Origin of the sequence: Xanthomonas hortorum pv. pelargonii, from assembly GCF_024499015.1 — a bacterium.
GTDB classification, from domain to species: Bacteria; Pseudomonadota; Gammaproteobacteria; order Xanthomonadales; family Xanthomonadaceae; genus Xanthomonas; species Xanthomonas hortorum_B.
This window is the reverse complement of record NZ_CP098604.1, coordinates 2,011,494-2,242,179: the sequence shown is the minus strand read 5'-3', so window position 1 is coordinate 2,242,179 and position 230,686 is coordinate 2,011,494. Positions and strand designations below refer to the sequence as shown.

Here is a 230,686-nt window from a genome sequence, read left to right as displayed (position 1 = left end):
GCAGGATCGTAGATCAACAGGTGGGTCAGCGCGGCTTCCTCCGGATAGTCGCCGGTCAGGCCGCCGACGAAGTAGAGTTTTCCGGACGACACCACTGCCTGCGCGTGGCTCACTGCCAGCGGTGGCGGGCTGCCTTTGGACCAGCGGTGCGTTTTGGTATCGAAGATGTCCAAGGGCCGATCATCGCGCCCACCGATCAGGTACAGACGGTCGCCGATGGCGACCAGGCTGTTCTCGTGACGCGCATGCGGCTTGCCTTCGCCAGAAACATTCTTCCACTGCGCAGCAGCTTGCGTCGCCGGTACTCCAGGCGCATGCACCGCAGTCTGGGCAAACGCAGGCACGCATGCGGATGCAAGCAACAGAACAGCTACGCGGAAGGCGTTCGCTGACGGTGTCATGGAAGGTCGCTCTCTGAGTGCGAAGTGCAGTGAGTGTATCGGTATCGCGATGAGGCAGCCGGCGAGGGCCGTGCAGGACTTCTCAAGCAAAAAATGCTGGGCGCATGCCATGGCGGACTCAACAAATACGCGTGCTTGATCGCTCGGCGACGGCGACGGCGACGGCGACGGCAGGCAGAGCATGGCATGCGCTTGAAGCAACCCACGCGTCGCGCTGAAAAGGAGCGTGCCGGTGCATTCGAAAAATCAATGCAGCCAGCACGCAGCTACTGCTTTCACTGCAACACCATCGACAACAGCCACGTGCACAGGCACACATACGCAAGCAGCCCAAGACTTGCGGCCAAGGTGGTGCGCATGATCGCCGACTCCTGACCCACCAACTTGACTGCAGCGGCGGCAATGGCGATCGATTGCGGCGAGACCAGTTTCGCCATCACACCGCCCGCGGTGTTGGCCGCCACCAGCAACGCGGCAGGCACGCCGATCTGCGCTGCCGTTACCGCCTGCAGATGCGCAAACAAGGTATTGCTGTTGACCACCGAGCCGGTGATGAACACCCCCATCCAGCCGATGACCGGCGACAACAGCGGAAACACGCCTCCCGCCTGTGCCAGGGCCAGTCCGATGGACGAGGACGCGCCGGAATAATTGGTGACATAAGCCACCGCCATCACCAGCGACACGGTGGCCAGCGGCTTCCACATCTCTTTCGCCGATTGGGCCAACTCGCCCGTTGCCGAGCGCAGGTTCAAGCGCGGCGACAGCAGCACTGTGAGCACCGCCGCGATCAGAATCGCCGTGCCGGAGGCGTTGAGCCAACCCACATTCCACACCGCAGGCAATGTACGCACGCTGGCGACCAATGGCGGTACTTCCTGCACGCGTTGATCGAGCAGGCCGATGCGCAGATGCAGCACCGTGGCGCCAAGCGCGCCGTCTGCGGCAAACAGCGCCTTGAAGGCGGGCAGGCTCCACACCAGGATCGCGCCGGTGAGGATGTAGAACGGCGACCATGCCAGCAGCACCTGCTTGAGCGTCCAGCGCTGGGTGGAGCACGGTGGTGCCTGCGCTTCGCGGTAGATGCGCTTGGGGCGCCAGAACCGCATGAAGAGTGCCAGCCCGCCCATGCCGGCCAGCGGCCCGAGGATGTCCACCAGTTCCGGCCCCAGCAGATACAAGGTGAGCGTCTGCACGCCACTGAACACCACACCGACAAACAGCAGCACCGGCCAGGTCTCGCGCACGCCACGCCACCCATCGAGCATCGCCACCAGCCCCGCAGGCACGAACAATGCGCAGACCTGCACCAGCGCTATGAGCATCAGCGACATCTCATCCAGGCGCACGCCACCCTGCTGCGCGCCGACCAGCACCGGGATGCCGATCGCACCGTAGGCACCCGCCGCACCGTTGGCCAGCAGGCACAACATCGCTGCCTTGAGCGGACGGAAGCCCAGCTCCACCAGCAGCGCCGCGCAGATGGCGATCGGCACGCCAAACCCCGCAGCGCCTTCCAGGAATCCGCCGAAGCAGAACGCGATGAGCAATACCTGGATGCGTTGGTCTTCGGACACCGTGGCGATGCTGCCGCGGATCACCTCGAACTTGCCGCTGCGGATCGCCAGCTTGTACAGCCACACCGCCATCAGCACGATAAAACCGATTGGGAAGATGCCATTGGCAATGCCCAACAGCGCAGCGCCAACGATGCTCGCCATCGGCATGCCGAACACCAGCGACGACACCGCCACCGAGACCAGCACCGCCAACGCAGCGGCGGTGAGCCCCTTGAGCCGCAGCACCGTCAGCGCCAGCAGGAAGAACAGCACCGGCAAGGCAGCCAGCAAGGCCGAGAGGTTGGCGTTACCGAGCGGGTCGTAGAGTTGTTGCCACATGGTTGGGCCTGCGCGGGTGGTGAGCGAAGAAGGTGACGCTATGGTGTTGGAACAAGGTTCGCGCACGCAGTGCCTGCAGCGAAATCAGCGAGGTTGCGCAGGGTGATTTCGGAGATCTCCTGCAACGCCTCGGCAGTGAAAAACCCCTGATGCCCGGTCACCAACACATTGGGAAAGGTCATCAGACGTTGAAACACATCGTCGTCGATGATCTCGCCGGAGCGGTCCTGAAAGAACAATGCGCTTTCCTGCTCGTACACGTCGATGGCAAGGTGGCCGAGCTGGCGGGACTTGAGTGCGCGGATCACCGCATCGGTATCCACCAGCCCACCGCGTGAGGTGTTGACCAGCATCGCACCGGGCTTCATCGCGGTCAGCGCTGCGTCATCGATCAGGTGTTGCGTCGCCGGCGTCAGCGGGCAGTGCAGCGAGACGATATCCGCGCGTGCGAGCAGCGTCTCCAGTTCGACCCGCTGCCCGAGCGTCTCGAAGCCAGGCGTGGGATAGGGATCGTAGCCAAGCACGCTGCACCCCATTCCCTGAAAAATACGTGCAGTCGCCAGCCCGATCTTGCCCAGCCCGACCAGGCCCACCGTCTTGCCGTGCAAGGTGCGGCCGAGCAGGCCATTGAGCATGAAGTTGCCCTCGCGCACGCGGTTGTAGGCACGGTGCGTCTGGCGGTTGAGCGTCATGACCAGCGCCAGGGTGTGCTCGGCCACTGCCTCGGGCGAATACGCCGGCACGCGTGCGACGAAGAAATCCAGGGCCTTGGCCGCGGCGAGATCCACATTGTTGAAGCCGGCGCAGCGCAGCAGCACCGCGCGGACACCGATCGCGTGCAATTCCTGTAGCACGGGCGCATCGAGCTGATCGTTGACGAACACGCACACCACCTCGCAACCCTGCGCCAACGCTGCTGTCTGCAGATCGAGCGATGCTTCGAAGTAAACGAACTCGACTGCAGCGTTCTCACTCAGGCGCAGTTTCGCCTCTTCGAGAAATCGTTTGTCGTAAGGGCGCGTGCTGAAGACAGCCATTTTCATGCAGAGAACTCCATAGGTGCGAGAACACGGTAGCTCACCAGCCGCCACGCGTCTTGCACCGCGTTTCGCCAACCAGTGCGAACACGGTTAGCGCAAGCGGCTGCATGGAAGTCAGCCTGATACTGAGCTTCGCCTCTGCATATCGAGTTTCAACACTATGCGAATGCACATCTGCGAACCGGCTTGGTCGTGGGGTCGCGTGTGCTGTTGATCGGCGATCAACACACTGCGCTGGTCATGGAGCCGGACGCGTCCGCTTGCTCTCGCCACGGCAACGGTCGGAACAGTACTTCACCTCGTCCCACACGCGCTCCCACTTCTTGCGCCAGCGAAACGGCCGCCCGCAGTGCATGCAGGGTTTCTCCGGCAACTCGTGTTTCTTGCGCATGGCCATGCGGATTTCAGACCTGACGGAACATGGGTGGGAGCAAGGGTGAGCCAAGCATGGCATGTTGAGCGTCGTGGCGTAGCTGTCTTCGCAGCTGCGGAGGTCTCAGGCAGCTCGGATAACACGCAATGTCTCTTCTGCTGTTCGCGCCGGAGCAGGCAGTTTCCCTTCTCCCTTGCACGGGAGAAGGGGGCAAAGCGCCGCATTAGCGCGCGCGCTTAAAGCATGTCACCTTCGGCGTGGTCTTACCGCAGGAACAGCGGGCGCCACGCGGTTGATCAACAACACACCACGCCCCACCGTTACCCGCAGCGCATCGCCGACAGCAAAACCGCATTGCTCCAACCAACGCCCGGACAGCCGCAGCTTGGGCACCGCGCAGCCAACCACATCTTCGGCACGCCGCACGTTGTAGTGCTGGCGGCTCATGGTGACCTGCTCTGGGATACGGAAGTACGGTTTGCGTAAGGGCGGCGTAGGCGCAAGCGATGGATCGATCGATGTCTCATTGCTGCTAGTGGTGACGACTGCACGCTGCTTCGACGTTGTGCGCGCAACGGAGGAGCGTTTGGCGGGCGATACAGAGCTTGCACGGGCTGTTGCTTTGGGACGGGTCATATCGAACTCCTTGTGCGATAGGAAGTCCGTTACCTCGCTGCTAAACGAGGGTGGCGGACGATGCGCGGTTAGCAGACCGGTCACAAGGAACCGGCAGACCTTGCGGTCTCCGCGCACCGCCCGCCGTAAAGCGAGCACGCTTGCCCATACGATGAATCGAGCAAAAGAAAAGCGCCGACATCGTGCAATGGGCGCTGGTGCGCCTTGTGATTGCGGGCTGCTAAACCCGGCTGCGGAATGTGCCGCAGCAAAGAGATCTTGCTACTCGCCAATGGATCGAGTCAATACATGACGACACGGCTTTCAACCGATCCCTTTGATGTGGCGTATCGTTGCACCCAAAGACGACTTCGTTATCCCATACGAGAAAGCGATGACTTCCAGGGCCGAAGCACCAGACCGTACGATTCCACTGCTACCAGGCCGCTCAATCGAACGCACGGTCGCCTTCTATCGACGGCTTGGCTTTGTCGGCGACGTGCATCCGCACGATGCGGGGTACGCGATCCTGACGCGTGGCGAGGTGGAACTGCATTTCTTCGCACACCCTGACCTTGATCCTGCTGCCTGCTATGCGGGATGTTACATCCGGGTTGGCGATGTCGATGCGGTCTACGCCGCCATGCGTGCCGCGCAGCTTCCGGTGCATGGCATTCCCAGGCTCGATCCTGTTAGCGACAAGCCTTGGGGAATGCGGGATTTCGCGATTGTCGATGAGAACGGCAATCTGCTTCGGATCGGACAGGTGATTGGAGGCTGAGCCTTACGTCCACCGATTAGCCTAATTAATTTTTGTGAGGAGCGGTGGAGCTGGTTGCTTAAACTCCTCAACCAGGCTCAACCCTTCCATGATCAGGCTTCCTGAGGCAGGTAGGAGGTGACAGTAGCCTTGATCTTGTCTGCAAAGCTGTAGATGTCGTCGATCGAGCCGAGGTCGAGCTGCTCCTCTTCCTTGTCCTGATTGAAAATGCCAAGTCGAAGCTTCTGAAGGTTGTTGAAGCGAAGTCTGCAGATCGGTTTTCTGTTGTTATCATCGAGTAGTACGGCGCAATAACTTTGAGCGTCTCTCATGAAAACACGCTTGCCAGGAATCACTTCGCGCACGATGGCTCGAATGATGTGGAAGCCTTCAATTTCTTCCGGAGTAGTGACGATCAGAGGGTCTGCTAGCAGGGGCGGGGTCGCCACGGCGGATTGCTCTGCAACAACTGCCGGAGCGTGATCGCTGATTGAGATTGCTTCAGGTGCCATAGCACCTTTGAGCCGTTCATTGATCCGCTCGCTGATCAGCTGGTCGAAGGCCCGGCGCGTGATCGATGTGAACTGATCACGGATCGCGGGCGTAAAGCGTCGATTCCCGACCAAATCCGCAGAAACCAGTTTGACGAATTCTTCGGTAGGCTGATGCATCCACTCTGTCAGCCGTGTCTGAATGGCGCGCGTGTACTTCAGCTCGTTGGCAGTCGTCAGGATCGTGTCCAGATCGAACGCGGTCTTGGCAAATTTCTTTAATTCTTCGACATCGCGATCCTTGAAGTCCAAGATGTTGAACTCGAAGAACGGCTTTTCGTCCATCTTGTTCGGCTGTTCCAGGTCAGTGAAAACCGGTAGACCAAGCCGTTGGTAAGAACCCCGAAGCGGGCTGCAGTGACATGGAAGTAGCGAAAGAGTTGGCTGGCGTGATTTATGTTCAGCTCAGCACCTGCCTTCTTGCACTCGAAGAGGATGATGGGCTTGCCGTCACGAAGTATCGCGTAGTCGACTTTCTCGCCTTTCTTGATACCCACATCCGCCACGATTTCTGGCGTGACCTCAAGCGGGTCGAAGACGTTGTATCCCAGAATCTGGATCAGCGGCATCACCATCGCATTCTTGGTGGCTTCTTCCGTCTGAATCAATGCACGTGTCGTACTAATGCGCGTTGCAAGCACGCGCAGTTGATCGATGAAATCCATCCGACTTGCTCCCTTCCCCTGTTGAGGCAATTTTTACCACAGCAAACGGACTGGGGATGCTGTTCCAGCGATTTTTCTTTTGGCTGTGGATCAGCTCGTTTAATCGAATTAACGCCTAAACGTCATGATCGGAACCGCGTTTGGAAGAGCCGCTGTGTTCAATTGTTCAGAGCCATAGTGGCATCCAGGAAAGGTCGAATGATGCGCTGCTTGGCTACGTGATCAATAGCGCTCGTTGCACATCCGCTGGGCTGCCTGTGTTCAAGGTGTTGTAGGCGGCATGCAGTGTTTCCACAAAACGCGCATCGCCAGAGAGCGGAGCAAATACGGCGTCGAGAGTGAGAAACGCTGCCACGTCGTGGATGGCATCGCCGGTTGCGTCGCGCCCGATCTTGCTCAGCGACTCACTCAACGGATCGATCAAGGTCACGCCATTACGTGCCTGCCTGCGCACGAAGTGCAACCACGCCGCGAACGGCAGGCATAGCCGGTCTATGCGTCGCCCGGCAGCCAGTGCATCGCCGATGGTGGTGAGCAAGCGCACGGGAATCTTCTGCGAGCCGTCCCAGGCGATCTGGGCGAGCAGGTGGCGGATGGCGGGGTTGCGGAAGCGGGCGAGGATGGCGCCGCAGTAGTGCTGCGGGTCGAAGCCTTGCATCGGTTGCAGGGTGGGGGCGATGTCCTCGCGCATCAGGGTTTCGACAAACGCCGCCAGTTGCGGGTGATGCATGGCGTCTGCGACGGTCTCCAACTCCAGCAGGCTGCCGAGATAGGCGAGCGCGGAGTGCGGGCCGTTGAGCAGGCGCAGTTTGGCGCGTGCGTAGCCGGCGATGTCGTCGCTGAGGGTGACACCTGCGCGCTCGAAGGCGGGGCGTCCGTTGCAGAAGCGGTCTTCAATCACCCACTGGGTGTAACGCTCGCGTTGAATCGGCCAGGCGTCGTGCAGGCCGGTTTGCGATTGCACTTGCGTGCGCAGTGCGTCGTCGGTGGCGGGGGTGATGCTGTCGACCATCGAGCGCGGAAAGCTGACGTGCCGGTCGATCCAATCTGCAAGCGCGGGATCGTTTTGCTGTGCGAGCAGCAACACCGCGCGGCTTAGCAGGTTGCCGTTGTCTTGCAGGTTGTCGCAGCTGAGGACGGTGAAGGGTGCGGTGTTGTGTTGCTTGCGTCGTTGCAAGCCGGCGACGAGATAGCCGATGGCGCTACGCGGCGTCGCGGGATGTGCGATGTCGTGCGCGATGTCGGGGTGGGTGAGGTCGAGGGTGTCGCCTGCAAGGCAATAGCCCTTTTCGGTGATGGTGAGAGTGACCAGGCGCACGGCTGGGTCGGCGAGGCGTGCGAGCATCGCAGCTTGTTCGTCTGCGGCGCACAACACTTCGCGGATGGCGGCGATGATGCGCAGTTGCGGGTGTTCGTCGAGCAGGGCGAGGGTGTAGAGACCGTCTTGTGGGCGCAGGGCGTCGCGCACCGTTGGGCTGTGTAGCGAGACGGCGCTGATGGCCCAGGTGGGGTCATGCGCGAGTAGGTCGTCGATGTAGACGGCCTGGTGGGCGCGGTGGAAGGCGCCTGCGCCTAGGTGGACGATGCCGATGGTGGTGTGTTTGGGATTGTAGTTGGGAGTGAGGACGGTGGTAGGTAGATGGACGAGTGTTGCGATGGAGAGGGTTGGAGTTGGCATGGGTTTTTGTTTGAAATCGTGGGGTGCTGCACGTTCGCATGGTGGCCGTACCCTCACCCCAACCCCTCTCCCGGCGGGAGAGGGGCTTTGATTCCGCTGCTTGCGGTGGGATCAGTTTGCGGTGACGGTGAAGCGTTGTTTGCTGCGGATGTCTGCGCTGGAGGCGCCGATTTGCACTTCGTAGGCGCCTGGGTCCACCGCGTAGGCTTTGCGTTGCTCGTCGTAGATGCGCAGGGCGTCTTGCGCTTTGATGGTGAAGCGCACCTGCCGTTGTTCGCCCGGTTTCAGGGTGATGCGCTGGAAGCCGTGCAGTTCCTTGAGGGCGCGTTCGCGTTGTGGCTTCAGCGGATGCAGATACAGCTGCACCACTTCATCGCCTGCGCGTTGGCCGGTGTTTTTCAAGGTGACCGTTACGGTAAGCGTGCCATCGGCGGCGACCGTGTTGCGATCGAGGCGTAGATCAGAATAGGCAAACTGCGTGTACGACAGGCCATGGCCGAACGGGTACAGCGGCTTGCCGGCGAAGTAGCGATAGGTTCGACCGCGCATGGCGTAATCGTCGAAGGCGGGCAGGCGCTCCGCTTCTTTGTAGAAGGTGATCGGCAAGCGGCCGCCGGGACTAGCCTGGCCGAACAACACATCGCCTACCGCGCTGCCGCCGCGTTGGCCGGGGTACCAGGCCAGCAGGATGGCGGGCACGTGTTGTTGCGCCCAGTCGATCGCCAGCGCCGAGCCGGTGGTGAGGACTGCAACCACCGGCGTGCCGGTGGCCTGCAGTGCCTGCAGCAGCTCGCGTTGCGGTTTGGGCAAGCGCGTGTCGGTGCGATCACCACCGGCAAAGCCGGGATAGTTGACGTCCATCTCTTCGCCTTCCACATCGCCGGTGAGGCCGCCGACGAACACCACCACCTCCGCATTGCGGGCGGCGTCCACCGCCTCTTGCAGCGGTGGTTTGGCGCCGGGCATGCGCCAGGCCAGCCGCACGCCGGCATCGCGCGTTGCTTCAAAATATTCCACACGCAAGTCGTAGGCTTTGCCGCCTTCCAAGGCGACGCTGGCGTTGCCGCTGCGCATGCGCGGAGCCCCGCTCCATTGATCGATGAGCAGCTTGCCGTCCAAATACAGGCGCACGCCATCGTCGGCGGCCACTTGCAACTCGTAGTTGCCCGACACCGGTGGCAGCAACTGGCCATGCCAGCGCACGCTGAAGTCGTCCTTGTCGAGTGCGCGGTCGGCATGCAATTCGCCGCGGCCCACCGCATCGTCGGTGGGGGCGTTGCGGTCCCAACGGAAGGCGATGCGCGGGTCGATGCGCGTCAGTACCGGCGTGCCGGTCAATGCGCGGCCTTTGAAGTATTCACCGGTCAACCCGTTCTGCGTGGCGCCAGCGGCCGGGCGCAGATAGCGCGTGTCGATCGGTGCGGCAGCGTTGGGGTCTTCGCGCCCTTCCACCAGATCGCTGCCGCGCGCGTAGATCACTTGCGCCTGTGGTGCGGCGTCGCGGATGCCTTGCAGGATGGTGACCGGCGCGGCCGGCGTGCCGTAGTAGTTGCCCAGCAGCGACATCGGGTCGTCGGCGGTGGGGCCGATCACCGCGATGCGCTTGAGCGTGGATTTGAGCGGCAGCACGCCGTCGTTTTTCAACAGCACCAGCGATTCGCGCGCGGTGCGGCGTGCCAGTGCATCGTGCTGCGGCGATTGATTGGCTGATGCGGGAATTTGCACCCACGGCACCTTGGCCGGCGGGTCGAACATGCCTAAGCGCATGCGCGTGGTCATCAGGCGCTTGAGCGCGGTATCGATGGTGGCCTCGTCGATCAAACCGGCACGCACTGCGGCCGGCAACGCGGCATAGGTGTCGCCGCAATCCAGATCGGTGCCGTGCTTGACGCCGAGTGCGGCGGCGGCTTCGGGCGTGGGCACGATCTTGTGGTTCTGCCAGATATCGCGGATGGCAGCGCAGTCGCTGACGATGTACCCATCGAAGCCCCACTCGCGGCGCAGGATGCCTTCCAGCCGCGTGCTGGCCGAGGCGGACTCGCCATTGACGCGGTTGTAGGCGCCCATCACCGCGGCGACCTTGCCTTCCTGCACCAAGGCTTGAAATGCAGGCAGATAAGTTTCGTGCAGATCGCGCTCGCTGGGGTGCACATCGAAATGATGACGGTCGGCCTCCGGCCCGCTGTGCACGGCGAAGTGTTTGGCGGTGGCATCGAGCTTGCGATACGGGCCTTGCTGCGCCTGCAGGCCTTGCACGAAGGTCACGCCCATGCGCGCGGTCAGAAACGGATCTTCGCCATAGGTTTCCTGCCCACGGCCCCAGCGCGGGTCGCGAAAGATATTGATATTGGGCGACCAGAAGGTGAGCCCTTGATAGCGCTTGTGTTCGCCGCGTACCAGGAAGGCATGATGCTTGGCGCGTGCTTCGTCGCTGATGGCAGTGGCCACCTCGGCCATTAACGGCGTATCGAAGGTGGCCGCCAGGCCAATCGCCTGCGGAAATACAGTGGCGCCGCCGGCACGCGCCACGCCGTGCAGCGCCTCGTTCCACCAATCGTATTCGGGCACCTGCAGGCGCGGGATCGCCGGTGCGGCGTTCTGCATCTGCGCGGCTTTTTCTTCCAGCGTCATGCGCGACACCAGATCGGCAGCGCGCGCGTCGAAGGGGCGTTGCGTGTCCAGATACGGCGATGGCGTTGCGGCGTGCGCAGTGGTTGCGGCAAGTGCAGTCGCCAGCAGCACGGCGCGTGCGCGTGCACGGGGTGTGCGAGCAACGGATGGTGCGAAGTGCGAATGCATGGTCAGTCCTCCTTGGTGCGGTCCGGTTCCAGCTGGGCAAAAGGCCCGATCATGCTGCCGACGAAACCGCCGGCCTGTGCGGTGCTGAGCATGCCCGCATCATCGTTGCGGCGTAGCGATTGCCAGCCGCGCCCATCGGCATCGAAGGCGAAGCTGTAGGTGCCGCTGTCGCCGCTGATCTGCAGGCGCAACTGTGTGGTTGCCGGTATACGGGTGCGTGCGAGCGTGGTGGTTTTTACGCCATCGCGCCTGTCCACAAATACTTCCAGCGCGTCGCCATTGCGTCGCACGCCGAGTGCATACCACGCATTGGAATTCTGGAAGGCGGCAAGCACCGCGCTGACGCCGGCGTGTGTGGGCACAGCCAGCGACGTGCTCGCGGTGAAGCGCGTGTGTTGCTGGCGACGTGCCAGGAAGGCCGGTGTGGCGGTGCTGTCCAGGCCGTGTGCACTGGCACGCAGCGTCAACCAACCGGGGCGTGCGCGCAGGTTGGCCACATCCTGTTTGGGCACACGTAAATAGAGCCATTCGCGTTGCAGCGAGGTGCCGGCGAAGTCGTCGCGCCACGTGAAGTTGCCCGACAACGGCGTTTGATTGGCCGGTGTTTTCATGGCGCGCGGGCTCTGTGCGCTATATGGAATCGGCTCGCCGGCCGGCAGGATCGACGGCCAGCCATCGTGCCATTGCACCGGCAGCAAAAAGGTTTCGCGCCCGGTGTTGTAGCGCTCGCCCGCATACGGGCGGCTGGCCAGAAACACCGCCCACCATTGCCCGTCCGGTGTGTCCACCAGATCCACATGCCCGGCATTGCTGATCGGGTGCGTGCGTTCGGCCGGCAGGTCGCGTTGGGTCAGGATCGGATTGTGCGGCGAGGCGGCATACGGCCCCCACACGTTGCGGCTGCGCAACACCACCTGCGAGTGCTGCGGACCGGTGCCACCTTCGGCACACGAGAGGTAGTACCAACCGTCGCGTTGATACAGGTGCGGGCCTTCGATCCAGATCGGTTTGCTGGCCAGATCCACTCCGCCGTTGAGCAGTACCTTGCGCGGGCCGGTCGGTTGATTGCTGGCGAGGTCGAAGCGCTGCATCCAGATCGCGCGATGGCCTTCGTACAACGGAGTGCCTTCAGGCGGGCCATTGTTGAGCAGATAGGCGCTGCCATCGCTGTCAAAGAACAACGACGGGTCGATACCGTCGATGCTCGGCAGCCAGGTCAGTGGCGACCATGGGCCTGCGGGATTGCTGGCACTGGCAATGAAGTTGCCACCGCTGTCGACCGAGGTACCCACCACATAGAAGCGCCCGTCGTGATGCCGAATGCTGGCAGCGAACATGCCGCGCGAGACGCCCAGTCCGTCGTAGTTCAACTGCTCGCGGCGCTCGACCACGTTGCCGATCTGCGTCCAGTGCACAAGATCGCTGCTCTCGAACACCGGGATCGCCGGGAAATACGCAAAGGTGGAATTGACCAGGTAGTAGCGCTCGCCCACGCGCGTCACGCTCGGGTCCGGATAGAACCCGGCCAGCACCGGGTTGCGGTAATGGCCGGCCGGCAGCGGCGTGGCGAACACCGTATCGTCGCCGCGGTAGTCGAACCAGTCGAAGACGACATCGGCTTGCGCTTGCGCCTGCACATTCGCAGGCGCGGCCAAGGCAATCAGCAGTGCCGCAAGCACGGCCGGCAGCAGGCGCATCACCAGTCCCACATCGCGCCGTCTTCCAGCCGCGCAACCGGCAACTGCTTGGGCACGTAGGGATACTTCGCGGCCAGGGCTTCGTCGATCTCCACGCCATGCCCGGGTGTCTCGCCGCAATGCAATCGACCATCGCGAAACACGTAATCGTGCGGAAAGACCGCATTGGCTTCGTCGGAATGGAACATGTACTCCTGGATGCCGAAGTTGGGCACCCAGGTGTCGAAGTGCAATGCGGCGCCCATGCACACCGGCGACAGATCGGTGGCACCGTGGAAGCCGGTGCGCACCTGATGCAGCGCGGCGAAATCGGCCAGCCGCCGCACGTGGGTTATGCCGCCGGCGTGGACAATCGTGGTGCGGATGTAGTCGATCAGCTGCTGCTCGATCAGATGCTTGCAATCCCAGAGCGAATTGAACACCTCGCCCACCGCCAAGGGCGTGACCGTGTGCTGGCGGATCACTTCGAACGCGCGTTGGTTTTCTGCGGGCGTGGCGTCTTCCAGCCAGAACAATCGGTACGGCTCCAGGTCGCGGCCCAGGCGCGCGGCCTCGATCGGGGTGAGCCGGTGATGCGCATCGTGCAGCAGTTCGATCTCATCGCCGTGGTCGCTGCGCAGCTGCTCAAACAATTTTGGCACCACGCCGAGATAGCGTGGCGTGGACCACACCGTTTCGGTGGGCAGTTCGCTTTCGGCCGGCTCGTACGGTTTGCCGCCGCTGGAAATACCGTAGGTCTTCTTGATGCCGGGCACGCCGCACTGCGCGCGAATCGCGATAAAGCCGAGCTCGCGAAAGCGACCGACTTCCTCGCTGGTTTCGGCAATATCGCGGCCGTTGGCATGACCGTAGACCAAAGCGCCCTCGCGCGAGCGCCCGCCGAGCAACTGATACAGCGGCATGCCAGCCATCTTGCCCAGGATGTCCCACAGCGCCACATCCACCGCGGCGATCGCGCTCATCGTCACCGGGCCGCGGCGCCAGTACGCGCCGCGGTAGAAGAACTGCCAGATGTCTTCGATACGGCCGGCATCGCGGCCGATCAGGTTCGGCACCAGGTGTTCCTGCAGGTACGCCGCCACCGCCAGTTCGCGGCCGTTGAGCGTGGCATCGCCCAAGCCGGTGATGCCTGAGCGGGTGCGGATCTTCAAGGTGACGAAGTTGCGGCCCGGGCAGGTGACGATGACGCGCGCCTCGACGATCTCGCGATCGCGGGCCGAGCCTTGCAGCGGAGCAGGGGAGTCGGGAGTCTGTGACATCGGGGTCTCGCTCATGGGGAAGAAGCGGCAGTGATGGGGAGTTCGAACGGGCCGGCGGGCAGGCCGTTGCGGTCATACAGCGTGCACACCGGGCTGTCGGCCCAGCAGTAGCGCACGCGTGTGGCATCCAGGCCGGCAGGGATGCGCACGCCGATGGCGCGCTCGCGCAAGGTGGCGGCGGCATAGCGGCAACTGCCGGGTGCAGCACCACACACTTCGAAGCCGATCGGCGCATCGGCGCTGTAGCTCAGCAATGCGGTGTCGACGTCGTCGAAGTCGATGCGCAGTGCGTCGCCGTCACGCCGCACGCCACGCGGCACCGGGCCGGAAGGTGCAATTGCCTCGCCATACACCACATGTCGCGCCGCACGCGCCAGGCGCCGGCCCAGTTCCTGCTTGTTGGCCGGATGGATGTCGTAGCGGTCGCCGATATCGATGGCCACCGCCAGGCCTGCATGCGCATCGTTGGCAACGAAGCGGCGCTGTGCTTCCCGCAGTTGCGCCCAACCGCTTTCGACCGGCTGCGTGGGCGGCGCGCCGTAGTTGGCCAGCTGCACGATCAGCAGCGGCAACTGCGCACCAAAGCGTTGCCGCCAATCGCGTTGCCAGGCCGTGAGCAAGGCCGGGTAATGCGCGGCATCGCCACCATTGGATTCGCCCTGGTACCACAGCACGCCACGCAGGCCGAGCTGGCCGAGCGGAGCGATCATGCCGTTGCACAAGGTGGTCAGCCCGGCCGCCGACGACCACGGTGCGCGCGGTGGCGAGCCCACTTGTGGCGGCACGATGCGGTACTGCCAGGGCGCGGCCAGCGCTAGCGTGCTGCCATCGGCAAACTGCAGCGCACGCGATTGCGCATCGCCCAGCAAGCCGCCACGCCGATAGGTATTGAGCACATTGAGCACGACGCTGTTGCGCCCGGTATGCAGGCGCCCGCGCGGCACGTTGTAGCGACGCGGCTGATCGGCGCCGTAACTGCTGCCCACGCCGCGCCCGTTGACCCAGGTCTGGTCCAGCTCGTCCACCGGCCCGAGCAACAAGGTGGCGTCTTGCGCGGCCTGCGCCTCGGTCAACTCGATGCTGGTGCGATACCAGACCATGCCGTTAAAACCGACCAACTGCGGCACGCCCCAGTCGTCCCATGCACCCAGCGCGGCCGGTGCTGTTTGCCACGTGCCCGGCGCATCCGGTTGCCAGGGCTCGCCTTCGCCGTGCGCATGCCACCAGGCCTCCCACAGCGCGCCCCAATGCGGCGCGGCATCCACCGGGTCGCGTGCGTAACGTGCCAGCACATCCAGTGCCGGGCCATCGTCGCCGGCAGCACGCAATGCGTTCTCGCCGATCCAGGCCTGCAGTTGCGAGCCGCCCCACGAGGCGTTGATCAAGCCCATCGGCACATCGACAGTCTTCTGCAGCTCGCGCGCGAAGTAGTAACAGGCCGCAGAGAAGTCCTTTACCGTCTCCGGGGTGGTGAGCTGCCACGCCGCATTGCCGCCGAAGCCGCGCTGTGGCGTCGGGCTGGAGTGCGCGGGTACCTTGAACATGCGAATGCGCGGGTTGCCGGCATCGGCGATCTCGCTGCGCGAATCCAATGTGCGATGCACCTGCAATTCCATATTGGATTGGCCAGAGCACAGCCACACATCGCCGATCAGCACGTCGTTGACCTGCTGTGCCACGCCCTTATTCGTGCGTGCGCTCAAGGTGTACGGGCCGCCCGCGGCATGCGCAGGCAGGCGCGCTTGCCAATGGCCTTGCCGGTCTGCGCGCGCCTGCACTTGTTGTGCAGCCAGTTGCACGGTGATGCGCGCGCCAGGCGTTGCATCGCCCCACACGCGAATCGGCGCATCGCGCTGCAGTACCGCATGCTCCTGAAACAGCGCATGCAGCAACGGTGCGTCGGCTGCATGCGCGATGCGTGGTAGCAGCGATGCCGATAGCATGGCGATGACCACGGCCAAACCACGCGCGCTCATTTCGGATTCCCCGGCGCATACGGAAATTTCAATGCCTGGTAATACGTCAACGGATGCGCCGGTGGCGCCGTGCCGGCAGGCAACGGCCGACCGGACACGCTCTGGAAGTAGGCGATACTGGCATCGCGCCACCACTGCGCCTCGTCCTGCTGGATCGCCAGGAAGTTCGCCACCTGCTGATACCGCGGCGCATCGATCTTGCCGGCAAGGCCCTGCCAGGTGGCCCGGATGGCACGCACCTCGTCCACGCCATGGTCGTAATGCCAGACCAACTCGTCCCACAGCGGCCGCCCGGAGGCCATGCGGTGGTCCCAGGCCACATGGTGGAACCACAGCAGATCGCGCTCGGGCACGCGTTGCACATCGCCGAACATGCGCGCCACCGGCTTAGCGTATTGCGCCACCGCATTGCTGCCGCTGGCACTGCGGTCGAAGCCAATCCCGTTGCGGTCGGCGCGGTGGTAATACACCGGGTCCCAATCCGGGCGCTCGCTGCCCGCATCCCATGGTGCCGGACCGTAGTGATGGCCGCGTCCCATCAGATGATGCAGGCCGAGCGGGGTCATGTAGTCCACCACCGCCTCGCGCGAGCGTAGCATCATGTCGACCACGGGCGTCACCACGGCAGCATCGTTGGAGAACGTCATGCGTACCCATTCCTGCGCGATCGTCTGCGGCGACAGGTCCGGGTTCCAGGCCAGCCGCCCGTATGCATACCAGTTGGCCTGATCGAAGATCGACCCGCTCCAGTTGCGGTCCGCACCGATGTTGGCCACGCCGGCAATGCCGGTCAACCGCGCGCGTTGCGTGTCGTTGAAGAGCGAACCATCCACGGTCTTGGCAACGGTCGAGCCCTTGCCGCGCGCATAGGTATCGGCCTGCAGGGTTTCGGCAAACAGCGTGCCCAGGTAGGCCAGATGCGTCGAAAAGCCCAGGTATTCCTTGGTGATCTGAAACTCCGGCATCAACGCCGTCTTGCGCATCGCACCGAATAGCGGATGGAACGGCTCGCGCGGCTGGAAGTCGATCGCGCCGTTCTTGACCTGCACGATCACGTTGTCGCGAAATTTCCCATCCAGCGGCACGAACTCGCTATACGCCTGCTTGGCGCGATCGTCCGGCTGCTCGTGCGAATAGACGAACGCGCGCCACATCACCACACCGCCATGCGGCGCCAGCGCGTCGGCCAGCAGATTCGCGCCATCGGCATGGCTGCGCCCGTAATCCTGCGGGCCGGGCTGGCCTTCGGAATTGGCCTTGACCAAAAAGCCGCCAAAATCCTGAATGCGTGCGTAGATCTCGTTTGCTTTGTCGCGCCACCACCGCTGCACTTGCGGATCCAGCGGGTCGGCGGTCTTCAAACCACCGATCTCCATCGGCGCACTGAAGCGCGCGCTGAGAAATACACGAATGCCGTAGGGGCGAAACACATTTGCGAGTGCTGCTGCCTTGTCCAGATACTGCGGTGTCAGGCTCCAGGCCTTGGCATTGACGTTGTTGAGCACAGTGCCATTGATGCCCAGCGATGCATTGGCGCGCGCGTAATCGGTGTAGCGCGGGTCCAGATAGCCGGGCAGGGTCTGCCAGTTCCATAACGAGGCACCGGCATAGCCACGCTCGACCACGCCATCCAGGTTGTCCCAATGATTGAGCATGCGCAGTTGCAGCCGCGGCGACTCGCGCACATCCAGCGCGGCGAGCGATTGGCCGGTCTGCAGCAGGCGCAGGAAGTGAAACGTCCCGTACAACGCGCCGATGTCGCTGCCGCCGACGATGGCGGTGATGCGATGCCCGCCCACGCTGACACTGCGAATCAGATACCCCTCGTGGCCCAGGCGCGCGGTGTCCAGCTTCAATGCAGCGATCTGCGGCGCTGTGGCGGCACCCAACACAATCGCACCATCGCGGGTCGCGGCATCGACCGGATGCGGCGCGCTGCCAAGCAGGCCCGACAGTCCGCGCTGCAACTCGTCTCGCGCTGCGTGCAAGCTCGGCGAGTCGCCAGCGACGATCAATTCGCTCGCGCTATCACGCAACTGCGCCGCATTGGCCAGCGGTTGGTAGCGCAACCATAAATCATAGCCATCGTCGGCTTGCGCACTGGTACTAGCCAGCGCCAACCCGCACAGCAGCAACATTGCCAGCAACCACTGCCATGAGAACGCGCGGCAATCCGCGACGCGGCGACCAGTCAAATACCTGCTCATGCGGCATGCTCCATCGTCGCGAACGCACGCAGCCGTGTATCGCCGCTGTGTCTGCTTCCCGGTACCATGCCTCGCATCGTCACACATGCATGCGGCGCTTGCGTTCTCACTGCAGCATGTGTGCATCGTGTAGATTCGCCACCCACTTGAAGAGGCCACGCTTGGAGAAGGTCAGGAAATCGGTCCGCCGCACCAGCCGCGCGATCACCATCAATGAGGTGGCGGCGCTGGCGAAGGTCTCGCCGATGACGGTCTCGCGCGTGGTCAACAACAACGGCAGCGTGCGCGATGCCACCCGTGCGCGCGTGCTGCGCGCCGTGGACAAGCTCGGCTACACGCCCAACCTGGCTGCCAGTGCGCTTGCCGCCGCGCAGAGCCTGCGCATCGCATTGATCTACAGCGACCCCAGTGGCGCGTATTTGCGCGAGTTGCTGCTGGGCGTGTTGCGGGTGGCCTCGCGCACTCCCATCCAGTTGGTGATCGACTGCTGGGACGACCTGGATGCCGATGCCGAACGCCGTGCCGCACGCAAGCTCGCCAAGAGCGTGGCCGGGGTGATCCTGCCGCCGCCGCTGTGCGAATCCAAAGCCGCGGTACTGGAGCTGGTGCGCGCCAAGGTGCCGGTGGTGGCAATCGCCTCCAACCATTTCAGCCCGGATGTGGCCTGCGTGCGCATCGATGAATTCGCCGCGGCCAAGGAAATCACCGAGCATTTGATCGCGCAGGGGCATACCCGCATCGGTTACATCGCCGGGCATCCCAATCTCTCCGCTAGTGCACGCCGTTTCGAAGGATTTCAAGCGGCGCTGTCCGATGCCGGCTTGCGGCTGGATCGGCATCTGGTGCAGCCGGGCGACTACACCTACAAGTCGGGTCTGGTCGCTGCCGAAAAATTGCTGGCGCGCAAACGCCGCCCCAGCGCCATCTTCGCCAGCAACGACGATATGGCCGCCGCTGCCATCTCGGTTGCGCACCGGCGCGGGCTGGATGTGCCGCGCGATCTGTCGGTGGTCGGTTTCGACGATACTTCTGCCGCCACCGCGGTGTGGCCCGAGCTCACCACCGTGCAGCAGCCCATCGCCGCCATGGCCGACGCCGCACTGGATATCCTGTTGAAGACGATTCGTGCCAAGGAGCGTACGGCGAAGATGGTCGATCATGTGGTCGCGCACCTGCTGGTCAAGCGGGATTCGGTGGCCGCACCGGCAGCGCCGGATGCAGCAAAACAACCGTAACGCTGCACGCGGTCATGCGCGCAGGCAGTAGATGATCGCCCGCGTGTGCAGACGATCACCTGCACAGCATCAACGCGTCAGATACTGATTGATCAGGTTCTCGTAGGCTTCCTGGCGGCCGCTGAGTTGCTTTGGCGCATTGCCGGCTGCGTGCTGGGCTACATCCACCAACGTGCTGGTGCCATCGGCGAATGCCGCACCGGCGCCGCTGTCGAAGCTGGCGTAACGCTCGGCGCGCCATTGCTCCAACGGCGAGGACGTCAGCAGCGCGTTGGCCACTTCCAGACCGCGTGCGAACGCGTCCATGCCGCCGATGTGGGCCAGGAACAGATCCTGCGGATCGGACGACTCACGCCGCACCTTGGCATCGAAATTCAGCCCGCCCGGTGCCAGCCCGCCCTGACGCAGCACCACCAGCATCGCGCCGACGGTGTCGTACAGGTCGGTCGGGAACTGGTCGGTATCCCAGCCATTCTGCGGATTGCCACGGTTGGCATCGATGCTGCCAAGCAGGCCGGCATCGCTGGCAACCTGCAAGTCGTGCTCGAAACTGTGGCCCGACAGCGTAGCGTGGTTGGCTTCGATATTGAGCTTGAAATCCTGATCCAGGCCGTGCTGACGCAGGAAGCCGATCACCGTGGCGCTGTCGAAGTCGTACTGGTGCTTCATCGGCTCCATCGGCTTGGGTTCGATCAGGAAGTTGCCGGTGAACCCGATCGCACGGCCGTAATCGCGCGCCAGCGTGAGGAAGCGCGCCATATTGTCCTGCTCGCGCTTCATCTGCGTGTTGTGCAAACACGCATAACCTTCGCGGCCGCCCCAGAACACGTAGTTTTCGCCGCCCAGCTCAACGGTGGCATCGATCGCGGCCTTGACCTGCACCGCTGCACGCGCGACCACATTGAAGTCCGGGTTGGTGGACGCACCATTCATGTAACGCGGGTGCGAGAACAGATTCGCCGTACCCCACAACAGCTTGACGCCGGTGTCGGCCTGGCGCTGCTTGGCAATGCCGACCATGTGCTTGAGATTGCGCTCGTACTCACCGATGTCATCGGCATCCGGCGACAGGTCGATATCGTGGAAGCAGTAGTACGGCACGCCGAGCTTGGTGAAGAATTCGAACGCGGCATCGGCCTTGGCTTCGGCGCGATTGAGCGCGGTAGCGCCCACATCCCACGGATACGCGCGCGTGCCCGGGCCGAACGGATCGGCGCCGTTGCCGCAGAAGCTGTGCCAGTAGGCCACCGCAAAGCGCAGATGCTCGGCCATGGTCTTGTCGCCGATCTGCTTGTTGGCGTCGTAGACCTTGAAGGCCAGCGGGTTGTCAGAATCGCGGCCTTCGAAGCCGATCTTGCCGATGCCGGGGAAATATTCTCTCGCGCCGATGTAGACGATATTGCTCATACGGTCGAACTCCTGCAAATGTTAGCGCTACCAAAACCGCGACTTAAAAAAGCCGCGCCATGCAGCGAAGCCGAAGATGCCATGCCGATCCCGAGTGACGCGGTCTGCCTGACTTTACCCAGCCCGGCGCAGAAAGGCTTGCTGCGCTGCGAGATGTCCGCCGTGCAACCGGCCTTGCGGCGCACCGCGCAGCCGTGATGGGCTCGCTAGCCATGCAGCACGCCCAACGACCGCAGCACGCCCCACCCGCAAGCGACTGACTGCTCATTCAGCCGCACGCGCCCGGCGCCGGCCCGCCGCGCGCGAGGCAGCTACAATGGCCGGCTTATGACCGCTGTCCTGCCGCTGCCGCAACCCCTGGCCGACCCTGCGCCGCGCGACCCGCGCCAGCGGTTGCAGCGTGAACAGCTGCGCCTGGGTAAACGCCTGCAGCGCCAGGTGGGCCAGGCGATTGCCGATTTCGGCATGATCACCGCCGGCGACAAGATCATGGTGTGCCTGTCCGGCGGCAAGGATAGCTACACCTTGCTGGACATGCTGCTGCACCTGCAGCGCAAGGCGCCGGTGCCGTTCACCCTGGTGGCGGTCAATCTGGACCAGAAGCAGCCGGACTTCCCTGCCCACGTGTTGCCGGGCTATCTGCGCGGTCTGGACGTGCCGTTCGACATCGTGGAGCAGGACACCTATTCGGTGGTCAGCCGGGTGATTCCGGCCGGCAAAACCATGTGTTCGTTGTGCTCGCGGTTGCGGCGCGGCGCGCTGTATGCCTATGCGCAGGCGCATGGCGTGACCAAGATCGCGCTCGGCCATCATCGCGACGACATCGTGGCCACGTTCTTCATGAACCTGTTTCACCACGCCCGGCTCGCGGCAATGGCGCCCAAGCTGCGCAGCGACGATGGCCAGCATGTGGTGATCCGCCCGCTGGCCTATGTGCGTGAAGCCGACATCGCCGCCTACGCCCAGGCGCGCCAGTTCCCGATCATTCCGTGCAACCTGTGCGGCAGCCAGGAAAATTTGCAGCGCCAGCAGGTCGGCCGCATGTTGCAGCAGTGGGATCGCGAGCAGCCCGGGCGGGTCGAACAGATCGCCCGCGCGCTGGGCGATGTGCGGCCCGAGCAACTGGCCGACCGCACCCTGTTCGATTTCCTGTCGCTGGGCCGCCGCAATGACGCAGCACAGCCCGATCCCGACTCCAACGCCTGGCTCGCCGCAGGCGATATCACACACGACAGCGACTGACGCGGCTCATCCGGCCGCCGTCCGTCTTCCACCCTCCACGTTTCCTCCTCTTCGGTCTTACGCATGTTCTTTCGCAATCTCACCTTGTTTCGCTTTCCGACCACGCTGGATTTTTCCGAAATCGACACGCTGCTGCCGCAAGTGCAGCTCAAGCCGGTCGGCCCGCTGGAAATGAGCTCGCGCGGTTTCATCTCCCCGTTCGGCCGCGATGAGCAGGAAGTGCTCTCGCACCGTCTGGAAGATTTCCTCTGGCTCACCGTCGGTGGCGAGGACAAGATCCTGCCCGGCGCGGTGGTCAACGACCTGCTCGAGCGCAAGGTCGCCGAGATCGAAGAGAAGGAAGGCCGTCGCCCCGGCGGCAAGGCCCGCAAGCGCCTGAAGGACGATCTGATCCATGAGCTGTTGCCGCGCGCCTTCGTCAAGAGCTCGCGCACCGATGCCATCCTGGACCTGCAGCACGGCTACATCGCGGTCAACAGCTCCAGCCGCAAGAGCGGCGAGAATGTGATGAGCGAGATCCGCGGCGCGCTCGGCAGCTTCCCGGCGCTGCCGTTGAATGCCGAAGTCGCACCGCGCGCCATCCTCACCGGCTGGATCGCCGGCGAGCCCTTGCCCGAAGGCCTCAGCCTGGGCGAAGAGTGCGAGATGAAGGATCCGATCGAAGGCGGCGCGGTGGTCAAGTGCCAGCATCAGGAACTGCGCGGTGAGGAGATCGACAAGCACCTGGAATCCGGCAAGCAGGTCACCAAGCTGGCGTTGGTGCTGGACGACAACCTGTCGTTCGTGCTCGGCGACGATCTGGTGATCCGCAAGCTCAAGTTCCTCGACGGCGCACTGGACCAGCTCGAACACAGCGACGACGACGGCGCACGCGCCGAACTCGATGCCCGCTTCGCGCTGATGAGCGCCGAAGTGCGCCGCCTGTTCCTGTTGCTGGAAACTGCGTTGAAATTGAGCAAGGCCGAGTAACAGAAACTTCGAACAGCGGCGTCGTAGAAGTGCGATCCGACGTTTAAATCAAACGCCTGGGTGGTCGAGGGCGCGGTGCCCTCACCGCTTGCAGGACACGCCGCAAGTACGTCCCTGTAGGCTCGGTGGCGGCATCCATGCCGCCACACGGTCCCGCAATCGGTGAGGACACCGCACCAGGGAGTTAGTCGGTTGTTTTCTTAAAAGCTTGCCCGTTGCTCGGCTTGTTTTGAGAAGCTGAGCGGACGCGCCGTTATCCAAACAACGCAGGTCATGCTCTGCTTGCACCCTACACACCGACCATCTCGACTGGTCCTTGCCCGCCCACCGTCGCGGGACCTTACGCGGCATGGATGCCGCGTAAGAGCCTACATGGACGTACTTGCGGCGTGTCCCGCGATGGTGGGCGGGCAATGGCCCTGCAGCCAAGCCGCAGATCATCCGCTCCACAACCACCCCATCCACACCGTTCAATCACCTCTCAAAGTGACCGAGAGCTACAGGACGTACTTGCGGCGTGTCCCGCGTCGGTGGGCGGGCAAGCACCCTGCAGCCAAGCCCCAGATCATCCGCTCTAAAAACCGCCCCATCCACACCGTTTAACCACGGCTCAAGACAACCGAGAGCTCAAGCTTCAGCATCGTCTGGATGTTCCCAAGCCGAGCTGGTTGAAGGTGCGTTGAGCTGCGCGTTGCGCATTGCGCCAGGGATGGCGTGATGGATGCAGTGCCGCCACAGATCACGCGCGCGCCGTCATCGGATGTCTCAATCATTCCATCTCACCACCTGACACATCGCAGCGCTATCCTGTGCCCATGTTCAAGCCCGTCCGCCGCCTCATCGCGCCCACACCGCAGCTTGTCGAACGCGACTGCGTGCGTCTTGAACTGGAAGGGCGGCAAATCGAGGTGCTGCGCGTGCGCGACCCGCGTGCGCGGCGCATCAAGCTCAGCGTGGACGAACGCGGCGCCCGGCTGACGCTGCCGATCCGCGCCAGCCTGATTTCCGGCGAACGTTTTTTGCTGGCGCACCTGGAGTGGCTGAGCACGCAGCTGTCGCGCTATCAGCAGGTGGATGCCTTTCCCGCGCTGGAGCGTGGCGTGCCGGGGCTGCTGCCGTTACGCGGCGCCTTGCTGCCGCTGAGCTGGCACGACGGGCGCTATGCACGCATCGACATCACCGATGACGGCGCGCAATTCCATGTGCCCACCCGACTAGGCGATGCAGGCCTGCGCCGCACGTTGAAGGAATTTTACGAAGCCCAAGCACGTGCCGATGTCGGCCGTTGGTTACCGACTTATCTGCCCGGCTTGCCGCGCGCACCGGCACGGGTGCGGCTGAAAGTGATGTCCTCGCAGTGGGGCTCGCTCGCACCCGATGGCTCCATGGCGTTGGATCTGGCGCTGGTGCTCGGCCGCCCGTCCGCGTTCGAATACGTGCTGGTGCACGAGCTCTGCCATCTTGTGCAGGCCAATCACTCGCCCGCGTTCTGGGCCGAAGTGGAACAGCGCTTTCCCGCCTGGCGCGACGAACGCAGCTATTTCCACGAACACGGCCGCCAACTCAAGGCGCAGTTGCGGCGGTTGTTGCAGGCCGAGTGACAGGCGGTGTTTCGCACCGCCCGTCACAAACTTGATGACACCCATGCTGCGATGGCAATGCGTGTTTTCGTGCAGGCACAACCCGCACCCACTATCACTCGCGCGGCGACAACTCCGCCAAAAACCCATTGATCACCGCCGCCACCGCTTCCGGCGTTTCCATATGCACGTGGTGCGTGCCGGGCAGAAGATGCAGGCGCGCATCGCGCATCAGCGCCACGCGGTGATCGCGTAACGCATCCGGGAAGTACACCTGCGCCGGCATGGCGAAGATGGCCTGGGTCGGGCAGGCGATGGAGGCCAGCAATACGTCGATCTGCGCTTCGGTCATGCGGATCGCGGTCGGCAAGGTCAGGCGCGGGTCGCTGCACCAGCTATAGCCGCCTTCCACCGCGCGCACGCCGCGCTCCACCAGCAGGCGTGCGGCCGGTTCGGTGAGCTGGTTGGCCATCATGCGCGCGCGTACCGGCATCTCCATCGACGGGAACACCCGCAGCGGCCGCTGCGCCAGCGTGCGTGCCGAGGCCACTGCATCGCGCAGGCGCGTGGCGGTGCTTTCCACCGGCTCGGCCAGCGCGCCCAATGCCTCGATGGCGATCAAGGCCTCCACGCGTTCCGGCGCTGCGGCCGCGAGCAGGCTGGCAACGCCGCCGCCCAGCGAGTGGCCGAGCACGCTGAAGCGCTCCCAGCCCAGGTCATCGGCTACCTGCAGCAAAATCCCGATTGCACTGCTGAGCGTGTATTCGGCAGCGGTCGGCAACCACGCGCTATGGCCGTGACCCGGTAGATCGAGCAGCACCAGATCCAGATCCTGCGCGTGCAGATGCGCGCTCAACGGAAGGAAGCTGGCCGCGTTGTCGAGCCAGCCATGCAGTGCCAGCATCCGGCGCGGGCCGCGCGCGTGATTGCGCAATCCTGTGATCTGACCAATCGGCAGCTCGCACGCAAACGGCTCCAACCTCATACGCGACGTGCCAACGCGGCCAGTGCCTGCGCATGTGCCGGGCTGGCGTTGAGACACGGGATATAGCTCAGTGTGGCGTTACGCTCGGCCAGCGTTTCTGCAAAGCCCAAAGCCACTTCTTCCAGCGTTTCCAGGCAGTCGGTGGCAAAGCCTGGGCAGACCAGATCGAAGCTGCGCACGCCACCTTCGGCCAGTTTCCACAGCGTGGGTTCGGCGTAGGGCTGCAGCCAGCGCTCTGCGCCGAAGCGCGACTGGTAACCCATCTCCCATTCGTCCGCGCCCAGGCCCAGCGCGGCGACAATCGCTTGCGCGCTGCGCTCGCATTGCTGCGGGTACGGGTCGCCGGCATTGGCCACGCGTTGCGGCAGGCCGTGGAAGGAGAACATCAGCTTCTCGCTGCGCCCGTGCGCCTGCCAATGCGCACGGATCGAATCGGCGATCGCCGCCACCCAGCCGGCGTCTTCGCAATAGTCCTGGATCACCTCCACCGCGATCTCCGGCGCGCTCGGGCGCCAGGCATCGATCACGTCCTGGATCGAGGCGGTGGTGGTGGTCGAATACTGCGGATACAGCGGCAGCACCACGATGCGCTTGATGCCGCGCGCACGCAGGCCGTCCAGCGTCTTGCGCAGCGCCGGCTGCCCGTAACGCATGGCCCACTCCACGTGCCAATCGGGCATCACCTCTTTCAGACCCTCGGCCAGGCGACGCGTGTACACCGCCAGCGGCGAGCCGTCCGGCAGCCACACCTTGGCGTATTTCTCCGCCGACTTGGGCCCGCGGATCGGCAGGATCACCCCGTACAGCAGCGGCTTCCAGAACAGCGGCGGGATCGCGACCACGCGGCGGTCGCTGAGGAACTCGGCCAGGTAGCGGCGCACGGCCGGGGCGGTGGGCGACTCGGGCGTGCCGAGATTGACGACCAGCAGGGCGGTATCGGAGGTGGTATTCATGCCGAGCATTCTGGCAGAGCGCAGCAGCGCTGCCGAGGACAGCGCACCGATCGACCTGATTGACGGCCTCTTGATCGCCCGGTTGCGCTCACCACCGATTCATTGCGCCACCACTAACGTCGCGCCATTGCTATCTTTGACGGATCGTCCTTTGGAGCTTGTCATGCCCCGTTTGTCGCGCCTGGCCCTGTTGTTGTCGTTGACCTTCGCCGCCGGCCATGCCGTTGCCGGCCCAGAAGAGGACCAGCGCGCGCGTAACGCGGTTCGCGTGCTCAACGAGATCATGAAGATCCCCGAGCAGGCCATCCCGGACAAGCTGCTGGACGAGGCGCGCGCCATCGTGGTCATCCCCGACACGCTCAAGGCCGGTCTGGTGATCGGCGGCCGTCGCGGCCACGGCCTGATGTCGATGAAGAACGCCGACGGCAGCTGGTCGCAGCCGGTATTCGTCAAGCTCACCGGCGGCAGCATCGGCTTTCAGGCCGGCGTGCAGTCCTCCGACGTGGTGCTGGTGTTCCGCAACGACCGCAGCCTGGACAACATCGTCAACGGCAAGTTCACCCTCGGCGCCGATGCCGGCGTGGCCGCAGGCCCGGTCGGCCGCAATGCCGCCGCCGCCACCGACGGCCAGCTCAAGGCCGAAATCTGGTCGTGGTCGCGTGCGCGCGGCCTGTTCGCCGGCGTCGCACTGGATGGCGCGATCCTGCAGATCGACGATGCCGCCGATCTGAATGCCTACGGCGGCGGCGCCACCCCGCGCATGATCTTCGAAGGTCGCACCAACGAGCGTGCGTCCACCGACGTGATCGCCTTCCGCGATCGCCTGGAGGAAGCGACCTATACCGCGCGCGCCAATCGCGGCACCGACGGCGCCGCCGAGGGCACCGCACCCGCACCGCGTCCGCAGACTGCGCCACCGGCACAGGCCGCGAGCACCCCGCCACCGCCGGCCAACGAGGCCAGCACCGTGCCGATGCAGCCCAGCGCCACGCCGCCGCCGCAACAGGGATTCCAGCCGGTCTCGGATGGCGAAATTCGCACCGAATCGCTGGACGGCAACCGCTAAACCGCTGTCATCCCCCTGCGCGGTGCGCTGGGGTATCCTGCGTCTTCCTTCTTTTCAACAAGCGAGCAGATCATGGGCGGTTTCAGCATTTGGCACTGGCTGATCGTGCTGGTGATCGTGTTGCTGGTGTTCGGTACCAAGCGGCTCACCAGCGGTGCCAAGGATCTCGGCAGCGCGGTCAAGGAATTCAAGAAAGGCATGCACGACGACGACAAGCCGGCCGCAAAGCTTGGCGACGACGCACGCACGGCCGAGCAGGCGCGTGAGGCGCAGGCCGAGCGCGACCGCGACGCGCGTTGATCCGGAGCGGCGTCGGTGTTTGATATAGGTGTTGGCGAACTGACGCTGATCGCGATCGTCGCCCTGGTGGTGCTCGGTCCCGAGCGTTTGCCCAAGGCGGCCCGGTTTGCCGGGTTGTGGGTGCGCCGCGCGCGCATGCAATGGGATTCGGTCAAGCAGGAACTCGAACGCGAGCTGGAAGCCGAAGAACTCAAGCGCAGCCTGCAGGACGTGCAGACCTCGCTGCGCGAGGCCGAAGACCAGTTGCGCAACAAGCAGCAGCACCTGGAGCAGGGCGCCCGCGCGCTGCATGACGAGGTGGGCCGCGATATCGATATCCGCAGTAGTGCGGCACCGGTAGCGACGCCGCTGGAGCTGGCGCATGCGGATCTGTCGGCTGAGGCCAATGCCGAGTCGATCGTAGGGACGTCGGCGGCAGGAACGCCGGCAGTGGCCGCCGTCGCTGCACCAGCGGCTGCGGCACCGGTGATTGCACAGGCACAGCCAATCGCCCCGGCGCCCCATCAAACGTTGGTACCGGCCCCACATGACCCCGTGGTGCCAGCGCCGCATGCCGCACATCTCAGCAGCACCAGCGCGCAGGCGCAGTCGCCGGTCACCACCACGCCGACGGAGCCAAGGACGTTGAAGGCGCCGACCGAGCCGACCGAGCCGACCGAGCCGGGCAAGATCCAGGAGAAGCGGCCGTGAGCCTGTTCGACGACGCACAGGCCGAAAGCAGTCTGATCGAGCATCTGGTCGAGTTACGCGCGCGCCTGGTACGCGCCCTGATCGGCCTGGGCGTGGTGCTGCTGGCGCTGCTGCCGTTTTCGCGGGCGATTTATTCGTGGCTGGCCGCACCGCTGATTTCGCAGCTGCCGCTGGGGCAGACGATGATCGCGATGAATCCGGCCGGCGCGTTCTTCGCCCCGCTCAAGCTGACCTTCTTCGTGGCGGTGTTCTTCAGCGTGCCGTGGCTGCTGTATCAAGCCTGGGCGTTCGTGGCGCCGGGCCTGTACCAGCGCGAAAAGAAACTCGCCTTCCCGTTGCTGGCCTCGGCAGTGGCGCTGTTCTATATCGGCTGCGCCTTCGCGTATTTCCTGGTGCTGCCGGCGGTGTTCCACTTCCTGACCACGTTCAAGCCGGACGTGATCGCCATTACCCCGGACGCCAATTCCTATCTGGATTTCGTGCTGGCGATCTTCTTCGCCTTTGGCGCCAGCTTCGAGCTGCCGGTGGCGCTGGTGATCCTGGTGCTGCTGGGCTGGGTCACGCCCAAGCAACTGAGCGAAGGCCGCGGCTACGCCATCGTCGGCATCTTCATCCTGGCCGCAGTCCTTACCCCGCCGGACGTGGTCTCGCAGCTGATGCTCGCGATCCCGATGTGCCTGCTCTACGAACTCGGCATCGTCGCCTCACGCGCGGTCGGACCGAAAGCCGCCTAGCGCGCCCCGCGTCAGGCACCGACAGTGCCAGGCCTCTCCTTGTAGGAGCGCACTTGCGCGCGATGGAGCTTTCCCGGGAAAGCTTCATCGCGCGCAAGCGTGCTCCTACGATCCCGAGTGATCCGGTCGCAAGCACATATGCGCTTGATAGCCAAAGCACAGTGCTTGACGTGTCAGAACTGAGGGCTGTGTGTGCGAAATGGACGCCTTCTTGCACAAGGCGCCAGGCCGACGCAGGTGCTAGCTCGCACCGAAGGTGCCGCTCATCGTAGGAGCGCACCCGGGCGCGATAGAGGCTTTCCCGGGAAAGCTTCTTCGCGCACGAGTGCGCTCCTACACTTCAGGCGGCAAACACGTCCGGGCGCGACGGCGGGGCCGGCTGTGCAACGGCGCCTTCGTGCGTGAACATCTGCTTCCAGGCGGCGTAGACCGAGCCGGCGAACACCGGCATCAGCACGGCCATCAGCAGCAGCTGGGCCAGCCACATCGCCACGGTCTGCCCGGCCACCAGGCCGACGATCAGCGCCACGATCATCACGGCGAAATAGATCGCGAAGATGCTGATGAAGGCCAGCACGAAAAACACCAGCATCGCCGGCAGGTTGTGCAGGCTTGCCCGCAGGCTCTCGCGCAGCGCGTGGCCGCCGGTGCTGCGGTCGAACATCACCTGCGGCGGCATCACGAATAGCGCCAGCGTCATTGCCGCAAAGGTGGCGATGGTCAGCAGCAGCCACAGCAGGATGCGGCCGGCCGGCAGGCTGGCGGCGAGCTGCTCGATCTGCACCGGGTCAGGCTGCGCGCCGGACTGGCTGATCTGGTTGATCTTGACCATCACCTCGGACAATTGCTGCAGCCCGTTGGCGCCGATCATCACCAGCAGCAGCACGCCCAGCAGCAGGCCGGCGATCAGCTGCGGCAGCAGCGACACCAGCAGATGCGGCGCCCGGCCGTCCTGCAGGCCGTGCAGCAGATGCGACGGTTTGGCGATGCGGCCTTCGTCCACCTCGCGGATCGCCCACAGCATGCCGCCCATGAACAACGGGCCGGCCAGTACCAGCAGGAACTGCAACGCCGGGCCGAGCAGCGGCACCAGCACCGACAGCGACACCACCAGGGTGGCGGTCACGCTCCAGATCACCCCCAGCGAGCCAAGCGCCAGCGGCGCCCGCTTCAGCAGCGAGAAACCGGTCAACAGCCATTCTGCGCCGGCAGACGCCGGCACCTTGCGGATTTCGCTCATTCCCATTCCGGATCGACACGCACCGGACCATCCGGCGTGTGGCGATTATCGCTGCTTTTAGGTGTGCGCGGCGGGATGAGCGGTCACTGTTTGCAGGCCGCGTGCGTGATGCACGAAGCGGCGCAGCAGCTTGCGGGCGATCGGCGCTGCGGTGACCTCGCGGGCGACTGTGCGGGCGCAGTGGCCGTGGCGGGCGATGCACTCGGCGCGCGCCTGCACATAGCCGCGCATGTGGTGGGTGGCGAACTCCGGATGGAACTGCACGCCCCAGGTGGCCTGGCCCCAGCGGAACGCATGGCAACGGTCCTGGCGCGAATGCGCCAGCACGATGGCGCCATCGGGTGCGCGCACCACAGTTTGCATGTGCGTGGCGTGCGCTGGGAAATGCGCCGGCAGGCCGGCAAACAGGGGGTCTTGTTCGGCCGGCGGGTGCAGTTCCAGCGCGATGGTGCCGGACTCGCGCCCGGCCGGGTTGTAGTCGACCTCGCCGCCCAGCGCATGCGCCAGCAGTTGGTGCCCGTAGCAGATGCCCAGCAGCGGCTTGCCGTCATGGGCGGCGTCGCGCAGCCAGTCGGCGCTGCGTTCGCTCCACTCGGCGCGGTCGGTGACATAGGCGGCCGAGCCACTGACGATGGTGCCCGCAAAGTCGGCTGGGTCGGGCAGCGCGTCGCCATTGGCCACGTCGATGGCCACTATTTCCTGCTCGGCCAGCCCGGCCGCGACGCGGATCCAGTGCGGAAAACGGCCGTAGCGCTTCATCTCCGGCACGGGCTGCCCGGTTTCGATGATCAGGAAGGGCAAAACGGACATGCGCGAAGATCCGGACACAACAGATGCCCCCGATTGTAGGCGGCAGTGACGCGTTTTTTTCAAGCGCCACCCCAATACGCGCGCTGCGGGTCATTGCCGAATGACATGTCCTGATTCCCTCGCAGCTGGATGGAGTTGATGGTGACGGTGGTCGCCGATGGCCTTGGTACGCCTTGTATATCGGCAGAAAAGCGCACTGCTGGACCGACAGAGCGTTTGCGCCGTCGCTGTGGTCAGGTCAACGCGAGGTTCGGCAGGATTCGTGTAAAGAAAACATCGAATCGTGCCTAATCACCCGAGCACTATGCCGGACGGCTGCGGAGCCCAGCCGTCCCGGTGTGCTACATCCAGGATGTTCAATCCATGCAATGCGTTGGGGCCATGGCCCAACTCGCAGCGGGCGTCGCACACATCCTCAAGACTTCGTATCGAACCAAGTCGCTCGCGCGCGGATTGACTAATTTTTCGGGAATGAAAACCTCTAGCATCCATTCAAACGCGTCACGCACAAACTGGCCTTGCTCTGAAGAGGAACAGCCCCGGCCAGTCGGGGATCAGGCAGCAGCCAGCACCAGGGGCGCCCCTCAACCCCTTGGACGGCCGCCCAGCAAACGGCGGCGGGTAGAGTCAGATGAACCTGAGGGGGCGACGCGACACGGGCAGCCCTCTGCCGTGAATGAGCGAACCGGAGACAGCGAAGACGCAGGGGACAAGCGCTTTCGGCAACAATCGGTTACCCGCTCACACTGGCGCGATGACCCTACTAACCAGCGCGGTACCGCGCCCGAGCGGCGCCCGGACAGAGTGCTCGCTGACGTCGGCGCCTCGTCATCGCATCGTAGGCCACAACGACCAACGCATCATGGTTTGGAGGCGAGGGTAAATCTTGGACTGACCGAACAACAGTCCGACCGGACCGCAGGAAAACGACCGCGTGAAGAGCAAGAGCCATCTGGGCAGCGAAAGCGGCCAATCCATAACTTGAGGTTGACGACGGCTGACCTCCGCATGGCCGAACATCAGCTGGACTCGGCGGCAAAAAACAGCTGCAGGTGCAGCGACAGCAGCAGCGGCGACAGTTGAGTGAGCCCCACGGAATAGCTCGGAACCACAACGCTGGCCTGTGCGTGTCCATGGCATATGACAACGAGCTGGCGCATCGCATGCGTGGCGGCATGGCTTTGCCCTTCCTGGAAGGTGTCAACGCGCAAATTGACGCGCAGCGGCTCGACAAATACCTTCAGCTGATTGCCAACGCACGGCGTGCCAGGAGGGCAGATGTAAAGCCCCGCGCGCTCGATCGTTGCACCGAGCTCGCAGCGCAATATCTCTACGAGACCGGGTGGTTCGAAGGTGCATCGCTGGAGCAGCTGGCGCATGTGGGCAACAAGCTGAGCAAGTACCCGAACCAGCAGGCGTGCATGGAGGCAGTCGCGTGGATCGCCGGGCAGCTCAATCAGGCCGATGATCTAGTGGGGCTGGGTGGCTATCCGTCAGTTCTCCTCCTGAACGCCTTCTCAAAGAATATCGACAGCGGCAGGTGTGAACGCGCGGCGGCTCGTTTGGCACGTCACCTGCTGCGTGACAACCAAGCCTGGCAGTCTTTGAACCCGTGGGGAATTAGCCTGGCACTCAACACCTTCAGCAAGTGGCTCGATAACCCGTATTGCAAGGCCACGGCGCACCGGCTCGCCGAGCGTGTCGCCAGAGACGAACGCCTGCTTTATGCGATGGATGCGCAGAGCGTGGCGAATACGCTCAATGCCCTGAGCAAATGGCCCGACACGCCGGTCTGTAAGAACGCCGCCAGTGCGCTGGCCGGGCGGCTGGCCGACGAGAGCAAATTGCGCAGGGAACTCAAGCCGCAAGAAGTGACCAATGCGCTCAACGCCCTGAGCAAATGGCCCGACATGGCGGTCTGTAAGAATGCCGCCAGTGCGCTGGCCGGGCGGCTGGCCGACGAGAGCAAATTGCGCAGGGACCTCAAGCCGCAAGAAGTGGCCAATGCGCTCAACGCCCTGAGCAAATGGCCCGACACGCCGGCCTGCAAGAATGCCGCCCGTGCGCTGGCCGCACGGCTGGCCGACGAGAGTAAATTGCGCAACGAGCTCAATCCGCAAGGCGTGGCCAATGCGCTCAACGGCCTGAGCAAATGGCCCGACACGCCGGTCTGTAAGAATGCCGGCAGTGCGCTGGCCGCACGGCTGGCCGACGAGAGCAAATTGCGCGAGGACCTGGACCTCATCCGCGTGACCCTAGCACTCAATGCGCTGAGCAAATGGCCCGGCAACGCGGTCTGTGCGGACGCCGGCAGTGCGCTGGCCGCACGGCTGGCCGATGAGAGCAAATTGCGCAGGGACCTGGACCCGCAAGGCGTGGCCAATGCGCTCAACGGCCTGAGCAAATGGCCTGACACGCCGGCCTGTAAGAATGCCGCCTGTGCGCTGGCCGCATGGCTGGACGACGATTCCGCGTTGCGCAAGGACCTCAATCGGCAAGGCGTGGCCAATGTGCTCAATGCCCTGAGCAAATGGCCCGACATGGCGGTCTGTAAGAATGCCGCCAATGCGCTGGCCGGGCGGCTGGCCGACGAGAGCAAATTGCGCAAGAACCTCAAGCTGCAAGAAGTGGTCAATGCGCTCAACGCCCTGAGCAAATGGCCCGACACGCCGGCCTGTAAGAATGCCGCCCATGCGCTGGCCGCATGGCTGGCCGACGATTCCGAGTTGCGCAACGAGCTCGATTCGCAAGGCGTGGCCAATGTGCTCAATGCCCTGAGCAAATGGCCCGACATGGCGGTCTGTAACAATGCCGCCAGTGCGCTGGCCGGGCGGCTGGCCGATGAGAGCAAATTGCGCACGGACCTCAAGCCGCAAGAAGTGGCCAAGGCGCTCAACGGCCTGAGCAAATGGCCCGACACGCCCGCCTGCGAGACAGCTATCGACGTCTTGGCTGCGAGGCTGGCTGAGGACCACGATCTGCGACACCTCATGGACGCGCGACACGTGGCGATGTCGCTCAACGCGCTGAGTAGATGTCTCGGAAGACCGGCGTGTCTACCGGCAGGGGTATTGCTCGCCGAGCACGCAGGCTCGGCAGAGTTGCCATGGCAGCAGTTCGATATGCGTGAGATCGCCATGGTGGCCCACGCTACGTCCCGCATGCTGCACCTGGACGAGGAACGGTTCCAGGCCTTGGGTGGCGCCAAACTGCAGGCGATGGCTGGGTACCTGGACGTGCACCGCGAGCGTTTCGAGTCCGCTTCGGCCACACATATCGGGATGGTCTTCAAGGCTCTTTCATCGGCACGACTGCATCGCCAGATGCGTTCGCTGGCACAGCCAGCGCTGGAGCGGGTGACGGTGTTGGTGGGGGACGACGGATTACGCCAGACCGGCCTCGAGACTATCGGCAACCTATGCATGGGGCTGTTGCCGTTGATCCGCAGTCCAGAGCTGAGCCGTCTCCACCGGGGCCACGCATTGCGGGTGTTCAACACATTGCAGCCCATCATCGAGCGCAAGATTGATCTGTACCTGGGCGGCGGTGGCTCGCGGTCTTCTGCCGAGATCGAACAGCACGCAACGCGACGCCCGGCGCTAACCTTCTTCCAGGTGCTCAAGGCTTACGCGATGGTCAGCCGGCAATGGAAACCGCGCCACGTTGGAGGCTCGCGAGCTGAGCTGCGCCAGCGCCACGAAGAGCTGGTGCAGTGGGTGGACCGGACGCTTGAGCGGACGCGCGAGGCCATCGAGGCGGACCTCGGCGAGATGAGCTTGAACCTGATTGCGCAGATCGAGGCCGGCGACCAGATGTTTGACGCCCTGGACCTGCGCATGGCGAAGGACGCGCCGACGATCACGCAGGCCCATCCACCGACCCGCTTTGACCTGGATCGTGCGCGCTTGAGCATGTGCTCGGTTCCTGGTCAGCCGGTTGTACCGACCACCGGCCGTGGCAGCACGACCCATGTGGTGGTCGACCTGCAGGGCAGGGAAGTCTCGAACAACCTGACCGAATCGGACAAGCCGTACTCGCTGTTTGCGCGTCTGACCGGCCTGCCGCTGGTGGAGGTCCAGCTGCCCGTGGAGATTTCGACATTCATGCTCGCCCGGACGTTCAATTATCAAGGTGAGCCCTGGCGCTTCGACATGTTCGGCGGCAGCCGCGCCGCGCGCAGCAATTCGGGTAGCAGCAGCCTTGTGCTGTCTCCCGGATCTGAGAGGTCGTCGCTGTTGCCGGCGTTGCGCTATGCCGACACTGTCCCGGGCAGCAGCCTGATGCACCTGGCCGCCAAGCTCGCTCCGCAACGCGAGGATTGGTCGCGCATGCAGCGCTCGCTTCTGGAGATGGTCCCGAGCGACCATGTCGTGGAGGGCACCCTGCGCCTGGGAGTGTTCGATGACGTCGACGGCCCTGCACATCCGTTCAAGCCGTTGGCAGTGGATGGAAAGACCTTGGCGCTGTGCCCGAACGATGGCTGCGGCTTTCTGAAATTGGAGGTGGCCTTGCGCATCCCTGCCTTCCGCAAGCATTACGACGCTTGGCACGCAGTGCAGACGAACCAGGCCAGCCAGGAGCAGCGCGACCTGCTTGCCAAGGACAAGGGCCCTTCGCTGATGCCAGCGCAGGCGCTGCAGCACTACCCGCGCGACGAGGCGGCGCTGGAAGAGGCGCACCAGGCGATGCAGCACCAGCTCAAGACGCTCCAGCCCGAAGGGAGTGAACCACTGGCGTTGTACAGGCTTGCCATCGGCGGCGGATACCAGGGCCAGCGGGTCCGGGCGGTGCCTTCTGCCGACGACAACGTGCATCTGCCGCGGCAGCGCAGCCAGGCCTTCGACGTCGCAGGCGGCCCGTTGCTGCTCGGCAAGCCACCCTACGACAAGGAGAATCTGCTGCCGGTGCCGGAGGAACGCATCGCGACCGTGGCCAAGGGCGACACCACGGCCGAGTTCCTCTCGCAGTCCTTCGGCATCCAATACAGCTACACCGGGTTCGACGATCGCTCCGGCGTCGATCTCCAGATGCTGCACAGCAAGGGCATGCTGATCGTCGTGCCGGAGAAGAATTGGCCGGTCGATTTTGCCGACAGGGACCTGGTCTGCTCCAAGGAAGATCTGAAGACGCTGTCGCGCTGGACGAACGGCCGTGACCGCAGCGCCTTGCCGCGCGACATCCTCAGCACCGGCAGCCTGCGACTCAAGGACATTGTGGAGCCTGGGCGCCTGGGCGCACTGCCGATTGCCGAATTGCGCAAACGCAACATGGACACCGACGGGGACGACGCGTTCGTTTACGCAGGCTACCCCAAACTGGCCGCGCTGATTTCGCGTGTGATGGTTGATCGCGAGGCCAGACGCGGTCGGCAACAGTCCTTCAAGCCGCCGAAGACGGCCACGCCGGCCATCGACCCCGTCAGCGGCCACTACCAGCCCGGGCGGCTGTCGGAGATCATGTCCCTCAAGCGCGGTCAGCACATCACGTCTGCGGCCGCCACCCTGGCGGCGCGCTTCATGGCGCAACCGGACGACCTGCGCGAAGCGATAGCGCGCAACATGATGTTCGGCACCTACGACGGCATCGAGCGCGGCTTGCGCAACGGTTTGCGCCAGGTGCTCGAAGGGGAGGCCCGCGATCCTCAGGTATTGGCGGACCTCCGTGCCCAGGCGCGCGACGCGATTGAGCGCGCCCACCTGCCCGAGGCGCGCGAAGCGGCCGAGTTGCTGCACGCGCAACTGCTTGGCCTTGAGGCTGGTGCGGCCGCCAGCAGCGACGCGCCGGCTTTGCCCGAGGCCCTGGCGGAGACGTTTCCCGACCTGGCCAAGGCCTACGAGGCCGCGTCCGGCGTCGAAGCACGCATCCACGCCATCCTGGACAACTACCCGGTGTGCCGGTTGTCGCACGCGCAGTTCCCGGACGGGCAACCAGGGTTCATCCCCGGCGAGCCGGAACTGACCATGCGCAACCTTTTCACCATCGCGATCAAGGTCGGCACCGATGCACTGAAGTCTGACACCGGCACGGCGCTGTTCGGCAAGATCGTGGCGGTGTGCGAACGCTCCGAGCGGGGGTTCGACGAGCGGGTACGCATCGTGCCGTACAGCAAGGCGACCGCCCGGGCGATGCAGGAGGGGCGCTTCGATCCTGAACAGACAAAGGCACTTCTGCAACGCATGCCGTCCATGGCGGCTGGCGTCATGGAGGACGCGCTTCACGCGCTCCAGCAGGCACGCCTGATCGACCCGCCGCAGCCCCCGGCCGCGCGTCTGCGCGCCGTGCAGCCAAAGGACATTGCGTTTGAGGCGCAGGCCTTGGAGACGCGTGCGCGCCAGATGGAACCCCAGGTCACCGACATGCTGCGGCGCATTGCCGAGCGCCATGATGGACAACTGGCCGGAACGCAGCATCAACTGAAGTCGCTCGGCTCGTTGGAGGAAAAGCTCAGGCAGCGGGTGGCGTTGAAAACGCAGACGCTGCAAGAAGCGGCGGCCGGCGTCAATGATGCGCTGCGCTACAGCATGGTCCTAAAACCGCAGGGCTTTACCGCCGGCCTGCGCGCTGTGCTGGCCGCACTGGACGATGAAGGCCATGTACGCGTCAAGCTGAACAATCAATTCACCCAGTACCGGTCACCCTTCAAGGCCATCAATGTCACGCTGCGCAGCCCTGAAGGGGCGCTCTGGGAGATCCAGTTCCACACGCCGAAGACCTTTGATCTCAAGGAGCAATTCCACGATCTCTACAAGCGCGCACATGCGTTGGCGCTTGGCGGCGCCTCGCGGGCCGAGCAGCGCAAGCTGCAGGCGCCTGCGATAGAGGAATTCAATCGCGTGGCGTTGCCGCCGGGGTGCGAGGAGATCTACGACTGGCAGGAAGAGACCGTCCCGGCTTTGGCAAGCACAACTACGACGCTCGACTCCAAGCAGAATCCCGCAAGTGCAAACGCCTCGCCTGCAGACACCGTGTTCGACATCGCCGCAGGCAAGCAAGAGGCGCTGACGCCGGTGTTCAGCAAGCTGGCCGACGACTTGGGCCTGCTGCTTTGGGGGAACGTGCGCTACGACGCTGCAGCCGACCGGATCGAGCAGGAGCAACACGCGCCGTTCCAGAAATCGGTCGCATCGATCAAGGACAAGATTCGGCGCCATAGGCGAGCCGGCATGACGGGTGCACAGGCCGGTCAGAGCGTGGGCGATGCGCTGCGTTATGCGCTTGAGTTGCCTTCCGAAGATTTCGTGGCGAAGGTACTGGCTGCAAATGACGCGCTGCATCGGCACGGGATGACGTGCGTGACGCTGAAAAACTACTTTGTCTCAGGAGAAGGTACCTACAGGGGCATCAATGCCCGCTTTGCCGATGCCGAGGGCTATGCGTTTGAAGTGCAGTTTCACACTGCCGACAGCTTGAAAGCCAAGGCGCAAACGCACCTGCTGTACAAGCGGATGCAGTTGGCACAGACCAAACTTGACAGGGAGAAGCACAAACCGCAGCCCGACCCCGATAGGCAGGCAAAACTGACGCAGGAGATCGCAGACCACACAAAGGCGATGCACGAGATGACGACTAACGTGAGCAAGCCCGCTGGCGTCGAGAGTCTGGGTGATCGCGCATGAGGTCCAAGCAACCGTCCGGAAATTCGGGGAACTGCGACTCTTCAGAAGATCGAGCTGCGCGACAGACGACGTATCCACCGCAAATGCATGAGCGCCGAGTTCTGCTTGTGCTGGAACATCAGGGCGAGAAGGGCTTGCAGTGGGCGGCGAGTGAGTCGATCGCCGTCAAGGTGACCGACCGCTTGGCGTCCGAGAACGGCGTGGGAACCGGATGCGTCTCGGCGTGCATGCTCATCGACCACGCGCTGGTGGAACGCTTCACTGGATGGCGACGAGACGAGCGACTGGAGTGCCTGAGCGAAAACGCGGGATCGGCAGGGACCGGTCTGCCTGTCAGCCAGAGAATTTTTCACCAAACCCTGCCCGCCCTCAATGCCTTGCGGCGTCGAGGGTCTCCCCACGGATCATGCACGCCCGTGCCGGCCGCAAAACGCGCAAGCGGCGTGCTCATCAGGACGGAGGACTCGCTTATTCGCGCGGCGGCAGCACCGACAGCACTTCTTCAATGGTGGTCAGCCCGGCAGCGACCTTCTCCAGGCCCGTCCGCCGCAGCGTGCGCAATCCCTCGCCGCGGGCGGCGTGGCTGAAGCTGGCCAGGTCGGTGTCGGCGCGGATCAGGCTGCGCAGGCGCGGGGTGACCGGCAGCAGTTCGTACAAGCCCACGCGGCCCAGATAGCCGGTGCGGCGGCATTCCAGGCAGCCGACCGGGGCGTGCACGTTGAGCGTGTCCGGCAGCGCTTCGCCCGGCTCGCGGATCGCCGCCCAGTCGTCGTCGCTGAGCGTGTGCGGGCGCTTGCAGTGCACGCACAAGGTGCGCACCAGGCGTTGCGCCAGCACGCCGTTGAGCGTGGACGCCACCAGGTAATGCGGCACGCCCAGATCCAGCAAACGGGTGATCGCCGAGGCGGCGTCGTTGGTGTGCAACGTGGACAGCACCAGATGCCCGGTGAGCGAGGCCTGCACCGCCATCTGCGCGGTTTCCAGGTCGCGGATTTCGCCGATCATGATGATGTCCGGGTCCTGCCGCAGCAACGTGCGCACACCGCTGGCGAAATCCAGATCGATGTTCTGCTGGACCTGCATCTGGTTGAATTCCGGCGCGATCATTTCGATCGGGTCTTCCACGCTGCACACGTTCACATCCGGCGTGGCCAGGCGCTTGAGCGTGGAATACAGCGTGGTGGTCTTGCCCGAGCCGGTGGGGCCGGTGACCAGCACGATGCCGTGCGGGCGCTCGACCAGCGCGCTCCAGCCGGCGGCCTCTTCGGGGCTGAAGCCGAGTTGCTCGATGCTCTTGAACGCCGAATCCGGGTCGAAGATACGCATCACGCATTTTTCGCCGAATGCGGTGGGCATCGTGGACAGGCGCATTTCCACCTCGCGCCCGCCCGGCGAACGGGTCTTGATGCGGCCGTCCTGCGGGCGGCGGCGTTCGGCCAGGTCCATGCGGCCGAGCACCTTGATGCGGCTGACCACCGCGGTCATCACCGACGGCGGCACTTCCAGCACCTTGTGCAGCACGCCATCGATGCGAAAGCGCATGCGCCCGGCCTCGCGGCGCGGCTCCAAATGGATGTCGCTTGCCCGCTGCTCGTAGGCGTATTGCAGCAGCCAGTCGACGATATGCACGATGTGGTGGTCGTCGGCATTGACGTCGCCGGCGCGGCCCAGTTCCACCAATTGCTCGAAACTGGGCAGGCCGGCGCCCGGTTCGGCGCTGCGCACATCGCCGCGTGCGCCGCGCACCGACTGGGTGACGCCGAAGAACTCCATCGTGTAGCGATGCAGGTCCAGCGGGTTGATCAGCGCCAGCTCGATCCGACGCCGGCTCAGATGCTGCACGTCGGCCAGCCATTCCAGCGCCAGCGGTTCGCTGGTGGCGATCAGCACGCGCTCGGCGTCCAGTGCCAGCGGCAGGATGCGGTGGCGGCGTGCGTAGGCATGCGACACCACGCCGGTGACGGCGGCTACATCGATGCGGGTGGGGTCGATACGCAGATAACGCAGGCCGGTGCGGGTGGCCAGCCATTCGGTCAGCCGTTCCAGGCCGAGCTCGCCGGCCGGCGGTTGCGCAGCATGCAATTTGAGGTTGGCCAGCAGCACCAGCGGGTGCACTTCGCTGGCGTTGCGTACGCCGGCGGCGGAGAACTGCACGCGCTCGTGTTCGTGCGGTACCACCATGCCATCGGCAAGCAACGCGGCAGCGACCGGGTCGAACATCAGCCGGCCGCGCGGCAGCAGTGCCACTGCGCCTTCAGGATCGGCCGTACGCCGCTGTTCCATGCTCGATGTTCCCCTGCCGCGGTGCTCCGCGGCAAAGCGCTGCGGGTCGGCCGGTATACTAGCGCACCCCTTCCGCACGGCCCTTGCTGCATGTCCGATTCCCGGCGCGTTCCAATCACTTTTCAGGGCCTGATCCAGACCCTCAACCAGTACTGGGCCGAGCAAGGCTGCGTGCTGATCCAGCCGCTGGACCTGGAAGTGGGCGCGGGCACGTTCCATCCGGCCACCTTCCTGCGCGCGCTGGGGCCGGAGCCGTGGAATGCCGCCTACGTGCAGCCTTCGCGTCGTCCCACCGACGGCCGCTACGGCGAAAACCCCAATCGCCTGCAGCGCTACTACCAGTACCAGGTGGCGATGAAGCCCAACCCGGACAACATCCAGGATCTGTATCTGGGCTCGTTGCAGGCGCTGGGCATCGACCCGCTGGTGCACGATCTGCGCTTTGTCGAAGACAACTGGGAATCGCCGACCCTCGGCGCCTGGGGCCTGGGCTGGGAAGTCTGGCTCAATGGCATGGAAGTGACCCAGTTCACCTACTTCCAGCAGGCTGGCGGGCTCGAGTGCAAGCCGGTGTTGGGCGAGATCACCTATGGGCTGGAACGGCTGTGCATGTACCTGCAGAGCTGCGACAACGTCTACGACCTGGTGTGGACCTACGGCCCAGACGGCACCCCGGTGAGCTACGGCGATGTGTATCACCAGAACGAAGTGGAGCAGAGCGCCTACAACTTCGAGCATGCCAATGTGGAAGAGCTGTTCCACCGCTTCGATGCCTGCGAAGCCGAGGCCAAGCAGTTGATCGAAGTCGGCTTGCCGCTGCCTGCGTATGAGCAGGTGACCAAGGCCAGCCACGCGTTCAATCTGCTGGACGCGCGCCGCGCGATCAGCGTGACCGAACGCCAGCGCTACATCCTGCGCGTGCGCACATTGTCGCAAGGCGTGGCGCAGGCGTATTACGCACAACGCGAGAAGCTGGGCTTCCCCGGGGTAAAGAAGTAACCGAGCCCCTCTCCCCCGGGAGATGGGTTGGGGTGAGGGTACGAGGGCGTAGCCCTCGTGCATCCAAACTCCACAGAGCTTCGCCCGTACCCTCATCCGCCCCTTCGGGGCACCTTCTCCCGGCGGGAGAAGGGACCAGCAAGCCCCTCTCCCACCGGGAGAGGGGTTGGGGTGAGGGTACGGAGGCGTAGCCCTCGTGCACCCAAACTCCACAGAGCTTCGCCCGTATCCTCATCCGCCTCTTCGAGGCACCTTCTCCCGACGGGAGAAGGGAACACGTAAAGGTCCACGTCTTATGAGCGAACAACTTCCCCTGCTGATCGAACTGGGCACCGAAGAGCTGCCGGTCAAGGCGCTGCCGGGTCTGGCGCAGGCTTTCTTCGATGGCGTGCTGCACGGTCTGGAAAAGCGCGGCGTCGCGGTCACGCGCGGCGATGCCAAGCCGCTGTCCACACCGCGCCGTCTGGCGGTGCTGCTGCCGGGCGTGGCCACCGAGCAACCCGAACAGCGTTCCGAAGTGCTGGGCCCGTATCTCAACATCGCGCTGGATGCCGAGGGCAAGCCGACCAAGGCGCTGGCCGGGTTTGCGGCCAAGGCCGGGATCGACTGGACCGCGCTGGAGCGCACCAGCGATGCCAAGGGCGAGCGCTTCGTGCATCGCGCGGTGACGCCGGGCGCGCGCACCGCCGATTTGTTGCCGGAGATCCTGCGCGAAGCCATCGCCGCGATGCCGATCCCCAAGCCGATGCGCTGGGGCGCGCACGAATACGCGTTCGCGCGGCCGGTGCAGTGGCTGGTGTTGCTGTTCGGCGATGCGGTGATCCCGGCCGAGTTGCTGGGCGTGCGTGGCGATCGCATCACCCGCGGGCACCGCTTCATGCATCAGGGCGAAGTCTCGCTTGCCGCACCGGGCGATTACGTCGAAGCGCTGCGCGCCGCGCACGTGCTGGTGGATGCGGACGCACGCCGTGCGCGCATCGTGGAGGAAGTCGAAGCGGCCGCAAAGCAGGCCGGCGGCAGTGCGCGCATCAGCGAGGACAATCTGCAGCAGGTGGTCAACCTGGTCGAGTGGCCGTCGGCGGTGCTGTGCAGCTTCGAGCGCGATTTTCTGGCGGTGCCGCAGGAAGCGCTGATCGAAACCATGGAGATCAACCAGAAGTTCTTCCCGGTGTTGGATGCCGGCGGCAAGTTGACCGAGCAGTTCATCGGCATCGCCAATATCGTCTCGAAGGATGTGGCCGAAGTCGCCAAGGGCTACGAGCGGGTGATCCGTCCGCGTTTTGCCGATGCCAAGTTCTTCTTCGACGAAGACCTCAAGCAGGGGCTGCAGGCGATGGGGGCGGGCCTGGCCAGCGTCACGTATCAGGCCAAGCTGGGCACGGTGGCCGACAAGGTGGCGCGTGTGGCTGCGTTGGCCGAAATTATTGCTCCGCAAGTGGGTGCCGATCCGGTGCAGGCGCGTCGCGCTGCGGAATTGGCCAAGAACGATCTGCAATCGCGCATGGTCAACGAATTCCCCGAATTGCAGGGCATTGCCGGGCGGCATTACGCCAAGGCTGCTGGCGAGCCTGGCGAGATTTCGCTGGCGATTGATGAAGCGTACCAACCTCGTTTTGCCGGCGACGATATTGCGTTGTCGCCGTTGGGCAAGGTGTTGGCGATTGCCGAGCGTCTGGATACGTTGGCCGGTGGCTTTGCGGCCGGGTTGAAGCCGACCGGCAACAAGGATCCGTTTGCGTTGCGGCGTAATGCGTTGGGGTTGGCGCGGACGGTGATTGAGTCGGGGTTTGACTTATCACTACTTGATTTGATCAAGAAAGCAGTGGGTTTGGTTAGTTCCGCTTTGGCCTCGTCGCAAGCTAGTAAACAACAAACAGCGGCTGAAGCCGCCAAGACCCAAGGCGTCAATGTCGCACAGCGTCAGAGCGGCGGACTATGGGTGCCAAATGTAGAGGAGACTGCAGCAGAAATTTTTGACTTCATCCTAGACCGCCTGCGCGGCTACTACGCAGACAAAGGCGTACCTGCCACGCATTTCAATGCAGTCGCCGCATTGTTCTCGGTCGCGCCCGAGGGCGCTCCTACAGCGCTCGGCGTAGGAGCGCACCTGGGCGCGACCCACGGTTCCCTCTACGACTTCGACCGCCGCATCGATGCGATCGGCATCTTCGCCACGCTGCCCGAAGCCGAAGCGCTGGCCGCGGCCAACAAGCGCATCCGCAATGTCCTGCGCAAGGTCGAGGGCGAGATTCCCGGCGATATCGACACCAGCCTGCTGCGCGAACCCGCCGAAGAAGCGCTGGCCGAAGCAGTGGAAGCGGCCATCGGCGACACCGGCGATGCGCTGCACCGCCACGACTATGTTGCGGTGCTCGCGCGTCTGGCGCGCCTGCGCCCGCAGGTCGATGCGTTCTTCGATGGAGTAATGGTCAATGCCGAAGACGCGCAGCTGCGCGCCAATCGGCTCGCGTTGCTGAAGAAGCTCGGCGACCGCCTCGGCAGCGTCGCCGCCATCGAGCATCTGTCCAGCTGATGGCTGCGTCCGCCGGCGCGGTGCACTGGCAGACCGCCCAGGCCGCGTTGGCACGTCGCGACCTGGGTGTGGCGGCGTCTGCATTGCAGGCGCTGCTGGCAGTGGACCCCACCCACGTGTCCGCACGCGTGCTGCTGGCCGGCACCGTGCTGGCCAACGGCAGGATGCGCGAGGCGGTTGCGCAGTTACGGCTGGCCGCCAGAGACCTCGGCGACGACGTGGCGATGCGTTGCCGTGTGGCGCAAGCCTTGTTGCGCGTCGGCGAGCATCGCGCACTGCATGCGTTGCTGCGGCATCCGTCGGTGATGCAGTGCCAGGACGGGGCCACGCTGGCGCTGCTCGCGCATGTGCATCAATCGCTCGGCGAACATGTCGAAGCACTGGCGATGATGCAGCGCGCGCAGGCCTGTGGTTTCGATGGTGCTGACTTCCGTTTCTTTCTTGCGGTGCAACTGCAATTCAATAATCGCCTAGACGATGCAGCGCAGGCGTTGGATCGCGCATTGGCGCTGTCGCCAGGCTACGGCCGCGCGGCACTGACGCGTGCGCGGCTACGCCGTCAGACTGCAAGCAGCAATCATCTCGATCAGTTACGTCAGCAGCTGCAGCTCGCCAAGCCCGACAGTGAAGATCGCGCCGGGCTGGCGTTCGCGCTGTACAAGGAGCTGGAAGATCTCGGCCAGACCGATGCCGCCTGGAACGCGCTAACCCACGGCAATGCGGTGATGCACGCGCGCTTGCGCCACGATGCCGACGCAGAAGCAGCGTTGTACACGCAGTTGGGCGCATTGGCCGAACAAGGCGTGTTCGCCGCGCAGGAATCTACCAATGCACAAGGCCCGCAACCGATCTTCGTGCTCGGTTTGCCGCGCTCGGGCACCACGGTGCTGGAGCGGATGCTGGGCAATCATTCGCAGATCATGTCGGCCGGCGAATTGAACGACTTCGGCCATCAGTTGCGCTGGGGCGCCGACCAGGCTGGCCGCAGCCTGCTGGATGCGCGCCTGCTGCAGGCACTTCCCACGCTGGATTATGCGCAGATCGGCGCGCGCTACCTGGAACAGACGCAGTGGCGTGCCGGATCGGCGCGCTGGTACATCGATAAGTTGCCGACCAATGCGGTGGCGATCGGCGCGATCGCACGCGCATTGCCGGCGGCGCTGATCGTGCATCTGGTGCGCGAGCCGATGGCGGTGTGTTTTTCCAATTACCGCGCGCTGTTCGGCGACTCCTATGCCTATAGCTACGACCTGCACACGCTGGCACGTCACTATCAGGCGTATCACGCGTTGATGGCGCAATGGCGCGCTGCGTTGCCGGGCCGGGTGATCGATGTGGACTACACGCAGATGGTGCGTGATCCATCTACGGTGCTGGAACAGTTAATGACGCGCTGCGGCTTGAACATCGAGCCTGGGCAGATCGATATCACCCGCAATGCGGCCGCATCGGCCACGCTGAGCAGCGTGCAGGTGCGCGAAGGCGTGCATGGGCGCAACGTGGAAGAGTGGCGACGTTATGCCACGCAGCTGGAGCCGCTGCGGCAGACGTTGTTGCAGGCAGGCCTGATCGATGTGGGCTTGCGTTAGCGGGGCCGAACAGATCTGGAGCGCCACGCCTGAAGACCTGCGCGTGCCTTCAATCTGTTTGGCACGTCCGACGCACTCTGCCCAGGTGTGCAGCAGGCAATCCGGCTGCGACGGCGCGTGCGACGCCTTGGACGCTTTGCCTTGGGAGCGAATAGACAACTGACTGATGCGTGTTGCTTGCCCCGAACGTGCCCGGGCCAAAAACGCCAGCGGCAGCCGTTGTGGCTGCCGCTGGACGAATGCAACGCGGTGACTCAATGCGCGCCGAAGCGCCAGTTCAATTCCAGCATGTAGGAACGGCCGTAACCGGTGTAGTTGAAGATGTTGTAGTACGGGTAGCTGGTGTAGGTGCGGTCGCGCGGCGGCCGGGTGTCGGCCAGGTTGTTGACCGTCGCCGTCAGCGAGATGTCGTCGTTGACCGCGTAATCCAGCGTTGCATTGAGCGTGGTCCACGCGCCGACCTTGCGTGCGCCTTCCACCGCATAGCCATCGGTGCTTTGTTGCGCGACGAAGTTGGGCGTGCGGCCATTGCGCTGGCCGAACAGCGTGGTGGTCCATGCATCTTTCTGCCACGTTACCGAGGCATTGACGATGCTGCGGAACTCGGAGGAGAAGAACGGTTCGCTGAGCAGATCGCGCACTGGGTCTTGCGGGAACTGCTGGCTTTCGTGCTTGAGCGTCAAGTTGTACTGCGCGTCGAAGACAAACAGGCCCCAGGATTCGGTGGCGAGGTTGTAGGTCGCCTTGCTGAGCACGCCGGAGATTTCCTCGTTGGAGATATTGACCGGGTTGATGCGAATATTGCTCAAGCGGTTCGGGACCGGGGCATCGGCTGCGGTGCGATCGATGCGCGACAACGCATCCACGCAAGTGGGCGAGCTGATATCCAGGCTTCCCAGGCGGCAGGCCGATTCGGTCTGCAACAGATTGTCGGTACTCAGGTCACTGACTTTCTGGTCGATCTTGATGTTGTAGTAGTCGGCATTGACGCTGAAGCGCGCGCTGGGCGACCACACCACGCCATAGCCGAAGGACTTGGCCGTGATCGACTGCAGCTCGGGGTTGCCGGCGCGGCGCCCCTGGATGCTGGTGCCGGCGTAGGTGCAGTCGGCGATCGGCACGCCGGGTTCTTCGAGCGCGCAGCGGTAGTAGTCGTTGACACCCTGGAAGAAGCCGCTATCGCCGGCAAAGGTGAACGCCATGTCCGGTGCCTTGAACGCGGTGGCGTAGTTGCCGCGGAACAACAGCGCATCGGTCGGGCGGAATTCCAGCGCGGCCTTGTAGGTGAACTTGGAATCGCTACCACCGCCCTGGTTCTTGTAGTCGTCGAAGCGGCCAGACAGGTTGGCGGTGAGCGTGCTCAGGATCGGCACGCGCGTTTCGAACGCTGCCGCCCAGTTCTCGCGCTTGCCGCTGCCCTGGGTGCCGGTCAGCTGGTAGAAATCGCCAGCGATAACGCGTTGATCGGTCGGGTTTTCCCAGTATTGGTTGCCGGCCTGCAGCACGCCGGCCACACCCACGGCGCCGGCCGGCAGACTGAACAACTCGGTGTTGGTGAGTTGCAGATTGACGTTCTGGGTCCAGGTCCTGGACTTGGTGCGGATCTCGTCGTTGAAGCTGCGGTACTGCGCCGGCGTCAACGCGCGATAGAAGTTGGCATCGTTGGGCGAATAGATCGGGTAGCCGGAGAAGTCGCCCTGCGGCGCGCCCAGGAACTGTTCGCGGAAGAAGTCTTCGATGCGGTCGGCCAACGGCCATTGCTGGCGGCTGTCGATGCGGTACTCGGCGCGCGCGTAGTACGCATCGTAGGTCCAGTTGCTGGCGCCCAGCCCGCCCTTGATGCCGGCGGCGATGTTGTACGAATCGGCGGTCTGGCGGTCGTTGTTGAAGGTCGGGCTACCGGCTTCTTCGGGCGCGAAGATGCGCTGGTAGCCTTCCAGCTGCTGACTGTCCTGGTTGTAGAACAAGCCACCGGTGTCGGACGAGGTCTGCCAGAAGCGCGAGCCGCCGTTGACTTCCACCTTGGTGCGATTGAGCAGCAACGTTGCGTAGCCTTCGGTGTTGTCGTTGAAGGCGTAGGTCAGGTTGGCATAGCCGCTGGCGCTGCGTTCCTTGTTGAGGATGCTGGCGTAGCCGGGCTCGGTACGGCTGCTGCAGAAGTTGCCGCGATTGGCGCGGTTGTCGTATTGCACCGAGCCGTTGAACAGCGGGCCCAGTGCATCGCAGTTTGCGGCGCCCGGGTCAATGTAAGTGGTTGGCGTGTTGTGCAGTGCGATGCGCGAGCCGTAGCGCAGGGTCGGGTCCGGATTGTCGGAGGTGGAATCGAAATCGCGCCGCTGGTAACCGTAGATCGGGTCCTGATTGTTGAGCTGCAGGCCCCAGACGATATCGGCCTTGCCGAGGGTGCTGCCGCCGGTGAGCTGGAAGCGCTGGTTGTTGCCGCCACCACCGTCGTAGGTGCCCATGCGGTAATTCATCTGCACGCCGTCGATGTGCTTCTTCAGGATTATATTGACCACACCGGCAATGGCGCTGGAGCCGTAAATCGAGGACTGGTTGCCGGGCGCCACATCGATGCGTTCGACCATGCCCACCGGCACGCTGGCCAGATCGACGAAGTTGCTCTGGCCGTTGTAGAGCAATGGGTAGTCGGCCATCGGCCGGCCGTCGATCAGCACCAGGGTGAAGCCGGGGTCCAGCCCGAGCAGGCTCAGCGATTTGGCGCCGGCGGTGAAGCCGCCACTGAACTGGCCGTCCTGCACCGAGCCGGTGGCCATCGGCTGCGAACGCAGCACGTCGTAGACATCCTTGAAGCCGCGGCGCTGGATGTCCTGGGCGGTGATGGAGAACACCGGGCTGGCCGTTTCGACCTGCGACCGCGGAATCAACGAGCCTGTCACGGTGACCTTGTTCAATTCGGTCACTTCGTCCTTGTTCTGTGCGATCGCAAGCGACGGCAGGGCAAGCGACGGGAATGCAAGGGCGGCGCAGACGGCATTGACCAATAGATGACGCTTCATGAAAACCTCTCTCTCCAAAGGTGTGGAACAGGGCGCGCGGCAATCCGGGGGAGGGCCGCTTGGCATGCTGTCAACGAAACGTTAACAACACCCCGACTCTAACCAGCGCATGCGCGTCCGTATAGTCGAGATTGCTTAGATTTTTTGTCCCTTCACGCCCAGGCTGGGTATCCTTTGCCGATGCTTAAAGTCGTGTTTGCTCTCTCCCTGGTGTGCACTCTGCTCGTTCCGCTGCAAGCGGCTGCCCGCGGAACCATCGACAAGATCGAAATCAAAGGCTTGGACGGCGACGACGACGCCGAGATGATCGAGAACATCGAGGTGTCCCTGTCTCTTTATGAGGCTGTCGGCAAGGAGCAGGGCGAGTCGCGCATCGAGTATTTGCTGGCGCAGGCCGAGCGGCAGACGCGTGAGGCGTTGGAGCCTTTCGGCTATTACTCGCCGACCATCGAACTGGCCGCACCGCGTGAAGGCGACAAGGTCACGGTGGTGATCACGGTAGAGCGTGGCGAGCCGGTGCGGGTGCGGCAGTCGCATATCTCCATCACCGGCTGGGCCGAGCAGGACCGCTACCTGGGCCAGGACCTCAAGCAGTTCGAGCCGCACGAAGGCCAGGTCTTCAGCCACCCGCAATACGAAGCCAGCAAGGTGCGTATCACCCGTCGTCTGGCCGAGCGTGGTTATTTCGATGCCGACTTCACTCAACGCCGCGTTGCCGTCACCCGTGCCGAGCATGCCGCCGATATCGATTTGAACTGGGACAGCGGCCGCCGCTACGACATGGGCAAGGTGCACTTCGACTACGACTACTTCCGCGAAGGCCTGTTCGACCCGTTGGTGTACTGGGACGAAGGCAGTTACTACCACGAAGGCAAGCTGGATCGCCTGCGCGAGTCGCTGACCAAACTCGATTACTTCAGCACCATCGATATCCAGCCCAAGCCCGAAGACGCCGACGACCAGGGCCGCGTGCCGGTGGAGGTCAAGCTCACCCGCGCCAAGCGCACCGTCTACACCTCGGGCTTGAGCTACGGCAGCGAGAGCGGCGCCGGTGTGCGTGGCGGCGTGGAGCGGCGCTACGTGAATTCGCGCGGCCACAAGATGGACACGCAGCTGGACTACGCGCAGAACCGCAAGAGCCTGACCACCAGCTACCGCGTGCCGGCGTTCCGCTGGCTGGATGGCTGGTACACCGCCTCGGCGCGGCTGTACGACGAACAGACCGAGTACATCGACCTGCGCAACGTCAAACTCACCGGCAGCCGCAGCGGCCAGATCAACGAGCGCTGGAGCGCGATCGCCTCGATCAACGCCCTGCGCGAGCGCTGGCGTTTCAGCAGTGGCGACGATTTCGAAGGTGCGGTGTACGAGACTTCCACGCTGGTCTATCCGCAGTTGCAGGTGAACTACGTCAACGTCGACGACCGCCTGTTCCCGCGCAGTGGCGTGTCCGGGCAAGCGTTCATCCGCGGCGGTGCCGAAGGCGCCGGCTCGGATACCAACTTCGGCCAGGTCTACGGCCAGTTGCGCTGGTTTCTGGGTGCCGGCGACAACGGCCGGGTGATCCTGCGCGGCGAAGGCGGCACCACCTGGACCAGTGATCTGGTGGCGATGCCGCCGAGCCTGCGCTTCTTTGCCGGTGGCGCCAACAGCATCCGCGGTTATGCATTTCGCGAAGTCGGCCCACGAACGCCCAGGCCGGACGAATTCGCACTCGGTGCCAAGAACGTGGTCACCGCCAGCGCCGAGTACGAGCATTACCTCAAGGGCGGCCCGTGGGGCGGCGCGGTGTTTGTCGATAGCGGCAGCGCCTTCGACGACACGCCCGACTGGCATACCGGTATCGGCTTCGGTCTGCGCTGGCGCTCGCCGGTGGGACCGGTGCGCGTGGACATCGCGCATGGCCTGAACGACCCCGACTCGCAGTTCCAGCTCTATATCGATATCGGGGCCAACCTGTGAGCACGCCGACGCCTACCCCCGCACCGCGCCGCGCGCGTTTCTATCGCCGGCGCCGGTTCTGGGTGGGCTCGGGCTTGACCGTGCTGGGGTTGGTATTGCTGGCCCTGATCGCGGTGTACTGGTTGCTGCAGACCGTGGCCGGGCGCGATGTGCTGCTGGCCCAGGTCACCGCGCGCTTGCCGGTCGGCGCCACGTTTACCTACGGCAAGGTCGAAGGCCCGGTCGCCGGCCCGCTCACCTTGCGCGATGTCGATTTTCGTTATCAGGACATCCACTTCACCGCCGAGCGCGTGTATCTGGAACCTGATCTGCGCCCGCTGCTCGGCCGCAAGCTGCAACTGGATGCGGTGCAGGTCAGCAATGCCACCTTGAATCTGGGCAAGAGCGACGAACCGTTCACGCTGCCGAGCTGGCCCGAATCGTTGCCGCAGATCAACGTGCCGCTGGCGATCCAGGCCGACAAGATCGCGGTGGACAACTTGCGTATCACCCAGCTGCAGCAGCCGATGATCGTCTTACACAAAGTGCAGGGCGGGCTGGAAGTGGCGACCGGCGAGTTGCGCACGCGCAATCTGGTGGTCGACACCGACATGGGCGATTTCCGCCTGCACGGCGACTACGTGCCCAGCGACGATTACCGCGCTGACCTCACCGCCACTGCCGTGTTGCCGGCCGCACGTGGGCGTACGCCGGCCAGCCTGGGGTTGGTCGCACGCGGCGATCTGGACAAGATGGAAGTGGCCATCGCCGGCCGCGCGCCGGCCCCACTGCAGGCCAGCCTGGTGTTCACCGGGCGCGATGCGCCGACCTGGGCGTTCAAGGCCGTGACCGAGGCGCTGGATACCTCGCTATTGATGCCGGCCAGCAACGGGCAGTACGCCGCCCCGGCCACGCCGATCGCACTGAACCTGCAAGCCTCCGGCAAGGGCGGCGCCGCCGATCTGCAAGGCAGCGTCAAACAAGGCGAGCTGAGCGCCACGCTGCAGCCCTCGCATATCAGCCTGCTGGACCAGGTCATCACGGTCGAGCCGTTAGTGATCGACACGTTCGAAGGCCGCACGCAGTTGCGTGGTACTGCGGATTTCCGCGACACCCAGAATCCGAGTTTCCGTTTCGCGGTCAATGCCAGCGGCCTGCGCTTCACCCCGACACCGGACCCGGCCACCCCCGAGGCGCCCGCTGTGCCGGTGGAACTGGTCGACGCGCGTCTGGGTGTGGCCGGTACCTTGAAGGCGTGGGCGGCGATCGGTCGCGCCACGCTGGAACGCGACGGGCAACAGGCCGCGCTGGTGTTCGACAGCCGCGGCAACGATCAACGTGCACAGCTCAAGCAGGTGCAGGCCAAAACCCCGGGCGGCTCGCTGGATCTCACCGGCGAAGTGGGCTGGACGCCGGAGCTGCAATGGGATGTCACCGCGCAGTTGGCTAAGTTCGATCCGGGCTACTTCGCGCCGGGTTGGAACGGCAATTTGTCCGGCAAAGTCGCCTCCAAGGGTCGCCAGTTGCCGGCACCGGCCGGCGGCGTATCGCCGGGCTTCGAAGCCACTGCGGATATTCCGACCCTGACCGGCCAGCTGCGGCAACGCGCGCTGTCGGCCAACGGCAAGTTCGCCCTGCGCGGCGAACAGGGCGAGGGCGAATTGCAGCTATCGCTGGGCAATAGCCGCATCAACGCCAAGGGCAAGGTCGGCGACCAGCTCGACATCGCCGCGCAACTGCAGCCGCTGCAGCTGGACGATGTGTTGCCCGGCGCCACTGGCACGGTGCGCGGGCAATTGCAGGTCAGCGGCCGTCGCGACGCGCCAGACATCACCGCCGACATCGTCGGCAATGGCTTGCGTTGGAACGACTACAGCGCGCAGAGCATCAGCTTGCGTGGACGGTTGCCGTGGCGCGGCAGCGATGGACAACTGGCATTGCAGGGCACGGCGATCGAAGCCGGCGTGGTGCTGGACAGCGTGCGTGTGCAGGCACGTGGCGCGGTGGAAGCCTTGCGCCTGGACGCCGACATCGCCAACAGCATGGCCAGCGTCGCCTTGCAGGGCGATGTGCGCCGTAACGGCGAGCGTTGGCAGGGCCAGGTCGGCACGCTGCGGATCGCACCGGCCAAGGGCGCTGCGTGGGCGCTGCGGCAGCCGGCGCAGTTCAGCACCGACGGCGCGGCATTTACCTTGTCCGATACCTGCCTGGGCGCCGCCACCGGCGGCGCGCTGTGCGCCAGCGCCAACTGGCCGCGCGAAGGCATGGTGGTGCACGGCGATGCATTGCCGTTGTCGCTGGTGCAGCCGTGGTTGCCCAAGCAGCAAGGCCGGCAGATCTATCTGCGCGGCGAGCTCGCGCTCGATGGCAGCTTCAAGCCGCGCGGCAATGCGTGGGAAGGCTCGTTCCGCATCGCCTCGCCCGAGGGCGGTATTCGTCTGGGCGAAACCCGTTATGCGGCCGTGGCCGGCAACCCCAATCGTGGTGAGTTGCTGCGCTACGACCAATTCAGCATGCAGGCCGACTTCAATCCGCAGCAGATCCAGGCCAAGCTCGGTATCGGTTTCCAGGGCGCCGGCTTTGTCGATGCCAAGTTCAATACCGGCTGGGATGCGTATGCGCCGCTCAACGGCGAGCTGTATCTCAATATGTCGCGCCTGTACTGGCTGGAGCTGGTGGTGGCCGATGTGGTGCAGCCCAAGGGTCTGGTCGAAGGCCATGTGAGCCTGCGCGGCACCCGCGACAAACCGCTGCTCGGCGGCGATGCCACCTTGAGTAACTTCACTGCCGAATATCCATCGATGGGTTTGACCCTGAGCGAGGGCAAGGGCCGCTTCGACGCTCTGCCGGATGGCTCGGCCAAGATCACCGCATCGGCCAAGTCGGGCGAGGGCACGCTCAACATCGACGGCGGGTTGTCGTGGTTCGGTACCACCACGCCGCTGCTGCTGAATATCCGCGGCGAGAATGTGCTGGCCTACAACACCAGCGAGTTGCGCATCATCGCCAACCCGGACATGCAGTTCGGCATTACCGACAACACCATGCAGCTGCGCGGCAAGGTCACCGTGCCCGAAGCCGATATCGATCTGGAACGCCTGGATCGCGGCACTTCGGTGTCCGAAGACGTGGTGGTGCTGGACCCGGTGGATCCGGAAGCCGCACCGGCTTCGCCCTTGGATATGGACCTGGCCATCGTGCTCGGCGACAAGGTCAACATGAGCGGCTTCGGCCTGAAGGGTGGGCTGAGCGGGCAGATGCAGATCCGCGCGCGCCCGGGCCGCGAAATGACCGCCAACGGTGGGCTGGATGTACGTGGCCGTTACAAGGCCTATGGCCAGGATCTGACCATCAGCCGCGGCCAGCTGACCTGGAACAACAACATCGTCTCCGACCCGCGCGTCAGCCTGCGCGCCGAACGCAAGATCGGCGATGTCACCGCCGGCATCGACGTCAGTGGACGCGCCGAATCGCCACGTGCGGATGTATGGTCGGAACCGGCGATGTCGCAATCCGAAGCACTCTCGTATCTGGTGCTCGGCCGCGGCCTGTCCACCGCCAGCAGCGACGAAACCCAGCAGGTCAGTGCCGCCTCGGCCGCACTCTCGGCCGGCAGCAGCCTGATCGCCTCGCAGATCGGCGCCAAGCTCGGCCTGGACGAAGCTGGGGTGAGCGAATCCAGCACCGTCGGCTCAGTCGTCGGCTTCGGCAAATACCTCTCGCCGAAACTCTACGTCGGCTACGGCGTCTCGATGGTCGGCAGCGGCTCGGTCCTGACGCTGAAATACCTGCTCAGCCGCGGCTTCGACGTTGAGGCCGAATCGAGCACGGTGGAGACCAAGGGGTCTGTGAATTGGCGGCGGGAGAAGTAGCTTTCGGTCCAGAAGAGCGGGTACGGCAAGAGCGCGAAAGACAACTAATGATAACTACTGCAGATTTTATCGGGCCCTCTTCTCAAGACGAATTTGTCAGGGCCCTCGAGACTGAGGATATTATCGGCTGCGTACTTCGTCTCCATCTTCATGTTGAGGAGTTGCTGGCTGTACTGTTAAATTCGTCAATAACGACCGAAATCGCAAAGATAATCACGGTACCTCAGAACTTTTCTCACAAAGTTCAGCTCGCCACTGCATTTGGCATGCCAGTGGAGATGGGACTAGCGGCGCTTGAGTTAAATGGACTGCGAAATAAACTAGGGCATAGGCTCGGCCATCAGCTTAAACGCGAAGATGTTTCCAGATTTGCCGAAAAAGTAGATGCTGTGCGCGAGGTGCTATTTGCGAGTGTCCCCAGCGTCATGGTGAGCGCGATTGAGCTCTACAGCACAGGTAGCGGCAAGCGTCAATTTGGAGAAGGTGATCCAATTTGGGACTTCAAAATCACTGCCGGCCTTTTGTACGGATGGATGCTTCGATATCTGGCCGAAAGGGGTGTCTCATTCAAACAGCGTAATGCTTTAGGCTTGTTCAAGCCCAGGAAAAGGCCGTTGTTGCACGCCGTGATCGAGCTTTAGCGCTACTAAGTTTGCCCTTTCTTGGAGGGTGGGAGACCGGGCCGACGTGCGTCGGTTTCCGTATGTTTTACTCACTCTTTATGCCAGCACATCGGCGCGTGCCTAGCCCCTTTACGCACCCCAAGCCTACCCTGGCACTCCCGCACTGTGGTGCGTTGAGTCGAACACGATGTGTATCCTGATTTTGCAAGGTCCTCAGGCTGATCCGGTGCAGTTGGCACGGATGCAGTTGCCCGAGTGTGCTGGCCGTGCGCTGCGTACGTTGGCGTGTGCCGATGTGGATAGCTTGATCGCCGAGTTGCATGCGGCCGGTGGCGATGCGGAGGTGGAGTTGGTATTGCTGGATTCGGGCGATCTGCCGTTGTCTGAGCGCAGTTGTGCGAGGGCCTTGCGCGTTGCCGTGGATGCATTGCCTACGCCGTATATCGAGCTTCATACCGATGCCGATCAGGAACTGGAGCCTTGGTTGCATCCGCAGCACGCGCCGTTGGCGGTGGTGATCACGCCGCACGATGCGTCGCGCGCCTATGCGATGTCGTTGGGCATTGCCGCGCGCTGTCTGCCGTCCTTGCGCGCGCCGTTGCGCGTCGCCGCCTGAGGGAGACCGACATGTCGATCATGATCGTGCGTGGGCCGGAAGCAGCGATGCCGCTGGTGCGTGGTCCGCAGCCGTTGCCGCGTGCCGTGATCCGGCAATTGGTGGCGTGCGCGGGGGATGCGGGCAAGACGGTGGCGCTGCGTGCTTGCGGGTCCGAGCAGGAACTGCTGGATGCCTTGCGTGTGGCCGGGCAGGCGCGGATGGAAATCGCGTTGATCGATCCGGGCAGTTGCGTGGACAGCGTGCGCTTGCATCGCGTGCTCAGCGCGTTGCCGTATCCGTTCGTGGAGGCCCACGACGATAGCGTGGACCGGCCGGAGCGATGCCTGCCGGAAGGTTTCGTGCAACGCATTGCGACGGTACGCGGCTACTGTGCGCAGAGCTATCTGCTGGGATTGGAAATCGCGCTCGAACATCTGGGCTGCACGGAGATCCAGGGCGATGTCCACGTCGGTACCTGAGCTGCGGCAGCTGCATTATTTCGCCGACTACGAAGGCTATTGCGATGGTCGGCCGGTGCTGTGGGGGCAACTTGCCCACAGCGTGGACGTGCCTGCCGATGGCGTGCTGGATGCCGCCGGGTTGGTCTGCGCCTTGCGCCGTCGTGCAGCGGAGGCGCATGGACTGGAAGCGGGGCAGATCCGCTTATGCCAGGTCACGCGGCTGTAGTGGCGTGTTCCCGCCACACACAACGACGCCACCCGAAGGTGGCGCCGTTGTTCTGCCGTGACTAGGCGTCATTCAACGCAATTCACGTGTGTTGACGCTTACTTGGCCGCGCTGCTGTCCGGCACGAACTTGATCAGCTGGTTGCTGGTTGCAGCAGTGCCAAAGTTGAAGCGGCCGTAGCCGGCGCCCCAATACAGCGCGCCGTTCGCAATCGCCGGCGAGCTGATCACCGAGCCGGCGGCGTCGTAGTTCCACAGCGTGGCGCCGGTGTCGGTGTCGAGCGCGACCATGTTGCCGGCCATCGAACCGGCATAGAGCAGGTTCGGCGACACCGTCAGCGAGCCCTGGCCGCCGGCCGGCACGGTCGGGTTCACGCGGTTGATGCCGGGTACCTTGACCTGCCACTTGATCTTGCCGGTCGCGGCATCCAGCGCAGCCCACGAACCGCCATTGTGACGTTCGGTATTGGCCGGCCCTAGCGTGTAGCTGGCATTGGAGCTGTTGTTGATGGCCACATAGACCTGCGACTTGTACGGGTCGAACGCGGTGCCCCATTCAACGCCGCCGGTAGTGCCGCCGGGGCCGACCTGGGTCGACCACACCCTGGCGCCGGTCCTGGCGTCGAAGGCCCAGTAGATGCCGCTCTTCTGCCCGGCGCCGACCAGCTGCTGCGGCCTGCCGTCGCGCCACACGGTGAACAGCTGCACGCCGGCGCCGCCGAAGTCGTAATCGGGCCCGGTCAGGTTGGTCGCCTGGGTGTTCGGGCACAGGCCATTGGTGGGCGCCACGATGCAGGACAGATTCCATGCGTCGTAGCCCTGCGCGCGATCGGCCCAGACCAGCTTGCCGGTGTCCAGGTTCAGCGAGATCACCGAGTCGACGTAGTTGTCCGGCGCCATGCAATCGAGCTCGTCCTGCACGGTGAGTTCGCTGCCGCGATAGGAGCGCGCGTTGGACACGCAGTTCCCCACGCTGACGGGAATGTTGTAGTTGTTGCCGGTGCCGAAATACAGGCGACGGCTGATCGGATCGATCGCCACCTGGCCCCACACCGATGCGCCGGTGTAGCCCTCGGGTACGTTGTAGAACTGCCACAGCTTCTTGCCGGTGTTCAGATCCAGAGCCACCACGCTGCCGCGGAAGCTGAAGGTGTGGGTCGCGTCGAGATTGCCCCAGTCGCCGGAGGACACGGGTACGTAAATGCGGTTGCCGTAGATGACCGGCGAAGAGGTGATGCGCGCCTGCGGGTTGGCTTCGACGGTGCTCGACCACAACAGCTTGCCGGTCTTCTTGTCGATCGCCAGCACGGTGCCGGCAGCCTGGTCGCCCACGATGATGCTCTTGGCGCTGATGGCTGGCGTATTACGCGTCACAGAGTTGGCGTTGCCGGTGTAGTCGGACAGCTTGGCCTGCCAGTTCGGCTTGCCGGTCTGGGTGTCGACGCTATACAGCGTGCCGCCCCAGTCGGGGACGTAGAGCGTTCCACCTTCCACGCTCGGCGTGGCCGAGATGTCGCCGGTGGTGGTCAAGGTCCACGCCGGCTTGAGGCTCTTGGCGGTGGTGCGATTGATCTTCCACTCGCCCGGTGCGAAGCGCGAGTTGAAATAGCCGCCACCGGCACTGGTCCAGCTGCTGGGGCTTGCGAACGGGAGATCGTTGCCGAAGCTGCGCCAGACCTGGCCGGAGCGCGCGAACGCCTGGGCATCCAGGGACGACACCGGCTGTTGTGCGGTTGCGGTGCTGGGCTGGGCGAAAGCCACTGCGCTGGCAAGCAGGCAGGGAACGAGCGTCAAACTGCGAAATCGCAAGCGGCGAATAGAATTTGTCATCACGGCATGTCCATTGATGGAAGGAAGCGCTGGATCCCCCCGGATCTGCCGACTGAAGATGGCCGATTGTGGTGACCGTGCAACACAGGCGCGCCGCCGCATTCACGCAACGGTCGGGTCTGTTTGCATCTGGTGTCACCAGCTTAGAAAATTTGCGTTCATCATGTTCGGTATTCGCACAAATGGTGATGATTCATCACTATTTGCGCGTGCTGCGATAGGGAAAATGATTGGTCGCAGTGTGTGTGTGTTTCCTGCAAAACAATAGTCTGCAAAAAGTAACCAGGAAATTTTGCGCCACCTTGTGAGGTGAAGCACTGGACGAACTAAAGCCCCTCTCCTGCGGGAGAGGGGTTGGGGTGAGGGTACGGGGCGAAGCCACTCGGGAGCCTGGATTGCGAGGCTTCGCACGTACCCTCATCCGCCCCTTCGGGGCACCTTCTCCCGGAGGGAGAAGGGAATAGTCGGGCGCGGCTGCGTCACCTGGCGCGTCATGCACTTTGAGGCGAGTGCGCGGCTGTGTGCACTGCCGCAGGAGCGATCAGCGCCAGCTGCGCGATCGCATCCTGCACCACCTCCGGCACCGTGGCGTCCACATCCACCGACACCACGTCCGCTTCATCCAGCGGCAGTTCCAAGGTCTGCAATTGACTCTCCAGCAGACTGGGCGGCATGAAGTGGCCGGCGCGTGCGCTCAGGCGCGCAGCGATGACGTGCGGGGCCGCATGCAGGAACACAAAGCGCATCGGCACGCCGCTGCGGCGCAGCAATTGGCGGTGGGTACCGCGCAAACCCGAGAACGCCAACACCACCGATTCGCCGGCATGCACACAGTCGCGCAAGGTGGCAGAGAGCAACTCCACCCACGGCAAACGCATCGCATCGGTGAGCGGTTGGCCGGTGGCCATCTGCGCACGTGCGGCTACGCTGTGATAGTCGTCGGCATCCAGAAAACGGTAGCCGTAGTGCGCTGCCAGGGCCTGCGCAATGGTGGTCTTGCCGCTGCCCGAAACACCCATGACGACGATGGCCAGGGGCGAAGCGGACGCGGGTGTGTGGGTTGCGGCGGTGTCCATCACGTGAGGTTATATCTCCGGATCGATTCGGCATGTTGCTGGATTTCACGTTGGCGGCAGCCGATGCGTGGTGTAGCGTCGGCGCTCCTCGCCAGGTGAGCGGGCCGCCCAGCGTAACGGCGCGCTCGGCCGGGTTCAACGCACTCCAAGGCCAGCCGATGACGTCATCACCTGCAACGTCTCCTGCATCGGCGCGCCTGCGCTGGCGCGAAAAACTGGGCTACGGCGGCGGCGATCTGGGCCTGAATCTTTACTGGGCCAACATCTCCGCGTTCTTGCTGATTTTCTATACAGACACCATGCATCTGCCGGCGGCGGCAGTGGGCACCATGATTTTGCTGACCAAGATTGCCGATGCGATCGCCGATCCGGCGATGGGCGCATTGGCCGACCGCACACGCAGCCGCTGGGGCAAATTCCGCCCGTATCTGTTGTGGGGCGCAGTGCCGATGGCGGTGACCGGCGTGCTCGCCTACACCACGCCTGCATTGGATCAGAACGGGCGCATGTGGTGGGCCACGATCAGCTTTCTGGTGATGATGCTGGCCTATACGGTGGTGAGCATTCCGTACTCGGCGTTGTCGGGTGTGATTACCGCTGACAGCAGCCAACGCACCAGTTTGATCAGCCTGCGCTTCATTGCGGCCTTTGTCGGCACCACCTTGGTCAATTATTGCACGCTGGATCTGGTGGCCTGGTTCGGTGCCGGCAACGATGCGCTGGGATGGCAACGCACGATGATGCTGTACGGCGCGGTGGCGGTGGCCTTGTTTGTCACCGTGGCCTTGACCACGCGCGAGCGCGTGCAACCGCCGCCGCAACAACGCACGCCGGTGCGGCAGGACATCGCCGATTTGCTGCAGAACAAGCCGTGGTGCGTGCTGTTCGTGCTGTCGCTGATCATCATGATCACCATCGTGATGCGCGGCGGGGCGGGCGTGTATTACCTCAAGTACTACGTGCAGCGGCCGGAGTTGACCGGCTTGTTTCTGGGCGGGTATTCGGTGGCGTTGGCGGTGGGTGCGGGCATCACCCCGTTGCTGACCCGGCACTGGGACAAACGCCGGCTGATGACCACGCTGATGGCGGTCGTTGGCGTGTTGAGTTGCCTGATGTTTTTCATTCCCGCCGATGCGGTGTGGGCGATCTTTGCGCTGAACATGTTGATCGGTCTGGCGCTGGGGCCCAAATCGCCGCTGGCGTTTTCGATGTATGCCGACACCGCCGACTACACCGAGTGGCGCACCGGCCGCCGTGCGACCGCGATGACATTCGCGGCAGCTACGTTTTCGCAGAAGCTGGGCGGCGCATTGGCATCGGCCGGCATCGCCTGGGTGCTGGCCGGCATGGGCTATGTGGCCAACAGCGCGCAGTCTGCCGGCTCCTTGACCGGCATCGTGCTGCTACTGACGGTGATCCCAGGCGCGGTCGCGTTGCTGGCGGCCTGGACCATGCGTTTCTATCCGCTCGATGATGGCTTGTTGAGTCGCATCCAGCACGAACTGGCCGCGCGCAAGCGCGACGAACAGGAGCATCGCTGACCGTGTCTGCAACGTCCATGGCCGATTCCGAAACAACCTCCAACGCCGAAGATCTTTCCACGTTGATGGCGCCCAGCGCCGACGGCGCGCGTTATGCGCTCTACAGCCCCACCGCGATGCCGAACGCGGGCGGATTTTTGTGGAACCGACGCATGATGCTGCAGCTGACCTGCCGCGGCTACGCCACCGGGCAGTTCATGCAACCGGAGCCGGCCAAATATGCGCATGCGCCGCTGCTGGAAGCGCGCAATTTCATGATGCCCGAGCAACCGTACTACGCGCATCACCCCGGGCGCTTCTTCTACCTCAAGGACGAAGAGACCGGCGCGCTGTATTCGGTGCCGCACGAACCGGTGCGCGCGTCGCCGGAGCAGTTCGAGTTTTCTGCCGGCAAGCACGATGTGCGTTGGCGTGTGCGCCACGATGGCATCGTGGTGGAGCTGTGCGTGGCGTTGCCCACCGACGATGCGGTGGAGTTGTGGGAATGCCGCGTGCACAACGTGTCCGGGCGCACGCGCAGGCTAAGCCTATATCCGTATTTCCCCATCGGTTACATGTCGTGGATGCATCAGAGCGGCGCTTATGAGCCGGCACTGGGCGGCATCGTCTGCCGCAGCGTGGCGCCGTACCAGAAGGTGGACGATTACTTTCGCCAACGCGATTTCAAGGACTGCACCTTCCTGCTGCACGAGCAGCCCCCGGTGGCATGGGATGCGCAGCAGATGGCATTCGAAGGCGAGGGCGGTCTGCATGCGCCCTCGGCAATCCAGGCCGAGCAGCTGGGCAACAGCGACGCGCACTACGAGAACCCTGCAGCCGCGTTGCAATATCGCCTCACGCTGGACGCCGATGAAGCAAGCGTGTATCGCTTCGCATTCGGGCCGGCCAAGGACGATGCGGAAATCGCCACGCTGCGTGCGCGTTATCTGTCCGAGGCAGGCTTTGCTGCAGCCGCGCGCGAGTACGCGCAGTATCTGCAAGGCGGGCGCGGATGCGCGCAGATCGTCACGCCCGATCCGGCGTTGGACAACCTGGTCAATCACTGGCTGCCGCGGCAGGTGTTCTACCACGGCGACGTCAATCGCCTGACCACCGATCCGCAGACGCGCAACTATCTGCAGGACCACATGGGCATGGCGTATCTGCAGCCGGCCACTGCGCGCGCGGCGTTATTGCACGCGCTCTCGCAGCAGGAACCCAGTGGCGCGATGCCGGACGGCATTCTGCTGGTGGAAGGCGCCGAGCTGAAATACATCAACCAGGTGCCGCATACCGATCACTGCGTGTGGTTGCCGATTTTCCTGAGCGCGTATCTGGCCGAAACCGGCGATGCCAGCGTGCTCGATGAAGTGGTGCGCACACACGACGGACACGCGCTCAGCGTGGCCGAGCGCCTGGATGCGGCGATGCAGTGGTTGCTGGATGCACGCGATGTGCGGGGTTTGAGTTTCATCGCGCAAGGCGATTGGTGCGACCCGATGAACATGGTCGGCTGGCGCGGCAAGGGTGTGTCTGGCTGGCTCACGGTAGCCACCGCGTATGCGTTGCGGTTGTGGTCGGGCATCTGCGCCGCGCAGGGGCGCACTGCGCAGGCGGAGACATTTTCGCAGGCAGTGCAGACGGTCAACGCCGATGCCAATCGCGAATTATGGGACGGCAACTGGTACGCACGCGGCATCACCGACGATGGCGTGCGTTTCGGTATTGCCGAGGATGTAGAGGGGCGCATCTATCTCAATCCGCAGAGCTTTGCGTTACTGGCCGGCACTGCGGATACGGCGCAGCGCGAGGCGTTGCTGGACGCGGTGCGCGAACAACTGCACACGCCGTACGGGCCGATGATGCTGGCGCCGGCCTATACGCATATGCGCGACGACGTAGGCCGCTTGACGCAGAAGTGGCCGGGCGCGGCGGAAAACGGCGCGGTCTACAACCACGCGGTCGCGTTCTATCTGTACAGTCTCTACCAGATCGGCGAGGCCGATCGCGCCTGGGAGATTCTGCGCGCGATGTTGCCCGGCCCCACGCGCGAGGATGCGCTGCAACGCGGCCACCTGCCGGTGTCGTTGCCCAATTACTATCGCGGTGCCTGGCACCAGTACCCGCGTACAGCCGGGCGTTCGAGCCAGTTGTTCAATACCGGCACGGTGGCCTGGGTGTATCGCTGCGTGCTGGAAGGTTTGTTCGGCCTGGTCGGCGAGGGCGACGCACTGGCGATCCGCCCGCAGCTGCCTTCGCATTGGCCGCACGCGCAGGTGACGCGCCAGTTCCATGGCGCGCAGTTCGAGGTGGCGCTGACGCGTGAGCCGGGGTGCACGCAGGTAGAAGTGGCGGTGGATGGCGCCCCCTGCCCGGATCAGCGCGTGCACGGCATCGTCGCCGGGTGCACGTATCAGGTGCAGGTGCGCCTGCCTGGCTAGGAGCGGTCAACAAACCGCAGCTAGCGCCAGTTTTGGGGGCGTAGTGGTTTTATTAGCCGCATCATGTTGGATGCAGTCAACGCCTGGGTGGTCGAGGGCGCGGTGCCCTCACCGCCCGCGGGACACGCCGCAAGTACGTCCATGTAGGCTCGGTGGCGGCATCCATGCCGCCACACGGTCCCGCAATCGGCGAGGACACCGCACCAGAAAGGTTGCAGGTTGCTTCTTTGAAAACCGCTTGTTGATCGCGCTGCGTTGCAAAGCTGATCGGACGCACCTCAATCCAAACAACGCACGTCACGTACTGCTTGCACCCATGCACACCGACCATCTCGACTGGTCCTTGCCCGCCTACCGTCGCGGGACCTTACGCGGCATGGATGCCGCGTAAGAGCCTACATGGATGTACTTGCGGCGTGTCCCGCGACGGTAGGCGGGCAAGGGCCCTGCAGCCAAGCCGCAGATCAGCCGCCCTGCAGCCAAGCCGCAGATCAGCCGCCCTGCAGCGAAACCCCCAATCCCCAATCCCCACTGCGTAAACTCCCAGGCTCGCATTGCGCCGCCTGGGAACGCCCCTTGGTATCGAGCTGGATCCTGCTGCTGGTCTCCGTTGGCTATGCCGCGCTGTTGTTCGGCGTGGCGTGGTGGGGCGATCGCCGTCCGCTGTACCCGGAGCGGCCATGGCTGCGCCCGGCGGTCTATAGCCTGGCGCTGGCGGTGTACTGCTCGTCGTGGACCTTTTACGGTGCGGTGGGTTCGGCGGTGCGCAACGGCATCGGTTACCTGCCGATCTACCTGGGCCCGCTGCTGTTGCTGCTGTTCGGCTGGCGCATCATCGAGCGCCTGGCGCTGATCGCCCGCGCCGAAAACACCGTTTCCATCGCCGATTTCATTTCCTCGCGCTACGGCCGCTCGCGGCGGCTGGCCGCGTTGGTGGCGGTGATCGCACTGGTCGGCATCGTTCCGTATCTGGCGCTGCAGTACAAAGCGGTGGCGATGAGCCTGGAGGTGTTGACCGGGCATAGCAGTGCCGGGCGCGGCATCTTCGCCGACCCGGCCTTGTACGTGGCGCTGTTGATGGCGCTGTTTGCGACCTTGTTCGGCACCCGCCAGGTCGATGCCACCGAGCACCATCGCGGCATGATGCTGGCGATCGCGCTGGAGTCGGTGATCAAATTGATCGCCATCGTCGCGGTGGGGTTGTTCGCCTGGGTGTGGCTGAGCAACCACCATGTGCCCATCGCCGAGTCGGCGCGTACCTTGTTCGAGCACACGCCGTCGGTGGGGTTCATTTCGCAAACCTTGCTGAGCTTTCTTGCGGTGATCTGCCTGCCGCGCCAGTTCCACGTGGCGGTGGTCGAATGCAGCGATGTGGGCGACATCCGCCGCGCGCGCTGGTTGTTCGGCGCCTATCTGGTGATCATTTCGGCGATGGTCGTGCCGATCGCCTCGGCCGGCGTGGCCTTGTTCGGCAAGGGCAGCGCGGTGGCCGACGATGCGATGGTGCTGGCATTGCCGCTGAGCCAGGGCAATACCGTGCTGGCATTGGTGGCGTACGTGGGCGGGTTTTCGGCGGCTACCGGCATGGTGATCGTGGCCAGTATCGCGTTGGCCACCATGGTCAGCAACGACCTGGTGATGCCGGTGCTGCTGCGCCGCCGTGGCAGCGCCGATGCGCGCGCGGCAGTGGCCTCGCGGGTGCTGTGGATCCGTCGCGTCGCCATCCTGCTGTTGGCGCTGGTTGCCTATGGCTACCACCGCAGCGTGGCCAACGACACCACCTTGGCGGCGTACGGCCTGATGGCCTTCGCGGCGGTGGCGCAGTTCGCGCCGGGGGTGATCGGCGGGCTGTATTGGCGCGGCGCCAGCCGCAAGGGCGTGGAGACCGGCATGGTGCTGGGCTTTGCGACCTGGATCTACACGCTGCTACTGCCGGCCGCCACGCGTGCGGGCTGGTTGCAGCCGGAGTGGCTGGTGGATGGCCCGTTCGGCATCGCCTGGTTGCAGCCGCAGCAACTGTTCGGCATGCGCGGCTGGGACCCGCTGGCGCATGGCACCTTCTGGTCGCTGCTGATCAACGTCGGCGCGATGATGCTGGTGTCGGCGCGCTGGCGTCCGGGTGTGGACGAACGCTTGCGCGCGGCGCCGTTCCTGGACCCGTATGCGCAGCGTCCGGCGGTGGCCGGCGACTGGCCCGGCCATGTGCGCGTTGCCGATCTGCAGGCGCTGGCCGAGCGTGTGGTTGGCGAGCGGCATGCGCACCGCGCCTTCGTCGACCAGGCGGTGCTGCTGGAACGCGAGCTGCAACCCACCGTGGTGGCCGATCGCGCCTGGGTGCAATTCACCGAACGCCTGCTCGCCGCCTCGATCGGCGCCGCCTCCGCGCGCCTGGTGCTGACCAGCCTGTTGCGCGGCTCGGGCATGGAACTGGGCGAGGTGGTGGCGGTACTGGACGAGGCCGGCCAGGAGCTGCGCTTCAATCGCGAAATCCTCTCCACCACGCTGGAAAACATCAGCGCGGCGGTCAGCGTGGTCGACCCGGAGATGCGTCTGACCGCGTGGAATCGACGCTATCAGCAGCTGTTCGGGTATCCGGACGGCATGTTGTACGTCGGCCGCCCGGTCGCTGACCTGATCCGCTACAACGCCGAGCGCGGCGAGTTGGGCGAGGGCGATACCGAAGACCAGATCGATCGCCGCATCCGCCATCTGCGCGCCGGCTCGCCGCATGTGTTCGAGCGTACCCGCAGCGATGGCAAGGTGATCGAAATGCGCGGCCAGGCGCTGCCGGGCGGCGGCTATGTCACCAGCTACAACGACATCACCGATTACAAACGCGCCGAGCGCGCGCTGCTGGACGCCAACGAAAACCTGGAGCAACGCGTGGCCGACCGCTCGCGCGAGGCCGAGCTGGCGCAGCAATCCAAGACGCGCTTTCTGGCTGCGATCAGCCACGACGTGTTGCAGCCGCTCAATGCCGCGCGTCTGTTCGCCTCGGCCTTGCGCGAGAGCCATCAGAACAACGAAGAACAACGCCATCTGGCCGAGCGTGTGGATGCCTCGCTGCGTGCGGCCGAGGAGCTGCTCGATGGCCTGCTCGACGTCTCGCGCCTGGATGCCGGCGGCTTGCGTCCCACCGTCGAGGACTTCGACGCCAGTGCGCTGATGCACGAACTGGCCGCGCAGTACGCACCGGTGGCCTCCAGCCGCGGCCTGCAGCTGCAGGTGCATAGCCGCGCGTTGTGGGTACGCAGCGACCGCCGCCTGCTGCGCCGGGTGATGCAGAACTTCCTTGCCAATGCGCTGCGCTATACGCGGCAAGGTCGCATCGTGCTGGGCATGCGCGGGCGCGGCGACCAGGTGGAGCTGCAGGTGTGGGACACCGGCCCGGGCATCCCTGAGCACCATATGCGGCAGATCTTCGAAGAGTTCCGCCGCTATCAGCAGCCGTTCGACTGGGGCGAGCAAGGCTTGGGGCTGGGTCTGTCGATCTGCCAACGCATCTCGCGCCTGCTCGATCACGATCTGAGTGCGCGCAGCCAGGTCGGCCGCGGCAGCATGTTTTCGATCCTGTTGCCGCGTGTAGCGGCGGTGCCGCTGCCGCCCGTGGTGCCGGTGATTGCGGTGCGGCCGTTGCCCAGCGGCGATTCGCTGGCGGGCCTGCGCGTGCTGTGCGTTGACAACGACCGCGAAATTCTCGACGGCATGTGCGCACTGCTCGGCCGCTGGCAGGTGGACGTGATCACCGCCAGCACCGTGGATCAGGCGCTGGAGCGCGCGCGCGAACAACCGGACCTGATGCTGGTGGATTACCACCTGCACGACCGGCTCGATGGCCTGGACACGCTGGACGCGGTGCAGGCCGCCGCAACCGCACCGATTGCCGGCGCACTGCTTACCGCCGACGGCCGCGACGAACTCAAACAACTCGCGCGTGCGCGTGGCTATCGTTTGCTGACCAAGCCGGTGAAGCCGGCCTCGTTGCGTGCGTTCTTGAGCGCGCATCACGATGCGAAAAAGCGCTGAGCCAGCGCATCGCGTGCAGCGCCGCGATATGCAGGGTTGCACGCGGCATTGTCAAAATGCGGCATGCCTCTCGCGCGAATAGCAAGGCCATGCAGCGTAGGAGCGCGCTTGCGCGCGATGGGGCGTTATCGATCATGCTTCATCGCGCGCAAGCGCGCTCCTACGAACAGCTGCCCTGCGCTTACGCCGCGCCGCTCAGGTGTTCGTAAAGGATGACGCTGCCGACGATCACCAGAATCAAACCACCGAGAATCTCGGCGCGTTTGCCGATCAGGTTGCCGAGCACGCGGCCCAGCATGACGCCTGCGGTGACCATGCTGAAGGTGCACAGCCCGACTACCACCGCCACCACGCCGATATGCACGTCGAGAAACGCCAGGCTTACGCCAACCGCCATCGCATCGATGCTGGTGGCAAAACCGGTGGTGGCCAAGGCCAGCAATCCATGCCGTTTCGGCGTGTCGGAGGCCGCGTCTTCCGCGTCGTCCGGTTCCGTGCGCAGCCCGGCCACGATCATGTGCGTGCCCAGCGCGCCGAGCAGTACAAAGGCGATCCAGTGATCGTAGGCAGACACATAGCTGAACGCGGCGCGCCCCAGCAGCCAGCCGATCACCGGCGTGATCGCCTCAATGCAACCGAAGATCAACCCGGCGCGTAGCGCATCGCGCCACTGCGGCTTGCGCATTGCTGCGCCTTTGCCGATCGCTGCGGCAAACGCATCGGTCGACATTGCGAAACCGATCAACACAATGGAAAAAGGGGACATCGACATTCTCGGGTTGGGCACGATCGCAACGACATGCGCCCGCGCCAACCGTTGTTGTGCACGCATGCCGCTGGTCTCGCCAAACCGAAATTGGTTGCCTGCACCACGGCGCGAGGGCCGAGTATGTTGATGCAGGCGCTTCCGACGATGCAGAAGCAGGCTACTCCCCAAGGGGCGCGCAGTGTACCAACGCATGGCCGCGTTCGGTGCGCCTGCACTGCACGCGAAGGTCGGTCTGATCTTTATAGCCGTGGCTATGCGAGAGCTCTGCGGTGCAGCTGCGGCTGCGCTTAAGGCGTGCGCAGCAAGGTGCTGACGGCGTCCATTTCGACATCCCTGCCGTGTTGCAGATCTTCCGCGGTGATGGTTACCGGCACGTCGGGCAACACGCCGCTATCGGGTTGTGCGCTGGTTGGAAACTGTCCGACCAGCGGCAGGTCCACTTCGATTTGTGAGTTGGGCAAGTGCAGGAAAAAGAACGCGCTGCCATTGGTGCCGCTCAGATTGCCGCCGGTGGGCTGGCCGACCAGGGTGGCCAACCCGCTGCGCTGCACCTGCTGCGCGAACGCGAAGGTGGCCGAGCTGTTGTCCGGGCCGATCAGCACAAACACCTTGCCGTCGAAGGGCGGCGCATGCGGTGTCGTGCGGGCTTGCGCATCTGCATCGGATGCAGGGTTGAGCGTGTAAAAACGCGCGTCGTAGGCAACCGCACGCGTGCCCCAGTCGCGAAAGGACGCGTCCCAGGTCGTGACGTATGCCGCCAGTGCGTCGGGCAAGCGCCGGTAGCGCACCAGCGTGCGTATCTGCGGCGCCGCTATCTCACGTGCGGACAGATACCCAAGCAAGGCGCTGCCCACATCCAGCCCGCCCTCGTTGTCGCGCAGATCGATCACCAACGCCGGAATCTCGCGCTCGGCCAGCGTGGTGAAACTGCGTGCCAAAAATGCCTGCCAGTCCCAGTCACTGTCGTACACCGCCCAGGTCGGCATCTGCAGCACCGCCACGCCGGGTGTTGCCAGGTCCAGACGCCATGGCGGTGCTGCACTGTCGTCGCTGCGCGTGGGGATCATCGCGCGGCGTTGCGCCGCGCTGATGCCGTGGACGCGCAGCTCGCGTTCCTTCGCCGCCCCTGGCCCGCGCACACGCAGCAACGGGTCAACCGAAAGTTGCGGAAACAGCAGCGGCAGGTACACGTCGAAGGCTTCGATGCGTGCGAATCCTTGCACTTCCATCTGCGCGATACGCTTGCCGTCGTTGCTGCCGTCGTTGCTGCCGTCGGCGCGCGCCACGCTCATCAGCGCGGCCAGGATCTGCGCCGAGGCAATGCCATCGATCGCCAGCACTTCGGTGCCGGGCTCCAGCGTGGGCTGATCGGAGCCGTTGCGGCTGATGACCATCCGGCCCTGCAGCCAGCGGAAGTGGAAGGGCAACTGCCTGTCGTTGTCGAACAAGGCGTGCCGGACCGGTTCGGGTTGATTGAGGAAATTGGGAAAGCTATGGCCGCAGCGCACGCTGGCGGTCAGGCGAGAAATGGCCAGGTAGGTCTGAGCGAGCGTTGCGCCTTTCCCGAGTTCGGCGCGCAGCGCATCGAAGCGCTGCGTGATCTCCTGTTCGGTGGAGTAGCGATACAGACCCGGATGCAGCGCGACATAGGCGCTTTGCAATACATCGATATCGGCGAGCAGCGCCGGGCCTGCGAGCGGGCTGTCGCTGCGCAGCGTTGGTGGCGGCGTTGCGGCCCCGCCGGCGCACGGCAGCCAGATCGACAGCAGGATCAGCGACATAACGAGATGGCGCAGGCGCGGTGACATGGCGATTCCTTGTGTGAGAAGCCGCCAGCATGGTCAGGGGTGCCTCGGCGGACGACCCAAACACGCAATCGCTGAGCGATTTTCAAGCGATGCGACGTTGCGTGCGCCGGTAGTCGCTGGGTGTGCAGCCGGCACAGGCGCGAAACACGCGGTTGACGCTGGCCTTGGAGCCGAAGCCGACCGTCAATGCGATGTCCAGGATGTCCTGATCGCCGCCGAGCAGGCGCTGCGCTTCGGCGATGCGCAGCGTGTTGAGGAACGTGCTGAAGGTCTGCCCCAGCCCCTCGTTGAGCACGCGCGAAAGATAATTGCTGTTGGTGCCCATGCGCCGCGCCAGCTCGGGCAGGCTGAGGTCCGGCTCGCGCCACCAGCCGTGCGCGGTGACCTGCGCTGCGACCTGTTGCCCAAGCGCGTGCCAGTCCTTGTCCTGGACGGGAGCGGGCGCCGGTTCGCCCGCTCGGTCTGCTGACGCATCGCGCGGCAACACCGCGTCGCGCGCCGGGTAGTGCACCCTGGCGTGGCGCCAGCCTTCCAGACCCAGGTAGTAGATCAGTGCGGCGGTGGCCAGATAGCGCGGAAACTCATCGACGTAGGACAGCCGATGCCACAGCCGGTCGCTGGCGGTGAAGCCCAGCCGCAACAGCACCAGCAACGCGGCGGCCAGCAGAAAGCCGCGCAGCCACGGCAGCCGCAGTTCCTCGCGCGCGCCGCTGTGATGTTCCAGCCAGCGTTGATAGGCCAGATACTCGCGCCAGGCCAGCAGCAGATAGAACGCCAGCGAGGCCAGCACCAGCGCGTCCTGCAGCGGCGCGATCCAGGGCACCTGGACGGCGGCGTTCCAGGCCCATTTGCGTTGCAGCGGCCAGGTGAACAGCCAGGTGTAGTAGCCGCCCTGCAGCAGCGCCGGCAGCAGATGCAGCGCCCAGCGGCGCGGCAGGTGCTGGCGCGCCAGTTGGCGAACGTAGAGCCACAGCAGCGGCCCGATCGCCAACTCCCAGAACAACGGTGCGTAGGTCAGGTCCGGGTAGGCATCGTAGGCGCCGGCATAGCCGAGCGTGTAGGGCGTGATCAGGGCGACCACCACCAGCAGCAGTGCGGCCAGGCAGCGGTTGGCGATGCGATTGACCGGGGCCAGCAGCAACAGGCTGGCGCCAAGCACGCCATGCGCGCTGCCGAGCAGCAGGATGGTGCTCCACATCCCGAACTTGATGCTGGACCTGCGATCCCGCTTGGTCGATCGCGCCGAGTATAGGGGCGATCGGCGGCGGCCCGGGCGCAGGCGCGTTACGCGTGGCGCTCCGCTTCTGCGCGACTAGTGCAGCCCGCTGGAAATCTCGGCCGTGGCCGCACACAAGGCCTGCAACGCTGCTTGTGGGCCAACCAGCTCAGGGCGCCGTTCGATGAAGGGCACCGTGAGCGTATAGGTCGCACTGCCGCGTTGCAGGATCGGTGCGGTCAGATCGACCACGCCCACCACCGCTTCGCTGGGCTGCATGGCGTAGCCATCGCTGCGCGCCTGCGCGGCGGCAGCCAGGAACTGCGCGCGTTCGAACGGCACCTCGCTGGCATCGAGCATGTCCAGCCAGCGCGCCTGCACCTCGGGCTGCTGGAAGGCGTACAGCACCAGCCCGGAGCTGGAATGGGTCAACGGGCGGCGGTGGCCCGGGCGTACCACCAGGCCCAGATCGCTGGGCACGTCCATCTGCGCGATCACCACGATCTGGTCGCCAGACGGCGCCACCAGGTGGCAGGGCTGATAGATCGCATCGGCCAGCCGCCGCATCACCGGCAACGCCGCTTCGCTGATGCTCTGCACCTGCGGCTGTTGCATGCCGAGCATGAACAGACGATTGGTGAGCACGTAGTCGCCTTCGCCGTCGCGGGTGAGATAGCCGCGCTCCTCCAGCACCTGCAGCATGCGGAAGATCTCCCCGCGCGAGCGGCCGATGCCCTGCGAGATCGCGCCCATGCTCATCGGCTGCGCCTGGCGGGCGAGCAGCTCCAGGATGTCCAGCCCCTTGTCCAGGGCGGGCGCGCGGTACTTGGCGGGTTCGGTGCTCATCCGTTTGCGGCTCCAGGCAAGGCTGCGGCGCGCCAGGGTACAGGCATCGCGGGCAGCGGTGAGGTATGGCGCGTGCGTGCAAATATAAACAAAGATTTTATATTTGCATGGCGCTGGCGTGCGCAGTACGCTCGCCGCACAGCAACGCAAGCGCCACAGCCTTGGGAGGGGATCGGTCGCATGCATCACAGTGACATTGCCGCGTCACCGCGCGGCAACCTGGCGCGTACCGCCATGGTTCCCCTGTTGTTGATCGTCAGCCTGTTCTTTTTATGGGGCATGGCCAACAACCTCAACGACATCCTGATCAAGCAGTTCAAGAAGGCCTTCGAGCTCACCGACCTGCAGGCAGGCCTGGTCCAGAGCGCGTTCTATCTGGGCTACTTCGTGTTCGCCATGCCGGCGGCGATGTTCATGCGCCGCTACAGCTACAAGGCGGCGGTGGTGCTGGGCCTGCTGCTGTATGCGTGCGGCGCGTTCCTGTTCTATCCGGCTGCGCAGGTGCATACCTACTGGCTGTTCCTGCTGGCCTTGTTCGTGATCGCCAGCGGCCTGGCGTTTCTGGAAACCACCGCCAACCCGCTGGTGACCGTGCTCGGCCCGGCAGAGGGCGCGGCGCGGCGGCTGAATCTTGCCCAGGCGTTCAATCCATTGGGCTCGATCACCGGCGTGCTGGTCGGCCAGCACTTCATCTTCTCCGGCGTGGAGCACACCCCGGCCGAGCTGGCCGCGATGGCGCCGGCCGCGCGCGCGGCGTTCTTCGCCACCGAATCGTCTGCGGTGCAGACGCCGTATCTGGTGATCGGCGTGGTGGTGGTGCTGTGGGCGATCCTGATCGCGCTGGTGCGCTTTCCCACCGGCGATGCGGGTGTGGGCGAGGCGGCACCAAAGCGCGCGCGCTTTGGCGAGTTGTTGCGTAACCGGCTGTTCGTGTTTTCGGTGGTGGCGCAGTTCTTCTACGTGGGCGCGCAGGTCGGCATCTGGAGTTACTTGATCCGCTATCTGCAGGACGCGGTGCCGGGCACGCCGGAAAAAGCCGCAGCGACGTATCTGACCATCTCGCTGATGCTGTTCATGGCTGGCCGCTTCATCGGCACCGCGCTGTTGCGCTATCTGGCGCCGGCGAAGTTGCTGGCGAGTTTTGCCACGATCAATCTGGTCTTGTGTGCGGTGGCGATTGCGCTGCCCGGTTGGACCGGCTTGTATGCATTGGTCGCAGCCAGCGTGTTCATGTCGGTGATGTTCCCGACCATCTTTGCGCTGGGCCTGGATGGCATGCACGACGACGCACGCAAGTTGGGTTCGTCGCTGTTGGTGATGTCGATCATCGGCGGCGCGCTGCTCACGGCGGTGATGGGCGCGGTGTCTGACATGGCCGGTATCCATTGGGCGATGGTGGTGCCGGGCGCCTGCTTTGCGGTGATCCTGTTGTTCGCGTTGCGCGCGCGTCGCGCTGCGCCTGTGGTTGCAGGAGCGGGCGCATGAGTGTGCGGCGTCTGTGCTACGTGCTGGATCTGCACGACGATCCGCAACTGATCGCCGAGTACGAGCGCTGGCATCAACCGACCCAGGTGTGGCCGGAAGTGGTGGCGTCGTTGCGGCAGGCGGGGATCCTGGAGCTGGAGATCTTTCGCAGCGGCGATCGCTTGGTGATGTTGATGGAAGTTGGCGACGATTACGATCCGGCGGCCAAGGCGGCACGGGATGCGGCTGATCCACGGATTCAGGCATGGGAAGCACTGATGTGGCGGTTTCAAAAGCCGTTGCCTGGCAGTGCGCCGGGAGAGAAGTGGCGCGAAGCCGGGCGGATTTTTGCGTTGAGTGAGGCGGTTGGTGTGGGGCGGGGTTAGGGTTTCGCCCACTCTGTTTCTGCGGATATGTTGACTCCGCAGTAGGGCGTTGGTCTTGCGTCTCTTTGCCGCTGCCGCGCTGGTGCGGCGCATCGAAACAGGGTGTTTTCTTGCAGGCGCATCGTGCGTTGTGCCTGCTGCGCAGCAAAAGCGTGACAGCAGCCAGCAACGAAGAATGCCCCGCCACTGCCTGTTGCGCATGCGTGGTCCGCGTAGTTGCGCTGCGTGATGTATTGACGCTGGTGCCGCGCGGCTGGCAGGTGCTACGCACGTGCATCGCAAACGCTCCAACTAAGAGCGGCTAACAAAACCTAGCGAGCGCTCGGCTGTCAGTGAGTGCGGTGGTTTTGTCGGCCGTCTTTTGATAGATGCCGTCAGAAGCCCAGGTCAAACGCTGAGTGGTCGAGGGCGCGGTGTCCTCACCGCTCGCGGGACACGCCGTAAACCCATCCATGGGGCTCGGTGGCGGCATCCATGCCGCCACACGGTCCCGCAAGCGGCGAGGACACCGCACCAGAGAGTTTGCAGGTTGCTTTGTTTAGAGCCTGCTCGTTGCTGGGCCTTCGTTGGGAATTGGTGCGCGGTTATCAGAACAACGCACCTCATGCCCGCTTGCAACCATGCACACCGACCATCTCGACTGGTCCTTGCCCGCCCACCGTCGCGGGACCTTACGCGGCATGGATGCCGCGTAAGAGCCTACATGGACGTACTTGCAGCGTGTCCCGCGATGGTGGGCGGGCAAGGGCCCTGCAGCCAGGCAGCAGATCACGTCCGCAAGCCCCTGGCGACTGCTCGCTACGTGTTGTTAGCCACTCTAAAAAAAACGGCTTCAGTCGCGATCAGGCAATCGAGAAAGCCCATCGCGGCTGAAGCCGCTCCTACAGTGGATGCAGTTTGTTGTGCGGTGCGTTGGATTACGCTTTCGTCTCGGCCAGATCTTCGACCCAGAAGCGGCCGTCGGGGTAGCTGAACTCTGCGATGGAGGCGGGGTGCATTTCGGCGGAGAAGCCGGCGGCTTGCGGTGCCAGATAGCGGCCGTGCTGGATGCGCACCGGGTCGAGGAAATGCTGGTGCAAGTGGTCGACGAATTCGATGGCACGGTCTTCCATCTTGCCGGTGATCGCAACGAAGTCGGCCATGGCCAGATGCTGCACCAGTTCGCACAGGCCGACGCCGCCGGCGTGCGGGAAGACGCGGATGTTGAACTTGGCGGCCAGTAGCAGGATGGCGAGGTTTTCGTTGACGCCGCCCACGCGCGCGGCGTCGATCTGGATCAGGTCCACCGCACCGGCCTGCAGCAGCTGCTTGAACACCACCCGGTTCTGGGTGTGTTCGCCGGTGGAGACCGGCATCGGGGTGATGCCCTGGCGGATCGCGGCGTGGCCGAGCACGTCGTCCGGGCTGGTGGGTTCTTCGATCCAGGCGATGTCGAATTCGGCCAGCTGGCGCATCCAGTCGATCGCCGGGCCCACGTCCCAGCGCTGATTGGCGTCCACCGCCATCGCGATGTCCGGGCCGATCGCCGCACGCGCCAGGCGACAACGGCGGATATCGTCCTGCACGTTGGCACCGACCTTGAGCTTGATGGTGCGGAAGCCGTCGGCCACCGCTTCCTTGGCCAGCCGCACCAGCTTTTCGTCCGAGTAGCCGAGCCAGCCAGGCGAGGTGGTGTAGGCGGGGTAGCCCTGTTCGATCAGCGTGGCGATGCGTTGCGCGCGCTGCGGTTGTGCATCGCGCAGGATCGCCAGCGCTTCGTCGCGGGTGAGCGCGTCGGTGAGGTAGCGGAAGTCGATGGTGTCGACCAGCTGCTCCGGGCTGAGCTCGGCGATGTAACGCCACAGCGGTTTGTTCGCCGCGCGTGCGGCCAGATCCCAGGCGGCGTTGATCACCGCGCCGATCGCCATATGCATCACGCCCTTTTCCGGGCCCAGCCAGCGCAGCTGCGAATCGTTGGTGAGCAGGCGCGCGAACGCGCCCAGATCGGCGATGACGTCTTCCACGCGCAGGCCGACCACATGTTCGGCCAGTGCAGCTACGGCGGCGGTCTGCACATCGTTGCCGCGGCCGATGGTGAACACCAGGCCATAGCCGGCCAGATCATCCGGCGCATCGGTGCGCAGTACGACATAGGCGGCCGAGTAATCCGGATCCGGATTCATCGCATCCGACCCATCGAGCTCGCGCGAGGTGGGGAAGCGGACGTCGTGGGTATCGAGGGCGATGATGGTGCTCATGGAGGTCCTGGGCGATGGAAGGCGGGAATAAAACGCGCGAAATAAAACTGAAACGGGGGAACGGAAACGGAGAAGGGCGCCAGAGCCCCTCTCCCTCCGGGAGAGGGGTTGGGGTGAGGGTACGGACGCGAAGCGCCGACTATGTTGAAGCGCTGCAGGTACTCATGCGTTTGCAACGCAGATCGGCAAATCACTAAACGATTAACGACGCATCGATATCAACGCGCTACAGCGCTTAGTCATTCAACGCGCAGCCGCACCGCAGAAAAAATTACGCATGACGCATCAACACAAGCGCCGACACGTCACGTCTAACAACAACGGGTGACAGCGCGACGAATTGTTCGGATACGTCGCTACGTACCCTCACCCCAACCCCGCTCCGCGCCCCGGCCCGCGCTTGCGGCGCGGGCGCACCAACGCACGCGCGCCAGTGGCGCGCAAGCCGTGCCGTGGTGCCCCGAGGGGAGAGGGGCTTTAGGCAGCATCACGCGGATGCGCCACCACCGGCTGGCGCTGGCGGCCCAGGCCTTCGATCTCCAGTTCCATCACGTCGCCCGGCTTCAGATACACCGGCGGCTTTTGGCCCAGACCCACGCCCGGCGGAGTGCCGGTGCTGATCACATCGCCCGGCATCAGCGTCATGTAGCGGCTGATGTGGCTGACCAGTTCGGCCACGCCGAACACCATCGTGCGGGTGCTGCCGTTTTGATAGCGGTGGCCGTTGACCTCCAGCCACATCGACAGGTTCTGCGGGTCGGCGATTTCATCGCGGGTGACCAGCCACGGGCCGATCGGGCCGAAGGTGTCGGCGCTCTTGCCCTTGACCCACTGGCCGCCGTGTTCGAGCTGGAATTCGCGCTCGGACAAATCGTTGATCACCGCGTAGCCGGCCACGTGCGCCAGCGCCTCGTCCACCGAGACATCGCGCGCCACATCGCCGATCACCACGCCCAGTTCCACTTCCCAGTCGCTCTTGACCGAGCCGCGCGGGATGATCACGGTGTCGTTGGGGCCGCTCACCGCCGTGGTGGCCTTCATAAACAGGATCGGCATCTTGGGCACGTCCATGCCCGATTCGGCAGCATGGTCGGCGTAATTCAAACCGATGCAGATGAACTTGCCGATCTGCCCGACTGCAGCGCCGTAGCGCACGTCGCCTTCGACCAGCGGCAGCGTTGCGACATCCAGCGCGCGCAACTTGTCCAGACCAGCATTGGTGATGTGCTCGCCGGCCACATCGTCGATCACGCCGCTCAAATCGCGGATGCGGCCTTCGCTATCGATCAAGCCGGGACGTTCCTGGCCGGGGGCGCCAACGCGTACGAGTTTCATGCAGTCTTCCTTTGCAGGTGAGGAATGGAGCGGCTAGCAAACCTAGCGCGCGTGCATCGGGTGGGTAAGGACGGCGTGCTCAAATCAAAGCGGACGAGCGATACAGGTCGCATCTGGCACTGGCCGCGCCCACATTGCGGTGGGTAGCGCCGTGATGCGTTGCCGCGCTCAGTTGGACCAACCACCATCGATGATGTGGGTCTGGCCGGTGGTGAACGAGGACTCGTCCGAAGCCAGATACACCACCAGCTGCGCGATCTCGCGCGGGTCGCCCAGGCGGCCCATCGGCTGGCGGTCGGTGAAGCTCTTCCACACCGCTTGTTCGTCGCCGCCCAGCGCTTGCACGCGCTGGCCCAGCGACGGTGTCTTGATGGTGCCGGGGCAGATCGCGTTGCAACGCACGCCCTGCGCCACGTAATCGGCAGCGATGGCCTTGCTCAGCCCGATCACGGCGGCCTTGGTGACGCCGTAGACAAAGCGGTTCGGCACGCCCTTGATGCTGGAGGCGACCGAGGACATGTTGATGATGCTGCCGCGGCCCCGTTCGAGCATGCCCGGCAGTAACGCCTTGCAGGTGTAGTACATCGCATCGACGTTGATCGAAAACGAGCGCCGCCAGGCCGGCTCGTCGCAATCGAGAATGCTGCCCTGGTGCACGAAGCCGGCGCAGTTGAACAACACATCGAACGGGCCGTGCGCCGCGACCAGTGCGGCGATTGCCGAGGCATCGGTGACATCCAGCAACTGGGTGGTGATGGCCTCCGACTCGGCCGCCAGCGGCTGCAAGGCGGCGGCATCGATATCGGTGGCGATCACCTGCGCACCGGCGCGTGCGCAGGCCAGCGCGCTTTCGCGGCCGATGCCGGCGCCGGCGGCGGTGATCAGGCAGCGCTTGCCATGCAGGCGGTCGTTGGGAGTTGTAGAGATCGAGACAGTCATACCGAAGAGATTCCGTGGGTGGGGGCCGCCGGCCGTGGCAGACGATAGAACGTGCGTGCGTTGTCGCCGAACACCGCTGCGGCGTGCCCGTCGGCGTGTTTGGCGACCAGGTGCTGTGCGATGTCGAACCACTGCGCGTAATCGGCGCGCTGGGTCAGCACCGGCCAGTCGCTGCCCCATAGCAGGCGTTGCGCGCCGAAGCGTGCGAACAGATGCCCGACATACGGTTCCAGCGCTTCCACGCCGGCGCCGCGCGCCGCTTCGGTGAGCAGTCCGGAGAGCTTGCAGTGCATAGTGGGATGCTGCGCCAACGCGGCCATGCCGGCCGCCCAGGCAACGAATTCGCCCGCAGCGATCTGCGGCTTGCCGCCGTGATCGACGACCACGCGCAGGTCCGGATGGCGCTTCAGGCGCGTTTGCAGCGCCGGCACATGCACGCTGCGGATCAAGGCGTCGAACGCCAGATCGTGCGCGATCAATGCGTCGAAGGCGGCATCCAGGTCGGGCTGGGCCAGCCATTGCACATCGGCGATGTCCTGCACCATCGGGCGCAGGCCCTTGAGTACACCGCCACCGGCCTGCACCAGCGCGGCGATGCGCGCGGCGGCATCGGGCGCTGCGAAATCGACCCAACCGACCACGCCGGCAATACGCGCATCGGCGCGCGCCAGCTCGAACAGATAGCGGGTTTCGGCCTCGGTCGCGGCGGCCTGCACCACCACCACACGCTCGACATCGGCTGCGTCCAACGCATCGCTAATGTCATTGGGGCCGAAGTCGCGATACAGCGGCGCCAGCTCGGGCGTGAGCCAGTGGTAATCGCCACGGGCCAGCTGCCAGAAATGCAGGTGCGCGTCGATGCGGCTCATGGCGTGGGCATGTCCGCAGCGAGCAGGCCGTCATCGCGCAGGCGTTGCCACAGCGCTGGCGGAATCGGCGCATGCAGGCGCATGGCGGCCGATTGCACCTCGGCCACGGTGCGCATGCCGGCCACCACGGTGGTGACTGCCGGATGCGCCAGCGGGAATTGCAGCGCCACCGCACCGGTATCCACATCGAACGCCGCGCAGGCCGCGTATAGGCGCTGCGCGTGCTGCAAGGTGGCGGTGTCGACGGGTGCGTAGTTGTAGGTCGCGCCTGGGCCGCGTGCGTCGCTGAGCAGGCCAGAGCTATATGGGCCGGCCGACAGGATCGCCACGTTGCGCTGCTGTGCCTGATCGAGCAGCGCGCGCGCGCCATGCTGTTCCAGCAGCGTGTAGCGGCCGGCCAGCATCACGCAGTCGAGCGGGAAGCGTGGCAACACCTCCAGTGCCACCTCCTGCTCGTTGACGCCCAGCCCGATCGCCCCGCAGGCACCGGCCGCCTTCAGCGCCGCCATCGCCGGCAAGGCCTCCTCCAAGGCCTGGCGCAGCACGTTGGCGTGGTTGTCGCCGTGGGTCAGCGCGCCGATGTCGTGCAGCAGCAGCACGTCGATGTAATCGGTGCCCAGGCGCTCCAGGCTGGACGCGAACGCGCGCCGCACGCCGTCGCCGCTGTAGTCGAACGCGGCGCGGCGGCCGGCCACCGCAAAGCCGTCGCGCCCTGCAGCAGCCTGCGCATCGTCGTAAATGCAGCGGCCGACCTTGGTCGACAACGTGTAGGCATCGCGCGGCACACCGGCCAGACCGCGGCCCAGGCGCGTCTCGCTTAAGCCATAGCCGTAGTACGGCGCGCTGTCGAAATGGCGGATGCCGGCCTCGAACGCACCCGCCACTGCAGCCAGTGCGTCGCCCTCGTCGACTTCGGTGTACAGATTGCCGATCGGCGCGGCGCCAAAGCCCAGCGCCGAGAGCTGCACGTCGGTGCTGCCTAACCGCTTCCGCACAACGCTCACGCGCAACGCTCCGCAGGGTTTGCAATGGTCAGGCAGGCGCATACGGAATCTGGAAAGCAGCAGCTGGGCATCGCAACGTCCACCAGCCGGCCGGTGCCGGACTGTTCGCATATGAATATCGCAATCATAAGTGAACAGATCACGCTGCAGTGCAGCATAACGGCTGGCGTTGGTTCAGCGCGTCGTTCCTGCCCCAAAGCCTAAGTTGGCCTGGCACAACCGCGGTCTGCTGCACGCAGTGATGCTGGCAAGCAAACGGCGGGGCCCGGGGGACCCCGCCGTGAACCTAGAATTGCCAACCAAACGTAGCGAACACCGGCCGCGGCCGCCTGGCCGCTACTCAGTGGTCTTGATCGCCGCTCTTAACCGCAGCAGTAGCAGACGTTGCCTTGTCCTAAATCGCTGCCAAACTCCGGACACTCCGCCTTGCAGGCCCATGCACTACACGATTCGGTTTTCGGCTGTGCGTTATCGACTGCCATCACCTGGAATGCACCGAAACCGGTACTGGCCAGAAACGTCGCCGCCATCAACGCACTCCGCAAAGTTACCCAACGCTTCTTCATGCATTACTCCTTCACCGTTGCAAAAGCCGCTGGCGCGTCCGTGCGGCGCAATGCGGCAACCAGGTACTGCACCCGCTCCGTGGTATCGAACACGCCCAGATGGGAATGGCGCACGCGCCCTGCACCATCGATGGCCATCAGTAGCGGCACGTTGCGCGCGCGAAACAACATCAGCGCGCGACGATCGGTCAACGTGACCACCGGAAAATCGAAGCCATGCACATGCGCATAGCGCGCGGCCTGCGCCGCATCGCACTGGCACACGCCAAGTAACTGGGGCCGGCCAGGCAAATTGGCCTGTAATTGCCGCGCTGTACGCAGCACAGTGGGTGCCGAGCGCTGGCAGTACGGACACGTGGTGGTAAAAAAGAACAGCACCTGCGCCTGGCCCTGCGGCGCGCCAAGCAGATGACGTTGGCCCTGCGTATCGGTCACTTCGATGCGCGGCACGTACATGCCGTCATACGGTGTGCTGATGCGGGTCTGCAGCCGCTGTTGTTGCGCACGCAGTTGTTTGTTCTGCCATGCCAGTGCTGCGATCAATGCACACGCCACCAGCAAGCCGATCCAGAGCCAGGGAACACGTCGTGTCATGCCATCTCCGCAAAGCGTCCTGGGAGTCCGAGACTTGCCCGGGCATCAGCTGATGGTCAATGGTGATATCGACAACTGAGATGGCGCGCGGTGCACGGGTGTGGCTGCGATCACGCCAGCGCGCTTGGGCTTGCTAGAAATGCGGCTGGGTGTGTGCAGCGTTTGCGCAGCATGGGTTTAGCGTGTCGATCGTTATTGCGCTTTGCGGATGGATGTATGCGTTGTCGATGTGCGAGTCGGCGCGCACGTGCGTCACTCGGGACGACGCACGAACAGCAGGTTGAGATCGCGCATCGGCATGAAATTGGTTTGCTTGAACTGGAAGGTCAGCGGGTCGATCTTTTTCAGCGCGCCGTCAAAGCACAGGCTGAGCATGTCGCTCGCCGCTTGCTTGCGGATGGTCAGCTGAAAATCCTTGATCGGGCCGTTCCAGTTCTTGCCGGTGGTCAGCACATAGCGCAGGTTGGCCCAGCCCAGGCCGTGCTCACCTTCGCGGCGTTGCATGCTGGTTCTGGTCGCGGGCTCAATACAGGTGTCTTTCGCATACGACTCCAGCAGGAACGCGCTGCTCCGCGGCACGCCGGTGGACACGCTGGGCGCGTACGCATGCCGGATCTGCACGCTGCGCCGCGCGGGAAACAGCTGCTGCCAGACGAAATACTCGCTGAGCGTGAAGCGTGGCTGCTGGTCGGTGTCGATCCAGCGCGCGGGCAATGGCTTGCGTCCTTTTGGCACGTTGCCCGACTCAGCGAACGCGGCGATATCGCCGATGCTCCAACCGGTTGCGGCAAACGCCTTGGAGATGTCGCTGCCATCGTCCAGCAGCACGACGAGCTTGCGCGTGGTGGCGATCGGTTTGCCGTCCACCCACAGTTTGAAATCGGTCAGCTCGCTGTGGTCGGCCATGCCGAAATACATCGGCGGCATCGGGAAGGCGATCGGCACAGTCAACGCACGTTCGCTGTTGTTGGTGAACACATAGTCCACCTGCACGCGCTCCTCGCTGAGCAGCAAGGCTTCCTTGTCCATGCTGATATCGGGCTGATGCAATAGGCGGATGGTGCCGTTGTCGTCGCCGAAGCTGCTGTCGTTGGCCTGCGCACTGGTGCAGCCGAGCGCGGCCAGCACGAGGGCCAGCACGAGCGGGCTGCGCGGTTGAGAAAACGTGTGCATGGGTTCCCCGGAGACCGGCACGCACCGACGCGCCGCAGGCGCACAGCATGCCATGCGCTTGAAAGTGCTGGCAGAGTGAGTGCATGCGCAGCATCGGGTGCTGGCGTCTACCAGGGCGAGGACCTGTCACCGGGCCAGTCGCGGTGTACCGCACGCATCGCACGCTGCGATGCAGCGCACTGCGTGGCAAACGCAATGCAGTGCACGCGCATCAGCCGAAACGGGCGCCGTGGGCATAAGGTAGATTTCTCCTCCCCATGCCGAACCCGCACGTTCAATGCCTTCCCATATTTTCCTGCTGGCTGCGGCCGCATGCCTGTTGCTGCCAGTTCAAACTGCTTTCGCTGCTGCGCCCGACCACCCCGAGGGTGCGGGCGTTGTCCCTAGCTGCACTGCCGATGCCTACAGCTGCCCGCCGTGGATGCCGTCGCAGCGTGAGATGCGCACGGTCATCGCCGATTATTTCTGCGATGCCGCCGACCGTGGACTGATCCAGCCGAAGGTGAGCCGCGTCGTGCGTGCGCAGACCTCGCAGGTGACCTGCGCTGCGCTGGGTCAGGAACCGGGGTCCAATTTCGTGTGCGGAGGCGAGATGCAGTTCATCGGCCCGGACGGCCGTGTCGATTTCATCACCTTCAGCCCGACCATGCATCGCCAGGACGATGGCCGCTACGCCCTCTACGAAGGCAGCGACGAACACGACAACGAGGTGTGGCACGTGCCAGCGCCGCAAAGCACGTCAAAGGTCTGCACCGGCCGGTCTTTGCGCTGATTGCAGTCTGCGGATGCACCGAAACGTGGTGACTGATGGCCGCAGCAGTGTGCCGGCCGGGCTCAGTCTTCCTCGGGTGGCGGCAGCACGATGCCGTCGGCATCGATGGCCAGCTTGCCGGCCATCAGCACCGCCTGGGTGCGATTGGTGACGCCGAGCTTGCGCAGGATCGCGGTGACATGCGCCTTGATGGTGGCCTCGGACACACCGAAGTCGTAGGCGATCTGCTTGTTGAGGCGCCCGGCGCCGAGCATCTGCAGCACGCGAAATTGTTGCGGGGTGAGATCGCGCAGGCGCTGGCCCACTTCACGTTCTTCGCTGCAGGTGGGCGGCAGGTTCTGCGCTTCGGCCGGGATCCAGCGCTCGCCATCGAGCACCGTGGCCAACGCGCGCCCGATGGTGTCCGAGTCTGCGGATTTGGGAATGAAACCGAACGCGCCATGGTCGATCGCACGACGCATCACGGTGGGTTCCTCGCGTGCCGACACCACCACCACCGGCAACTGCGGATGCAGCGAACGCATGTGCACCAACGCACTGAACCCCTGCGCGCCCGGCATGTTGAGATCCATCAACAACAGATCGGCATCCGGTTGCGCATCGGCCAGGGTGTACAACGCATCCACCGTGTCGGCCTCGAACAACAGCACTCCCGGCATCACGCGCTGCACCGCCCCGCGCAAGGCCTCACGGAACAGGGGATGGTCGTCGGCGATCAGCAGGGTGGTCATTGAGGGGGGCCGTGAATCGTGAATCGGGAGTGGGGAATCGCAAAGGCAACAGCGAAGAGCAGCAAGGCAAGCAACGACAACAGCGGTGTGGTGACTTTGAAGATGAGAATTGGCAGCGATGAATGAATGTGTGGGTCGGGAACCCGCTTTTACGAATCCCCAATCCCACTCTCGACTCTCCACTCCTCAGGGAACCGCTCTGCCGATTCCCCATTCCCAACTCCCCATTCCCAACGCGCGTCAGCGCGTCAGTCGTTCGCTCACCAACGAATCCACCACCGACGGATCGGCCAGGGTCGAGGTATCGCCGAGTTGGTCCGGTGCGTTCTCGGCGATCTTGCGCAGGATGCGGCGCATGATCTTGCCCGAGCGGGTCTTGGGCAGGCCCGGTGCCCATTGCAGGTGATCCGGCGAGGCGATCGGGCCGATCTCCTTGCGCACCCAGGTGATCAACTCCTTGTGCAGTTCTTCGCTCGGGGTCTCGCCAGCGATCAAGGTGACATAGGCATAGATGCCCTGGCCCTTGACGTCATGCGGGAAGCCGACCACCGCCGCCTCGGCGACCTTGGGGTGCGAGACCAGTGCGCTTTCCACTTCGGCGGTGCCGATGCGGTGGCCGGATACGTTGATCACATCGTCCACGCGGCCGGTGATCCAGTAATAGCCATCGGCATCGCGGCGGCAGCCGTCACCGGTGAAGTAGCTGCCCGGATAGGTGCGGAAGTAGGTGTCGATGAAACGCTGATGATCGCCATAGACCGAGCGCATCTGGCCTGGCCACGAATCCAGCAGCACCAGATTGCCTTCGGTGGCGCCTTCCAGGATCTTGCCTTCGGCATCGACCAGCGCCGGCTGCACGCCGAAGAACGGCAGGGTGGCCGAGCCCGGCTTGAGATCGACCGCGCCGGCCAGCGGCGAGATCAGGATGCCGCCGGTTTCGGTCTGCCACCAGGTGTCCACGATCGGGCAACGGCTGTCGCCGACCACCTCGTAGTACCAGCGCCAGGCTTCCGGATTGATCGGCTCGCCAACGCTGCCGAGCAGACGCAGGCTCTTGCGCGAGGTCTTCTTCACCGGCGCTTCGCCATCGCGCATCAGTGCGCGGATCGCGGTGGGCGCGGTGTAGAAAATGCTGACCTTGTGCTTGTCGATCACATCCCAGAAGCGCGAGACGTTCGGGTAATTCGGCACGCCTTCGAACATCACCGCAGTGGCGCCGTTGGCGAGCGGGCCGTAGACGATGTAGCTGTGGCCGGTGACCCAGCCCACATCGGCGGTGCACCAGTAGATGTCGTCCTCGCGCAGGTCGAACACCACTTCATGCGTATAGCTGGCAAACAACAGATAGCCGGCGGTGGTGTGCAGCACGCCCTTGGGCTTGCCGGTGGAACCGGAGGTGTAGAGGATGAACAACGGGTCTTCCGCGTTCATGCGCTCGGGTTCGCACTCGGCCGGCTGGCCGTCGACCACATCATGGAACCAGCGATCGCGCGGTGCCTGCATCTCGACCGCACCACCGGTGTGTCGCACCACCAGCACCGTTTCTACCGTGTTGGTGCCGGGCAGTTTCAATGCGGCATCGACATTGGCCTTGAGCGGAATCTTCTTGCCGCCACGCAAGCCTTCGTCGGCGGTGATGATCAGCTTGCTCTGGCAATCGATCACGCGGTCGGCGATCGAGTTGGCGGCAAACCCGCCGAACACCACCGAGTGCACCGCACCGATGCGCGCGCAGGCGAGCATGGCCACGGCCGCATCGGGAATCATCGGCATGTATATGGTGACGCGATCGCCCTTGTTGACGCCGAGATTGCGCAGCGCATTGCCGAGCTTGCACACGCGCTCGTACAACTGGCGATAGGTGACCGGATAGGATTCGGCGTCCGGGCTGTCGGGTTCGAACAACAGCGCGGTCTTGTCGCCGCGCGTGGCCAGCTGGCGATCCAGGCAGTTGACGCTGGCATTGAGCTCGCCATCGCCGAACCAGCGAATATGGAAGTCGTCCAGCGCGTAGCTGACGTCCTTTACCTGGGTGGGTTGCTTGAACCATTCCAGCCGCTGCGCGGCCTTGCCCCAGAACTGCTCGGGGTGTTCGATCGATTCGCGGTACAGCGTTGCGTACTGCTCGCGCGTAATGCGCGCATCAGCGGCGAACGCGGGATCGACGGGATAAACATCAGCCATGGCACCCTCACTTGCGATGAACTTGTCGGAAGAGAGCGCGACAGCCGCCCTCGGTAGACAATCAGTGTGCCGTATCCATTCTGTCCCGGCGTTCAACCGGGCCTTAGACCTTGGTCTTAACCGCCAGAGCGCGTTATCCCAAATCCGTTCCCGGTTCTAGTGCGACGATCGGTCACCTTGTGGAATGCTGCGTTGCAGCTACGACCAAAGGCGAATAGGCTCGCAAGTGCGGACTGCCTCACGCTCCGCACAGCATCGCCATCAAGCGCGAGGCCTTCATTGGGGAGAGGGGTCTATGAAACACCGTACTGCACCATTGGTGCGCCATCCGTTGGCGGCTGCGTTGTTTTTGGCGAGCATTTTGCCGGGCGTTGCCTTCGCGCAAACGGCCAAGGAAAAGGCATTGGAAACGCGCATTGCCGAGCTCGAGCGTCAGGTACAACTGCTGGTCTCTGCACAGCAGCAACAGCAGGGCCAGATTGCCCAGACCCAGACGCAGGTGACCGAGGTGCGCACCTTGCAGGCGCAGACGCCGGCCGCACCTGTAGTGCCTGCCGGCAAGAAGCCGATCCAGCTGAGCAGCATCACGCCGAACGCGTTGCCGGGGACAACGTTTCGTTTTGGCGGTTTCATCAAGGCCGACTTCATGACCACCCGCACCAGCGACGGCGCATTGCCCGAAGGCGCGGTGGGGCGGTACCTGTACATCCCGACGCAGACGCCGGTCGGCGGCCAGGCCTCCAGCACCGACACCGACTTTCATGCCAAGTTCTCGCGCTTCAATCTGGGCGTGGACACCGTCACCGATAACGGCGACAAACTCACCGGCTTCATCGAACTGGATTTCTTCGGCAACGCGCTGGCCAACCAGGTCAACAATCTGTACGGCGGCACCTTGCGGCACGCCTACATGAGCTGGAATAACTGGCTGGCCGGCCAGACCTGGTCCAACTTCATCGATTCCACGATCCTGCCCGAGGCCGCCGACATCGTCGGGCCGACCGACGGTGCGCTGTTCAGCCGTCAGACCCAGATTCGCTACACCCGCGGCGCCTTCAGCGTGTCGGCAGAAAATCCCGAAACGCTGACCACGCCCTATCAAGGCGGCAACACCATCCTGGCCTCGGACCATGGCGCGATGCCGGACCTGACCGCGCGCTACAACTGGAAGGGCACCTGGGGCACGTTCGGGCTGTCGGCGATCGCGCGCCAGTACCGCACGCGCAGCGCGCTGACCAACGACACCGACTTCGGCGGCGCCATCGCCGGCGGTGGGCGCTGGATCATCAACTCCAACAACGACCTGCGCTATCAGCTCAGCTACGGCGAAGGCTTGGGGCGTTATCTGGGTCTGGGCAACGGCTCGGACGTGGAAATCGACATGGACGGCAACATCCAGACCGTCAGCACCGTGGCCGGCTGGGTGGCCTGGCGCCACGACTACAACGCCAAGCTGCGCAGCACCATCATGTATTCGCGCGTGGATTACGACCACGACATCGCCAATACCGGCGGGCTGGCGAGCAAATCGCAGCAGAGCATCCGCGCCAACGTCTTCTATTCGCCGCTGCCCAAGGTCGATGTGGGTGCAGAGCTGATGTACGGCCGCCGCGAAGCTGAAAACGGCGATTCCGGCGACATCTCGCGCCTGCAGTTCACCACCAAGTACAGCTTCTAAGATTCACCCCGCCGGTGGCCCGCCACGCATGTGGGCGGGCCGTGCCGCCCGCACTCCAGGAGACAGACCATGACCGTCTCGAATGAAGCACTGATCGCCAAGATCGATGCCAATCCGAAGTACCACGCGCTCAAACGCCAACGCAACACGCTGGGCTGGACGCTGACCGTGCTGATGTTGCTCGCCTATTACGGCTACATCGGCCTGATCGCCTTCGACAAGGAATTCCTCGCCAAACCGATCGGCGCCGGGGTGACCTCGATCGGCATTCCGATCGCGATCGGGGTGATGGTGTTCACCATCATCATCACCGCCATCTACGTGCGTCGTGCCAACAACACCTACGACCAGCTGACCGCGCAGATCCTGGAGGAAGCCCGCAAATGAGCAAGACTTCGCGCCTTCTCCTGATTCTGGCCGGCCTGCTGCCGGCAGGCCTCGCACTGGCCGCCGGCGGCGACATGGGCCAGGTCGACAAGCAACCCACCAACTGGGTGGCGATCGGCATGTTCGGCTTCTTCGTGCTGGGCACCTTGTGGATCACCAAATGGGCGGCGGCCAAGACCAAATCGGCCTCTGACTTCTACACCGCCGGCGGCGGCATCACCGGCTTCCAGAACGGCCTGGCGATCGCGGGCGACTTCATGTCGGCGGCCTCGTTCCTGGGCATTACCGCAGCGGTGATGGCCAACGGCTACGACGGCCTGATCTACGCGATCGGCTTTCTGGTCGGCTGGCCGATCCTGACCTTCCTGATGGCCGAACGGCTGCGCAACCTCGGCAAGTACACCTTTGCCGACGTGGCCGGCTATCGCTTCGCACCGACCGCGATCCGCAGCTTTGCCGCATCGGGCACGCTGGTGGTGGTGTTGTTCTATCTGATCGCACAGATGGTCGGCGCCGGTGCGTTGATCAAGTTGCTGTTCGGCCTGGACTACTGGGTGGCGGTGACGCTGGTCGGCGTGCTGATGATGGTCTACGTGCTGTTCGGCGGCATGACCGCCACCACCTGGGTGCAGATCATCAAGGCGGTGTTGCTGCTGACCGGCGTGACCTTCATGGCCGTGGCGATCATGTGGCACTTCAACTTCAGCTTCGAGGCGCTGTTTGCCGAGGGCGTGCGGGTCAAGACCGCGATTGCGGCCAACGGTGGTGCATCGCCGGAGGACGCAGCCAAAGCAGGCCTGTCGATCATGGGGCCGGGCGGCTTCGTCAAGGACCCGATCTCGGCGATCTCCTTCGGTATGGCGCTGATGTTCGGCACCGCCGGCCTGCCGCACATCCTGATGCGCTTCTTCACCGTTCCCGATGCCAAGCAGGCACGCAAGTCGGTGCTGTGGGCCACCACCTGGATCGGCTACTTCTACATCCTGATCTTCATCATCGGCTTCGGTGCGATCGCGCTGGTGCTGACCAACCCGCAGTTTGCCGATGTTGCCACCGGCACCATTCACGGCGGCAAGGGCGCGGCCAACATGGCGGCGGTGCTGGTCGGCAATGCAGTGGGCGGCAATGTGTTCATGGGCTTCATCTCGGCGGTGGCCTTCGCCACCATCCTGGCGGTGGTCGCAGGTTTGACCCTGTCCGGTGCTTCGGCGGTGTCGCATGACCTATACGCCACGGTGATCAAGAAGGGCAATCCGGCGCCGGGTTCGGAGCTGAAGGTCTCGCGCGTCACCACCCTGGTGCTGGGCGTGATCGCGGTGCTGCTGGGCATCGTGTTCGAGAAGCAGAACGTGGCCTTCATGGTGTCGCTGGCGTTCGCCATCGCCGCCTCGGCCAACTTCCCGGTGCTGATCCTGTCCTTGTTGTGGAAGAACTGCACCACGCGTGGCGCGGTGATCGGCGGCTTCCTGGGCCTGATCTCCTCGCTGGTGTTGACGGTGCTGTCGCCGTCGGTATGGGTGGATACGCTGGGCAATGCGGCTGGCTCGGCACCGTTCCCGTACACCTCGCCGGCGCTGTTCTCGATGACGATTGGCTTTGTCGGCATCTGGCTGTTCTCGATCCTGGATCGCAGCCCGCAGGCGGCCAACGAACGTTCCGCGTTCAAGGCGCAGCAGATCCGTGCTGAAACCGGTTTGGGTGCTTCCGGTGCGTCCGGTCACTGATCCACCGCATCACTGAGTGCTGTCACGCAGACGCCGGCCTTGTGCCGGCGTCTTGCGTTTTGGGTGGCGCGCGCCGCGAGGTCCCACCAACGCTGTTGCCTGGGCATGTGGGTTTACATCAGTCAGTGGATCCGACAGGTGCCGACCACGTTGGTGGCTTGTCGCCTCACGCATTGTGATGCGCGCCTGCCAGTTCAAGCATCGCTTCGCTTCGCCGCGCACCACTGCGCATGCGGCAGTGATCGCCATCTCGTAGAAATAGCTAATTCATGGTGAGCGACTAGGGCCTGTTAACACATCCGAAGCCCATCAACGACTAGGACGAAGCTGAGGAATCCAAGGAACATGACATCCAGCTTCTCGAAGCGCGAGAAAATCCGGCGGTAGCCTTTCAAGCGACGGAACAGTCTCTCCACTTCGTTACGCCGCTTGTACATCTCCCGGTTGTATTCCCAAGGCTCGACCCGATTGGATTTCGGCGGGACCACCGGCACGAAGCCAAGATCGAGCGCCAACTGGCGGGTTTCGTTGCCTTCGTAAGCACGGTCCATCAACAAATGAATCGGCCGCTCCACTGGCCCCAGGTGTTCAAGCAACGCGCGGCCTGCAGGTGCGTCATGCACGTTGCCAGGCGTCAATCCAAAGGTGATGGCTGTTCGAGCATCTGCGGCAACCATATGAATCTTGGTGTTCCATCCACCGCGAGACTTGCCGACGGCCTGCGGGCCGTTTTTTTTAATGCACCCGTGCCATCGGGATGGACCTTGACGCTGGTGGAGTCCAGCGAGACTGCTTCGATCTTGATGCGCACGATCTGGGACTTCTGCAATTGGGCGAACATCCGGTCCAGCACACCCGCCTTGGCCCAACGGTTCATGCGTGTGTAGACCGTATGCCAGTTGCCAAAGCGCTTGGGTAGGCCGCGCCATTTGCAGCCATGCTCGGCAACGTAAAGGATGGCGTTGACCACTTGCAGGTTGGTCATGCTGACATTGCCGCGCTGCGCCGGCAGGCAGTGTTCGATCAGAGAAAATTGTGCTGGCGTGATCTCCATGACCAATAGTTTAATCGCTCGGGCCATTAGTGTTAACAGGCCCTAAATTGACGAACGAGCCGAACGCTGATCACGCACGGCTTGGCCTCACCCCGGTATCGACCGGCTGGCGAGTGCGCTGCAAGCGAGTTCGCTGATTGCCTCGACCCGTCGGCTCTCGTCCATCCCTTGCCCTTGCTGCACCCAACCGGGACACAGAGACCATGCCTACCACCCTCGTTCCACATCCCCTTGCCCGTGCCTGCCGCCTGCTCGGCGCGCTGGCCGTGCTGGCGGCCATGCCGCAACTTGCTGCTGCATCGTGCGGCAATACCGCCAACAAGATGGCGGAGATCCTCAACGACAAGTTCACCGCCGATACCCTGGTGCTGGCCCACCGCGGCCTGTGGGGCAAATACTCGGGCGATCCATCGATTCCGGAAAACTCCAGCCGCGCCGTGCTCAATGCCGACGTGCAGTGCATGGATGGCGTGGAGCTGGACGTCAAGGTGACCCAGGACGGCATGCCGGTGCTGAGCCACGACTTCAATCTTGGGCGCACCACCGACGTGTACACCGTCGTAGGGGGCGGCAAGTACAACCCGAGCACCAACCTGGGCGCCAATCCGCTCGTCAGCAGCCTGTCGTTGGCCAACATCAAGCGACTGCACCTGCTCACGCCAAACCGTGGCACCGTCACCGGGTGGGAGATGTACAGCTTGGACGAGCTGTTTGCGTATTGGAAGCGCAACAACATGCAGCTGCCGCTGATCTTCGACGTTAAGACCGCCGATGGCGTGCGCGCGGTACACACCGCTGCCTTGAAGGCATTTCCTAATCATCCCGAGCAGGTCGTGGCGATGAAGGTCAACGCCACGTTGTTCCCGCACCCGGCCGCGTTTGCCGGTAACGCGAAGTATGTGCATGCCATTCCGGTCTACACCACCAACATGTTGTCGAAGATCGATGTGCCGGCCAGTCGTGTCGAATGGCAACGCTATGCCCACACGCTGGAAATCAACGTCAAGCAGGATGATGGCCTGTTGCAAGGCCAGAAGAACGCAGCGCGTGCCGAGGGCAAGCGTATCGCCATCTTCCAGGCCATTCCCGATGGCCCGGGTGCCGGCGAGTTCATCAGCAACAACGGTTCGTGCTGCTACCGATTGTCGCAACTGTATTCCTCGTATCAGGGGAAATCCGATACCGCAGACCATCGCGGCGATATCGGTTTTCTGATGTCGCAGCGGTTCGGGCTGATTACCACCGACGATCCGAAGTCGACCATGCGTACGCTGAAGATCAACGGGCGGCGCATTTCGCATTACGCACCGTAACGCCTTGACGGCATCCGGTGCGGCCGAGGTTGTCGCACCGGATGACCGGAAATAGTCAATCGCCGCTGTTTCTGAGGGAGATCTCATGTCCAAGTTGTTCAACGTTGCTGTGGGTCCTGCACGCGCGACACGCTACGTGTTGCTGCTGCTCGGTGCCTGCATGACCACGCAGGCCGCCATTGCATCGCCGACAGACGCAGATGGGAGGGAAGAGGCTGTGCCAGCAGAACATGCACGCCGCGAAAATGCGGACAGCGCCGCTTCCATCGAACGCGCGATCCTGGCCGAACGCGCAAGGAGCCAAGGCCTTGCCGATGATCCGCAAACGGCTGCCCTGCTGCGCGAGGCTGCCGACACCGTGCTCGCGCAGGCCGAGCGCGATCACCTGCTGCAGAGCGTGACGGTGTCGCAGGCCGATATCGCAAAGCGCTTTGCCGAGCGGCCGGGCGACTTCGACGAATTCCGACTCAGCCATGTCTTCATCGCTGAACAACCCGAGTCGGCGCCGCGGCGCAGTCATCCGTTGAGCCAGGCGCAGGCCCTGGAGCGTGCGCAGATGCTGCGCCGTCGCATCGAGCGTGGAGGCGATTTCGCCCGACTGGCCGCCGAGGAGTCCGACGATGGCGCCACTGCCGCCGACGGGGGACAGCTGTCGTCGATGTTCGGCCTTTACCTGGACACGCCGTTCGAGGTGCCGGTGCGTGCGCTGGCGGTGGGCGACGTGTCTGGCCCCGTGCGCGGCCCTGGCGGATATCACCTGATCCGTCTGGAGGAAAAGCACACCGCCACGCTCGACACCGTGGGCGGGATGATCGAAGCGCAGCTGCGCGAAAAACTGCGCGATCGCGCCATCGCCCAGCTGGTGCAGGAACGCTCTGCGGAGGCAGCGGCGCTGGCATCCTCGAACCAGAGCCAGCGCAGCGCCGATGCTGATGCGCAGCGGATCCGGCAGTGAGAGGGAACGGCGCGCTGTCCCGATGGCTGATCCTCGTGCCGCACGCGCTTGCCTTGTCAGCCTGTGGCACTGGATCGCCGCAGGCCTTCCAGACCGAAGCGAAGACGCAAGCCGGTGGTGCAGAGACGACGCACAGCACTGCCGCTGCCGCGTCGGGCGAGCGTGCCGCGGTGTCTTATGCGCGCGCGCAGACCTATAGCCACTGCGCCATGCTTGCCGAGGCGGCGCGGTCCGCGACGTCCGTTGGCGATGCGGACCTGGCGGCACCTGGTGCGCGCGCCGTGGTGTCGCAACGCGCACGCGACCATGCTGCCCAGCTGGCGGCTTGCCGGCACATTGGCGAAGGCGAGTACGCGCAGGTGGAACAACTGCTGCGTCAGGCCGCCGCCGGCGGCAATACCGACGCGCAGCTCGAATTGCTGGGTCGACGCGCACGCCTGCTGTTGGAGCGCCAACCCGCCGTCGCCGCAGACGGCAGGCCGCAACCGCTCTCCCCTTCCGCTCGTGCCGACGCCGAGCAAGTGCTGGCCGACCTTGAGGCGATGGCGATGCAGGGCAACCGGGCGGCGATGCCGGTGCTGGATCAGTTCGTGTCCTCGCCGCTGCTGGCGACCGCCGAGCCGCTGTACGGCGACGCCTGGCGACTGGTGTCCCAGCAGCCGTTCGGACATCCGTTGCCGGCTGCAGCGCCGTTGCGCGGTGAGGAGATGTTCGAGGAGATGGACGCCGCCACGGAGCGGCAGGTGGTGATGCTTGCACGGGAGCTGCATGCAAGCTGCTGCGCTCGCTGACGCGTCGGGCAGGCTGCCGTCACCCCAGCGGCAAGGCGACTGACGCACGGCGTGCACGGCAGGCGACGTCGCTGCCGGCGGGCACTAACGGAAGTAGCGCGCCTTCAACGGCAGCGTCGCCGCGCCGATCGCACAGGCATCGGCCGGCGCTTCGGCCGGTAGCAGTAGCGGCATCGGGCGGGCCTGGCCGCGGCGCGGCAGGTTGTCGATCTGCACGGCGGCGATCAGCCGCTGCGCCAGATCCGCGGGTAGGCGGCCGCCAAACACGATGGCTTCCGGGTCGCACACCGCGGTGATCGCCGAGACAATCAGCGACACGCCTGGCGCGCTGCGCGCGATCCAGCGCTCGATCGCCGGCCATGCCGGGTCGTAGGCGGCCAGTAACGCGCGTACGTCCGGCAGCGCGATGCCGTCTTCGGCGACGAGTTCGCGTAGTAACTCCAGTGTGGCGCGTTCGAGTTTCTGCGCCGGCAACATCCCGGCGAATTCACCGGCATTGCCACGCGCACCGCGCATGACCTGGCCGTCGATGACCAGGCCGCCGCCTAGGCCGTAGCTGAGATAGAGATAGGCAAAATCGCGGTGGCGACGGCCCACGCCCAGCATCGCTTCGCCAGCCGCCGCCACGCTGCCGTCGTTGTCCATCCACACCGGCTGTGCGCAGGCCTGCGCCAGCCAGGGCGCCAGCGCGAAATCGCCGAGCGCGCGCAGCGGTTCGGGCGGATTGATGCACCCGTTCTCACCGGTGAAAAATCCGCTCATCGCCAGCCCGATTCCCAGCCGTGGTCCAGGCGCGTGGTCCAGGCGTGCCAGCAAGGCCGCATCGCCGGCCTGCAGTTGCATCAGCACCGCATCGGCACTGCCGGCATCCAGGGCCAACTCGCTCACCGCCAGCACCTGGCCGGCAAAGTCCACCAGCGCCAGGGTCAGCGCATCGGTGGCGATGGAGATGCCCAGCGTGTGGCCATGCGCCGGGTTCAGCGACACAGCCACGCCCGGTTTGCCGCGTCCGGCGCGGGCCACGCCGCTGCCCATGTGAACCATGCCGCGCGCCTGCAGGCCTTCGATCAGGCGCACCGCGGTCTGCACGGTCAGCCCGGTGCCGCGGCTGAGGTCGGCGCGGGTGAGCACGCCGGCCAGGCGCAGGCGCTCCAGCATGTCGCGCTCATTGAGGCTCAGGCCCGGGAAGGGCGGCGAGTGCAGCGGCAAGGCAGAAGTGGCAATGGACGACATGGCGAGCGGTGTCACGGGGGAAGCTAGCTTAACTGCTGCGGCTGAAATAATTAATTCACAGTAAGTTACTAAATTGACGAGCTCTGCCATTGTCGGTCATCCCATGTCACGTTTCCGCACCCGTCTGTGTCCCCGTTTTTGCCTGTTGGCGCTTTGTGTGGGCACCAGCCTAAGTGCTTACGCCGCCGAGACCGTTCCTGCCGCGCCCGCTAGCGACACTGCCAGCGACACCGCCCCGGTGCAGCTGGATGCGGTGCAGGTTTCCGGCCAGCACCTGTCGATCCGCCAGGCCATCGGTGCCAAGCGCGAAGCGGCGGTGGTCTCCGACGGCGTGGCCGCCGACGATATCGGCTCGATCCCGGACTTCGGCCTGGGCGAGGCGCTGCAGCGCGTGCCGGGCGTGTCGATGGTGGTCAACAACGGCCGCGGCGAAGCGCAATTCATGAGCCTGCGCGGCTTCAACCCCGACTACAACAATGTGTTGATCGATGGCGTGGCGCTGCCCTCCACCGAAACCAGCCGGCGCGTGCAATCGCTGGATGTGATTCCCGCCTCGCTGGCGCAGCAGGTGGATATCTACAAGACCTTCAACGCCGACATGGACAGCAACGCCATCGGCGGCATCGCCGCGCTGCGCACGCGTAGCGCCTTCGATCACGACGGCCGCTTTGCCACCGTGCGTGCCAACGTGGCCGATTGGGAAAACCGCCGGCATCTGCAAGGCAGCACGCCGTCCGGGCAGGTGCAGGGCAGCTTTAGCGACACCTTCGGGCCGGACAACCGCTTCGGCGTGGTGCTGTCGGCCGATTACTTTCGCCGCGATTCGTCCTCGTTGAATACCGCCATCGACAGCTACAGCTATTACGCCAACGGTGTGCGGCAGAACCTCACGCCCGGCCTGGACCCGGACGGGCTGGCGATCGCGCCGGATCGTTTCCGTCCGCTCAGCTACGACAACGTGCGCCAGCGCCGCAGCGTGTTCGGCAAGCTCGAATACGACGACGGCGAAGACGTGAAACTGGCCTTCAGCGCCGGCGCGTTCGAGCACAGCAACGACGAGCAACGGCGCTCGCAATGGATCAACCGCGTTGGCAACGCCACGATCACAGACAACGATAGTGGCCGCTACGCGCAAGGCAGTGCGCAAGTGGATGCCAACCGTTTCGATCAGACCCGCACATTGCGTTACGCGCAGCTCGGCGGCAGCTTCCGGCTCAATCCGGAAGGCCATGTGGATGTACTGCTCAACCGCGCCACCGGCAAATACCAGCAGGACACCCGCGAGGATATATTCAGCGCCGCTGCTTCCTCGCGCCTGGGCTTTGGATATGCGCTCAGCGACGGTGCGCGCCCGAGCATCGCCTTGGTCGACCCGGGCTATTACGGCAACGCGGCCAACTACACCCAGCAGTATTTCCTGACCCGCGTGGAAAAAGCAGCACCGACACGACAACGTTCAAAGTGGACTACAGCCAGAACGCCGACGCCGACGCGCGCGGTTGGGGCGTTCGTACCGGCCTGCAGTACCGCGATCTGCAGCAGCGCTACAACCTGGATGAAGTCCGCCGCAATCCATCCGGCCGCGTGACTCTGGCAACGACTGGCACCGACGATGCTCGCATCTGCCCATACGCCGATTTCAGCTGCCTGTTGCTGATCGACCCGGCCAAGGTCGCCGCCTTCGCCGCCGCTTCGCCAGGCGCCTACGTGCTGGCCAACACCAATGCACGCAACAGCGCGATCAGCGACTTCCGCATCGACGAGCGCAATGGCGCCGCCTATCTCATGGGCACCTGGCATGGCGAGCGCACGCTGGCGACGTTCGGCCTGCGCAACGAATACCTGCAGCGCGAGGTGCTCAGCGCGGTGCCGCAACCGCTGAGCAGCAGCACAAACTACGTGCAGCAATCGGCCGACAGCGATCGTCGCTTCCTGCTGCCGTCGGCGAACCTGGTCTGGGACATTACGCCGGCGTTGAAACTGCGCATGGCCGGCAGCCGCACCATTGGTTTGCCCACCTACGCCGACATCGGCCAGAACAGCAGCCCGGTGGTGGATGGCACCGGCTTGACCATCAATCGCAGCATCGCCAACCCGCTGCTGCGTCCACGCCGTGCGGACAATCTGGATGTGTCGCTGGAGTGGTATCCGGACAGCGATTCGCAGCTGTCGGTGGCGCTGTTCCACAAGCGTATCGGCGATGAAATCGTGCGCCTGACCAGCACCGACACCCAGCGCGATCCCGGCGGTCTGGTCGGCAACTATCAGGTCACCACCACCCAGGCGATCAATACCGGCGATGCGCAGGTGCAGGGCATCGAATTCACTGCTATCGATACGCGCTTCGACTTCCTGCCCGGTGCGTGGTCGAACCTGGGCGCGATGTTCAACGCAACCCTGCTCGACCCGCGCACCGCCGATGTGCAGATGGCCGACGGCAGCCGCCGCGCGCTGCCCGGCCTGATGGAATCGCCCAGGCGCAGCGCCAACGCCTCCCTGCTATACGACATCGGCCCGTTCAGTGCGCGCGTGTCAGTGCCAACTACACCGGCCAACAGCTGCTGTCCGCCGCCACCGACAACCGCGTCAACGACCGCTATTACGATGCGATCACCAGCTACGACGCGCAGCTGGCGTGGAGTTTCAGCAAGCAACTGCGCCTGACCGTGCAAGGCCGCAATCTCAGCAATGCGCGGCTGACGCGGGTGATCGGTGCCGACCAACAACTGATGCGCGAGCAGCTCGACAACGGCCGTGCGTATTACCTGGGAGTGGACTATGCGTTCTGATCGACGTGGCGTAGCGGCGCTGTTGATTGCACTACTGGCAACCTTGGCCGGCAGCGCCAATGCCGACAATGGTGCAATGCCGCCGGCAGACGCGCAGTTTGTGGCCATGGAAACCCTCGTCAGCGGCGACTGCTGGGGACAATGGCCGGACGATGTGCTCGCAGCGGTGAGCCGCTGCAAACCGGCCGAGCGCAATCGCATCGCCCTGCAGGTGCCCGACGATGCCGATGGCCCGGCACGCGTCGGCATTGATGGCAAGGCATGCAGCGGCGCGCGCTGTGCCGGTCTGGTGCAGGTACTGCAAGTCGCACCCAGCCAGCGCCTGCCGCTGCGCACGCCGCCGGCACGTATCGACGCGGTGCTGGCTGCGTTGGACCAGGCCCACGCCCGCGATCGCATCAGTATCGAACCGCTGGTGCAGCCGGTGCCCGCACCCGGCGTGCCGATCACGCTGGCGCCGGGTGTGCGCTACTGGCGGCAAGCCGTGAGCGCACCGCAACCGGTGATGCTGCACATCGCCGAAATCGATCTCGCCACCCCCGGCCTGCAACTGGTCGGCACGCGCGGCGAGCGCAGCGGCGGTGGCGAATTTCTCGCCAATCCGACTACCGCGTTCGTGCGCGATGGCGAGCTGGCGTTGGCGATCAACGCCGATTACTTCCTGCCGTTCGATGGCGGGCATCTGTTCGACAAGGCATTCGTGCCGGCCACGGGGCAGGGCGTCACTGCCGAAGGTCTGTCGATCAATGAAGGCCACCTCGATTCGGCCGCCGCCACCACCGATAAACGCGTCAACGCAGCGCTGTGCATGAGCGCGCGCAATGCGGTGCGCATCGTGCGCGGCAGTTGCCCCTCCGGCACCCGCATGGGTGTCGGCGCCGGCCCGCTGCTGCTGCTCGACGGCAAGCGCCAGCCACGCGAGGCCAGCCGCGCCGAGTACTACGACGGCCCCGAACCACGCAGCGCACTGGGCCTGGATCGCGCACGCAAGACGCTGTGGATGGTGGTCGCCGACGGCCGCCAGCCCGGCTACAGCGCCGGCATGAGCCTGGATGCGCTCACCGCGGTGTTGCAGCAGCTCGGCGCCACCTCTGCCATCAATCTGGACGGCGGCGGCTCCAGCACCCTGGCTGCGCGCGTGGACGGGCGCGTGCGTACGCTCAACCGCCCCATCCACACCGGCATCCCGGGGCGCGAACGCCCGGTTGCCAACCAGCTCGGGGTGCGCATCGCCCCGCAGCCTTAAGCGACAAGCGAGCGGCGCGGTACCATTGGTGGTTTGAACCACGGTCCGCGCCATGAAGATTGCCTCCTGGAACGTCAACTCGCTCAACGTGCGCCTGCCGCATCTGCAACAGTGGTTGGGCACGTTTGCACCCGACGTGGTCGGCATCCAGGAAACCAAGCTGGAAGACCATAAATTTCCGGATGCGGCATTGGCGGCGGCCGGCTATCGCAGCGTGTTCTGCGGGCAGAAGACCTACAACGGGGTGGCGATCCTGTCGCGCTCGCCGGCGCTGGATGTGCAGATGGGCATCCCCGGCTTCGACGACGTGCAGCAGCGCGTCATCGCCGCCACCGTCGATGGCGTGCGCATCGTCAATCTGTATGTGGTCAACGGCCAGGACGTGGACACCGACAAGTACGCCTACAAGCTGCGCTGGCTCGCCGCAGTGCATGACTGGCTGGCGCAGGAACTGCAGAAGTACCCGCAGCTGGTGGTGTTGGGCGATTTCAACATCGCCCCGGATGCGCGCGATGTGCACGACCCGTCGGTGTGGAACGAGCACCACATCCTCACCTCCACCGCCGAGCGTGCGGCGCTGGAAAAACTGCTCGCGCTGGGCCTGCACGATGCGTTCCGTCTGCATCACGACGATGCCGAGCAGTTCAGCTGGTGGGATTACCGCCAGGCCGGTTTCCGTCGCAATCTTGGCCTGCGCATCGATCTGACCCTGGTGTCGGATGCGCTGCGCGCACGCGCGGTGGAATCGGGCATCGACCGCGAACCGCGCACCTGGGAGCGCCCCAGCGATCACGCACCCGCGTGGGTGCGGCTGGCAGACGTCGACGCATGAGCGAGCGCACGCTACGGCGCAGCACCTACAAGGTGGGCGAGGTCACGCTCGGGCCTGTGCATCGATTGAGTTGCCATTGCGGCGCGGTGCAGATCGATCTGGATCTACCGCATGGCCTGCTCGATCCACGCCGCTGCGATTGCTCGATGTGCCGCCGCCGCGGCGCTATCGTCGCCTCGGTCACGCTCGATGGGTTGCATGTGCTGCAGGGCGAAGACGTGCTGCGGCTGTATCAGTTCAACACGCACACGGCTGCGCATTATTTCTGCAGTGTGTGCGGCATCTATACGCACCATCGGCGGCGTTCCAATCCCAACGAATACGGCTACAACGTCGGTTGCCTGGAAGGCGTCAATCCCTATGCGTTGAACATCGCCGTGCCGGTGGAAGATGGGGTTCACCATCCGTCCGATCGCGCGCCGGCAAGCGGTTGATGTCACCGGCGGCTGAAACGACAACGCCCGGGCAAGCCCGGGCGTTGTTTCAATCACACTGCGCTTCAATCAGCGAACACGGCCACGCGTAAACAGATTGACGATCGCCAGCAGGATCACCGCACCCAGCAGTGACCAGACGAAGGTCCACAACGTGATGGCTTGATTGATGCCGCCACCGAACAGGAAACCTGCGATCAACGCACCGACGATGCCGACCACAATGTTGAGGATGATGCCCTGCTGTGCGTCGCGACGCATGATGATGCTGGCCAGCCAACCCACGATGCCGCCGACGATCAACCAGATGATGATGCCCATGTTGCCGATCTCCTTGTACGCGTGCACCGGAAGTGGTGCATGGCCGCCATTCAACGCAGCCGGGCGTGAAGTACCTGTCGAGCGCGATACCTCGCGCTGCCGAGTGTTCGGTTTGGTGGACGCAACGTGACAGCGAACGCGAGCTGGCAGCATGGCCCGGTGCAGCTGTGGCTGCGCCCGCATCGGCACGGCGAACGCGGCGAACCGCAGGCGCGGCAGTTGCTGGGCCTGGCACTGGGCATCGACCCTGAAAACGTGCCTTTGCAGCGCGATGCACGCGGGCGTCCATCGCTGCAGCCGGCCTTGCCCAACCGGGATACCGGCTGGAGCCATAGCGGCGAGTACCTGCTGGTCGGCCTGGGCGAAGGCGTGCGGCTGGGCGTGGATCTGGAGCGCATTCGCGCACGCCCACGCCTGCTGGACATCGCGCAACGCTTCTTCCATCCCGACGAAATCGCACTGTTGACTGCGCAGGAGCCGGACGCGCAACACGCGCTGTTTTTCCGCCTGTGGTGCGCCAAGGAAGCGCTACTCAAGGCCTACGGACATGGCCTGTCGTTCGGTCTGCATCGGCTTGCGTACGCACTGGCGCCGGATGGCGCGCTGCAATTGCAGTGGTGCGACCCCGAACTCGGTCAGGCCGCGCACTGGCAACTGCACGAATGGTGGGCCGCCCCGGACCGCCGCGCGGCGCTGGCGTTCTATCCGTTGGCCACCGACTGAAAGCGGCGATCGACCTGGCGGCTATGTCGCCAGCAGCAGGCATCGGCATAACCTGAGAGATGCTGCAGCGGTTCTGCGACCTCGCATGCCGCACCAGCGCGCCCCGCTGGCAAGCGCGGGCAATGCGTTTGCCTACGTCGCACCATGCCCATGCGGCAAGATTGGTTGGCGGAACTGCGCCACGCCATCCAGATCGCGCAGCGTTACCGTCAGCACGCCGGTGTGTGCGTCGATCTCCACTTCGCCAAAGAACTGAAATCCGGCCAGCGGCGACAGGTTCGGCGCAGGCGGTGCTTTTTGAAAGATCACCGTCGGGCCGAAGGTGGCATCCAGCGCATTCGGTCCGAAACTGCCGGCATTGAGCGGGCCGGCGACGAATTCCCAGAACGGCTCGAACTGCTGAAACGCCGCTTTATCGGGATGGTAGTAATGCGCCGCGCAGTAGTGCACATCGGCGGTCAGCCACACCGTGTTGCGGATGCGCGCTGCGCTGATGAAACGCAGCAGCGCGGCGATCTCCTGTTCGCGACCGCGCGGCACGCCCGGCTCGCCATTGGCGATCGCTTCCCAACGCGCGCGCCCTGCGGCGTCCTGCCCATCGGGCACCTGCAGGCCGATCGGCATGTCGGCGGCAATCACCTTCCATTGCGCGCGTGAGCCAGCCAGTTCGCGCTGCAGCCACGCCAGTTGTTGCGTGCCGAGAAATGCAGCGTCTGCGCCGGGTTGCGGCTGCAGGTTGTCGCTGTTGGCGCCGCGGTAACTGCGCATGTCCAGCACGAACACATCCAGCAGCGGGCCATAACCGATCTTGCGATAGATGCGCCCGTCGCCATCGGCACGCACGCCGCGCATCGGTGCATATTCCAGAAATGCCTGACGTGCACGGCCGGCCAGCACATCGATATCGCGCACCTGATAGCGCTCGTCCAACTGCTTGCCGGGCGACCAGTTGTTGGTGGTTTCGTGATCGTCCCACTGCCAGATCTGCGCGACCTCGGCATTGAAGCGACGGACGTTTTCATCGAGCAGGTTGTAACGGTAATTGCCGCGAAATTCGTCCAGCGTCTCGGCTACCTTGCTCTTGGCCGTGGTGGTGAGATTGCGCCAGCGCTTGCCTTCTTCGACGATCAGCTCGGCCGGGATCGGGCCGTCGGCATAGATGGTGTCGCCGCTATGCAGGAAAAAGTCCGGATTGCGTTCGCGCATCGCGCTGTAGATGCGCATGCCACCGATGTCCGGATTGATGCCGAAACCCTGGCCCACGGTGTCGCCGCTCCACACAAAGCGCACATCGCCACGCGCGTGCGGCGCACTGCGCAGATGACCGTGCACCGGCGCGCTCAACACACCGCTGTCGGCGTCTTCAAAGCGCACCCGGTAGAAAATGTCCTGGTCGCGCGGCAATGCGCCCAGGTCCACCCGCGCAGTGAAATCGTGTGCCGGCAACGCCACCGGCCCATCCACGCAACGCGCCTGCCGCAGGCTCGGGCTTGTATCCCATTCCACCCGCAGCCGCGCCGGCCGATCGCAGCGACTCCACAGCATCGCGCGGCCGTCCAGCACATCGCCGCTCTGCACCCCGTCGGTGATCATCGGCCGCCCGGAGGGCGCGGCCAGACTGCGCGTGGACCAAGCAGCAGTGGCCGGCAACAACAGGCCGGCGCCTAAACCTTGCAACACGCGGCGGCGGGCGGGATCGGAGGCGGTCATGGCATCCTCGACTATCTGGCAGCAGCGTCCAGATATAGCGCCGCCGTCTTACCGGGACGTGTCCATTGCGCTGCATGGCGCAGTAGGTCGCGTGGTGATGGATGCAGTCACTGTATTGCGCAGCACGCAGATGAAGCTCTGCGCGGCGCCGTTGGGGAATAGCGCTTCACGCCTGTGGAGACTGTCGTGGAAGGTCGGCGCAAGTGCGCTGTGGGGGATGGGTGTCGCATGAAGTTGCCACTACCCGCTGCAGCACACCGCACAGACTTACGCCTCCACCGCCCCCGTCTTGCCGTCTTCGACCACAAAGCGCTTCAACGTCGAGACCGTGGCCTGGCGGTCGCGGCGGTCGGAGATGCCTTGCAGGCGCGTTTCCATCCGGCCCGGTGTCAGCGTTACCGAGACATAGCCGCGGGTTTCGCCTTCGGCGTAGTGCACATGCGGATTGAGCGCCATGGTGGCTTGCAGCTCGGCATTGCTCTGGCCGTCGGAGGTGATGGAGGTGCCGACGAATTCGGTGGCCAGCGTCGGCGAGTCGGGATTGGCCGGATCGGCCTTCAAGTCGGTAACCCAGTACGAGTGCATGTCGCCGCCCCAGAACACCGGGTTGCGTAGCCGGGTCTTGGCGATTGCGTCGAGCATGCGGGTGCGCGTGGCCGGGTAGCCGTCCCAGCCGTCGGTCCACTGCCCGAGCACGCCGTCGCGGCCGTGCTGGTTCATCGGTGCCACCAATAGATCCTGCGCGATCACGTTCCAGCGCGCGGGCGATTGTGCGAAGGCGCCATGCAGCCAGCGCTCCTGTTCCCAGCCAAGCATGGTGCGGCGTGGGTCGGTGCGTTCGCGGCAGCTGTCGTCCACCACATGGCCGCCGCGCCAGCCGTTGGCCTGCGGGCAGGGTTGTTCGCTGCGGTACTGGCGGCCATCGAGCACGTAGAAGCGTGCCAGCTGGCCGTAGTCCAGCGATCGGTAGATGCGCATGTCGGCGCCATGCGGGCGATTGCGCGCGCGCAGCGGGAAGTGCTCGTAAAAGGCGCGATACGCGGCCGCGCGTCGGGCCAGGAAGGTGTCGACTGCAATCGACGGATCCTGCGACCAGCGATTGGCGTAATCGTTCTGCACCTCATGGTCGTCCCAGGTCGCCACGCAGGCGCTGCCGGCATGCAAGGCCTGCAGGTCGGGATCGGTACGGTACAGCGCATAGCGGTTGCGGTAGCCGGCCAAGTCCAGGCATTCGCCGCTGCCGTGCGGGCGCACGATCTTGTTCGCCGCCTCGCCGTGGTTGCTGTATTCGTAGATGTAATCGCCGAGAAAGAACACCAGGTCCGGTTGTTCGGCAGCAAGATGGCGGTAGGCGCTGAAATAGCCCAGCTCCCAGTGCGAGCAGGACACAAAGCCAAGCCGCGCCGCATCCGGCAACTGATGCGGCGCCGGCAAGGTGCGTGCGCTGCCGACGGGGCTGCGCGCGCCTAGCGCCTGGAAGCAGTACCAGTACGGGCGATCGGCGGCCAGGCCGGCGACCTCCACATGCACCGCATGGCCCCAGGCCGGGCTGGCCATGGTCTCGCCCCGGCGCACGATGCGGCGCATGCCCGGATCGCTGGCCACCTGCCAGCGCACACGCACCGGTGCGGTCAGCCCGCCGCGTCCATCCGGGTCCAGCGGGCGCGGTGCCAGCCGGGTCCAGATGACAAATCCGTCGGCCAGCGGGTCGCCTGCTGCCACGCCCAGGGTGAACGGGTCCGGGCTGCCGCTGGCACGTGCGAACGGGCTGAGCAGCCCGGCAGTCGCCAGCCCGGCGCCGGCGATGAGAATGCGCCTGCGGCTGTGATCCACCGTGGGTGTCGTGTTGTCGGAGCCGGGCAGGGGCGATGCGGAAGACGGGTCGATCAAGGACATGGGCACAAAGGCGATCTAGCGGACGCGACCATAGTGCGACGGGCGGATGTCCGTTCAATGGCAGCGGCAGTGGTGTCGCTGCTGGCGCAGGCTTGCGCGCGTCATCGACATCGTCATCGACATCGGATGGCAGATGGCGGATGGCTTGTACGGGGTGTGCCACCGCAGCGGATGCTCCCGCCTAAAGCGATGCGCATGCGCCGGTGCAGCGGCGGCTGTCATTTTTGCAGTTCCTGCGGCATCGCCAGGCCTGGACGTTTGTTCAAGGACGTCGGCTTCCTGCCCACGCGCCGCGCATTGCCACCATGCGCGTCACGCACGCACCTGCACGCCAGCCAGCTGCGATAATCGCGGGATGAACGATGCCGCACTTCCCCCGATGTAGCCGCTGCGCTGGCCAATGGCCTGCAGGCCCAATCCCTGGATGCGGCGTTTGCCGCGCCGTTGCTGCGCTATCTGACGCTGCTGGTGCGTTGGAACAAGACCTACAACCTCACCGCCGTGCGCGACCCGCGCGAGATGGTCACCCGCCATCTGCTCGATTCGCTAGCCATGCAGCCCTACATCGCCAGCGGCACCTTGGCCGACCTGGGCACCGGCCCCGGCCTGCCCGGCATCCCGCTGGCGATCACCCGCCCGCAGCTGCAGGTGACGCTGGTGGAAAGCAACGGCAAGAAGGCGCGCTTCATGCGCGAGGCGCTGCGCCACCTGGCGCTGGGCAATGCGCGCGTGGCCGAGTCGCGCGCCGAGGCGCTGGACGAGCCGGCCGCCTACGACCATCTCACCGCGCGGGCGCTGGATACGCTGGCCGGCATCATCGCCGTCGGCGGTCACCTGCTGCGCCCGGGCGGCAGCCTGCTGGCGATGAAGGGCATCTACCCGCATGAGGAGATCGCCGCACTGCCCGCCGGCTGGAGCGTAGCTGAGGTGCATCCGCTGCAGGTGCCCGGCCTGGACGGCGAGCGGCATCTGGTCGTGGTGCGCAAGACGGGCTGAAGCGGCGGCCTGCCTGCCCCGGCCGCGTGCATCGGGAGAGCTAAAAAGCCACGGCGCCTGGTCGCTTCTCCCGCCTGCAGGGGAAGGGGCCCGACGTGGCGGTGCGCGCGATCGGCCATAGCTCTCACCTAATCCCCAATCCCCACGCTGGGACTTCCGGCCCATGGCAACGAGCGCCTGCGCTGCCATCATTGCGCGTTCGATCCAGACGCAGGCCGCCCGCACGTGACATCTCCTCTCGCCGCCGCACTCTCGCTCGCCCTGCTGGGCGCAAGCTTCGCCGCCACCTCGGCGCAGGCCGCCGCACCGGCACCGGTGGCACCGCCGGCCACGCTGACCGCCGAAGCACCCGCCGACGCGCGCTTCCGCGCCATCTACGAAAAAGAGTGGGCATGGCGGCAGGCCGAGACCGGCCAGGCCGACGAAGACAGCGACACCACCGGCGACAACACGCATTTGCCCGATGTCGGCCCGGCGGCGCAGCAGGCGCGCCTGGCGGTGTGGGACGGCGTGCTCAAGCAGCTCGAAGGCGTCGACCCGAAACAACTGTCGCCCACCAACCAGGTCAACTACGCCATCTACCGTCCGCAGGTGGAAAACCTCGCCGTCGAAGTGCGCCTGCGCCTGTACGAGATGCCGTTCAATTCGGATAGCTCGTTCTGGTCCAACCTGGGCTTCATGGCGCAGCGGCCGATGAAAACCGCTGCCGAGTACCGCGCCTATATCGCGCGCCTCAACGATGTGCCGCGCTACTTCGACCAGCAGACCGCCAACATGCGCGCCGGCCTGGCACGCGGTTTCAGCGTGCCGCGCGCGGTGCTGGATGGCCGCGATGTCTCCATCGCCACCGTCGCCGAGGTCAAGGACCCCACCGAATCGAGTTTCTACGCACCGTTCAAGCAGCTGCCGGCGCAGATCCCCGCCGCCGAACAGGCGCAACTGCGCGAACAGGCCAAGGCCGCGCTGAGCACGGCGGTGCTGCCGGCCTACGCCAAGCTGCTGAGCTTCTTCCGCAACGACTACATGCCCAAGGCGCGCACCACGCTGGCGGCCGAAGCGCTGCCCGACGGCAAGGCGTTCTATCGCCAACAGATCCGCGAATACACCACGCTGGAACTGACCCCGGAGCAGATCCACAAGATTGGCTTGGACGAGGTGGCACGCATCCAGGCGCAGATGGACGCGATCATCAGGCAGGTCGGCTTCAAGGGCAGCTTTGCGCAGTTCCTGGCCTTCCTGCGTACCGATCCGCAGTTCTACACCAAGACCCCGCAGGAACTGCTGGACCGCGCCGCGTGGATCTCCAAGCGCGTGGACGGGCAGGTCGGCAAGTTCATTGGAACGCTGCCGCGCGGGCGCTTCACCATCAAGCCGGTGCCGGACGATATCGCGCCGTTCTGGACTGCCGGGCGCGGGGGCTCCACCACGTACTGGGTCAATACCTACAACCTGCCATCGCGGCCGTTGTACAACCTGCCGGCGCTGACGCTGCACGAGTCCTCGCCCGGGCATTCGCTGCAGGGCTCGCTGGCGCTGGAGCAGGGCGACCAGCCCGCGTTCCGTCGCGAAAGCTACATTTCCGCCTATGGCGAGGGCTGGGCGCTGTACACCGAAAAGCTCGGCCAGGAGATGGGCATCTACGAGACTCCGTACGAAGAGTTCGGCCGGCTCACCTATGAGATGTGGCGCGCCTGCCGGCTGGTGATCGACACCGGCGTGCACCACGACGGCTGGAGCCGCGAGCAGGCGCTGGCCTACCTGCGCGACCGCACCGCGCTGAGCGAGCATGAGGTCACCACCGAGGTGGACCGCTACATCTCCTGGCCCGGCCAGGCGCTGAGCTACAAGCTGGGCGAGATCAGCATCGTCAAGCTGCGTGCCGAGGCCGAACAGGAGCTGGGCGATCGCTTCGACATCAAGGCCTTCCACGACGCGGTGCTGAAGCAGGGCTCGGTGACCCTGCCTGTGCTGGAGCAGCAGGTGCGCGCGTTTATCGCCGAGAGCAAGGCGCGCCCGGCCGACGCCAAGCCGGCCCGCAACGCGGCGCTGTGACACCCGGGGGCATTTGGAGCGGCTGACAAGACCACCTTTAGAGCGGCTGGTTTTTGATTTGGCTGCAGGGCCCTTGCCCGCCCACCATCGCGGGACACGCTGCAAGTACGTCCTTGTAAGCTCTTACGCGGCATCCATGCCGCGTAAGGCGACGGTGGGCAGGCAAGGACCAGTCGAGATGGTCGGTGGTCATGGCTTTCAACAAAGCATCCAGCAAACTGGCTGGCGCCGTGTCCTGTTCTCAATAAAGCAATCAGCAACCTGTCTGGTAGGGACGGGTTCACGGCGTGTCCCGCGGGCGGTGAGGGCATCGCGCACTTGAGTTCTTTGCGTTTGCTGCAGGGCCCTTGCCCGCCCACCATCGTGGGACACGCTGCAAGTACGTCCCTGTAAGCTCTTACGCGGCATCCATGCCGCGTAAGGTCCCGCGACGGTGAGCGGGCAAGGACCATTCGAGTTGGTCTGTGTGCATGGCTTTAAAAAAGCCGCCGACAAACTCTCTGGTGCGGTGTCCTCGCCGCTTGCGGGACCGTGTGGCGGCATGGATGCCGCCACCGAGCCTCCAGGGATGGATTCACGGCGTGTCCCGCAAGCGGCGAGGGCACCGCGCCCTCGACTCACTAAGCTTTTGACCTGAGCTTCCGACTAAACCGTGCATGCGATTGTGTAACTACCCCGGCCCCGATACGCTGCGCCCATGTTGCTTCGCCGCGCCCGCCTGTTGCACCCGTTGCTGCGCCTGATGGCGTTGGCGGTGTTGGTCATGGGCGTGTTGGTCGCACCGGTGGCCTGCGCGCTGGGCGATGTACATGCGCTGGCGCACGACCAGATGCATCTGGAAGACACCGCGCCGCACGGCCATGACGGTGCCGACGAAGGCGATGCCGGCGAGCGCGATGGTGCCGGCCTGATGCACGCCTTGATGCACAGCGGCTACTGCCACGGCCAGAATCCGGCCGTGTTGCCGGCGCTGTCCTGGCTGCCGCTGTCCACGCATACGCAGGCCCAGCCTGTGGCCGTCTTCGCGCACTACCGCTCGCAACTGAGCGAGACCGGATTGCGTCCTCCGATCGCGGCCTGATGCATCGCCGGCAGCTGCCGGCCTGTCCATCGATCCCGATTCCGGAGACACCCTCATGTGGTTGCGACTGACGGCACTTGCCGTCTTCGCGGTCGTGCCGTGCGCCATGGCGCAGGACGTACCGCCCAAACCCGTGCTGACCCTGGACGACGCCATTGCGCGCGTCGCCCGGCAGCACCCCGATCTGCGCCTGGCCGATGGTCAGCGCGCGGTCCTCACCGCCGAAGCCGAGCGCGACGCGTTGCGCCCGCCGTTGCGTATCGGCGCCGAACTGGAAAACGTGTTCGGCACCGGCCCGACCCGCGCGCTGGACCAGGCCGAACTCACCGTCACCCTGGCCGGCGTGCTGGAACGCGGCGGCAAGCTCGACGCGCGCCGCACGCTGGCCCAGGCACGTATCGACGCGCTGGCGCCGCAGCGGGCGCTGGCACGACTGGATGTGCTGGCCGAAGTCGCCCGGCGTTATCTGGCCATCGGCATGGCCGCGCAACGGCATACGGTCGCACTGGAAACGCTTGCCCAGCGCCAGCGCACCGTCAGTGCCGCGCGCCAACGGCTGCAGGCCGGCGCCTCGCCTGAATCGGTCGTGTTGACCGCGCAGGCCTTGCAGGCGCGCGCGGAGCTGGAGCGCGACCGCGCGCAGCAGGAGCTGGTGGCGGCACGTCGCCAGCTGGCGGTGTTATGGGGTGAGCGTACGCCGGACTTCGGCGATGTCAGCGGCGACCCGCTGCAGTTGCCGGCCATTCCCGAGTTCGAGGTGTTGGCGCAGCTGCTCGATGCCACGCCCGAACTGGCGCGCTTGAACGGCGAGCAGCGCGTGCGCGAGGCGCGGGTGCGGCTGGCACGCAGCCAGGCGCGCCCGGACCTGGACTGGCAGGTGGGCGTGCGCCGGCTCGAGGGCAACGACGCCACTGCGCTGCTCGGCAGCGTCTCGCTGGCCCTGGGCAGCGCCGCGCGCGCGCAACCGGAGATCCGCGCCGCCGAGGCGGAGCTGTCGCTGCTGGACATCGAGCGGCAATCGCAGGCCTTGGTGCTGTACACCACGCTGGCCGATGCGCATGGCCGCTACCGCGCCGCACAGCTGGAAGTGACGCGGATGCGCAGCGATGTGCTGCCCGCGCTTGCGCGTGCCGATGCCGCTGCCGAGCGCGCGTATCGCGCCGGTGCCACCAGTTATCTGGACTGGGCGCAACTGCAGGCGCAGCGCAGCGATGCGCGCCAGCAGCAACTGGCTGCGGCACTGGAAGCGCAGACCGCGTTGATCGAGATTCAGCGCCTCACCGGGCAACCGTTTGTGCTTGAAAGCGCTGCGCAGGTGGGGCGATGAGCGCTACTTCTGCGGCGCGTTTTCGCGCGGCCTGCATGCGTCCGCCTGGATCTGCTGCGCCGGTATCGGTATCTGAATCGGCGTTCGCAACCGCAACCGCAACCGCAACCGCGTCCGCATCCAGCAGTCGCCAGGCGACGCTCGCGCCTACCGCGGATCCAGCGCATACCTTCTTCGTTCGTTCGCCCGACGCACTGCGCCGGCGCCCACCAGGATGTAATTCGATGACACGTTTTCTGATCGCGCCGCTGTTGCTGGCGCTGCTGCTGAGTGGCTGCGGCCGCAGCAGCGAAGAAGCACACGAGCATGCAACACCCGGTGCCGAGGGTGAAGCCGACGCACACGGCGAAGAAGCCGAAAAAGGCGCACACGGCGGGCGCCTGCTCGAACAGGGCGGCGACAGCGTGGAGCTGGCGATTGCAGAAGACGGCACGCCACCCACGTACCAAGCCTGGCTGTACCGCGACGGCAAACCATTGCCGCCCAGCGCCGGCAGTGTGGAGGTGCGTTTGACCCGGCTCGGCGGCGTCAACGAAGTGCACCAATTGCGCGCACGCGAAGACGGTAGTCTGTTGGCCGACAGCACGGTGGGCGAGCCGCATTCGTTCGATGTGGAGGTGCGCGCCACCGTGCAGGGCAAGTCGCATCGCTGGGCCTATCCCAGCTATGAAGGCCGTACCACCATCGCGGGGAAGATCGCGCAGGATGCTGGCATTCGTGTCGCAGCCGTTGGCCCCGGCAGCATCGCCGACCAGCACGAAGTGCAAGGCCTGCTGACGCCGGCAGAAGGTGCGCAGGCGCAGGCCACCGCGCGCTTTCCCGGGCCGGTGCGCAGCTTGCGCGTCAATGTCGGCGACCAGGTGCGCGCCGGTCAGGTATTGGCCACGGTGGAGAGCAATCTGAGTCTGACCACCTACGCGGTCAGCGCGCCGATCAGCGGCACCGTGTTGGCCCGCAACGCCAGCCTGGGCAGCAATGCGGGCGAAGGCCAGGTGTTGTTCGAGATCGCGGACCTGTCGAGCTTGTGGGTGGATCTGCACATCTTCGGTGCCGATGCGGGGCACATCACCGCCGGCGCACCGGTGACGGTGACGCGCATCAGCGATGGCGTGGTGGCGCAGACCACGTTGGAGCGCGTGTTGCCGGGTACCGCCACCGCGAGTCAGAGCACGGTGGCGCGCGCGGTGCTGCGCAACAGCGATGGCTTATGGCGGCCGGGCTCCGCGGTGAAGGCGCGGGTGACGGTGGCGCAGCAGCCAGCGGCGATGGTGGTGCCGGTGGGGGCATTGCAGCAGTTCCGCGACTGGGAGGTGGTGTTCGTGCGGGTTGGCGATGTGTACGAGGTGCGGCCGGTGAAACTGGGCGCGCGCGATGCGCAGCAGGTGGAGGTGGTGTCGGGTTTGGCGGCGGGTGACGCGGTGGTGGTGGAGCAGAGTTATCTGGTCAAGGCGGATATCGAGAAGTCGGGGGCGTCGCATGATCATTGATCGCTGCGTTTCCGGTTTGCTTCTTCCTCGACCGCACGCACGTGCGTGCGAACAGCTCTTCCATGCTTCAGTGACACGTTTTTTCAGTCATCGACGCGGTCGCAACGCAGGCACGCACGCACTGATCGGTGTGGCTGCGCACGCAGTTGCGCCGAGTGTGCGCGGAGGTGCGCGTCATGCTCACTAACATCATTCGGTTCGCGATCGCGCAGCGGTGGTTGATGCTGGCGTTGACGGGGGTATTGATTGCGATCGGGGCGTGGAGTTTTTCGCGGTTGCCGATCGATGCGACGCCGGATATCACCAATGTGCAGGTGCAGGTCAATACGGCCGCGCCGGGGTATTCGCCGTTGGAATCGGAGCAGCGGGTGACGTTTCCGCTGGAGACGGTGTTGGCGGGGTTGCCGGGGCTGGAGTCCACGCGCTCGTTGTCGCGCTATGGCTTGTCGCAGGTGACAGCGGTCTTCGCAGATGGCACGGATCTGTATTTTGCGCGGCAGCAGGTGGCCGAGCGGTTGCAGCAGGTCAAGTCGCAATTGCCGGCCGATCTGGAGCCGCAGCTGGGGCCGATCGCGACCGGCTTGGGCGAGATCTTCATGTACACGGTGGAAGCCAAGCCGAATGCGCGCAAGCCCGATGGCAGCGCGTGGACAGCCACCGATCTGCGCACCCTGCAGGACTGGGTGGTACGCCCGCAGTTGCGCAATGTGCCCGGCGTTACCGAGGTCAATACCATCGGCGGCTATGCGCGGCAGATCCATATCACGCCGGATCCGGCGCGCCTGGTGGCGTTGGGTTTTACGCTGGACGATGTAGCGCAGGCGGTGGAAGCCAATAACCGCAATATCGGTGCCGGCTATATCGAACGCAACGGCCAGCAGTTTCTGGTGCGGGTGCCGGGGCAGGTGGACGATATCGCGCAGATTGGCGCAATCGTGCTGGATCGGCGCGAGGGTGTGCCGATCCGGGTGCGCGATGTGGCGCAGGTCGGCGAGGGCCGCGAGTTGCGCACTGGTGCAGCCACGCAGGACGGCACCGAAGTGGTGCTCGGCACGGTCTTCATGCTGGTCGGCGCCAATAGCCGCACCGTGGCGCAAGCGGCCGCGCAGCGCCTGGAACTGGCCAACGCCAGTTTGCCGGCCGGCGTGCAGGCAGTACCGGTCTACGACCGCACCGCGTTGGTGGACCGCACCATCGTCACCGTCGCCAAGAACCTGATCGAAGGCGCCTTGCTGGTGATCGTGGTGTTGTTCCTGTTGTTGGGCAATGTGCGTGCGGCCTTGATCACCGCGGCGGTGATTCCGTTGGCGATGTTGTTCACGCTCACCGGCATGGTGCGCGGTGGCGTGTCCGGCAATCTGATGAGCCTGGGCGCGCTGGATTTCGGCTTGATCGTCGATGGCGCAGTGATCATCGTGGAGAATTGTTTGCGCCGTTTCGGCGAAGCGCAGTTGCGCTTAGGACGTGTGCTTGAGCGCGAGGAGCGTTTCGAACTCACTGCAGAAGCCACCGCAGAGGTGATCCGTCCCAGCTTGTTCGGCCTGGGCATCATCACCGCGGTGTATCTGCCGGTGTTTGCGCTCACCGGTATCGAAGGCAAGATGTTCCATCCGATGGCGATCACCGTGGTGCTGGCGCTCAGCGGTGCGATGCTGCTGTCGCTGACCTTCGTACCGGCGGCGATTGCGTTGTTGCTCGGTGGCAAGGTGGCCGAGTACGAAAACCGTGCGATGCGCTGGGCGCGTCGCGTCTATGCGCCCATGCTGGATCGCGCGCTGCGGCATGGCCGTTTGGTCGGTATTGGTGCGGTGGTGGCGGTGGCGCTGTGCGCGGTGTTGGCCACGCGCCTGGGCAGCGAGTTCATTCCGAACCTGGACGAAGGCGATATCGCGCTACATGCCTTGCGCATTCCCGGCACCAGCCTGGAACAGGCCATCACCATGCAATCCACGCTGGAAAAACGCATCAAGCAGTTTCCGGAAGTGGCGCATGTGTTCGGCAAGCTCGGCACCGCCGAAGTGGCCACCGACCCGATGCCGCCATCGGTGGCCGATACGTTCCTGATCATGCATCCGCGCGATCAGTGGCCGGATCCGCGCAAGCCCAAGGCGCAACTGGTGGCCGAGATCGAGGAGGCGGTGAAGCAGCTGCCGGGCAACAACTACGAGTTCACCCAGCCGATCCAGATGCGCATGAACGAGCTGATTTCCGGCGTGCGTGCGGATGTGGCGATCAAGGTGTACGGAGACGACCTGGACACGTTGGTCAAGCTGGGGCAGCGCGTGCAGGAGGTCGCCAGCACGGTGCCGGGCGCGGCCGACGTGAGCCTGGAGCAGGCCACCGGCTTGCCGATGCTGGCGGTGGTGCCCGATCGCGCCGCGCTGGCCGGTTATGGCCTCAATCCCGGCGTGGTGCAGGACACGGTGTCGGCGGCGGTGGGTGGGCAGGCTGCCGGGCAGTTGTTCGAAGGTGACCGCCGTTTCGACATCGTGGTGCGGCTGCCGGAAGGCCTGCGTCAGGATCCCACCGCATTGGCCGATCTGCCGATCCCGCTGCGCGGCGATGGCGAGCGCGCCGATGCGGACGAATCCAGTCGCGCGGCCGGCTGGCGTAGCGGCGAACCGACCACCGTGCCGCTGCGTGAGGTCGCGAAGATCGAAACCGTGCTGGGGCCCAACCAGATCAATCGCGAAGACGGCAAGCGCCGCATCGTGATCACTGCCAACGTGCGCGACCGTGACCTGGGCGGATTCGTCGCCGAGGTGCAGCAGCGCGTGCAGGCCGAGGTGGTGCTGCCGACCGGTTACTGGATCGGCTACGGCGGCACCTTCGAGCAATTGATCTCTGCAGGCCAGCGCCTGGCCTGGGTGGTGCCGGGCACCTTGTTGCTGATCTTCGCGCTGCTGTACTGGTCGTTCGGCTCGCTGCGCGATGCGCTGGTGGTGTTCAGCGGCGTGCCGCTGGCATTGACCGGCGGCGTGGTGGCGTTGGCACTGCGCGATCTGGCGTTGTCGATCTCCGCCGGCGTCGGCTTCATCGCGTTGTCGGGCGTGGCGGTGCTCAATGGCCTGGTGATGATCGCCTTCGTACGCAGCTTGCGGGCCGAGGGCATGTCGCTGGAGCAGGCGCTGCGCGAAGGCGCACTGAGCCGTCTGCGCCCGGTGCTGATGACGGCGTTGGTGGCCGCGCTGGGCTTCGTGCCGATGGCCTTCAACGTCGGCGCCGGTGCCGAAGTGCAGCGCCCGCTGGCCACGGTGGTGATCGGCGGCATCGTCTCGTCCACCTTGCTCACCTTGCTGGTGTTGCCGGTGCTGTATCGCTGGCTGCACCGTGAGCGCTCGGGGCGATCCGGACCGGTCTTCGTGGCAACGCCGCAGGCAGGCACGCCATGAGCGAGTCCTGTTGCGGGTGCGGCAAGACCCTGGATGTGGCCGCAATGCAGGCCCGTCAGCGGCGCGTGCTGTGGTGGGTGTTGGCGATCAATGCCGGCAGCTTTGCGCTGATGCTTGCCGGCGCGCTGCATAGTGGCGCCGCTTCGCTGCTGTCCGGCAGCCTGGATAACCTGGGCGATGCGCTGACCTATGCATTGAGCCTGGCGGTAGTGGGCGCCAGCCTGGCGGCCAAGGCGCGGGTCGCCTTGCTCAAGGCCGGATTGATCCTGCTGGCGGCGCTGGCGGTGGCCGCCGAGATCGGCTGGAAGCTGGCCCACCCGCAGCTGCCGCTGTTTCAGAGCATGGGGATGGTGGCCGCGCTGAACTTTGCCGCCAATCTGGTGTGTTTGCGCCTGCTGTGGCCGTACCGTAACGGCGACATCAACCTGGCCTCGGCCTGGGCCTGCTCGCGCAATGATGTCTACGAAGGCCTTGCGGTGCTGGCTGCCAGTGCGGCGGTGTGGGCGTTCGGCAGCGGCTGGCCCGACCTGGTGATCGCGGTGGCGTTGCTGCTGCTGTTTCTGCGCTCGGCCTGGCAGGTGGCGCGCAGCGCATGGGCGGAACTGCATCGGGTCGCTGCGCTGACGTAGGGCGTGGGAGGCTGATCGACCACCGCCTCCGGGCGAGGTGCCGACAGCGGTGGGTTAGAGGGCGAGTGCTGTAAGTGCTTGCGGCACATAGGAAAGCCATGCATAATGCGCGGCTCGCTGTGCCCGGATCGCTCCGGATGGCGGCACCCAGCGCGATGGGGTTGCCGGCTCGTTTCCAGCGTAAGTACTTGATTCCCAACGTTGCGTGGCAGCCTAGCGCTGTCGGGGCCGCCGCTCCCCAGGCTATGGGTGGCAATTCATTTATCGAGGTGCGTAATGTCCCGCGTATGCCAAGTGTCCGGCAAGCGTGTGCAGACGGGTAACAACGTCTCCCACGCAAACAACAGAACCCGTCGTCGCTTCCTGCCCAACTTGCACGAGCGCCGCTTCTGGGTCGCCAGCGAGAACCGTTGGGTGAAGCTTCGTGTCTCCGCGCATGCATTGCGCACCATCGACAAGAACGGGATTGATGCCGTTCTGAAAGAGCTACGTGCGCGCGGCGAAAAGGTCTGAGGAGTAAGCAGTCATGGCAAAAGGCAAGCGTGACAAGATTCGTATGATTTCCTCGGCCGCTACCGGCCACTTCTACACCACGGATAAGAATAAGAAAAACACTCCGGGGAAGATGGAAATGATGAAATACGACCCGGTCGTGCGTAAGCACGTGATGTACAAGGAAGGCAAGATCAAGTAATCCACCGATTACCCGATCTGCACTCAAGCAAACACCCGCCGAAAGGCGGGTGTTTGCGTTTGTGGTGTGTGCATTGCGGGTTTGATCGCAACCATGGTTTTAATCCGCAACTTCCTGGGCCAATACAACTCGGCGAACTGCATTCCCCTCTCCCTTCGGGAGAAGGGTAGGGGTGAGGGTACGGGGCGAAGCCACTTGGTAATGGATGGCACGAGGCTTCGCCCGTACCCTCATCCGCCCCTGCGGGGCACCTTCTCCCGGAGGGAGAAGGGGATTACATCCCGCGTGCGCGCAGTTGCGCATCCAGCCTCGGATACACACGCCTGGCATTGCCTTCGAACACCTTGCGCTTGTCTGCATCGGAGATCGCCAAGGCATCGACATAGCGTTTGGTGTCGTCGAAATACTGGCCGGTCTGCGGGTCGATGCCGCGCACCGCGCCGACCATCTCCGAGCCGAACAGGATGTTGTCGATGTCGATCACCTCGAACAACAGGTCGATGCCAGGTTGGTGATACACGCAGGTATCGAAGAACACATTGCGCATCACGTGCGTGGACAACGGCGGCTTGCCGAGCATGTCGGCCAAGCCGCGGAAGCGGCCCCAGTGATACGGCACCGCGCCACCACCGTGCGGGATGATGAAGCGCAAGTCGGGAAAGTCGCTGAAAAGATCGCCTTCGAGAAACTGCATGAACGCGGTGGTGTCGGCATTGAGATAATGCGCGCCGGTGGCGTGGAAGTTGGCGTTGCAACTGCCGGACACGTGCACCATGGCCGGCACGTCGAGCTCGACCATTTTTTCGAAGAACGGATACCAGGCGCGGTCGGTCAGCGGCACGCCGGTCCAGTGGCCGCCGGACGGGTCGGGATTGAGATTGCAGCCGACGAACCCGAGCTCGCTGACGCAACGCTCCAGCTCGGCGATCGAGTGCGCGATCGCCACGCCCGGCGATTGCGGCAACTGGCACACACCGATAAAGGTGTGCGGATACAGCTGCACCACGCGCGCGATGAGGTCGTTGCAATGGCGCGTCCAGACCTGGCTCACCGCTTCGTCGCCGATGTGGTGCGCCATGGTGCTGGCGCGTGGCGAAAAAATCGTCATGTCCGCGCCGCGCTCGCGCAGCAGCCGCAGCTGATGCTGCTCGATGCTTTCGCGCAATGCGTCGTCGGAGATCTGCGGATAGATCGGTGCCGGCAACTGCGGGTCGTCGTAGTGTGCGATCTGCGCCTTGCGGAAGGCGTCATGTGCAGCGGGCGCGGTGGTGTAGTGGCCGTGGCAGTCGATGATCATGAGAATGCTCGTTGAGGTGCGCAGAGCGCGCTGTGCCTGCGACCGAGAGATGTGCAGTGCGCAGGTGGACGGAGGTCTGGATTCGGATGCATGGGTCTGGGAGCGATGTAGCTCCGCGTATGCACTGCCATCGATCTGCAGTTGTCGGCGAAGCAATGCATCGCACCCGAGCGAACCGGAATGCCGCGCTGATATCCGGCCGGTAGCCCGAAAAGCGACTCGCGTTGCTGGAGTGCGCAGAGAACGCGCCACGCGCGATCGTTAATAGCCGGCACGCGGACTGCAGCACGCAGCACACCACGCATCAACGACCCGGGTTCAACCCAGCGCGATGCCGGCTGCCACATCGCATGCTGGCAGCCGCGCTCAAGCAAACAGCTCACCATCGAACAATTTGCGTGCGGTGCGCAGCACGGCGGCACGCACCACCTCGCCGCGCGCGTCTAGGGTGATGACACAGCTGCTCGCACCGCTGGGATGTTCCACATCCAGCTGCTGTGTGCTGCCGCCAGGCAACTGCGCCAGCGCATGCGCAGGAGAGCCAGGTAGCAGGCAGGCAGTGGCGACGGTGACTGCGCCCAGCACGCCGATCGAGGCATGGCAGCGGTGCGGAATGAATGAGCGCACGCTGATCGCGCCGCCGTTGCGCGGTGCGGCGACCAGCATCATTTTCGGCACGGTGGCATCGGTGACATCGCCCAACCGCATCAACGGGCCGGCCTGTAGGCGAATCGATTCCAGGCGGGCTTTCAGTGTCTGGTCTGCATCGAGCGTGGCGCGGTCTTCGTAGCCGCTGATGCCGAGATCGCTGGCGCGCAGCACCACGCAGGGCATGCCGTTGTCGATCAGGGTGACCTCTACTTCGTCGAGCGTCTGCACCGCATGGCCGGTCGGCAGCAACGCGCCACACGAAGAGCCGGCGATCTCGGCAAACGCCAGCGCAATCGGCGCAGCGGTGCCGGGCACGCCGTCGATGCGGGCATCGCCGTCGTAACGCACCTTGCCGTTGGGCGTCTGCACGGTGGCGGTGGCCAGCGCGTTGGTATTGCGCATGAAGATGCGCACGTCGGTTTCGCCATCGTGCGCGGGCAATAAGCCGCGTTCCAAGGCGAAGGGGGCGACGCCAGCGAGCATGTTGCCGCAGTTCTGCGCATCGCTGACCTGTGCCTGTTCCACCGACACCTGCAGGAACAGATAGTCCACGTCGGCATCGGCACGCGTGGAGCGCGACACCACCGCCACCTTGGAGGTGAGCGGGTCGGCGCCGCCCATGCCATCGATCTGGCGCAGATCCGGCGAACCGTAGGCGCGCAGCAGAAACGCATCGCGTGTGGCGCGATCGCCGGGCAAATCGTCGGCCAGAAAAAACCCGCCCTTGGAGGTGCCGCCGCGCATCCACATCGCGCGTACGTGCTCAGACATAGCGCAGGCCTTTGGCCGCCAGGCGTTCGCGCATGGCGTAGATGTCCAGGCCCAGTTCGCCGCTGGCAAGACGGTCGCGTTTGATCAGCTCGCGCGCTTCGCGTGCCTGCGCTTCGGCCAGCACCTGCGCAGCAGTGGCGCGCGGCACCACGCAGACACCGTCGTCGTCGGCCACCACCACATCGCCCGGCTGCACCAGCGCACCGGCGCAGACCAGCGGCACGTTGACCGAGCCCAGCGTCTCCTTGATGGTGCCCTGCGCGCAGATGGCGCGGCTCCATGCGGGGAACTGCATGGCAGTGAGATCGCGCACGTCGCGCACGCCGGCATCGATGATCAGCCCGCGGCAGCCGCGCGCCTGTGCCGAGGTGGCGAGCAGATCGCCGAAGTAGCCGTCGCAGCAGTCGCTGGTCGGTGCCACCACCAGCACGTCGCCGGGCTGCAGTTGCTCGATGGCCACATGCATCATCCAGTTGTCGCCGGGCGGAATCGACACTGTGACTGCAGTGCCGGCAACACGGCAGCCGGCGTAGATCGGGCGCAGGCGGTGATGCAGCAGGCCGCTGCGCCCCTGCGCCTCGTGCACGGTGGCCACGCCGGCCTGCGCAAGCCCATCCACGATGGCCAGCGGGGTGCGCTCGATCCGGGTGACGACCTGGCTCATCCATCCATCCTCGTTAGGGGTGTGCCGAGTCTGTGCGCCGATCGCCTGATGGCTCAAGATTCATTTGAGGTATGCATATTGGTTTTGCTTATAGTTAGAGCATGCCGCCGATTCTGGAACCGAACCTTCGCCATCTCTACGCCCTGGTCGTGGTGCACCGGCTGGGCAGCGTCAGCGCGGCCGCGCCGCAGGTGAATCTGTCGCAGCCGGCGTTGACGCAGGCGGTGGCGCGGCTGGAACAGCAGCTCGGGGTGCGCCTGTTCGATCGGCATCCGGGCGGCATGGTCGCCACCGAGGCCACGCAGCTGCTGGTGCCGCGCATCGAACGTGCGTTGGAGCAACTGGGCCGTGGCATCCGGGTGGCGCGGCGTGCGCTGCGGCTGCCGGCACGCCCGGGCCTGGAGCGGCGGGTCTCGTTGGGGCAGTTGCAGGCCTTGATCGCGGTGGATGTGGCGGGCAGTTATTCGCTGGCGGCGGCGCGCGCCGGGGTCTCGCAGCCGGCGATCTACCGCGCGGTGCAGGCGCTGGCCGAGGTGATCGAGGTGCCGCTGACGGTGCGTCGCGGCAAGACCATGCAGCCCACCCCGGTGGCAGTGCGGCTGTTGCGGCAGGTGCGGCTGGCGCTGGCCGAGCTGCGCGCCGGGCTGGACGAAGTGGCCGCGCTGCGCTCGCAGCACGCCGGCCGGCTCACGCTGGGGGTGATGCCGTTGGCGCGGGCGATCCTGCTGCCGCAGGTGCTGGCGCGCTTTGTGCGCGCGCATCCTGGTGCCAGCGTCAACGTGGTCGAAGGGCCGTATGCCGAATTGCTGGCGCATCTGCGCGATGGCGAACTGGATCTGTTGATCGGTGCGCTGCGCGAGCCCTTGCCGGTGCGCGATGTGCTGCAGGAGACGTTGTTCGACGACGCGCCGGTGATCGTGGCGCGCAGCGGGCATCCGCTGGCCGGGCAGGCCTATGCGTTCGCGCAATTGCTGGAGTACCCCTGGGTGATCGCCACCACCGGCACGCCGGTGCGCGCGCGCTGGGAGCAGATGTTTCGCGATCAGGGCATCGAACCGCCTGCGCTGCGCATCGAATGCGGCGCGGAGCTGACCATCCGTGGGCTGCTGCTGGAAGACGATTGGCTCACGCTGATGTCGCGCGACCAGTTTCTGTTCGAGCGCCGCGCCGGGTTGCTGTGCGAGATCGGTGCCACCGGGCCGCAGTTGCGTCGCCAGATCGGCATGACGCTGCGCAGCGACTGGCATCCCACCCGCGCGCAGTCGGCGTTCGTGCAGACGCTGCGGCAGGTCTGCGCCGAGCGCGTGCAGCCGGCCGATGCGCACGGCGGGCCGTTTCGCTATTGCGCGCCGATCAGTGGTGTCGCGCCGTTGCGTTCACAGGCGGCGCAGTCAGAATCGGAGTCTTCTTGAGAACGGATCGCTGATGCTGCCCGACTGGTTGCAAGGGACCTGGCTACTGGCGCTGGACTGGGCGATCCGCCTGGCCGCACTGCTGTGGATTCCGGCCCGCACCACGCCCGGCGCGGCGCGCAGCTGGCTGTTGCTGATCGGCTTCGTACCGGTGGTCGGCCTGCCGCTGTATCTGCTGTTCGGCCACCCGTGGTTGTCGCGCTTGCGGGTGGAGCGCCAGGCCACCGCCTCGCAGGTGATCCGCGAGCAGCAGCTGCCCTTGCACGCCTTGCGCTGGATGCCGCAGGCAGATTCCAGCAGCGCGGAGGTGGTGCCGCTGATCGAACGCCAGGGCGATTTCATGCCCACGCTGGGCAATGCGGTGGAGTTGCTGGACGACTACGCGCAGTCGTTGCAGGCCTTGACCGACGCGATCGATACGGCGGAAAAACGCGTGCATCTGCTGTACTACCTGATGTTCGACGATGCGGTGGGCGATGCGGTGGTGGCCGCACTGGAGCGCGCCAGTGCGCGCGGCGTGCGTTGCCGCGTGCTGCTGGATGCGGTGGGCGCCAAGCGTGGCTTGCGCCACTACCGCAAGCGGTTGCAGGCCGGCGGTGTGGAGGTGCTGGCGGTGTTGCCCGGTGGGCTGCGCTGGCGTCGCAGCGGGCGCATGGATCTGCGCAATCACCGCAAGATTGCGGTGATCGACAACCAGGTGGGCTTTGTCGGCTCGCAGAATCTGGCCGAGGCCGGCTTCATCGAGGGAGTGCCCAACCGCGAACTGGTGGCGCGCGTGCGCGGGCCGGTGGTCAATCATCTCGAAGCGGTGTTCGCCAGCGACTGGTTCACCGAAACCGGGCAGCGCCTGGACGTGTGGCCGGACGCGCCGGTGTGCGAGGCCAACATCGCCACGCAACTGTTGCCGAGCGGGCCGGCGTACCCGTTCGAGAATGCGCGCGATGCGATCAATGCCGTGATCCATCTGGCGCGCCGCAAGGTGGTGCTGGTGACGCCGTATTTCGTCCCCGACGAAGCCTTGCTCAGTGCGTTGCGCATTGCCGGGGTCTCGGGTGTGGATGTGCAGCTGATCCTGTCGGAGAGCAACAACCAGGTCCTGGCGGCGTGGGCGCAGGAGGCGTATTTCGAAGAGCTGCTGCGCTGCGGGGTGAAGATTGCGCTGTACCGCCCGCACTTTCTGCATGCCAAGCACCTGAGCGTGGACGAGGACATCGCCCTGGTGGGGTCGATCAACCTGGACATCCGCTCGTTCGCGCTCAACGCCGAGATCGGCATGCTGTGCTACGACCATGGTGCGGTGCAGCGGCTGCGTGCGATCGAGCAGGATTACCTGGCCAACGCACGCCAGCTGCAGCTGGAGCAGTGGCGTAGTCGCCCGGCCTGGCGCCGCAGCCGCGAAGGGATTGCGCGGTTGGCGGATGCGTTGATGTAGGAATTGCGTGCGTGCTCTGCCATCGCAGTGGCCATGGCGGCTGTCATCGGTGCGACGTGACGCATCGCCTACAATTGCCGGATGAATGAACTGCGTGATCCCGGCGATGCAGTGATCGCCATCGTCGGCGGCGGCGCATCCGGTGTGCTGGTGGCGCTGCAACTGCTGCGTCAGGCGACCGCGCCGGTGCGGATTGTGTTGATCGAGCCGCACGCCCTGCTGGGCGAGGGCGTGGCGTATTCCACCACGCGTGCCGAACACCTGCTCAATGTGCCGGCAGCGCGGATGAGTGCGCTGGTGGAGGCACCGCAGGATTTTGTCGATTACCTGAGCGCGCACGCCTGCTGCCCGGAGCTGGAAGACGCGCAGCTGCCGCAGCAGTTCGTCGGGCGCCGGCATTACGCGCCTTATCTGCGCGATCGCTTGCAGGCCGCACGTGCGCAGAGCCCGGCGACGCTGACAGTGTATGCCGCACGCGTGCAGACCTTGCAGCCCAATGCTTCCGGTGCGCTGCTACAGCTGGACGACGGGCAAACGCTGCAGGCCACCAGCGTGGTGCTGGCGGTGGGCAATGCGCTACGGCCGTTGCCGCTGCGTGGCGCCACCGGCTTGTCGAGTGCGCAGCGGGTGGAAGCCTGGGATACCGAAGCGGTCGCGGCGTTGCCACAGGACGCGGCGGTGTGCATCGTCGGCTCGGGGCTGAGCATGGTCGACACGGTGGTGACGCTGGCCGCGCAGGCGCATCGCGGGGCGGTGCACGTGGTGTCGCGGCATGGCTTGTTGCCGTTGCCGCAGACGCATTGCGCAGCGGCGGATTTCGATCCGCAGCCGTTGCTGGCGCTATCGCTGCGTGCGCGCATGCACGCGCTGCGTCAGCATGCGCGCAAGGCGATGGCGCAAGGGTTGCCCTGGCAGAGTGTGATGGAGCGGATCCGCCCGTTGAGTCAGGCCTTGTGGCAGACGCTGTCGGTCGCCGACCAACGCCGCTTCCTGCGCCATGTGGTGCGCTACTGGGATGTGCATCGTCATCGCATCGCCGCACCGGTGCATGCGCAGTTGCAGGCGATGCGTGCGCGCGGACAACTGCAGCTGCATCGCGCGCGGCTGGATGTCGCATTCCAGGTTGGCGCCTGCGTGCGGGTGAGTGCCGGCGCCAGTGCCGGGCATGCGTTGCAGCTGGATGTGCAGACGCTGGTCAACGCCACCGGTGTGGAAATGCGCGTGCAGGCGATGCGCAACCCGCTGCTGCAACAGCTGCTGGGGCAGGGCATCGCAGTGGCCGGGCCGCATGGCATCGGGGTGGGGACCGATGCCGATGGCAGTCTGATCGATGCCGATGGACGCGCCGATCCGCGGTTGCGGGTGATCGGCAGTCTGCGGATCGGCGCGTTGTGGGAAAGCCTGGCGGTACCGGAGTTGCGTGAGCAGGCAATGGCGATTGCGCGGGATGTGCTGGTATTGCTTGGGCGGTGAGGGGCGTTGTTCCCTTCTCCCGCTGGGAGAAGGTGGCGCGAAGCGCCGGATGAGGGTACGAGCGAAGCCTGGGTTACCCACCGTCCCAAACCCCTTCATCGCAATCTCAGCCGCAGCGACGCCACAACCGGTAAAATGATCCCGTGGATGTCTCTCATTTGCTCGATCATTTAAACCCCGCCCAGCGCGAGGCCGTTTCCGCGCCGCCGGGGCATTACCTCGTGCTGGCCGGTGCCGGCTCCGGCAAGACGCGCGTGCTGATCCATCGCATCGCCTGGCTCAACGAAGTCCAGGGCGTGCCCAACCACGGCATCTTCGCGGTGACCTTCACCAATAAGGCCGCCGGCGAAATGCGCCACCGTACCGACCTGCAGCTGCGTAACGGCAGCCGCGGGATGTGGATCGGCACCTTCCATGGGCTGGCGCATCGGCTGTTGCGGCTGCATTGGCAGGACGCGCGGCTGCCGGAAGGCTTCCAGGTCATGGACAGCGACGACCAGCTGCGGCTGGTCAAGCGCGTGGTGCAGTCGCTGGAGCTGGACGAGAGCAAGTATCCGCCCAAGCAGATGAGCTGGTGGATCAACGAGCAGAAGGACGAAGGCAGGCGTCCGCAGCATATCCAGCCCGAACCCAACGACGACTGGACCGAGGTGCGCCGGCAGGTGTATGCGGCCTACCAGGAACGCTGCGACCGCTCCGGCCTGCTGGATTTCGCCGAGTTGCTGCTGCGCGCGCATGAACTGCTGCGCGACACCCCGGCCTTGCTGGCGCATTACCGCGCGCGCTTTCGCGAGATTCTGGTCGACGAGTTTCAGGATACCAACGCCATCCAGTACGCCTTCGTGCGCGTGCTGGCCGGCGAGACCGGCCACGTGTTCGTGGTTGGCGACGACGACCAGGCCATCTATGGCTGGCGCGGTGCCAAGGTCGAGAACGTGCAGCGCTTTTTGAAGGACTTCCCCGGCGCGCAGACGGTGCGGCTGGAGCAGAACTACCGCTCCAGCGCCAATATCCTGGGCGCGGCCAATGCGGTGATCGCGCACAACCCGGACCGCATCGGCAAGCAGCTGTGGACCGATTCCGGCGATGGCGACCCGATCGATTTGTATGCGGCCTACAACGAAGTCGACGAGGCGCGCTATGTGGTCGAGCGCGCGCGGCAGTGGGTGCGCGATGGCGGCAGCTACGGCGAAGTGGCGGTGCTCTATCGCAGCAACGCGCAATCGCGCGCGCTGGAAGAGGCGCTGATTTCCGAGCAGCTGCCCTACCGCGTGTATGGCGGCATGCGCTTCTTCGAACGCGCCGAAATCAAGGATGCGTTGGCCTACCTGCGCCTGCTCAGCAACCGCAGCGACGATGCCGCCTTCGAGCGCGCGGTCAACACGCCCACGCGCGGCATCGGCGATCGCACCCTGGACGAAGTGCGCCGGCTGGCACGCGCCAATGCGCTGTCGCTGTGGGAAGCGGCGATGCTGTGCACGCAGGAAAACACCCTGGCCGCCCGCGCCCGCAATGCGCTGGCCACGTTCCTGAGCCTGGTCGGCCAACTGCATGCCGAAACCGGCGACATGGAACTGGCCGAGCGCATCGACCATGTGCTGATGCGTTCGGGCCTGCGCGAGCATTGGGCCAAGGAAAGCCGCAGCGGGCTGGATTCGGAATCGCGCACCGAGAACCTGGACGAACTGGTCTCGGTAGCCTCGCGCTTCACCCGCCCGGACGACGAAGACAGCCAGGGCATGACCGAACTGGTCGCCTTCCTCGCCTACGCCTCACTGGAGGCCGGAGAAGGCCAGGCGCAGGCGGGCGAAGAAGGAGTGCAGCTGATGACGCTGCACTCGGCCAAGGGCCTGGAATTTCCGATCGTGTTTCTGGTCGGCCTGGAAGATGGTTTGTTTCCGAGCGCACGTTCGCTGGAAGAAAGCGGGCGGCTGGAAGAAGAGCGTCGCCTGGCGTACGTAGGCATCACCCGCGCGCGCCAGAAGCTGGTGCTGTGTTACGCCGAATCGCGGCGCATCCACGGCCAGGACAATTACAACGTGCCCTCGCGCTTCCTGCGCGAGATCCCGCGCGACCTGCTGCACGAAGTGCGCCCGAAAGTGCAGGTCTCGCGCACCGCCTCGCTGGGCGCGGCACGCGGCGGCCCGGTGCACGGCGTGGTCGAAGCCGCACCGATCAAGCTCGGCGCCAATGTCGAACATCCCAAGTTCGGCGGCGGTGTGGTCGTGGACTATGAGGGCGCCGGTGCACACGCGCGCGTGCAGGTGCAGTTCGACGAAGTCGGCGCCAAGTGGCTGGTGATGGCGTATGCGAATTTGACGGTGATGTAGGCGTTTCTTCTACTACGGGGAGACGCACTGTGGTGGCCGGTGTTGATTGGACAACGAGGTTTTCCCTTCTCCCATCGGGAGAAGGTGGCGCGCAGCGCCGGATGAGGGTACGTCGTGGCTGGCAGTGGCGATGCGCGAATTTCCACAGGACGGAGCGAAGCAATGATGGTGGAAGCGACGATAAAAGCTTTTGTGGAAGCCTCGATTTCTGCAGAGGAATTTGAACGGAAGATTCAGTCAGATGCATCCTTCGAACGTCTTCTAAAGAATGAAGTTCAACTTCCTGCCTACATCCAGGAAGCTGATCTCTACAAGCATCTGATCAGTCAGGACTACAGCCGGATCGGCTCTGTCTACAATGTTCAAAAGCTACTTTGCAGCTTCTTGAAGAAACACGAGATTGCGCATAGCTGTAGTGAGAAATATGGCGAGTTATTCGAGTTGACGCTGAAGGTTCAGCCTAAATGGCTGGATCTTCCATGGTGGTACTTTTCCCGCACTATCGATGGACTGGGCGATAGCCAGGGAAAGGAACTGGTGAAGATTCTAAAAGACAAGATCGCGCAGGATTTTCGTTTCTTGAAATCGGCGCCGAAGTGGCTGCAAGGCCCTGATTGGCCCTTCGTTGAAGGAAGGCCGTTGGTTTTTTAGGGCAGATCGACATTGGCAGCCTCCGTCACGACACTGCGCATCTGTACATTTTCTACGATGATCACACTGGAGCATTCGTGAATTTCAGCCAGTCCTGCTAGAGGCTGTTGAGCTGGGCAATACCAGCGGCCAGCGAAAGTTTCCATATCATGCGCACATGTGCAACGCATCCGACAGCAGACGAGCGCGGTGCATCCACGCATCTCGGTCGTAAATTGGACATGTAACTGTCACTACGAGCGTGCCGTTGTGCGCTGCCCGATGCATTCACAGCATCATCCGTGACACTCTGCAGTCGAATCGAACGCAGAGGAACACAGGGCAGGATGTGCGAAAAAATGCGTCGGGCGAGCTCTACAACCCTGCTTGAGCACGACTGCAACCGCTGCAGCTGGATTGATTCACATCAATGTCTGCGTCGCTGCATCCTGTCAGGCTGCCATCACCGGCGATGCTGCCGGTCACTTCGGAGGTCACCATGTACAAACGTATCCTGATTGCCATCGATGCATCCGAGCTGTCGCATCGTGGTTTGTTCCAGGGCCTTGAATTGGCCAAGGCCACTGGCGGCAAGGTCGATATCGTCACCGTGTCCGAGCCGTGGGCGATGGGCATGTACGACGCGATGGGCTGGAGCGTGGGCTACGAAGCGAGCCCGGAATATCGCACCGAGCGCGAGGCGGCTGCCGAGAAGATTCTGCGCCCGGCGCTGGAACTGGCGGTGGCGGCCAATATCAAGGCCACCTCGCATCACGTGCTGGATCGGTTCGCTGCCGAAGGCATCGTGCAGACCGCCAAGGACTGCAACAGCGATCTGATCATCATGACCTCGCACGGGCGCCGCGGCGTGCGCCGTATGCTGCTCGGCAGCCAGACGGTGGAAGTGCTGACCAACAGTTCGATTCCGGTGTTGGTGATTCGCTGACTGGCGGATGTTTTGCTGTGCAAGAACACGCTCAGCGCATCGCACATTCCACTGTAGGAGCGCGCCTGAGCGCGAGAGGCGTTACCGGTAACGCCCCATCGCGCGCAAGCACGCTCCTACGCGGATTACGGATCAGTTTTCCATTGTTTCAGGCTGACCCGCAAAGCGGCTCGCCGGCCGTGCAAGACGCCGTAGCGCTTCGGTATGCATCAGCGGGGCGGGCTGGACCGGCAGCGTGCCAGGGCGCACCGGCGTGTGATCGCGTTGCGCCTCCTGGCTCAGCTCGCGCATGAAGCGCCATAGCGGCATGTAGTGGCCGCGGCGCGGCGAATGCGTTGCCGGCGCAGCCCGACAGTGGCGGCGCCATTGCATCGGCTGCATGCCGAAACGCTGCTGAAAACAGCGTTGAAACTGCCGTTCCGAGGCGAAGCCCATCTCATACAGTAACCAGGTCAGGCTGCACTCCGGGTAGGCCTGCAAATAGCGGTGCGCGGTGCACAGGCGCTGCTCGCGGATGTAGCGGGCCACGCCGCCACGCGACTGGAACAGCCGGTACAACGAGGCGCGCGACAACGCGAACGCCTGTTGCAAGGACTCGGTACCGAGCTCGGCCTCGCCGATGTGCTGCTCGATGTAGGCCAGCAGATCGATCATCAGCGGCGCGTGCGCCACCACCGATGCCGATGCCTGCGGGACGATGGCGTTGTAATAGCCGGTGTTGCTCATGCGGGTGCTGCCTGCGGCCCACTCCCCGGGGCCTGTTATCTGATCAACCGAGAAAAGCGGCGCCAACCCATCACGGTCTTTTATGAACTCCGTGCTGCGTCACGCATCGATGCGATCGACGGCGATCCAGACCAACCGGCTGGCCCCTTCCTCAATGCACCGCGACGCCGGGAAGCCGCATGGACCCTGCCTGCGCTTTGGGTAGCGCCCAATGCAAGGCCCATAGCAACGGCATCGCATCGAGATCAGGGTGGGAACAGTGCTGGCTAGCGCTGCGCTGCATGAGGTCGCGCCGATTCGCTGATTCGCTGGTCTGCAGCGCGATGCCGGCCGCCAAGTGAATACCGAGCTCAGCACGACCGAAGGCACGCAGCAAGGTGATGGCAGATCACATGATCAATGCGGTGAGACGATTTGTCGGGTGATCGACGAAGGTGCTTCTAGGGTGACGCAACGGGAGACGGAAGCGTCGTCGCCACCACTCTCACGCACACGTGGAATCGTCCTGACAGCTGTTGGTATCCCGCGCTAGCGGGACAGTCAGATCGCTTGCTCTTGACGCCTTCGTACACACGTTTCAAGACAGTGCTCGCTCTCCAGGAGACTTCAATGTCGTTCAATATCATCAGCTGCGATGGCGGCGGAATTCGAGGACTGATCACCGCGATCCTCATCCAGGACCTGGACCAGCACAGCAACATCCTCAGCCATGCAAATTGCTTTGCCGGCACTTCCACCGGTGGCCTGCTTGCTCTGGCATTGGTGCAAAACGTCTCGATCAACACGATTATCGAGATGTACATGACCAAAGGCGCAAGCATTTTCGAACCCAACGGGTGGCTTCTCGATCAACAGGCCGAGTCGCAACAGCAAGGGGTGGACGCGACGCTGGGGAGCGGGCCGGGCTTCTTCAGCAGCCAGTACAAGAACGATGGATTGATCCAGATCGCAAGCGGATTGTTGGGTACAACGTCGCTTGCAGATGCGAAGCGGCTCGTCGTCGTCAACGCCGCGCGCCTGTGGGACGCGACCAGTGGGAACTGGATGCCTGCCACGTTCTCCAACGGCGTCAACAATGCGTACAGGCAGATCAGCATGGTCGATGCCGCATTGGCCACGTCTGCCGCGCCAACCTACTTTCCGCCCTATCGGATTTCCGGAGCATACGGCGACTATGGCTTCTTCGCCGACGGCGGCGTGTTCGCCAACAATCCGGCCATGACCGCCGTGGCCGAGGCCATTGCAAGTGGCCTGGTGAACAGCGTCGGCGATATCCAGCTGCTCTCGCTTGGAACCGGCAGCAGCCCGCAAGGAATTCCATCCACCGCAATCGGCAACCCGCTCGACTGGGGCGCAAAATCCTGGCTGTATCCCTGGGCAAGCGGCTCGGTGCCGGCCATGCCGCTACTGAATCTGACCATGGATGCAACGGCCGAACTTGCAAGCATCCAGGCCGAGCAGGTGCTGGCCGGCAACTTCAAGCGCGCCAATGTCGAACTGAAACGTCCTTACGCACTGGATGACTGGAAGCATGTCGCTGATCTGGCCAGCGAAACCCAGGCTTACCTGCAGACAGATGCGTGGAAACAGACGCGTGACTGGGTCGCCAGCCGCTGGAAATAGGGCAAATATCGGATTTTCGCGTAGGTGCAGCGTGGAGCTGCCGGAGCGCAGCTGCGTGGACAGCCCGCACGCTAGGTTCCAATCGTTTCGTCCACATCTACCTCGCAGCTCGCTCTGCGTTGTTTGCCAGTCTGGCGTTGACCCGGAATCGGGACACGCCGGCAGCGACATCGTCATCACTTTCAGGTTGTAGCAGTGTTCCAGCCGGAACGCATTGTCTTGGTTTGCCATCAGGAGATAACGAATGAGCAACGCATCGCCACATCCGCATGATGAATCCGGTATCGAATGGACCGACGCCGTCAGCGACAAAGGAATTCCCTACCAAATCGGGTTTCGCGGCAGCAGCCAGGAGACGGAGCAAGCCGATGCTGCAGGCGAAGAAGCGAAGAGAGATTTCGGCATTGCTGTCGCTTGGCCGCTGACCGGAAACAATTGGACCGATACCACCGCAGAGGTCAAATCGATTGCCGCGATTTCTCGCTATAATCTTGGAGCCTACGGCGGGACCTGGGCATATATCCTGTATTTCAGCAACACCGAACACTACGACTACTATTTCTACGACAAGACAGGCGACAGCTATCAGGTCAACACGTATCGCAATGGCGACCATTACGTGAGGTACAACTCGAGTGATCCGGCGATTGCCTTTATCAAAGGCAGCTGATTGCAGGATGTCAGGCAAAGACCGGCCGCAACGAATCGATTGCGGCCGGTTTTTCAACGCGTCTCGATCCCGACGGGGCCCCAAGACGTTGTGTCGGATAGTGCGTCTATCTAATTCCTGATCATGACTCGAGCTTGGAAGACGTTGGCAAGCGGCATGAGTCCAGGCGCCGAATCAATTGGTGTGCACACTCTGGTGACACCCATGACCGAGACTTTATGCGAATCAGCCAATGTTATTTGCCACGATAGGGGGCAGTAAATGCGACGGCGTGCTTCGGGCATCATGCCCGTGCTCTGTTACCAGCCATCGGCGCCATGGTAGAAATTTTATGCTGCTTTCCAAGCTTGCTTCACTCGGGCGCAAAAACCATCACTCCATCCCCAGCCATCACTCTCAGCGTCACCACACGACGATCGCTGTCTCGATCAAACTGAAACTGCAGCGTCCCCGCAGGAATCGCTGCATCGGCAACAAAGCGATGGCTGTTGAGCGGCTTCAGCGAGCGAGGCCTGCTTTTACCTTCCAGCACCAATCCCTCGCTGCTTTGCGAAATCACGACCTCCTCGCCGAGAAAGCTCAGATCCAGCACGCCGGTGAGCAGCGGTTCCTGATTGGGCCGCCGCACATAGCGGCCGGTGTAGTCCTTCAGGAGGGCTGTGAAATCGACCGGGCTGACTTGCACCGACCAATCGCCTGGCCAATGCTGCGCATCGGAGACCGCGTTGCGAATCTCGTTATGGAGCAAGTCGCCGTTTTCACCGTTGGTGAGCACGATCAGGCCGTCGCCGCTCTCGAGATTTCCTTCGAGATAGGCCTTGTAGCTGTCGTTGGCTCCGGCGTGATGAAAGATGCGCGATTGCCCTTGCCCGGCGAGGCGTGGCCCGAGCCCGTGGATGCCGGGGGCCACCTCGGTCATCATGTCGATAGCCAAAGCTTGCGGCAGAAATCCGACACTGCTGCGGTAGGAGCTACCCAACGCGATGACCAAGCGGCTCAACTCCTTGGCCGAGGTCCAGAAGCCGGACGCCGCCAGTTCCGGGAAACTTTGCCATCCACGCGGTAGTGCAACATGAGCGCCCGAGTCGTCGTGTGCGTGCGCCACATCGCGCGTGTCTGCGGCAAGGCCTGCATCGAACCGGCTCCTGCGCATGCCCAATGGGCCAAGAAGATGCTCGGTGGCAATCGCATTCAACGGTTTGCCCACAGCGTCTTCGATCACCGCCTGCGCGATCATGTAACCGCCACCGGAGTAACGCGCGCGGGTGCCGGCAATATCGATCCGCTGCAAAGGCTTGTTGACTGCGGGCGATGTGCCGGTGAGCGTCTGTACCAGCGTGGGCAATGCAGCGCCTGGGTCGAAGTCCTTGAAGCCGTGCACGTTGAAACCTGCTGTATGCGACAGCAGCATGCGCAGGGAAATCTTGCTGGTATCGCCGTCCGGCCCTTGCGGTATCTGCCAACGGCGTAGCCAGGTGCCGACGTCTGTATCCAGATCCACGATGCCAAGCGCGGCAAGCTTCACGCACAGCGCGGCCGTCACTACCTTGCTGACCGAGCCAACCGAGAACAAGGTGTCTTCGCCGATCGGTGAGCGACGTCCCGCCGTTGTCGATCCGAAGCCTTTGATGCTGTGGATCTGTCCCCCGCGCAGGATCGCAACTGCCACGCCTGGCACTCGGTGATGTTGCATGCGTGCTTGCAAGGCCCACTGCTCCTGACCGGTGTGCACGGTTGGGCGCAGCAATGTTTCGAACGATGCAGGCGGGCTTGATGTTTTTGCATGAGCAGCGATCGGCAGTGACCACAGTGGCAACGTCAGCCCGCCAATCAACAGCTCACGACGATGGATGACAGACATGACGATCCTTGTACTTTAGGGCGAGGCAGTGGGAGAAGTGAGCCAGCGTTTGCAGGATGCCCAGCTAACGATTTGCTCTTGTGATGATGCAATGCGATTGAAATTTTTTCTGGGCGATAGCAGTGGGCGAGGTTCGCTTGTTACTTCGGTCACCAAGCTATTCGACATCAGCAAGGTAAGCGCAATCGGTGCAAGCCTGATATCAGGTCAAAAGTTTCCATGGATGCGGCCATGCGTGCTTGCTGGCAAGTGATCTAATCATCTCCCAAGACTGCATCGATACGATCTGACTCGCCTGATTCTAACGCTGCTGCGGCTGTGTCAGCGACGCTGCATCAGCGAAAGCACGTTCGCGCGTCAATTGCTCTTATCGAAGCTTGGGGAAATCCAATGAAATGCATCTCTGCAGTATGTTATGTCGTTTTCGGCCTTGTCGTGCAGAGCACGCCTGCATTCGCCGCCGAACCCATCACCGGAAAATGGTTCACCGATAACCAGCAGGCACTGGTCGACATCCAGCCCTGCGGCACGTCGCTGTGCGGCACCATCGTCAAGGTGCTGCGGACCAAGCCCGGTAGCCGGAAGACCGATGCGTTCAATCCGGATCCGGCCAAGCGCCACAACCCCATGGAAGGCACGGTGATCCTCAGCGAGCTGGTGGATGCAGGAGATCTGTGGAAAGGCAAGATCTACAACCCCGAATCCGGCAAGACCTACAACGCCAAGATCAAGCGTGGCGCCGATGGCTCCTTGAAGGTGGAGGGCTGCGTGGCCTTCATATGTCAGGGGCCGACCTGGCAGCCCGCACCTTGATGGCTGCCTGACCTGGCCGGCCCGAGGCGCGTTTGCCAGGTCCGGCGCAAGCGAGCTAAACCGTTTGGTTTTGAAACGCCTACCCGGCCGCCAATGCGGGATACTGCGCTCCCACGCAGGCGAGATGGGCCCGATGTCCGAGCTGCCGATCACCGAGTTGTTGCAGGCCTGGCAGCGCGAGGAGCCCGGCGCGGGCGATGCATTGGCGCGGCAGGTGTACATGGTGCTGCGCGAGACGGCGTTGCGGCTACTGCGGCGCAATGCGCGCGGCGGGCTGCAGGCCACCGAGCTGGTGCATGAGGCGTGGATGCGGCTGGAGCAGGGGCAGCAGGGCTTTCGCTCGCGTGCGCACTTCTATTCGGTTGCCGCACTGCAGATGCGCCACCTGTTGGTGGATCTGGCGCGGCAGCAGGCCAGCGCCAAGCGGGGTGGGCAGGCGGTGACGTTGACCATCAGTCTGTCCGATGGCGCGCCGCGACCGGAGGCCTTGCTGATGGTGGCCGATGCCTTCGACAAGCTGGCGCGCGTGGACGAGCGCAAGGCCAAGGCGTTCGCGCTGACCGAGCTGGTGGGTTTCAGTGTGGCCGAGGCGGCCGAGCAACTGGAGGTGTCGGTGCCCACGCTGGAGCGCGATCTGCGCTTTGCGCGGGTGTGGCTGGCGGCGCAGCTGTGAGCGTTGTCGCCACTTCCTGGCAACGCCTGGAGGCGTTATTTCATCAGTCCTGCCTACTGCCGGTGGAGGCGCGCGAGGCATCCGCGCGTGCGCAGGCCGGTGACGATGTGGTGCTGCGCGATGCGTTGCTGGCGATGCTGGCGGTGGAATCGCAGGCCACGCTGCGCGTGCGTGCGCCGTTGAAACAGGCCGTGGCCGCCTTACGCGCGCCATTGCCGGAGCTGCCGGCCGGCACGCGCTTTGGTGCATGGGCGATCGACCGCCTGATCGGCGCCGGCGGCATGGGTCAGGTGTATTTGGGCCATCGCGCCGACGGCGCTTACGAGCGCGAGGTGGCGATCAAGCTGGTGGCCGCCGATGCGCTGGATGTGCAGGGCCGCGCGTTGTTCGAGTTCGAATGCCGCTTGCTGGCGCAAATGGTGCACCCGGCGATCGCGCAGATTCACGATGTGGGCACCGATGCGCACGGCCGCCCGTATCTGGTGATGGAATACCTGCGCGGCGAGCCGATCACCTGGTGGTGCGATGCGCATCTGCTCTCGCTGCATGCGCGCGTGTTGTTGATGCTGCGGGTGAGCGAGGCGGTGCAGCACGCACACCAGAAAGGCGTGATCCATCGCGACCTCAAACCCAGCAACGTGCTGGTCAGCGACATCGATGGGCGGCCGATGCCGGGCGTGATCGACTTCGGCATCGCCATCGATGCGGCCAATCCCGGCATGACCTCCGCGCATGGCCGCGGTACGCCCGGCTACATGAGCCCGGAACAGGCGCGCGGCGAGCAGGACGTGGATGCGCGCAGCGACATCTATGCGTTGGGCGCAATGTTCTATGAGTTGAGCTGCGGGCTGGCACCGGTGGCCGGGCAGGATGGGCTGCCGCAGCCCCCCTCGCAGCGCGTGGCGGCAGTGCCGGCCGATGCGCGTGCACGGATCTGCGCCGCACGCGCGACCACCCACGCCCGACTGCAGCGGCAATTGCGCGACGGCCTGGATGCGATCGTGTTGCGCGCGTTGGCGCCCGAGCCCGTTGCACGCTATGCGTCGGTATCGGCCTTGCTGGACGAACTGCATCGTTGGCTCGATGGCTACCCGCCACGCGCGTTGCAGGCGGGCCGGTGGTGGCGGCTGCGCAAGTTCGCCCAACGCCATCGCAGCGGCGTGCTGGCTGCCGGTCTTGTGTCGATCGCGCTGATGGGTGGTCTGGGCGCCACGTTGTGGTCGCTGCAGCAAGCCGCGCGCGATGCGCAACGCGCGCAGGTCACTGGCGATTTCATGAGCTCGGTGTTGTCCAGCGTGGACCCTGGCATCGCGCAGGATCTGGACAAGACGCTGATGTTGCGCTTGCTGCAGCAGGCCTCGCAGCGCGCCGCGCGCGAGCTGGCCGATCAACCGGATGCACGCACCGAGGTGGAACTGACGCTGGGTCGCACGCTGATCGCCTTGTCGGACTATCCGCAGGCGGTTGCGCATCTGCGCACCGCGCAGGCGCTGGCGCAGCAGAGCACGGGTGCCGGCAGCGAGCCGGCGCTGGAAGCGGCCTCCATGCTGGGCCAGGCGCTCAGTGGTGCGGGTCAATCGCGCGAGGCCGAGCGCGTGCTGCGCGCCGGCATGGCGCAGGCCGCGCGCGGCAGCGCAAAGCAGCAGAGCCTGGGTAACGACATGCGTGCCCGGCTGGCATGGGCGCTGCGCGATCAAGGCCGCATGCTGGAGGCGCTGGCGGAAAGCCGGCATGCCTACGTCGCCGCATTGGCCAACGTGGCCACCACAGCAGAACGCCGCATCGATGCCGGCAACAGCTACGCCGGCATGCTGGCTGGGAATGGGCAGCTTGCACCGGCCATCGCCTTGCAGCGCAGCCTGCTGCGCGAGCGCATTGGCGTGCGTGGGCCAGAGCATCCGCTGGTGCTGTCGATGCGCAACAGCCTGGCGGTGTTTTTGCTGATGCAGCGCGAGTTTGCCGCTGCCGAAGCCGAACTCGCGCCGCTGCTGCGTATTACCCGCAAGCTGTACGGCGACAACGCCGCCGATACCTTGATGGTGGAAGGCAATCTCGCCGACACCTTGCGTCAGCAAGGCAAGCTGGCCGAAGCCGGCCCGCATTACCGCGCTGCGATGGAGCGCGCACGCGCCGCCTTCGGCGACGATGCGCGGGCCACGATCACCTACCGCAGCAACCATGCCTTCTGGTTGCTGGATGCCGGGCAGGTGCAGGCATCATTGGTCGAACAGCGCGCTTGCCTGGCCTCGTCCTTGCGCGTGTTGGGCCGTGCGCATCCACAGACCGCCGAGATCCTGCGCGGCATGTCCGAGGCCGAGCGCAGGCTTGGCCAGATCGCCGCTGCGCGCGACCACGCGCAGCAAGCGCTGCAGATGTTGACCGGTATCTACGGCGATGCCGAAGAACCGCTGCTTGCCGCACGCCAGACCCTGGCGCTGGCCGCAGCGGCCAAGGCAATGCCGGCCATCTCAAGCGCAGAGACCACCACCGCTGTTGCGCAACGCTGATACGAAGTTGGCATCACCGGCACCAGCGGCCAAAGAGCCGCTGCGCTTACGCTCTACGAATCCCGAATCCCGAATCCCGAATCACCAGCTATACAACTTCCAATACACCTTGTTGACCTTGTCCTTTTCCGCATCGGTATGGCCGTCGTGATCGCGGTCATACAGGAAGTAGGGCGCACCGCGCGCGGGCGTCACGCGCACCATTTCCAGCTGGCCGTTGACCCGGTACTCGTCGACCTTGTCGCCGTTGCCCATGGTCTTGCTGGTGACATCCGCACCGGCCGGCACGTTGCCGCTGGCGCCGCTGGTGGCACAGCCGCCGAGCAGCAGTAATGGCAGCAGCAAAAGACTTGCTCTCATCATCGTCTTCATCCGTTCTAGGTCGTTGCTCAGTATGCGCTGGGCGGCGTGGGGTGAGCGTGCAGCGGTAGAATTGGCCGATGAGCAAATTAGTCCTGATCGACGGGTCCAGTTACCTGTATCGCGCGTTCCACGCGCTTCCGCCGCTGACCAATGCCCAGGGCGAGCCCACTGGTGCCTTGTTCGGTGTGGTCAACATGCTGCGCGCCACCTTGAAGGAACGTCCGGCCTATGTCGCGTTCGTGGTGGATGCGCCCGGCAAGACCTTCCGTGATGACTTGTATGCCGACTACAAGGCCAATCGCCCGTCGATGCCCGACGACCTGCGCGCGCAGGTGCAGCCGATGTGCGACATCGTGCATGCGCTGGGCATCGACATCCTGCGCATCGACGGCGTGGAAGCCGACGATGTGATCGGCACGCTGGCCCTGCAGGCCGCCGCCGATGGCTTGAGCGTCACCATCTCCACCGGCGACAAGGACTTCGCGCAGCTGGTGCGTCCGGGCATCGAACTGGTCAACACCATGAGCGGCAGCCGCATGGATTCGGACGAGGCGGTGATCGCCAAGTTCGGCGTGCGCCCCGACCAGATCGTCGACCTGCTCGCGCTGATGGGCGACACCGTCGACAACGTGCCCGGCGTGGACAAGTGCGGCCCCAAGACCGCCGCCAAATGGCTTGCCGAATACGACTCGCTCGACGGCGTGATCGCCAACGCCGACAAGATCAAGGGCAAGATCGGCGAGAACCTGCGCGCCGCGTTGCCGCGGCTGCCGCTTAACCGCGAACTGGTCACCATCAAGACCGACGTGACCCTGGCCAGCGGCCCGCGCGCGCTGGACCTGCGCGAGCCCAACGCCGAAACGCTGGCGGTGCTGTACGCACGCTACGGCTTCACCCAGGCGCTGCGCGAACTCGGCGGCGCCGCTGCCCAGGCTGGCCTGCTGACCGAGCCGATGCCGTTGGGGGCCGCCGCAGCCAGCGCCCGCACCGAACCCGGCCGCGCGCGCGGCACCGGCTTCGTGTCCGGCCCGGTCAGCGCCCCGGTGGAAGTGGACCCGGCGCTGTCGACACCCGGCCAGTACGACACCATCCTCACCCAGGAACAGCTCGACAGCTGGATCGCACGCCTGCGCGCCGCCGGCCAGTTCGCCTTCGATACCGAAACCGACAGCCTGGATCCGCTGCAGGCCGACCTGATCGGCCTGAGCGTGGCCGCCGAGTCTGGCCAGGCGGCGTATCTGCCGTTCGGCCACAACTTTCCCGGCGCTCCGGCCCAGCTCGACCGCAGCAAGGCGCTGGCCCAGTTGGCACCGCTGCTTACCGACCCTGCCGTGCGCAAGCTCGGCCAGCACGGCAAGTACGACCTGCACGTGATGCGCCGCCACGGCATCGCCCTGGCCGGCTACAGCGACGACACCTTGCTGGAGAGCTTCGTGCTCAATTCCGGCAGCGCCCGTCACGACATGGACAGCCTGGCCAAGCGCTACCTGGGCTACGACACGGTCAAGTACGAAGACGTTTGCGGCAAGGGTGCCAAGCAGATCCCATTCGCGCAGATCAGCCTGGAAGACGCCACCCGCTACGCCGCCGAAGATGCCGACATCACCCTGCGCCTGCACCACGTGCTTGGCCCCAAGCTGGCCGCCGAGCCGGGCCTGGAGCGCGTCTACCGCGAGATCGAGATGCCGCTGGTGGAAGTGCTGGCACGCATCGAAGCCAACGGCGTGTGCGTGGACGCGGCCGAACTGCGCCGCCAGAGCGCAGACCTGTCCAAGCGCATGCTCGCCGCCCAGCAAAAAGCCACCGAGCTGGCCGGGCGCACCTTCAACCTGGATTCGCCCAAGCAATTGCAGGCGCTGTTGTTCGACGAGCTCAAGCTGCCCGCGGTAGTCAAAACGCCCAAGGGCCAGCCCTCGACCAACGAAGAGGCGCTGGAAGCCATTGCCGACCAGCACGAGCTGCCACGGGTGATCCTGGAATACCGCGGGCTGACCAAGCTGCGCAGCACCTATACCGACAAGCTGCCGGAGATGATCCACCCGCAGTCCGGGCGCGTGCACACCAGCTACCACCAGGCCGGCGCCGCCACCGGGCGGCTGTCTTCGTCCGATCCCAACCTGCAGAACATCCCGATCCGCACCGAAGACGGCCGCCGCATCCGCCGCGCCTTCGTGGCCCCGGCCGGGCGCAAGCTGATCGCCTGCGACTACTCGCAGATCGAGCTGCGCATCATGGCCCACCTGTCCGGCGACCCCGGCCTGGTCGGCGCGTTCGAGTCCGGCGCCGACGTCCACCGCGCCACCGCCGCCGAAGTGTTCGGCCGCACCATTGATACCGTCAGCAATGATGAGCGCCGCGCCGCCAAGGCGATCAACTTCGGCCTGATGTACGGCATGAGCGCGTTCGGCCTGGCCCGCCAGCTCGGTATCGGCCGTGGCGAGGCGCAGGATTACATCGCGCTGTACTTCAGCCGCTACCCGGGCGTGCGCGACTTCATGGAAACCACCCGCCAGCAGGCGCGCGACAAGGGCTACGTGGAAACGGTGTTCGGCCGCCGGCTGTATCTGGACTTCATCAATGCCGGGAGCCAGGGCCAGCGCGCCGGCGCCGAGCGCGCCGCCATCAACGCACCGATGCAGGGCACCGCCGCCGACATCATCAAGCGCGCCATGGTCAGCGTGGATGGCTGGATCTCCGACCACGCCGAGCGCGCGCTGATGATCCTGCAGGTGCACGATGAACTGGTGTTCGAAGCCGATGCCGACTTCGTCGACACGCTGCTGAGGGAGGTCACCACGCGCATGTCGGCCGCCGCTGAGTTGCGCGTGCCGCTCGTGGTCGATTCCGGCGTCGGCGATAATTGGGATGAGGCGCACTGACCCAGCAGATAACGCTGATATGCTGAATGCTCAGACCAGACATTATGCGGATTAGGCCTGCGCCGATGGAATGAATAACTGCTAAATTCTACATATTTTTAACAGTTATCTTCACGATCCATCAATGTAGAAAATGTTGTTATATCCCTCGACGGGCGCAACGCCTGTCGGCAGATCTCTCCCATCCCCTGGAGCAGATCTCGGAGCGGAAACTACTCCCCAAGTTTCCGTTCCCTGGCCCCGCCGACCTCCCCCTGGTCTGCGGGGCTTTTTATTTTCAGGCTTGAATTTTGCTCTGCAACATAATTGGCTCATTGCGTAAGGCGAATGATTCGGTTGCGCTGGCAATCACAAATTTAAACGGGCTTAATTAAATCAATCAATCAACACAGCGTTTCATTCAACGCCGTGTTTAATCAGCCGGTTCAGCCTAGCCAATTGCGCGGCACCAGATAGTCCATCAGACGCGCCTCGGCGTTGCCCGGTTCCGGTGTGAATCCGTATTCCCAACGCACGCGTGGTGGCAAGCTCATCAGGATGCTCTCGGCGCGCCCGCCGCTCTGCAGGCCGAACAGGGTGCCGCGGTCGTAGACCAGGTTGAATTCCACATAGCGGCCGCGACGGTAGAGCTGGAACTCGCGCTCACGCTCGCCGTACGGCGTGTCCTTGCGGCGCTCGACGATTGGCAGGTAGGCATCCAGAAAGCCATCGCCAACCGCGCGCTGATAGGCGAAGTCGCGCTCGAAGTCCTTATCTAGGTCGTCGAAGAACAGGCCGCCCACGCCACGCGTCTCGTTGCGGTGGCGCAGGAAGAAGTATTCGTCGCACCAGCGCTTGTGCGCGGCATAGCGTTCTTCGCCAAATGGGGCGCACAGCGTCTGCGCGGTGCGGTGCCAATGCAGCACGTCTTCGTCGACGGGGTAGAACGGGGTCAGATCGAAGCCGCCGCCGAACCAGGCCGCCACCACGTCGCCATCGCGCTCGGCGCGGAAGTAGCGCACGTTGGCGTGGGTGGTGGGGATGTGCGGATTGTGCGGATGGAACACCAGCGAGACACCGCAGGCGCGCCAGGTCGCTCCGGCCAGTTCGGGCCGATGCGCACTGGCCGAAGGCGGCAGGCGCGAGCCGGACACATCCGAAAAGCCGATGCCGGCCTGCTCGAACACTGCGCCATCGCGCAGGATGCGGGTGCGCCCGCCGCCGCCTTCTTCGCGCTGCCAGAGGTCTTCGGCAAAACGCGCGCTGCCATCGATGGCTTCCACGGCAGCGCAGATACGGTCCTGCAAGCCGGTCAAATAATCGCGTACACGGTCGAATTCGTTCATGCCCCGATTCTAAGCGGTGCATCCTGGTTCGTGCATCGGGGCGAACGCGCCCGTTTGTCGCAGGGCGAGGCAATGCTTCGCTTGGGCAGCTAGCGGACGGGCACGGGGGCCCGACCAACTAGGCTGCTGACCTGTTCTCTTGCACTCCATCTCAACGTCGTTACGAGCCGGAATCTCGGTTGTCTTGGAGTGGTTGAGCAGCGGGGATAGATCAGTTGTATAGATCAGTTGTAGAGCGGCTGATCTGCCGATTTGCTGCAGGGCCCTTGCCCGCCCACCCTCGCGGGACACGCTGCAAGTACGTCCTTGTAAGCTCTTACGCGGCATCCATGCCGCGTAAGGTCCCGCGACGGTGGGCAGGCAAGGACCGGTGGAGATGGTCGGTTTGCATGGTGCAAGCAATGCAGGATGTGCGCTGTTTGGATAGCGGCGCGTCGGATCAGCTTCGCAACGCAAGGTGATCAACAGGCAGACCTTCAACAAAGCAACCTACAAACTTTCTGGTGCGGTGCCCTTACCGATTGCGGGACCGTGTGGCGGCATGGATGCCGCCACCGAGCCTACATGGACGTACTTGCGGCGTGTCCCGCGAGCGGTGAGGGCATCGCGCCCTCGACGCGACTGGCACACCGTGGAAGCTGTCCACGCAGCAGATCAGCGAACGATCACGCCAAGCGCGATGCAGCAAATTCAGCGCGCACGGCCGGCGTACACAGCCGCCACGCCAGCGCCGCGTGGATGCAGCCGAGTGCCAGGACGCCCGCGCCGGTCAGCAGCAATGCGAGCTGGCGCGTCGCCTGCAGGCGCGCCTGCAACTGCGGCCACTCCGGGCTATGCAGCACATCGGCGGGCAGCATGGCCTGCACACCCTCGAACAACGGCCCGATCAACGCCAAGCCGCCGAAATTGAGTAGCCCTGTCACCAGCAACACCGCCACAAACCCGACCCGCGCCCACTCGCGTCGCTGCAGCAACGCCCAGCTGAGCCACGCAAACGCGGCCGATAGCATTGCACCTGCGATCGACAACGACAGCGCATGATCGATCAGCCACTGCCACGACGGCGGCAGTGTCATGCCGTCGGGCAAGCCCAGCGACGTCGCGTCCGGCATGATCGCGATCAGCATGATCTGCAGCAGATTGCCCATCGCGCTGACCAGCCCGAGCAGCAACGATACCCATGCCAGTGGCGTGACAAAGCCGCCATGCGAGCGCGATGACGGTGGCAGCGGTGCGTTCATTGCAGCGAGGCGATATGTGCGGCCACCGCAGCCTGGCCATCAGGATCCAGCGACGGCTGCAGTTGCGCGTACCAACCCGGCAGCGCATCGGCCGGCAGGCACTCGCGCAACAACGGCGTGCTGCGCTCCAGGAATGCTTCGAAAAACGGTAGCCCGCGCACGTAGAGGAAATGGCTGTCAGTGATCGACATTCCTGCGTACGCCTCGCGCAACCACTCCAGATGCGGCAACGCGTGCGCACCGTGGCCGGCGCGGGTCAACGCGGTGAGGAAGCTGGTGCGTGCGGTGGCCGGTGAGGTGGAGCGCTCCTGCGCATTCAAATCATCGAAGGTCAGCAGCCACTGCTCGCCACGATCGATCTCGTTGCACATCACCGAGGTGGTCGCCAACTGCAATGCGTTGTGCGCGGTGGGCTCCAGCTCATACAGCGCCAGCCAGTGCGGGTAGGCCTCGCGGTAGCGGTCCAGCGCGCTCAATGCCAACGCACATAACCGCTGTGCATCGGCACCCAGATGCAGCTGCGCTTGTGCGGCGTTGTAGGCGCCCACTTGATCGCCACGCTGGAATAGGCTCAGCGCTGGCAGCAATGCGGGGTCGATCTTGGCTTCGGTTTCCGTGTCGTCGGCTGTGGCGGCCGGTGCCACTGTCGGTTCGGCTCGTGGCGTCTTTGCCGCCGGGGTCTTGCGTCCAAACAATCGGTCCCACAGGCCCATCGCGATTACCTTCTGCGCGCCGGTCGGTGAATGGAAAGCCGCTGCGGTGCCGGCGGCGCTCCGGTCGGGCGGCAGACCGATGCAGAGGGGAGCGCGATGCGCCAGCGATCTGCCGATCCTGCGTCAAGCTTAGAGCCAGTTGCGTACGTGGAGGTGAGTGCCAGGCACGTTGTTGCGGGGCGATGCGTGCACGACACCCCGCGTGCAACGCGCGCTACCTGCTGCTTGCCGCAAGATCCGGGTGCTGCCGCTGCATGACGTGTCATCGGCCGGGCGACGCAGCACGCATCGCCCGGCCACAATCGCATGCCTTACGGCTTCACCTGCTCATTGAACAGTTTGAGGATGCGCTTGTATTCGTCCAGCCACGAATCGGCACGCGTAAAGCCGTGGCGTTCCAGCGGATACGGCGCCACCTGCCTGTTGTCCTTGTGCAGCTCAACCAGTTTCTGGGTCATGTCGACCGAGTCCTTGAAGAACACGTTGTCATCGATCATGCCGTGGGCGATCAGTAGATGGTCCTGCAGCCCGTCGGCGTAGTTGATCGGCGAGGAGGTCTTGTAGGCCTGCGGATCGAGCTCGGGGGTGTTGAGGATGTTGGAGGTGTAGTCGTGGTTGTATTGCATCCAGTCGCCCACCGGCCGCAGCGCCGCGCCGGCCTTGAAGGTGCCGGGGCTGCGGAACAGCGCCATGTAGGTCATGAAGCCGCCGTACGAGCCGCCGTAGATGCCGGCGCGTGCACGGTCGCCCTGTTTGGTGGCGACCAGCCAGTCCAGGCCGTCCAGATAGTCTTCCAGCTCCGGATGTCCCATGTTGCGGTAAATCGCGGTGCGCCAGTCGCGGCCGTAACCTTCCGATGCGCGGTAATCCAGGTCCAGCACGATGTAGCCCTGCTGCACCAGCAGGTTATGGAACATCTGCTCGCGGAAATACGGTGTGTAGCGCTGCGACACGTTTTGCAGATAGCCGGCGCCGTGCACGAACATCACGATCGGATACTGCTTGCCGGGCTCGGGATTCTGCGGGCCGTAGTACTTGCCCCAGACCGTACCGGCGCCGTGTTTGGATGGCACCTGCACGTACTGCGGTGCGATCCACGGCTGCGCCTTGAAGGCGGGTGTCCGCGTATCGGTCAGCACCGTGGCCTGGCCACCGGTTGCCGGCACCACCGCCAGCTGCGGCGGCAGATAGGCGCCGGAGTAGCGCACCAGCACCTGCTGCCCATTCGGCGACAGGCTGAAGCCTTCCACACCGTTCAAGGCTGTCACTTCGGTGAGCTGGTCGGTGCGCAGATCCAGCTTGCACACCTCGTAATCGCCCGGCCATTTCTGATTGCACAGGAAATACATGCCGCTGCCATCGGCGCTGGGCACCGGCATCGACACTTCCCACTTGCCACGGGTGCGCTGACGCGGCCTGCCGTTGCCTTCCACCGTGTACAGCTGCGAATAGCCGGATTCTTCCGAGAGCAGCCACAGCGTGCGGTTGTCGGGCAGCCAGCCAAAATCGTTGAAGTCCCAGTTGATCCAGGCGCTATCGCTCAGCCGATGACGCGGCTGAAGTTTGGCCGCCTCCAGATCCACGCTGGCGATCCAGCGGTCCTTGTTGTCCACCGCGCGGATTTCCACCGCCACGTTGCGGCCATCGTCGCTCCAATGCACGGCCGGCCCGTTGCCGTCGCCATCGCTTTCCACGCGCACCGCGCGGTTGCCCTTGAGCGGGTCGCGCTTGGCGGCCTTGCGCAGTGCGGCCAGCGGGTCGGTGGCGATGCCGGGCAGCGCGTCGAAAGACAGCTGGCGCGCGCTGCCTGCGATCACGTCGACCAGCCATAGCGTGTGTGCGGCTGGCATGTTGCGGCCGACGCGGGGGCGGGTTTCCTGGAATTCTTCGTAGCCGGATTCGGTCACGTACTTGGGCATCTTGCCGGCCTGGCCTTCGTCGGCATTCTTGGCCTGGGTCATCACCAGCAGGTGGCGGCCGTCCGGCGACAACGCGCTGTCGACGATCTCCACCTCATCGCCCAGATACACCGGTGCAGTGGCACGCGTGGCGTCGGCGCGACGCCAGGTGTCTTCCTGCGTGCGCAGCGCCTCGCGCTGCTCGCGGTCGCGGCGCAGCGTGGCCAGCGTGGCCAGTTGCTGCTCGCGCAACACATCGGCTTTGGGCGCGGCATCGGGATCGCGTTCGGCCTTGACGACCGCCACCTGCGCGGTGCCGCCATCGGCGCGCCAGTGATACCAGTTGTTGCCCGCACGCCAGATCGCACCGCCATCGCTGGCGAACTGCGGACGCGATTCGACCTCGTTGCTGCGGGTCAGCTGGGTCAGCGCGCCCGAGCGCAGATCGCGCAGAAAGATGTCGCCATTGCGCGCGAACAGCATGCGCTGACGCGCCGCGTCGTAGCTGGGGTTATCCGCATCCAGACCGGCGCGGGCGTTGTCCGCCACGCGTTCTGCCGCAGCGCCGCCGGTGCCCTGGCGATAGGTGTCGCGCACCGGGCTGCCCTCGCGTTTGAGCAGGTATTGCACCTGTTTGCCATCCCACTGCCACCAGGCCGGCCCGATCCAGTCGGGGTCGGCCATCACCTGTTCGATGGTGAGCGGTGCGACGGACTACGCGTGCGCGGTGACAGCCAGCAATAACAAGGACAGCGGCAACAATCTGGGCATCGGAAACGACTGGACGCAACGAAAGAGCGGCCAAGCCTAGCAGCTCGCTTCGACCGGGGGCTTGGGCCACAGGTCATGCGCGGGGCGGGTGGTGGAGTGTGTCGTCGAAGCGGCGGGGTCTGTGCCAGTGGCGAGCTCGACCAGATGCGCCTGACGGTAAATGCGCAGTCCACGCACGGCAGCACGCGCGACCTGGCCGATCTCACCGCATCACTTTCAATATCAGTTTCAATGCATTCCACGTCGTGATGCGCAGCTGTCACAACGCCAAGGGTGCTTCACGCACGCCAGCGGCGACGCTGCGAACATCCGGCACTGCGGCGTAGCCACAGACCCTGCGACTTGCCAGCAGCCCAGGTGGCGGCCAAGCTAGCGCGCTTTTGTGACTGTCGGTTCACATGTCCAGCCTGCCTGCTTTTGTTGTTTCGCACCCGATGGCCGTTGGCGCGCCCGGCCGGCCGCTGGCCTGGCGGGCAGGGCAGTCGGTGGATCTGGCGACCTTCATCGCGCACGTGCACGGCTTGGCGCAGCAGCTGCCGGACGGCCGCCACGCGGTGAATCTGTGCGAAGACCGCTACCGTTTCATGGTCGCCTTCTACGCCTGCGCGCTGCGCGGCCAGGTGTCGCTGCTGCCGTCGTCGCGCGCACCGGCGGTGGTCGGTGAAGTGCAGGCGCGCCACGCCGATGCGTATTGTCTGGGCGATCTTGCCTTGGAGCTGGCACCGCCGCGCTACTGGCAATTGCCGGCAGAGTTGCCGCAGGCCGATGGCCCGATGCCGCAACTGGCAGACGATGCTCTGGTGGCGATTGGTTTTACCTCCGGCAGCACCGGCAGCCCGCAACCGAATCCCAAGACCTGGGGCAGTTTTTTGACCAGCACGCGCCAGGATCTGGTCGCGCTGGAGAGCCTGTGGGCGCACACCGATGCGGTGCCGCACGTGGTGGCCACGGTGCCGCCGCAGCATATGTACGGCATGGAATTGTCGGTACTGCTGCCGATGGTGACCACGCTGGCCGTGCATGCCGGGCGGCCGTTCTTCCCCGACGATGTGGCGCATGCGCTGGCCGAAATTCCGGAGCCGCGCCTGTTGGTGACCACACCGGTGCACCTGCGTGCGCTGGTCGAATCGGGCGTGCAGTTGCCGCCGCTGGCCGGCATCGTGTCGGCCACCGCACCGCTGGCGCAGGAAATCGCCGTGGCGGCCGAAGCACGCTTTGGCGGCGAAGTGCGCGAGATGTTCGGTTCCACCGAAACCTGCGTCTTCGCCGTGCGGCGCACCGCACTGGAAGCGGCGTGGACACCGCTGCCCGGCGTACGCCTGGAAACACAGGCTGCCGGCACGCTGGTGCACGCACCGCATCTGGCAACGCCGGTGCTGCTGGCCGACATGATGGACGTGGCCGCAGACGGCCGCTTTCAGGTGCGCGGCCGTCAGGCCGATCTGCTGGAAATCGCCGGCAAACGCGCCTCGCTGGCCGACCTTACCCGCCGCCTGCTGGCCATTCCCGGCGTGATCGACGGCACCATCGTGCAGCTCACACCGGATCCCGGGCAGGCCGTCGGCCGCATCGCCGCACTGGTGGTCGCCCCGACCCTGGACGAAGCGCAGATCCTCGCCGCCCTGCGCATCAGCGTCGACCCGGTGTTCCTCCCACGCCGCCTGCGCAAACTCCCCGCATTGCCACGCAACGAAACCGGCAAGCTGCCGCGCGATGTGGTGCTGGCTTTGCTCAACGGCTGAGAGATACTTGTCGGACACCAAGGAGGAGTGGCCGCATGCGCAAGGGATCTGCAAACAGGAAATTCGTGATCTGTGCAGTGATTGCGATTGCGATCGTGGTGACGTGTGTGGGGTGGCTGCGATTGCATCGCTCCGATCGTTCAATTGAGGCAGTCCCCCTGCGTGCACCCAGCGCTGTCATGCCGGGCAGGCAGGCCAAGCCTGCCGTAGCTTCGGCGCCGCTACCTCCTGCTGATACGCCGTTGCGCCAGGTCTTCGACGAGCTCAGTCGTCGCGCCGAGCAAGGTGATCCCGCTGCTGCGTGCCGACTGGCAATCGAACTGGAACGTTGTGATGGGATCCAGCAACAACTTGCCACTTACGACGAGCTGGTATGGCGCGCGCAGCGTGCCCGTGAGCGAAAGGTCGTCACCACGAATGAGGGCGGCAATCCTGATGCCTGGAACAAGATGCTGGACGGCATGGCGATGGGGTTGGTGAAAGCTGCCGATCGCTGCGAAGGTATCCGGCAGGTTTCCGTGGCCGAGCGGGTCGCGTTGTGGCGACAAGGTGCGCTTGCCGGAAATCCAGGTGCATTGGCGCATTACGCGGCCGGTAACGCGTTTCGGCGACGCGACATGCTGGAGCTTCTACCGGAATTGCAGCGCTATCGGAAAGAAGCGGAGACCCTTGCATTGCAGGCAGCCTCACGCGGAGATCTGCAAACCTCGCTGGCCTTGGCGGCTGCCTATTCGCCGCGCCGCGACAGCGGTGAACGTTTCTTCCTGGCGCAGGTAGTTAAACCGGATCTTGCACGGTCATTGGCATTGTATCGACGCGGCAGCCAGCAACTGCCTGCCACTGCGAGTCCGCGATCGCGCGAAGTGATCGACGACAACATCGCCTGGTTGCAACAGCACGCGACAGCCAGCGATCTCGCAAGGGCCGACGCGTTGGGCGCTGAGTGGGCGGGAACGTGGTCTGCCACGCCGATGCCTGAATCAGCCAGGGTGATGGTGAGCGAAAATGGCGGTGTAGGCGATATCGATCCAGCGCAATGCGCTCACTAACTCACCCATGCACCCCATCGATCTCCACCGCCAACTCATCGCGGCAGATCACCGCGTGCAGCAGCAGGCGCGGCACGGCGTCACCGAAGCGGGCGTCCAGTGCTTGCGCAACCTTGGGCAGGTCGTCTTGCTCGCGCACGTAGACCTTCAAACGCGTGCCGGCGCCGAATTGCGCGGGCAGGGCGGGGGCGTGCTGGCGTGCGGCGCCGAGCAGGGCGTCGAAGTTGGCGAAGGTTTCTTCCAGCTGCGCGAGCAACTGGCCGGTGTGCATCGAGGCATGCCCGACCACCGCGGCGGTGCCTGACAGCAGCAGCGGCATGTCGCTGCCGGCCGGCGGCAGCATGGCGCGCGCAAAACTCGGTGGCTGCGGGCCGTACTGGCGCGGGTAGTTGTAGGCGCTGACCTGGCGCGGATTTTCCAGCGGTGTGCCGGCGTCGCTGGCGGCCAGCCAGTAGATCTGGATGATGCGCTCGGCATCGCAACGGCCCACCGCAGTAGCGGCAGGCAGCTGTGCGGTATCGAAGGCGCCCAGGCCGCGTGCACGGCCGATGCAGAATTGCCGATAGCGTTCGCGGTCGCCGCTGCCCAGGGTGATCGCATCCAGATAATTCCAGATACGCAGCATGCGTGGAGTCTGGCTGCCGGTGACGAAGGCGGTGATTTCCGCATACGCCTTCGCGGCGGCTTCTTCGATGTCCACATCCTGTTCGTCGATCTCGATCACGCCGAACTGCAGGCGCCCGTCGCTGGACCAGGCGATGTTGCCGTCGCGCCCACTGCGCACCGGCGAGTCGCTGCGCCACACTTCCAGCACGCTGGCCTGATACGGCTGCAGTGGCACGCGCAGGTAACGCGGGTCGTCCAGACGCGCCGCTGCAGTGCCGAAGCCGAACACGGCCAGCACCTGCGGATCGGTGAGCAGGGCAGACGGGTCGGTCTGATCGACATAGTCGACCTGCAGGCGGGGATGGCGCACGGCGTGCGTGGTCTGGGCCTGGGAAGCGGTCATTGCGTGTCTCGTTGTTGCGTATCGCGTTGCAAGGTGTCGCCGTCGAAGCCGAGCGTGGCCTGACGCCGGCGTTGCCGCCAGGAGTGCCAGGCGCGCGGCATCATCGACAAGGTGGTGATGGCGTAAATGGCGCGGAACGCACGCAGACGCAGGCGCACCTTCGGGCTCTCGAACACGTCGCCGGCCAGCATCGCCACCACGGCCTCTTCGATCTGCCAGGTGTTCTGCGGTTGCGCGAACAGGGTGCGCATGGTCGGCGAGGTGAAGCGGTAGATGAACCACTTGAACTCATCCACGCCGCGCTTGAGTTCACGCTGCAAGGCCCGCTGCAGTTTCGCCTCGTGCTGCGGCGTGCGCAGCGCCTGGTTCACCATCGCCGCACCGCGCTCGGCGCTGTGCATGGCCAGAAACACGCCCGAGGAAAACATCGGGTCGACGAAGGTGTAGGCATCGCCGAGCATCAGCCAGCGCGGGCCAGCCATGCGCGTGCATTCGTAGGCGTAGTTGCCGGTGGCGTGCACCGGTGCCACGCGCTCTGCGCCGTGCATGCGCGCGGTGACTTCGGCATTGAGCGCCAGTGTGCGCATCAAAAAGCCTTCGCTGTCGCCCTTGCGGGTCTTCATGTATTCCGGGTAGCAGACCGCGCCCACGCTCATGATGTCGTCCGGCAGCGGGATCAGCCACATCCAGCCATGCGCATGCCGGTAGATGCTGATGTTGCCGGCATCCTCGCCCGGCCGGCGCGTCACGCCGCGGAAATGGGTGAACAGCGCGGCCGATTGATGCTTGGCATTGGCGCGTTTGAGCTTGAAGCGGTTGCCCAGAAAGGTGTCGCGGCCGCTGGCGTCGAGCAGATAGCGCGGGCGGAACTGCTGCTCGCCGTCCACGCCGCGTGCCTGCAATACCGGCTGTTCGCCATCGAAGCTGACCTGTTCGACCTTGACCTGCTCGCGCGCATCCACGCCAACCGCACGTGCGCGCTCGAACAACACCTGGTCGAACTGCGCACGCGGCACCTGGAAGGCGAAATCGGCCTTGGCATCCAGCGCCCGCGAAAAACGAAACGTGTTGTAACCGCCGGCATCGTTGGGAAAGTCCGCGCCGCGCTTGAGCACGCCGATATCGCGGACTTGTTCGAGTACGCCCAGGCGTTCGAGGATCGGTACGTTCATCGGCAGCAGCGATTCGCCGATATGAAAGCGCGGGTGCTGCTCCTTCTCCAGCAGGGTGACCTGCCAGCCTTGCTGCGCGAGCACGATGGCGGCGGCGCAGCCCGCTGGCCCGCCGCCAATGATCAACACATCCGGACACTCGGGTCCGGGGGCCGGCCCGGCTGCCGGCACGGCGGTCGGGGTGGGGCGAGCAGCGGTGGAAGTCATCCTGGAACGAACCTGCAGCGGGCGAGCGTCATGCAGTCATGATAGCCTGACCGGCGGCCCGGACAGGTGCACCCGGGTTGCCTCACCGCTCTCACCCGATCACCAACAGACCGACTGCGCGACCGCTCAACGGACGTGGCCGGTACCCGGAAGCGGCAGCGGCGACAACGTACACTGCGGTTCCAAAGCATCGCCCGCCTCGACCTGCCAGGTGTTTGCGACGCGTTGCTGTTGTTCGAATTGATTGCCTTGATTGATTTTTCCGAATTTGTTGCCCGACCCTCGCCTGTGGAAGCTTCTGGATGTCCCTGCAAACCGCTGCCGAACGTGAACTGGCCGAACTCCTGGTCGAAAGTCTGAACCTGGAAGACGTCCAACCCGCCGACATCGATCCGGAGGCGCCGTTGTTCAATACCGGGCTGGGACTGGATTCGATCGACGCGCTGGAACTGGCGCTGGCGATCAGCAAGCGCTATGGCTTCCAGCTGCGCTCTGACAACGACGAGAACCGTCGCATCTTTGCGTCGCTGCGCGCATTGTCGGCGCATGTCGAAACCAACAAGACCGTCTGATCTGCCTACTGCAGCGCCTGCCGATGCGCCCCCGTGGGTGCTGGGGCTGGGCGTGCTGCTGGCGGTGGCGTACTCGCCGTTGGCGCACTGGGCCAACGCCAGTCATCGCCCGGACGTGGCGGTCATCGCCGGGGCCTTGCTGGTGCTGATGGTGTTGATCGAACCGATGGTCGCGAGCCGGGCCTGGGCCTGGGCGCTGGCGGTGCTGACGCTGGCCGGCCTGAGCGCGTTGTGGCACTCGCCGTACGCGATGCTGCTGCTGGCCGCGCCGCCGGTGGTGTTCACCGGCTGGATCGCCTGGTTCTTCGGCCGCAGCCTGCGCCGCGGGCGCACGCCGTTGATTACGCGCATTGTCGAAGGGCTGTATCGCCAGGCCGGCATGCCGATCACGCCCGAGCAGTACCGCTATACGCGTCGCCTCACCCTGGCCTGGGCGCTGCTGCTGTGCGCGCTGACGCTGGTGAATCTGGTGCTGGGCCTGTGCGCCGAACCCAGTGGCGTGCTGGCGCAACTGGGCTACGCCTCGCCGCTGCCGATCAGCGACGCGCGCGCCTCGTTGTTTGCCAATCTGCTGGCGTATGGCGTGGTGGGCGGGTTCTTCGTGGGCGAATATCTATTGCGCGGCCGCTGGTTTCCACAGCGTCCCTATCGTAATCTGCCAGACTTCTTACGCCAGATGGCGCGGCTCGGGCCGGAGTTCTGGCGCGATCTGCTGCGCTGAGTGCGTGGCCAGGGGCAGCGACGTACGTGCACATTTTCAGGGACAAGACAAAAATGCCGTTGGCAAGGATGCCGTCGCGCCTGGCGTGGGCCGTGTTCAACCTGTTGCAGCTGGCCTTTACGCTGATCTTCACCGCTGGCGGGATCGTGTATTGCCTGGTGTTGCTGGCGATCACCCGCGACCCCGATCGGTTGCTGCGCATGGGCGGCTGGATGTGGTCGCCGGTGCTGTTTCGCGGCGCCGGTGCCCAGGTGATCGTGGAAGGCCGCGAGCGCGTGGACTGGTCCAAGAATTACCTGTTCGTCAGCAACCACCAGTCGGTCATCGACATCTGCGCGTTGTTCTATGCATTGCCGGTGCCGCTGCGGTTTCTGCTCAAGGACGAAATGCTCAAGGTGCCGTTCGTGAACTGGTTCGCGCGTGGCACCGGCATGCTGTTCCTGGACCGCGACAGCCGGCGTGCCGGGGCGATGGTGCGACGACAGGCGGCCGCGCTGCTGCGCGAGGGCAAACAGTTGTGTCTGTTTCCCGAAGGCACCCGCAGCCGTAGCGGCGCACTTTTGCCATTCAAGGCCGGGCTACTGCAGGCCGCTATCGATGCAGGTGTGCAGGTAGTGCCGGTGGCGCTGGATGGCTGCGGCAAGGTGCTGCCGGTGGAGGGTATGTTCAGGGTGCGCCCCGGCATCATCCGCGTGCGCATCGGCGCCCCGATCCCGGTGACCGGGCCGGATGCGCCGGACCGCCAACAATTGACCGAGCAGGCACACGCCGCCGTGGCGGCCATGCTTCAACCCAGGATTTGAGTTACCCGCTTATGGATTTCGTCGTGCCACATGATCATCCCTGCCTGCCTGGGCACTTCCCGGGTCGCCCCGTGGTACCCGGCGTGGTCGTCCTCGATCACGTGCTGCAGGCGGTGGAAGCCGCGCATGGCCCACGTGCCGCAATGCGCTTGCCGCAGGTGAAGTTCGTGCAGCCGTTGCTGCCCGGCCAGACCGCGTCGGTGACACTGGACGGCGCTGGCCCGCGTTGGCGCTTTCGCGTGCAGCGCGCCGACGAACTGCTGGTCAGCGGCGAGCTGGTCGCGGAGGCGGCGCCATGAACAGCCAGTGGAAACAGCGCCCGGAAGGCGGCGGACGTTTTGCGTTGTGGCTGATCCGCGGCATCGCCCGGTACGCCGGGCGCTCGGTGGCACGCGCGCTGCTGTACCCGATCACGCTGTACTTCCTGCTGGTGCGTGCGCCCGAGCGCAGTGCCTCGCGTGCCTATCTGGCGCGTGTGCTCGATCGCCCGGCCACGCTGCGCGATGTGGCGCGGCATATCCATACCTTCGCCTCGACGATCCTGGACCGCGTGTACATGCTGTGCGGGCAGATGCAGCGCTTCCAGGTCGACATCACCGGCCTGGATCAGCTGCACACGCAGATGGATCGCGGCCGCGGCGTGCTGATCTTCGGCTCGCATCTGGGCAGCTTCGATGCGCTGCGCGTGCTGGCCACCGAACGCCCCGACGTGCAGGTCAAGGTGGTGCTGGACAAGGCGCATAACCGCGCCATGACCGACCTGCTGGGTGCGCTGAATCCGCAACTGGCCGCCAACATCATCGACGCCGGCATGGATGCGACCTCGATCGTCATGGCGATCAAGGACGCCACCGACGCCGGTGCGCTGGTCGCGTTGCTGATCGATCGCCCGCGCGAGGGCGACCCGGCGTTGCCGGCGATGTTCCTCGGCCGCAATGCGATGTTCCCGACCTCGCCGTGGCTGATCGCCGCGGCGCTCAAGGTGCCGGTGGTGCTGGCGTTCGGCCTGTATCGCGGCGGCAATCATTACGAGCTGGCGTTCGAGACCTTCAGCGAAGGCCTGGACGTGCCGCGTCGCCAGCGTGCGCCGGTGCTGGCGGTACTCATGCGCGATTACGCGGCCAGGCTGGAACATTACACACGCTACGCGCCGTACAACTGGTTCAACTTCTACGATTTCTGGAACACCCACCATGCCGATGTGCCGCACCCTGCCGTGGATGCTGATACTGCTGTTCAGCGCCGCACCGCTATGCGCCGCACCGCCTGAGACGCTGGACGTCGGCCAGGTGCTGCAGCGCCTGGCACGCCCCGCACCGGTCAGTACCGAGTTCGTCGAACTGCGTGGCTCGGCCCTGCTGAAGACACCGTTGCGCGTGCAGGGCCATTACCGCCGCCCGGACGCACAGACCTTGGTGCGTGAGGTCAGCGCGCCATATCGCGAAACCACCACGCTGAAAGGCAACGAAGGCGTGCTGGAACGCGAAGGCAAAGCGCCACGGCGTTTTTCGCTGAGCCGTGTGCCCGAACTGGCCGGTTTGAAGTCCGGCTTCGGCGCGTTGCTGGCCGGCGACCGCGCGCTGCTGGAGCAGCAGTACCGCGTCAGTGGGCAGGGCCAGCCGCAGGCCTGGCAACTGACGCTGCAGCCCAAGGACGCCGCCGTGGCAAAGCAGGCGCGCGAGTTGCATCTGTACGGACGCAACGATGAGCTGCGTTGCATCGAGAGCTTGCCGGCCAAGGGCGATGCGCAACGCACGCTGCTGGCTGGTGCGGCGCGTGATGCTGCAAGCGTGACCGATGCGGCGGCGCTGACCACGCTGTGCCATGGGTCGGGCGCGTGATCCATCGCGTGTGGGTGTTGCGTGCGCAGCCGGGACACGCGCTTAGCAAGGAAAAAGCGACCGCCTTCGGCAAATTAGAGGCGCCGGTGCTGCACGCCTTCAACAGAAAGAACGCGTCACTGCAGCCCGCCCTCAGAAAAAACAAAGCGCCGTTGCAGCCCGCCCTCAGCAGAAAGAAAGCGTCACTGAAGCTGGATGCCGCGCGCGCGGCCGGTGGACGTTCCGCTGGCGCAGTGAGGCTTTCGCATGGCGCTTAAATTGAATGCAAACCGCCGCATCGGCCTTGCGCTGCTGTGGCTGGCCTTGCTGGCAGTCGCCGGCTTCTGGTTGAGCGAGACGCTGAAAGTCACCGGTGACTTGCGGAAATTCATGCCCGCCCCGCGCACGCCCGCGCAGAAGCTGCTGATCGAAGAACTCGGCGAAGGACCCGGCTCGCGCCTGTTGTTGATGTCGCTGTCCAACAGCGATACGGCCACGCTGGCCGCGCAGTCGCAGGCACTGCAGCAGGCCTTGGCCGCACAGCCAGAGCTGTTCGAGCTGGTCGGCAACGGCGGCAATGCCGGGTTGGATGCGATCCCCGAGCGCTTGCTGCCGTATCGCTATCTGCTCAGCGACAGCTTCGATAAAACCCCGCTGGATGGACAGACCTTGCAAGCGGCATTGCAGGCGCGCGTGCAGGATCTTGGCTCGCCTGCGGCCGCGATGGTGGAGCCGTTGCTGCCGCGCGATCCCACGCTGGAAATCCTGCATCTTGCAGAAACCCTGCAACCTGCCGCCGCGCCGCAGACGCGTAACGAGGTGTGGTTCGACCGCGCCGGTACCTCGGCGTTGCTGATCGTGCAGACGCGCGCAGCCGGGTTCGATCCCACCGGCCAGCAACTGGCGTACGACGCGGTGCAAGCGGCGTTTGCCAAGGTCAGCAAGGGCACCTCAACAACACTCGTTTTGACCGGCCCCGGCGCGTTTGCGGTGGAAATCACCGCGCGCACGCAGGGCGAGGCGCAATGGATCGGCACGCTGGATACGGTGGGGCTGGTGCTGTTGCTGCTGGTCGCCTATCGCAGCTGGAAGATTCCGGTGCTCGGCGTGCTGCCATTGGCGAGCGCGGGTCTGGCCGGCTTGGGTGCGGTGGCGTTGCTGTTCGATGGCGTGCACGGGATCACCGTGGCGTTCGGGTTCACCCTGATCGGCGTGGTGCAGGATTACCCGATTCACCTGTTCAGTCATCAGCGCCCGGGGCTGGATCCGCGCGACAACGCGCGCCATCTGTGGCCGACGCTGGCCACCGGCGTGGTCTCCACCTGCATTGCCTACGTGACCTTCCTGTTTTCCGGGGTGGATGGTTTGCGCCAGTTGGCGGTGTTCACCATCGCCGGGCTGGCCACCGCCGCCATCACCACACGTTGGCTGTTGCCGTCGTTGATCGACCCGGCGCCGCGCGACTATGCCGATTCGCGCATGCTCGCCGCGCTCTGGCGTGGCATCGCGCGCTTGCCGCGGCCGCGCATCAGTCTTGCGGTGATTGCCGTGATCGGCATCGCGGTGATCGTGTTTGCGCCGGGGCAGTTCTGGCAGAACGATCTGTCGAAATTGACCCCGGTGCCACCTAAGGCATTGGCGCAGGACACGCAGTTGCGACAGGAACTGGGTGCCCCCGATGTGCGTTACGTCCTCGCGCTGCCCGCAGCGAACGATGAGGCGGCGTTGCAGGCCAGCGAGCAATTGCGGCCGCGCCTGGAAGCGCTGGTGCGAGAGGGCACGCTGACCGGCTACGACATGGCCGCACGCTATCTGCCCAGCGCCAAGACCCAGCGCGCTCGTCAGGCAGCGTTGCCGGATGCCGCGCAAGCCCGCGCGCTGACCGACAGCGCAGTAGCCGCCACGCCGTTCCGCAGCGATGCATTTGCGCCATTCCTGCAGGATCTGGACGCTGCCAAGCAGGTCGCCCCACTGTTGCCGAAGGACCTGGCCGGCTCGCCGCTGGCGACCTCGGTCGGTGGGCTGCTGTTGGGGCATGGCGATCGCAGCACCGCCCTGGTGTCGTTGACCGGCTTGCGCGATCCGGCGGTACTGGCTGCCGCCGTGCAAGGCAGCGGCGCGCAGTTGCTGGATCTGAAGGACGCGTCCGAATCCCTGGTGGCGGCGTATCGCGGGCGTGTGCTCGGCGCGCTGGTGCTGGCCGCGCTGCTGCTGGCGGTGACGGTGGCGATCGCGCTGCGCAGCCCGCGCCGGATCGTGCGCGTATTGCTGCCGATGGCGCTGACCACGGTGCTGATCCTGGCGATCCTGCGCGGCATGGGGGTGGAGCTCAACCTGTTCCATCTGATCGCGCTGATCCTGGCGGCCGGCCTGGGCCTGGATTACGCGTTGTTCTTCGACCACGCCGGCGACGATCATGCCGATCAGCTGCGCACGCTGCATGCATTGATCGTCTGCAGTCTGATGACCTTGCTGGTGTTCGCGCTCTTGGCCGCGTCCAGCATTCCGGTATTGCGTGCGATCGGCAGCACGGTGGCGCTGGGGGTGTTGTTCAATTTCATTCTGGCCTTGCTGGTGTCGCGGGAGCCGGCGCTGGAACGTACAAAGAACGGAGAGCCGCATGCAGGGACGTGAGGCAATTGCCGCGCTGATTCCGCACCAGGGCAGCATGTGCCTGTGGGAAGCAGTGGTGGAGTGGGATGCGCAGCGCATCGTGTTGCGCAGTGAAGTGCATCGTAGCGATACGCATCCGCTGCGTGCCAATGGCCGCCTGCGTGCGCTGCATCTGTGCGAATACGGCGCGCAGGCCATGGCCGTGCATGGCGGCTTGCTCGGCCGGGAATCGGGCAAGCCGGTGCGCCCGGGCATGTTGGTGGCGTTGCGTGCGGTGGAATTGCACGTGGCCCATCTGGACGAGTTGCCGGATGCGATCGTTTGCGAGGCGCAGGTGTTGATGCAGGGAGAGGATAGCCAGCAATACAGCTTCCACTTGATGCATCAGGACCAGTTGCTCGCCGAAGGACGTGCCACGGTGATGCTGGGTGCGGCGCATGCCTCGTAGGAGCGCGCTTGCGCGCGATGAAGCGTTACCGATAAAGCCACATCGCGCGCAAGCGCGCTCCTACAGAAGGTAGGTGATCAAAATGCGGGCGATCTATTCCTGCGCTTGCTGCGAGTCGTTAGGATGAGGCTCTTTCCGCCGTCGTTTCTGCGGCTTTCATCGAGGCTTCCATGAGCACATCCATTCCACAGCGCCGGGCCCTGGTCACCGGCGGTAGCGGTGATCTTGGCGGTGCGATCTGCCGTCAGTTGGCTGCGCAAGGCCGGCACGTGATCGTGCACGCCAATCGCAATATCGCCCGCGCCGATGAAGTGGTCGCAGCGATCGTGGCCGACGGCGGCAGCGCACAGGCGGTGGCGTTCGATGTGGCCGATGCGCAGGCCAGTGCGGTGGCGCTGGCAAGCCTGCTGGAGGGCGGCCCGATCCAGATCGTGGTCAATAACGCCGGCATCCATGACGATGCACCGATGGCGGGCATGAGCGCCGAGCAGTGGCATCGGGTCATCGATGTCTCGTTGCACGGCTTCTTCAACGTCACCCAGCCGCTGCTGCTGCCGATGGCGCGTACGCGCTGGGGCCGCATCGTCAGCGTGTCGTCGGTGGCGGCGGTGCTGGGCAATCGCGGGCAGACCAACTATGCCGCCGCCAAGGCCGCCTTGCACGGCGCCAGCAAATCGCTGTCGCGCGAGATGGCCAGCCGCGGCATCGCCGTCAACGTGGTCGCGCCGGGTGTGATCGAAAGCGAGATGGTCGGCGAGAGTTTCGCGCCGGAGGTGATCAAGCAACTGGTGCCGGCAGGGCGCGTCGGCAAGCCCGACGAAGTCGCAGCATTGGTCGCATTCCTGTGTTCGGAAGCGGCCGGTTACATCAACGGCCAGGTCATCGGCATCAATGGCGGGATGGGCTGAGAGCGGCTGATCTGCTGGTTTGCTGCAGGGCCCTTGCCCGCCCACCCTCGCGGGACACGCTGCAAGTACGTCCTTGTAAGCTCTTACGCAGCATCCATGCCGCGTAAGGTCCCGCGACGGTGGGCGGACAAGGACCAGTCGAGTTGATCGGTGTGCGGAGTTTTCAACAAGCATCCAGCAAACTGGCTGGCCCCGTGTCCCGTGCTCAATAAAGCAATCAGCAAACTGTCTGGTGCGGTGTCCTCGCCGATTGCGGGACCGTGTGGCGGCATGGATGCCGCCACCTAGCCTCCAGGGATGGATTCACGGCGTGTCCCGCAGGCGGTGAGGGCATCGCGCCCTCGACCCGCTCGGCTTGGAACATCCAGACTGCGCTGAAGTTCAACATCTCGGTCGCCTTGAGAGGTAATTGAACGGTGCGGATACGTCTGGTGTAGAGCGGCTAATCTGCGGCCTGGCTGCAGGGCCCTTGCCCGCCCACCATCGCGGGACACGCCGCAAGTACGTCCATGTAGGCTCTTACGCGGCATCCATGCCGCGTAAGGTCCCGCGACGGTGGACGTGCAAGGACCCGTCGAGATGGTCGGTGTGCAAGGTTGCGAGCAGTGCATGCCGTGCAGCCATCCACTGAGGTGCGGTCTGATCGGCTCCTTCGCGTGCACCACGCGAAGGTTGAGAAAGCGCGTATCAATCAAAAAGCGCCGTTGCCGGCGCGTTCGAGCAAGCTCACGCCGCGTCGGCGTACCAGGCGGCGGTAAGGATCGGCTCGCCGATGGCGTTGATGGTCAACGCGTCCAGGCCGTGATCCGGCAGTGCGGGATGGCGTTGACGTGCCTGCAGCAGAATCTCGCGCGCCAGCACCGCCATGCGCGCGATGTTGCTGTGGATGCGTGCGGCAAAGGCTTCGTTGTCCAGCGTGTCGTGCAAGGCGCCATTGAGTTCGTTGAACCAACCGATCAGATATTGATCCAGCAGTCGTCCGTCGCCGGTGGCGATACCTTGTTCGCTGTTGTGCTGGCCCCAGTCGTGCAGCACGCGTTGCATCGCCAGATTGATGTCGCGCGCGTACCGGAAGTCGGTCTTCATGCGTGCGAGCAAACTCAGATCCGCGATGCGTCCGCTGCAGAACAGCGGCGCCAGCAATGACCAGTAATAGGTGTAATCCCAGATCACCTTGACCGGCATCACCTGCGCATCGCCGAACAACGCGTACTGATCCTGATACAGGGCCAGGGTGTTTTCGTAGAACGAGAAATACAGTTGCTGATACAGCTCCGCGTGCGGGCTGAGCGACTTGCCGGCGCGATCGCGGCCGATCAGTTCGCAGATGTAGGTATTGGAGATCGCAATGAAGTCGCTGCCGGGCGAATAGAACGGGTCCAGGAACAAGCCTGCTTCGCCGGTCAGTGCCCAGCGCTGCGGCGAGAACACCTGCTTGCAGCCATACGAGAAGTTGCGCAGGAACAGGAAGTCCTGCAGCCGGTAGTCGGCCTTGTCGAGCGTGGCGGCGACCTGCGGCTGATGCGTGCGCAGCCAGGTCATCGCCTTCTCGTGGGTGTTCATGGTCTCCAGCGGGTGCATGGCCGCATCGCAGACGATGCCCAGCGAATGCGCACCGGAGGAGAGCGGAATCAACCAGAACCAGTAGCCCGGCCCGCACATGTGATTGGTCGAGCGCCAGCGGTCCGGCGGCGTGCAGCGCTGCAGCCAGCTGCTGTCCTGCGACCAGCCATTGGGATCAATCAGGCCTTCCACGCGCCACCACACTGCATTGGCGTCGTGCGCGTTGTCCTGCGCCAGGCCGAGTTTGCGCTTGAGCAGGCCGGCGCGGCCGCTGGCATCCACCACCCAGCGTGCGCTCAGCGTGCCAGCCTCGCCGGCGCGCTCGTAGCGCACGGCGTGGTCGCTGTCGTCATCGGCCAGATCCACGCCCTTGACGCTGCAGCTGTCGACAAAGGTGATGCCCTGCGCGCGGGCGCGCTCGCCGAGGAAATTTTCGAAGCGGCCGCGGTCGATCTGCCACGACGGCGTCGGCAGGATCTGGCTGACGCCCAGCTCGGTGCAACGGTCGATATCCTGGCGCTTGTCGGAAAAGAAAAAGCGGAAGCCGAACTTGCGGATCTGCTCGGTCTCCAGATGCTCGCGCAGGCCCAGCACGTCGGCGAAATAATGCGCGCCGATTTCCACCGTGGATTCGCCGACCTTGAACGCGGCTTCGCGCACGGGGTGGGCGCGCCGTTCCAGCACGGTGATCGCCAGCGCGGGATCGCGTTGGCGCAACTGCAGCGCCAGACTCAGGCCGGCCAGGCCACCACCGGTGATCACGACATCTGCGCGCTGTGCATTCATGGGGATGGCTTGCTCTTGGTGACCGATGAAACAGTAGCAAACTCGCCGTCAGCGTCGTCGATCAGCACCGGGTTGGCGCGCACGCGGCGGTATTCGCGCCAGATATGCCCGTAGTTCCAGGCCTGGGCGACCACATGCGAGGTGATTTCCCACAGATCGCGCACTAGGCGGAAGTGGCTCTTGCGAAACGTGCCTGGCGAGGTGCCGGCGTAGCGGGTTTCGATCGGCACCGCGACCACGCGCGCGCCGGCTTGGCGTGCGGCGGAAATCAGCAATTGCGCTTCGAACACGAAGCCTTCGCCGGGCACATTGGGCAAGGTGAACACCGAGGCCGGATACAGGCGTTGGCCGCTCTGGCTGTCGACCAGCTGGAAGCCGCAGGCCCAGGCAATGCCCCAGTCGCCGAAATCGTTGCCGATGCGGCGGATGGTGGGCTGGGTGGCGCGCTTGCGCATGCGTGCGCCGACGATCACGCAACCGGGATGGCGGTTGGCCGCGGCCAACAGACGTGGGAAATCTGCCGCTTTATGCTGCCCATCGCCGTCCATGGTCATCACCGCGCGCATGCCCAGGCGCTGGGCTTGCGCAAAACCGCTACGCAACGCGGCGCCCTTGCCCAAGCGCTGCGGATGACGGATCAAGGTGATCGGCAGATCGGCGATGCAATCGGCGGTGCCATCGTCGGAGCCGTCGTCGATCACGATCACGTTGGAGCAATAGGTGAGCGCATCGTTGACCACTTCGCGGATGCGCAGCGATTCGTTCAAGGCCGGCACCAGGATCGCGGTGTCTTCGCGGCTCAATGGCTGCCGGCTCATCGCTGGATCTCCACGCGCAGTACCCGGCCCGGGCCGGCGTACAGCGCCACGCTGTCGCTGTCGGCGGCCAGCAGGTCGAACAGCGGCAGCATCGGCGCCATCGCGTTGCTGGCGACCTGCCGCGACAGCGGACCCTCGCCCGGCGAAGGCGTGCCGTCGTCCAGCCGCGCCCGCAGCTGCAGCTTGCCGGCCTGGCCGGGCGCGCCCAGCACCAGCGCGCCGCCGAGCAACCCCTGGCTGGGTGCGACCCGGCCCAGCGGCCCGACCGAGCGGGCGTCGTAGCCGGCCAGCAGCACCGCGTCCATGCCGGCGGCGCGCTGTACCAGCGCTTCCAGCAGACCCTGCGCGAAGCTGGCCCGGCTGGCGCTGATCGCCGTGGTCGGAGTCATCGCCCCGGCGCCGATGGTCCAGTAGCCGGCCGCGGCGCTGTGCACCGAATTGTGGAACTTGGTTGGCGAGATCGCCGATGGGTCGCTGGCCAGGGTGGTGCACATGTAATCGGAGATGGCCATATCGCCGTACGTGGAGGTGAAGATCGACGGCAGGCTGGCCGGATCGCGGCCGGCGGCGGTGCAGGCGGCCAGTGCGGCTTCCAGCGACACCGCCACCGTGTCTGGTGCGCGGCGGCGCTCGTTGGCGGCCAGCAACTGCGGCGCCGGGCGTGCCGTGGTCTCCTGCAGCGCGCCGCCGTGCACGAGGGCAATGGCGGCCTCCCAGTTGGGCAGCCCCTGGGTCCAGAAACCGATGCCTTCGATGGTGGCAGCCAGCATCAGCGGGCCCGCCCGAACAGCAGCGAGCAGTTGTTGCCGCCAAAACCGAAGGAGTTGTTCATGGCGTAATCGATCTTGGAATGGGCGTTGTCGAAACGGATCTGCGGGCCGCAGGCGGGGTCGGGCACGTCGCTGTTGAGCGTGCCCGGCAGCACGCCATCGCGCAGCGCCAGCAGCGCGATCACCGATTCCACGATGCCGGCTGCGCCCAGGGTGTGGCCGGTCCAGGCCTTGGTCGAACTGGCGTGCAGCGTGCCGGGAAAGATCGCCGCCACCGCGGCCGCTTCCACGCTGTCGTTGGCCGGCGTGGCGGTGCCATGCAGATTCAGATAGCCCACCGCTGCCGGCTCCAGGCCGGCGCGTTCGAGCGCGCCGCGCATCGCCAACTGCGCGCCCAGGCCTTGCGGATGCGGGGCGGACATATGGTGCGCGTCGCTGGATTCGCCATAGCCGTACAGCCACAACGCCGCGTCCGGTGCGGCGGCGGGGCGTTCGAGCATGGCAAAGCCGCCGGCCTCGCCCAGGCTCAGGCCGACCCGGCGCGCATCGAACGGCTGGCACAGCTCCGGCGCCACCACCTGCAGCGAGTTGAAGCCGAACAGCACGCTGCCGCACAAGGTGTCCACGCCGCCGACCAAGGCTGCGTCGACCACCCCGGCGTCGATCAGGCGCGCCGCCTGGGCGAACACCTTGGCGCTGGACGAGCACGCCGTGGCCACGGTCATGCAGGGGCCGCGCAGGCCGGTGGCGTGCTGCACGAAGTCGCCCAGCGAATGCGGGGTGTGCACGATCGGGCGATTCAAGTCATCCGGAAAACGCGCGCCCTCGCTATCTTCGACCAGGCGCGTATAGGCCTCTTCGCTGGCACCGATGCTGGAGGTGGAGGTGCCGATGATCACCGCCACGCGTTCGGCGCCGTAGCGCTGCGCGGCCGCCTGCACGGCAGCCGCCATGCCGTCCTGCTGCAGGGCCAGCCAGGCCAGGCGATTGTTGCGGCAGTCCCAGCCTTGCAGGGATTCGGGCAACACGACGTCTTCCACGCCGTCGACGCGGCCGATCCAGCACGGCAGCGGTTGCGGGCCGAAATCGTTGCGACGCATACCGCTGCGGCGGGCTGTCAGGGCGGCGGCCTGGGCGTGGAGCCCGGCGCCGAGCGCGGTGGTGGAAGTGAAAGCGGTGACGGCGACCGGGGCCATCTGGGACGAATGCTGCGCGTGGCTCACGGTGGTCTGGCTGGCAAAAAGTGTGCTCAGTATATCGATGGTGTGTCCGCGGCCCGTCGATGGCGCAACTGAACGTGTCGGTCATGTCGCTGACGCTGCTGGGATTTTTCGCAACGGCCGCGCTTTCGCCATGGGCGCAATTGGGACACAATCCTGCGACACACTTCTAAAACGAGCGCGACCACGCGCGCATGCACGCCTACGTCTATAAAAGCCAACGCAAGCAGGACACCTTCGTCTATCTCGCCATGCGTGACGACTTCTCCGGTCTTCCCGCCGCCGTGCACGCGCAACTGGCGCCGTTCGCGTTCGTGCTGGAGGTGGCGTTGACGCCGCAGCGCCGCCTGGCGCAAGCCGACGTGACCACGGTGCGCGAAGCGCTCAGCAAGCACGGCTTCTACCTGCAACTGCCCAAGACGGTGGTGCTGGCGGGCGAGTGCGACTATGACTGAGGCCACGCGTGCCGCGCGGTGGCGCGCCGCAGCGCTGGCCGGCGCTGCCGGGGTGGTGTTGTCGTTGCTGGGCGGCGTTGGCGGCAGCGTTGCGGCGGTGACGCTGTGGCTGGCGCAGCCGGCGTTCGCGCTGGCGGTGTCGTGGGCGCGTGGCACGCGCGCATTGCCGAGCCAGCCGCGTGCGATCGCGCAGGCGCTGCCGCCGCTGCTGGCGATCTGGGGCGTCGGTCTGTTGGCCCTTGCGGCCTTGATCACCTGGCCGCTGACTGCCTTGCGCGATAGCGGCAGCCTGGCCGCCGCGTTAGCGCTGAGCGTTGCGGTCAGCGCCGCGCTGCTCGGGCTATGGCGCACCTGGCCGCTGTGGGGCGAGGTCGAGCGCGATGGCGGCGCCCTGGCGCCGCGGTGGCACGCGCTGGCCACGCAGGAATTGCATGCCTGGCGTGGCCTGCTGGCCGCTGCACTGGTGCTGGCGATGTGCACGCTGGCCGTGGCGCTGGCCTGGCCGGGCTGGTTGTCGAACAGCTTGCGCTGGAGTCTGGCGATCGCCGCCAGCGTGCTGTTGCCGGCGGCCCATCTGCTGCTGCAACGCACCGCCGCGCCGGCACGCAGCGACACCCTGGTGGCCCGGCAGGCCGCCGATTTCTTCTCCGAAGCCGCGGCCGAACCGCGCCCGTTGGAGCCGGTGGCCCAGCATCAGCTGGTGCCGGAATTGTTCGAAGCCGCGCGCAGTGGACGCGTGGACCGCGCGCTGCAGCTGCTGGAGGCCGGCGCCGATCCGCAGGCGATGCCGCTGCCGGAATGGCGCGATCAACGCAGCCTGCCCGCGCTGGCCGCGGTGTTGCCGGATCTGCGCCTGCTGCGCGAGCTGATCGTGCGCCGCGTCGACGTCAATCAACCGCATCGCGGCATGACGCCCTTGCTGGCCGCCACGCGCGACAGCTGGCATGGCCGCCCCGACGCGGTGATGACGCTGCTGGCCAACGGCGCCGACCCGCGTGCCACCGACAACGACGGCAACACGCCGCTGCACCACGCCGTGCGCAGTTCCGACCCGGGCGTGGCCGCGCTGCTGCGCGATGCCGCCGCCGAACTCGACGCGCTCAATAATGAAGGCCATTCGCCGCTGGCGATGGCCTGCCAGGTCGGCAACTGGCGGCTGGCCAAGTTTCTGCTGGAACGCGGCGCGCATTCCGAACCGGAAGGTGGCGCGCCGGTGCTGCTGGCCGCCGCCGGCACCGAGGAAGACGACCCGGCCGGCGTGCAGTTGCTGCTCAAGCACAAGGCGCGCGTGGATGCGCGCGACCGCCAGCGCCGCAGCGCCTTGCACGAAGCCGCGTTGGCCGGGCATGGCGATATCGTCGAAGCGTTATTGTCGGCCGGTGCCAATCTGGAAGCGCGCGATCTGCTCGGCCGCACGCCATGGCTGGACGCGGCGCGGCAGGCACGCAGCGGCGTGCTCGAACGCCTGGTCGCACGCAAGGCCGATGTACTGGCCATCGATGGCGACGGCCGCAATGCAGTGATGCTGGCCTGCGCCACCGACCGCGTGTCGCCGGCCTTGATCCGGCGCCTGCTCGATCTGCAGGTGCCGGCCGACAGCGCCGATGCACACGGCCGTCGCGCAGTGGATGTGGCCGCCGAAGCCGGGCGCTGGGCGATCGTGCAATTGCTCGATCCTGCGTATCCGCTGCCGGCCGCCGTCAGCGATGGACACGGCGATACCCCCGGCGTTGCGGTGCTGCCCGATCGCCCGCCCTTGGTGCTGTTGCGCGAAGGCCTGCAGTTCGGTCAACGCGACGGCCTGGACGCATTGGCCAGGCTGTGCGGCCCGGAAGAACTCGGCGGCCTGTTGCACGATGCGCATCTGGCCTTGAACGCAGAGGCCGTGGACTGGCTGCTCCGCCACGGCGCCGATGCCGACGTGCGCGATGCCTGCGGCGATGTGCCCATGTTTGCGCTGCTCTCGCGTGGTGTGGAGGCGGTGCCGGCATTGCAGGCGTTGCTGCGCCATGGCGTCTCGCCGGCCGGCGCCGGCGGCCTGACGCGCCTGCTCAGTGCCTGCGTGCAGCACGATGCGGCATCGCGCGGGCTGGAACAGTTCGCGCTGGAATTGCTCGAACGCGGCGCCGACCCGTTCGCCGCGTCGGCGGCCGGCGACCCGCCGTTGTCGCTTGCGGTGCGGCTGGGCTGGCTGCGCCTGCAACAGTGGTTGCTGGAACACGGCGTGGACCGCGAGGCACGCGACAGCCACGGCATGACTGCGCTGCATCTGGCCACCGCGCTGGGCCGCGAAGCCTCGCTCAAATTGCTGGTCAAACAGGGCGCCTCGCCGGAAGCGCGCGCGGCCGACGGGCAGACCCCGCTGGGCGTGGCGCTGTCGATCGGTCGCCGCGATCTGGCCGATTGGCTGGACTGGCGCATCTGGTCGCTGCCGCACCGCACGCTGCGCGAAGCCGATGTGCCGGCTGCGGCCATGACCGGCGACACCGATGCGGTGCGGCGCCTGATCGATCTCGGCCTGCCGGTCGATGCGATCGACGCGCAAGGCTGCACCGCGCTGTTGCGCGCCGCCGGTGGCGGCCATCTCGGCGTGGTGGCGCATCTGCTCGGGCGCGGCGCCGATCCGCAACGCGCGGCCAACAGCGGCGCCACGCCGTTGTCGGCAGCGGTGAGCATGCGTCAGACCGAGATCGTGGCCGCGTTGCTGCAGGCCGGTGCGCAGATCGAGCATCGCCTGCCCGGCGGCGTCACCGTGCTGATGCTGGCCTGCGCGCTGGGCCTGCCGGATATCGTGGCGCGCCTGCTCACCGCGGCGGCCGACGTGCACGCCACCGACGATCAAGGACTGGCGCCGCTGCATTGCGCCGCACTGTATGGCTTCACCGCGCGCGACAAGAGCCGCCTGCTGGCCTTGCTGGACACCTTGCTGCTGGCCGGCGCGGACCCCGAGTATCTGGCCGGTGGCCGGGTCAGCCCGTTGCTGCTGTTGCTGGGCGCGCGCGCCGAACCGGGTACCGCCTGCGACGAACAAGTGGTACTGGCCGGCGTCGACCGCCTGCTCGACGAAGACGTCTCGCTGGATGTGGCCGATCAACGCGGCTTTGGTCCGTTACATCTGGCCGCACTGCACGGCTTGCCCTTGCTGGTGCAGCGCCTGTTGCGTGCCGGCGCCGATGGCGACCGCCGCGACGCGCTCAACCGCACCCCGCGCGAGATCGCGATCATGCGCGGCTTCATCGATGTGGCCGGCCAGTTCGAGCCCGCCTTGCCGGGTGTCTCCTCGATGGCGCGCTTCCTGCGCGAAGGCCGCTGAGCCAGCGCGGCGGCGCATAAGAAGTGGCGCATGTTAAATTTTCCTGAAAAAACATCAGGGGAAAGAAATGCGTTTGATGCTTTTGATGACATCTGTATTTTTCGTGCTCGTTGTCACCGGATGTGCGACAAAGAGAGAGCTTCTCGTCACAGGCGCTAGTCGGTCTGACGGGGTTATCAAGCTCTCCTACGAGCGAAACGAATTTCAGCGGGTATCTTATGACGACCAAAAAGCTCAAGATTTAGCCGCACAAAAGTGCGCAGCCTGGGGTTACAAGGGCGCAGAGTCCTTTGGTTCAGAAGAAAGTACGTGTTTATCGCGGCGGGGATTTGGCAACTGCGGCGGTAGGCAAGTCACCGTGGCTTACCAATGCCTCGGAGCTCCGGGCGATCAACAAAAATAGCTAGGCACTGATCCGTCGCCTGGAACACGCGGTGCCACCGTTGCTGCGTCTGCCGGCGCAGTCGTAACCCGATCCCGACACTGCGCGTGCAAGACTGGGTGTTCCCTCGCACGAAGGAAGCGCCTCTACGATGAGCGTGCGTATCGAAGACCACGCCATGCTGGGCAATTGCCACAGCGCGGCCCTGGTCGACCACTGCGGCACCATCGACTGGCTGTGTCTGCCACGTTTCGATTCCGATGCGTTTTTCGCATCTCTGCTGGGCGATGAGCAACACGGGCAATGGGCGTTGTCGCCGGTCGCCGCATTCCGCAGCGAACGCGCTTACGAAGACGACAGTCTGGTGTTGTGCACACGCATGCGTACCGACACCGGCACGGTGGAACTGGTCGACTTCATGGTTGCCAGCGATGAGGACGACAGCCACCAACATCTGGTGCGGATCGTGCGTTGCGTGCAGGGCGAAGTGCCGATGCACATGCGGCTGACCTTTCGCTTCAACTATGGCCGTACGGTGCCGTGGGTCACCGGCATCGAGGGCGGCATTCGCGCCATCGCCGGCCCCGACCAGCTCGCGTTGCGCTCGCCGCAGCAGCTGCACGGCGAGGACCTGGGCACCGAGGCCGACTTCACGCTGCGTCAGGGCGAGAGCACCTGGTTTCTGCTCAGCCACGGCCTGTCGCATCAGCCCACGCCGGCGGCGATCGATCCGGAACAGGCGCTGCAACGGACCACCGCGTTCTGGCATGGCTGGGCACGTCGCTGTACCGATGTCGGTCCGTGGACCGAGCAGGTGCGGCGTTCGCTGGTGGTGTTGAAGGGACTGAGTTACCTGCCCACCGGTGGCATTGTCGCCGCGCCCACCGCCTCGCTGCCCGAGCATCTGGGCGGCACCCGTAACTGGGATTATCGCTACTGCTGGCTGCGCGATTCGGTGTTCACGCTGATCGCGTTGTTGCAGGCCGGCTATCGCGATGAAGCCTCTGCGTTTCGCGACTGGGTGCAACGCACCATCGCCGGTTCGCCGGATCAGTTGCAGGCGCTGTACGGCATCGCCGGCGAGCGCCGGCTGCAGGAATGGGAAGCGGATTGGCTGCCCGGCTACGAAAACTCCGGCCCGGTACGCATCGGCAATGGCGCGGTGGATCAGTTCCAGCTCGACGTGTATGGCGAGTTGATCGGCGCGTTCCATTACGCGCGCGAGAAGGGCGTGGCGCCGCCGTCCGATGACGATGGCTCGTCGGCATCGCTGCTGGAAAAGATCCTGGATACGCTCGAAGACCTGTGGCGCCTGCCCGATGAAGGCATCTGGGAAATCCGCGACGAGCGCCGTCATTTCGTACATTCCAAAGTGATGGCCTGGCTGGCGTTCGATTGTGGCGCGCGCGATGGCATCACCAATGCCGACGCAGAAAAACGCGCACATTGGGGCAGGCTTGCCGAGGAAATCCGCGCCGAAGTGCTGGAAAACGGCGTGCACCCGGATGGCCACTTCGTGCAGAGCTATGGCTCCGACCGCCTGGACGCCTCGCTGCTGCTGATTCCGATCGTGGGATTTTTGCCGCCGGAGGATCCGCGCATCGCCGCCACCGCCGATGCCATCGCACGCGATCTGACCATCGATGGATTGGTCGAGCGCTATCGTGCCGACGACAGCGCCGATGGCCTGCCGGCCGGCGAGGGCACTTTTCTTGCCTGCAGCTTCTGGCTGGTGGAAAACTATGCATTGCTCGGGCGCACCGAGCAGGCGCGCGTGTTGCTCGAGCGCCTGCTTGGATTGTGCAACGACGTGGGCCTGCTCGCCGAAGAGTACGACCCGCGCAGCAAACGCATGCTTGGCAACTTCCCGCAAGGGTATTCCCACGTGGCCCTGGTCAATGCGGCATTGCGCCTGCACGGACGCATGGGCGAAAAGGAAACACGTCCATGAATGAGCAAGAGACCACCCCGCCGTGCATCATCGTGGTGCTGGGCGCACGCGGCGATCTGACCAAGCGCCTGGTGATGCCGGCGCTGTACAACCTGCGCCGGGCGGGTGCGTTGGGCGAGCAGTTCGCCATCGTCGGCATGGACCACGGCGATATCAGCGAGCGTTCGTGGCGCACGATGATGGGTCAGTCGATGACCGAGCTGCTCAGCAGTCGCGATGCCGAATTCCAGACCGATGAATTCGACACCGATACCTGGGAGTGGCTACGCGAGCGCATGCATTATCTGCGCGGCGATTTCACCGATTTAGGTGCCTATCAAGCGCTGGATGGCGTGTTGGAGAAACTGCACAAGCGCTACGGCACCCAGGGCAATGTGCTGTTCTATCTCGCCACCGCCGCACGTTTCTTCGAGCCGGTGCTGCTCAATCTGGGCGAAGCCGGGCTGGTCAAACAGCGCGAGGGCCAGGGCTGGCGGCGGGTGATCGTGGAAAAACCGTTCGGCCACGATCTGCCCAGCGCCGTCGCGCTCAACGCCACCGTCGCCCGCGTGTTGCACGAGGATCAGGTGTTCCGCATCGACCATTTCCTCGGCAAGGAAACCGTGCAGAACATCCTGGCGTTCCGTTTTGCCAATGGCTTGTTCGAGCCGGTGTGGAATCGCGACCGCATCGATCATGTGCAGATCACCGCCGCCGAAACCATCGGTGTGGAAGGCCGCGGACGTTTCTACGATCCCACCGGTTGTTTGCGCGACATGGTGCCGAATCATCTGTTCCAGTTGCTGGCGATGATTGCGATGGAACCGCCGGCCGCCTTCACCACCGAAGCCATGCACCGCCGCCGCGCCGAAGTGATCGAAGCGGTGCGCCCGATCAAGCCCGAAGACGTGGTACGCGGCCAATATGCCTCCGGCGCGGTGAGCCGCAGCGCGGTACCGGGGTATCGCGAAGAAGACACCGTGCCGGAGGATTCGGAAACCGAAACCTATGTGGCGATGAAGCTGCAGGTCGACACCTGGCGCTGGGCCGGCGTGCCGTTCTACCTGCGCACCGGCAAGCGGCTGCGCGAGCGCACCACCGAGATCGCAATCCGCTTCAAGCCTGCGCCGCTGGCACCGTTTCGCAGTACCGAAGTGGGCGGGTATGGCCCCGACTGGCTGGTGCTGCACATCCAGCCCGACGAGGGCATCTCGCTGCAGTTCGACGTCAAGCGCCCGGGCGCGCAGGTCGCGCTGGCACCGGTGCGCATGGACTTCCGCTACCGCGACTGGTTTCCCAAGGAATACACGGTGGGCTACGAGCGCCTGCTGCAGGACTGCATGAAAGGCGAGGCCGGCCTGTTCCAGGATGCGGCCATGGTGGAAGCCGCCTGGCGCATCGTGCAGCCGATCCTGGATGCCTGGAAACAACCGCCAAGCGACTTCCCCAATTACGCCGCAGGCAGCGCCGGCCCGTCGGCTGCCGATGCATTGCTGGCGATGAATGGCGGGCACGCCTGGCGCGCGCTCACCCCGGGCCGCAAGCCACCGCCGCGCCGCGGACCGGAAGCACGCAGCAGCGCTGCAACGCCGGTCAAGAAAGCCACCAAGAAGACCGCGAAGAAAGCGAGCAAGGCGACACCCAAGCGTGCCGCCGCACCTGCTGCAAAATCCGCTCAAGGCGCAGCCGGTTCGCACGGCAAGGTGGCAAAGACATCCGTCACCAAGCGCGCGACGAAGAAGGTCGCAAAAGCAGCAGCGAAGACCGTGAGCAAAGCTGCGGCTGGCAAAAGCGCAGCGAAGAAGCCGGCCAGCAAGACCGCAGTGCGCACACCGCGCAGCTGAGTGATGCGATCAACATGCAGCCGCCGCGATCGTGCGGCGGCTGTGTGTGCAGAAAATCCCGTAGGAGCGCGCTTGCGCGCGATGAGGCGTTACCGGTAACGCCTCATCGCGCGCAAGCGCGCTCCTACGCAAAGCTCAACGATCCTGGGTGGTGGGCGCAGCCTCGCCATCGACATCGGCCTTGACGTCGGCTTCGAACAGATTCATCAGATCCGCGCGCGCATCGCGTGCGGTCTGCACCACCTTGACCTCGTCGTCATAGACCAGGTGCTGGCGATGCAGCAACTCTTCGTCGTGCTGGCGGAACCGTTTGACGTGATCCTTGGCGACTGCCTCGCTCAGGCCGAGCGAGGTCAACATGCGCTCGCCCAGTTCCAGGCTGGAGGCGAACACTTCGCGGAACGGTTCGGCGCCCAGGTCCATCAATTTCCAGGCGTGCTGGCGATTGCGTGCACGCGCCAGCACGGTGGCTTGCGGATACAGACGGCGGATCAGCCGCACCGTCTTGATATTGGTTTCCGCATCGTCCATCGCGATCACGAACACCTTGATGCGGTCGGCACCGGCGGCGCGCAGCATTTCCGGCCGGGTCGGATCGCCGTAGTACACCTGGCTGCCGAAACTGCGCATGTCATCCACGGTGTCGGGGTTGTGCTCCAGCGCCACGAACGGCACGTGCCGGGCGGTGAGCAAGCGCGCCACGATCTGGCCGAAGCGGCCCATGCCGGCCACCAGCACCTTGGGCGTCTGCGTATCGATGGTGTCGAACGGGCGCTCTGACTTGGGTGCACGTGTCCGCAATGGTCCGTTGAGGATGCGCTGCATGCCGAGCAGCAACACCGGCGTGAGCGCCATCGACACACCGACAATGGCCACCAGGCGATCGTGGTTGGCGCGCTCCAGCAAGCCGACGCGATCGGCTTCGTTGAACACCACAAACGCGAACTCGCCGCCCAGCCACAACACGCTGCCCAGCATCAGGCTGCTGCGCAACGGCAGCTTGGCCACCGTGCCGATGCCGACCAGCAGTGAGAACTTCACCACCAGCAGGATCGCCACGCCGCTGGCGATCAGCCACGGCTCGGCGACCACCCGGTTCAGATCGATGCCCATGCCCACCGAGATGAAGAACAAGCCGAGCAGCAGGCCTTCGAACGGTTCGATCTGCGATTCGAGCTCGTGGCGGAATTCCGAATCGGCCAGCAGCACGCCGGCCAAAAACGCGCCCAGGCTGGCGCTCAATCCGGCTTCCTGCATGATCCAGGCGGTGCCCAGCACCACCAGCAAGGCGCTGGCGGTGAACACTTCCGGCATGCGGGTGCGCGCCACCATGTTGAACAGATAGCGCAGCACGAAGCGCCCGCACAGAATGACCAGCGCCAATGCCGCGACCGCCCTGGCCACGTCCGGCCATTCCAGCGTGGCGTTCTTGCTGCCGCCCAGCAACGGAATCGCCGCCAGCAATGGGATGGCGATCAGATCCTGAAACAGCAAAATGGCGAACGCCAGGCGCCCGTAGTCGCTACTGAGCGCCTTGCGTTCGGCCAGCAGCTGCAGGCCCACCGCGGTGGACGACAACGCCAGCGCCACGCCGACGATCAATGCGCTCTTCCAGCCCAGATTGCCGAGCATCAGCAAGCCGCCCAGGATCAGCGTGGTCACCACCACCTGGGTGGCGCCGGCGCCGAACACCGAATGGCGCATGACCTTCAACCGCGACGGCGACAGTTCCAGGCCGATCACGAACAGCAGCATCACCACACCGATTTCGGCTGCGCCGCTGATGCGTTCGGCATCCTGCACCACGCCCACGCCGTCGGGCCCGAGCACCACACCGGCGACCAGATAGGCCAACACCGCACCCAACCCGAAGCGCTTGAACACCGGCACCGCCACGATGGCGGCCAGCATCAGCACCAGAGCCAGTTCCAGACCGCCGCTATGCATGCGCACTCTCCGTTGAGGTGCGCATTATGCCGCGCACTGCGGCTGACCAGCTGGCACCGACGTGCCGGAGTCGCAGGCAATGCGCAGCGGCCACCTTCGTGGGAGCCATTGACCAAGCCGGCTCAGGCGCGCAGACTGCGCCCCGCCGCCGCCCGGATCACCGGTCGGTACGCACTTCTCGGAGCCTTTCTCATGTCCAGCGACAGTCACCCTAGACCCGGGTCGATGACCCAGCTGGCGCGCGCCTGAGGCTTTGGGTTCGCCGGCTGTCATCGACGACGGTCGTCACCAGGCGAACCCTATGTACAACGAAACCCTGCGCCTTGCCCAAGGCGTCAACGCCTTGATCGCACCCCTGGCCGAGCGCAACACGGCCGATGCGGTGGAATATCTCAACACCCTCGACCGCGACGATGCGGCCCAGGTGCTGGCCGCGCTGCCGCAACCGCGTGCGGTGAAACTGCTCGAACAACCCGAGCTGCACGATGCCAGCGCATTGGTGGCGCAACTGCCGGCCGAACAGGCCGCCTCCTTGCTCGGGCAGATGGCCGACGACCGCGCCACCGACATTTTCCACGGCCTGGACGCCGAGCAGCGCGCGCCGCTGCTGTGGCTGCTCAGTGCCGAGGCGCGGCTGTCGATTCAGGCCTTGATGCGTTACCCGCCCAACACCGCCGGTGCGCTGATGACCACCGAGTTCGTGGCGGTGCCGGCCGACTGGACGGTGGGCCGCACCCTGCAGCACATCCGCGAGGTGGAGCGCAGCCGCGAGACGGTCTATGCGATCTATCTGCTGGACCCGCACAGCCGCGTGCTCACGCAGGTGGTGACCATGCGCCGGCTGATCACCGGCGCAGACGACGCGCCGATCCTGGAGGTGGCGCAGGTCAACCCGCCGGTCACGGTGGACCCGGCGCTGGACCAGGAGGAAGTCGCACGGCTGATCCGTCGCCATGACTTGTTGGCCATCCCGGTGGTGGATGCGCACGGCCACATACTCGGCATCGTCACCGTGGACGATGTGCTGGATGCATTGATCGCCGAATCCACCGAAGACGTGCACAAGTTCGGCGGCATGGAAGCACTCGACAAGCCCTACATGCAGATCGGGTTTGGCCAGATGATCAAGAAGCGCGCCGGCTGGTTGAGCGTGCTGTTCCTGGGTGAAATGCTCACCGCCAGCGCGATGCAGCACTTCGAGGACGAGCTGTCCAAGGCGGTGGTGCTGACCCTGTTCATTCCGCTGATCATGAGCTCGGGCGGCAACTCCGGCTCGCAGGCCACCTCGCTGCTGATCCGCTCGCTGGCCTTGCGCGAAATCCGCCTGGGCGATTGGTGGAAAGTGGCGCTGCGCGAGCTGCCCACCGGCCTCACCCTGGGCACGATCCTGGGCCTGCTGGCGATCGTGCGCATCACCATCTGGCAGACCGCCGGCCTGTACGACTATGGCCCGCACTGGCAGATGGTGGCGCTGACCATCGGCGCGGCGCTGATCGGCATCGTCACCTTCGGTTCGCTGTCCGGCTCGATGCTGCCGTTCGTGCTGCAACGGCTGGGCTTCGATCCGGCCAGCGCCTCGGCGCCGTTCGTGGCCACCTTGGTGGATGTCACCGGGCTGGTGATTTATTTCAGCATTGCCGCCGCGATCCTCAGCGGCACGTTGTTGTAGCGCGGAGAGGTGATGGCAGGCCGTATTGCTTGGTCCATTCCGCATCGCTGCACGGCAGGCCGTGCAGCGATGCGGGGCGGCGAGCGCCGGTCAGAAGTTTACGTACAACGTGGCACGCACATTGCGGCCAGGTTCGCTGTAGCGGCCGATACCGTCGTCGGTGGCATAGCCGTACAGATAGAAATCGCCACGGGTGACATTGCGGATGCGCGCCCATTGCGAATAGCGCTCGTCGAACAGGTTGTACACGCCCAGATTGACGCGCACATGCGTGTTGAAGCGATAGCTGCCGAATAGATCGACCACGCTGTAGGCGTCGCTGAGGAACGGCTCGGCCGGGACGCCGAAGATATCGTTCTCCACATTGACGTCCTTGGCTTTCTTGGCCAGGGCGTGGGTGATGTTGGCGGTGATGCGCAGGCGCTCGTCCAACCCCTGCCAGCTCAGGCCGAGCACGCCGCGATCCGGATTGATGCTGTCCAGCGGGCGGCCGTCTTCCAGCTCGCCCTGGTTATGGGTCCATGCCGCGCGCAGCAGCCAGACATCGCCCAGCTTGAATTGCGCATCCAGTTCCACGCCCTTGACCTCGACCTGGCCGACATTGAGCAGCGTGGTGTAGGCGTAGCCGTTGCGCGTGGTGCACACGCCGCGGGTACAGGTCTGGTAGAACGTGCCGGCGTTGGCGGTGACGGTCTCGCTCTGGATGAAGTCGTCGTAGCGGTCGCGGAACACCGACAGGCCCACGCGCGCCCAGTCGCTCTCCCAGCGCCAGCCCAGTTCCAGGTTGAGGCTGCGCTCGGCGTCGAGCGCGGGATTGGCGGCCACGGTCGGTACGTTGACGGTGTTGCCGGTGGCGACCTCGGTCAGCGCGGTGATGCTGGTCGGGGCGTACATCTCGGCGGTGGTCGGTGCACGGAAGCCGCGCCCGGCCTGGAACCACAGTGTCTGCTGCGGGGTGACGGCGTAGCTGATGCCGGCCTGCCAGGTCGGTGCGGCGAAGCTCACCTCGCGCACCGTGCCGGTGGTATCGGTGAAGGTGGGCGACAGCGTCGGTGCGTAGCGGTAATGGTCGTAGCGCGCACCCAGGGTGAGCTGCAGACGATCGTCGAGCAGGCCGATGCGGTCGCGCAGGTAAACGCTCCAGGTGTCGGCATTGGTCTTGGGCACCTGCGCCGGGTCGACGGTGGCAGTGTCCAGCGTGCCGGCGTTGTTCCAGCGGTAGTCGATCGCGCTGAAATCGATGCTGCGGCGCTGCCAGGCGGCGCCATACAGCAGTGATTGCGACCAGCCGTTGCCATGCACCAGCTTGTCGAAGTCGACCGCGATGCGGTCCAGGGTCTGCTCGGTGTCGCGGTCTTCGGCACGGCGGCAGGGCAACGCCACCGTGCAGCGGGTGGTGGCGGCCGTGGCCGGGGTGCTCGAGGTGCCGCTCTGGGTAAGAATGCGAGTGGTGCCGCGGCTCTCGGTCTGCTGGCGGTCCAGCTGCGCTTCGAGGGTGTCGAACAGCGCGTTGTTTGCGTTCCAGATGTAGCGCAGGCCGTAGCGGTCACGGTCGTTGCTGTCCTCGCCGATGCGCTCGGCGTAGCTGGGCGCGCTGACGCGGCTCAGGTTGTCGACCCGGTTCTGCGAGCGGTTGCGTTCGTAGACCACGCCGAAGCGGTGCTGCGCGTTGGGCACCACGTCGAGCTTGGCCAGCACGTTGTCGCTTTCGCTGTCGATCGGGTCGGGCGTGCGCCGCGCGCTGCCGGTGTCGATCTCGGTGCTGGAATACCAGCCCTCCGACTCGTGGCCCTCGCGGCGGGTGTAGGTCAGCATCGATTCGACGATGCCGGTGCGGTTGGCCACGGTGATATTGCCGAGCAGTTGGTCGTTGTGGCCGGTGTAGCCGGTTTTCAGGCCGACATAGCTGTCGTTGCCCTGCGCCTTGAGGTAGTCGTAGGGATCCTTGGTGGTGAACACCACCGCGCCGCCGAGCGCGCCGCTGCCGGCACTGATGGAATCGGCACCCTTGACGATATCCACGCTCTTGAGCGAATCCACGTCCACGCCGCCGCGGCCGGCGCGGAAGAACTCGTAGTCGCGCGCGGTCTCCACGCCTTCGGCCATCGACAGGCCATCGATGGTCATCGCCACGCGGTCGCCTTCCAGGCCGCGGATGTTGAAGCCGTTTTCGCCGAAGCGGCCCATGTCGGCGATGCTCACGCCGGGGATGTAGCGCACCAGGTCCTCCATGCTTTCCGCTTGTTCCTGCTGCAGTTGCGCGGTGTCGAGGGTGGTGACGTTCTGGTTGGTGGAGGCGCGCTTGTCGCGTGCGGCCTTCACTTCCACCGGGTCGAAGGTGGTGGCGTCGGCGGGTGCCTGTTCGGCATGCAGCGGGAAGGCCAGGCCGGCGGCGATCGCCAGGGCCAGCAGGGTCGGTGTCGAGGTCATCGTGGGATCCACAGTCAGGAAAGAGGAATGGGCGCGGTAAGGCGCGGACCTGGCTGCGGGCGGCATGGCATGGCCGCGTGGCTGGGTGGGGCCCGCCAGTGGCGGGCCGGGCGCTGCGGGCATCGAGGCCCGCGGCAGGAAAGTCAGTCGGCGCGAGCCGGGGTGGCGGCCGGCGCTGGCGCAGTTGCAGGTGCCGGTGCCGGCGGCGGCAACGCGGCGTCGCTGGCATCGACCACGCCGTCGTGATTGCGGTCGACGCGGGCGAAGGTGCGCAGGCCAGAGGCCTGGTACTCGGCGAAGTTCATGCGCTTGTTCTTGTCGGTGTCGAGCACGGTGAAGCGCACATGCACCTGGCGGTCGTCGGCCAGTTCGAGCGCGGTGAGGCGGCGGTTGAGGCGGTCTTCGAATTCGACTCTGTACTCGTCCAGCGAAAGCGCACCGTTGCGGTCGCCGTCGGCACCGGCGAACTGCGCCTTGCGCAGGTCTGCGTATTCCGCCTCGCCCACCTTGCCATCGCCGTTCTCGTCGTACAGCGCGAGAAAGCCCTCGGCCGAGCCGCTGTCGGGCATGCCGGGACGGCCGCCATCGCGGTCGAAGGCGGCCGTTGTGTCGCCCGACCCAGCCTTGGCAGCGGCCTTCAACGCCGCCTGTCCGCGCGCCCAGTCCTGCGCACCTGCCGCGTCGAATTCGGCACGCGAGACCTGCCCGTTGCCATCGGCATCCAATGCCGCAAAGCGGGTCTTGCCTTGTGCGGCCTGCGCGCTGCGTTCCTGCTCCAGCGCACGCTGGCGGCGTTCGCGAAACTCACTCACGTATTCGTCCTCGTCGACCGTGCCGTCGTGGTTGCGGTCGGTGGCATCGAAGCGGCTGCGGCGGAAGTTCGCAAAATCGGCGGCGGTAATGCGGCCGTCGCGGTCGTCGTCATGCTGGGTGATGAAGGCCTGCACGTTGTTGCCGTGGCCGCCGAGCAGCGGGCGCGGCGCGGACTGGGCGAGTGCGGTAGCAGGAAGCAGCAGCGCGCACAGGCACGCGCCGGCCAGGGAGCCAGTGTTCATGGATTGCCTCTTGATGGGGAAAACGGTGCCGGGCCGTAGCGTTGGCTGGGCCTGCAGCTGGATCGCGATGCCGGGCGGAGGGACCGCGCCGGTGGAGTCATGCCGCCAGGGCGACGCAACCGCCGCAGCGGTTGCGCGGCGCTATTGTTCGAGCACCCGAAACGTCAGTGTGGTGCTGTTGCTGTACTCGCGCACCGGGGCGTCGGCCGGAGCCGGGGTGCGGTGGCGGCTCAGCGCCAGCCAGGTGCCGGCGCGGTCCAGCTTCAAGGTTGCGCGGCCCGCCGCGTCGGTGGTCACGCTGATCGACGTCGGCTTGCGATCGGAGGTCCACACCGCCTCGCTGATGTCCACGGTCTGATTGGCCAGCGGCACGCCGTCGTACTGCACCGTGAAGACGAAGCTCTCGCCGACATACAGATCGTTGGGGTGCGTCACCGGCACCAGTTCCAGACCCTGATTGCGCGGCGCCAGCGCGCTGCGATCGGGTTTGCCGACGCTCAGATAGGTTTCCGCCAGGGTGCGCGACTGGAAGCTGGCAATTAGCGTGGCCCCCTTGGGCATGGCCACTTTCGGGTCGCGCACGGTCTCGCGCTTGCCGTTCAGTTCCCAGGTGCGGAACTGCGCGCCCACGCGCAGGCCGGTGCTGACCCGATAGGTGCCGGCCTGCTTGCCCAGGGTGTGTTCGACGACGGTGCGGGTGTCGAGCGCCTGCACACGGAGCGGTGCGACATCGCGGCCATCGGGCCCGGTGATGCTGAAGTGGCTCTGGTCGAAGGCCGCTTCCGGGACGAAGAAGGTCTCGGCGAAGGCCGCGTCCAGGGTCACCGTCTGACCGGGCTGGGGGGCGAAGGTGTTGGGTGCCAGATAAGGCGTGTGCGCAGAGGCAGAGGCGGCAAGCAGCAGCGCCGACAAGGTCAGCAGTTTCATGGGGGGCCCTGTTCCGAATGAGTCGCTGGCGGCATGGGCGCGGGGCGGCGCTGAAAGCTGGCTGACCACGCAATATTAACGAAAATGCGAATCGTTCACAACAAGTGTGTGGACTCCGTCGTTGTTCTGCGGCCTTCGGGTCGATGACGTCGGCTTGGGCCGACGTGTACCGTGTCCGCTTCCCCCGTCGTCGCCTTTGCCATGAGCACCTATCACCTGCAGCAGGTCTTTCGTCCCACCACCGTGGCGGTGGTGGGCGGCAGTCCGCGCGATCGTTCGGCCGGGCGCGCGGTGGTGCGCAACCTGCGCGCGGCCGGGTTTCCCGGGCAGATCGGCTGGGTGAGCCCGCGTTACAACGAGATCGATGGCGTGCGCACGGTGGCGCGCCTGACCGATCTGGCCTGGGTGCCGGACTTGGTGGTGATCACCGCCCCGGCGCGCATCGTGCCGCGCATCGTCTCGATTGCCGCACGGCGCGGGGTGGCCGCGGCGATCATCCTGACTGCAGGTCTCGGCAGCGGCCCCGGCTCGCCGGCCGCGCGCATGGAAGCCTCGGCGCGTGCCAAGGGCATGCGTATTCTCGGCCCGCATTGCCTGGGTGTGATCGCCCCGCATGCGCGGCTCAATGCCAGCATCGCCGCGCATTGCCCGCAGGCGGGCGATCTGGCGCTGATTTCCGAATCCAGCGCGATTGCCGCCGCCTTGGTGGAATGGGGCGTGGCGCGTTCGGTGGGGTTCTCGGCGGTGGTGTCGCTGGGCGATACGCTGGATGTGGATTTCGGCGATCTGCTCGACTACTTCGCCACCGACTACCGCACCCGCGCGATCCTGCTGTATGTCGAACGCATCGGCGATGCGCGCAAGTTCATGTCGGCCGCACGTGCCGCCGCGCGCGCCAAACCGGTGGTGGTGGTCAAGTCCGGCCGCCAGTTCCGCATCAACCCGAATGCCGACACCCACGCGCAGGCGCTGGCCGGCTCGGATGCGGTGTATGGCGCTGCGTTCGCGCGTGCCGGCCTGTTGCGGGTGGGCGCGCTGGACGAGCTGTTCGCCGCCGCCGAAACGCTGGGCCGGCTCGGCAGTTTTCCCGGCCGGCGCCTGGCTATCTTGAGCAATGGCGGCGGGGTGGGGCAGCTGGCGGTGGACCAGCTGGTGCTGCGCGGCGGCACCCTGGCGGAGTTGTCGGCCAAGACCTTGGAGCGGCTGGATCAATCGCTGCCCGAAGGCTGGTCGCGCAGCAATCCGGTGGACATCATCGTCGACGCCGATGGGCCGCGGTATGCCGCGGCGATCGAAGCCTTGCTGGACGATCCGGAGAACGACGCGCTGCTGGTGGTCAATGTGCCGACCGCGTTCACCTCCTCGGCCGACGCGGCCAAGGCGTTGACCCGCGCGCTGGACCAACGCGACCGCTATCAGCGCGAAAAGCCGGTATTCGCGGTGTGGCTGGGCCAGGACGATGCGGCGATCGCCGCGCTCAATGCTGCGCGCGTGCCCACCTATGCCACCGAATCGGATGCGGTGCGCGGCTTCACCCACCTGGTGCGCTACCGCGAGGCGCAGGCGGCGTTGATGGAAACCCCGCCCAGCCTGCCGGAAGACTTCGTGGTGGATGCCGGCATCGCCCGCGCGGTGGTCGATGAAGCCTTGGCCGCCGGCCGCCGTTGGCTGGATCCGGTCGCCACCAACCGCTTGCTGGCCGCCTACGGCATCCCGATCGTGCCGCTGCAGGTGGCGGCCACCGCCAACGAGGCGGCCTTGCTGGCCGACCCGCTGCTGGCTGTCGGCCGCACGGTGACTTTGAAGGTGTTGTCCAACGACATCGCGCACAAGTCCGATGTCGACGGCGTGCGCCTGAATCTGTCCAGCGTGGCGGCGGTGCGCGAAGCGGCGGCCGGCATCCTGGCACGCGCGCGCGCGGCGCAACCCGATGCGGTCATCGAAGGGGTGATCGTGCAACCCACCGTGCTGCGGCCCAAGGCGCGCGAACTGATCGCCGGCATTGCCGACGACCCGGTGTTCGGCCCGGCGATCGTGTTCGGGCGCGGCGGGACTGCGGTGGAAGTCATCAACGACCGCGAACTGGCCTTGCCGCCGCTGGACCTGCGCCTGGCCCACGAGTTGATCGGGCGTACGCGGGTCTCGCGCATCCTCAAGGCCTACCGCGACGTGCCGGCCGCCGACGAGCGCGCGGTGGCGCTTGTGTTGGTCAAGCTGGCGCAGCTGGCGGCCGATATCCCCGAAATCACCGAGCTGGATATCAATCCGCTGCTGGCCGACCGCGATGGCGTGATCGCGCTGGACGCGCGCGTGGCGGTGGCGCCGGCGCGCAAGCTGCACAAGGGCCGCGGCCATCCGCGCTTTGCGATCTTTCCGTATCCGAAGGAATGGGAGCGCCAGATCGCGCTCGGCGATGGCACCCACGCGTTGGTGCGCCCGGTCCGCCCGGAAGATGACGCGCTGTTCCGCGCCTTCTTCGCGCGGGTCACCGACGAGGACCTGCGGCTGCGGTTCTTCCAGTCGGTCAAGCATTTCAGCCACGAATTCATCGCGCGGCTGACCCAGCTCGATTACGCGCGCTCGATCGCGCTGGTAGCCATCGACCCCAAGAGCGGCGACATGCTCGGTGCGGTGCGCCTGCATGCCGACGCCGATTACGAGGGCGGCGAGTACGGCATCCTGATCCGCTCGGACCTCAAGGGCCACGGCATCGGCTGGCAACTGATGCGCATCATGATCGAGTACGCGCGCTGGCTGGGCCTCAAACAGATCGAAGGCCAGGTGCTGCGCGAGAACCGCACCATGCTGGCGATGTGCCAGAGCCTGGGCTTCGGGGTACGCCCGGATCCGGACGATGCGACCCTGATGGCGGTGACACTCCCTATAATGGGCGAGCCGCGCCCGGCCTGACGTTGCGTCACGCCGCGGTCCCCCATCCTCCACCACACGCCGGATCTGCCGGGCCTTGCCCTGGCCCGTTGCTCCGGCTGTCGTCTCGGCCCGCCTGGGAGTGTCAATGTTTCGCGATTTCAGAATGTCGTTCTTGGTTACAGCCGTCTGCCTGGGCGTTGCTGCCTGGTGGGGCCACACCACCTCGATGGGCCTGTGGCAGGCGCTGTGGCTATGCCTGGTGCTGAGCGTGCTGGAAGTGTCGTTGTCGTTCGACAACGCGGTGGTCAACGCCGGTGTGCTCAAGCACATGAACGCGTTCTGGCAAAAATTGTTCCTGACCGTGGGCATCCTGATCGCGGTGTTCGGCATGCGCCTGGTGTTCCCGATCGTGATCGTGTCGGTGGCCACCGGCATGGGCCTGGTGCCGGTGATGCAGATGGCGCTCAAGGAGCCGGAACGCTACAGCCAGGTGCTGACCGACCATTACCCGTCGATCGCCGCCTTCGGTGGCATGTTCCTGTTGCTGGTGTTCCTCAACTTCCTGTTCGACCAGGAGCGCAAGCTGCACTGGCTCGGGCCGGTGGAGCGGTTGGTCGGCAAGCTGGGCAAGGCCGATGCGATGTCGGTGATCGTGGCGGTGACGGTCCTGCTGTGCACCAAGCTGTTCCTGCCCGATGCGGTCTTCCAGAGCGTGCTGTTCGCCGGCCTGGGCGGCATCCTGCTTTACTTGCTGGTGGGCAGCGTGGATGCCTTGTTCGAGTCCGAAGAGAGCGAAGACGGCATGGGCCCGGCCAAGCGCTCTGGCATCGCCGCATTCCTGTACCTGGAAGTGCTGGATGCCTCGTTCTCGTTCGATGGGGTGATCGGTGCGTTCGCGATCACCCGCGATGTGGTCATCATCATGCTGGGCCTGGCGATCGGCGCGATGTTCGTGCGTTCGATGACGGTCTATCTGGTGCACAAGGGCACGCTGGACGAGTTCGTGTTCCTGGAGCACGGCGCGCATTACGCCATCGGCGTGCTGGCGATCATCATGCTGGTCGGCACCGTGTACCACGTGCCGGAAGTGCTCACCGGCCTGATCGGGGTGGCCTTCATCGCCGCCTCGGTGTGGTCGTCGATCCGCTACCGCAAGCGCCACCACGTCGGCCCGACCGAGATCTGAGTAACCTGAACGGCCAATTCTCTCGTTTAAAATAGGTCTGCTGGCTGCAGTACTAAGCAAGTTCTATTCCTTTACACAGTCACAAAAATCACCTGCTTCTTGGGTTGCATCGCACCGCTAACCACACTATCTTGTGGTCACGCTGAATTTGACTTCCTTTTTCCAACTTCGGCCTTAGCCACGCTAAGGCCGAAGTTGGAAAAAGAGTTCAATTAGCATTTGGTCTGGGTCGTGACGGTTCGCATGTTCCAATGTGAGCCACCCCCCCAGCCTGTCCAAGCCGCGTGCATGCACGACGCGCGGTGCCGGTAATGGCATCTCTGGAGTTGGTGGCATGTTCGCGAACGCTTGGCGTCCGGGCGTCACTGGTACCACCAAGAGTTCCCAGGCTCCGGTTTCCATCCAAGAGATGGGCTTGTGTAACCACGTATCGGAAGACGCATGACCACCAACGACACCCTTGCCGCGATCGCCGGCGGTACCTCAGTTACCACCCCCAGCGTTCCCGCCAGTGTCAGCGCACCCAGTTGCGGCGCGCTTGAATCGACCGACCCGTCGGATGTTGTGCCGCACCCCCGCCAAGCCATTGCAATGCACGCACAGACCATCGAAGAACAAACCGTCTCCACCTGGATCACCAAGGAAGCCGGCAACCGCAAGATTCCGTTCGAGCCGGAGCGCCTGGAGCGCGCCATCGACCAGATCCATGCCGAATTCCCGCAGCTGGACGTGGCCGACTACAAGCGCTCGGTGTTCGGCTTCGTCGATCGCAAGGACAGCGTCAACGCCGACGACCTGGTCGACCACCTGATCCGCGAGGCCGAGGCCCGCGTCGATCTGACCACCCCGGAGTGGGAGCACTTCGCTGCGCGTCTGTACCTGCGCCGCCTGTACAAGCGCGCCAGCCGCAACCGGTTCTACGACGCCAGCCAGAAGTACGGCTCGTTCGTCGGCCTGCAGGAGAGCCTGGCCGACCGCAATGTCTATTCCAACGACATCCTGCGCCGCTATTCCAAGGACGAACTGATCGAAGCCGGCAAGATGATCGCGCCCGAGCGCGATACCTTGTTCGCCTACAACGGCCTGTACCTGCTGGCCACGCGTTACCTGGCCACCGACAACTCGCGCGGCGTGTTCGAGCTGCCGCAGGAGCGTTGGCTGACGATTGCGCTGTATCTGATGCAGGACGAGATCGGCACCGGCAAGGGCAGCCGCGAGCGCCGCATGCAGCTGGTGGGCGAGGCCTACTGGGCGCTGTCCAACCTGTACATGACCGTGGCCACGCCCACGCTGGCCAATGCCGGCAAGGTCGGCGGCCAGCTCTCGAGTTGCTTCATCGACACCGTCGACGACAGCCTGCAGGGCATCTACGACTCCAATACCGATGTGGCGCGCGTGTCCAAGCACGGCGGTGGCGTCGGCGCGTACCTGGGCTATGTGCGTTCGTCGGGTTCGGCGATCCGCGGCGTGTCCAATTCCTCCGGCGGCGTGGTGCCGTGGATCAAGCAGCTCAACAACACCGCGGTGTCGGTGGATCAGCTGGGCCAGCGCAAGGGCGCTATCGCGGTCTATCTGGACATCTTCCATCGCGACATCGAAGCGTTCCTGGATCTGCGCCTGAACAACGGCGACCAGCGTCTGCGCGCGCACGACGTGTTCACCTCGGTGTGCATCCCCGACCTGTTCATGGAAGCGGTCGAGCGTCGCGGCGACTGGTATCTGTTCGATCCGCACGAAGTCAAGCGCATCAAGGGCTGGTATCTGCAGGACTTCTACGACGAGAAGAAGGGCGATGCCAACAGCAGCTTCCGTCGCAAGTATGAGGAAGTCGTCGCCGACGAGCGCATCACGCGCAAGACCGTCAAGGCGATCGAGATCTTCAAGCGCATCATGGTCAGCCAGCTGGAAACCGGCAACCCGTTCATGTTCTATCGCGATGAAGTCAATCGCAAGAATCCGAACAAGCACGAGGGCATGGTCTATTCGTCCAACCTGTGCACCGAGATCCTGCAGAACATGAGCCCGACGCGGATGATGCAGGAGATCATCAGCGGCAATCAGATCGTCACCACCAAGAAGGCGGGCGACTTCGTCGTGTGCAACCTGTCCTCGATCAACCTGGGCCGCGCGATCATCGCGCAGGACGACCAGGCTGATCTGCTGGGTGCCGACGTACTGGAGCGCTTGATCCCGATCCAGGTGCGCATGCTCGACAACGTGATCGATCTGAATCAGTTGCCGGTGCCGCAGACTACCATCACCAACCAGAAGTATCGCGCGATCGGTCTGGGCACCTTCGGCTGGCACCATCTGCTCGCGCAGAAGTCCATCCATTGGAACGCCAAGGAAGCCGAGGATTACAGCGACGAGCTGTACGAACGCATCAACTATCTGACCGTCCAGGCGAGCATGGAGCTGGCCAAGGAAAAGGGCACCTACAGCGTGTTCCGCGGCAGCGACTGGCACACCGGCGAGTACTTCCGTGCGCGCGACTACAACAGCCCGCAGTGGCTGGAGTTGTCCGCGCAGGTGGCCGTCAATGGCGTGCGCAATGCCTGGATGCTGGCGGTTGCGCCGAACATGAGCACCGCACAGATCGCCGGCTCCACCGCCTCGATCGACCCGATCTACAGCGCGTTCTACTACGAAGAGAAGAAGGACTTCCGTCGTCCGGTCGCCGCGCCCGGCCTGTCGCTGGAAACCTGGCCGTACTACGAAAAGGGCGCCTACAAGGTCGACCAGTTCGCCAGCGTGCGCCAGAACGCGCGTCGTCAGCGGCATATCGACCAGTCGATCAGCTTCAACTTCTACGTGCCCAGCACCATCCGTGCGAGCACGTTGCTGGATCTGCACATGACCGCCTGGCGCGAAGGCCTGAAGACCACGTACTACGTGCGTTCCAACGACATCGACATCAGCGAATGCGAGTGGTGTTCGAGCTAAAGCGCATTCGCGCTTCAGCTCCCCATGGTTCGCCTTGCGAACCATGGGCCCCAGCTCATCAGCATCCACACCCCGCGCCTTTGGCGCGCCCTGACTCAGGGGGCTTTCCTCCAGAACGATTGCTACCGTCGTCCCTGCTGCACGCGCGCGCGACGCCTGAAAGACGAGTAAAGACCCATGTCCGCAACACCGCTTGAGCGCATCAAGATCCTGGAGCCGCGTCACCCCAATCGCTCCACCGCCATCATCAATGGCCAGACCTCCGGCATCCTCAACTGGAACGACATCCCGTACCCGTCCTTCTATCGGGCGTACAAGGAGCTGTCGACCAACTTCTGGATCCCCGACGAGGTGGACATGAAGGGCGACGCGCGCCAGTACAACGAGCTGTCGGCGCGCGAGAAGAATGCCTACGATTCGATCATCGGCTTGCTGGCCACGCTGGATTCGCCGCAGACCCGCTTCATCTACAACGTCGCCGAATACATCACCGACCCGGCCGCGCATGCCAATGCCGCGATCATCGGTCAGCAGGAAGTGATCCATAACGAGAGCTACAGCTACGTGCTGGCCTCGATCACCGGCCTGGCCGACCAGAACCGCGTGTTCGAGCTTGCCCGCACGCACCCGACCATCATCAAGCGCAACGCGCCGATCATGGGCGCCTACGACGACTTCCTGCGCGACAAGACCGCCGAAACGCTGATCCGCGCGCTGATCCAGTCCTCGATCCTGGAAGGCATCAACTTCTATTCCGGCTTTGCGTATTTCTACAATCTGGTCCGCCAGAACCGCATGACCGGCACCGGCAAGATCATCAGCTTCATCAACCGCGATGAGCTGGCGCATTCCAAGTTCATCAGTGAGCTGATTCGCGCCATCATCGGCGAGAACCAGGCGCTGCAGGGCGACCAGCTCACCGACTACGTGCACAAGGCCTTCGAGCACGCGATCGACCTGGAAACCGTGTGGACTGCCGAAGTGCTGGACGGCATCGACGGCATCGACGTGGACGAGATGATCCGCTACGTGAAGTACCGCGCCAACAAGATGGCCGGCATGCTCGGCATCGAGAAGCTGTACGAAGGCGCCAACGACAACGTGATGCCGTGGATCAAGGCCTACGCCGACAACTTCACCGAGACCAAGACCGACTTCTTCGAGATGCGGAATGCCTCGTACAAGAAGACCAACTCGGATAACGGCTTCGACGATCTGTAAGAATTTCTGCCGCTCATATCTCCAACTACCTGCGAACCCATATGAGATTTGAGGTGTACTGCGATGAGGCGAATCCAGACGTCCTAACGTCTGCTAATCCGCGTGCGCGTTACCTCATGATCGGAAGCCTTTGGCTTCCACAGGAAGTTCGGAATGAGCTTAAGTCGCGAATTGGCGACCTTCGAAAACGACATGAAGCCTGGGGCGAGATCAAGTGGAGCAAGGTTGCGCCTAATCGCCGCGACTTCTACGTAGAACTGGTTGACCTCTTCTTCGCATACGGCGAGAACCTTCGTTTTCGATGTATTGCGGTTGATCGGACCCAAATTGATCTTTCGCTACATGACGATGATGCGGAGCTGGGGTTTTACAAGTTTTACTACCAGCTTCTTCATCACTGGATTCTTGATTTTAATGATTATCGAATCTTCTGTGACGCGAAGAGCAATCGCGATTCGAAGCGCCTACCTGTCCTTGCCCAGTGTCTGTCGCGAGCAAACTTGAGCTCGAATATTGAGAGTGTTCAGTCCTTACCGTCTAACGAAGTAGTACTGATCCAGATGTGTGATTTGTTGCTGGGAGCAGCTAGTAGCAAGATCAACTCTACCCTGACGCCTAACACTGCGAAGTTCACCGTCGTTAGCCGTATTGAAAGCGCATTGGGTCGCGAACTTGGTCCAACCAGCAAGGGCGAGGAGAAATTCAACCTCTTCAAGATTCGACTTAACGGAGGGTGGTAATGTCGTTGCCTCCGTTAGTCAAGTACGAAACTTCTGCCGAGTACCGACAACACTACGAACGCGTCTACTGCCGTGGCAATATCCAGACACCAGACGAGATCCGAGTCTACTTCGATGCAAGAAAATTTGGCCATGCGTTCTACGAGAGTGCAGGGCGAGATGGACAGAAGGATACTTTTTCAGAAGTAAGGGCGCAGCGAATCGACTGGATTCAGGCGACCCTTACGCATCCGGACGCCATTCTATTTCAAGGCTGGGATAAAACTGCCGGACAGGTTGACCCCACCCGCCGAGTGGCGGTGGTCTATGAAGATTTTGTGGTCGTGATTGCACTGTCGCTCAAGCGAGATTCGGTACTAAAGGCCAACTTCATCACGTGCTACCAAGCAGATAGCAGCATAGGAAAGATTCGAAGTTCGCCGACTTGGTCTCGCGAAGAATGCGTCCGCTCGCTTACCAAAACCAAATAGCAGGCAAAAAAGCCGCTGATTCGCTACGCGGGTTCAGCGGCCGAGACCTCGATAGGTTCAAAGCCGATGGGCAGTGAACTCGAGGCGGAGCTTAGCTCAGCTATCGTTAGAGTCAAGTGCGCTTGGCACAGCGGCGAAGCCCCAAGAAGCCCCAGAAGCCAATGGAAGTTGCAACCCATTGTTTTTAATATAAAATTTTCCTGAACCCATTAATCATTGAGCAAATGCGCATCCTCCTCGCCTACACATCGCTCAGCGGCAACACCCGCGATGTCGCGCGCGCGATCCGCGCGCGTTGCGAGGAGCTGGGCCATGCGGTGACCTGGATCGATGCCGACATCCAGACGTTGGCGCAGGCGTGCCCGGACGGCGCGGAGCACGATCTTTACATCCTCGGTAGTTGGAGCATCAACGCCGGGCGTACGCCGCCGGAGATGAAGTGCTTCATTGAGGAGCTCGTCGCCGCAGTCGGCAAGCCGGAGCGCCTCGCGGTGTTCGGCACCGGCGAGACGCAGTGGGGCGAAGAGAATTACTGCGGTGCGGCCCGGCGCATGGCCGCGTTTTTCGGTACGCGCTACCCGCGGCTGGAGATCGAACAAATGCCCCACGGCGAACGCGACGCCACCAAGATCCAACACTGGACCGACACCATTCTTGCCCTTACCGACACACCGTTCGAGAACACCCCCCATGCAGACGCTCCACGCCACCACCCCTGACGACTACGTCGCCGCCCTTGCCGCGCATCCGCGCTTGCTGGTCGACTACTACAAGGACAATTGCCCGGGCTGCAAGATGCTCGACATGTCGCTGGCCAAGTTCGCCGCGAGCGAGGACGCCGCCGGCGTCGCACTTCTCAAAGTGAAGCTGGAAACAGTTGGCGAGGACTTCTTTCGCGGCCTGGGCTTGCGGCAGACGCCGACCCTGGCGTTGTTCAAGGACGGCGCCGAGGTGGCACGCCTGCCCGGCTTCCAGTCGCCGGCGCAGGTGGAAACCGCGGTCAAGAGCAGCCTCTGAGTCGTCGATGTAACCCATCTTCGATGCGCGTCATCGAAGATCTCGGTACACGCCGCCGTATCGACAAGCGAACGATGACGTGAACTAGCTCTCTCGCAGGAGCGGCCCCGGCCGCGACCGCCTTCCCGATAAAAACATATCGCGCGCAAGGCAGTTCGCGGGCATGAGCCACGCAGACTGCCAGCCATCGACCGATGCAGTTGAGCCGTCAGCATTGCCCAAACGCGCGCCGGCGTCGGCACGACGCACAGCACTACAGCAGCGGCGCTGCGTCCCGGCGGACGCCGCTGCGCCTTGAAGGCATCTCCGACGCGCGCCCGGCTGCTGCAATCGCTTCCAGCACGCAGTGGCCGCACATCCCCCTCTTTGGAAACCCGCATGCCAAACAGCTCGCAGACGCCTCCCCCGACCGAAGTGCGCATGGTCGAGATCGTATTCCCCAACCACACCAACCACATGGGCACGCTGTTCGGCGGCCAGGCACTGGCGTGGATGGACAAGGCCGCATTTCTGGCGGCCTCGCGCTATGCGCGGCGCTCGGTAGTCACTGCGCGCTCGGATCAGGTGGATTTCAAACTGCCGATCCGCCAGGGCCAGATGGTGGAAACCATTGCGCGCGTGGTGTCGGTGGGGCGCAGTTCGATCAAGGTGGAAGTGGAGCTGATCGCCGAGGATCTGCTCAGTGGCGCGCGCGAGCTGTGCACGCGCGGCCACTTCGTGATGATCGCGCTCGGCGCCGATGGCAAGCCGACCACGGTGACGCCGTTGCCCGCGCCGCAGGCCTGGACCGCTTGCGGTAGGCGGCAGTGGTGCGCGCGGTAGACTCGGTCTCTTTACTCACAGGAAGTCATGCGATGCGAAGGATCCGCGCACCGCGCTGGATGGCGGTGCTGATGATGACCTCGCTGCTCGGCGCGTGCCGCGCGCCGCTGCCGGCCCAGAGTGACCAGGCTGTTGCGCCGATGGATCCGGATCGCGTGCTGATCGGTCGCATCCAGGGCAGCGCTGACACCAGTCCGCTGCTTGGGCGAAAGGTGGCCATCGAAGGCATCGTGACCCGCAGCCTGGCGGGCGATAGCGACGAGATGGGCCAAGAGCTTGCCGAAACCCTGGGCGATGGCAATCGCGGCAAGGTAGTGGGCTGGTTTGTGCAGGACGAGGGCGATGGCGTGGATGCGACCTCCGACGCCGTGTTCGTGCTCGACCAGGGCTATGACACCGGAATCGGTGTACCCGGTGAGAGCGAGTACACGCTGCGCATGGGCACGCGCGTACGCACGGGCGACCGGATCAAGGTGCGTGGTGTGGTCGCCGAGGTCGCGCAGGACATCGCCGCCGACCAGCCACGCAGCAGTGGGCATCAGGTCGGTCGCGGCGACCCGGCGGGCAGCATCACCACGATCGAGGCCGGATGGATCACCCTGCTGTCGCGCCGTGAGCACCGGCCGGCGATTGCGTTGGTCGACACGGATCCGGAGCGCAGCGCGGAAGAATCCGCCGAGGCGATGCGTCTAGGTGCTCCAGGGTCAGCGACTGCCGGTGCACGCCCCTGAGTAAGAGCGGCTATCAAAACTACTGCGCGACAATCAGGCGGGCGAGGCCGGTGATCGGAATCGGCATGTACCACGCGTACACTCCGGTTCCTCCGCGCTGTCCGCATCCATCTGACGACCACTCGCTACGTTTTGTTAGCCACTGAAAAATACTGACAGCTCTGTCGACCGGTATAGCGCAACGCCATGCGGTCGCGCGCGGAGTGCTTACTCCTCGACTTCGCGGTCCTCGCGCTTGGTTTCTTCCATCGCTTCGGGTTCGAGTTCTTCGGCGCTGCGATTGAGTTTGACGAACACGCCCCAGGCGATCAGCAGCAGCGCAGCACACAAGCCAACGGCAGCTGCGTACGGTAGCTTGGCCGGGTCGTCGTGCATCAGCTCGAAGATGGACACCAGCGTTTCGATCGCCAGCGCAATCACGATCACCACGAAAAAGCGCGACAGATAACGCCGCACCCGCGTGGGTCCGCTGACTTTGACATCGCGCAGGATTTCTTCTTCGAAGATGGTCTGGCCCAGCTCCAGTGTCACCAGCGCCACGGTGAGCAGGCCGATCGCCTCCAGCACCACGTTGAAGCGATCGCGCACCACCATGTCGCCGCCGGGGGTAAACCCGTGCCACAACTCCAGCCCGGCCATCGCCACCAGACCTGCCGCGCACAGCACGAAAAACGCCAGGATCACGAAGTGACCGGCACGGAACAGGTGGCTGAGCAGTTTCATGGCGAGCACGACGGGCGAGGGGAAGCAGAGCATCGTGTGCATCGCGTCGTTGCAGCGCGAAGGCAGCGGCAATGCCGATGGGCATCGCGTCGCGGACGGCATCGTGTCACTTGCGGTAATGCGCAGTGCCACCTCAACGCATCACCTCATCGCCTAAATCCCTTCCCCCACCGGGGGAAGGTGCCCGTAGGGCGGATGGGGGTCCGGTTCACACGTACACCTACCCGCACACCCAATCGCATCAGCTATGCCGCAACACCTGATACGCCTGCAAATGCACATTCGCCGCCATCAGCAGCGGCGCGTTGCGCCCGGTCTCGCGCACCCGCTTCAGCATGTCGCCAACGATCTGCGCCGCTTCCACGTCCTGGCCGGCTTCCAGATCGCGCAGCATCGAGGCCTTCAGCGGCGAATCCACCTGCAACAAGGTCTGCAGCGCCTTGGCGCGCGCAGCTTCCGGAATCGGCTGCCCGGCCGCATCGGCAGCCCACAGGCATTCGTTGTACAAGCCGTTGATCAACGCGCGGCCGTCGTCGGTGGCCACGATCGCACCGACCGGCGCACGCATCAGGCAGGTGGCCGCCGCCAGCGCGGTGAGGAAGCTGTACTTGATCCACTGCTCCTGCGCGATCTGCTCGCTAGCCACATGATCGATGCCGGCCTGCGCGCAGGCAGCAGCAAACGCCTGCACCCGCGCCGATGCGGCACTGCCATCGCGCTCACCGAAGGTCATCGCCGCCGGCTTGCCCAGATGCAGGATCTCGCCGTGCTCGCCCTTGGTGGCGCTGATGAAGCACAGCCCGCCCAACACCCGCGCGGCACCGAAGCGCTCGTCCAGCGCCGCGTAGTGGCGCAGACCGTTGAGGATCGGCAGCACCGTGGTGTGCTCACCGACGGCCGGCGCAATCGCCTCGATCGCGCTGTCCAGGTCGTAGGCCTTGCAGCTGAGGATCACCAGATCGAACGGCCGCTGCGCCACCAGCGCCGGCAGATCCTGCACGGTGACATGCGCCACCGGCAGATCGGCATCACCGAGCGGGCTGCGGATGCGCAAGCCATCGGCCTGCAACTGCGCCGCACGCGCATCGCGCACCAGGAAGGTGACATCGACCCCTGCCTGCGCCAGACGTCCGCCAAAATAACCGCCGGTGCCACCGGCGCCCAGGATCAAAATACGCATGAAAAATTCCTTTCAACTTAATTCGAACGCGCAGACGTCAGCTATTATTTCAGCCGGATCGGGGATTCTCGGTCGGCATCAGGCTCTGGCGGAATCGCCGGGGCCTTTTGTTTGGGTCAGTAGATCTGACTAGCTCTGCCAAGGATATCTAGCGGGAAATCTTGACCTAGCTTTTGCAGGCTAGCTTGATTCATGTGGCTTATGACTTTTTCCATATTTTCCACGAATCGACGTGCTTCCATCGGCCTCGCCTGCTTAGCCCAAGGCGGATCTGTACTGGGATTGCGCGGCCGAGTTCCTTTCCATGTGTTGTCCTCGTCTTCGCGCGCATAAGGCTTCGCATGAGCGACCTTGTTGCGGAAATTGAAGAATTGACTCACCGTCGTAAGCGAGATGCTTTCCAGCGTAAGATCTAAGAGCGTGTTATGAACCTTGAAAGAGCGTAGCTGCATTTCCAAGCATCAGAATCGTGAAGACAACAAAGTGCAAGCCGGCCAAGGTTTCCGGCAATCGCTCATAGTCGCGTGCCAGCCGCCTGAAACGATTGACCCATCCGAAGCTGCGCTCGACGACCCATCGGCGTGGAAGCAAAACGAAGCCTTTCTTCGCTTCTTGCAGCTTGATGACGTGCAACTCGATGCCTTCTTCCTTGGCCGCCTGCGCCGGTTCTTCGCCGGTATAGCCTTGATCCACAAACGCGATCTTGACCGTTTCACCGGTCACGTGTTGTACCTCTTGAGCCAACGATCGGACTTGCGCGCGCTCTTGCTCATTGGCTGGCGTGACCTGGACGGCGAGTAGGTGTCCCAGCGTATCGACCGCCATGTGCACCTTGCTCCCTTTCTTGCGTTTGTAGCCATCGTATCCGGCGCGCGGTCCGCTTTCACAGGTGGACTGCAGCGTCCGGCCATCGAAAATGACCGCGCTCGGCTGGCCTTTCTTCCCGTGCGCCACACGCAGGAGTGAGCGCAAATCGCTGACCATGGCCTCAAAGCAGCCAGCCTGTAGCCAACGTTGCGTTTGCTGATACACCGCCTCCCAAGGCGGGAAATCGTTGGGAAGCAATCGCCACGGTGCGCCGGCGCGTGCGATCCAGCGCAGTGCATTGAACATCGCGCGTAGCGCGTACCTGCGCTGCGGTGCCTGCGCATCCATCAGTGTCAGATACGGCGCAGCAAAGGCCCATTCTTCGTCGGAAATATCGGTCGGATATGGCTTACGAGGCTTCATCCATATACGTTAGCGTGACAAGGCTAAAGTTCATAACACGCTCTAAGGCATTAGTCAATTCCAGGAATTTTTGATCAGGTGCTTTGCGCTCAAAATCCTTGATGTCCTCGAGCTGCAGAATCATTCGACGTTCGTGTAGTGCATGCGCGAGTTGGTTGAAGTAGGCCTCCAAAGCAAAGCAGCACATCATCATGGCCCCTAGAGCGAACTGATTAGTTTGCTCCTCGGTGGCATCTTCGCTTTTCTCGAGGAAAGAGCGTGCTGCATGCGCAAGAAGCGCATGCGAATAGCCCTCCACGCTCTGTGTCACATGCTTGCGATCCATATCAGCTCCGCAAGCCCACGCCACGGCGCAACAACCACAGCGCCAGCGCGCTGAGCACCGCGACAAAGCCCAGCATCAGCGCGTAAGCGACCCAGATCGGCACGTCCGAGCTGCCGAGCAGGCCGTAGCGGAACGCGTTGACCATGTAGAAGATCGGGTTGGCGTGGGTGGCTGCTTCGGCCCACGGTGGCAGCAACTTCACCGAATAGAACACGCCGCCCAGATAGGTCAGCGGGGTCAGGATGAAGGTGGGCACGATCGCCACGTCGTCGAACTTCTTGGCGTACACCGCGTTGACGAAGCCGGCCAGCGAAAAGATGATCGCGCCCAGCACCACCGTGCTCAGCGTCACCAGCGGATGCGGGATGCGTACGGGGGTGAAGAACATCGCGATGATCAGCACCAGCGCGCCGACCATCACCCCGCGCAGCACCGCGCCGGAGACGTAGCCCCACAGGATCACCCAGTTGGGCATCGGGCTGACCAGCAGCTCTTCCACATGGCGGCCGAACTTGGCGCCGAAGAAGCTGGAGGAGATGTTGCCGTAGCTGTTCTGGATCACGCTCATCATCACCAGGCCCGGCACGATGAACTGCATGTACGTGTAGCCGCCCATGTCGCCCACGCGCGAGCCGATCAGCCCACCGAAGATCAAGAAGTACAGCGTCATGGTGATGGCCGGCGGCACTAGGGTCTGGCCCCAGATGCGCAGGATGCGCTGCACTTCGCGGCGCACGATGGTGCCCAGCGCAATCCAGTTGCGGCGTGCGTTGGTGGGTTCGGTCACGGTACGGATCTCGTTCATGGCTGGCCTCCGCTGCGCGGCTGCGCTGGCGGTGTGCCGTTGGGTGCGGCAGGCGGGGTGATGGTGGCGACGGCATCGGCGGGCGCCGGGGCGTCACCGGTCAGACGCACGAACAGCTCTTCCAGCCGATTGCTCTTGGTGCGCATCGAGCGCACCCGGATGCCGGCACTGCCGAGCGTGGCGAACACGCGGTTGAGGTCCATCGCGCGCGGCATGTCCAGGTCCAGCGTCTGGCTGTCGATGGCGGTGAGCGTGGTGCCTTCGATCACCGGCAGCTGCGCCGGCAGATCGCCATCGATATCGAACAAAAAGCCTTCCACATCGAGCTTGGCCAGCAGCTCGCGCATCGGGCCCTGGGTGACGATCTGGCCGTGATTGATGATGGCCAGGTTGCGGCACAGGTGCTCGGCTTCTTCCAGATAATGCGTGGTCAGGATAATGGTGGTGCCGGCCGCGTTGATCTCTTTGAGCACGCGCCACATGTCGCGGCGGATCTCGATGTCCACGCCGGCGGTGGGCTCGTCCAGGATCAGCAGGCGCGGCTGGGTCATCATGGCGCGGGCGATCATCAGCCGGCGCTTCATGCCGCCGGACAGCGTGCGGCTCATCACCTGGGCCTTTTCCCACAGGTGCGAGCGGCGCAGCTCGGCTTCGGCCAGACGCTCGGCCTCGGCACGCGGCATGCCGTAGAAACCGGCGTAGTTGACCAGGATGTCGAAGGGTTTTTCGAACAGGTTGAAGTTGACCTCCTGCGGCACCAGACCGATCAGCCGCATCGCATCGCTGCGGTGCTGGACCAGGTCGGTGCCGAACACTTCCACCTGGCCGGCGGACAGATTCACCAGCGAGCTGATGATGCCGATCAAGGTGGATTTGCCGGCGCCGTTGGGGCCGAGCAGGGCGAAGAAATCGCCTGGCGCCACGTCCAGCGAGACGCCTTTGAGCGCCTGGGTGCCGTTGTCGTAGGTCTTGCGCAGATCGCACACACGCAGCGCGGGTGCGGTGATCGGAGATGGGGAATTCAAGATGTTCCTTCGCGTCAGCGTGACGGCGCAGCGAGTTGCAGGCCGTTATTATAGAAGCCCGCGGGGGCAAGCCCCGATCACAGACTGTCCTAAATACGTTCGTGCCCGTTCAATTCCCCCTCAAGCTTGTCGACCGGCGCATGATTGCGCCCACCGTGGCCCACTGCCAGTTCCTGCGTGACGACGGGCAGCCGCTGGATTTCCAGCCCGGGCAGTTCATCCAGATCCATTTCAATGGCGCCGATGGCACGCCGACCAAGCGCAGCTATTCGCTGGCGACCATCCACGACCACGCGTTCGGACCGGGCGAGGCGGTGGATATCGCGGTGAGCTTCGTGCCCGGCGGCTCGGCCACGGCGCTGTTCGAGGGCCTGCAGATCGGCGACCAGTTGCAGGCCAGCGGGCCTTACGGCCGCTTCTGCCTGCCGCCAAACGATCACAACCGGCGCTATGTGCTGATCGCCACCGGTACCGGCGTCACCCCATACCGCTCGATGCTGCCGTTGCTGGCCGAGGCGATCGCCAGCCGCGGCGTGCAGGTGGTGCTGCTGCAGGGCGCGCGCACGCCGGCCGAGCTGCTGTACGGCGATGACTTCCGTGCGTTTGCCGATGCGCACCCGCAGTTCCGCTACGTGCCGTGTTTCTCGCGCGAGCTGCCCGACCAGCCGCACGCCGATGTACGGCACGGTTACGTGCAGCAGCAGCTGGCCGAATTCGTGCCCGATGCGCAGGGCGATATCGCCTACCTGTGCGGCAATCCGGACATGGTGGACAGCTGCGTCGAAGCCTTGAAAGAAGCCGGCCTGCCGAACGCGCAGATCCGTCGCGAGAAATACGTCAGCCCGGCGCCGGCAAAAGTCTGAGGTCATCGGGCAGGGGCCGAGCTGTCTTGCTCGGCGCCGCTGATCACGCCTGGTCGGCCTGCACCCGGCGTGTTCAAGGCCCGTCAACAGTATCGCGATGCCCGCCGAAGTGCCTCTGCGATAGCGCCAGCACGCGCCGGACATGGTGCCCGAGCGTCTCGGCCGGGCCGAAGCCGCAGCGTGTTGCAACTTCCACACTGAAAACTGCAGGCCGCCGAGTGCAACGCGCTGCCGAATCGCTAGCCCGCCGCGAGCGTCGCTGGCGGGCGCTGCAACTCGACGGTGATATGCACCAGTTCTTCATGAATCTGCAGCGCCTCGCGAACCAGCTTCGCATCGATATCTGCCGCGGTGATCAGACTGACCACGCAGGCATAACGATCGCTGCCGACGCGCCAGACATGCAGGTCGCCGATGTCGATCGCATGCGGCAGCTCGGCGATGACCTGCTTCACTTCTTCCACCACCGGGGCATCCATCTCCGCATCCAGCAGCACGCGGCCGGTACTGCGCAGCAGTCCCCACGCCCACACGGTGACCAGCACCGCGCCGACGATGCCCATGATCGGGTCTAGCCAAGTCACGCCCCAATGCATGCCGGCGACCAGCGCGACAATCGCCAAGACCGAAGTCGCCGCGTCGGCGACCACGTGCAGATACGCCGCCCTCAGATTCAGATCGGCGTGACCGTCGTGGTGACCATGACCATGACCATGACCATGACCGTCATGCGCGTGCTCATGGCCGTGCCCGTGGTGATGACCATGGCCATGCGCATGGCTATGCGAATCGCGTAACCACCACGCGCAGATCAGGTTGACCAGCAGGCCGATGACCGCAATGACCGTGGCTTCCTGATACTGGATGGGCTTGGGCGAGAACAATCGCTCCACCGATTGAAATGCCATCAGGCCGGCAACGCCCAGCAACAGGATCGCGCTGGTATAGCCCCCTAGCACCTCGACCTTCCAGGTGCCGAAGGTGAAACGCACATCGTTGGCATTGCGCCGCGCGAAGCGGTAGGCGAACAACGCAAGCCCCAGGGCGAGCGCGTGCGAGCTCATATGCCAGCCATCGGCGAGCAGGGCCATGGAGTTGAGCGTCCAGCCGCCGACGATTTCCACCACCATCATGACCACGGTCAGGATGACGGCCTTGCGGGTGCTGTGTTCGGCCAGCGGGTTGGCGCTGGCAAAGGTGTGCGACTGCGCGCAGTGCGGCGCGGCGTGCGTGATCGACATCGGAAGAGGCTCTGGCTACGATACCCCCCTATGGTATCTCAGATACCCCTAGGGGGTATACGGCAATGGCACATCTGAATCAGGACAAATCCAAACTGCTCGCGCGCGTGCGCAGGATCCGTGGACAAGTGGAGGGGCTGGAAAAAGCCCTGGCGCAGGACGTGGACTGCACTGCGTTGTTGACGCAGGTCGCGGCGTTCCGCGGCGCGGCGCAGGGGTTGATGGTCGAGTTGCTCAGCGAGCACCTCAAGCATCACGTGGCAGCACCGGATGCATTGGGCGACCGCGAGCTGGCGGTGGAAGACATCACCGCCATCCTCAAGACCTATCTGAAGTAAGAACGCTCACCAACACTGCTGGGCTCATCGCCAGGCGGTGAGCGCAGCAGTGGTTGCCGGTCCTCAGCGCGGAGACGGTTCCAACGTCATCAGCACCACATCGTTGCTGCGCATCGGCACGCGGATCTCCACCACGCCATCGGCGCCGACGCGCACGCGCCGGTCCTGTTCGGGCGTATCGCGCGTGGCCTGCTGCAGCTGGGTCAGCTGACGCGGCGCCAGGTCCTTGGGCATGCCCATGTCGATGTACAGCGACAACGGGTCGTTGTGCCGGTAGCCGGTCTTGCGCACCTGCAGCTGATACGTGCCGGCCGGCACCTGCGTCATCCGGAACACCACTGGCGCGCTGTCGGTGCTCGGTACTTGCCTGGTGTAAAACGGCGTATTGCTCACCGCCTGCACCGGCTGCTGCCAATCCCACGCCAACGCGGCGATGCGTTGGCCATCCACCGCCGCAAATGCGTGTGCGTCGCGCAGCGGAATGTCGCGGCCTTTGAGTGCGTTCAAGTACTTATAGGCAAACCAGGCCGGCTTGCGGATGCCTTCGCGATTCATCAGCCCGAAGCCACCGTGGAACGGCGTGGGTGGCGGGCCGGGTTCTTCGAACAGATCGGTGTAGGTCCAGTAGCTCATGCCCTGCACCAGGCCTTGCACCTGTTTGAGCTTGGTCAGGATGTAGGGCGCGCTGATGTAACTGTCGTGGACGAAATCGCGTGGCGTGTAGCTGCTGCTCCACTCGGTGAAATACAGCGGCAGATCCGGGAACGGCGATGCCTGGATCTGCTCGCGCACCCGTCGCACATCGCCAACGATGGCATCCGGCGATGCAGACAGCTTGGTGTCCTGCTTGCCGTCTTCATCGAGAAACCCGCCGTCCACGCCGTAGGTGTGCGTGCTGACAAAATCGATCGGCAGTTTGTTTTTAGCCACATAGGCCAGCAGTTCCGGTACCCATGCGGCACCGGCGGTGGAGGGGCCGCCCACGCGCAGTTGCGGGTCGATCGCCTTGATCGTGCGTGCGGTGTTCGCGTACAGAGCGAAGTAGGCCTGCTGGTCGGCGTTCTCCCAGAAATCCTTGAGGTTGGGCTCGTTCCACACCTCGAAATACCACTGCCGCACTTCGTCGGCACCATAGCGCGCGCGGATATGACGCACGTACGCATCGATCAGCTGCGTCCACTTGGCCGGATCCGGATGCGAGGTGTTGCCCTTCCAGTAGAAGACCGTCTGCTCGGAGGTCTTCATCGCGCCGGGCGTAAAGCCCAACTCGACGAACGGACGGATGCGTTTGGCCAGCAGCGCATCGTAGAGCTGATCCAGCTTGGTCCAGTCGTAGACGAGTTTTCCGTCGACGTCTTTCACCGTGCCGAGCACGTCATGGAAGACATCGTGGAAGCGGATGTAGCGAAAGCCCAACTCCTGCACGGCAGGAACCAGGTGTGCCTGGGTGTCGCTGCGGATCAAGGTGCCGGGAAAATCCGAGCCGATCGACAGAGCGTAGAAACGGTCGACCGGCCCGCTGGCGGTAGCCACATCCACCTGGATCGTGCGCGGCGCAGGTGCGATCTCTTGCGCCACTGCCGAGGTCGCCATGCAGCCACTCAATGCGATTGCCAACAAGATCTTCAGACGCATCATCGCTCCCACCAGTATTCGATCAGGGAGCGTAACCCAGCTCCGGTGCAGCGCCGCGGAGGGGATGTGGATGCATCTCCTCTCGCCATCGTCGAGTCGGCGATCACGGTAGCCCGCGCGTCACCGGATGTGTAAAGGGTGCTTGACAGCTAGCCGCGTCAAGCGCATCGTGCCTGTCAAGTTGACTTGACAGGCTAAAGGGATGCATCAGCAGCATTGGCAATCGGATTGCACACAGGCGTGGCCGGCGCAGTGGTTGATGCGCGGCAGTGCCGAGATGGAGAGCGTTGGCCTGTTATCGAGCGCAACAGCGCAGAAGAGGCGCAGCTCATGACCAGCTACAACCGCAACGCGCTGGTCGCGCTCTGCCTGGGGTTGGGCTTGCTCGCAGTGGGTGCGCTTGGCCATTGGCGGCTGTTGCCACTGAGCGCTTACCTTGCCGGGTTGTGTGCAGGTGCGGGCGTGTCGTGCCTGTTGCTGGCACTGCTGCTTTGGCTGTCGCGTGGCAGCATGCGCGACAGCACGCGCCCCGCATTGGCGCGGCGTTATCAGCGCGAATTCGGCGTGCCGATGATGTTGTACGTGGTGGTGATGCTGGTCTGGAAATACCTGCTGGCCCATGTGGACCCGAACTGGGCGCGCGTGCTGATCGCGTTGTTGCCCGCAGTGTTGGTGGCGTTGGTGATCCGCGCGGTGGCGCGCTACGTGCGCGACTCGGACGAGATGCAGCGACGGATCGAACTGGAGTCGATCGCCATTGCCGCCGGCCTGGTCAGCGGCGCGTACATGACCGGTGGGTTTCTGCAGGCCGCCGAGCTGATCGACATCCCCGCAACGGTGGCGATGCTGTGGGTGTTTCCGCTGTTGTGCGGAACCTACGGCATCACCAAAAGCATCAACGCACGTCGCTTTCAATGAACAGCCGGGTACGCGAATTGCGCGAGGCCAGCGGTTGGTCGCAAGGCGAATTGGGCGAGCGGCTGGGCGTGTCGCGGCAGACCATCAATGCGCTGGAGACCGGCAAGTACGATCCCAGCTTGCCGTTGGCGTTTCGCATCGCGCGCTTGTTCGGGGAATCGATCGAGCACGTGTTTCTGTTTGAAGACGGGCAGTAGTCGCAGCGGTCACACCCGACCGGCTGCGGCGTCAGGGAATAGGGGATACCAGGAGAGATGGTGAACATGGTGAAGCAACCCACAGTGGTAGCGGCATTGCTGATTGCGATGCTGGCTGCCGGATGTCAGCCTGCAAATAAACCTGCTGAAAACACACCTGCGAAAGATGCGCCTGCTGCAACCAGGGCTGGCGCAACTGCACCCGGCAGCGCGCAGACACCTGCAGCAAACACGCAGACCGGCACGGCCGCAGCCAATCGCTACGGCGCGCTGCAATTCGTCCCGTGCACGCTGAGTTCCGGCAGCGCGGCCGGCAACATCGAAGCGCAGTGCGCAAGCCTGCGCGTGCCGGAAAACCCGGCCGCACCGACAGGGCGCAGGATCGACTTGAAGATTGCCTGGCTGGAAAGCGATGCCGGCGCTGGCAACAAGCCGGATCCAGTATTCTTCATCGCCGGTGGGCCGGGGCAATCGGCGACCGAGGCTGCCGCCATCGCAGCGGCTGCGTTACGCGAGGTACGCAAAAATCGCGACATCTTTCTGGTCGATCAACGCGGCACCGGGGGATCTCACCCCATGCGGTGCGAGACAGCCGATGGCAAGCCGTTGCAGGCCGGCATGGCGTCCAGTCCGGAAGAATTGAAGGCCTATGCGCAGCAATGTGCCGAAGGCTTGCAACGCCATACCGACCCGCGTTACTACACCACTGCCGAAGCCATCGGCGATCTGGATGCCGTCAGAGCCGCCCTGGGTGCGCCACGCATCGACCTGATCGGTGTGTCTTATGGAACGCGCGTGGCGCAGCACTATGCCAAACGCTATCCCGCACAAACGCGCGCCATCGTGCTCGATGGCGTGGCGCCCAGCGATCTGGTGATCAGCGGTGAGTTCGCACGCACGTTTGAAGACGCTCTGATTCTGCAGTCCGAACAATGCCGTGCCATCGCGGCCTGTCGTGCGCGCTTTCCCACCGATGTACGCACGCAGCTGCGTACCGTCATGGACCGCTTGAAGACCGAATCGCCGGAGGTGGAGTATCGCGATCTGCGCACCAACGCCATCAAGCGCGACCGGGTGACCGCCGATGCGGTGATCGGTCTGGCCTTTACCTTCTCCTATGCACCGCAAAGCGCTGCCCTGCTGCCGCTGGTGCTGGATGAAGCCGCTGCAGGTCGCTACGCGCCGTTGATGGCGTTGTCGCACATGGACATGCAGATCAACCAGCCCATGCAATGGTCGGTGGTGTGCGCCGAAGATGCCGACCGTTATCGTCCGGCGCCCGCGCACCAGGCATTGCTGCTGGGCGAGGATGTGCCGCGCAGCGTCTTTGCCGCATGCCCAGTGTGGCCCAGCGGCAAGCGCGCGGCCGATTTCACCGCTCCACTGCGTTCTCAGGTACCGGCCTTGCTGTTGTCCGGTCAGCTGGATCCGGTCACGCCGCCACGCTATGCCGACACCGTGCTCAAGGGACTCCCCAATGGGCGGCATCTGGTTGCACCCGGGCAGGGACACAGCGTCATGGCGCTGGGCTGCATCCCCAAGCTGATGGCGCAGTTCATCGAAACCACCAATGCCGGTGCGCTGGATACGCGCTGCGTTGCCGATCTCAACAACGTGCCCGCGTTCACCTCGTTCAACGGATGGGAACCATGAGCCGCACCGACCACGCCACGGAGGCGCTCGCATGATCGTTGTCGACAACCTGCACAAATCATTCAAGACCAAGACCGGGCTGGTGAAAGCCGTCGATGGGGTCAGTTTCAGCGCCGCCGATGGCCAGATCACCGGCCTGCTCGGCCCAAACGGCGCCGGCAAGACCACCACCTTGCGCATGCTCTACACACTGATGTCGCCCGACCAGGGCAGCGTGAGCGTGGATGGCGTGGACGCCGCCCGCGACCCGGTCACGGTGCGTCGCGCACTTGGCGTGTTGCCGGATGCGCGTGGCGTATACAAGCGGCTGACCGCGCGCGAAAACATCGCCTACTTCGGTGAGTTGCACGGCATGTCGCGCACGCTGATTGCCGAGCGCACGCGCCTGCTGTCGGCCGCGTTGGACATGGACGACATTCTCGATCGTCAGACCGAAGGCTTCAGCCAGGGCCAGCGCACCAAGACTGCGATTGCGCGCGCGCTGGTGCACGACCCGCGCAACGTGATTCTCGACGAGCCCACCAACGGGCTGGACGTGATGACCACGCGCGCGATGCGCGGCTTTCTGCAGCAATTGCGTGCAGAGGGGCGCTGCGTGATTTTTTCCAGCCACATCATGCAGGAGGTGGCGGCGCTGTGCGATCGCATCGTCATCGTCGCCAAGGGCACGGTGGTGGCCTGCGGCAGCGCCGACGAACTGCGCGCTGCCACCGGTGAAGACAATCTGGAAGACGCCTTCGTCAAGGCGATCGGCTCGGACGAGGGACTGCACGCATGAGCACCACATCGTTGTTGTCCACCCTGTGGACGGTACTGCGCAAGGAGTTGCGCGATATCGGCCGCGATCGCCGCACGCTGGCGTTGGCCTTGTTGCTGTCGCCATTGCTGTACCCGATCCTGATCCTGGGCATGGGCGCACTGAGCGAAAGCCGCGTGCGCACGCAGATCGACAAGCCGCTGGAGATTCCCACGCTCGGTCGCGAGAACGCGCCCAATCTGGTGCGTTTTCTGGCCGCGCAAGGACTCAACGCGGTCGCTGCGCCGGCCGATCTGACCGCTGCAATCCGCACCCAGGAGGTGGATGTGGCGCTGCGCATCAGCGACAGCTACGCCGAGGATTGGCGTGCCGGCCGCCCGGCCTTGGTGGAGGTCATCAAGGACAGCACGCGGCGCGAGGCCGACGTGCCGGCCATGCGGCTGCAGGCCGCGCTCAGCGCCTATAGCCAGCAGGTCGGTGCATTGCGCTTGCTGGCGCGCGGCATCGATGCGCAGGTGGGTAGGCCGCTGGAAATCGCAGCCCAGGACCTGGCCACCGCCGACGCCAAGCGTGGCCAGATGATGGCGATGCTGCTGCCGGTGCTACTGGTGATCACCTCGTTTCTGGGCGGTGCCTCGCTGATTCTGGATGCCACCGCCGGCGAGCGCGAACGCCAGTCGCTGGAGCCGTTGCTGGCCACGCCAGCGCCACGTAGCGCGATTGTGAGCGGCAAGATCGCCGCCGCCTGCGTGATCGGCATGGTGTCGTTGTTGCTCACGTTGCTGGCGTTCAAGTTGAGTGCGCAGTTGTCCACCTCGAACCTGGGGCGCCAGCTCAATGTCGGTTTTTTGCCGATGTTGCAGATGCTCTTCATCCTGGTACCGATGCTGTTCGTCGGCACCTCGCTGCTGACCTATCTGGCCGCTGCTGCCAAGAGCATGAAGGAAGCGCAGGCGCACATGACCTGGCTGCTGCTGCTGCCGATGCTGCCGGGCTATGCGCTGATGGCGTATCCGCTGAAGACGCAGTTGTGGCACTTCGCGGTGCCGTTTCTGGCGCAGAACCAGATGCTGTTGAAGGTGATACGCCATGAGCAGATCAATGCGCAGACCTGGGCGGTGTATCTGCTGGCTGGCTTCGGCGTAGCGGCGGTGTTGTGGTACGCGGCGGTGCGGCGGTATCACCAGGAGCGGTTGGCGATTTCCGGCTGATGTCCCTTCTCCCACCGGGAGAAGGTGGCGCGCAGCGCCGGATGAGGGTACGGGTTGCTGGTGCGAATGCGCAGCTACGATTGTTGATATTTGCGTGCAATGTGGCTGTTGTTTATCAAGTTCGTGATGTCCACTTCGCCGCCGTACCCTCACCCCAACCCCTCTCCCGATGGGAGAGGGGCTTTAATCCTTCTCCCCTCTGGAGAAGGTGCCCGCAGGGCGGATGAGGGTACGGATCACCAGCCAAACAAAAAGCCCGCATCGCTGCGGGCTTTTTGTTTGGTGCCCGACATTCGCCGGGAGTGCAGTGCATCGATCATCGGCAGCCATGAGCCATGAGCCATGAGCCATGAGCCATGAGCCAACAACCAATCAACCAATCAACCAATCAACCAATCAACCAATCAACCAATCAACCAATCAACCAATCAACCAATCAACCAAGCAATCAACCAATCAACCCAATCAACGACCAAGCAATCAAGCAACCAACGGACTCACTCAGCCGCATGCAGAACTACTCGATCGCCCAACGCCCCACTCAACCGCCCGGGTTAAACGACAGCGTGCGCCGCGTGGTCACCGGTGCGGCCACCGGCTCGAAGCGCCAGCGCTTGACCGCGTTGAGCGCTTCGCGGTCGAACACGCGCGGTGGATTGGCGCGTAGCACGCGCGAGGCGGTGATCGAGCCATCGGTGCCGACCGTCAGTTCCACCAGCACTTCGCCGGAAGTACCGGCGCGCAGTGCTTCCGGTGGGTAGCGCGGTGCCGGGGTGCTGATCGGGCGCAGCGACTGCGCGCTCGGAGCAGCGGCGGCGGGCGCAGCAGCCGGTGCCGGGCGCGTGGCGGCTGGCCGGGGTCGGTGCGGGCGTCTCGGCCTGACGGCGCGCCACGGCCTGGCGCTCGGCTTCGGCGGTCTGCTGACGCGCGGCTTCCTGTTGCGCGGCGATCTGCTGCGCAGCGGCCGCCTCGCGGGTCTGCTGCTCGGCCAGGCGCTTCTGTTCGGCGGCCTGCTTGGCCTTGTCTTCGACCAGCTTCTTGGCTTGCTCGGCATCCTGCTCGGAGCGGTTGGCGGCGGTCTTCATGCCCGCTTCCAGGCCGCTCTTCAGGCGCGGCAGTGCCGGTGCCTTGGGGTCGACCTTTTCGATCAGCGCGATCAGGCGCTGCGCTTCGAGGAATTCTTCGCGGCTGATGCCCTGCTCGGCGGCGATCAGCGTGTAAGGCATCAGATCGGTCAGCGCGCTGTTGACGGTGGCGTCCTGCGGCTGCTTCTCGCGCAGTGCCAGGTAGTACTCCACCGCGTTGTCGCCGGCCGGGGCGTACATGCGGTTGTCCTGCAGCGCCTTGGTGGCCGATGCGCGCAGCTGGTCGGCGGCCATCGACTGCACCTGCGGCGACACCGCAGTGACTGGCGTGGGCGCGGCGGCCGGTGCCGCAGGTGTGGCGCCGGTGGCTGGCGCGGTGGTGGCGGCCTTGTCTTCCTGCTTGGAGCAAGCGGCCAGGCCAACCAGCAAAATGACTGGCGCGATCCGGCGTGCCATACGGCCCTGTGTCAGATCCAACATGCGTCCCCCTTACCCCGAGTGCGATAGATAACGTTGCTGCGGCGAGCGCCGGCCACTGTTCCCGCAATGGACGGCAAAGCGGCAATCTAGCATTGCTGGGGCGGTCTAAGCCAAGGGGTGCGCCGAGGTCGGGCGCAATGTCATGCCGCCGGGGTGGCGAGCACCGGAGTGACAGGCAGCCGCGTAGCCGGCTCGGGCAATGGCGGAGCGGGGCAGTAGCGCCGTAGAAAGTCCGCATGCGCGGGCAGCCGCATCAACGCCGCATCGACCCGCGTGCGGATGTTCTCGAGAAAATGACCGAGTTCGGCATCGCCCATCAGGTCGGCCACCGGGTGGTGCTGCTTCGGCGTAATGCCCTGGCCCAGCATCACCTGCACCCACGAGTTCTCGGCAAACAGTTCGTTGGCCTGATGGAACACCCGCCCGCTCTGGCGGAACAGCTCCACCCGATGCCGCAGCGTGTCGGGGATCTCCATCGCCGCGCAATCGCGCCAGAAAGGCGTGTCGCGACGGTCGGTGACGTGGTAGTGCAGGATCACGAAATCGCGGATATGGGTGATCTCTTCAGCCGCTTGGCGGTTGTATTCGGCGATATCGACGTCGTTGATGACCTGCGGAAAGGTCTGCATCAAGCGGATGATGCCGCGCTGGATCAGATGGATATTGGTCGATTCCAACGGCTCCAGAAACCCGCTGGCCAGGCCTAGCGCCACGCAGTTCTTTTCCCACACCCGATGCCGCTGGTTGGGTGTGAAACGCAACGCGCGCGGCTCGGTCAGCGCGCGGCCAGTGAGATTGCGCTGCAAGACCTGCGCAGCGCTGTCCTGGTCCATGTAGCGGCTGGAATACACGATGCCGTTGCCCACCCGGTGCTGCAGCGGAATGCGCCACATCCAGCCGGCCTGATCGGCGCGCGAGCGGGTGTAGGGCACCGGAACGCCAACCGATTCTGTCTGCACCGCCAGCGCGCTGTCGGCAAACAACCACTGCGACCAATCGTCCGCGCCCACACCCAGCGTCTTGCCGATCAGCAGGCCGGCAAAGCCGGTGCAATCCAGAAACAGATCGCCTTCCACCCGCGTGCCGTTTTCCAGCGTTAGCGCAGTGAGATAGCCGCTATTGGCGTCGGTCTCCACGTGACCGATGCGCCCTTCGATGCGTTGTACGCCGAAGCCTTCGCTGAAGCGGCGCAGGAAGCGCGCATACAGACCGGCATCCAGGTGATAGGCGTAATTCATGCCGCCGCTGGGCAGGTGCGCAAAGCGGCCTTCCTGCGCGGCGCGCAGCTCAAGACAGTAGTCGCCGAAGTCGCGCGCTACGCCGCGCTGCCGGCCCTTTAACCAGAAATGCTGAAAGCCCGCGCTCCAGTGATCGGTGCCGGTATGGCCGAACGAGTGGATGTAGTGCCGGTCGACATCGCGCCAATGCTCGAAGCCGATGCCGAGCTTGATGGTGGCTTGCGTGGCGGCCATGAACGCGGCCTCGTCGATCTCCAGCAGGCGGTGGAAGGTGACCAGGCTGGGGATGGTGGCTTCGCCCACGCCCACGGTGCCGATCTCGTCCGATTCCACCACGGTGATCTGCAGTTGCCGGCCCAGCACTTTCGACAAGGCGGCTGCGGCCATCCAGCCGGCAGTGCCGCCACCGGCGATGACGACGCGGCGCACCGGGCGCTGTTGCGGATCGGAAGGCGTGGTGTCGGGCATGGCGAGTGATCCTCAGCGATTCAGGCGTTGCAGCAAGCGTGCGCGCAGGCTGCGGGCACGGGTCTCGTCCATCGGCGCCAGCACGCCGCGCGCCGCCTCCGGTACATGCGCGGCGGTGTGCGTGTCGGCATCGAACACGTAATGCTCGAATACGTCCTGCCAGATCGCGCGTTGCTCGGCTGGCAGGTCGCGGATGGTGAGCAGCGCCAGCATCAGCGCGTTCATCGGCGAATCCATATAGGCCGGGCTCTGCCGCCACCAGAAATTCACCAGCACGTTGAAGGACTGCAGCGCTTCGATGTGATGCCACCACATGCTGGGAATGAACAACGCATCGCCCGGTCCCAACTCGGCCACCAATGCGTGTTCCAGCGCCTGCGCATAGCGTGGAAAACGCTGCAGATCCGGCGCGGCGATATCGACCAGGCTGACCGGCTGCCCGGCCGGGGTGAGATCAAGCGGGCCGATGTAGAGATTGGCCAATTGCGTGGGCGGAAACAGGGTGAAGCGGCGCCGCCCGGCGACCACGCAGGCCAGGTTGTCGGGCAGGTCCTGATGGGCGGCAATGCGGGTGCGGTTGCCGATCCAGATGCTGGCCAGTGGTTCGCTCTGCGGCAGGGCGATCGGGTTGTGCGCGCGCAGGCCGGGCAGGTAGGTGTCCAGCGTGGTGGAGCCGACGTAGATCGCCGGTGGCTGCGGGTTATACAGATCGCGCAGCAGGGTCTCCAGCACCACGCTCAGCGGCACGCGCTCGGGGCGGAAATTGAAGCCACTCATGTCCGCGTTGTAGAAGAAACGCCCGCCGATTTCCGGCGGACCGACCTGCGCCACCACTGCCTCGCCGCGATCGAAACCGCGCAGATACGTGGCCGCTGCCTGGGCAGAGGTCGCGCCTGCCTGCGCGAGTGGCCAGTCGCGGACCAGCCCGCGCAGCACCAGCGGCGTGGTGGAGCGCAGCACGGCTGGGTCCAGCTGTTGCGGGTCCAGTCCGTGCAATTCTTCGATGGCGCGCGGCTCAGCCAGCATGGCGGCGCTGCATGCGGTCGAGCAGGTGGCGGAACTGCGCGATCGAGGCCACCGCCATGTACAGCGGTTCCAGATCGCCGTGTCGGTGCAACTCGAGCAGCGCCGCATCGTCGAGCGTGCGCAGGCGTTCTTCATGCACGGCGTAGAGCCCGATCAAACGGCATTCCAGACCGTTTTCCAGCGTGGCCTCGAACACGAACGGTTCCAGCAGCTCGTAGCTGAGCAAGCGTGCGACGAAGGCCTCGCTCGCCGCCAGGCCATCATGCAAGGTGCGCAACACCTGGCTAATGCGGTCGAGAAATTCGGTGGTGCCGCCATGTTCGCGGAACAGCAGTTCGCCCTCGGTGGTGCTGATGCGCGGGCTGTCCAGGTCCACGTGTACCATCGGCCCGTCCGGTTGTTCGCCTATCAGAAACGGTTGGCGTTGGATCGCCAGCGGCACGTACGGCGCATCCCAGCGCGCGCCGTCCAGAAACAGGTTTTCGCCCAGGCTCAGGCCCAGCAACGCCAGCGGCTGAAAACTGCGTTCGCCACTGCGATGGAACACGATCGGGTACTGCGCCTGCAGCTGGCGAAATTCCTGCGGAAACGTCGCAGCCGACATCACCTCATCGCCGAAGGCGGCGCCGTGCGTGGTGATCACGCGCAGATCGCGGTGATCGAGATTGTTCAACAACACGGCATTGGTCATGGGGGAAAGTGACACATCACGCGGGGCGCGTGGCCCATGCTTGGACAGTTGCTTCGGCGTGGCAAGTCCCGGATGCAACACATCCGGGAAACGCAAAGAGGCAGCCGTGCGAGACGCTCCGGCAGACTCGCTGCCGAGAGCGCTTAAAAGAGCATCACTGCATGACCAACGCGCGGCCTCACCAGAACTTGTATCGCACGCCCAACATGTAGCGCGGCCCGGTCTGGGTGGCATAGACGATCTGGTTCGAATGACGGCCGTGCTGGCGCTGCACCTCGTCGGTGAGGTTGATCGCCTCCAGGCTCAACGACAGGTTCTCGGTCCATTGATACCCGATGCTCAGATCCAGCTGACCATAGGCTTCGGTATAGACCGGGTTGGGCTGGCCGCTGCCGTCGAAGCGCGCAGCCAGGAATTCGTCGCGCCAGTTGTAGGCCGCACGCACCTGCCACTTGTCCCGGTCGTAGAAGCCGACCACGTTGGCCGAATCGCTCAGGCCTTCCAGCGCGAACTGCTCGCCGATCACTGCGTTGTTGTAGGTCAGCCCGGAGTCGACCATGGTGTAGTTGGCCGACACGCCGAAGCCGCTGTCGCCGAACATGTGCTGCAGGTTGAACTCCCAGCCATCCAGCGAGGCCGAGCGCTGGTTGGCCGGCGCGGTGATGGCGAAATTGGCCACCGGGTCGCCGGGCTGCCCGCTGATCACGCCGGTGGCGTTGCCGTTGGCATCGTCGGCTCCGCGCACCACGCCGGGCGCGCCGCCGCGGTTGCGGAAGATGTAGTTGCGGATACAGGTCAGGTCGGCCGAGGCGCAGCCGTTGCCCAGCGCTTCGTTCCAGTACGCACCTCCCACCGGGGTGTTCAAGCCCAGCGAGGTGTCGTTGCGCGTGGTCACGCCGATGTAGTTGTCGATGTTCTTGCGGAAGAAGCCCACCGAGGCGTAGCTGGCATCGCTGTAGTACCACTCCAGCGAGAAATCGATGTTGTGCGAGAGCAGCGGCTTCAGGCCGGGGTTGCCTTCCTGGCCGGTGCCGCCTTCCAGGCGCGCGATCTGGTTGAGCGTCTGCCCGCCCTGGATATCGCCCCAGCCGGGGCGGCCGATGGTTTCGCCGTAGCTGCCGCGCAGTACCAGATCCTCGGTGAGCTTGAAGCTCAGATCCAGGCTGGGCAGCCAGTATTCGTACTTGCCGCTGCCACTGGCGAACGCAGAATCGGCCAGGCGGATCGGCAACTCGTTGTTGGCGACCCAGTCGATGCCCACCGCCACCGGCACCAGCGCCTGCGCGTCCACCTTGGTTTCTTCGTAACGCACACCGACGGCCAGGCTGATCGGTACGCGCAACTCGTCCCAGCTGTTGTTCCACTGCAGGTAGGCGTTCTTGGACTTTTCGGTCACGCGGCGGTCGGTGGTGAACACCGGCGAGATGCGGTACAGCGCTTCATCGCCCGCGGCTTGCGCGGCTGCCTGACGGGCGCGCTCGAAGTCGAACAGGAACAACTGGTTGAACTGCGCCGGATTGCCGCTGCCGTCGATCGCATCGAAATACTGCGCGAACGAACTCGGAATCCACAGATCGTCCGGATAATCGGCCGCGGTGCCGTTGCCGCCCCAGGTATCGCGCTGCACGTTGGAAAACGCCGAGCGGTTCTTGACCTCGGTGCTGCCGATACCGAACTTCAACTGCGAATAATTTTCGAAGGTGAAGTCGCCGTTGACCTGGGCCTGGTCGATCTCCGACTTCATGTAGCTGTTGCGGAACGCCGAGCCGGTGACCAGCGTGCGCGACGGATCCAGCCCGTTCAGGCCGAAGCCCAGCTGCTGCTGCAACACCGGGAAATCCTTGCTGAAATCCACCACCGAGGTGCCGCGGTAAAAGCCCGAGACGCCCAGCGAATTGCTCGAGCCGTACGGGCTGTCCGCACCGGCTTCGGCGGTGGAGCGGTGGATGTCGAAGTTGAGCTTGAACTGATCGGTCACCGCCCAATCCACGTTGAAGCCCAGCGACTTGTTCTGGTTGCGCGTGGCCGCGTTGGAGCCGGCGGTGGCCAGATCGCTGGTGGCCGGGTTGACGAATTCCGAGTAGGTGATCGGGCCGGCCACCGGACCGTTGGTCCAGGCGCTGGCCGAGGGGCCGTAGTTGAACCACACCGACATCTCGTTGCGCTGCTGCTGGATCTTGTTTTCCGAGTACGTGTAATCCAGCGTGGTGGTGATGTTGTCCAGCGGCTTGTACTGCAGTACCAACTGCCCGTTGGTGCGCTGGCGCTCAACGCCGACCACGCGGTAGTTGAGGTTCTGCGGCACCGAATAGATGTCGTTCGGGCCGGGGCGGTTGACGATGTTCTCCGAGCCCGGCGCACCTGGCTGCGGGATGGTGCCGTAGGCGGTGGAATCGCCGCGGAACGAACGCCAGCCGTTGGGTACGCCGACCTGGCTGTAGCCGAAATCGCGCTCCTGGTAGCTGCCGCTCAGCGACACGCCAAAGCGCCCGTCGGCCGAGGTGTTGCTGAAAATGCCGGAGATTTCCGGCGTCAGCGCATCGCCCTGCAGGCGGCCGGGCAGGTTCTCGTTGGAGGCATCGTGCACGCCCTTCAGGCCCACGTTGGCATGCAGGCCCGGGTTGTCCAGCGGCCGGCTGGTCTTGATGTTGATCGTCGCACCGATGCCGCCGGTGGGCGTGCTGGCGCGGCTGGTCTTGAACACCTCGATGCCGGAGATCGACTCGGACGCCAGGTTGGCGAAGTCGAACGCACGCGAGTTGGAGGCATTGGATTCTTCGATGCTGGCGCCGGGCATCTGCCGGCCGTTCAACAGCACCAGGTTGAAGTCCGGGCCGACGCCGCGCACGGTCACGCGCGAACCTTCGCCCAGCGAGCGGTCGATCGACACGCCGCTGATGCGTTGCAGCGACTCGGCCAGATTGGTATCGGGGAACTTGCCGATGTCCTCGGCCACGATGCCGTCGACGATGCCTTGCGCATCGCGTTTGACGTTCATCGACGAAGTGAGGCTGCCGCGGATACCGGTGACCTGCACCGCATCCAGCGTGGCGGGGTCGGCCTGACTGGCGCCGGGAACGGTGGATACCGACTGCGGCGCTGGCGCGGTCTGCGCAGCCAGCGGCGTCGACAATGCGAACAACAAGGCAGACGTCAGACGCCGCGTGCGCGGCAGGGTGCGTGGCTCTCTCACGATGATTTCTTCCCCAAGCGAAAAAAGCCGGCCCCAAGTGAGACTGGCAAAGGTCGATGAACAATCACGCATTTGTTAGCGCAGCCTTAACCAAGTCAACTTGCACTGCAGCATCGGCCGCGAGCCAATCGCGTCACACATCGTTCCAATCTGCAGCACGGCGAGCGCACGCGCTGGTAGCGGACTTGGTCGTACCATCGATCGCCACGGCGCGCAGCTACGTGCCAACCCCTTCCGAACTGGAGTACCCAATGATCGACCTGTACTACTGGCCCACCCCCAACGGCCACAAGGTCACCTTGTTTCTGGAAGAAGCCGGGCTGGACTACACGCTGAAGCCGGTCAACATCGGCAAGGGCGAACAGTTCGCGCCGGCCTTCCTGCAGATATCGCCCAACAACAAGATGCCGGCGATCGTCGACCACGCACCGGCCGATGGCGGCGCCGCGCAAAGCGTGTTCGAGTCTGGCGCGATCCTGTTGTACCTGGCCGAGAAGACCAGCCGCTTCCTGCCGCGCGACGCACGCGGCCGCATCGCCGCACTGGAATGGCTGTTCTGGCAGATGGGCGGGCTGGGCCCGATGAGCGGCCAGATGGGCCACTTCAATGTCTATGCGCCGGAAAAGATTCCCTACGCGATCGACCGCTACAACGCCGAAGTGCGCAGATTGCACGGCGTGCTCGACAAGCGTCTGGCCGAACACGCCTTCCTTGCCGGCCCCGAGTACGGTATCGCCGACATGGCCAGCTATCCCTGGATCGAGGTCTATGGCGACCTCAAGCCGGACTACGCCGCCTTCCCGCATCTCAAGCGCTGGCATGACGCCATCGCCGCGCGCCCGGCCACGCAGCGCGCCTATGCGCTCAAGGACCAGGTCAACCCCAATGCCGGCAAGCCGCTGAGCGAGGAAGAGCGCAAGCATTTGTTTGGGAAGCGCTGAGCCGCAGTGCGATTAGGGGCTAAGCGCTTCTAGGTCTGCTGTGCATGTGGACGTTCTGGATTGCAGCGCTTTACGCAATGACGCAGTCAGGCACCGCACTGCTCAGCCACTCCAATCGCAAGGCTAAGCTTCGCCCGACCCTCATCCGGCGCTACGCGCCACCTTCTCCCGGTGGGAGAAGGAAGCTGGCTCCCCGGTGCGAAAAGGAAGCTAGAGCCCCTCTCCCCGGGAGAGGGGTTGGGGTGAGGTACGGTTTCCCGACGCTCCCACCGCTTCTCAAACCCCCACCACCCCTGCATCCTGTCGCAGCACTCCCGCCAGGATCTTCAATGCGTTCCCTGTTCGCCGCCCTTGCCCTCATGCTCAGCACGATCACCACCGCCCACGCCGAAAAACTCACCCTCGACGCCATCACCGGCCCCTTGCCGCTGTCCGGCCCGACGCTGATGAAACCCAAGGTCGCCCCCGACGGTTCGCGCGTGACCTTCCTGCGCGGCAAGGACAGCGACCGCAATCAACTGGATCTGTGGGAGTACGACATCGCCAGCGGCCAGACCCGCCTGCTGGTCGATTCCAAGGTCGTATTGCCCGGCACCGAAGTCTTGAGCGATGTCGAAAAGGCCCGCCGCGAACGCCAACGCATCGCCGCCTTCGCCGGCATCGTCGATTACCAATGGGCGCCGGACGCCCACGCATTGCTGTTCCCGCTCGGCGGCGAGTTGTATCTGTACGACCTGCGCAAGACCGGTGCGGCAGCGGTGCGCAAACTCACCCACGGCGAAGGCTTCGCCACCGATGCCAAGCTCTCGCCCAAAGGCGGCTTTGTCAGCTTCGTGCGTGAACGCAATCTGTGGGTGATCGATCTGGCCAGCGGCAAACAGCTGCAGCTCACTCGCGATGGCAGCGAGACCATCGGCAATGGCGTGGCCGAGTTCGTCGCCGACGAAGAAATGGATCGCCACACCGGCTATTGGTGGGCGCCGGACGATTCGGCGATTGCCTTCGCGCGTATCGACGAATCCGGCGTGCCGGTGCAGAAACGCCCGGAAGTCTATGCCGACCACACCGAGGTGATCGAACAGCGCTATCCGCAGGCCGGTCAGCCGAATGTGGCCGTGCAACTGGGCGTGATCGCACCGCGTGCCAGTGCGACGCCACGCTGGATCGATCTGGGCAACAACTCCGATATCTATCTCGCCCGCCTGGACTGGCGCGATGCGCAGCGGCTGACCTTCCAACGCCAATCGCGCGATCAGAAAAACCTCGAGCTGATCGAAACCACGCTTGCCAGCGGCAAGCAGCGCGTGCTCATCACCGAGACCTCGCCGACCTGGGTGCCGCTCAACAACGATCTGCGTTTTCTCAAGGACGGCCGCTTTGTCTGGAACTCCGAGCGCAGCGGCTACGAGCATCTCTACGTTGCTTCCGAAGACGGCCACACGCTGACCCCGCTGACTGCCGGCGCCTGGGTGGTGGATGCACTGCTGGCCGTCGATGAGCACGCCGGCACGGTGTACTTTTCCGCAAGCAAGGAGTCTCCGACCCAGACCCACATCTACGCCGTGCCGCTGGCCGGCGGCGCGATCGAAAAACGTTCAAAAACCAACGGCACGCACGCAGCCAGTTTCGCCAGCAATGCCAGCGTCTACGTCGATAGCTGGTCCAACACCAGCACGCCACCGCAGATCGAGCTGTTCCGCGCCAATGGCGAAAAAATCGCCACGCTGCTCAAGAACGACCTGGCCGATCCGCAGCATCCTTATGCCAAATACCGCGACGCGCAGCGCCCGGTGGAATTCGGCACGCTCACCGCTGCCGATGGCAAGACACCGCTGCAGTATCGGCTGATCAAACCGGACAACTTCGACCCGGCCAAGCGCTATCCGGTGATGGTGTACGTGTATGGCGGCCCCGCTGCGCAAACCGTGCTCAATGCCTGGCCAGGCCGTGGCGATGCGCTGTTCGATTACTACCTGGCCCAGCGCGGCTATGTGGTGTTCTCGCTGGACAATCGCGGCACCCCGCGGCGCGGCCGCGACTTCGGCGGCGCGCTGTACGGCAAGCAGGGCACTGTCGAAGTGGACGACCAACTGCAGGGTGTGGCCTGGCTCAAGGCGCAGCGCTGGGTCGATCCCACACGCATCGGCGTGCAAGGCTGGTCCAACGGCGGCTACATGACCTTGATGCTGCTCGCCAAACACAGCGATGCGTATGCCTGCGGCGTGGCCGGCGCACCGGTCACCGATTGGGGGCTATACGACACCCACTACACCGAGCGTTACATGGACCTGCCGGCCGGCAACGCCGACGGCTACCGCGACGCACGCATCGCTACTCATCTGGACGGCCTGCGCGCCAAGCTGCTGCTGATCCACGGCATGGCCGACGACAACGTGTTGTTCACCAATTCCACCGCGCTGATGAGCGACCTGCAGCAGCGCGGCACCGCCTTCGAACTGATGACCTATCCCGGCGCAAAGCACGGCTTGTCCGGCAGCACTGCCTTGCATCGTTACAAGACCGCAGAGGCCTTTATCCAGCGCTGCTTGATGCCGTAATCCAGACATCGGCTGGCTGCGCGGTTGCCGCAGCCAGCTCAATGAGGCCTTGGTGTTCATCGTGATCGATGCGGTGCGCTACACCTGCGGCCATCACCCGGAAGCGCCACCGCGTCGGCGCAGCGTCTGCCGCTCTTCCGCCAGCGGTGTTGGGTTGGCATTCTTGTGCAACTGACAGGCACGCGTGGTTGCGGCCAGCTGCCCCCGTCAACCGTTGCTCACCGCACTGCAAAGGATCTGCCATGTCACTCCCGCCACCGATTCCGGGGTCACCGCAACGCGGCGTACGTGCACCCGAGTTCTGGAGCCGCAACTGGAAATGGATCGTGCCCGGCATCGGGCTGGCGCTGTTTCTGGTGTTGGCGCTGGTGGTCGGCGCGCTGGTCTACGTGATCACCGGGGCGGTGAAGTCCAGCGATGTGTACTGCGGTGCGCTGCACATCGCGCGCTCCGATACACGGGTGATGCAAGCGCTGGGGACGCCGATCGACGAGGCTTTTCTGCCCGACGGCAGCGTCAGTTACGTCGGTCCACTAGGGGAAGCGCATTTCAGTGTTGGCCTGCACGGGCCGCGCGGGCAGGGCAGTGTGCAAGTGGACGCCACACGCAGGCACGGCCGCTGGACGTACCAGACGTTGACATTCGCCAGCGCACAGGCCGATCCGATCAGTCTGTTGCCCACCGCGCCGCCGCCTTGCCAGCCATGACCTAAGACGCATTGCCGCCACCGCCGCAGATGGGTAGGGTCGCGCTACTTCTCCTTGCAGATGCCTTTCATGAAACCACTTGTCGTTGCTGTCGCGCTCGTTCTGGGCACCGCGTTGCCGGTGTCCCAAGCCCCGGCCCAGAGCCAGACGACCAAGGCCGCGCCGGCCCAACGCCCGACGCCGGCCTGGGTACAGACCAGCAACGGCTACGCGCAGATCCTGCTCACTGCGCAGGCCCCGTTTCAGCCCGAATACGCCAGCTTCTTCGGCGTGCCCGGCTACGACGACCAGGTCATCGACCTGGGCCCGGACAATGCCGCGCGCTATCGCGATGCGATGAGCAAGGCGCGTGCCGCGTTGCAGGCCAAGCTGGCGACCGAGCGCGATGCCAACGTGCGCCAGGATCTGCAGATCATGATCGGCGCGGCCGAACAGAATATCGAAGGCAGCGAGCTCAACGAGCGCTACCTTTTGCCCTGGAACGACGCCCCGCAGCTGGTCTTCAGTGGCCTCAACGGGTTGTTGTCCGACCAGACCGTGCCCGAGCGCCGCGCCAAGGCGCTGGACCGCCTCAAGCGTTACGTCGGCCTGGTGCCGGGCAGCACGCCCACCACCACGCTGGCCCGCAAGCGTTACGAAGAACAGCTCGGCAATAAGGCCTTGTTGCAGCCAACCGAACGCGAAGTGGAGCAGGCGCTGGCGAACGTGGACACCTACGTCGCCGGCATCGGCGAGTTGTTCGCCAAGTACAAGATCGCCGGGGCCGACGAGGCGCTCAAGGCAATGTCCACCCAGTTGAAGGACTACGCCAACTGGACCCGCACCAACGTGCTGCCCAAGGCGCGCAAGGACACCCGCCTGCCCGAGCCGCTGTACGCGTTCCAGCTCAAGCAGGTCGGCATCGATATCGCCCCGAAGCAGTTGATCCAGCGCGCGCAGCTGGAATTCATGGAAACCCGCTCGGTCATGCAACAGCTCGCACCGCTGGTGGCCAAGGCCAAGGGCGTGCAGGGCAGCGATTACGTGCAGGTGATCCGCGCGCTCAAGGGCAACACCATCGCCGACGACCAGCTGGAAACCCACTACCGCGGCGTGATCGACCAGATCGACCCGATCATCCGTCAGCAGCGCATCGTCGATGTGCCCAAGCGCCCCATGCAGATGCGCCTGGGCAGCGCCGCCGAAAGCGCCGCCCAACCGGCACCGCATTTCCTGCCGGCGCCGCTGATCGGCAACACCGGCCAGCAGGGCCAGTTCGTGCTGCCACTGGGCAACCCGACCGCCGACGGCGCCAAGAAGGAGCAGTACGACGACTTCAACTTCGGCTCGGCCGCCTGGACGCTCAGCGCACATGAAGGCCGCCCCGGCCACGAACTGCAGTTCACCGCCATGGTCGAACGCGGCGTCTCGCTGGCGCGCAGCATGTTCGCGTTCAACTCGGTCAACGTCGAAGGCTGGGCGCTGTATGCCGAAGCCGAAATGGTCCCGTACGAACCACTCGACGGCCAGCTGATCGCCCTGCAGTTCCGCCTGCTGCGCGCGGCCCGCGCCATGCTCGACCCAATGCTCAACCTCGGCCTGATCGACCGCGAACGCGCCCGCCAGGTACTCGAAGACGACGTCGGCCTCTCGCCCGCCATGACCCGCCAGGAACTGGACCGCTACACCGTCCGCGCCCCCGGCCAGGCCGGCAGCTACTTCTACGGCTACACCCGCATCCTCGAGCTGCGCATGCGCACCGAGCTGGCGCTAGGGAAGAAGTTCGACCGCCTGGCCTTCAACAACTTCCTGCTCGACCAGGGCCTGCTGCCGCCGGATCAGCTGGCCAAGGCAGTGGAGACGCAGTTTGTTCCTGCGCAGCAGGGTAAGCGCTGATCTTGACGTAACGTTCGCTCTGGTGGCTGCGGTACTGTGACTAATAAGGCATGCCGCAGCCACGGAACGACATGGTGGTACTGACCCTGATCATCAATAGGCAATGCAGCCTTGCTACATGGCTTGTGAGCTCAGGCCTTCCAGGTCATTGCCATTAGGCTACTAAGGCCTTTGGCGATCCATAGAGCGCCGGGGACTTTACAGAAGAGCTTCGGCACGGTGATATAGGCCGACGAAAGCGTGGTGAATTTATAACTTTCAGAGGTCACGGTTTAGGCTAAGTTCCATCGAATTTTCGAAAAATTGGTTCGGAGCAAGCGCTGTAAACAATCGCGCACTTTGATCCTGCAAATTCTTTGTTGGCCTGATTGCATTGATTCAGTGCAATGTCGCTTGCTTTCTGTACGGTGCTGGCTCCGATGAATGTGGAGTATCCCTCAGAAAATGGCTTGTCATTAACATGGGGCTCGGCAACAACTGCGCACTGATTTCTATAAGACAATCCTATCTGGCAGTTAGTTTCGCCGTGCGATCCACATCGTAATAATGCATCTACCTCTGCTTCTGCTTTTGAAAGTTTTCCCGTCGTTACGCCGTAGCTTGTAACTGAGTCAATGGATCCCATGGCTATGGCACCCCACGTCTTAATCCATTTTCCGCTCGGCCTAGCTTGTTGTTGGTTACTACCTTGAGGTAATGGGGCGCATGCCATTGCTCCTTGACCACCTATCGGATACTGGCCCGGCGGGCATCCGCCTTCGGCGCGTGCAAAACCAATAAAAGAAAATGCATAAAGAGCTAATAAAAATAAGATATTCAAAAATGGTCTCCAGTCCAGGCCAATCGACTGTTATCTTGGATAACACCACAAAGCCAGCGTAATGGATCGTGGCGACATCATTCACGAGAGGATCCATACATTCGTCGAGCGACCAGTATGCCTCACATGCTGAGTGTAGGTGAGGGCGTACGGTCAGGCGTGGGACGTACGCGCTGCTCATCGAGCGCTTGCGATTGGCGAATGCTTTCGTCCAAGGGGGGCATGGGAGCAGAAAGGTCTACCTTGACCCGAAAACCCGGTGTCTGACCAACGATCCAGACATTGCCTTGCTGTAACGTCACGCTCTGCAGCTGATCGGCCCGCACGATGCCTTCGCGCTTTGCCTCCACCGTTGCATGCATCGCGATGGCCTCGGATGTGCCTGCAGGAAGTTTGCTGTGGATGGCTTGGTAAAGCTGGTCGTTGGGCACTGCTAATTGTGGCGTTCTGGATGCAGCTGTCTCAGCTAGCACCGCTCCAATTACAACTGGCTTGAACGTGAACTTCTCCGCCAATGCCTTATCGACCGGTTGTGCATCCAGGCAGTCGATGCGGCAGAGCGCAGGTGGCGCCAGTTCTGTCTGCACGCCGCGCGCGCCGGTCTTGTCGTACAGCGAAGTGCTGTAGATAAACTGATGTTCTTCAGAACGGTGTACCACATTCATTTCTGGCGCGCTTGGAACGGCACGTTTATCTAGAAACGGCTGGGCACTTAAGCCGTTGAGATAATCCACCATGACGTTGCCGCTGCGGATGGCGAGGCCATTTTGGCTATAACTGCCACCGATGTCGCTATGCGCGCCACCTACGGTGACGTTGAGGAAGCGGCCGTCTTCTGTGCGGCCGGCATCCATAATGGCCGTGGACTGGAACAGATTGCGGCGCTCGTCCTCGGCAGTGATCTGGAAGCCGGAAATCACTGACGGCGGCAAGCGCCGGTCATGATCGCGCGGAACGCCAGTGCCGACAGGATCGAATAGGCCGACAGCCTGGGCAACTTGTCCTGGGGCAACCAGCGGTGGCTTGGTGAATTCAATATGCTCGATCAGGCCATTAGCTCCGCGCTTGATCACCATACCTTCCGGATCTTGGATGCCACGCTCGTGGACCAGGCGTGCGAAGCCGGCTGCTTGCTCAGCGCCACGGCTGAAACCTATCGGAGCGACACTGATCTTTGCCCCGGGGTCCTCTCGAATCCACTTCGCTGATTGCTCCGCAAATTTTACGTACATCTCTTCAAGGCGTGCCTCATAGGTGTAGCCCTGCATGAGATCGCGTGTACCGCCTAGCCCACCTTGGGTGCCGACACCTTCGACATATCCGGCGCCGATATTTTCCAGTCCCTCCTTCCTCCGTGCAGCATCAATCTGCAGGTAGGCTTCAGCGACATTGGTGCGATGCTCAGGCGCGTCTTTGTACAAATTATTGCCAGTACCATCGAAGGCGGCAACAAATAAACGGGAATGTGGCTGCGCAGAGTCCACCATGATAGGTATTGTCTGGGCCGAGAGCGCCTTGCTCGCATCGCCGTAGCTAGCAATATCCTTCCTGATTAGCCCTGACCATCAGCCGCCTGTCGCAGGATCTGCGCCGCGCTGGGTGGATGCTGCTGTCACCTGAAGCCAACGAGGTGGCGTGATGAGTATCAATGCCGTGCAGTTCCAAGCGGGATTGTCGATGCCTGAGTTCTTCGCGTCCTACGGCACCGAAGCCAAGTGCTATCGCGCGCTTTACAAGTGGCGCTGGCCGCAAGGCTTTCGTTGCCCTGTTTGTGCCGGACGCGTGCGCTCGCGTTTCAAGCGGGGTGCTGCGATCTACTACCAATGCAGCGCGTGCCGGCATCAGACCAGCCTGATTGCAGGCACGATGTTCGAAGGCACCAAGCTGCCGCTGCGCACCTGGATGCTGGCGTTGCACCTGCTGACCTCGACCAAAACCAACATGGCCGCGCTGGAGTTGATGCGGCATCTGGGCGTCAACTACAAGACGGCCTGGCGGATGAAACACAAGATCATGCAGGTTATGGCCGAGCGCGAATCCATGCGGAAACTGGCGGGTTTCGTGCAGATCGACGATGCCTATCTCGGCGGCGAGCGTAACGGTGGCAAGGCCGGACGCGGATCGGAGAACAAACAAGCGTTCCTGATTGCGGTGCAGACCGATGCCACCTTCACCGCGCCGCGCTTTGTGGTGATCGAGCCGGTGCGCAGCTTCGATAACACCTCGCTGCAGGACTGGATTGCCCGTCGCTTGGCGCCCGAATGCGAGGTCTACACCGATGGGCTGGCCTGCTTCCGCCGGCTAGAAGACGCCGGCCACGCGCACACCACGCTGGACACTGGCGGTGGTCGTGCCGCGACCGAAACGGCCGGTGCACGTTGGCTCAACGTGGTGCTGGGCAATCTCAAGCGCGCCATCAGTGGCGTGTATCACGCCATCGCGCAAGGCAAATACGCAAGGCGTTACCTGGGAGAAGCGGCCTATCGTTTTAATCGTCGATTCCGCTTGCGCGAGATGCTGCCACGACTTGCCACGGCCATGATGCAATCCACACCATGCCCAGAGCCGGTTTTACGTGCAGCGAGCAATTTTCATGGCTGAGAGTCGGGGCTAATCAGGATATCCTTTGCATCGGCTGGATAAGTGGTCACACCATCCGGAAGGGGTTTCTTCTCCATGAAACATCTCCATGATTACAATGACAAAAAACAGGGAGCGCTAGTACGATCTTGTCCACGCTACGACCAAGTCATCTCTAAAGCTACTGCGAGGATTTCCTGGGATCTGAGGGGTTTTTGTAGGGATGAAGGCACGCATGTAAACATTCACCGTACGATCATTCACCTCCAATACGATTTCTGGATCACCAATTGAAATACCCTCCGGGATATCTTCGCGTTTGACGTTATGACGAATCAGACGGTCATGGAAAATTTCTTCCAGATCGACCTTGGCTTCATGGGCTTGACCATCCTTTGAGCGCCAGGAGATTTCAATGGGTGGCGGGAAGTTCTTTACGCCAAGATAGCCGCCACCGAGGTTGGAAGGATACTTGGCGCCCAGCGAGGCCGAAGACACTTCGAGCTTGTCATCCGGGTCATCGATGAACAGGAAATTGTTATAGCGGACCTTGCAGCCGTAGGTCGAGTAGCAGGCTGCACCAAAGCTATGGCGTACAAACTTTAACGGCCAGTCTGCCACGGTATTATCAGGTTTTGCATAGGCAGTGTTCATAGGGTTGCAACCTGTCAAAGAAAGTAAAGACAAGTGGAACAGCATTATAACTACATTTATGCGCCTGATCATGGTGTAGGGCCATGCAGGAATAAATTGAATCCCTGCATGTGGTAAGCGTGACTTCGATAATCTCCCATTTGCTTTTATATTTTCCTTAGAACTTTTCAAAAATCGGTTCTGAGCAGGCGGTATAAATAACCTTGCATTCCGCTGAGGGAGCGGATTTATTATCGTTTTTGCATTTTTCTAAGGCCATATTACTTGCCTTAAGTGTCGTGCCATTTCCCATAAACTGAGAAACCCCGCCTGCAAATGGGTTTCCTTGTATTTGAGGTTCGGCAACAGCTGCGCATTGATTTTTATAGGATAGTCCAATTTGACAGTTGGTTTGTCCGCGAGAAGCGCAACGATTTAATGCATCTTCCTCCGCTTCAGCTTTCGATAGCTTCCCCGTAGTTACTCCATAGGTAGGTATGGAGTCACTGGATCCCATTGCAATTGCTCCCCAGGTTTTAACCCATCTACCAGAAGGGCGCGGTTGTTGTTGTGCGTTTTGTTGGGGAATTGGTGCGCATGCTATCGCACCTTGACCGCCGATGGGATACTGACCAGGAGGGCAGCCTCCTTCCGCATTTGCAGGGCGTGCAATGGAAATAGCGATTAAAAATAAGACCCAATAAATTCTCATATATAAAAACCTGTATTATATAATCCGATTATCTGTCTGATTTGCTATTCCCCTTGAGCCGCTGTTCTCGGGGGGTGTTACTTGCGGTAATCCAGCAGACCTTTGTGATCCCGATGTAACCAGCGGATTTCCTTGCGAAGCCGAATTGTCCCTGCTAATCGGTTGTGGTCCGTACGTCCCGGGCGCCTGTCCCTGTGGTCCCGGAGCGGAGCCCGTTCGATCAAACGCCGAGAAAGCCATGAAGCTACCCATGCTGCCCTGCCACAATGCAGCCGCGACGGTGGGCATGGTGATGATGACAGTGGTCAGCAATAGACCGATGCCGCCTTGCTGCATGGCTTGCGAGCTCAGGCCTTCCACGTCATTGCCCATCAGGCTGTTGATGCCTTTTGCGGCCCACAGCGCGGCGGCTACCTTGTAGGAGAGCTTGAGCACGATGGCCGAGACCACCGAGAGCATGGACATCGAGAACAGCGTGCCGATGACGTAGAACAGCCATTTCTTGAACAAGTCCTTGGTGGCATCGAACATGAGCGCCAGGACGAAAATCGGCCCGACGCCGATCAAGAAGGCCATGGTGAACTTGAACAGCAGCAACATCGCACCGGCCGCCATAGCCGGGCTGGACGCGCCAACGCCTGCCATCAGCATGGCGCTGCGCTTTGCTCAAGCGACTCCGGGTCGTCCGGGTCGATGCGCACCACATCCACCGCCGCCAAGGCGAGCTGGGTCAGCGCCAGATTCTGGTCGATCGCATCGGCCGACGTGGTGTCTTCTTCATCGGTGAACAGCTGATGCAGCTGTCGACTCCCCGTAAAATTGATCCATCCATAACTAGAGGTCTCCGGGCACACTAGCCACCAAGGAGACCAACGATGCGCAAGAGCAAGTTCACCGAAAGCCAGATTGTCGCCACGCTGAAGCAGGTTGAGGGCGGCCGCCAGGTCAAGGATGTGTGCCGTGAGCTGGGCATTTCCGATGCGACGTACTACGTCTGGAAGTCCAAGTACGGTGGCATGGAGGCAGCCGATGTGCAGCGCCTTCGCGACCTGGAGACCGAGCACAGCAAGCTCAAACGCATGTACGCCGAGCTCGCCATGGAAAACCATGCATTGAAGGATGTCATCGCAAAAAGCTGTAGACCCGGCGCACAAACGCCCGCTTCTTGCCTGGCTCGTCGAGCAGCATGGCTGGAGCGAGCGCCGGGCCTGTGCGGTCGTTGGCGTGGCTCGCTCGACAGTGCGCTATCGGCGTCGTCCCGATCGCGACGAGGAGGTCATTGCGCTGTTGTCCGAATTGGCCGAGCGTTTTCCCGAGCGTGGTTTTGGAAAGCTCTTTCAGATCATCCGCCGTCGCGGACATGTGTGGAATCACAAAGGGTGTGGCGCGTGTATTGCCTGATGAAACTCAATCAACGTCGTCGCAGCAGGCGCCGGGTCCCGACGCGTCATCCACAACCGCTGGCATGCGGAGAGCGACCCAATGCTGGATGGTCGATCGACTTCATGTCCGATGCGTTGTGGGATGGTCGACGCTTCCGCACGTTCAATGTCATCGACGATTTCAGTCGGGAAGCCTTGGCGATCGAAGTGGACTTGAATCTCCCGGCCGCCCGCGTCATCCGCACCTTGGAACGCATCGCAGCCTGGCGCGGCTACCCCGCCAAACTTCGCTTGGACAATGGCCCGGAGTTTGTCGCATTGGCCTTGGCCGAGTGGGCCGAGCGCAAAGGCATCGCCTTGGACTTCATCGAGCCGGGGCGTCCAATGCAAAACGGTTTTATCGAACGCTTCAACGGCAGCTACCGGCGCGGCGTGCTGGACATGCATCTCTTCCGCACGCTGAGCGAGGTTCGCGAACAGACCGAACACTGGCTGGCCGACTACAACCAGCAGATCCCGCACGACAGCCTGGGCGGGCTAACGCCCGCCGAGTTCCGTGATCAACATCAACCGCAGACCTCTAATTTTGGCTGGCATTGAATTACGGGGAGTCGACAGTCGTTTGGAACTGTTGATTGTGAAGCTTTGAGTGCGTGCGGCTCAGCCGGCACCGGTCCAATCGCAACCGGCTTGAACGTAAATTTCTCTGCCAAGGCCTTATCGACCGGCTGTGCATCCAGGCAGTCGATACGACACAGCGCAGGTGGTGCCAGTTCTGTCTGCACGCCGCGCGCGCCGCTCTTGTCGTACAGCGAAGTGCTGTAGATAAACTGATGTTCCTCAGAGCGGTGGACGACATTCATTTCTGGTGCGCTGGGCACCGCGCGCTTGTCCAGAAATGGTTGGGCACTCAAGCCGTTGAGATAATCCACCATGACATTGCCGCTACGAATGGCAAGACCGTTTTGGCTGTAGCTGCCGCCGATGTCGCTATGTGCGCCACCCACGGTGACGTTGAGGAAGCGACCGTCGTTTGTGCGGCCGGCATCCATGATGGACGTGGACTGGAACAGATTGCGGCGCTCGTCCTCGGCAGTGATCTGGAAGCCGGAAATCACCGATGGCGGCAAGCGCCGGTCATGGTCGCGCGGCGTCCCTGTACCGACCGGATCAAAGAGGCCAACGGCCTGGGCAACCCGCCCTGGGGCGACCAACGGAGGCTTGGTGAACTCGACGCGCTCAATCAAACCATCGTTACCACGGTGCACAACCATGCTTTTAGGGTCGTGGATACCGCGTTCATGCACCATGCGAGTGAAGCCTGCGGCCTGCTCTGCGCCGCGGCTAAAGCCCATTGATGCAAGGCTTATCTCCGCGTGGGGATCTTCGTCCAGCCAATGTTTGGCTTGCTTCGTAAACTGGAAATACATTTCTTCAAGCCGGGCCTCATAGGTAGTGCCCCGCATGAGGTCGCGTGCGCCGCGCAGCCCTCCCTGTGTACCTACACCTTCGACGTAGCCAGCGCTGATATTCTCAAGGCCTTCTTTCCTGCGTGCCGTATCGATCTGCAGGTAAGCTTCTGCCACATTGGTGCGATGCTCTGGCGCATCCTTGTGCAGATTGTTGCCAGTACCATCAAAGGCAGCAACGAACAGGCGCGAGTGCGGCTTAGTGGGATCTACCATAATTGGCGTTGCTTGCGCCGAGAGCGCTTTGCTCGCATCGGCGTAGCTCGCAACATCTTTCTTATCTGCTGGATAAGTGGTCACGCCATCAGGCAATTGTTTCTTCTCCATGAAACATCTCCGTGATTACGGTTGCTATGAATAGCAGAATGCCTAGTAAACCTTGCTCCATGCTAAAACTAATTCGTCTCGATAGTCGCTGTTGGCATTACTTGGATTGCGGCGTGATTTCGTGGGAACAAACGCCTTCATGTACACATTAACCGTGCGATCGTTAACTTCTAATACGATCTCAGGATCGCCGATGGAAATGCCTTCTGGGATGTCCTCGCGTTTGACGTTATGACGAATCAAACGGTCATGGAAAATATCTTCCAAATCGACTTTGGCGTTGTGGGCCTGACCATCTTTTGAACGCCAGGAAATTTCGATGGGCGGCGGAAAATTCTTAACACCGAGATAACCGCCCCCAAGATTGGAAGGATACTTTTTCCCCAATGAGGCCGACGACACTTCGAGCTTGTCATCCGGGTCATCAATGAACAGGAAATTGTTGTAGCGGATCTTGCATCCGTACGTCGAGTAGCAGGCTGAGCCAAAGCTATGCCGCACAAACTTCAACGGCCAATCTGCCACGGTATTGTTAGGTTTTGCGTAGGCGGTATTCATGGGGTTACACCCTGTCAAAAAAATAGGGCAAAACAGAGTAGGGCTCCAATATGTAGATTTCGCATAATGAGGTTGGTGCTTTATAGATTTTAGTCCTGTGATAAAGCCTGCGCATGTGTCCAATAAAGTAACTTACGCTTCGGGTTTATTTATGGAGCTCTTAGAACTTTTCAAAAATTGGTTCGGAGCAGTCTGAGTAGAAAACTCGGCAGGTCATCTTGTTTTTTGATGTGCATTTTTCCGATGCTTGACCTTTGATTTTTTCTAAGGAAGGGCCTGCCACGAACTGCAAGCTTCCCGGAATTGATTTTTCGCCTTTATAGGGCTCTGCAACAGCAATGCATTGATTTTCATATGTGGTCCACCCTTTGCACTCGGTGCCTCCACCTTTGACGCAATTGTTAATCGCATCTTGTTGAGCATCACTTTTAGATGTTTTTCCAATTGACGCGCCTATCGCGCCAGTGTCGGCCTTATCAAGCGCAACGGCACCCCATGTTTTTATCCATTTCCCGCTAGGCCGAGATTGTGTTTGCTGTGCTTGATTTTGAGGTAGGGGCGCGCATGCCATCGCCCCTT

180 protein-coding genes, 1 other RNA gene, 5 pseudogenes and 1 riboswitch (2 of these 187 only partly in view) are annotated in these 230,686 nt (G+C 64.3%); of the genes and pseudogenes, 102 read left to right on the top strand and 84 right to left on the bottom strand.

Annotated elements, in window-relative coordinates; translation table 11 throughout:
* From NDY25_RS09910 to NDY25_RS09890, 5 genes are all read right to left on the bottom strand, one after another.
* Positions 1–401 carry the 5' portion of a Kelch repeat-containing protein gene (locus NDY25_RS09910; RefSeq protein ID WP_168957562.1) on the bottom strand. The gene continues 634 nt to the left of window position 1, outside the view, so the window shows 401 of its 1,035 coding nt (coding positions 1–401); its start codon is at positions 399–401; its stop codon lies off the left edge, out of view.
* Positions 402–676: 275 nt separating this feature from the next.
* Complete coding sequence (locus tag NDY25_RS09905; protein ID WP_168957561.1) at positions 677–2,299, bottom strand: L-lactate permease; 1,623 nt, start codon at positions 2,297–2,299, stop codon at positions 677–679.
* Between the two features lie 38 nt (positions 2,300–2,337).
* Entirely contained in the window at positions 2,338–3,342 is a 1,005-nt protein-coding gene (locus NDY25_RS09900) for a 2-hydroxyacid dehydrogenase (RefSeq protein WP_168957560.1), read from the bottom strand.
* 235 nt (positions 3,343–3,577) lie between these two features.
* Positions 3,578–3,736 carry a DUF2256 domain-containing protein gene (locus NDY25_RS09895; protein ID WP_074056361.1) on the bottom strand — a complete coding sequence of 53 codons (159 nt, stop codon included), beginning with the start codon at positions 3,734–3,736 and terminating at the stop codon, positions 3,578–3,580.
* A 222-nt stretch (positions 3,737–3,958) separates the two neighbouring features.
* Positions 3,959–4,159, bottom strand: a complete 201-nt coding sequence (locus tag NDY25_RS09890) for a SymE family type I addiction module toxin (protein WP_168957559.1) — start codon at positions 4,157–4,159, stop codon at positions 3,959–3,961.
* Between the two features lie 562 nt (positions 4,160–4,721).
* Here NDY25_RS09890 and NDY25_RS09885 point away from each other — a divergent pair.
* Positions 4,722–5,108, top strand: coding sequence for a bleomycin resistance protein (locus NDY25_RS09885; RefSeq protein WP_168957558.1), 387 nt, complete (start codon positions 4,722–4,724; stop codon positions 5,106–5,108).
* A gap of 92 nt (positions 5,109–5,200) precedes the next feature.
* Here NDY25_RS09885 and NDY25_RS09880 read toward each other — a convergent pair whose 3' ends face one another.
* The 8 genes from NDY25_RS09880 to NDY25_RS09845 all read right to left on the bottom strand — a co-directional run bounded on the left by NDY25_RS09880 (position 5,201) and on the right by NDY25_RS09845 (position 17,850).
* Positions 5,201–5,923, bottom strand: coding sequence for a restriction endonuclease (locus NDY25_RS09880; protein WP_256627911.1), 723 nt, complete (start codon positions 5,921–5,923; stop codon positions 5,201–5,203).
* Positions 5,857–6,303: a type I restriction endonuclease gene (locus NDY25_RS23130; RefSeq protein WP_256627910.1), complete on the bottom strand. Its 447-nt coding sequence runs from the start codon at positions 6,301–6,303 to the stop codon at positions 5,857–5,859. The genes NDY25_RS09880 and NDY25_RS23130 overlap by 67 nt, the downstream gene beginning before the upstream one ends.
* A gap of 214 nt (positions 6,304–6,517) precedes the next feature.
* On the bottom strand, positions 6,518–7,981 hold the full coding sequence (locus NDY25_RS09870) for a mannitol dehydrogenase family protein (protein WP_168957556.1): 1,464 nt from the start codon (positions 7,979–7,981) through the stop codon (positions 6,518–6,520).
* A 111-nt stretch (positions 7,982–8,092) separates the two neighbouring features.
* Positions 8,093–10,780, bottom strand: a complete 2,688-nt coding sequence (locus NDY25_RS09865; protein ID WP_168957555.1) for a glycoside hydrolase family 3 protein — start codon at positions 10,778–10,780, stop codon at positions 8,093–8,095.
* A 2-nt stretch (positions 10,781–10,782) separates the two neighbouring features.
* Positions 10,783–12,477 carry a glycoside hydrolase family 43 protein gene (locus NDY25_RS09860; RefSeq protein WP_251754782.1) on the bottom strand — a complete coding sequence of 565 codons (1,695 nt, stop codon included), beginning with the start codon at positions 12,475–12,477 and terminating at the stop codon, positions 10,783–10,785.
* A complete protein-coding gene (gene manD / locus NDY25_RS09855; RefSeq protein ID WP_055822194.1) occupies positions 12,477–13,736 on the bottom strand; it encodes a D-mannonate dehydratase ManD in 1,260 nt (419 codons plus the stop codon). The genes NDY25_RS09860 and manD overlap by 1 nt, the downstream gene beginning before the upstream one ends.
* A gap of 11 nt (positions 13,737–13,747) precedes the next feature.
* A complete protein-coding gene (locus tag NDY25_RS09850; protein WP_256627909.1) occupies positions 13,748–15,712 on the bottom strand; it encodes a sialate O-acetylesterase in 1,965 nt (654 codons plus the stop codon).
* A complete protein-coding gene (locus NDY25_RS09845) occupies positions 15,709–17,850 on the bottom strand; it encodes an alpha-glucuronidase family glycosyl hydrolase (protein ID WP_425510794.1) in 2,142 nt (713 codons plus the stop codon). The genes NDY25_RS09850 and NDY25_RS09845 overlap by 4 nt, the downstream gene beginning before the upstream one ends.
* Before the next feature lie 230 nt (positions 17,851–18,080).
* Between NDY25_RS09845 and NDY25_RS09840 the strand changes: the two genes are divergently transcribed.
* Complete coding sequence (locus NDY25_RS09840; RefSeq protein ID WP_168957552.1) at positions 18,081–19,154, top strand: LacI family DNA-binding transcriptional regulator; 1,074 nt, start codon at positions 18,081–18,083, stop codon at positions 19,152–19,154.
* A 69-nt stretch (positions 19,155–19,223) separates the two neighbouring features.
* Here the strand turns inward: NDY25_RS09840 and xylA are convergent, their stop codons facing one another.
* Positions 19,224–20,561, bottom strand: a complete 1,338-nt coding sequence (gene xylA, locus NDY25_RS09835) for a xylose isomerase (protein WP_168957551.1) — start codon at positions 20,559–20,561, stop codon at positions 19,224–19,226.
* A 327-nt stretch (positions 20,562–20,888) separates the two neighbouring features.
* Here xylA and ttcA point away from each other — a divergent pair, with 327 nt between their 5' ends.
* From ttcA to NDY25_RS09820, 3 genes are all read left to right on the top strand, one after another.
* Positions 20,889–21,803: a tRNA 2-thiocytidine(32) synthetase TtcA gene (gene ttcA / locus NDY25_RS09830; RefSeq protein ID WP_168957550.1), complete on the top strand. Its 915-nt coding sequence runs from the start codon at positions 20,889–20,891 to the stop codon at positions 21,801–21,803.
* Between the two features lie 63 nt (positions 21,804–21,866).
* Positions 21,867–22,772: a recombination-associated protein RdgC gene (locus tag NDY25_RS09825; protein WP_006451137.1), complete on the top strand. Its 906-nt coding sequence runs from the start codon at positions 21,867–21,869 to the stop codon at positions 22,770–22,772.
* Between the two features lie 815 nt (positions 22,773–23,587).
* The gene (locus NDY25_RS09820) at positions 23,588–24,373 is read left to right on the top strand and encodes a YgjP family zinc-dependent metalloprotease (protein WP_168957549.1); all 786 of its coding nucleotides are present in this window, start codon (positions 23,588–23,590) and stop codon (positions 24,371–24,373) included.
* A 94-nt stretch (positions 24,374–24,467) separates the two neighbouring features.
* Here the strand turns inward: NDY25_RS09820 and NDY25_RS09815 are convergent, their stop codons facing one another.
* Both NDY25_RS09815 and hemH read right to left on the bottom strand, forming a co-directional pair.
* The gene (locus tag NDY25_RS09815; protein ID WP_251755104.1) at positions 24,468–25,331 is read right to left on the bottom strand and encodes an alpha/beta fold hydrolase; all 864 of its coding nucleotides are present in this window, start codon (positions 25,329–25,331) and stop codon (positions 24,468–24,470) included.
* Between the two features lie 2 nt (positions 25,332–25,333).
* Positions 25,334–26,299, bottom strand: a complete 966-nt coding sequence (gene hemH, locus NDY25_RS09810; RefSeq protein WP_168957548.1) for a ferrochelatase — start codon at positions 26,297–26,299, stop codon at positions 25,334–25,336.
* Positions 26,300–26,453: 154 nt separating this feature from the next.
* Here hemH and NDY25_RS09805 point away from each other — a divergent pair, with 154 nt between their 5' ends.
* From NDY25_RS09805 to tatC, 4 genes are all read left to right on the top strand, one after another.
* A complete protein-coding gene (locus NDY25_RS09805; RefSeq protein ID WP_256627908.1) occupies positions 26,454–27,356 on the top strand; it encodes a lipid-binding SYLF domain-containing protein in 903 nt (300 codons plus the stop codon).
* A gap of 72 nt (positions 27,357–27,428) precedes the next feature.
* The gene (gene tatA / locus NDY25_RS09800) at positions 27,429–27,656 is read left to right on the top strand and encodes a Sec-independent protein translocase subunit TatA (RefSeq protein WP_006449086.1); all 228 of its coding nucleotides are present in this window, start codon (positions 27,429–27,431) and stop codon (positions 27,654–27,656) included.
* Positions 27,657–27,671: 15 nt separating this feature from the next.
* Positions 27,672–28,346 carry a Sec-independent protein translocase protein TatB gene (gene tatB / locus NDY25_RS09795; RefSeq protein WP_168957546.1) on the top strand — a complete coding sequence of 225 codons (675 nt, stop codon included), beginning with the start codon at positions 27,672–27,674 and terminating at the stop codon, positions 28,344–28,346.
* Positions 28,343–29,080: a twin-arginine translocase subunit TatC gene (gene tatC, locus NDY25_RS09790; RefSeq protein WP_006449088.1), complete on the top strand. Its 738-nt coding sequence runs from the start codon at positions 28,343–28,345 to the stop codon at positions 29,078–29,080. Before tatB ends, tatC begins: the two co-directional genes overlap by 4 nt.
* Before the next feature lie 340 nt (positions 29,081–29,420).
* On the opposite strand, the gene NDY25_RS09785 is transcribed toward tatC, so the two are convergent.
* Both NDY25_RS09785 and NDY25_RS09780 read right to left on the bottom strand, forming a co-directional pair.
* Complete coding sequence (locus NDY25_RS09785; RefSeq protein ID WP_043907497.1) at positions 29,421–30,320, bottom strand: BPSS1780 family membrane protein; 900 nt, start codon at positions 30,318–30,320, stop codon at positions 29,421–29,423.
* A 57-nt stretch (positions 30,321–30,377) separates the two neighbouring features.
* Positions 30,378–31,130: a glutamine amidotransferase gene (locus NDY25_RS09780; protein ID WP_168957545.1), complete on the bottom strand. Its 753-nt coding sequence runs from the start codon at positions 31,128–31,130 to the stop codon at positions 30,378–30,380.
* Between the two features lie 1,052 nt (positions 31,131–32,182).
* Between NDY25_RS09780 and xopAD the strand changes: the two genes are divergently transcribed.
* Positions 32,183–38,746 carry a XopAD/skwp family type III secretion system effector gene (xopAD, locus tag NDY25_RS09775; protein WP_425526352.1) on the top strand — a complete coding sequence of 2,188 codons (6,564 nt, stop codon included), beginning with the start codon at positions 32,183–32,185 and terminating at the stop codon, positions 38,744–38,746.
* Positions 38,747–38,864: 118 nt separating this feature from the next.
* On the opposite strand, the gene NDY25_RS09770 is transcribed toward xopAD, so the two are convergent.
* Entirely contained in the window at positions 38,865–39,008 is a 144-nt protein-coding gene (locus NDY25_RS09770; RefSeq protein ID WP_256627907.1) for a hypothetical protein, read from the bottom strand.
* 206 nt (positions 39,009–39,214) lie between these two features.
* A complete protein-coding gene (locus tag NDY25_RS09765; protein ID WP_168957544.1) occupies positions 39,215–41,029 on the bottom strand; it encodes a GspE/PulE family protein in 1,815 nt (604 codons plus the stop codon).
* Between the two features lie 90 nt (positions 41,030–41,119).
* Here NDY25_RS09765 and glyQ point away from each other — a divergent pair, with 90 nt between their 5' ends.
* From glyQ to NDY25_RS09750, 3 genes are all read left to right on the top strand, one after another.
* Positions 41,120–42,028 carry a glycine--tRNA ligase subunit alpha gene (gene glyQ, locus NDY25_RS09760; protein WP_168957543.1) on the top strand — a complete coding sequence of 303 codons (909 nt, stop codon included), beginning with the start codon at positions 41,120–41,122 and terminating at the stop codon, positions 42,026–42,028.
* Between the two features lie 295 nt (positions 42,029–42,323).
* Complete coding sequence (gene glyS, locus NDY25_RS09755; protein ID WP_168957542.1) at positions 42,324–44,561, top strand: glycine--tRNA ligase subunit beta; 2,238 nt, start codon at positions 42,324–42,326, stop codon at positions 44,559–44,561.
* Complete coding sequence (locus NDY25_RS09750; protein ID WP_168957541.1) at positions 44,561–46,150, top strand: tetratricopeptide repeat-containing sulfotransferase family protein; 1,590 nt, start codon at positions 44,561–44,563, stop codon at positions 46,148–46,150. The genes glyS and NDY25_RS09750 overlap by 1 nt, the downstream gene beginning before the upstream one ends.
* A 254-nt stretch (positions 46,151–46,404) precedes the next feature.
* On the opposite strand, the gene NDY25_RS09745 is transcribed toward NDY25_RS09750, so the two are convergent.
* Positions 46,405–49,170, bottom strand: coding sequence for a TonB-dependent receptor plug domain-containing protein (locus NDY25_RS09745; protein WP_168957540.1), 2,766 nt, complete (start codon positions 49,168–49,170; stop codon positions 46,405–46,407).
* 180 nt (positions 49,171–49,350) lie between these two features.
* Here NDY25_RS09745 and NDY25_RS09740 point away from each other — a divergent pair, with 180 nt between their 5' ends.
* The 6 genes from NDY25_RS09740 to NDY25_RS09715 all read left to right on the top strand — a co-directional run bounded on the left by NDY25_RS09740 (position 49,351) and on the right by NDY25_RS09715 (position 56,891).
* The gene (locus tag NDY25_RS09740) at positions 49,351–51,132 is read left to right on the top strand and encodes an autotransporter assembly complex protein TamA (protein ID WP_115039126.1); all 1,782 of its coding nucleotides are present in this window, start codon (positions 49,351–49,353) and stop codon (positions 51,130–51,132) included.
* Positions 51,129–54,983 carry a translocation/assembly module TamB domain-containing protein gene (locus tag NDY25_RS09735; protein ID WP_256627906.1) on the top strand — a complete coding sequence of 1,285 codons (3,855 nt, stop codon included), beginning with the start codon at positions 51,129–51,131 and terminating at the stop codon, positions 54,981–54,983. Before NDY25_RS09740 ends, NDY25_RS09735 begins: the two co-directional genes overlap by 4 nt.
* Positions 54,965–55,624 carry a hypothetical protein gene (locus tag NDY25_RS09730; RefSeq protein WP_256627905.1) on the top strand — a complete coding sequence of 220 codons (660 nt, stop codon included), beginning with the start codon at positions 54,965–54,967 and terminating at the stop codon, positions 55,622–55,624. Before NDY25_RS09735 ends, NDY25_RS09730 begins: the two co-directional genes overlap by 19 nt.
* 169 nt (positions 55,625–55,793) lie before the next feature.
* Positions 55,794–56,222: a hypothetical protein gene (locus NDY25_RS09725; protein ID WP_168957538.1), complete on the top strand. Its 429-nt coding sequence runs from the start codon at positions 55,794–55,796 to the stop codon at positions 56,220–56,222.
* An 11-nt stretch (positions 56,223–56,233) separates the two neighbouring features.
* Positions 56,234–56,683: a type II 3-dehydroquinate dehydratase gene (locus tag NDY25_RS09720; RefSeq protein ID WP_168957537.1), complete on the top strand. Its 450-nt coding sequence runs from the start codon at positions 56,234–56,236 to the stop codon at positions 56,681–56,683.
* Complete coding sequence (locus NDY25_RS09715) at positions 56,664–56,891, top strand: hypothetical protein (RefSeq protein WP_168957536.1); 228 nt, start codon at positions 56,664–56,666, stop codon at positions 56,889–56,891. Before NDY25_RS09720 ends, NDY25_RS09715 begins: the two co-directional genes overlap by 20 nt.
* A gap of 98 nt (positions 56,892–56,989) precedes the next feature.
* Here the strand turns inward: NDY25_RS09715 and NDY25_RS09710 are convergent, their stop codons facing one another.
* Positions 56,990–58,720, bottom strand: coding sequence for an outer membrane protein assembly factor BamB family protein (locus NDY25_RS09710; RefSeq protein ID WP_168957535.1), 1,731 nt, complete (start codon positions 58,718–58,720; stop codon positions 56,990–56,992).
* A gap of 491 nt (positions 58,721–59,211) precedes the next feature.
* Complete coding sequence (locus NDY25_RS09705) at positions 59,212–59,796, bottom strand: gluconokinase (RefSeq protein WP_168957534.1); 585 nt, start codon at positions 59,794–59,796, stop codon at positions 59,212–59,214.
* A gap of 158 nt (positions 59,797–59,954) precedes the next feature.
* On the opposite strand from NDY25_RS09705, the gene NDY25_RS09700 reads away from it, so the two are divergent.
* From NDY25_RS09700 to NDY25_RS09690, 3 genes are all read left to right on the top strand, one after another.
* Positions 59,955–61,337 carry an MFS transporter gene (locus NDY25_RS09700; RefSeq protein WP_168957595.1) on the top strand — a complete coding sequence of 461 codons (1,383 nt, stop codon included), beginning with the start codon at positions 59,955–59,957 and terminating at the stop codon, positions 61,335–61,337.
* A 2-nt stretch (positions 61,338–61,339) separates the two neighbouring features.
* A complete protein-coding gene (locus NDY25_RS09695) occupies positions 61,340–63,757 on the top strand; it encodes a GH36-type glycosyl hydrolase domain-containing protein (protein ID WP_425510761.1) in 2,418 nt (805 codons plus the stop codon).
* A 576-nt stretch (positions 63,758–64,333) separates the two neighbouring features.
* Positions 64,334–67,783, top strand: a complete 3,450-nt coding sequence (locus NDY25_RS09690; protein WP_168957533.1) for a hybrid sensor histidine kinase/response regulator — start codon at positions 64,334–64,336, stop codon at positions 67,781–67,783.
* Positions 67,784–67,964: 181 nt separating this feature from the next.
* Here NDY25_RS09690 and NDY25_RS09685 read toward each other — a convergent pair whose 3' ends face one another.
* The 4 genes from NDY25_RS09685 to NDY25_RS09670 form a co-directional block, all read right to left on the bottom strand.
* Positions 67,965–68,549 carry a manganese efflux pump MntP gene (locus NDY25_RS09685; RefSeq protein ID WP_168957532.1) on the bottom strand — a complete coding sequence of 195 codons (585 nt, stop codon included), beginning with the start codon at positions 68,547–68,549 and terminating at the stop codon, positions 67,965–67,967.
* Positions 68,550–68,561: 12 nt separating this feature from the next.
* A riboswitch (yybP-ykoY riboswitch) is annotated at positions 68,562–68,724 on the bottom strand.
* A gap of 115 nt (positions 68,725–68,839) precedes the next feature.
* On the bottom strand, positions 68,840–70,360 hold the full coding sequence (locus NDY25_RS09680; RefSeq protein ID WP_425510806.1) for a S41 family peptidase: 1,521 nt from the start codon (positions 70,358–70,360) through the stop codon (positions 68,840–68,842).
* 82 nt (positions 70,361–70,442) lie between these two features.
* Complete coding sequence (locus NDY25_RS09675) at positions 70,443–71,558, bottom strand: helix-turn-helix domain-containing protein (RefSeq protein WP_168957531.1); 1,116 nt, start codon at positions 71,556–71,558, stop codon at positions 70,443–70,445.
* Positions 71,559–71,672: 114 nt separating this feature from the next.
* Positions 71,673–72,422, bottom strand: coding sequence for an IclR family transcriptional regulator (locus NDY25_RS09670; RefSeq protein WP_168957530.1), 750 nt, complete (start codon positions 72,420–72,422; stop codon positions 71,673–71,675).
* Positions 72,423–72,602: 180 nt separating this feature from the next.
* Between NDY25_RS09670 and fucP the strand changes: the two genes are divergently transcribed.
* Both fucP and NDY25_RS09660 read left to right on the top strand, forming a co-directional pair.
* Complete coding sequence (gene fucP / locus NDY25_RS09665) at positions 72,603–73,907, top strand: L-fucose:H+ symporter permease (protein ID WP_256627904.1); 1,305 nt, start codon at positions 72,603–72,605, stop codon at positions 73,905–73,907.
* On the top strand, positions 73,904–74,272 hold the full coding sequence (locus NDY25_RS09660; RefSeq protein ID WP_218973945.1) for an L-fucose mutarotase: 369 nt from the start codon (positions 73,904–73,906) through the stop codon (positions 74,270–74,272). Before fucP ends, NDY25_RS09660 begins: the two co-directional genes overlap by 4 nt.
* Before the next feature lie 917 nt (positions 74,273–75,189).
* Here NDY25_RS09660 and NDY25_RS09655 read toward each other — a convergent pair.
* From NDY25_RS09655 to NDY25_RS09620, 8 genes are all read right to left on the bottom strand, one after another.
* Positions 75,190–76,509: an L-fuconate dehydratase gene (locus tag NDY25_RS09655; protein ID WP_168957528.1), complete on the bottom strand. Its 1,320-nt coding sequence runs from the start codon at positions 76,507–76,509 to the stop codon at positions 75,190–75,192.
* Between the two features lie 477 nt (positions 76,510–76,986).
* Entirely contained in the window at positions 76,987–77,844 is an 858-nt protein-coding gene (locus NDY25_RS09650) for a fumarylacetoacetate hydrolase family protein (protein ID WP_168957527.1), read from the bottom strand.
* A gap of 168 nt (positions 77,845–78,012) precedes the next feature.
* Positions 78,013–78,783 carry an SDR family oxidoreductase gene (locus tag NDY25_RS09645; RefSeq protein ID WP_168957526.1) on the bottom strand — a complete coding sequence of 257 codons (771 nt, stop codon included), beginning with the start codon at positions 78,781–78,783 and terminating at the stop codon, positions 78,013–78,015.
* Complete coding sequence (locus NDY25_RS09640) at positions 78,780–79,652, bottom strand: amidohydrolase family protein (protein ID WP_168957525.1); 873 nt, start codon at positions 79,650–79,652, stop codon at positions 78,780–78,782. The genes NDY25_RS09645 and NDY25_RS09640 overlap by 4 nt, the downstream gene beginning before the upstream one ends.
* Positions 79,649–80,698, bottom strand: coding sequence for an aldo/keto reductase (locus tag NDY25_RS09635; RefSeq protein ID WP_168957524.1), 1,050 nt, complete (start codon positions 80,696–80,698; stop codon positions 79,649–79,651). The genes NDY25_RS09640 and NDY25_RS09635 overlap by 4 nt, the downstream gene beginning before the upstream one ends.
* A gap of 320 nt (positions 80,699–81,018) precedes the next feature.
* Positions 81,019–81,222 carry a hypothetical protein gene (locus NDY25_RS09630; RefSeq protein WP_168957522.1) on the bottom strand — a complete coding sequence of 68 codons (204 nt, stop codon included), beginning with the start codon at positions 81,220–81,222 and terminating at the stop codon, positions 81,019–81,021.
* Positions 81,223–81,225: 3 nt separating this feature from the next.
* Positions 81,226–81,789, bottom strand: coding sequence for a peroxiredoxin family protein (locus tag NDY25_RS09625; RefSeq protein WP_256627985.1), 564 nt, complete (start codon positions 81,787–81,789; stop codon positions 81,226–81,228).
* A gap of 279 nt (positions 81,790–82,068) precedes the next feature.
* Positions 82,069–82,989 (bottom strand): DUF4424 domain-containing protein, encoded by a 921-nt coding sequence (locus NDY25_RS09620; RefSeq protein ID WP_168957520.1) that lies wholly within the window; start codon positions 82,987–82,989, stop codon positions 82,069–82,071.
* A 277-nt stretch (positions 82,990–83,266) separates the two neighbouring features.
* On the opposite strand from NDY25_RS09620, the gene NDY25_RS09615 reads away from it, so the two are divergent.
* Positions 83,267–83,761 carry a hypothetical protein gene (locus NDY25_RS09615; protein WP_168957519.1) on the top strand — a complete coding sequence of 165 codons (495 nt, stop codon included), beginning with the start codon at positions 83,267–83,269 and terminating at the stop codon, positions 83,759–83,761.
* Positions 83,762–83,823: 62 nt separating this feature from the next.
* On the opposite strand, the gene NDY25_RS09610 is transcribed toward NDY25_RS09615, so the two are convergent.
* On the bottom strand, positions 83,824–84,492 hold the full coding sequence (locus NDY25_RS09610; protein WP_006451671.1) for a response regulator transcription factor: 669 nt from the start codon (positions 84,490–84,492) through the stop codon (positions 83,824–83,826).
* Positions 84,493–84,732: 240 nt separating this feature from the next.
* On the bottom strand, positions 84,733–86,676 hold the full coding sequence (acs, locus tag NDY25_RS09605) for an acetate--CoA ligase (RefSeq protein WP_168957518.1): 1,944 nt from the start codon (positions 86,674–86,676) through the stop codon (positions 84,733–84,735).
* 295 nt (positions 86,677–86,971) lie between these two features.
* Here acs and NDY25_RS09600 point away from each other — a divergent pair, with 295 nt between their 5' ends.
* The 3 genes from NDY25_RS09600 to NDY25_RS09590 all read left to right on the top strand — a co-directional run bounded on the left by NDY25_RS09600 (position 86,972) and on the right by NDY25_RS09590 (position 90,465).
* A complete protein-coding gene (locus NDY25_RS09600) occupies positions 86,972–88,354 on the top strand; it encodes a DcaP family trimeric outer membrane transporter (RefSeq protein WP_168957517.1) in 1,383 nt (460 codons plus the stop codon).
* 69 nt (positions 88,355–88,423) lie between these two features.
* Positions 88,424–88,741: a DUF485 domain-containing protein gene (locus tag NDY25_RS09595; RefSeq protein WP_006451668.1), complete on the top strand. Its 318-nt coding sequence runs from the start codon at positions 88,424–88,426 to the stop codon at positions 88,739–88,741.
* Entirely contained in the window at positions 88,738–90,465 is a 1,728-nt protein-coding gene (locus NDY25_RS09590; RefSeq protein WP_168957516.1) for a cation acetate symporter, read from the top strand. The genes NDY25_RS09595 and NDY25_RS09590 overlap by 4 nt, the downstream gene beginning before the upstream one ends.
* A gap of 290 nt (positions 90,466–90,755) precedes the next feature.
* On the opposite strand, the gene NDY25_RS09585 is transcribed toward NDY25_RS09590, so the two are convergent.
* A protein-coding gene (locus tag NDY25_RS09585; protein ID WP_095574585.1) for an IS5 family transposase occupies positions 90,756–91,519 on the bottom strand; the annotation gives its coding sequence in 2 pieces (ribosomal slippage) (positions 90,756–91,204 and positions 91,204–91,519; 765 coding nt in all).
* Between the two features lie 203 nt (positions 91,520–91,722).
* Here NDY25_RS09585 and NDY25_RS09580 point away from each other — a divergent pair.
* The 3 genes from NDY25_RS09580 to NDY25_RS09570 all read left to right on the top strand — a co-directional run bounded on the left by NDY25_RS09580 (position 91,723) and on the right by NDY25_RS09570 (position 94,578).
* Positions 91,723–92,832, top strand: coding sequence for a glycerophosphodiester phosphodiesterase family protein (locus tag NDY25_RS09580; RefSeq protein ID WP_168957515.1), 1,110 nt, complete (start codon positions 91,723–91,725; stop codon positions 92,830–92,832).
* A gap of 85 nt (positions 92,833–92,917) precedes the next feature.
* Positions 92,918–93,787, top strand: a complete 870-nt coding sequence (locus NDY25_RS09575; protein WP_256627903.1) for a peptidylprolyl isomerase — start codon at positions 92,918–92,920, stop codon at positions 93,785–93,787.
* 35 nt (positions 93,788–93,822) lie between these two features.
* The gene (locus NDY25_RS09570) at positions 93,823–94,578 is read left to right on the top strand and encodes a hypothetical protein (protein ID WP_168957513.1); all 756 of its coding nucleotides are present in this window, start codon (positions 93,823–93,825) and stop codon (positions 94,576–94,578) included.
* 84 nt (positions 94,579–94,662) lie between these two features.
* Here NDY25_RS09570 and NDY25_RS09565 read toward each other — a convergent pair whose 3' ends face one another.
* Positions 94,663–95,811 (bottom strand): ROK family transcriptional regulator, encoded by a 1,149-nt coding sequence (locus NDY25_RS09565; protein WP_168957512.1) that lies wholly within the window; start codon positions 95,809–95,811, stop codon positions 94,663–94,665.
* Positions 95,812–95,914: 103 nt separating this feature from the next.
* Between NDY25_RS09565 and NDY25_RS09560 the strand changes: the two are divergent.
* The 6 genes and pseudogenes from NDY25_RS09560 to NDY25_RS09535 all read left to right on the top strand — a co-directional run.
* Positions 95,915–97,186 (top strand): annotated as a pseudogene (locus NDY25_RS09560) (TonB-dependent receptor plug domain-containing protein); the annotation flags it as partial.
* A gap of 86 nt (positions 97,187–97,272) precedes the next feature.
* Positions 97,273–98,475: a TonB-dependent receptor domain-containing protein gene (locus NDY25_RS09555; RefSeq protein ID WP_256627902.1), complete on the top strand. Its 1,203-nt coding sequence runs from the start codon at positions 97,273–97,275 to the stop codon at positions 98,473–98,475.
* A gap of 2 nt (positions 98,476–98,477) precedes the next feature.
* On the top strand, positions 98,478–98,600 hold the full coding sequence (locus NDY25_RS09550) for a hypothetical protein (RefSeq protein WP_006451661.1): 123 nt from the start codon (positions 98,478–98,480) through the stop codon (positions 98,598–98,600).
* Positions 98,590–99,846, top strand: a complete 1,257-nt coding sequence (locus NDY25_RS09545) for a phosphodiester glycosidase family protein (RefSeq protein WP_256627901.1) — start codon at positions 98,590–98,592, stop codon at positions 99,844–99,846. Before NDY25_RS09550 ends, NDY25_RS09545 begins: the two co-directional genes overlap by 11 nt.
* Positions 99,847–99,898: 52 nt before the next feature.
* Positions 99,899–100,678, top strand: coding sequence for an exodeoxyribonuclease III (gene xth / locus NDY25_RS09540; RefSeq protein WP_168957509.1), 780 nt, complete (start codon positions 99,899–99,901; stop codon positions 100,676–100,678).
* Positions 100,675–101,112: a GFA family protein gene (locus NDY25_RS09535; RefSeq protein WP_168957508.1), complete on the top strand. Its 438-nt coding sequence runs from the start codon at positions 100,675–100,677 to the stop codon at positions 101,110–101,112. The genes xth and NDY25_RS09535 overlap by 4 nt, the downstream gene beginning before the upstream one ends.
* Before the next feature lie 69 nt (positions 101,113–101,181).
* Here NDY25_RS09535 and NDY25_RS09530 read toward each other — a convergent pair whose 3' ends face one another.
* On the bottom strand, positions 101,182–101,433 hold the full coding sequence (locus tag NDY25_RS09530; RefSeq protein WP_043889923.1) for a GlsB/YeaQ/YmgE family stress response membrane protein: 252 nt from the start codon (positions 101,431–101,433) through the stop codon (positions 101,182–101,184).
* A 126-nt stretch (positions 101,434–101,559) separates the two neighbouring features.
* Here NDY25_RS09530 and NDY25_RS09525 point away from each other — a divergent pair, with 126 nt between their 5' ends.
* Entirely contained in the window at positions 101,560–102,156 is a 597-nt protein-coding gene (locus NDY25_RS09525; RefSeq protein WP_256627900.1) for a 4'-phosphopantetheinyl transferase family protein, read from the top strand.
* Between the two features lie 132 nt (positions 102,157–102,288).
* Here the strand turns inward: NDY25_RS09525 and NDY25_RS09520 are convergent, their stop codons facing one another.
* Both NDY25_RS09520 and NDY25_RS09515 read right to left on the bottom strand, forming a co-directional pair.
* On the bottom strand, positions 102,289–103,866 hold the full coding sequence (locus tag NDY25_RS09520; RefSeq protein ID WP_168957506.1) for an alkaline phosphatase D family protein: 1,578 nt from the start codon (positions 103,864–103,866) through the stop codon (positions 102,289–102,291).
* Between the two features lie 267 nt (positions 103,867–104,133).
* The gene (locus tag NDY25_RS09515; RefSeq protein ID WP_168957505.1) at positions 104,134–105,762 is read right to left on the bottom strand and encodes an alkaline phosphatase D family protein; all 1,629 of its coding nucleotides are present in this window, start codon (positions 105,760–105,762) and stop codon (positions 104,134–104,136) included.
* Between the two features lie 355 nt (positions 105,763–106,117).
* On the opposite strand from NDY25_RS09515, the pseudogene rsmG reads away from it, so the two are divergent.
* The 9 genes and pseudogenes from rsmG (at position 106,118) to rpmG (ending at position 117,420) form a co-directional block, all read left to right on the top strand.
* Positions 106,118–106,758, top strand: a pseudogene (gene rsmG, locus NDY25_RS09510) (16S rRNA (guanine(527)-N(7))-methyltransferase RsmG).
* A 225-nt stretch (positions 106,759–106,983) separates the two neighbouring features.
* Entirely contained in the window at positions 106,984–108,810 is a 1,827-nt protein-coding gene (locus NDY25_RS09505; protein ID WP_251755024.1) for a DUF885 domain-containing protein, read from the top strand.
* Between the two features lie 697 nt (positions 108,811–109,507).
* Positions 109,508–109,891, top strand: coding sequence for a DUF2946 family protein (locus tag NDY25_RS09500; protein ID WP_168957503.1), 384 nt, complete (start codon positions 109,508–109,510; stop codon positions 109,889–109,891).
* Between the two features lie 55 nt (positions 109,892–109,946).
* Positions 109,947–111,218: a TolC family protein gene (locus NDY25_RS09495; RefSeq protein WP_168957502.1), complete on the top strand. Its 1,272-nt coding sequence runs from the start codon at positions 109,947–109,949 to the stop codon at positions 111,216–111,218.
* A gap of 224 nt (positions 111,219–111,442) precedes the next feature.
* Entirely contained in the window at positions 111,443–112,705 is a 1,263-nt protein-coding gene (locus NDY25_RS09490) for an efflux RND transporter periplasmic adaptor subunit (RefSeq protein WP_168957501.1), read from the top strand.
* A gap of 176 nt (positions 112,706–112,881) precedes the next feature.
* Positions 112,882–116,097: an efflux RND transporter permease subunit gene (locus tag NDY25_RS09485; RefSeq protein ID WP_168957500.1), complete on the top strand. Its 3,216-nt coding sequence runs from the start codon at positions 112,882–112,884 to the stop codon at positions 116,095–116,097.
* A complete protein-coding gene (locus NDY25_RS09480) occupies positions 116,094–116,726 on the top strand; it encodes a cation transporter (RefSeq protein WP_168957499.1) in 633 nt (210 codons plus the stop codon). The genes NDY25_RS09485 and NDY25_RS09480 overlap by 4 nt, the downstream gene beginning before the upstream one ends.
* A 276-nt stretch (positions 116,727–117,002) precedes the next feature.
* The gene (gene rpmB / locus NDY25_RS09475) at positions 117,003–117,239 is read left to right on the top strand and encodes a 50S ribosomal protein L28 (RefSeq protein WP_002809459.1); all 237 of its coding nucleotides are present in this window, start codon (positions 117,003–117,005) and stop codon (positions 117,237–117,239) included.
* A gap of 13 nt (positions 117,240–117,252) precedes the next feature.
* Positions 117,253–117,420, top strand: coding sequence for a 50S ribosomal protein L33 (gene rpmG / locus NDY25_RS09470; RefSeq protein WP_002809462.1), 168 nt, complete (start codon positions 117,253–117,255; stop codon positions 117,418–117,420).
* 274 nt (positions 117,421–117,694) lie between these two features.
* Here the strand turns inward: rpmG and NDY25_RS09465 are convergent, their stop codons facing one another.
* The 3 genes from NDY25_RS09465 to NDY25_RS09455 form a co-directional block, all read right to left on the bottom strand.
* Positions 117,695–118,717, bottom strand: coding sequence for an amidohydrolase family protein (locus NDY25_RS09465; RefSeq protein ID WP_168957498.1), 1,023 nt, complete (start codon positions 118,715–118,717; stop codon positions 117,695–117,697).
* Positions 118,718–119,083: 366 nt separating this feature from the next.
* Entirely contained in the window at positions 119,084–120,139 is a 1,056-nt protein-coding gene (locus NDY25_RS09460; protein ID WP_168957497.1) for a 4-oxalomesaconate tautomerase, read from the bottom strand.
* Positions 120,132–120,803: a 4-carboxy-4-hydroxy-2-oxoadipate aldolase/oxaloacetate decarboxylase gene (locus NDY25_RS09455; RefSeq protein WP_023905626.1), complete on the bottom strand. Its 672-nt coding sequence runs from the start codon at positions 120,801–120,803 to the stop codon at positions 120,132–120,134. Before NDY25_RS09455 ends, NDY25_RS09460 begins: the two co-directional genes overlap by 8 nt.
* Before the next feature lie 101 nt (positions 120,804–120,904).
* On the opposite strand from NDY25_RS09455, the gene NDY25_RS09450 reads away from it, so the two are divergent.
* The 6 genes from NDY25_RS09450 (at position 120,905) to NDY25_RS09425 (ending at position 129,026) form a co-directional block, all read left to right on the top strand.
* Positions 120,905–122,215 carry a LysR family transcriptional regulator gene (locus NDY25_RS09450; RefSeq protein WP_168957495.1) on the top strand — a complete coding sequence of 437 codons (1,311 nt, stop codon included), beginning with the start codon at positions 120,905–120,907 and terminating at the stop codon, positions 122,213–122,215.
* A gap of 13 nt (positions 122,216–122,228) precedes the next feature.
* Positions 122,229–123,647, top strand: coding sequence for a cardiolipin synthase (gene cls / locus NDY25_RS09445; RefSeq protein ID WP_256627899.1), 1,419 nt, complete (start codon positions 122,229–122,231; stop codon positions 123,645–123,647).
* Positions 123,648–123,728: 81 nt separating this feature from the next.
* A complete protein-coding gene (locus NDY25_RS09440; protein WP_168957494.1) occupies positions 123,729–125,120 on the top strand; it encodes an FAD/NAD(P)-binding protein in 1,392 nt (463 codons plus the stop codon).
* A 143-nt stretch (positions 125,121–125,263) separates the two neighbouring features.
* Complete coding sequence (gene uvrD / locus NDY25_RS09435; protein WP_168957493.1) at positions 125,264–127,450, top strand: DNA helicase II; 2,187 nt, start codon at positions 125,264–125,266, stop codon at positions 127,448–127,450.
* Between the two features lie 114 nt (positions 127,451–127,564).
* Positions 127,565–128,101, top strand: coding sequence for a hypothetical protein (locus NDY25_RS09430; RefSeq protein ID WP_256627898.1), 537 nt, complete (start codon positions 127,565–127,567; stop codon positions 128,099–128,101).
* Positions 128,102–128,579: 478 nt separating this feature from the next.
* Positions 128,580–129,026: a universal stress protein gene (locus NDY25_RS09425; protein WP_168957491.1), complete on the top strand. Its 447-nt coding sequence runs from the start codon at positions 128,580–128,582 to the stop codon at positions 129,024–129,026.
* Positions 129,027–129,158: 132 nt separating this feature from the next.
* Here the strand turns inward: NDY25_RS09425 and tagK are convergent, their stop codons facing one another.
* Complete coding sequence (gene tagK / locus NDY25_RS09420) at positions 129,159–129,818, bottom strand: transcriptional regulator TagK (RefSeq protein ID WP_168957490.1); 660 nt, start codon at positions 129,816–129,818, stop codon at positions 129,159–129,161.
* 489 nt (positions 129,819–130,307) lie between these two features.
* Here tagK and NDY25_RS09415 point away from each other — a divergent pair, with 489 nt between their 5' ends.
* The gene (locus NDY25_RS09415; RefSeq protein WP_233366344.1) at positions 130,308–131,375 is read left to right on the top strand and encodes a patatin-like phospholipase family protein; all 1,068 of its coding nucleotides are present in this window, start codon (positions 130,308–130,310) and stop codon (positions 131,373–131,375) included.
* 244 nt (positions 131,376–131,619) lie between these two features.
* Positions 131,620–132,045: a hypothetical protein gene (locus tag NDY25_RS09410; RefSeq protein WP_168957489.1), complete on the top strand. Its 426-nt coding sequence runs from the start codon at positions 131,620–131,622 to the stop codon at positions 132,043–132,045.
* Between the two features lie 352 nt (positions 132,046–132,397).
* On the opposite strand, the gene NDY25_RS09405 is transcribed toward NDY25_RS09410, so the two are convergent.
* Positions 132,398–133,738: a serine hydrolase domain-containing protein gene (locus NDY25_RS09405; protein ID WP_233366342.1), complete on the bottom strand. Its 1,341-nt coding sequence runs from the start codon at positions 133,736–133,738 to the stop codon at positions 132,398–132,400.
* Positions 133,739–134,296: 558 nt separating this feature from the next.
* Between NDY25_RS09405 and NDY25_RS09400 the strand changes: the two genes are divergently transcribed.
* The 3 genes from NDY25_RS09400 to NDY25_RS09390 all read left to right on the top strand — a co-directional run bounded on the left by NDY25_RS09400 (position 134,297) and on the right by NDY25_RS09390 (position 137,899).
* Positions 134,297–134,719 carry a DUF2147 domain-containing protein gene (locus NDY25_RS09400; protein ID WP_168957487.1) on the top strand — a complete coding sequence of 141 codons (423 nt, stop codon included), beginning with the start codon at positions 134,297–134,299 and terminating at the stop codon, positions 134,717–134,719.
* 133 nt (positions 134,720–134,852) lie between these two features.
* The gene (ecfK, locus tag NDY25_RS09395) at positions 134,853–135,392 is read left to right on the top strand and encodes an ECF-type sigma factor EcfK (protein WP_104552342.1); all 540 of its coding nucleotides are present in this window, start codon (positions 134,853–134,855) and stop codon (positions 135,390–135,392) included.
* Positions 135,371–137,899 (top strand): serine/threonine-protein kinase, encoded by a 2,529-nt coding sequence (locus NDY25_RS09390; protein WP_256627897.1) that lies wholly within the window; start codon positions 135,371–135,373, stop codon positions 137,897–137,899. The genes ecfK and NDY25_RS09390 overlap by 22 nt, the downstream gene beginning before the upstream one ends.
* Positions 137,900–137,980: 81 nt before the next feature.
* Here NDY25_RS09390 and NDY25_RS09385 read toward each other — a convergent pair whose 3' ends face one another.
* On the bottom strand, positions 137,981–138,262 hold the full coding sequence (locus NDY25_RS09385) for a DUF2782 domain-containing protein (protein ID WP_095575361.1): 282 nt from the start codon (positions 138,260–138,262) through the stop codon (positions 137,981–137,983).
* 77 nt (positions 138,263–138,339) lie between these two features.
* Between NDY25_RS09385 and polA the strand changes: the two genes are divergently transcribed.
* On the top strand, positions 138,340–141,141 hold the full coding sequence (gene polA / locus NDY25_RS09380; protein WP_168957485.1) for a DNA polymerase I: 2,802 nt from the start codon (positions 138,340–138,342) through the stop codon (positions 141,139–141,141).
* Between the two features lie 425 nt (positions 141,142–141,566).
* Here the strand turns inward: polA and hemF are convergent, their stop codons facing one another.
* The 4 genes and pseudogenes from hemF to NDY25_RS09360 all read right to left on the bottom strand — a co-directional run bounded on the left by hemF (position 141,567) and on the right by NDY25_RS09360 (position 147,080).
* Positions 141,567–142,466, bottom strand: a complete 900-nt coding sequence (gene hemF, locus NDY25_RS09375; RefSeq protein ID WP_168957484.1) for an oxygen-dependent coproporphyrinogen oxidase — start codon at positions 142,464–142,466, stop codon at positions 141,567–141,569.
* A 665-nt stretch (positions 142,467–143,131) separates the two neighbouring features.
* The gene (locus tag NDY25_RS09370) at positions 143,132–143,707 is read right to left on the bottom strand and encodes a hypothetical protein (protein WP_168957483.1); all 576 of its coding nucleotides are present in this window, start codon (positions 143,705–143,707) and stop codon (positions 143,132–143,134) included.
* Positions 143,704–144,420 carry a hypothetical protein gene (locus NDY25_RS09365; protein WP_168957482.1) on the bottom strand — a complete coding sequence of 239 codons (717 nt, stop codon included), beginning with the start codon at positions 144,418–144,420 and terminating at the stop codon, positions 143,704–143,706. The genes NDY25_RS09370 and NDY25_RS09365 overlap by 4 nt, the downstream gene beginning before the upstream one ends.
* 311 nt (positions 144,421–144,731) lie before the next feature.
* Positions 144,732–147,080, bottom strand: a pseudogene (locus NDY25_RS09360) (S9 family peptidase).
* 407 nt (positions 147,081–147,487) lie between these two features.
* On the opposite strand from NDY25_RS09360, the gene NDY25_RS09355 reads away from it, so the two are divergent.
* Both NDY25_RS09355 and NDY25_RS09350 read left to right on the top strand, forming a co-directional pair.
* Positions 147,488–148,831 (top strand): AMP-binding protein, encoded by a 1,344-nt coding sequence (locus NDY25_RS09355; protein WP_168957481.1) that lies wholly within the window; start codon positions 147,488–147,490, stop codon positions 148,829–148,831.
* Between the two features lie 35 nt (positions 148,832–148,866).
* On the top strand, positions 148,867–149,880 hold the full coding sequence (locus tag NDY25_RS09350) for a hypothetical protein (protein ID WP_168957480.1): 1,014 nt from the start codon (positions 148,867–148,869) through the stop codon (positions 149,878–149,880).
* 1 nt (position 149,881) lies between these two features.
* On the opposite strand, the gene NDY25_RS09345 is transcribed toward NDY25_RS09350, so the two are convergent.
* Together NDY25_RS09345 and NDY25_RS09340 are read right to left on the bottom strand one after the other, a co-directional pair.
* Positions 149,882–150,889: a chorismate transformation FkbO/Hyg5 family protein gene (locus NDY25_RS09345; protein ID WP_168957479.1), complete on the bottom strand. Its 1,008-nt coding sequence runs from the start codon at positions 150,887–150,889 to the stop codon at positions 149,882–149,884.
* On the bottom strand, positions 150,886–152,232 hold the full coding sequence (locus tag NDY25_RS09340) for an NAD(P)/FAD-dependent oxidoreductase (RefSeq protein WP_168957591.1): 1,347 nt from the start codon (positions 152,230–152,232) through the stop codon (positions 150,886–150,888). The genes NDY25_RS09345 and NDY25_RS09340 overlap by 4 nt, the downstream gene beginning before the upstream one ends.
* A gap of 338 nt (positions 152,233–152,570) precedes the next feature.
* Between NDY25_RS09340 and xanC the strand changes: the two genes are divergently transcribed.
* From xanC to fabG, 10 genes are all read left to right on the top strand, one after another.
* Positions 152,571–152,840 carry a xanthomonadin biosynthesis acyl carrier protein XanC gene (gene xanC, locus NDY25_RS09335; protein ID WP_006451937.1) on the top strand — a complete coding sequence of 90 codons (270 nt, stop codon included), beginning with the start codon at positions 152,571–152,573 and terminating at the stop codon, positions 152,838–152,840.
* 37 nt (positions 152,841–152,877) lie between these two features.
* Complete coding sequence (locus tag NDY25_RS09330; RefSeq protein WP_168957590.1) at positions 152,878–153,561, top strand: COG4648 family protein; 684 nt, start codon at positions 152,878–152,880, stop codon at positions 153,559–153,561.
* 53 nt (positions 153,562–153,614) lie between these two features.
* A complete protein-coding gene (locus NDY25_RS09325) occupies positions 153,615–154,364 on the top strand; it encodes a lysophospholipid acyltransferase family protein (RefSeq protein ID WP_074056423.1) in 750 nt (249 codons plus the stop codon).
* A gap of 71 nt (positions 154,365–154,435) precedes the next feature.
* On the top strand, positions 154,436–154,663 hold the full coding sequence (locus tag NDY25_RS09320; RefSeq protein ID WP_233366340.1) for an ApeI family dehydratase: 228 nt from the start codon (positions 154,436–154,438) through the stop codon (positions 154,661–154,663).
* Positions 154,660–155,634 carry a lysophospholipid acyltransferase family protein gene (locus NDY25_RS09315; protein WP_006451932.1) on the top strand — a complete coding sequence of 325 codons (975 nt, stop codon included), beginning with the start codon at positions 154,660–154,662 and terminating at the stop codon, positions 155,632–155,634. Before NDY25_RS09320 ends, NDY25_RS09315 begins: the two co-directional genes overlap by 4 nt.
* Positions 155,558–156,205 carry a LolA-related protein gene (locus NDY25_RS09310; protein ID WP_168957478.1) on the top strand — a complete coding sequence of 216 codons (648 nt, stop codon included), beginning with the start codon at positions 155,558–155,560 and terminating at the stop codon, positions 156,203–156,205. The genes NDY25_RS09315 and NDY25_RS09310 overlap by 77 nt, the downstream gene beginning before the upstream one ends.
* Positions 156,202–156,462, top strand: coding sequence for a hypothetical protein (locus NDY25_RS09305; protein ID WP_256627896.1), 261 nt, complete (start codon positions 156,202–156,204; stop codon positions 156,460–156,462). Before NDY25_RS09310 ends, NDY25_RS09305 begins: the two co-directional genes overlap by 4 nt.
* Positions 156,452–158,818, top strand: a complete 2,367-nt coding sequence (locus tag NDY25_RS09300; protein WP_168957476.1) for an MMPL family transporter — start codon at positions 156,452–156,454, stop codon at positions 158,816–158,818. The genes NDY25_RS09305 and NDY25_RS09300 overlap by 11 nt, the downstream gene beginning before the upstream one ends.
* Complete coding sequence (locus NDY25_RS09295; protein ID WP_256627895.1) at positions 158,805–159,245, top strand: hotdog family protein; 441 nt, start codon at positions 158,805–158,807, stop codon at positions 159,243–159,245. The genes NDY25_RS09300 and NDY25_RS09295 overlap by 14 nt, the downstream gene beginning before the upstream one ends.
* A 170-nt stretch (positions 159,246–159,415) precedes the next feature.
* The gene (fabG, locus tag NDY25_RS09290) at positions 159,416–160,153 is read left to right on the top strand and encodes a 3-oxoacyl-ACP reductase FabG (protein ID WP_168957474.1); all 738 of its coding nucleotides are present in this window, start codon (positions 159,416–159,418) and stop codon (positions 160,151–160,153) included.
* 726 nt (positions 160,154–160,879) lie between these two features.
* Here the strand turns inward: fabG and NDY25_RS09285 are convergent.
* The 4 genes from NDY25_RS09285 to NDY25_RS09270 are packed head-to-tail and all read right to left on the bottom strand — an operon-like array spanning position 160,880 to position 165,286.
* The gene (locus tag NDY25_RS09285) at positions 160,880–162,502 is read right to left on the bottom strand and encodes an NAD(P)/FAD-dependent oxidoreductase (protein WP_168957473.1); all 1,623 of its coding nucleotides are present in this window, start codon (positions 162,500–162,502) and stop codon (positions 160,880–160,882) included.
* Complete coding sequence (locus NDY25_RS09280; protein ID WP_168957472.1) at positions 162,499–163,320, bottom strand: glycosyltransferase family 2 protein; 822 nt, start codon at positions 163,318–163,320, stop codon at positions 162,499–162,501. Before NDY25_RS09280 ends, NDY25_RS09285 begins: the two co-directional genes overlap by 4 nt.
* Entirely contained in the window at positions 163,317–164,090 is a 774-nt protein-coding gene (locus NDY25_RS09275; protein WP_168957471.1) for a beta-ketoacyl synthase chain length factor, read from the bottom strand. Before NDY25_RS09275 ends, NDY25_RS09280 begins: the two co-directional genes overlap by 4 nt.
* A complete protein-coding gene (locus NDY25_RS09270; RefSeq protein WP_168957470.1) occupies positions 164,090–165,286 on the bottom strand; it encodes a beta-ketoacyl-[acyl-carrier-protein] synthase family protein in 1,197 nt (398 codons plus the stop codon). The genes NDY25_RS09275 and NDY25_RS09270 overlap by 1 nt, the downstream gene beginning before the upstream one ends.
* A 218-nt stretch (positions 165,287–165,504) precedes the next feature.
* On the opposite strand from NDY25_RS09270, the gene NDY25_RS09265 reads away from it, so the two are divergent.
* From NDY25_RS09265 to zwf, 5 genes are all read left to right on the top strand, one after another.
* Positions 165,505–165,765: a YcgL domain-containing protein gene (locus NDY25_RS09265; protein WP_115040239.1), complete on the top strand. Its 261-nt coding sequence runs from the start codon at positions 165,505–165,507 to the stop codon at positions 165,763–165,765.
* Complete coding sequence (locus NDY25_RS09260; protein ID WP_168957469.1) at positions 165,758–169,078, top strand: ankyrin repeat domain-containing protein; 3,321 nt, start codon at positions 165,758–165,760, stop codon at positions 169,076–169,078. Before NDY25_RS09265 ends, NDY25_RS09260 begins: the two co-directional genes overlap by 8 nt.
* Before the next feature lie 67 nt (positions 169,079–169,145).
* The gene (gene yecR, locus NDY25_RS23125) at positions 169,146–169,481 is read left to right on the top strand and encodes a YecR family lipoprotein (RefSeq protein WP_425526350.1); all 336 of its coding nucleotides are present in this window, start codon (positions 169,146–169,148) and stop codon (positions 169,479–169,481) included.
* A 130-nt stretch (positions 169,482–169,611) separates the two neighbouring features.
* Complete coding sequence (locus NDY25_RS09255) at positions 169,612–171,411, top strand: glycoside hydrolase family 15 protein (RefSeq protein ID WP_256627894.1); 1,800 nt, start codon at positions 169,612–169,614, stop codon at positions 171,409–171,411.
* The gene (zwf, locus tag NDY25_RS09250; protein ID WP_168957466.1) at positions 171,408–173,234 is read left to right on the top strand and encodes a glucose-6-phosphate dehydrogenase; all 1,827 of its coding nucleotides are present in this window, start codon (positions 171,408–171,410) and stop codon (positions 173,232–173,234) included. Before NDY25_RS09255 ends, zwf begins: the two co-directional genes overlap by 4 nt.
* Before the next feature lie 135 nt (positions 173,235–173,369).
* Here the strand turns inward: zwf and NDY25_RS09245 are convergent, their stop codons facing one another.
* On the bottom strand, positions 173,370–175,181 hold the full coding sequence (locus NDY25_RS09245; RefSeq protein ID WP_168957465.1) for a monovalent cation:proton antiporter-2 (CPA2) family protein: 1,812 nt from the start codon (positions 175,179–175,181) through the stop codon (positions 173,370–173,372).
* Positions 175,182–175,482: 301 nt separating this feature from the next.
* On the opposite strand from NDY25_RS09245, the gene mgtE reads away from it, so the two are divergent.
* Positions 175,483–176,850 carry a magnesium transporter gene (gene mgtE / locus NDY25_RS09240; protein ID WP_168957464.1) on the top strand — a complete coding sequence of 456 codons (1,368 nt, stop codon included), beginning with the start codon at positions 175,483–175,485 and terminating at the stop codon, positions 176,848–176,850.
* A gap of 90 nt (positions 176,851–176,940) precedes the next feature.
* On the opposite strand, the gene NDY25_RS09235 is transcribed toward mgtE, so the two are convergent.
* From NDY25_RS09235 to NDY25_RS09225, 3 genes are all read right to left on the bottom strand, one after another.
* Positions 176,941–179,280 carry a TonB-dependent hemoglobin/transferrin/lactoferrin family receptor gene (locus tag NDY25_RS09235; RefSeq protein WP_168957463.1) on the bottom strand — a complete coding sequence of 780 codons (2,340 nt, stop codon included), beginning with the start codon at positions 179,278–179,280 and terminating at the stop codon, positions 176,941–176,943.
* Positions 179,281–179,423: 143 nt separating this feature from the next.
* Positions 179,424–180,335, bottom strand: coding sequence for an EF-hand domain-containing protein (locus NDY25_RS09230; protein ID WP_251755010.1), 912 nt, complete (start codon positions 180,333–180,335; stop codon positions 179,424–179,426).
* A gap of 141 nt (positions 180,336–180,476) precedes the next feature.
* Positions 180,477–181,262: a DUF4198 domain-containing protein gene (locus NDY25_RS09225; RefSeq protein ID WP_168957461.1), complete on the bottom strand. Its 786-nt coding sequence runs from the start codon at positions 181,260–181,262 to the stop codon at positions 180,477–180,479.
* A gap of 201 nt (positions 181,263–181,463) precedes the next feature.
* Here NDY25_RS09225 and NDY25_RS09220 point away from each other — a divergent pair, with 201 nt between their 5' ends.
* From NDY25_RS09220 to NDY25_RS09170, 11 genes are all read left to right on the top strand, one after another.
* Positions 181,464–184,172, top strand: coding sequence for a bifunctional acetate--CoA ligase family protein/GNAT family N-acetyltransferase (locus tag NDY25_RS09220; protein ID WP_168957588.1), 2,709 nt, complete (start codon positions 181,464–181,466; stop codon positions 184,170–184,172).
* Between the two features lie 106 nt (positions 184,173–184,278).
* Positions 184,279–185,319 (top strand): DUF475 domain-containing protein, encoded by a 1,041-nt coding sequence (locus tag NDY25_RS09215; RefSeq protein ID WP_168957460.1) that lies wholly within the window; start codon positions 184,279–184,281, stop codon positions 185,317–185,319.
* Between the two features lie 441 nt (positions 185,320–185,760).
* The gene (locus NDY25_RS09210; RefSeq protein WP_256627893.1) at positions 185,761–188,262 is read left to right on the top strand and encodes a ribonucleoside-diphosphate reductase subunit alpha; all 2,502 of its coding nucleotides are present in this window, start codon (positions 185,761–185,763) and stop codon (positions 188,260–188,262) included.
* A gap of 177 nt (positions 188,263–188,439) precedes the next feature.
* A complete protein-coding gene (locus NDY25_RS09205) occupies positions 188,440–189,483 on the top strand; it encodes a ribonucleotide-diphosphate reductase subunit beta (protein WP_006448529.1) in 1,044 nt (347 codons plus the stop codon).
* A gap of 41 nt (positions 189,484–189,524) precedes the next feature.
* A complete protein-coding gene (locus NDY25_RS09200) occupies positions 189,525–190,223 on the top strand; it encodes a DUF3800 domain-containing protein (RefSeq protein ID WP_168957458.1) in 699 nt (232 codons plus the stop codon).
* The gene (locus tag NDY25_RS09195; protein WP_168957457.1) at positions 190,223–190,693 is read left to right on the top strand and encodes a hypothetical protein; all 471 of its coding nucleotides are present in this window, start codon (positions 190,223–190,225) and stop codon (positions 190,691–190,693) included. The genes NDY25_RS09200 and NDY25_RS09195 overlap by 1 nt, the downstream gene beginning before the upstream one ends.
* Before the next feature lie 224 nt (positions 190,694–190,917).
* On the top strand, positions 190,918–191,412 hold the full coding sequence (locus NDY25_RS09190; protein ID WP_168957456.1) for a flavodoxin: 495 nt from the start codon (positions 190,918–190,920) through the stop codon (positions 191,410–191,412).
* The gene (locus NDY25_RS09185) at positions 191,384–191,710 is read left to right on the top strand and encodes a thioredoxin family protein (RefSeq protein WP_168957455.1); all 327 of its coding nucleotides are present in this window, start codon (positions 191,384–191,386) and stop codon (positions 191,708–191,710) included. Before NDY25_RS09190 ends, NDY25_RS09185 begins: the two co-directional genes overlap by 29 nt.
* Before the next feature lie 378 nt (positions 191,711–192,088).
* Positions 192,089–192,532, top strand: coding sequence for an acyl-CoA thioesterase (locus tag NDY25_RS09180; protein WP_256627892.1), 444 nt, complete (start codon positions 192,089–192,091; stop codon positions 192,530–192,532).
* A gap of 32 nt (positions 192,533–192,564) precedes the next feature.
* A complete protein-coding gene (locus tag NDY25_RS09175) occupies positions 192,565–193,263 on the top strand; it encodes a single stranded DNA-binding domain-containing protein (RefSeq protein WP_256627891.1) in 699 nt (232 codons plus the stop codon).
* 65 nt (positions 193,264–193,328) lie between these two features.
* Positions 193,329–193,404: non-coding RNA, sX9 sRNA (locus NDY25_RS09170), on the top strand.
* A 66-nt stretch (positions 193,405–193,470) separates the two neighbouring features.
* On the opposite strand, the gene NDY25_RS09165 is transcribed toward NDY25_RS09170, so the two are convergent.
* A complete protein-coding gene (locus tag NDY25_RS09165) occupies positions 193,471–193,986 on the bottom strand; it encodes a hypothetical protein (protein WP_043889539.1) in 516 nt (171 codons plus the stop codon).
* Here NDY25_RS09165 and NDY25_RS09160 point away from each other — a divergent pair.
* Positions 193,985–194,143: a hypothetical protein gene (locus tag NDY25_RS09160; RefSeq protein WP_168957450.1), complete on the top strand. Its 159-nt coding sequence runs from the start codon at positions 193,985–193,987 to the stop codon at positions 194,141–194,143. The two genes, NDY25_RS09165 and NDY25_RS09160, sit on opposite strands and share 2 nt — an antisense overlap.
* A gap of 84 nt (positions 194,144–194,227) precedes the next feature.
* Here NDY25_RS09160 and panE read toward each other — a convergent pair whose 3' ends face one another.
* From panE to NDY25_RS09130, 6 genes are all read right to left on the bottom strand, one after another.
* Positions 194,228–195,166 (bottom strand): 2-dehydropantoate 2-reductase, encoded by a 939-nt coding sequence (panE, locus tag NDY25_RS09155; protein ID WP_168957452.1) that lies wholly within the window; start codon positions 195,164–195,166, stop codon positions 194,228–194,230.
* A gap of 116 nt (positions 195,167–195,282) precedes the next feature.
* Entirely contained in the window at positions 195,283–195,624 is a 342-nt protein-coding gene (locus tag NDY25_RS09150) for a hypothetical protein (RefSeq protein WP_233366338.1), read from the bottom strand.
* Positions 195,590–196,396 (bottom strand): IS5 family transposase, encoded by an 807-nt coding sequence (locus tag NDY25_RS09145; protein WP_256627890.1) that lies wholly within the window; start codon positions 196,394–196,396, stop codon positions 195,590–195,592. Before NDY25_RS09145 ends, NDY25_RS09150 begins: the two co-directional genes overlap by 35 nt.
* Positions 196,383–196,721, bottom strand: coding sequence for a hypothetical protein (locus tag NDY25_RS09140; RefSeq protein WP_233366653.1), 339 nt, complete (start codon positions 196,719–196,721; stop codon positions 196,383–196,385). The genes NDY25_RS09145 and NDY25_RS09140 overlap by 14 nt, the downstream gene beginning before the upstream one ends.
* A gap of 1 nt (position 196,722) precedes the next feature.
* Positions 196,723–197,526 (bottom strand): ABC transporter permease, encoded by an 804-nt coding sequence (locus tag NDY25_RS09135; protein ID WP_168959992.1) that lies wholly within the window; start codon positions 197,524–197,526, stop codon positions 196,723–196,725.
* Positions 197,523–198,551 carry an ABC transporter ATP-binding protein gene (locus NDY25_RS09130; RefSeq protein ID WP_218974160.1) on the bottom strand — a complete coding sequence of 343 codons (1,029 nt, stop codon included), beginning with the start codon at positions 198,549–198,551 and terminating at the stop codon, positions 197,523–197,525. The genes NDY25_RS09135 and NDY25_RS09130 overlap by 4 nt, the downstream gene beginning before the upstream one ends.
* 35 nt (positions 198,552–198,586) lie before the next feature.
* Between NDY25_RS09130 and NDY25_RS09125 the strand changes: the two genes are divergently transcribed.
* Complete coding sequence (locus NDY25_RS09125) at positions 198,587–199,414, top strand: ferredoxin--NADP reductase (protein WP_168959991.1); 828 nt, start codon at positions 198,587–198,589, stop codon at positions 199,412–199,414.
* Positions 199,415–199,653: 239 nt separating this feature from the next.
* Here NDY25_RS09125 and dmeF read toward each other — a convergent pair whose 3' ends face one another.
* Complete coding sequence (dmeF, locus tag NDY25_RS09120) at positions 199,654–200,655, bottom strand: CDF family Co(II)/Ni(II) efflux transporter DmeF (protein WP_168959990.1); 1,002 nt, start codon at positions 200,653–200,655, stop codon at positions 199,654–199,656.
* Between the two features lie 65 nt (positions 200,656–200,720).
* Between dmeF and NDY25_RS09115 the strand changes: the two genes are divergently transcribed.
* A complete protein-coding gene (locus NDY25_RS09115) occupies positions 200,721–200,993 on the top strand; it encodes a metal/formaldehyde-sensitive transcriptional repressor (protein WP_104551897.1) in 273 nt (90 codons plus the stop codon).
* A 63-nt stretch (positions 200,994–201,056) separates the two neighbouring features.
* On the opposite strand, the gene NDY25_RS09110 is transcribed toward NDY25_RS09115, so the two are convergent.
* Positions 201,057–202,628 carry a GH39 family glycosyl hydrolase gene (locus NDY25_RS09110; RefSeq protein ID WP_168959989.1) on the bottom strand — a complete coding sequence of 524 codons (1,572 nt, stop codon included), beginning with the start codon at positions 202,626–202,628 and terminating at the stop codon, positions 201,057–201,059.
* Positions 202,629–202,958: 330 nt separating this feature from the next.
* Between NDY25_RS09110 and NDY25_RS09105 the strand changes: the two genes are divergently transcribed.
* From NDY25_RS09105 to NDY25_RS09085, 5 genes are read left to right on the top strand one after another with little or no spacing between them, the layout of a single operon-like run.
* Complete coding sequence (locus NDY25_RS09105) at positions 202,959–203,546, top strand: hypothetical protein (protein WP_168959988.1); 588 nt, start codon at positions 202,959–202,961, stop codon at positions 203,544–203,546.
* Positions 203,543–203,743 carry a helix-turn-helix transcriptional regulator gene (locus NDY25_RS09100; RefSeq protein ID WP_006449488.1) on the top strand — a complete coding sequence of 67 codons (201 nt, stop codon included), beginning with the start codon at positions 203,543–203,545 and terminating at the stop codon, positions 203,741–203,743. The genes NDY25_RS09105 and NDY25_RS09100 overlap by 4 nt, the downstream gene beginning before the upstream one ends.
* 60 nt (positions 203,744–203,803) lie before the next feature.
* Entirely contained in the window at positions 203,804–205,396 is a 1,593-nt protein-coding gene (locus NDY25_RS09095) for an alpha/beta hydrolase (RefSeq protein ID WP_168959987.1), read from the top strand.
* A gap of 31 nt (positions 205,397–205,427) precedes the next feature.
* Positions 205,428–206,174: an ABC transporter ATP-binding protein gene (locus NDY25_RS09090; protein ID WP_168959986.1), complete on the top strand. Its 747-nt coding sequence runs from the start codon at positions 205,428–205,430 to the stop codon at positions 206,172–206,174.
* The gene (locus NDY25_RS09085; protein WP_104551891.1) at positions 206,171–207,364 is read left to right on the top strand and encodes an ABC transporter permease; all 1,194 of its coding nucleotides are present in this window, start codon (positions 206,171–206,173) and stop codon (positions 207,362–207,364) included. The genes NDY25_RS09090 and NDY25_RS09085 overlap by 4 nt, the downstream gene beginning before the upstream one ends.
* Positions 207,365–207,905: 541 nt before the next feature.
* On the opposite strand, the pseudogene NDY25_RS09080 reads toward NDY25_RS09085, so the two are convergent.
* The 5 genes and pseudogenes from NDY25_RS09080 to NDY25_RS09060 form a co-directional block, all read right to left on the bottom strand.
* Positions 207,906–208,929 (bottom strand): annotated as a pseudogene (locus NDY25_RS09080) (energy transducer TonB).
* A 140-nt stretch (positions 208,930–209,069) separates the two neighbouring features.
* Positions 209,070–210,635: a tryptophan halogenase family protein gene (locus tag NDY25_RS09075; RefSeq protein WP_168959984.1), complete on the bottom strand. Its 1,566-nt coding sequence runs from the start codon at positions 210,633–210,635 to the stop codon at positions 209,070–209,072.
* A 12-nt stretch (positions 210,636–210,647) separates the two neighbouring features.
* Positions 210,648–211,661, bottom strand: a complete 1,014-nt coding sequence (locus NDY25_RS09070; RefSeq protein WP_168959983.1) for a cupin-like domain-containing protein — start codon at positions 211,659–211,661, stop codon at positions 210,648–210,650.
* On the bottom strand, positions 211,651–212,352 hold the full coding sequence (locus NDY25_RS09065; protein WP_251755072.1) for a SapC family protein: 702 nt from the start codon (positions 212,350–212,352) through the stop codon (positions 211,651–211,653). Before NDY25_RS09065 ends, NDY25_RS09070 begins: the two co-directional genes overlap by 11 nt.
* A 178-nt stretch (positions 212,353–212,530) precedes the next feature.
* A complete protein-coding gene (locus tag NDY25_RS09060) occupies positions 212,531–215,545 on the bottom strand; it encodes a TonB-dependent receptor (protein WP_168959981.1) in 3,015 nt (1,004 codons plus the stop codon).
* Between the two features lie 251 nt (positions 215,546–215,796).
* Between NDY25_RS09060 and NDY25_RS09055 the strand changes: the two genes are divergently transcribed.
* From NDY25_RS09055 to NDY25_RS09040, 4 genes are all read left to right on the top strand, one after another.
* Positions 215,797–216,486: a glutathione binding-like protein gene (locus NDY25_RS09055; RefSeq protein ID WP_168959980.1), complete on the top strand. Its 690-nt coding sequence runs from the start codon at positions 215,797–215,799 to the stop codon at positions 216,484–216,486.
* A 329-nt stretch (positions 216,487–216,815) separates the two neighbouring features.
* Positions 216,816–219,044, top strand: coding sequence for a S9 family peptidase (locus NDY25_RS09050; protein WP_168959979.1), 2,229 nt, complete (start codon positions 216,816–216,818; stop codon positions 219,042–219,044).
* A 242-nt stretch (positions 219,045–219,286) separates the two neighbouring features.
* Positions 219,287–219,751: a cytochrome c oxidase assembly factor Coa1 family protein gene (locus NDY25_RS09045; protein ID WP_256627889.1), complete on the top strand. Its 465-nt coding sequence runs from the start codon at positions 219,287–219,289 to the stop codon at positions 219,749–219,751.
* Positions 219,752–219,820: 69 nt separating this feature from the next.
* On the top strand, positions 219,821–221,626 hold the full coding sequence (locus tag NDY25_RS09040; RefSeq protein ID WP_168959978.1) for a DUF885 domain-containing protein: 1,806 nt from the start codon (positions 219,821–219,823) through the stop codon (positions 221,624–221,626).
* A 277-nt stretch (positions 221,627–221,903) separates the two neighbouring features.
* Here the strand turns inward: NDY25_RS09040 and NDY25_RS09035 are convergent, their stop codons facing one another.
* The gene (locus NDY25_RS09035) at positions 221,904–222,446 is read right to left on the bottom strand and encodes a DUF4189 domain-containing protein (protein WP_168959977.1); all 543 of its coding nucleotides are present in this window, start codon (positions 222,444–222,446) and stop codon (positions 221,904–221,906) included.
* 122 nt (positions 222,447–222,568) lie between these two features.
* The gene (locus NDY25_RS09030; protein ID WP_233366655.1) at positions 222,569–223,933 is read right to left on the bottom strand and encodes a T6SS phospholipase effector Tle1-like catalytic domain-containing protein; all 1,365 of its coding nucleotides are present in this window, start codon (positions 223,931–223,933) and stop codon (positions 222,569–222,571) included.
* 151 nt (positions 223,934–224,084) lie between these two features.
* Here NDY25_RS09030 and NDY25_RS09025 point away from each other — a divergent pair, with 151 nt between their 5' ends.
* The gene (locus NDY25_RS09025) at positions 224,085–225,047 is read left to right on the top strand and encodes an IS1595 family transposase (RefSeq protein ID WP_006448937.1); all 963 of its coding nucleotides are present in this window, start codon (positions 224,085–224,087) and stop codon (positions 225,045–225,047) included.
* A 117-nt stretch (positions 225,048–225,164) separates the two neighbouring features.
* Here NDY25_RS09025 and NDY25_RS09020 read toward each other — a convergent pair whose 3' ends face one another.
* From NDY25_RS09020 to NDY25_RS09010, 3 genes and pseudogenes are all read right to left on the bottom strand, one after another.
* Positions 225,165–225,680: a hypothetical protein gene (locus NDY25_RS09020; RefSeq protein ID WP_168960138.1), complete on the bottom strand. Its 516-nt coding sequence runs from the start codon at positions 225,678–225,680 to the stop codon at positions 225,165–225,167.
* A gap of 157 nt (positions 225,681–225,837) precedes the next feature.
* Entirely contained in the window at positions 225,838–226,371 is a 534-nt protein-coding gene (locus NDY25_RS09015; protein ID WP_251755326.1) for a DUF4189 domain-containing protein, read from the bottom strand.
* A 15-nt stretch (positions 226,372–226,386) separates the two neighbouring features.
* Positions 226,387–227,177, bottom strand: a pseudogene (locus NDY25_RS09010) (TrbL/VirB6 family protein); the annotation flags it as partial.
* Between the two features lie 69 nt (positions 227,178–227,246).
* On the opposite strand from NDY25_RS09010, the gene NDY25_RS09005 reads away from it, so the two are divergent.
* On the top strand, positions 227,247–228,353 hold the full coding sequence (locus tag NDY25_RS09005; RefSeq protein WP_256627888.1) for an IS3 family transposase: 1,107 nt from the start codon (positions 227,247–227,249) through the stop codon (positions 228,351–228,353).
* Here NDY25_RS09005 and NDY25_RS09000 read toward each other — a convergent pair.
* From NDY25_RS09000 to NDY25_RS08990, 3 genes are all read right to left on the bottom strand, one after another.
* Positions 228,320–229,549, bottom strand: coding sequence for a phospholipase effector Tle1 domain-containing protein (locus tag NDY25_RS09000; RefSeq protein WP_256627887.1), 1,230 nt, complete (start codon positions 229,547–229,549; stop codon positions 228,320–228,322). The two genes, NDY25_RS09005 and NDY25_RS09000, sit on opposite strands and share 34 nt — an antisense overlap.
* 42 nt (positions 229,550–229,591) lie before the next feature.
* Positions 229,592–230,107 (bottom strand): hypothetical protein, encoded by a 516-nt coding sequence (locus NDY25_RS08995; RefSeq protein ID WP_168960118.1) that lies wholly within the window; start codon positions 230,105–230,107, stop codon positions 229,592–229,594.
* A gap of 160 nt (positions 230,108–230,267) precedes the next feature.
* Positions 230,268–230,686, bottom strand: partial view of a DUF4189 domain-containing protein gene (locus tag NDY25_RS08990; protein WP_168960119.1) — the 3' portion only. The gene runs 100 nt beyond the window's last position; the window shows 419 of its 519 coding nt (coding positions 101–519); the start codon falls outside the window, past its right edge; the stop codon is at positions 230,268–230,270.

Excerpts from the sequence above, each read along its gene's own strand:
- NDY25_RS09640 (WP_168957525.1), bottom strand. The coding sequence starts at position 79,652 with ATGAGCCGCATCGACGCGCACCTGCATTTCTGGCAGCTGGCCCGTGGC.
- NDY25_RS09135 (WP_168959992.1), bottom strand. The coding sequence starts at position 197,526 with ATGAACGAGATCCGTACCGTGACCGAACCCACCAACGCACGCCGCAAC.
- NDY25_RS09595 (WP_006451668.1), top strand. The coding sequence starts at position 88,424 with ATGACCGTCTCGAATGAAGCACTGATCGCCAAGATCGATGCCAATCCG.
- NDY25_RS09255 (WP_256627894.1), top strand. The coding sequence starts at position 169,612 with ATGAGCGTGCGTATCGAAGACCACGCCATGCTGGGCAATTGCCACAGC.
- mgtE (WP_168957464.1), top strand. The coding sequence starts at position 175,483 with ATGTACAACGAAACCCTGCGCCTTGCCCAAGGCGTCAACGCCTTGATC.
- rpmG (WP_002809462.1), top strand. The coding sequence starts at position 117,253 with ATGGCAAAAGGCAAGCGTGACAAGATTCGTATGATTTCCTCGGCCGCT.
- NDY25_RS09480 (WP_168957499.1), top strand. The coding sequence starts at position 116,094 with ATGAGCGAGTCCTGTTGCGGGTGCGGCAAGACCCTGGATGTGGCCGCA.
- dmeF (WP_168959990.1), bottom strand. The coding sequence starts at position 200,655 with ATGTCGATCACGCACGCCGCGCCGCACTGCGCGCAGTCGCACACCTTT.
- NDY25_RS09650 (WP_168957527.1), bottom strand. The coding sequence starts at position 77,844 with ATGAAACTCGTACGCGTTGGCGCCCCCGGCCAGGAACGTCCCGGCTTG.
- NDY25_RS09670 (WP_168957530.1), bottom strand. The coding sequence starts at position 72,422 with ATGAGCACCGAACCCGCCAAGTACCGCGCGCCCGCCCTGGACAAGGGG.
- NDY25_RS09900 (WP_168957560.1), bottom strand. The coding sequence starts at position 3,342 with ATGAAAATGGCTGTCTTCAGCACGCGCCCTTACGACAAACGATTTCTC.
- NDY25_RS09235 (WP_168957463.1), bottom strand. The coding sequence starts at position 179,280 with ATGACCTCGACACCGACCCTGCTGGCCCTGGCGATCGCCGCCGGCCTG.
- NDY25_RS09675 (WP_168957531.1), bottom strand. The coding sequence starts at position 71,558 with ATGTGGAGCACCATCCTGCTGCTCGGCAGCGCGCATGGCGTGCTTGGC.
- NDY25_RS09720 (WP_168957537.1), top strand. The coding sequence starts at position 56,234 with ATGTCGATCATGATCGTGCGTGGGCCGGAAGCAGCGATGCCGCTGGTG.
- NDY25_RS09315 (WP_006451932.1), top strand. The coding sequence starts at position 154,660 with ATGAACAGCCAGTGGAAACAGCGCCCGGAAGGCGGCGGACGTTTTGCG.
- NDY25_RS09870 (WP_168957556.1), bottom strand. The coding sequence starts at position 7,981 with ATGCCAACTCCAACCCTCTCCATCGCAACACTCGTCCATCTACCTACC.
- NDY25_RS09545 (WP_256627901.1), top strand. The coding sequence starts at position 98,590 with ATGCGTTCTGATCGACGTGGCGTAGCGGCGCTGTTGATTGCACTACTG.
- NDY25_RS09455 (WP_023905626.1), bottom strand. The coding sequence starts at position 120,803 with ATGAGCCAGGTCGTCACCCGGATCGAGCGCACCCCGCTGGCCATCGTG.
- NDY25_RS09300 (WP_168957476.1), top strand. The coding sequence starts at position 156,452 with ATGGCGCTTAAATTGAATGCAAACCGCCGCATCGGCCTTGCGCTGCTG.
- NDY25_RS09895 (WP_074056361.1), bottom strand. The coding sequence starts at position 3,736 with ATGGCCATGCGCAAGAAACACGAGTTGCCGGAGAAACCCTGCATGCAC.
- NDY25_RS09325 (WP_074056423.1), top strand. The coding sequence starts at position 153,615 with ATGCCGTTGGCAAGGATGCCGTCGCGCCTGGCGTGGGCCGTGTTCAAC.
- NDY25_RS09190 (WP_168957456.1), top strand. The coding sequence starts at position 190,918 with ATGCGCATCCTCCTCGCCTACACATCGCTCAGCGGCAACACCCGCGAT.
- NDY25_RS09345 (WP_168957479.1), bottom strand. The coding sequence starts at position 150,889 with ATGACCGCTTCCCAGGCCCAGACCACGCACGCCGTGCGCCATCCCCGC.
- xth (WP_168957509.1), top strand. The coding sequence starts at position 99,899 with ATGAAGATTGCCTCCTGGAACGTCAACTCGCTCAACGTGCGCCTGCCG.
- NDY25_RS09110 (WP_168959989.1), bottom strand. The coding sequence starts at position 202,628 with ATGCGTCTGAAGATCTTGTTGGCAATCGCATTGAGTGGCTGCATGGCG.
- NDY25_RS09765 (WP_168957544.1), bottom strand. The coding sequence starts at position 41,029 with ATGGAACAGCGGCGTACGGCCGATCCTGAAGGCGCAGTGGCACTGCTG.
- panE (WP_168957452.1), bottom strand. The coding sequence starts at position 195,166 with ATGCGTATTTTGATCCTGGGCGCCGGTGGCACCGGCGGTTATTTTGGC.
- NDY25_RS09030 (WP_233366655.1), bottom strand. The coding sequence starts at position 223,933 with ATGGTGGACTCTGCGCAGCCACATTCCCGTTTATTTGTTGCCGCCTTC.
- yecR (WP_425526350.1), top strand. The coding sequence starts at position 169,146 with ATGCGTTTGATGCTTTTGATGACATCTGTATTTTTCGTGCTCGTTGTC.
- acs (WP_168957518.1), bottom strand. The coding sequence starts at position 86,676 with ATGGCTGATGTTTATCCCGTCGATCCCGCGTTCGCCGCTGATGCGCGC.
- NDY25_RS09145 (WP_256627890.1), bottom strand. The coding sequence starts at position 196,396 with ATGAAGCCTCGTAAGCCATATCCGACCGATATTTCCGACGAAGAATGG.
- NDY25_RS09275 (WP_168957471.1), bottom strand. The coding sequence starts at position 164,090 with ATGCTGGCTGCCACCATCGAAGGCATCGGTTTCTGGACCCAGGGGCTG.
- NDY25_RS09580 (WP_168957515.1), top strand. The coding sequence starts at position 91,723 with ATGCCTACCACCCTCGTTCCACATCCCCTTGCCCGTGCCTGCCGCCTG.
- NDY25_RS09245 (WP_168957465.1), bottom strand. The coding sequence starts at position 175,181 with ATGCATAGCGGCGGTCTGGAACTGGCTCTGGTGCTGATGCTGGCCGCC.
- hemF (WP_168957484.1), bottom strand. The coding sequence starts at position 142,466 with ATGAACGAATTCGACCGTGTACGCGATTATTTGACCGGCTTGCAGGAC.
- NDY25_RS09425 (WP_168957491.1), top strand. The coding sequence starts at position 128,580 with ATGTACAAACGTATCCTGATTGCCATCGATGCATCCGAGCTGTCGCAT.
- NDY25_RS09500 (WP_168957503.1), top strand. The coding sequence starts at position 109,508 with ATGTTGCTTCGCCGCGCCCGCCTGTTGCACCCGTTGCTGCGCCTGATG.
- NDY25_RS09610 (WP_006451671.1), bottom strand. The coding sequence starts at position 84,492 with ATGACCACCCTGCTGATCGCCGACGACCATCCCCTGTTCCGTGAGGCC.
- NDY25_RS09105 (WP_168959988.1), top strand. The coding sequence starts at position 202,959 with ATGACCAGCTACAACCGCAACGCGCTGGTCGCGCTCTGCCTGGGGTTG.
- NDY25_RS09680 (WP_425510806.1), bottom strand. The coding sequence starts at position 70,360 with ATGTCACCGCGCCTGCGCCATCTCGTTATGTCGCTGATCCTGCTGTCG.
- NDY25_RS09515 (WP_168957505.1), bottom strand. The coding sequence starts at position 105,762 with ATGTCCTTGATCGACCCGTCTTCCGCATCGCCCCTGCCCGGCTCCGAC.
- NDY25_RS09850 (WP_256627909.1), bottom strand. The coding sequence starts at position 15,712 with ATGAGCGCGCGTGGTTTGGCCGTGGTCATCGCCATGCTATCGGCATCG.
- NDY25_RS09520 (WP_168957506.1), bottom strand. The coding sequence starts at position 103,866 with ATGACCGCCTCCGATCCCGCCCGCCGCCGCGTGTTGCAAGGTTTAGGC.
- NDY25_RS09025 (WP_006448937.1), top strand. The coding sequence starts at position 224,085 with ATGAGTATCAATGCCGTGCAGTTCCAAGCGGGATTGTCGATGCCTGAG.
- NDY25_RS09285 (WP_168957473.1), bottom strand. The coding sequence starts at position 162,502 with ATGAATGCACAGCGCGCAGATGTCGTGATCACCGGTGGTGGCCTGGCC.
- NDY25_RS09600 (WP_168957517.1), top strand. The coding sequence starts at position 86,972 with ATGAAACACCGTACTGCACCATTGGTGCGCCATCCGTTGGCGGCTGCG.
- manD (WP_055822194.1), bottom strand. The coding sequence starts at position 13,736 with ATGTCACAGACTCCCGACTCCCCTGCTCCGCTGCAAGGCTCGGCCCGC.
- NDY25_RS09220 (WP_168957588.1), top strand. The coding sequence starts at position 181,464 with ATGAGCACCTATCACCTGCAGCAGGTCTTTCGTCCCACCACCGTGGCG.
- NDY25_RS09575 (WP_256627903.1), top strand. The coding sequence starts at position 92,918 with ATGTCCAAGTTGTTCAACGTTGCTGTGGGTCCTGCACGCGCGACACGC.
- NDY25_RS09880 (WP_256627911.1), bottom strand. The coding sequence starts at position 5,923 with ATGGACGAAAAGCCGTTCTTCGAGTTCAACATCTTGGACTTCAAGGAT.
- NDY25_RS09745 (WP_168957540.1), bottom strand. The coding sequence starts at position 49,170 with ATGAAGCGTCATCTATTGGTCAATGCCGTCTGCGCCGCCCTTGCATTC.
- NDY25_RS09140 (WP_233366653.1), bottom strand. The coding sequence starts at position 196,721 with ATGGATCGCAAGCATGTGACACAGAGCGTGGAGGGCTATTCGCATGCG.
- NDY25_RS09185 (WP_168957455.1), top strand. The coding sequence starts at position 191,384 with ATGCAGACGCTCCACGCCACCACCCCTGACGACTACGTCGCCGCCCTT.
- NDY25_RS09005 (WP_256627888.1), top strand. The coding sequence starts at position 227,247 with ATGCGCAAGAGCAAGTTCACCGAAAGCCAGATTGTCGCCACGCTGAAG.
- NDY25_RS09260 (WP_168957469.1), top strand. The coding sequence starts at position 165,758 with ATGACTGAGGCCACGCGTGCCGCGCGGTGGCGCGCCGCAGCGCTGGCC.
- NDY25_RS09365 (WP_168957482.1), bottom strand. The coding sequence starts at position 144,420 with ATGGGCCTGTGGGACCGATTGTTTGGACGCAAGACCCCGGCGGCAAAG.
- NDY25_RS09655 (WP_168957528.1), bottom strand. The coding sequence starts at position 76,509 with ATGAGCACCATCATCGCCCTCGATACCCACGACGTCCGCTTCCCCACC.
- NDY25_RS09040 (WP_168959978.1), top strand. The coding sequence starts at position 219,821 with ATGAAACCACTTGTCGTTGCTGTCGCGCTCGTTCTGGGCACCGCGTTG.
- NDY25_RS09785 (WP_043907497.1), bottom strand. The coding sequence starts at position 30,320 with ATGAGCGAAATCCGCAAGGTGCCGGCGTCTGCCGGCGCAGAATGGCTG.
- xanC (WP_006451937.1), top strand. The coding sequence starts at position 152,571 with ATGTCCCTGCAAACCGCTGCCGAACGTGAACTGGCCGAACTCCTGGTC.
- NDY25_RS09820 (WP_168957549.1), top strand. The coding sequence starts at position 23,588 with ATGTTCAAGCCCGTCCGCCGCCTCATCGCGCCCACACCGCAGCTTGTC.
- ecfK (WP_104552342.1), top strand. The coding sequence starts at position 134,853 with ATGTCCGAGCTGCCGATCACCGAGTTGTTGCAGGCCTGGCAGCGCGAG.
- NDY25_RS09685 (WP_168957532.1), bottom strand. The coding sequence starts at position 68,549 with ATGTCCCCTTTTTCCATTGTGTTGATCGGTTTCGCAATGTCGACCGAT.
- NDY25_RS09310 (WP_168957478.1), top strand. The coding sequence starts at position 155,558 with ATGCCGATGTGCCGCACCCTGCCGTGGATGCTGATACTGCTGTTCAGC.
- NDY25_RS09620 (WP_168957520.1), bottom strand. The coding sequence starts at position 82,989 with ATGCACACGTTTTCTCAACCGCGCAGCCCGCTCGTGCTGGCCCTCGTG.
- NDY25_RS09630 (WP_168957522.1), bottom strand. The coding sequence starts at position 81,222 with ATGAAGAAGCGTTGGGTAACTTTGCGGAGTGCGTTGATGGCGGCGACG.
- NDY25_RS09350 (WP_168957480.1), top strand. The coding sequence starts at position 148,867 with ATGCGCAAGGGATCTGCAAACAGGAAATTCGTGATCTGTGCAGTGATT.
- NDY25_RS09615 (WP_168957519.1), top strand. The coding sequence starts at position 83,267 with ATGCCTTCCCATATTTTCCTGCTGGCTGCGGCCGCATGCCTGTTGCTG.
- NDY25_RS09355 (WP_168957481.1), top strand. The coding sequence starts at position 147,488 with ATGTCCAGCCTGCCTGCTTTTGTTGTTTCGCACCCGATGGCCGTTGGC.
- NDY25_RS23130 (WP_256627910.1), bottom strand. The coding sequence starts at position 6,303 with ATGGATTTCATCGATCAACTGCGCGTGCTTGCAACGCGCATTAGTACG.
- fabG (WP_168957474.1), top strand. The coding sequence starts at position 159,416 with ATGAGCACATCCATTCCACAGCGCCGGGCCCTGGTCACCGGCGGTAGC.
- cls (WP_256627899.1), top strand. The coding sequence starts at position 122,229 with ATGCTGCCCGACTGGTTGCAAGGGACCTGGCTACTGGCGCTGGACTGG.
- NDY25_RS09270 (WP_168957470.1), bottom strand. The coding sequence starts at position 165,286 with ATGGCCCCGGTCGCCGTCACCGCTTTCACTTCCACCACCGCGCTCGGC.
- NDY25_RS09805 (WP_256627908.1), top strand. The coding sequence starts at position 26,454 with ATGCCCCGTTTGTCGCGCCTGGCCCTGTTGTTGTCGTTGACCTTCGCC.
- NDY25_RS09215 (WP_168957460.1), top strand. The coding sequence starts at position 184,279 with ATGTTTCGCGATTTCAGAATGTCGTTCTTGGTTACAGCCGTCTGCCTG.
- NDY25_RS09295 (WP_256627895.1), top strand. The coding sequence starts at position 158,805 with ATGCAGGGACGTGAGGCAATTGCCGCGCTGATTCCGCACCAGGGCAGC.
- NDY25_RS09090 (WP_168959986.1), top strand. The coding sequence starts at position 205,428 with ATGATCGTTGTCGACAACCTGCACAAATCATTCAAGACCAAGACCGGG.
- NDY25_RS08995 (WP_168960118.1), bottom strand. The coding sequence starts at position 230,107 with ATGAATACCGCCTACGCAAAACCTAACAATACCGTGGCAGATTGGCCG.
- hemH (WP_168957548.1), bottom strand. The coding sequence starts at position 26,299 with ATGCTCGGCATGAATACCACCTCCGATACCGCCCTGCTGGTCGTCAAT.
- NDY25_RS09265 (WP_115040239.1), top strand. The coding sequence starts at position 165,505 with ATGCACGCCTACGTCTATAAAAGCCAACGCAAGCAGGACACCTTCGTC.
- NDY25_RS09710 (WP_168957535.1), bottom strand. The coding sequence starts at position 58,720 with ATGACAAATTCTATTCGCCGCTTGCGATTTCGCAGTTTGACGCTCGTT.
- NDY25_RS09410 (WP_168957489.1), top strand. The coding sequence starts at position 131,620 with ATGAGCAACGCATCGCCACATCCGCATGATGAATCCGGTATCGAATGG.
- polA (WP_168957485.1), top strand. The coding sequence starts at position 138,340 with ATGAGCAAATTAGTCCTGATCGACGGGTCCAGTTACCTGTATCGCGCG.
- NDY25_RS09115 (WP_104551897.1), top strand. The coding sequence starts at position 200,721 with ATGGCACATCTGAATCAGGACAAATCCAAACTGCTCGCGCGCGTGCGC.
- NDY25_RS09230 (WP_251755010.1), bottom strand. The coding sequence starts at position 180,335 with ATGAACACTGGCTCCCTGGCCGGCGCGTGCCTGTGCGCGCTGCTGCTT.
- NDY25_RS09860 (WP_251754782.1), bottom strand. The coding sequence starts at position 12,477 with ATGCGCCTGCTGCCGGCCGTGCTTGCGGCACTGCTGATTGCCTTGGCC.
- NDY25_RS09055 (WP_168959980.1), top strand. The coding sequence starts at position 215,797 with ATGATCGACCTGTACTACTGGCCCACCCCCAACGGCCACAAGGTCACC.
- NDY25_RS09050 (WP_168959979.1), top strand. The coding sequence starts at position 216,816 with ATGCGTTCCCTGTTCGCCGCCCTTGCCCTCATGCTCAGCACGATCACC.
- NDY25_RS09450 (WP_168957495.1), top strand. The coding sequence starts at position 120,905 with ATGCCGCCGATTCTGGAACCGAACCTTCGCCATCTCTACGCCCTGGTC.
- NDY25_RS09825 (WP_006451137.1), top strand. The coding sequence starts at position 21,867 with ATGTTCTTTCGCAATCTCACCTTGTTTCGCTTTCCGACCACGCTGGAT.
- NDY25_RS09045 (WP_256627889.1), top strand. The coding sequence starts at position 219,287 with ATGTCACTCCCGCCACCGATTCCGGGGTCACCGCAACGCGGCGTACGT.
- NDY25_RS09370 (WP_168957483.1), bottom strand. The coding sequence starts at position 143,707 with ATGAACGCACCGCTGCCACCGTCATCGCGCTCGCATGGCGGCTTTGTC.
- NDY25_RS09645 (WP_168957526.1), bottom strand. The coding sequence starts at position 78,783 with ATGACTGTCTCGATCTCTACAACTCCCAACGACCGCCTGCATGGCAAG.
- NDY25_RS09200 (WP_168957458.1), top strand. The coding sequence starts at position 189,525 with ATGAGATTTGAGGTGTACTGCGATGAGGCGAATCCAGACGTCCTAACG.
- glyQ (WP_168957543.1), top strand. The coding sequence starts at position 41,120 with ATGTCCGATTCCCGGCGCGTTCCAATCACTTTTCAGGGCCTGATCCAG.
- NDY25_RS09205 (WP_006448529.1), top strand. The coding sequence starts at position 188,440 with ATGTCCGCAACACCGCTTGAGCGCATCAAGATCCTGGAGCCGCGTCAC.
- NDY25_RS09780 (WP_168957545.1), bottom strand. The coding sequence starts at position 31,130 with ATGTCCGTTTTGCCCTTCCTGATCATCGAAACCGGGCAGCCCGTGCCG.
- NDY25_RS09075 (WP_168959984.1), bottom strand. The coding sequence starts at position 210,635 with ATGCCCGACACCACGCCTTCCGATCCGCAACAGCGCCCGGTGCGCCGC.
- NDY25_RS09485 (WP_168957500.1), top strand. The coding sequence starts at position 112,882 with ATGCTCACTAACATCATTCGGTTCGCGATCGCGCAGCGGTGGTTGATG.
- NDY25_RS09460 (WP_168957497.1), bottom strand. The coding sequence starts at position 120,139 with ATGTCTGAGCACGTACGCGCGATGTGGATGCGCGGCGGCACCTCCAAG.
- NDY25_RS09020 (WP_168960138.1), bottom strand. The coding sequence starts at position 225,680 with ATGAACACTGCCTATGCAAAACCTGATAATACCGTGGCAGACTGGCCG.
- NDY25_RS09385 (WP_095575361.1), bottom strand. The coding sequence starts at position 138,262 with ATGATGAGAGCAAGTCTTTTGCTGCTGCCATTACTGCTGCTCGGCGGC.
- NDY25_RS09210 (WP_256627893.1), top strand. The coding sequence starts at position 185,761 with ATGACCACCAACGACACCCTTGCCGCGATCGCCGGCGGTACCTCAGTT.
- rpmB (WP_002809459.1), top strand. The coding sequence starts at position 117,003 with ATGTCCCGCGTATGCCAAGTGTCCGGCAAGCGTGTGCAGACGGGTAAC.
- NDY25_RS09740 (WP_115039126.1), top strand. The coding sequence starts at position 49,351 with ATGCTTAAAGTCGTGTTTGCTCTCTCCCTGGTGTGCACTCTGCTCGTT.
- NDY25_RS09590 (WP_168957516.1), top strand. The coding sequence starts at position 88,738 with ATGAGCAAGACTTCGCGCCTTCTCCTGATTCTGGCCGGCCTGCTGCCG.
- NDY25_RS09845 (WP_425510794.1), bottom strand. The coding sequence starts at position 17,850 with ATGTTGCTGCTGTGCGGGTTGGCGCTGGCTAGTACCAGTGCGCAAGCC.
- zwf (WP_168957466.1), top strand. The coding sequence starts at position 171,408 with ATGAATGAGCAAGAGACCACCCCGCCGTGCATCATCGTGGTGCTGGGC.
- NDY25_RS09535 (WP_168957508.1), top strand. The coding sequence starts at position 100,675 with ATGAGCGAGCGCACGCTACGGCGCAGCACCTACAAGGTGGGCGAGGTC.
- NDY25_RS09885 (WP_168957558.1), top strand. The coding sequence starts at position 4,722 with ATGACTTCCAGGGCCGAAGCACCAGACCGTACGATTCCACTGCTACCA.
- NDY25_RS09465 (WP_168957498.1), bottom strand. The coding sequence starts at position 118,717 with ATGATCATCGACTGCCACGGCCACTACACCACCGCGCCCGCTGCACAT.
- NDY25_RS09400 (WP_168957487.1), top strand. The coding sequence starts at position 134,297 with ATGAAATGCATCTCTGCAGTATGTTATGTCGTTTTCGGCCTTGTCGTG.
- NDY25_RS09280 (WP_168957472.1), bottom strand. The coding sequence starts at position 163,320 with ATGAGCCGGCAGCCATTGAGCCGCGAAGACACCGCGATCCTGGTGCCG.
- NDY25_RS09660 (WP_218973945.1), top strand. The coding sequence starts at position 73,904 with ATGAGTGTGCGGCGTCTGTGCTACGTGCTGGATCTGCACGACGATCCG.
- NDY25_RS09565 (WP_168957512.1), bottom strand. The coding sequence starts at position 95,811 with ATGTCGTCCATTGCCACTTCTGCCTTGCCGCTGCACTCGCCGCCCTTC.
- NDY25_RS09160 (WP_168957450.1), top strand. The coding sequence starts at position 193,985 with ATGGCGAGCACGACGGGCGAGGGGAAGCAGAGCATCGTGTGCATCGCG.
- NDY25_RS09100 (WP_006449488.1), top strand. The coding sequence starts at position 203,543 with ATGAACAGCCGGGTACGCGAATTGCGCGAGGCCAGCGGTTGGTCGCAA.
- NDY25_RS09705 (WP_168957534.1), bottom strand. The coding sequence starts at position 59,796 with ATGGACACCGCCGCAACCCACACACCCGCGTCCGCTTCGCCCCTGGCC.
- NDY25_RS09085 (WP_104551891.1), top strand. The coding sequence starts at position 206,171 with ATGAGCACCACATCGTTGTTGTCCACCCTGTGGACGGTACTGCGCAAG.
- NDY25_RS09000 (WP_256627887.1), bottom strand. The coding sequence starts at position 229,549 with ATGGAGAAGAAACAATTGCCTGATGGCGTGACCACTTATCCAGCAGAT.
- NDY25_RS09440 (WP_168957494.1), top strand. The coding sequence starts at position 123,729 with ATGAATGAACTGCGTGATCCCGGCGATGCAGTGATCGCCATCGTCGGC.
- NDY25_RS09725 (WP_168957538.1), top strand. The coding sequence starts at position 55,794 with ATGTGTATCCTGATTTTGCAAGGTCCTCAGGCTGATCCGGTGCAGTTG.
- NDY25_RS09905 (WP_168957561.1), bottom strand. The coding sequence starts at position 2,299 with ATGTGGCAACAACTCTACGACCCGCTCGGTAACGCCAACCTCTCGGCC.
- NDY25_RS09175 (WP_256627891.1), top strand. The coding sequence starts at position 192,565 with ATGCGAAGGATCCGCGCACCGCGCTGGATGGCGGTGCTGATGATGACC.
- fucP (WP_256627904.1), top strand. The coding sequence starts at position 72,603 with ATGCATCACAGTGACATTGCCGCGTCACCGCGCGGCAACCTGGCGCGT.
- NDY25_RS09065 (WP_251755072.1), bottom strand. The coding sequence starts at position 212,352 with ATGACCAATGCCGTGTTGTTGAACAATCTCGATCACCGCGATCTGCGC.
- tatA (WP_006449086.1), top strand. The coding sequence starts at position 27,429 with ATGGGCGGTTTCAGCATTTGGCACTGGCTGATCGTGCTGGTGATCGTG.
- NDY25_RS09750 (WP_168957541.1), top strand. The coding sequence starts at position 44,561 with ATGGCTGCGTCCGCCGGCGCGGTGCACTGGCAGACCGCCCAGGCCGCG.
- NDY25_RS09530 (WP_043889923.1), bottom strand. The coding sequence starts at position 101,433 with ATGGGCATCATCATCTGGTTGATCGTCGGCGGCATCGTGGGTTGGCTG.
- NDY25_RS09405 (WP_233366342.1), bottom strand. The coding sequence starts at position 133,738 with ATGCAACATCACCGAGTGCCAGGCGTGGCAGTTGCGATCCTGCGCGGG.
- NDY25_RS09165 (WP_043889539.1), bottom strand. The coding sequence starts at position 193,986 with ATGAAACTGCTCAGCCACCTGTTCCGTGCCGGTCACTTCGTGATCCTG.
- NDY25_RS09070 (WP_168959983.1), bottom strand. The coding sequence starts at position 211,661 with ATGCTGGCTGAGCCGCGCGCCATCGAAGAATTGCACGGACTGGACCCG.
- NDY25_RS09865 (WP_168957555.1), bottom strand. The coding sequence starts at position 10,780 with ATGCATTCGCACTTCGCACCATCCGTTGCTCGCACACCCCGTGCACGC.
- NDY25_RS09180 (WP_256627892.1), top strand. The coding sequence starts at position 192,089 with ATGCCAAACAGCTCGCAGACGCCTCCCCCGACCGAAGTGCGCATGGTC.
- NDY25_RS09635 (WP_168957524.1), bottom strand. The coding sequence starts at position 80,698 with ATGCGCCTGCCTGACCATTGCAAACCCTGCGGAGCGTTGCGCGTGAGC.
- NDY25_RS09495 (WP_168957502.1), top strand. The coding sequence starts at position 109,947 with ATGTGGTTGCGACTGACGGCACTTGCCGTCTTCGCGGTCGTGCCGTGC.
- NDY25_RS09715 (WP_168957536.1), top strand. The coding sequence starts at position 56,664 with ATGTCCACGTCGGTACCTGAGCTGCGGCAGCTGCATTATTTCGCCGAC.
- NDY25_RS09015 (WP_251755326.1), bottom strand. The coding sequence starts at position 226,371 with ATGAGAATTTATTGGGTCTTATTTTTAATCGCTATTTCCATTGCACGC.
- xylA (WP_168957551.1), bottom strand. The coding sequence starts at position 20,561 with ATGAGCAATATCGTCTACATCGGCGCGAGAGAATATTTCCCCGGCATC.
- NDY25_RS09490 (WP_168957501.1), top strand. The coding sequence starts at position 111,443 with ATGACACGTTTTCTGATCGCGCCGCTGTTGCTGGCGCTGCTGCTGAGT.
- NDY25_RS09195 (WP_168957457.1), top strand. The coding sequence starts at position 190,223 with ATGTCGTTGCCTCCGTTAGTCAAGTACGAAACTTCTGCCGAGTACCGA.
- glyS (WP_168957542.1), top strand. The coding sequence starts at position 42,324 with ATGAGCGAACAACTTCCCCTGCTGATCGAACTGGGCACCGAAGAGCTG.
- ttcA (WP_168957550.1), top strand. The coding sequence starts at position 20,889 with ATGACCGCTGTCCTGCCGCTGCCGCAACCCCTGGCCGACCCTGCGCCG.
- NDY25_RS09225 (WP_168957461.1), bottom strand. The coding sequence starts at position 181,262 with ATGAAACTGCTGACCTTGTCGGCGCTGCTGCTTGCCGCCTCTGCCTCT.
- NDY25_RS09890 (WP_168957559.1), bottom strand. The coding sequence starts at position 4,159 with ATGAGCCGCCAGCACTACAACGTGCGGCGTGCCGAAGATGTGGTTGGC.
- NDY25_RS09700 (WP_168957595.1), top strand. The coding sequence starts at position 59,955 with ATGACGTCATCACCTGCAACGTCTCCTGCATCGGCGCGCCTGCGCTGG.